Here is a 209,412-nt window from a genome sequence, read left to right as displayed (position 1 = left end):
CTGGCGCAGCCGTCACGTCCATCGCAGCCCACCTCAACGTATCGTGACGACGCGTACGTCCCTCTGCTCGAGGCGGGGTACGCACAGATAAGCACAATTTCTGAAATTACGCAATAGAATTATTATTACCGGAAGATCAAGAGATCAGCGCGGGCAACGGGACGAGGCCGACCGGTCGGTCAGGATGTCGCGCGCGGCCACCGCGATCCGCCGACACAAGGACAGCGCCGTCTCCTTGTCCTTGACATGGAATATCCCGTCGCTGATCAAGCGGTCGTCGAGCCAGGCGCGAAACGCCTGTTCGCTGTCCGGCGTGAACGTCCCCTCCTCGTAGATAAAGCCGCTCAGCGGGCCTTCAATCACGTAGTCGGTGTCGGCGGCATATTGAGAGGGACGCGCACATTGCGCCCAGATGCGGCCGTCAGTGTCGACAAAGGCCAGGACGCCATCATCACGCTCGTCAATTTTCACCCGACCTCCTCGCCACATCCCCGAACGAGCTCTCTCCTTGCGAGCGCAGCGAAGCAAGCCAGAACCATCGCGTGACTCTGGGTTGCCTCGTCGCGTCGCTCCCCGCAATGACGGAGGCCCTCATGTCGAAGCGGCTCAGGCATGGACCGTTCTCCAGGTGCGCAGCCTCGATCAGCAATCGGCGCGAGCGGCGAGCCAACCGACCGAGATCACGATCCGGCGGCATCGCCACCCCGCGTGCGCGTCGGACGTTCGACCGCTCGCGGAGATCGATACAAGACTTATGCCATGGAAAGCCGCACGTGACGGGCCACGACGACGGGTCGTTCCTACACGGCGCGGGCGGGACGCAGCAGGGATGGCGTCAGCCAGCGTCGTCACGCGCGGTGCTCAGCCGCGCCGCTTGCGGCCCTGCGCTGCCGCGGCCTGCTTGCGCAGACCCTCGGCCGCGCTGCCGACGATCTCGGAAATCTGCATCAGTTGCTTGGCGAGCGGGCTGGTCTTGCGCCAGACCATGCCGACCGTGCGCTGCGGCTGCGGATCGGCGAAGCGCGCCAGCGACACCGACGCCGAGCGCGTCTCGACGCCGACCGCCATCTCCGGAATCAACGTCACGCCCATGCCGGCGCCGACCATCTGCACCAGGGTCGACAGCGAGGAGGCATCGAGCATCTCGCGCGGCGCCTGCATGTTGCAGAACGACAGCGCCTGGTCGCGGAAGCAGTGCCCTTCCTCCAGCAACAGCAGCCGCATCTCGCGCAGCATCTCGCTGCTCGGCACGTCAGCGCCTTCATATTCCGGCGGCCGCACCAGCAGGAAGTTCTCCGCGAACAGCGCGACCTCGGTCAGCGAGGGCTCCGAGACCGGCAGCGCGACGATCGCCGCATCGAGGCGGCCCTCGACCAGTTCCTCGATCAAGGTCGGCGTCTTGGACTCGCGGACGTGGATGTCGATCTCGGGATGCTTGCGCGTCAAGTTCCCGATCACCTTGGGCAACAGATAAGGCGCGACAGTCGGGATCATGCCGAGCCGCAGCCGGCCGGTGAGCTTGTCGCGCGAGGCGCGGGCGAAGTCGCCGAGCTCGTCGACCGAGCGCAGGATCTCGCGGACGCGTTCGGCGAGCTGCTCGCCGAACCGGGTCAGCACGACCTGACGGGCGTTGCGCTCCAGCAGCACGCCGCCGAGCGCCTCCTCCATCTCCTTGATCTGCATCGACAGCGCCGGCTGCGAGATCGCACAGGCCTCGGCGGCGCGGCCGAAATGCCCCAGACGCGCCAGCGCGTCGAAATAGCGAAGCTGCCGCATCGTCAGATGTATCATCAGATTATCTTATCGCTCATCGACGCGAAGTCAATTTTCCCTGACTACAAGCCTGAGGTGTGTCGCCAACGTCTGGCATCGTTTTGCGTTTGGACGGGCGTCACACCGCGTTCATCAGATAATCTTATCGTTATGATCATCAATCTCAATTTCCCCTGATCGAAGTAGCCGCGTAGGGTCCCGGCTCCCACCCCAGGGGGAACCATGACGATCACGTCAGGAGGCAAACATGGATGACGTCAGCAAGTGCCCGTTTTCGGGCGGCTTGAAGGGATTTTCGAACAAGGATTGGTGGCCGAACCAGCTCAATCTGTCGGTCCTGCATCAGCACTCGAACCTGTCCGATCCGCTCGGTGAGGCGTTCGATTATTCCAAGGAATTCAAGAGCCTCGATCTCGACGCGCTGGTCAAGGACCTGCATGCGCTGATGACCGATTCGCAGGATTGGTGGCCGGCCGATTTCGGTCACTACGGTCCGCTCTTCATCCGCATGGCCTGGCATGCCGCCGGCACCTATCGCATCGGCGATGGCCGCGGCGGCGCCGGCACCGGTCAGCAGCGCTTTGCGCCGCTCAACAGCTGGCCCGACAACGCCAACCTCGACAAGGCGCGCCGCCTGCTGTGGCCGATCAAGCAGAAATACGGCCAGAAGATCTCCTGGGCCGACCTGTTCGTGCTGACCGGCAACGTCGCGCTGGAGTCGATGGGCTTCAAGACCTTCGGCTTCGGCGGCGGCCGCGCCGACACCTGGGAGCCCGAGCAGGACATCTATTGGGGTCCCGAAGGCAAGTGGCTCGCCGACGAGCGCTACAGCGGCGACCGTCAGCTCGCGGGCTCGCTCGCTGCCGTGCAGATGGGCCTCATCTACGTCAACCCGGAAGGCCCGAACGGCAACCCCGACCCGCTGGCGGCCGCGCGCGACATCCGCGAGACCTTCGCCCGCATGGCGATGAACGACGAAGAGACGGTGGCGCTGATCGCCGGCGGTCATACCTTCGGCAAGACCCACGGCGCGGGTGACGCGTCGCTGGTCGGGGCGGAGCCTGAGGGCGCCGACATCGCGCAGCAGGGTCTCGGCTGGGCCAGCAAATACGGCTCGGGCAAAGGCGGCGACACCATCACCTCCGGCCTCGAGGTGATCTGGACGACGACGCCGACCAAGTGGAGCAACAACTTCTTCTGGAATCTGTTCGGCTATGAATGGGAGCTGACCAAGAGCCCGGCCGGCGCGCACCAGTGGAAGCCGAAGCACGGCGCCGGCGCCAACACGGTGCCGGACGCACACGACAAGTCCAAGCGCCACGCGCCGTCGATGCTGACCACCGACCTCGCGCTGCGCTTCGATCCGGACTACGAGAAGATCTCGCGCCGCTTCATGGAGAATCCGGATCAGTTCGCCGACGCCTTCGCCCGCGCCTGGTTCAAGCTGACCCATCGCGACATGGGCCCGAAGGTGCGCTACCTCGGCCCGCTGGTGCCGAAGGAAGACCTGATCTGGCAGGATCCGGTGCCGGCCGTCGATCATCCGCTCGTGGATGACAAGGACGTCGCGTCGCTGAAGGCAAAGATCCTCGCCTCGGGCCTGTCGGTCTCTCAGCTGGTCTCGACCGCCTGGGCTTCGGCCTCGACCTTCCGCGGCTCGGACAAGCGCGGCGGCGCCAATGGCGCGCGCATTCGTCTGGCCCCGCAGAAGGACTGGGCGGTCAACAACCCGGCCGAGCTTGCCAAGGTGCTCTCGACGCTCGAGGGCATCCAGAAGGAGTTCAACGCGCAGGCCGGCGGCAAGAAGGTGTCGCTCGCCGACCTGATCGTGCTGGCCGGCAATGCCGGTGTCGAGGCGGCCGCCAAGAAGGCCGGCGTCGAGGTGACGGTGCCGTTCGCGCCGGGCCGCACCGACGCCTCGCAGGAGCAGACCGACGTCGAATCGTTTGCGGTGCTCGAACCGACCCATGACGGCTTCCGCAACTATCTCAGCGGCAAGCAGTGGCTGTCCGGCGAGGAGCTGCTGGTCGACAAGGCGCAACTGCTCACCCTGACCGCGCCGGAGATGACCGTGCTGGTCGGCGGCCTGCGCGTGCTCGGCGCCAACGCCAACGGCTCCAAGCATGGCGTGTTCACCGCGCAGACCGAGACGCTCTCCAACGACTTCTTCGCCAACCTGCTCGACATGAGCGTGGCCTGGCGTCCGGTCGATCAGGGCGAGCACACCTTCGAGGGCCGCGACCGCAAGACCGGCGCGATCAAGTGGACGGCCACCCGCGCCGACCTCATCTTCGGCTCGCACTCGCAACTGCGCGCGCTGGCCGAGGTCTATGCGAGCTCGGATGCCAAGCAGAAGTTCGTCAAGGACTTCGTCGCCGCCTGGACCAAGGTGATGAACCTCGACCGGTTCGAGCTGAAGGCCTGAGGCGAGACGCCGACTGACTGCTCATACAGAGAAGCGGCGCTTCAGCGATGAAGCGCCGCTTTTTTGATGGAACAGGCTTATCAGTCGCGGGCCTGTCAGCGCGCCGCGGCCGAGCCGCCGCCGTCGATCTGGCGGCCCATCAGCGCGATCGCCTTCTGATAGACGCCGGCGGCGTTCCAGGCCTCGATGGCTGCGAAGTTCGGCTCGCCCGGCTGATAGCCGGCGCCTGCCTTCCAGCCATTGGCACGCAGGAAGTTCGCCGTCGAGGCGAGCGCATTGGCGGCGACGTCGAGATTGCCGACGCCATAGGCCAGGATGTTCTTCGGCATGAACTGGGTCTGCCCGACCTCGCCATGCATCGAGCCGCGGGTGTTGCCAGACAGCACGCCGCGGTCGACCAGCTTGAGCGCGGCATAGAGCTGGTCGGTGAAGAACTCCGGACGGCGGCAGTCATAGGCCAGCGTCGCGATCGAGGACAGCATGTGCTGATTGCCGCGCTGGCTGCCGAACGCGCTCTCCATGCCCCAGATCGCGATCAGCGGTCCGGGCGGCACGCCGTAGCGCTGCTCGATCGAGGCGAACATCGCCGCCTGCGACTGCTTGAGCTGGCGCCCGCGCGCGACGATCGCAGCAGCGCCGCGCTTGACGAGGAACTGATCGAGCGACAGCGAGAAGCTGCGCTGGCCACGATCGGCCGCGATCGTCGCCGAGGCGTAGTTGGTCTGCATCAGCGCGGATATCGCGGTGCCGCCGACGCCCTTCGCCCTCGCCTCCTCGCTGAACTCGCGCTTCCACGCCTCGAACCCCGCCGGCGACGAGCCGCACTGCGCCGCCTGCGCAACGCCGCCGCAGGCAGCGAGCAGCGTCGCGGCGGTGAACGTGAAGGTGATCATGGCCCGGCGTTTGCTCATTCAGACTCCTCTGGTCGCGTCCGCCGATGCGGCTCGCACCATTATCCTGCGGGACATCGGACGCCGCTGGCGGCGGTCATATCGGCTGCCCCGGTTTGCAACGGCGACAACCTATCGGAAATGGAAGAAAATCATAGCCGGGCGGGAATTAGCCGCAGATGAACGGGCGTCGACCATCGCCTGTGTGCGCACCAGCACCGCTGGCGGAACCGATCGCCATGCGGGTTCCAACGATCACCTTCTGAAATCGCGATGCCGGCTGCGGCCGCATCGGAGTTCGGCCCGCCCGGCATTATTATACGGTTTCGTTTAGCGAGAGCGGCGTGAGACGCGCGGGCGCGTTCGCGCATGGACGGGTGCGTCACCAACGTCGAGATCGTCGGCCTCGACGACGATCTCCGCTCCGTTCGTCCGCGGCCTTGAGAGCCGCGCAGGAATGGGTTCCTTCTGGATCCAGACACCTCCCGGGGGAGCCAACCTTGACAGGTCCTCCGGCCATCATTATAAAACGATACAGTTTCGTTTTATCGCAACCGTTTCCCAAGGGAATGCTCTACAAGCACCGACCGAGATCGGAGACAGCAGGCCGTCATGAAACGAATCATTCTTTTGAGCGTGATCCTGCTGTCGTGGACTCCCCTGGCGCACGCCGTCGGCGGGACCGGCAGCGGCATGCAGACCGAGAGGGATCCACAAGTCTCCACCGATCCGGCTCTGAGTCAGGAGACGATCGATCGCGAGCTCGACAAGTTCCGGCGGACGGAGGTGTCACTGCACCAGGCGCTGCGGATCGCCGAGAGGATTCATCCGGGCTCCAAGACCGCGGACATCAGCTTCGAAGGTGGGCTCGACGCCCCCGTCTACAAGGTCCGAACCCTGCAGAGCGGACGGATCTGGGAATCCGACATCGACGGCACCACGGCAAAGGTGCGCAACAGCGTGCTGTTCTCCACCGTGGATGGACTGAGCGAAAGCGACCGTAACAGCCTGGCTGCCCTCACCACGGTCCGGCTCAAGATGTCGGATGCGATTCGGATCGCCGAGCGCTCGGCGGCCGGCCGGGCGATCAGTGGCGGCCTGATGAACAAGGACGGCAAGCTCGCCTTCGTCGTGGTCGTCGTCAGCGGCAACGATCTCAAGCAGGTGACGCTCGAACCGTCATCGCTGCGGCGACGCTGATCGCGCCGCTCACGCCTTCGGCTGCAGCGTCAGGAACGTCTTGACCCGGTCACGGACGAAGCCGGGCAGCTCCCTGCGGATCGTCCTTTCGCTCTCGCCCATGAGCGAGCGCATGATCACCGGCATGACGATCAGATCGATGAAGATCTCGGCAGAGGCGGCCGACGCCTTCGACGGCGTCCGGCGGGCGGTCGTGGCCGAGGCGCCGATCGTCTCGCCGAGCAGCACCGCCACGGCATGGGCGGCCCGTTTGCGTGAGACGTCATGAAACTGACAACTGAGATCGGGAAACCGGTAAGCCTCCCCGATCGTGACCCGTAACAATCCCAGCGAGTCCTTCAGCGCGCGATCGACGATGGCGATGGCAAGTCCGACCAGTTTCTCCTGTGCGGTGCCGGCCACCGGCGTGTAGGATCCCAGATTCATCACGTCGTTGATGGAGCGCGCGACGACGGCGGCAAACAATGCGGCCTTGCCGGTGTATCGGGCATAAATCGTCGGCTTGCTGGCGGGAGCACGTTCAGCGATCTCGTCGATGCTGGCACCGTCGAAGCCACGCTCGAGAAACACCGCGCGCGCAGCGTCCAGAATACGCTCCTCGATGTTTCCAGCGAGCGCCTTCGGCGGCCGTCCCACCCGCCCGCGAAACGCTTCCGTGCGGGCAACGTCCGTACGTTTCAATTTGGCCTGCGTGCGGGCCATACTCAACGACCTCGACTCGACATGAAGACATGTCGTCAAGGGATTACACGTTCTTGTCGAGACGGCAATAGAACGACCACGCCACGCGGCTATGCGCATGGTGGCGTACATAATCGGCAACGTATCACCACAAACACCTCAAAATACCTCAGGCAACAAACTCCCCGAGGTCATCGAGCACGGCGAGCGCACCGTCGAACGTGTCGTCATGAAAGTAGAGGCTGCGCGTGATCAGCACGGGAACGCCGGCGCGGGTCGCAGCCATCAACCCGTTACCGGAGTCCTCGATCGCGATGCAACTGGCCGCGGGTAGATCGAGCTGCGACAAGACCTCCAGGTAGACATCCGGTGCGGGCTTCTTGCGCGCGACATCGTCGGCCGCCACGACGGCGGCAAATCCTGCCTCCCAATCGGCGCCCAGCACGGGCGCCAACAGGGCATCGATATTGCCGCGCGTGGTCGTCGTCGCGATCGCGAGCCGCTGCCCGCGGGCCGAGGCAGCCTCCAGCAAGGCTTGAACGCCCGGGCGCAACGGGCAGCCCTTGTCGGCCATCAGCGCGGCAAACCGCTCCGTCTTGATGCGATGAAGCCGGGCAACGACGGCGTCGCTGAGCGGCGGACCCGTGCGCCGCATCTGGTCGAACGCACGGACGCGCTCCTTGCCACCGGTGACACGCAGCAGCTCCTTGTAGATGCGGCGGCCCCAGTGCCAGTCGATGCCCACCGCGACGAACGCCTCATTGAAGGCCTCGCGATGGATCTCCTCGGTCTCGGCCATCGTGCCGTCGACGTCGAAGATCAGTGCGCCGGCGTCGGCGATGCGGCGCCGGAGGTCGTCGAGCGGCGCGTTCCTCACCAGAGCCAGACTCATGATTGCGCCTCCACCCTGCCGTCTCCCGCGTCGGCCCCCTTGGCGAACACGCGGCTTGCCAGCACGTCGCTGGCTTCGATCGACATCACGTCATCGGACGTCAGCACGCGGTCGAGCCGCGACACCAGCCGGTTGGCCTGGCGCAGGCGGATCCGATCCAGCGCGTTGCGGATCGAGCGCGCGTTGGAGAACAAGGGCTGGGTGCGCCGGACGGCGATGTACTTCTCGAAGGCGGCGCGGGCCTCCGGCGTGAAGCGGTAGTTCTGCCCCTCCAGCATCATCTCGGAGATCGTCAGCAGCTCGGCTTCCGAATAGTCGGGGAAGTCGATGTGGTGGGCGATGCGCGAGCGGAAGCCGGGATTGCTCTGGAAGAACTTCTCCATCCGGTCGGCATAGCCGGCAAGAATGACCACGAGGTCCTCGCGCTGCGACTCCATGATCTGCAGCAGGATCTCGATCGACTCCTGGCCGTAGTCGCGCTCGTTCTCGGGACGGTAGAGATAATAGGCCTCGTCGATGAAGAGGACCCCCCCCATCGCCTTCTTCAGCACCTCCTTGGTCTTCGGCGCGGTGTGGCCGATATATTGGCCGACGAGATCGTCGCGGGTCACGCTGATGACGTGGCCGCGGCGGACGAAGCCCAGCCGATGCAGGATGCCGGCCATGCGCAGCGCGACCGTGGTCTTGCCGGTGCCGGGATTGCCGGTGAACGACATGTGCAAGGTCGGAAACGTCGTCGCCAGCCCCATCTTGCGGCGGATCCGCTCCATCATCAGCAGCGAGGCGATTTCGCGGATTCGCGTCTTGACCGGGGTGAGCCCGACCAGCTCGCGGTCGAGCTGCTCCAGCACGGGTGCGATGTCGACGCTCTCGAACTCGCGGCGCAGGTCGACGGTGTCGACCGGCGTGGCCTTGTCGGCATCCGCCTGCGTGGCCTGCATCATGGGCTGGTGCTCCGCTTGGCCGAAGTTCGCACACGCTGGCGGCAGATCCTCCCGCGAACTCCGGCAAGCAGGGGACGCCGTCGAATCGGACTTGATCAATGCGGCAGAGCCGGCGCTGAAGTCCCCTCCCCGACGGGACGGGACTTCAGCGCCGTGTTCTTATGAGTAGCGTTCGCCTTCAGGGCGCTCGGCCGCATAGGACCGCGTCGAGTAACGCAGATTGCGTCCGACGGTTTCCTGACGATCGAGCCGGAAGCCCGGCTCGTGCTGCGGCCGGTTGACGATGAAGGACAGCCGGATCGACTCCCAGCCATGGCTGGAGTCGAAGGCCGAGATGCGGATGTAGCGGTCGCCATAGATCTTCCGGCATTCGGACAGCTCGCGCATGATGCCGGCGGCGTCGCGCAGGTCGAACATCGGCAGGCCCCACATCTCCCAATAGGTGTTGCGGGGATGCGGATCGTCGGTGAACTCGATGTTCACGGCCCAATTCTTCTCGAGGCAGTACTGGATCTGGGCCGTGATCTGCTCGTCGGTCAGATCGGGCAGGAAAGAAAAGCAACCCTGGGTCACGCGCATGTTGAAATCTCCTGATGTTGTGCTGCCGGGCGAGCCGATGTCCGGCGCGCAGCACGGCGACGCATCGAACGTGGTTCAAGCGGCAGGGGTGACGGTCGGCACGAAGTCCGGCGAGTCCGTCGATTCGTAGTTGAAGGTGACGTCCTTCCAGATCTCCAGCGCCTCGCGCAGCGGCGTGCAGGTCTGTGCCGCCTTGGCCAGGATCTCAGGACCTTCATGCACGTAGTCGCGGCCCTCATTGCGGGCCAGGATCATCGCCTCCAGCGCGACGCGGTTGGCCGTCGCACCAGCGGCGATGCCGCGGGGATGGCCGATGGTGCCGCCGCCGAACTGCAGCACGACGTCCTCGCCGAGCAGGTCGAGCAACTGGTGCATCTGGCCGGCATGGATGCCGCCGGAGGCCACGGGCATCAGCTTGTTCAGGCTCGCCCAGTTCTGGTCGAAGAACACGCCATGCTCCAGCCGCATCGGGTTGAAGTCCTCGCGGCAGATGTCGTAGTAGCCGCGGGTCGTGTTGGGATCGCCTTCGAGTTTGCCGACCACGGTGCCGGCATGGATGTGGTCCACGCCGGCGAGCCGCATCCACTTGGCGATGACGCGAAACGAGACGCCATGCGAGCGCTGCCGCGTGTAGGTCGAGTGCCCGGCGCGATGCAGATGCAGGATCATGTCGTTCCGGCGCGCCCACTTCGCCATCGACTGGATCGCGGTGTAGCCGATCACGAGGTCGATCATGATGATCGTCGAGCCGAGTTCCTTGGCGAACTCGGCACGCTCATACATGTCCTCCATCGTCGCCGCTGTCACGTTGAGGTAGGTGCCCTTGATCTCGCCGGTCGCCGCCTGCGCCTTGTTGACCGCCTCCATGCAATACAGGAAGCGCTCGCGCCAATGCATGAAGGGCTGCGAGTTGATGTTCTCGTCGTCCTTGGTGAAGTCGAGTCCGCCCTTCAGCGCCTCGTAGACCACGCGACCGTAGTTGCGGCCGGACAGGCCGAGCTTCGGCTTGACGGTGGCGCCGAGCAAGGGACGGCCGAACTTGTCGAGCCGCTCGCGCTCGACGACGATGCCGGTCGCCGGACCCTGGAACGTCTTCACATAGGCGACAGGAAGCCGCATGTCTTCGAGCCGCAGCGCCTTCAGCGGCTTGAAGCCGAACACGTTGCCGATGATCGAGGCCGTCAGGTTGGCGATCGAGCCCGGCTCGAACAGGTCGAGATCATAGGCGATGTAGGCGAAATAGCTGCCCGGCGAGCCCGGCACCGGCTCGACCCGGTAGCACTTGGCGCGATACTTCTCGGCGGCGGTCAGGCGGTCGGTCCACACCACCGTCCAGGTCGCGGTCGAGGACTCACCGGCGACGGCAGCGCACGCCTCGACCGGGTCGACGCCATCCTGCGGCGTGACGCGGAACAGCGCGATGACATCGGTGTCCTTGGGCTGGTAGGACGGCTCCCAATAGCCCATCTTCTTGTATTCCATCACGCCGGACTTGTAGCGGTCCTTGCCGCGGACGGTGATCGATTGGTCGTTCATGTGTTCCTCCTGGCTGTCTCGTTGTGGCTGTTCACGTCACGCAGCTTCGGTCATTCCCCCAATTCGCGGATCGAGCGCGCCGGAGCGGTAGCGCTTGGCCATCTCCGACAGCGGCAGCACCTTGATCTTCGAGGCGTTGCCGGCGGCGCCGAACTGCTCGAACCGCTCGCGGCAGAGATCACGCATCGAGTCCATCGCCGGCTTCAGGAACTTGCGCGGATCAAATTCGACCTTCGACGACGCGCCGACCTTGCGGAAGATCGCCGTCATCGCCAGCCGGCAGTCGGTGTCGATGTTGACCTTGCGGACGCCGTGGCGGATGCCGCGCACGATCTCCTCGACCGGCACGCCCCAGGTCTGCGGCATCTCGCCGCCGAACTGGTTGAACATGTCCTGCAGGCTCTGCGGCACCGAGGAGGAGCCGTGCATGACGAGATGCGTGTTCGGCAGCCGGCGATGGATCTCCTCGATGACGTTCATGGCGAGGATCTCGCCATCCGGCTTGCGCGAGAACTTGTAGGCGCCATGCGAGGTGCCCATCGCGATCGCCAGCGCATCGACCTTGGTGGCGCGAACGAAATCGACCGCCTGGTCGGGATCGGTCAGCAGTTGGTCGCGGCTGACCTTGCCTTCGAGGCCGTGGCCGTCCTCCTGCTCGCCGCCGCCATGCTCGAGCGAGCCCAGCACGCCGAGCTCGCCCTCGACCGAGGCACCGACCCAATGCGCCATGTCGGTGACGCGGCGGGTGATGTCGACGTTGTAGTCGTAGTCGGCGGCCGTCTTGGCATCGGCCTTGAGCGAGCCGTCCATCATCACGGACGTGAATCCGTATTTGATCGCGGTGGCGCAGGTCGCCTCGTCGTTGCCGTGGTCCTGATGCAGGCAGAGCGGGATCTGCGGATACATCTCCTCCAGCGCGTCGATCATCTTCGACAGCATGATGTCGCCGGCATAGGTGCGCGCGCCGCGCGAGGCCTGGATGATCACGGGGGCATCGACCGCCGCGGCCGCCTCCATGATCGCGAGCCCCTGCTCCATGTTGTTGATGTTGAACGCCGGCACGCCGTAGCCGCGCTCGGCCGCATGGTCCAGCAATTGTCTGAGCGTGATCCGCGCCATGTTGGTCTCCGTCCCTGTTTCGATGTTCTGTATGGTGGCGCGGCTCAGGACGCCCGCGCCCGGATGATGTTGCGCATCGCCGCATCGGCGACCGCCGCAGGCGTGATGCCGAATTCGCGGTACAGCACCTCGGCCGGCGCCGAGGCGCCGAAGCCGTGCATGCCGACGAACTCGCCGGCATCGCCGAGCCAGCGCGCCCAGTCACCCTCGATCGCGGCTTCGACTCCGATGCGTGGCGCAGCGCCGAGCACCTCGGCGCGATACTCGGCGGACTGCTTGCGGAACAGCTCGAAGCAGGGGGCCGACACCACGGCCGCCTGGACGCCTTCGACCGCCAGCAGCTTGGCCGCCTCCAGCGCGATCGCCACCTCCGAGCCGGTCGCAATCAAGGTCACGTCGCGCCCAGCCTCGGGCTCGACGACCACGTAGGCGCCGAGCGCCACCTTGTTGTGATCAGATGCTTCGGTACGGAACGCCGGCAGCCCCTGCCGCGACAGGCACAGCACCGACGGCGAGGTCTCCGCACGCAGCGCGCAGTCCCAGGCTTCCGCCGTCTCGACCGCGTCGGCCGGGCGGAATACCAGGAGGTTCGGAATGGCGCGCAGGCTCGCGACATGCTCGACCGGCTGATGCGTCGGGCCGTCCTCGCCGAGGCCGATGGAATCGTGCGTCATCACGTGAATGACGCGGATGCCCATCAGCGCGGCCAGGCGAATCGCCGGCCGGCTGTAGTCGGCAAAGGCAAGGAAGGTGCCGCCATAGGGAATGAAGCCGCCATGCAGCGCGATGCCGTTCATGGCCGCAGCCATCGCGTGTTCGCGCACACCATAGTGGATGTAGTTGCCATCCATCGCGGCCGGTGTGACGGATTTGTGCGTCTTCGCCTTGGTCAGGTTGGAGTGGGTCAGGTCCGCCGAGCCGCCGAGCAGGTTCGGCAGCACCGTCGCGATCACATCGATGACGTTCTGCGACGCCTGGCGGGTGGCGATCTTCGGCCGCTCGGCCGTGAGCTGCGCGATGAACTGCGCCATGCGCTCGGCATAGGCGGCCGGCAGCTTCCTGTTCAGCGCATCATGACAGGGCGAGCGGTCCGCGGTGCACAGCCTGCGCGCACGCTCCTTCCAGGCCTGGCGCACGCTGCGGCCGCGCGCGCCGATCTCGCGCCAGCTCACCAGCACGTCGGCCGGGACCTCGAACGGACGGTGCGGCCAGTGCAGTGCCGCGCGGGTCTTTTCGACCTCCTCCGGCCCGAGCGGCGCGCCATGCGCCTTCTCCGAGCCCTGCCGTCCGGGTGAGCCGAAGCCGATCGTGGTCCGGCACGCGATCATGGTGGGGCGGTTGCTCTGCCGCGCCACAGCGATCGCAGCCTCGATGGCTTCGGGATCATGGCCGTCGATGCGGGACGTCGCCCAGCCCGACGCGGCGAAGCGTCCGAGCTGATCATCCGAGCAGGCGAGATCGGTCGAGCCGTCGATCGAGATGCCGTTGTCGTCGAACAACACGATCAAGCGATTCAGCTTGAGATGACCCGCGAGCGAGATCGCCTCGTGGCTGATGCCCTCCATCAGGCAGCCGTCGCCGGCGATCACGTAGGTGTAGTGATCGACCAGATCGTCGCCATAGCGCGCGTTCATCAGGCGCTCGGCGAGCGCCATGCCGACCGCCGTCGCGATGCCCTGCCCGAGCGGACCGGTGGTGGTCTCGACGCCGGGCGTGTGGCCATACTCCGGATGGCCCGGCGTCTTGGCGCCCCATTGCCGGAACCGCTTCAGCTCATCGATCGTGACGGCCTCGTAGCCGGTCAGATGCAGCAGCGCATAGAGCAGCATCGAGCCGTGACCGGCCGACAGCACGAAGCGGTCGCGATCGGGCCAGGCCGGATCGGCGGGATCGAATTTCATGAAGCGCGAGAAAAGGACGGTTGCCACGTCGGCCATGCCCATCGGCATGCCTGGATGACCCGATTTCGCCTTTTCGACGGCGTCGATCGCGAGGAAGCGGATGGCGTTCGCCATCTCGGCATGGCTGGGATCGGCTTTCGGAGCCAGCGTCTGCACGGCGTTGGCGGTCATAGCGTGCGCCTCTTTCGGTCCATCAGTTGCATGATCATGGGGGTGAGAATGAGCTGCATCGCGAGATCGAGCTTGGCGCCGTGGATCACGATCGAATTGGCGCGCGACATGAAGCTCTGCGGGATCATCGAGAGCAGATAGGGAAAGTCGATGCCGCGCGGGTTCTTCAGCCGGATCACGACCATCGATTCATCGGGCGTCGGGATCCAGCGGGCAACGAACGGGTTCGAGGTGTCGACCGTCGGCACACGCTGGAAGTTGATGTCGGTCTCCGAGAACTGCGGGATGATGTAGTTCACGTAGTCTGGCATGCGGCGCAGGATGGTGTCGGTGACCGCCTCGGTGGTGTAGCCGCGCGACGCGCGGTCGCGGTGCAGCTTCTGGATCCACTCCAGGTTCATCACCGGAACAACGCCGATCTTCAGATCGGCGTGCTGCGCGATGTTGACCTTCTCGGTGACGACCGCGCCGTGCAGGCCTTCGTAGAACAGCAGGTCGGAGTCCTCCGGCAGCCGGCTCCACTCGGTGAAGTTGCCGGGCCTCGTGTCGTAGAGCCGCGCCTCCTCCTCGTCGTGGACGTAGTGGCGCGTCATGCCGGTGCCAGTCTCGGAGTAGTCGCGGAAGGTCTTCTCGAGCTCCTCGAACAGATTGGTGTCGGGGCTGAAATGGCTGAAGTGCTTGTTGCCGAGCTCGGCCTCCTCGACCATCTTGCGGCGCATCTCCTCGCGATTGTAGCGATGGAAGGCATCGCCCTCGATATAGGCCGCCTTGACGTTCTCGCGGCGGAAGATGTTCTCGAAGGTCTTCTTGACCGACGTGGTGCCGGCGCCCGACGAGCCGGTGATCGAGATGATGGGATGACGACGTGACATGAACTTTCTCCGGAAGGCGCGTTCGGCAGGCAGGCTCAGCGGAACAGGCCGCGCCGCGCGAACAGGGGCGCATCGCTGGTTTCGAACAGCGGCTCGATGCCCTCATGCAGCTGGTCGACGTCGCGGACGAGGCGGACGTCGCCCATGATCAGCGGCGCGCGCTGATGCGGCGAGCGCGCCGACAGTTCGAGGATGCGCGCGCGGCCGCTCGAGGCCGAGCCGCCGGCCCATTCCATGATCAGCGCCATCGGATGCGCTTCGTAGACCAGCCGCAGCCGGCCCTCGCGATAGCCCGGGCGGGAGTCGGCCGGATAGAGGAACACGCCGCCGCGCATCAGGATACGATAGGCCTCGGCGACCAGCGAGGCGATCCAGCGCATGTTGAAGTCGCGGCCGCGCGGGCCGGCGGCGCCCGACAGGCATTCGTCGACATAGTTGCGCACGGTCCCGCTCCAGTGCCGGCGGTTCGACGCGTTGATGGCGAACTCCGGCGTATCCTGCGGGATGCGGATCCCGGACTTGGCGAGCATGAACTCGTGCAAGGTCGGATGCAGGACGTAGAGATCGACGCGATGGTCGATCGCGAGCACCAGGCAGGTCTGCGGTCCATAGACGAAGAAGCCGGCGGCAAGCTGTGCCGTGCCGGGCTCGAAGAAGCTGGAGAGCACGTCGCGCCCCCGCGGGCGGATCGAGAAGATGGTGCCGACGGAGATGTTGTTCTGCAGGTTCGACGAGCCGTCGAGCGGGTCGATCGCCACGCAAAGTGGGGCAGCAGCATTGACCGTTTCCGGCCGGTCGCCCTCTTCGGACAGGATGCCGGCGACCGGAGCCCGGCGCAGCGCATCCCGCATCAGGTTGTCGGCGACGATGTCGAGCGCCTTCTGGACGTCGCCGTCGGCGTTCACGGTGGCAGCGCCTTCGTCGACGCCGGACAGCGGCGCGACCGCGATCTGCCGCGCGAGCTCGCGCGCCGCCCCGGCCAGAGCCGCGATGACCGCGGCGCAATCGGCGTCGGCACCCTGCGCCGCCAGATGTGCCTGCAATGTCTGATGATGATCCATCTGGTGATCCATGGGCCACTCCCTCGCCATCAGATCCTCTGCCGGGAACTTGATGAAGCCGCACGAATGCGTCGTGCCGCGCTGCTATCAACACTCGATTTGCCTAATTAGGGAAATTTCAATATCTTTGGATAGACCAAAGTTTTCCTTATGTGAACGATCTGATCGAGGGTTCCATGAGCCGGCATTTCTCGCGCGATCTCACCATCCGCCAGCTTCGGGCGCTGGCCGCCGTGCAAAACTCGGGGTCGGTGACGTCAGCGGCCGGCCGTTTGAACCTCACGCAGCCTGCCGTCACCCTGCAGATCCGCAATCTTCAGGAGCTCGCCGGGCTGCCGCTGATCCAGCGCACCACCGACGGCATGATCCTGACCGAGGCCGGGCGCAGCGTGCTGGCGCTGGCCGAACGCGTCGAGGCCGCCTTGCAGGATTGCGAGCAGGCGCTCGACATTCTCGCCGGACGCAGCGGCGGCCGCGTGGCGATCGGCGCGGTCAGCACCGCGAAATATTTCGTGCCGTTTGCGATCGCGGAATTTTCGCGGCGCTTCCCCAAGATCGACGTCACCTTGCGGATCGGCAACCGCGACAGCCTGCGCGAGGCGCTGCGCGGCTATGATCTCGACATTGCCATCATGGGCCGGCCACCGGCCGACGTTCCCGTGGATATGCGGCCCTTCGGCAAGCACCCGCACATCATCATCGCCCCCGCCAACCACCGGCTGGCGCGACGCAAGCGGATCGCGGCCGAGGATCTCGCCGGCGAGGTGTTCATCACCCGGGAGCCGGGATCAGGCACCCGTCTGCTGATGGAGGCATTCTTCGAGAAGCATGGTCTGAAGCCAAAGACCAGCATGGAGATGGACAGCAACGAGACCATCAAGCAGGCCGTCATCGCCGGCCTCGGCATCGCCTTCATCTCGCAGCACACGGTCGCCCATGAGCTCAGCGAGGGGCGGCTGGTCACGTTGAAGGTCGCCGGCCTGCCGATCATCCGGCAGTGGCACGCGGTGCGGCGTGCCGACAAGCTGCTGCTGCCGCCGGCGCAGGCGATGCTGGACTTCCTCGGCAAGGAAGGCGCGCGATTTCTGCCGAGCTGAGCGCCGCACCCGATGCCAAGGCGGCGTCGCGTCTCACATGGCGCCGTCTCACCAATCGATCTCGAACCGGCAGGCCTCGTCACCCCAGGCTTCGCAGGCGATCTCACGCGCATGGGCGTCGGGGTGCACGAGCGTTGCGAACAACGTCTCGAAGGTCGCAGCGTAGAAGTAGCAGATGGCGTGATCGCCGTGATGGCCGCGGCACAGCGGACAATGGCTGATCTGGTAGATGGTGGGCCGGCCCGGGCGTGCGGTGAAGGTGCCGGTCCCGGCAAACGTCCAGGCATGCGCGGATATCGCCCGCGTCAGCGCGCGGCTCGCGAGCCGGGCCGGCAGCAGCCGGAGCACATGTTGCGCCGCGCCGGGGATGCGATGCGCAAGCAGATAGGCGCCGGTCAGCCGCCCTGCCGTGGTGCTGACGGCACGCGCGGTCTCGTCGTCGAGCTCGGTCCGAAGCGCGTCATGAAGCCGCATGACCTCGGCCTCATCGACCATCTCGGCGGGCGGACTGCTCAGATAGAAATCGAGCCGCGCGGCCGCGAACACGCGGCGCGCACTGTCCTCCCCCCGCAGCAGCCGTAGGGCCTCGGCGGTCTGGATGATCGCGTTGGGGCCGATACGGCCCGGGGCGTGACCAGACGCAGCGGCAGCGCGCAGTAGCAGATTGGGCTGGGCGCGCGTGCCGTGCATGTCAATGCACCGGCGTCTCGGCCTCGTCGCTCATCTGCTCGGTGCCGCCGCCGCAGGCCATCAGTTGCGCCTGCTGCGGTCCGCTCAGCTTGCGATTATGGCTCGTCTTCCATTCGATCTTGCCGGGATCAGCGCGCTTGCGCGACGTATCGAAGCCGAAATCGACCTTGCCCTTGGACTGCGGCCCCCAGTAATTGACGCGGCCAAGATCGTAGAATTTCCGCTCGAAGCCGGATTTCAGGAACGCCTTGAGGCAGCCGAGCAGATAGCGCCTGCGCTCGCCCGAGCCGGCCCACGGGTACGAGAACAGCGCCTTGTGCATGTAGAAGCGGCGGTAGTTGTTCATGACGCCGTCGAGCAGCTCGCCGCGATCCATTGCGTCGGGCTTCATGATCGGCGTGACGAAATTGTACTTCTCGTAGTCGAAGATCTCGACCTTGTCGCCGAGGTCGCGGAACAGGTCGGAGAATGGCCACGGCGTGTACATCGCCCAGTTGGCGAGGTCCGGCCTCCAGTCGCGCGCCATCTGGTAGGTCTCCTCCAGAGTCTCACGGGTCTCGTTCTCGAGGCCGACGATGAACTGCGCCTCGACGACGATGCCGGCGTCGCGCAAGAGCTGGATCGCCTTCTTGTTCTGCGCGACCGTGGTCTCCTTGTTGAAGCGGTCGAGCTTCATCTGTGCGGCGGCTTCCGTACCGAGCGAGACGTGGATCAGGCCGGCCTTGCGGTACAACGGCAGCAGCGCCTCGTCGCGCAGGATGTCGGTGACGCGGGTGTTGATTCCCCAGAGGATCTTGAGGTCGCGGCGGATCAGCTCCTCGCAGAAGGCTATGAACTTCTTCTTGTTGATGGTCGGCTCCTCGTCGGCGAGGATGAAGAAGCCGACATCGTGCTCGCGCATCAGTGTCTCGATCTCGTCGACCACCCTCTTCGGGTCTCGGATGCGATAGTCGCGCCAGAACTTCCACTGCGAGCAGAAGCTGCAGGTGAACGGGCAGCCGCGCGCCATGTTGGGGATGGCGACCCGCTTGTTCATCGGGATATAGATGTATTTGCTCCATTCGAGCACGCTCCAGTCGGGCGTGATCGCATCGAGATTCTTCGCCGTCGGCGCCGCCACCGTGGCCACCATCTCCGAGCCGTCGCGATAGGCGATGCCCCTGATGCTGCGGCGGTCGTTGTCCCAGCGGCCGTCCTCGCGGGCGCGCATCAGGTCGACGATGATCTCCTCGCCCTCGCCGCGCACGATGGCGTCGATCCACGGCGCCTCGGTCAGCACCTGCTGGTACATGAAGGTGGCGTGGATGCCGCCGAGCACGGTGAGCGCGTCGGGATGCTCTTCCCTGGCGATCTCCAGCAGCCGCTCGGCCTTGTAGATCGAGGGGGTGATCGCGGTGCAGCCGATCACGTCAGGCTGTTCGCTGCGCAGAATGGCGCGGACCTGATCCTCGGAGAGATCGTTGGTCATCGCATCGATGAAGCGAAGGTCCGTGAAGCCCGCGGCCTTCAGCGCGCCGGAGATGTAGGCGGCCCAGGCCGGCGGCCAGTTGCCGGCGATCTCGGCGCCGCCGGAGTGATAATTCGGATGCAGCAACAGGATCCGCACGGCGTTCTCCCCGATTATCAATTTGTCCAACAATCATAACGTCAAGTTAGATTGACAAATTGATATGGCTCAAACGCCGTGCGATTCCTCTCTTCCGTCAGGCCGCCAGCGCGAGGCCCATCTCGGCCCAGATCTCCGAGAGCGCCGACACCAGATGCTCGATGTCCGCGTCGGAGTGATAGGGCGAGGGGGTGATGCGCAGCCGCTCGGTGCCGCGCGGCACCGTCGGATAGTTGATCGGCTGCACATAGATGCCGTGGCGGTCGAGCAGGATGTCGCTGATCCGCTTGCACAGCACGGGGTCGCGCACCATCACCGGCACGATGTGGCTGGGATTGTCGAGATGGCTGACGCCGGCCTCGTCGAGCCGGCGGCGCAGCCGCGCGACGCGGTCTTGATGCCTTGCACGCTCGACATTGCTCGCCTTGAGATGCCGGATGCTGGTGAGCGCGCCGGCGGCGACCGCGGGGGGCAGCGAGCTGGAGAATATGAATCCGGAGGCGAAGCTGCGGACGAAATCGCAGACGGTGCTGGACGCCGTGATATAGCCGCCGATCACGCCGAACGCCTTGGCCAGGGTCCCCTCGATCACGGTCAGGCGATCGGCGACACCGTCGCGCTCGGAGATGCCGCCGCCGCGCGGGCCGTACAGGCCGACGGCGTGGACCTCGTCGAGATAGGTCATGGCGTTGTATTCGTCGGCGACGTCGCAGATATCGGAGATCGGCGAGATGTCGCCATCCATCGAATAGACGCTCTCGAACGCGATCAGCTTCGGCGCCTTGGGATCGAGATCCGACAGCTTGTCGCGGAGATCGGCGACATCGTTGTGGCGCCAGATCCGGGTCTCGCAGCGGCTGTGGCGGATGCCCTCGATCATCGAGGCGTGGTTGAGCTCGTCGGACAGGATCACGCATCCGGGCATGCGCGCGGCCAGGGTCGACAGCGAGGTCCAATTCGAGACGTAGCCGGAGTTGAACAAGAGCGCCGCCTGCTTGCCGTGGAGGTCGGCGAGCTCCTCCTCCAGCAGCACATGATAGTGATTGGTGCCGCTGATGTTGCGGGTGCCGCCGGCGCCGGCGCCGCAGCGGTCGAGCGCCTCGTGCATCACCTCCAGCACCTTGGGGTGCTGGCCCATGCCGAGATAGTCGTTGGAGCACCACACCGCGACATCGCGCTCGCCATGGGGGCCACGATAGGTCGCGCGCGGGAAGGCGCCGGCCTTGCGCTCGAGGTCGGCGAACACGCGGTAGCGTCCTTCGCGCCTGAGACCGTCGAGCTGGCGGCGGAAATAGTCTTCGTAGTTCATGGTACTCCCCCCTGTGCTGTGTTCGGATCGACCGGCGGCGTGACCGACACCGCGGCCAGTCCCGTGATGGTTTGCGCCTGCGCGTCAGCGCGGGCCTGGCGATAGGCCTGGCGAAACTGTTCTTCGAGCCGCTGCCGCGCCAGGGCCGCAGCAGTCTTCTGCGCCGACATCGACGTCTTTGGCGCAGGCATGGGGCGCTCCACCTCAGGCGTGGCCGGTACGACGGCCAGCACCGGACGCGCCATGGGCATCACGGGCGCCGGTGCCGGGATGGCAGCGACGGTCGCCATCGCGGGCTCGATTGGCGCGCTCCAGCGCCACAGATTGATCACCGGCATCGGCAGCGCCATGAAGCCATGCTCGAGCAGGCCGAGCGCGATCAACGAGGCGAGCAGTGACAGCGCGACGCCGTCGAAAGAGGATTTGGCGCCGAGCGCGGCGGCAGCGACCAGCACGGTCGCGGTGGTCGCCGCGGCAATCGAGAATGGGAACAGCAGGTTGGTCGACTTCTTGGCGAAATAGCTGCGCATGAAGCGGACCTGCTGCGGCAGCAGCTCGTCGTTCAGGGTGCGCACGCCGAGGAACAAATTGATCTTCGCGCTCTGCCTGAGCACCAGCAGCGCGGCGAAGGTCCACCAGCTCAGACGGTTGGGCGCGCCCGATGTCACCGCGAAGACGAGGCCAGCGGTCGCGATCAGCGCCAGCTCGTGATAGGCGATCGCCTGCAGCGCGAAGCCGACGCGCGAGGCCGGCGTGCAGTCGCGCGGGCACGGCTCGGGGCGTGGGCCGGTGATCCAGCCGGCGAGCAGCGACATCTCCACCGTGCCCCACAGCAGGATCGCGCAGGTGAAGGCGCAATAGGCGTTGGCGTCCTCGGCGGCCTGGCTCGACACCGCGACGCCCGACAGGGCCGCGACGAACGCCGCGGCCGTGCCCCATTTGAACGCGGCCGGATGGCGGGCGGCGAGCCCGACCAACGCCAGCACGGCGCCGGTCGAGAACCACCAGACGAACACGACATAGGGAATGGCAATCGCGGTCGCGCCCATGGCCGGCTCCTTGTCACCAGGCGGGTTGCAGCCTGATCTCCCGTGGCAGCGCGTTGCTCTTGGCCGGCAGCATGTAGAGCCGGCCGAAGGTCAGCGCCGCCTTGAGCGGCAGCACGGCGCGCTTGAGCGTGCCCATGATGCCGCCCTGCGCCTTGGCATCCGCAATCGCCTCCGATATCCCGCGCAGCCGCTTCAGGCCGTCCCAGAAGCGCGGATTGTCGATGTCGAGCATCACCGGGAAGACCTGCCGCGAAATCTCCGAGGTGATGCGGAACACCCGCATGTCGTACTCGTCCACCGGCATGCCGAGCGCCTCGTAGAAGGCGGGACGCATGTGGTCGCGGACATGCATCGTGGCGAACACTGCGAGCAGGAAGAACTTGATCCACAGCTTGTTGAGGCCGCTGAGCAGCTTCGGATCGGCGCGCATCAGCAGCGCGAACGCCTCGCCGTGGCGGAACTCGTCGTTGCACCACCTCTCGAACCACTTGAAGATCGGGTGAAACTGGCGCTCCGGGTTCCGCTCCATCTGCCGATAGATGGTGATGTAGCGGGCGTAGCCGATCTTCTCCGACAGATAGGTCGCGTAGAAGATGAACTTCGGCCTGAAGTAGGTGTACTTCTTGGTCTTGGTGAGGAAGCTCAGATCGACGCCGATGCCGTGATCCTTGAGGATTTCGTTGATGAAGCCGGCGTGGCGGGCCTCGTCGCGGCTCATGAACTGGAACAGCTCGCGGATGTCGGGATTGGTGATCCGCTTCTTGATCTCGGCATAGAGCACGCAGCCGGAGAACTCGGCGGTCAGCGACGACACCAGGAAGTCCTTGAACTCGGCGCGAAGCGCCTCCGGCAGCTCGTTGAGATCCTTGTCGAATTCCGGCGTCCGCACGAAGTGCTTGCGGTTGTGGTCGGCGCGCAGCTCGGCCATGACAGCATCCCATTCGCGGCGCACCAGATCGACATTGAGCCGGTCCATCGCCGCGAAATCGGTGGTGTAGAAGCGTGGCGTGAGGATCGTGTCCTCCAGCGCCATCTTGGTGGAGATATTGCCGGATCCGCCTTCCATTGCGATCATCTGACCCTCCCGTCCGAAAAGCTGACGTCGTACAGTTCCGTGAGCTCGAGATAGCCCGCGACATGCATCATCATGCGCTTCAGAGGACCCGCCCGCACCACGGTGGCGGTGCGGCGCAGGTTGAGCTGCTCGCCGAACTTGACCGTGATCGGCTCGCCATGGATGACGACCTCGTCACCCGGGCGGATGCCGACGTCGCGGTCCAGAGTGACATGCGCGTGCAGCGTTTCCGAGGTCTGCTCGACCTCGATGCTGCAGCCGATCTCGAAGCGGCGCGGCTCGTTGGCCCATAATCCTCTCATCGCTTTTCTCCCATCGTCATCAGCTCCGTGAACCGGCGCTTGTTGTCGTTGCCGAACGACCCGAGATCGACGCGCCGTCCGGTCGCCGGATCGTCCAGGCTCATGCGTCCATCGGACCAGCGGTTGATCGTGAAGGCCGGCCCCGAGCCGATCGCGTGACGCTGGCGGTCGAACGCCATGCTGCGCAGCACCGTGCGCAGGAAGCCGTCGCCGCCGGCCTCGACGACTCCGACCACCTTGCCGCTGTCGGGCGACACCACGGAGATGCCGCCATCGGGACGGTCCTCGAACCGCAGCGCCACCGTTTGCACGGCGGCAGCGTGATCGATGTGGACAGTGCCTACACCCGTCCAGCGGCCGACGCCGGCCGCAACCAGGGTGAAGGCAACCAGTGCGAAGGCCGCGCGCAGCGCGCCCTTCGGAATGACGATCTCAGGTTCGGCGTGAACATCGACATGGCTCTCGGCTTGGCTCATGACATCCTCCTGATCACGCCGCGCTGGCGACCGCACCCGCAGGCGACGCGCCTTGCGGCTGTCCGTTGCCCGCGGCGATCGGCTGCGCCGCGACCGCGCCGTCCGAGGCCGCGACCAGCGCCTTTGCGAGGATCTCGGCCGCCTCGCGGGCATCAGGCACGCCGCGCAGCATCGGCTCGACCTCGTTCAGCCGCCACGGACGCGCATGCGGCCACAGCAGCAGATAGGACAGCCGCTGCTGGGCGGTGACGCCGAGCGGCAGATCGCCGGAGCCGTCGGAGAACAGCTTCACGTCCGCGCGCGCCACCTGCTTGAAGGGCACGTTCAAGGTCATCGGCAGCACGGCACCGAACTGCAGCAGCACGCGGCGGCTGGTGATGGTGTAGCGCGTGGTGCGGCTGTAGAGCACCGCGAGCCCGATGAGCAGCAGCGTAGCGATCGCCACCGGCATCGCCAGCGACGACGCACTGGCGAGCGAAGTTGCGAGCGGCTGGTGATCCAGCGTGCCCGTTACCACGCGCGCGCCGAACAGCGCGGCGAAGTAGGCGAGCACCAGGCGCAGGTGGAAGACGCGCAGCAGCAGCGCCTTCACCGTGGGCTGTCCCTGCCACAACAGGCGCTCGCCTGCCGGCAGCATCAGCTGATCCTGGTCCCGACGGGTGCTCACAGCAGCGGCTCCTGGCGTGCAGGAGTCGCATAGAGATGGCCGCCGCCGTAGTAGCCGACGATCTTGTCCTCCTCGAGCTTGGTGACCTGATCGGGGCTGGCGAGACCGGGCACGCTGGCGAATTGCGAGCCGAGAATGGCGTCGACCAGCACCGCCTTGCGCGACTTGTCGACGATGGCCATGGTCATCGGCAGCAGCACGTGGCGTCCGACGATGCCCTCGACCTCGACTTCGAGATAGCGGATCAGCATCTCGGCGCGGTCGACCCAGACCTCGCGGACCTTGCCGCCGAGCCTGCCGTCGCAGCCGATCACCGGCATGCCGCGCGGATCCGGGTCCTCCGAGGCGATGAAGATGCTGCCGTCGACGCGCAGCGGCACGATCGCGGGGATGTTGTCCATGGTCAGCTCCGGCTCGTCCTTGCGCGCGGCGAAGGAGCCTGGGCCGACGCCGTCGAGCATCGGATTGCCGGTCGGCAGATAGGGCGTGCCGGGCCAGGGATACATCGGCGTGACCGGCGCATCGGCGCGGTCGTTGTCCCAGTTCGGCAGAGTGGCGGTGCGCCCGCCATGCATATGATAGGTCTTGGGTGACGGCGGCGTCGGGAAGCCGTGACCGCTCGACGCCGTCTGCCGGCCGATCCGGCCTTCGAACTGCAGCGGATAGCCTTCGCGCTTGTCCTCGGTGCGCAGGTAGAAGATCAGGCCTGCGAAGAACACCCAGAACCCGTAAAGCACCACCTGGGCGACATCGATGTAGCTCGTGAAAGACGTCATGGCTTCCTCCCCGACTGGGCTAACCTGGAAATTCAACGATTCCGAATTGAAGCTGCTGTGGCTCCGCCGCCCGCCGCCGCACCAGCGGCCCGATCACCGCAAGGGTGACGAACAGCAGCGCGATCTCGACGTGGTAGACGATGCTGTAGCCGGTCGCCGGCCCGGCGAGCGCGACGCCGAGGCTTCCATTCAATGCCAGCTGCGACATCACATCGCGAATGGCGCCACCGCCGGCGATGGCTACACCCGCTGACGTCGCCTGCACTGCGCCCCAGGCGCCGAGCGCGAGCCCGCTCTCGCCGTTCTGCACCAGCGCCATCGCCGCCGTCAGCGTGCCAACCGCGAACAGGCCGCCGCCGAATCCGATCAGCGTCGTGCCGATCCGAAACACCAAGGGCGAGGCCAACGGGGCCGAGAAGATCACGGCGGAGAAGGCGAACAGGCCGACGAGCCCGCCGAGCGCGGCGATGCGATAGGGATCGGAGCCCTTGCCGAGGCGGCGCGCTGAGAGGCCGAAGCCGGCGAGCGTGCCCGCGGCGAACAAGGCCGTCAGCGCTGTCGTCTCGCCGACAGTCAGGTGCAGGATCTCCGCGCCATACGGCTCAAGCAGGATGTCCTGCATCGTGAAGCCGGCGGTACCGAGCCCGACCGCGACCAGCACCCGCATCGAGCCGCCGGCTTCGCGGAACTGGCGCCAGGAATCGCCGAAGCGCGGCCGCTCGCGGCTCGCCGACGTGCGCGACGGATCACGCGCCTCCTGCTTCCACAGCGCGATGACGTTGAGCACCATCTCGGTCAGCGCCGCGCCCTGGATGACCTGGATCAGCCGCATCTCGCTGAACTCGGCGAGCAGCCCGCCGAAGGTCAGCGCGCTCGCCATCATGCCGAACATCAGCATCACGTAGAGGAAGGCGACGACGCGAGGGCGCGAGTGCTCAGGGGCAATGTCTGTGGCAAGCGACAGGCCGGCGGTCTGGGTCGTATGCAGGCCGGCGCCGACCAGCAGGAAGGCCAAACCCGCACCGATGCGGCCGGCGATCACCTGGCCCGGCGCGTCGCCCGACGACAGCAGCAGCAGCGCGAACGGCATGATGGCGAGGCCGCCGAACTGCAGCAAGGTGCCCATCCAGATGTACGGCACCCGGCGCCAGCCCAGTACGGAGCGATGATGGTCGGACTTGAAGCCGATCAGCACCCGAAGCGGCGCGAACACCAGCGGCAGCGCCACCATGGTCGCGACCAGCCAGGAGGGCACGCCGAGCTCGACGATCATGACGCGGTTGAGCGTGCCGTTGAGCAGCACCACCGATATGCCGATCGAGACCTGGAACAGCGACAGCCGCATCAGGCGCGACAGCGGCAGCTCGGTCGAGGCGGCATCCGCGAACGGCAGATAGCGCGACGACAGCCGCGTCCACAGTTGCAGGACCGATGGTGCGCGCGCGCTCATGACGGACGGAGCTCCAGCGCTTGCGAAATGTAGAAGCCGTTGGCGATGCGGCTGCTGCGCGCGCAGCGCCAGTCGGCGAGATCATGATTGTCGGCGATGAGACGATACAGCTTCTGCTCCGCGACCGGCTCGATCGACGGCGCGCGATTGCCACGCGGGAAGACGCCGCCGACGGCATGCATGATTGCGAGCAGCGGCGTCCGCGGCGCGTAGGTCATCAGGATCGACTCGGAGGTCCGCGCGCCGAGACCCGCCACGATCCGCACCGCATCCTCGGCGCGGTAGTGGATGAACGAGTCCATCGCCACGACGAAGTTGAAGCCGCCGTGCCTGGGATCGAGCATGTCGCCGGCGACGAAACGGATGGCGTTGCGGCTGATGTCGTCGGGCAACCGGCGCTGCGCGATCTCGATCAGGGTCGGCGAGATGTCGACGGCCACCACCTCGGCGCCCCGCCGCGCGGCCTCGATGGAAAAGCTGCCGGTGCCGCAGCCGGCGTCGAGAACCCGCGCGCCGCGCAGATCGAGCGGCAGCCATGACAGCAGCGTCCGCCGCATCTCGTCACGGCCGGCCCGCACCGTGGCGCGAATGCGGCCCACCGGCGCATCCGAAGTCAGCCGCGTCCAGGCGGCTACCGCGGTGCGGTCGAAATAGGTCTCCACTTCACTGCGCCGGGCGAGATATTCCGCTGTGGTCATCGGCTAGCTCCACTCAATCGAAGCCGAGGAGATCGAAGATGTCGCGGTCCTTGAGCGGCACCGCCTGCATCGGCTCGACGCCGGCGAGCAGCGAGGCGGCGAGGCGCAGATATTCGTTCTGAGCACGCTCGACGTCCGGCGATGGCTCCATCTCGAACAGCGTGCACTTCTTCAGCCGGCTCTTCCGGATGACGTCGAGATCGGGAAAATGCGCCACCGTCTTCAATCCGGCGCGCTCGTTGAACTTGTCGATCTGGTCGGTGGCGGCGCTGCGGTTGGCGATCACGCCGCCGAGCCGCACCGGATAGTTGCGCGACTTGGCCTGGATCGCAGCGACGATGCGGTTCATCGCGAAGATCGAGTCGAAATCGTTCGCAGCCACGATCAGCGCACGATCGGCGTGCTGCAAGGGCGCGGCGAAGCCGCCGCAGACGACGTCGCCGAGCACGTCGAAGATCACCACGTCGGTGTCCTCGAGCAGGTGATGCTCCTTGAGCAGCTTGACGGTCTGGCCGACGACATAGCCGCCGCAGCCGGTGCCGGCCGGCGGGCCGCCCGCCTCGACGCACATCACGCCATTGTAGCCCTGGTAGACGAAGTCCTCGGGGCGCAACTCCTCGGCGTGGAAATTCACCTGCTCGAGGATGTCGATGACCGTCGGCACCAGCCGCTTGGTCAGGGTGAAGGTCGAGTCGTGCTTCGGATCGCAACCGATCTGCAGCACGCGCTTGCCGAGCTTGGACAGCGCCACCGAGAGGTTCGACGATGTCGTACTCTTGCCGATGCCGCCTTTGCCGTACACCGAGTACACCTTCGCGGTGTCAATGACCACGTTCGGGTCGAGCTGCACCTGGACGCTGCCGGCCCCGTCAGGTCGGCGCGGCGCCGTCGTCGGCGGAGGTCTCAAGGTCACGTTCATGCGGCAACTCCCACGCCTTCGAGGCGATCTTCGAGCTCTTCCCCGGCCTTGCGCAGCACGTCGAGCATTTCGGGGTCCGGGGTCCAGTAATTGCGCTCATGCGCCTCGATCAGGCGATTGGCGATCTTCGCCGACGCGGCCGGATTGAGCGAGGCAAGCCGCTCGCGCATCGCGGGGTCGAGCACGAAGGTCGTCGTGATCTGCTGATAGACCCACGGCGCGACCTGGCCCGTGGTGGCCGACCAGCCGACCGTGTTGGTCACATGCGACTCGATCTGGCGCACGCCCTCATAGCCATGGGCGAGCAGCGCCTCGTACCATTTCGGATTGAGCGTCCGGGTGCGGGTCTCCAGCGCCACCTGCTCCGACAGCGTACGCACCGCGCCTTCGCCGCGGGTCTGGTCACCGATATAGACCGGCGCGGCCTCGCCCTTGGCGCGCTTCACCGCGCGGCTGATGCCGCCGAGCGTATCGAAATAGTGATCGATGGTGGTGACGCCGAGCTCGACCGAGTCGACGTTCTGATAGGCGGCGTCGACGCCGGCCAGAACATGGCCGAGCAGCGCATCACGCCTGACGGGGCGGCCGTCGGTGCCGTAGGCAAATCCTTTTCGTCGTGTATAGACGTCGGCAAGCTCGTCCTCATCGGTCCAGGCGCCGCAATCGATCAGATGGTTGACGTTGGCGCCATAGGCGCCCTCGGCATTGCCGAACACACGCAGCGACGCGTCCGCCAGCTCGCCGCCATGCGCGGCCTGGAAGGCCAACGCATGCTTGCGTACGTAGTTGGCCTCGGCCGGCTCGTCGGCTGACGCCGCAAGCAGCGCGGCTTCGGCGAGCAACTTGGTCTGCAGCGGCATCAGGTCGCGGAAGATGCCCGAGAGCGTGATCACGACATCGATGCGCGGACGGCCGAGCTGCTCCAGCGGGATCAGCTTCGCGCCGCAGAGGCGGCCATAACTGTCGTGGCGCGGCTCGGCGCCCATCAGCCACAGCGCCTGCCCGATCGGCCCGCCCTCGGTCTTGAGATTGTCGGTGCCCCACAGCACCAGCGCGATCGTCTCCGGCAGCTTATGACCCTCGCCGGCATGGCGGGCGAGCAGCCGCGCCACCTGGCGCTCGGCATCCTTGAGCGCGAAGGCGCTGGGAATGCGGAACGGATCGAAGCCATGCAGATTACGCCCGGTCGGCAGCACGTCGGTGTTGCGCAGCAGGTCGCCGCCCGGCACGGGACGGATGTAGCCGCCGTCGAGCGCATGCACGATCGCGGGCGTCTCGCTGTCGGTGGCGAGCAGGCGGTCGAGTTCGGAGCGCTTGGCGAGATCGGTGATGCCGGCAAGATCGAGCAGCTCGGCGCGCTGCTGCGGCAGCGGCGGCGCGCCGACGACGTGCAGGCCGTGCGGGATCAGCGAATATTCCAGCTCCAGCACGCTGGCGGAGAGCGCAGCGATGCGCGCGTCGCGCCCGCCGCTCCACAGCGGCTCAGCCGCGCCGAGATCGACCGCCGCCGCCTGCGCCTGGATCAGCGCGGCGCTGTCCGCCCTCACCTCCTCGGTCGCATCCGGCGACAGATTGCGCCAGGCGTCGAGCGAGGACTTCAGGTCGGCAAGGCCCTTGTAGAGACCGGCACTGGTGATCGAGGGCGTGAGATAGCTGAGCAGGGTGGCACCGCCGCGCCGTTTCGCCAGAGCGCCCTCCGACGGATTGTTGGACGCGTAGATGTAGAAGTTCGGCAGGTCGCCGATCAGCCGCTCCGGCCAGCATTCCGCGGACAGCCCGGCCTGCTTGCCCGGCATGAATTCGAGCGCGCCATGGGTGCCGAAATGCAGCACGGCGTGGGCGCGGAAGTCCTCGCGCAGCCAGCGATAGAACGCCGCGAACGCATGCGTCGGCGCAAAGCTGCGCTCGAACAGCAGCCGCATCGGATCGCCTTCGTAGCCGAAAGCGGGCTGCAAGCCGACGAACAGATTGCCGAACTGCTCGCCGAGCACCATCAGGCTGGCGCCGTCGGTCTGGTGACGGCCGGGCGCCGGCCCCCATTGCTTCTCGATCTCAGCCAGGTGACGTTCGCGCCGGACATGCTGGTCGACCGGGATGCGCGCCGCGACATTGGCGACGGTGCCGAAGCGCTCGGCATTGCCCTTGAGCACACGGTTGCGCAGCGCGTCCACGGTATCCGGGACGTCGATCGTGTAGCCGGCCGCGCGCAGCGATGTCATCACATTGTGCAGCGACTCGAACACCGAGAGATAGGCGGCAGTACCGGCGCTGCCGCCGTTCGGCGGGAAGTTGAACAACACCACACCGAGCTTCCGCTCGGCACGCGCCGAGCGGCGCAACTCGACGAGCCTCGCGACGCGCGCGGCGAGTTGCGTTGCGCGCTCCGGCAGTGAGGCCATGTCACGGCCGGCATCGGCCATCGCCGACCGGCCGCCGAACACGGTCGGGCCGACGGCGCCGTCGAGCTCGGGGATCGCGACCATCATCGTCGCCTCGACCGGCGTCAGGCCGCGCGCATCGTCGTGCCACTGCTCGACGGTCTGGAACTCCAGCGGATGCGCCGCGATCAACGGCACATCGAGCCTGGCCATGACCTCCTCGGCCGCACGCGCGTCATTATAGGCGGGACCGCCGACAAGCGAGAAACCGGTGAGCGAGATCACCGCGTCGACCGTGGCGACACCGTCCTTCTGGAAGTAACGGTCGATGGCGGGGCGCGAGTCGAGCCCGCTGGCGAACACCGGCACCACGGCGAGCCCGCGCGCCTCCAGCGCCGCGATCACACCATCATAATGCCCGGTGTTGGCGGCGAGCAGATAGGAGCGCATCAGGATCACGCCGACGCGGCCGACCGCCTTCGATGTGGCGGGCAACTCGTCGGCGCGCTCGACGATCCGCTGCGGCAGACGCGGGTGGTAGAGGCCGACATCCGGATAGGTCACCGGCTCGGCGGCATTCAGTCTGCCGCGGAGTGGGGCGCGCGGCCCGTCGGCGTAGCGGCCGACCAGGAAGCGCACCATGTTCGCGAAATTCTGCTCGGAGCCGGCGAGCCAGTATTGCAGCGTCAGGAAATAGGCGCGCAGATCCTGCGCGGTGCCGGGGATGTAGCGCAGCAGACGTGGCATCCGCTGCAGCATCTTCATCTGGCCCTGGCCGCTGGAAGAGCCTGAGCGGTTGCTGCCGCGCAGCCGCTTCAACAGGCCGAGCACGCCGGTGGCCGAGCCCGACATCGTCAGCTTGCCGAGCCGGGTCAGGCGCACGACCTCGCCAGCCGACAGGCAGCCGATCATGGCGTCGCAGTGGTCGCGGCGCGCCGCCAGCGCTGGCAGCACCGGCTGGATGTGGTCCTCCATGAACAGCATCGTCGCGATCACGATGTCACCGGTCGCGATGTCGGCGAGGCAATGCGCGAGCGCGTTCGGATTGCAGCCCCACTCGTCGGCCGCGTGAACCTTGAGATCGAGACCGGGCAGCTCCGCCTGCAACGTCGCGCGCGCGCGCAACGCAGCCGAGGCGAGATGGCTGTCCATCGTCACGATCACCACCCGGATGGGTGTGACGTCAGCGACCGAAATGCGCTTTGGCATCGTACAAGGTCTCGAGCGTGATCAGGTTGACGTTGCGCTCGCGCGCGAACCGTTCGGTGTTGCGGCGCGCCTTGCCGCGCACGAAGAAGGGAATCTTGGTCAGCTCGCGCTCGGCGTCGGAGGCCCAGGCGAGTTCAACGGATGCGACGGTTTCAACGACTCGCAGGTGCGGCTGCTGTGGCGGAGCCGCCGGCGCGGCACCGAGATGCGACGGCGCGTGATCGGCGAATTCGTGATCCTCGCGGAACATGCCGAGCAGATGCTCCTCCAGACCCATCATCAGCGGATGAACCCAGGTGTCGAACAGCACGTTGGCGCCTTCGAACCCCATCTGCGGCGAGTAGCGCGCCGGAAAATCCTGCACGTGGGTCGGCGACGAGATCACGGCGCAGGGAATGCCCAGGCGCTTGGCGATGTGGCGCTCCATCTGCGTGCCGAGCACGAGCTCGGGACGCAGCTCGCTGACGCGGGCCTCGACTTCGAGATAATCGTCGGTGATGACAGGCTCGACGGCATAGAGCGCGGCGGCTTCGCGGATCTCGCGAGCGAATTCGCGGGCATAGGTGCCGAGGCCGACGACCTCGAAGCCGAGCTCCTGCGTGGCGACGCGCGCCGCGGCCACTGCGTGGGTGGCATCGCCGAAGATGAAGACGCGCTTGCCGGTGAGATAGGTCGAATCGACCGAGCGCGAATACCACGGCAGCCGGCTCTCGTTGCGCGCCAGAACCGGAGCCGCATCGACGCCGGCGAGGCCTGCGACCTCCGCAATGAAGTCCCGCGTCGCGCCGACGCCGATCGGGATCGTGCGCGTGAAAGGCTGGCCGAACTGGCGATGGAGCCATTGCGCCGTCGTCAGCGCGATCTCGGGATAGAGCACGATGTTGAAATCGGCTTGAGGAAGGCGAGCGAGATCGGCCGGCGTCGCGTTCCACGGCGCGACCACGTTGATCTCGATGCCGAGCTCCACAACCTGCCTGGTCACTTCCGCGAGGTCGTCGCGATGACGGAAGCCGAGAGCCGTCGGACCAAGCAGGTTGCAGACTGGACGGGCGCCTGTCTTCCTTTCACGGCGGGGGGAGCCATCAGCAGAAGACGCAGCCAACGCCCGTACAATCCGGTAGAACGTTTCCGAAGCGCCCCAATTCTCCTTGCGCTGATAGGCCGGCAGCTCGAGCGGGATCACCGGAATCGGAAGCTTCAACGCCAGCGCAAGACCGCCGGGATCGTCCTGAATCAGCTCGGCCGTGCAGGACGCGCCGACCAGCATCGCCTGCGGCTGGAAACGCTCATAGGCCGCGCGTGCCGCGCTCTGCAGGAGATCCGCGGTGTCGCCGCCGAGATCGCGCGCCTGGAACGTGGTGTAGGTGACCGGCGGCCGGCGGTCGCGCCGCTCGATCATCGTGAACAGGAGATCGGCGTAGGTGTCGCCCTGCGGCGCATGCAGCACGTAGTGCACGTCGCGCATCGCGGTCGCAATGCGCATCGCGCCGACGTGCGGGGGACCCTCATATGTCCAGACCGACAGCTGCATCTCACACCGCCAGTCGGGTTTGCCGCAGCAAGGGCCGCGCGAACAGCTCGGCGAGATCGCCGGCCTGCTCAAAACCCTGGATCGGCGTGAAGATCAGCTCGATCGACCATTTCGTCGTCAGGCCCTCGGCCTCCAGCGGGTTGGCAAGGCCGAGTCCGCAGACGACGAGGTCGGGCCGGGCTTCGCGGCAACGATCGAGCTGGCGCTCGACATCCTGGCCCTCGCTGAGCTGCGTGCCATCAGGCAGCAGCGCCAGCTCGGAGTCGAGATGCTCGCGGTGCAGATAGGGCGTGCCGACCTCGATCAGCTCCATGCCGATCTCGCGCGCCAGGAAACGCGCCAGCGGGATCTCGATCTGCGAATCCGGAAACAGGAAGACGCGCTTGCCGGCGAGCTGCGCGCGGTAGCGCGCCAGCGCGCGCTCGGCCCGCGCCTTCAGCGGCGCGATGGTCCGCTCGACATGGGCGCGCGACACGCCGAAGGCGTCGGCCGCGGCTGCGAGCCACAGCGCCGTGCCTTCGCCGCCGAGCGGGAATGGCGCCGCAATCCTGCGGCAGCCACGTTCCTCCAATGCGCGTGCGGTGTCGCCGAGGAAGGGTTGCGCCAGCAGCACCCGCGTTTGCGGGCCGATCGCCGGCAGCTCCGACGAGCGCCGCGGCGGCAGGAACGCAACCTGATCGATGCCGAGCGCCGCAAAAGTCCGCCTGAACTGATCCTCGACGACATCGGCGAGCGCGCCGACCACGAGCAGCGACGGTCGCGCGCCGCGATCGGCGGTGGGGAGTACCGGCACGAGCGACGCGAGGCAGGCATCCTCGCCCTGAGTGAACGTCGTCTCGATGCCGCTGCCGGAGTAGTTGAGCACGCGCACATCAGGCGAAAAGCGCTGCGACAGCCGCAGCGCCGCGCGTGACAGGTCGAGCTTGATCACTTCCGACGGGCAGGAGCCGACCAGGAACAGCAGCTTGATCTCGGGACGGCGCGCCAGCAGTTGACCGACGATGCGGTCGAGCTCGTCATTGGCGTCGACGAGCCCGGCGAGATCGCGCTCCTCCATGATCGCGGTGGCGAAGCGCGGCTCCGCGAAGATCATCACGCCGGCGGCCGACTGGATCAGATGCGCGCAGGTGCGCGAGCCGACGACGAGGAAGAACGCGTCCTGAATCTTTCTGTGCAGCCAGACGATGCCGGTCAGGCCGCAGAACACCTCGCGCTGGCCGCGCTCACGCAGCACGCCGTCCGGCGAAGCAGGTGGTTTCACGGCACAGGCTTGTGCATGAGCATTCATGACGCGCGCTCCGCACGGGACGTCGCCGCCATCGCCTCGTCCTGCAGCCGCGCCGCGCGCAGCTTGAGCAGGAATTGCGCGGCGTTGATCGCATAGGCTGCGTAGGCGGCGAGCACGAGCAGCATCTGCTGCCGGGCGCTGCCGACATGGCCGATGATCGCAGCCAGATAGGCCGTATGCAGCGCGATCACCAGCATCGAGAACACGTCCTCCCAGAAGAAGGCCGGTGCGAACAGATAACGTCCGAACACGACCCGCTCCCAGATCGAGCCGGTGATCATGATGGTGTAGAGCAGCGCCGTCTTGAGAACGACGGAGGCGGTCGCGAGCCACAGCCCCTCGCCGGTCGCGAGATAGCGCGCCACGAGGCCGAGGCTGATCAGGAAGACGAGAAATTGCAGCGGCGCCAGAATGCCCTGCACCAGAGTCCATGGCGTGGCGTCGCGCCGGCGCTTTTCCTCAGCCGTGTAAAGCGCTTGCCGCTTTGCACGCGACGCCGGGTCAGGCGTGAAGCAGAGCTGGCTCCAGAGCGACGGATCAGTGGCGGATGTGAACTGCGCATCACACGATGTGTAAAGATGATTTGACAACATCGGTGCCCAGTGATGCGATGACGACAACCACAGGGGGATTGGTGGTGCACCGCACTCGGTCTGATCAACGTCACGTTGTGCAGTTCGCAGGTGGCGCATCGCAAATCCCCGAGTGCGAGCCCGATGGGGAAACGCTAGACCTGGGCAAGAAGAGTGTCAATCAAAATTGACGTCAAATAATATTGACGCAACGAGTGACGTGCGCTCATATGGAGGGGAGGCGCTTATGACCGAGCTCAATGAGACAGCCCGATTTCCGCGAGCCCGCTTTCGGACGAAGCGTGGGCAGCCCGGTTTTCGTTCGCCGGCATCGCCGCGCATCATCGCGCCGCTGCGCAACACACGTCATCCCCAACTCAACGACGCGATCGAAGCCGAGATCATTCCGCGACTCGTGATGGCCCATGCCTCCGCGCTGGAACGCGTCCCGGCAATCATCACGGCCTCGGCGCAGGAGGCGGCTGATTTCGCCGAGCTCGTGCTGGACGCGGACGATGTTGGCGCGGTGGCCTGCATCCAGGCGCATCGCGATCACGGCGAGACCCTGGAGCGCATCTATCTCGATCTCCTGGTCCCCACCGCGAACCATCTGCGCCATCTGTGGGCGGACGACGAGCGCGACTTCGCCGACGTCACGCTCGCGCTGTGGCGGCTGCAGCAGCTGCTGCGGCATTTCAGCTCGGCCTTCTGCGCCGAGCTCGCGGTCGCGCCCGCAGGACTGCGCGTGCTGCTGACCACGGCGCCGGGCGACAGGCGCGAGCTGGGCCACATGATGTTCGGTCTCGTGCTGGCGGGCGAGTTCTTCCGTCGCGACGGCTTCGACACCTGGATCGAGCCCGACACGGCCGATCGCGGCTTCGTCGAGACGCTTCGCTCGCAGTGGTTCAATGTCGTCGAGTTCTTCGCCACCAGCGACAGGAAGCTTGACGATCTCGCCTCAAACATAAGGATGGTCCGGCGCGAGTCCTCCAACCAGGACGTCGGCGTGCTGGTCTGCGGTCCTGCTTTTATTGAACGGCCTGAACTCGTTCTCCTGGTCGGTGGCGACGGTGTCGTCTCCGATCCGAGCAGAGAGGCTTCGCAAGCCCGGCACGTCGTCAGTCTTCTGACCGAACGGCGATAGCTGAGGGTGCAGTGAAGATGAATGCTGGAACGAGACTTGCCGCGCGAAGGCTCCTTGACTGGGAGGACAACGGCGTTGGTGAGGGCGTTCAGAGCTCCGAAAGAGTCGCTTGGCGACCTCAATGCGGATGTTGCGGGCATGCTGGTCGCCGCAGCGTCCGACATTGCGCTCGCGCTCGACGCCGACGGCAACATTCAGGACCTGGCTTTTCAACAAGCCGGCCTGCCGCTTGAACTGAGAAACACAGACGCGTGGATCGGCCGATCCTGGCAAGCAACAGTGTCCGAGGAAAGCCAGACAAAGCCAGAGCTGCTGCTCACGGAGGCCTCCCAGCGCAAGGTGTCGCGCTGGCGCGAGGTGCGTTATCCGGCCGCGCGCGGGCCTGACATCCCGATCCTGTTCGCGGTGGTGGCGATCAAGGGCGCGGCGCGCTTCATCGCGGTCGGCCGCGACGTGCGCGCCACCGCCGCGCTCCAGCAGAAGCTGATCGAGGCGCAAGTTGCCATCGAGCGCGACTATTCGCGCATGCGCAACGCCGAATCGCGCTACCGGATCCTGTTCCAGATCACGTCGGAGCCGGTCCTCATCGTCGATGCGGTGAGCCATCGCATCGTCGAGGCCAACCCGGCCGCGGCCGCCCTGCTCGATCACGGCGCCGCCAATCTGATCGGCAAGCTGTTTCCCGATGCGCTGCTGCTCGACGACATGGCGATGTCGCAATCCCTGTCGCTGGCGATCCGCTCGCAGGGCAAGATCGAACGCGCCAGGATCCGGCTCGACGGCGGCCGCGACTATCTGCTCGACGGCACCTTCTTCCGGCAGGACAACGCGTCGCTGTTCCTGCTGCGGTTCTCGCCGCTGGCCACGCAGCCTGCACTCCCGAAGAGCTCCGACGTCAACACCCAGCTCGTGCAGTTCGTCGAATCGGCCCCCGACGGATTCGTCATCACCGACATGGACGGCCGCCTGCTGCACGCCAACGCCACCTTCCTGCAGCTCGCGCAGATCGAGAACATGCACCAGATCCTGGGCGAGACGATCGACCGCTGGATCGGCAAGTCGGCGATCGATTTCTCGGTCATGCTGACCAATCTGCGCCAGCATGGCAGCGTGAAGCTGTTCTCCAGCGTCGTCCGCGGCGAGCACGGCTCGCCGGTCGACGTCGAGATCTCCGCCAGCACGGTCGGGGCGCCCGGCCAGGCCCGGCTCGGCTTCACCATCCGCAATGTCGGCCCGCGCATCTCCAGCGACGGCGGCGACCACGGCTATATTCCACGCTCCCGTGAGCAGCTCGCCGAGCTGATCGGCCGCGTGCCGCTCAAGGAGCTGGTACGCGAGACCACCGACGTGATCGAGCGGATGTGCATCGAGACCGCGCTCAAGCTGACCGGCGACAACCGCGCGACCGCTGCCGAGATGCTCGGCCTCAGCCGACAGAGCCTCTACGTCAAGCTGCGGCGCTATGGCCTTGCCGAGCCGAGCGAAGAAGACAGTCAGTTGGAATAGGTGGAACAGTTGCAATGACCGAGATCGCGCCCGTCCCGCTCGCTCCAGGGATTCCATCAAGGCTTCAGCCCTCGGCCGTTCTCGAGCTGTTGAAGCCGATCACGTGGTTTCCGCCGATCTGGGCGTTCGGCTGCGGTGTGGTGTCGTCAGGCGCGCCGCTGGCGTCGCGCTGGCCGATCGTGATTGCGGGCCTCGTGCTCGCCGGGCCGATGGTGTGCGCCACCAGCCAGGCCGTCAACGACTGGTTCGACCGCCATGTCGATGCGCTCAACGAACCGGACCGCCCGATCCCGTCGGGCCGCATTCCCGGACGCTGGGGTCTCCATATCGCGTTGATCTGGACGGTGCTGTCGCTCGGCGTCGCCACCCTGCTCGGCACCTGGGGCTTTGCCGCGGCGGCGCTCGGCCTTGCGCTCGCCTGGGCCTACAGCGCGCCGCCGATCCGGCTGAAGCAGAACGGCTGGTGGGGCAACAGCGCCGTCGGCCTCTGCTATGAAGGACTGCCCTGGATCACCGCGGCGGCGATCATGAGCGCGCAGGCGCCGTCCTGGCCGGTGCTCTCGATCGCCCTGCTGTATAGCGCCGGCGCGCACGGCATCATGACCCTGAACGACTTCAAGTCGATCAATGGCGATCGCGTCAGCGGCGTCAATTCGCTGCCGGTGCTGCTCGGGCCCGAGCGCGCCGCCCGCCTCGCCTGCATCACGATGGCGCTGGCGCAGGTCGCGGTGCTCGTGCTGCTTATCGTCTGGAGCCGACCGGCCCATGCCACCATCGTCGCAGCGCTGATCGCGGCCCAGCTGGTGCTGATGCGGCGCTTGATGACGAATCCGCGCGAGCTCGCGCCCTGGTACAACGGGACCGGCGTGCTGCTCTACGTGCTGGGCATGCTGGTCACGGCCTTCGCGCTGGCGGGGTTGCCGGCATGAGCAACGCTGCGCCCGCTCCTCTGTCCTGGTTCGGCATCGTCAGGTTGGGCCTGGTGCAGACCGCGCTTGGCGCGGTCGTGGTGCTGACTACCTCGACCTTGAACCGCGTGATGGTGATCGAGCTCGCTCTGCCGGCCATGATCCCCGGCCTCCTGGTCGCGATCCATTACGCGATGCAGGTGCTCAGGCCCTGGCTCGGTCATGGCTCCGACGTCGGCGGGCGTCGTTTCGCCTGGATCGTCGGCGGCATGGCCGTGCTCGCCGCCGGCGGCCTGCTGGCCGCCGCCGCCACCGCGCTGATGGCAACGCATCTCGCTCTCGGGCTCGCGATCGCCGTGCTCGCCTTCATCATGATCGGCATCGGCGTCGGCGCCGCCGGCACCTCGCTGCTGGTGTTGCTCGCCAAGCGCACCGCGCCGGCGCGGCGCAGCGCCGCCGCCTCGATCGCCTGGATCATGATGATCACCGGCTTCATCATCACGACCGCGGTCGCCGGCAAGGCGCTCGATCCGTTCTCCGGCGAGCGGCTGATGCTGGTGTCCGGCACGGTGTCGGCGATCGCCATGGTGCTGACCTTGCTGGGCGTCTGGGGGATCGAGCAGCCCGACGCGTCTCCTCGCACGACCTCCGGCGCCGCGAATCGCTCCGGCTTCATGGAGGATTTCCGCGAGATCTGCCGGGAGCCGCAGGCGCGGCGCTTCGCGATCTTCATCTTCGTCTCGATGCTCGCCTACAGCGCGCAGGACCTCATCCTGGAGCCGTTCGCCGGCAGCGTGTTCGGCATGACGCCGGGCCAGACCACGCAGCTCTCCTCGGTGCAGCACATGGGCGCGCTGATCGGCATGATCCTGATGCCGGCGATGGCGAGCCTGCATGCCGACTGGCGGACGCGGCCGCAGCCCTGGATCATCGGCGGCTGCCTTGCCTCGGCGCTGGCGCTGCTCAGCCTGGTCGCCGCCGCCACCGTCGGCCCGGCCTGGCCGCTACGCGCGTCCGTGCTGCTGCTCGGCATCACCAACGGCGTCTACGCCATCGCCGCGATCGGCGCGATGATGAACATGGTCAGCGAAGGCCGCGACAATCGCGAGGGCACGCGCATGGGCCTGTGGGGCGCCTCGCAGGCGATCTCGTTCGGCATCGGCGGCTTCGTCGGCACCGCGGCGGCAGACGCTGCGCGTCACCTTATGCCGTCGACCGCCTCGGCCTACGCGGCGGTGTTCGCCGCCGAAGCCGCCTTGTTCGTTCTGTCCGCCTGGCTCGCGATCTGGATCAAGCGCCCGCGCGAGCAGACGTCGCCGCTTCAGCCACAGCCGGCCAACCAGGGAGCCTGACCGATGAGCCCCTCCTCCAGCCCCGAGACCTTCGACGCGGTGATCATCGGCGGCGGACCGGCCGGCGCAACGGCCGCGAATGATCTGGCCCGTCACGGCCATCACGTGCTGCTGCTCGACCGCGCCGGCCGCATCAAGCCGTGCGGCGGCGCCATTCCACCGCGGCTGATCGCCGAGTTCGAGATTCCCGACCATCTGCTGGTGGCCCGAATCTCGTCCGCCCGCATGGTGTCGCCGAGCAACCGGGACGTCGACATGCCGATCGACGGCGGCTTCGTCGGCATGGTCGATCGCGAGCATTACGACGAGTGGCTGCGCGCACGCGCGGCGGAAGGCGGCGCGATCCGCCGCACCGGAACTTTCAGCCATATCGCGCGCGACGACGACGGCAGGTCGGTGGTGCACTACGTCCGGCGCATGGACGACGGCAGCGTGCGCGAGGACAGCGTGCGGACGCGCGCCGTGATCGGCGCCGACGGGGCGGTCTCGGCCGTGGCGCGCCAGTGCATCCCCGAAGCCAGCGAGATGCGCTACGTGTTCGCGTATCACGAGATCATCCGCTCGCCGGACCGCAGCCATCCGGTGTTCGATGCCGCGCGGTGCGATGTCGTCTATCGCGGCCGGCTGTCGCCGGACTTCTACAGCTGGGTGTTTCCGCACGGACCGACCACCAGCATCGGCACCGGCAGCGCGCATAAAGGCTTTTCGCTGCGGGGCTCAGTCGCCGAATTCCGCAAGGCTGCCGCGCTCGACGATCTCGACACCATCCGCCGCGAAGGCGCGCCGATCCCGCTGAAGCCGCTGTCGCGCTGGGACAATGGCCGCGACGTCGTGCTGGCCGGCGATGCGTCGGGCGTGGTGGCCCCGGCCTCCGGTGAAGGCATCTATTACGCGATGGCTGGCGGCCGCGCGGCCGCCGACGCCGTTGCCTTGTTCCTTAAGACCGGCGATGCAGCCGCCCTGGCGACGGCCCGCAAATCCTTCATGCGCAGGCACGGCGCCGTGTTCTTCATCCTCGGTCTGATGCAGCGCTACTGGTACACGAGCGATGCCCGCCGCGAGCGCTTCGTCGCGATCTGCCGTGACAAGGACGTCCAGCAGCTGACCTGGGACGCGTACATGAACAAGGAATTGGTCCGCGCCAAGCCGCTGTCGCATGTGCGCATCTTCTTCAAGAACATCGCGCACCTCACCGGGCTCGCGAGGGCGGCGTAGCGGCTCGCGCGATGGATGAGCTGTTTCACAGCCCGCATCTGGTCGACCTGATCCTAACGGTGGTCGCGGTGGAGCTTGCGGCCGTGACGTGGATCTGGCAGCGCCACCGCCGCGGCATCAGCCCGCTCGCGCTGCTGCCCAATCTGCTCGCCGGGGTGTTCCTGCTGCTGGCTGTACGTTGCGCGCTGACCGGGGCGCCGTGGTTCTGGCTCGCGGGCTGCCTCGCCGCCTCCGGCCTCGCCAACGCGGCTGATCTCAGGCAGCGGTGGCGTTGAGGCATATCGCCTCTTCAAATGACTCATGCGCTCGGCCCGCGCAAACCCCGCTGACGCAAAGGGCACCCACAGCTGTCGTCCCGGCGAACGCCGGGACCCATAGCCACCGGCAACTATCGGTTTCACAGAAGGCTCAACGCGCAGCGTGCCCCAAGGGAGATCACGCGGTATGGGTCCCGGCGTTCGCCGGGACGACACGGGTGCGTGCGGAAGGTGCGCGGGCAACCGCTCAGAACCTGAGCGCGGTACCGACGCCGCTCACTTCTTCTCAGAGAACGTCTTCAGATACGCGATGACGTCCTTGCGCTGCTGCTCGTTGGCGAGCTTGAACACCATCTTGGTCGAGCCGGTCGCCTGATCCGCCTTGCCCTTGTCGGTGAGGAACTTCTTCAGGAAGGCGTTGGGATCCGGGAGGTATGCGAAGATATTGTCCTCGGTCCAGACGAGCCCCGCCTCGCCGGCATGCTTGTTCAGCTCCGAATAGGCAAAGCCCGGATAGGTCCCGGTGGGCCGGCCGACGACGCCGGTGAGTACCGGACCGACGGCGTTCTTCGCCTCCGGTCCGATCCGGTGGCACGTCATGCACTGCTTGAAGACCTGCTCGCCCTTGGCAGCGTCCCCGCCGTCCAACGCGAACGCGGCGCCCGCCGACATGGCAGTCATGACCGCTGCAACCAAACCCGATCGAAGCATATGCGACCTCCCGATGCGTCGTTTTTGTTAGCCCATGTGATTTGCTCCTTACAGGTAACAGTGTCACGTGATCTTGTCATGCCTGGTTCAGGCGAAAGTGAGCGAATAAGTCGCAGCTCGAACATGCAATAGGCGCAGGGATACCAACGAAAGAAGGATGCTCTGAAATAAGCCTTGACAGCGAGCGCCCTGCATGGGCTAACGACATTCTCAAGACTCTCAATACGTTAGCGGGATGGGGCGCAACACCTTCAAAATGCGCGCCAAATGAACTGGCCGCGATCCCCCGAGCGTCTCAAGAGGGTGCCAAAGATAACGGGTGCCAAGACCATGGCCGAGTTTCACGGTCCACGACCCGACGTGACATTGCTGCTGGACATGGACGGCGTGATCCGTGAGGCGACGCTGTCGCCGAACATGTCAGCCGAGAATGTCGACATCTGGCTCGGCCGTCCCTGGTCCGAGATCGTCGATGATGCGAGCGAGAAGATCGAGCGCATCATGCAGGACACCAAGCGGACCGGCATTTCCGCGTTCCGGCAGATCACGCAGCGGTTCCCGAGCGGTCTCGAGCTGCCGATGGAATTCACGACCGTGCTGCTCGGCGGCCGGGCCGGCATGCTGGCGATCGGCAAGAATCTGCAGGCGGTCGCGGAGCTCCAGGCCCGGCTGATCTCGGCCCAGCAGACCATCGAGCGCGACTACTGGAAGCTGCGCGAGATCGAGACGCGCTACCGCCTGGTCATCGAGGACTCCAACGAGGCTGTGCTGCTGACGAAGGTGTCAGATCTGCGCATCGTCGAAGCGAATCGGACGGCGGCGGCCGCGCTCGGCGTTTCAAGCCGTCGCCGGGACAATCTGGTGGGCCGCGAGTTCCTGCAGGAGATCCCGCAAAAGGATCGCGAGCCGGTAGAGCTGATGCTGAGGCGCGTCCGCGACCAGGGCAAGGCGCCGGGCATCGTGATTCACCTCGGCCACGACACCGCACCCTGGATGCTCCGGGGATCGCTGATGACCAGCGAGACCGCGCCGATGTTCCTGCTGCAGATGGCGCCGATCGGCAAGGCCGCGCAGCCGGGCCCGCTCCCCGACGATCCCGAAGCGCTGATCGACAATCTTCCCGATGCCGTCATCAGCATCGATGGCACCGGTGCCATCAAGCGGGCCAATCGGGCCTTCCTGGAGCTGGTCGAGGTCGGATCGAAAGAGGCGCTGATCGATGAGAAGCTGAGCCGGTGGCTGACGCGCCCCGGCGCCGACCTTTCGGTGCTGATCTCCAACGTCGAGCGCCATGGAGCCGTCCGGCTGCTGTCGACCACGATCCAGGGCGAGCTCGGGACCGAGACCGAGGTCGAGATCTCGGCTGCCGCCCATGGCCTCGACGGCCAGCGCCGGATCGGCCTGGTGTTGCGCAACATCGCCAGGCGGTTGTCGCCCGCGGCGGAGCATGACAATCTGCGGGTCGCCCTCGCGGGCCTCAATGAATCCGTCGGCAAGACACCGTTGCGCGACCTGGTGAGGAGCACGGTCGAAGTCGTCGAGCAGCATTACGTCCGCGCTGCGCTCGAGCTCGCCAACGGGAACCGGACGTCGGCTGCCGAAATTCTCGGCCTCAGCCGCCAGAGTCTTTACGCCAAGCTCGATCGGTATAATCTGAGCCAACTCGAAGAAAGCGACGAGGAAACCGAAAAGGGGAGATAGTTGCCCGTTCCGCTGACAACGCCGGCCTTCGGCCACGCTACTCTTGCGGATTGCGAGCGTGAACAGATTCATCTCGCAGGCTCGATCCAGCCGCACGGCATTCTCCTGGCGGTCAAGGAGCCCGACAACATCGTCATCCAGGCCAGCACCAATGCGGCCGTCTTCCTCAACACCGGCTCCGTGGTCGGCCGTCCCTTGCGCGATCTTGGCGGCGACCTGGCCCTGCAGATCCTGCCGCATCTCAACAGCCCCCTCCATCTGGCTCCGATGACCCTGCGATGCACCGCCGGGGCGCCGCCGCGCCGGGTCGACTGCACGCTTCACCGACCCTCGAATGGCGGGCTGATCGTCGAGCTGGAGCCGGCGACGAAGACGACCAACATCGCGCCTGCGCTCGACAGCGCCTTCCACCGCATCACCTCGGCCTCATCGTTGCTCGGCCTGTGCGACGAGACGGCGACCATCTTCAGGGAGATCGCCGGCTACGACCGCGTCATGGTCTATCGCTTCGACGAGGACGGCCATGGCGAGGTCTTGTCGGAGCGGCGGCGGCCGGATCTGGAGGCCTTTCTCGGCAACCGCTATCCGGCATCCGACATTCCGCAGATCGCGCGCCGGCTCTACGAGCGCAACCGCGTGCGCCTCCTGGTCGACGTCAACTACACGCCAGTGCCGCTGCAGCCGCGCATCTCGCCGCTCAACGGCCGCGACCTCGACATGTCCCTGAGCTGCCTGCGCAGCATGTCGCCGATCCACCAGAAATACCTGCAGAACATGGGCGTCGGCGCGACGCTGGTGTGCTCGCTGATAGTCAGCGGACGGCTGTGGGGACTGATCGCCTGCCATCACTATGAGCCGCGCTTCGTGCCGTTCGACATTCGCGCGGCAGGCGAGGCGCTGGCCGAGACCTGCGCGATCCGGATCGCGGCGCTGGAGAGCTTTGCCCAAAGCCAATCCGAGCTGGTCGTGCGCCGGCTGGAGCAGCGGCTGGTCGAAGCGGTGTCGCGCGACGGCGAATGGCAGGCGGCGCTGTTCGACGGCTCGCAGTCGCTGCTGCAGCCGCTTGGTGCGAGCGGCGCGGCGCTGCTGTTCGAGGGCCAGGTCACGACCGCCGGCGACGTCCCGTCGACGCAGCGCATCCGCGATCTCGCCGCCTGGCTCGATCGCCGGCGCAACACGCCGGGAGCAGCCCCCGAGGGCTTGACGGCGACCAGCTCGCTGACGCTCGACGAACCGTCCTTTGCCGACATCCGCTCGATCGCCAGCGGCCTGATCGCCGCACCGCTGTCGGCGAGCGAGGGCGAGTATCTGTTGTGGTTCCGGCCGGAGCAGGTGCGGACGGTGACCTGGGGCGGCGACCCGCTCAAGGCCGTCATCATCGGCGACGATCCGTCGGATCTGTCGCCGCGGCGCTCGTTTGCGAAATGGCATCAGCTGGTCGAAGGCAAGTCCGAGCCCTGGTCGAGCGCCGAGCTCGCCTCCGCCCGCGTCGTCAGCGAGACGGTCGCCGACGTGGCGCTGCAGCTGCGTTCGGTGCGCATGGTGATCGCGCAGGACCAGCTCGCCACGATCAGCGCCCAGGTGCTGCGCTCGGAGCAGCCGGTCATCATCGCCGATGTCGAGGGCCGCATCCTGCTGATGAACGAAGCATTCGAGCAGCAGCTGCGCGCCTCGCATCCGCACATCCCACATCTGCGCGACCTCGGCAGCTACTGCACCGCGCCGGCGGAATTCCGCGCCAATCTCGACGACCTCATGCGCAACAAGCGCAGCTGGCGCGGCGAGCTGACGCTGACGGGCGGCGCCTCGCCGCAACGGCCGTTGATGGTGCGCGCCGACCCGGTGATCGCGCCGTATGATCGCGTGCTCGGCTTCGTGCTGATCTTCTCGGACTTGACCGAGCGCAAGACCGCCGAGGCGGCCCGGGCGCGCTTCCAGGAAGAAATCGACGGCGCCCGCCGGCCCACGCTGCGGCTCGATCAGAGCGCAAGCCTGATCTACAAGGAGCTCGCCGCCTCTACGGTGGAGAACGCGCAGCTCGCCGCGCTCGAGGTGACGCACGGTGCACAGGCCGGCAGCATGCCGGAGATGCTGGAGAGCATCCGCAATTCGACCACGCGGACGCTGGAGATCCTGGAGCATCTGGTGTGGTATCGCTCGCAGAGCGAGGAGTGAGACGGGGAGGGTGTCTGCGGTACGTCGTTGATGAATGCCGTCCCGCACCCGTTTTGACCACGCAGCTCGTATTTTGACGAAATCGCCCCGATATCTCACCCCGCCCGCGGTCTACTCGCCCTTTGCGAAGCCCCTTGCGAGGAGGGTAGCCGACCTTCGGCGGCGGAAACAGATCGACTCCAACGCGGTCTCGTGCCGAACCGCATCGTTGACGCATGAGATCGATATGGCTGGACCTCGGCCGCCTCAGCCCGCGAGCCCAACCGCCTGCTGAAGTGCCTGCGACAGCGTGATGTTCAGCTGGAAGGCCGTGGCCGCTTCCTCGATGACCGCATCATGCTCGGTCATCGCCGCGCCGGCCTGCTCCAATGCGTCCCTGTAATCATCCTTGAAGCGCGGAATATCGGCGATCTCGGGAAACTCGTAGAACGACAACGCCTCGGGCTTCAGTTCGAGCGAGCGCGCCAGGATCTTCTTGATGATCTGGCCACCGCTGAGATCGCCGAGGTAGCGCGTATAGGCGTGCGCCAGCAACGGATCGCCGGAGCCGGAGCCTGCCTCGTGGACAGCACGAACATAGGCGATCGCCTCGGGCAGCAACGGCAGATTGCGAGCTCCGAGCTCGGCGAGATCGGCCTTGATCGCAGCACTGCGATGCAGCTCCAGCCGCACGATGCGGCCCGTCACTGGCGTGCCCTGATGGCGGAGCAGCTGCGCTTCGAGCGTCTCGTAGACCGGCAGCAGGTTGCGCAGCAGCAGCGCGTACGCATGAACCGTGCCGCGCCCCCGCAACAGCTCGGCGACGATGCCGGTCCGCTCGGCGGTGACGTGGAGCGTCTTGGTACGTTCCCGCATCGCCTGCAAAAGACTGGCCGGACGCGTGCTGCGCCCGGCCATCTCGATCCGATCCAATTCGACTCTGTCCAACATGCCTCGACCTGCAGGACTTCAGCGCGGCGGCGCCAGCCCGTGTTTCACGCCCCAGTCGAACCAGTTATCGACCACGGTGCCCGACAGTAGGATACCGATGCCGCCGGTCAAGGTGCAAAGCACGGCGAACCACCAGGCCCAGCGATGGATCGACTCGGCCGTCGCATTGAAGCCCATCGTCCAGCGCCAGAACAGCGCACCACGTTCGAAGGCCGTGCCGCGGTCGACGATCTGCTCGAGCTCACGCTCGCCGCCGTAGCGGCTGATCGCCAGCACCGTCGCGCCATGCATCGCGAACAGCAGCGCCGACCCGTACAGGAAGGCGATCGAGAGCATGTGGAACGGATTGTAGAACAGGTTGCCGTGGGTGATGGAGAAGTTGTTGGTCCAGTCGAGGTGCGGGAAGATGCCGAACGGCACCGCCTCGCTCCAGCTCCCCATGAAGATCGGCCGGATGAAGCCGAGCACCAGATAGAGCCAGATTGCCGACGCGAACGCCCACGACACATGCGTGCCGAGACCGAGCGCCCGCGCGCGGCGATAGGTCCGCGCCCACCACAGCAGGATCGACGTCGTCAGGAAGAAGCCGGCCATCAGCCACCAGCCGCCCTCCTGCAGCGGCGGGAAGATCTGCAGGCCGTATTCCGGCGCCGGCGGCTGCAGGGCCAGCCACGGGAACTGGCGGATGAACTCGAGCGGGCTCCAGTTCACCGATGCCAGCATGTTGAGACCGATGATCTCGATCGCAACGAAGCCCGACATCAGCGACGCGAGGCCGAGAAAGCCGAGATAGACCGGGCCGACCTGGGCATCGCCGAGCTTGCCGAACCAATAGTTGAAGCTGCCCTTGCCGATCCGCTCCCAGACGCCGGGCTCGATCGGGATACCCGGATAGATCGCACTACGAACTTGGATCTGCGTGAAGATGTTCTGGTATTGGGCCATGACGACCTCTCCTTGAACTCATTGCGGCGGCGACCAGATCGGGACGTGGCGCCACCAGTCCCACCAGTCCGACCAGGCATTGCCTTCCGGCATCAGCCAGGCGGGACCGGAGATGACGATGCAGACGGCGCTGAAGAACACCGCCGACAGCGCCAGGAACAGACCGAGGCGATGGATGCCGAGCGTGCCGATGGAGTAGCCGAGGAGATCGCGGAACATGGTGTTTTCATGCTCCGGCGACTTCATCTCCTGGCCCTTGCCCGGGTTGGCGGCCGACAGGATCAGCGAGCCGTGCAGCGCGAGCGCGAGACACGTCGTGAAGAAGAACGTGATCGCGATCATGTGCGCGGGATTGTAGTGGAAGTTGCCGAACTGATAGCCGGTGTTCGATACCCAATCGAGGTGGGTGATGATGCCATAGGGGAAGGCGTAGCTCCACGAGCCCATCAGCACCGGACGGATCACCTCCAGCGTGAAATAGGCGAAGATCGCAAAGCCGAAGGCGAACGGCACGTGATAGCCGATCGCGAGCTTGCGGCAGATCTCGACCTCGCGCAGCGCCCATGAGACGAAGGCGCCGAGCGCACACACCGTGATGAGCTGCCAGAAGCCGCCCTCGGTGAGGGGCGCGAACGACAGCCCGTATTTGGCATCGGGCGGGTTGATGCTGATCTGCCAGAGATTCCACGTCGGTCCGAGCGCCGTGGCGTAGAGGATCAGCGCCACGCCGACGAAGGTGAAGAAGATCGTCGTCACGCCGAAGAAGCCGACGTAGAACGGTCCGACCCAGAAATCGAAGAGGTCGCCGCCGATCAACGTGCCGCCGCGGACGCGGTATTTTCGTTCAAAGCTGAGCATTGCCATCGGTCCTGCCTCCGCTGCCCGTCGCGCGATATGCTACGTGTCGTGAATTCGTTGGACGAGAGGATTTGGGAAGCGGGCGAACGGGGTCTGCCGCCGTCGCCCGTCCGCTTCCCTCTGGTCGTCGAGCTGCTAGCTGAGCTTCACCGGCGTTGCCGGATCGGAGATCGACGACGTCTTCGCTGCACGCGGCCCCTCCAGCCAGTTGAACCGGTTGGTGCTGAGCAGGATGAAGTGAATCACCAATGCCAGTCCGAACAGGAACACGCCGAGAGCCACGAGAACCCTGCGGGGATCGAACAACAACCACAAGCGCCACATAGTTTTCTCCTTTCGATCAGGTCAGGTAGGAGAGCGCGAGAGTGGCGTAGTGGGCTGCCCCATCCATCGCCGCCTTGTAGCCAGTCGGCCCGGGCAGCCAGGGACGCCACATCCAGGCGAGAATGTGGGCGACGATCGCAACCGCCGTGAAGACCACAAAGCTCGTCATGAAGATGCTATGGAATTCCCTCGCCTCCGCTTCGGTCAGCCCCGACAGAGAGCCTCCCTTGTTTGGTACGTCCACCATAGTGGTACCTCCTGGTGTTGGCCTTTCGGCCGGATGCCGCCCACCGAGATGAGCGGCGTCGAAGTGTCATCCCGTCGCCGGGATGACATCCGTGCGGCGAGCCGCACGAACTCCTTGCAAATCCGCAGAGCGCACTGACCGCTCTCGAACTCAAAGTCCCATGAAGGACGAGGTCGCGCAGTTCGCGGCCTTGATCCTCGCTTCACCGACGATCGCGCCGAGCGGCGCCGGCCGGTGGCCGGTGATGATGGAGCCGATCCGGCGCAGCACGCCCTCGACCATCAGCACGGCGAAGCACATCGCGTAGACCAGGAGATAGTCGATGCGCTCGCGCGATCTCGGCGCGACGTCACGATCCATGCGTTCGTATAACGACATCGTCCTCTCCCTCTCCGCTATCCCCGTGCCTACGCGGCCTGGCCCGTTGCGAGCTGCGACCGCGCATGCGCGAGAACGTCCTCCGTCACCTTGTCGAGTCCAGCCTGGCGCGCACCGCGCTCGGCGGCGTCGCGCAGCCGCTTGGCCGCCGAGATCCGCACCAGCACCGGCTGGGTCTCGATGATCTGGTCGAGCGCGAGCTTGGCCCCGTCATCCCATGGCAGCTCACGCTCGAGCCGCGCCGGCGTCGCTGCGATCTGGTCGAGCTGGGTTGCGAGCGGCAGGATGTTGAACAGCGCATCGAACAGCGCGTTGCAGACCTCCTGCACGACGTAGGTCGCCCCCGCATAGCCCATGAACGGCGTGCCGGTGTGGCGCCGGATCACCGTGCCCGGGAACGAGGCCGGGATGTAGACCGACCGGTTGCCGGCTTCCGCCGCATACATGCGTTCGTTATAGCTGCCGAACAGCACCAGCGGCGGCCGCTCGTGGATCTGCTTGCGGATCGCATCATTGTCGGTCTTGGCGCCGGCACAGCGCGAGATGGCGAAGCTGCACGGCAGCCCGAGCTCGGTCTCCAGGAAGTTGCGCAGGCCGCGCGCGTACGTCTCCGAGGCGACGATGCCGAAGCTCGCGGTGCCGAAGAAGTCCTGCGTCACCGAGCGCCACAGATCCCACAGCGGCTTGATCGTCGTATGCTTCTCCCGGGTGATGAACGGCTCGGGATCGAGGCCGAGCATCTCGCCCAGCGAGCGCAGGAATTTCGTCGTCGAATGCAGCCCGATCGGCGCCTGCAGATAAGGCCGCTCCAGCGTCTCGCACAGCAGGCGACCGAACTCGCGGTACATGCAGATGTTGACATCGGCATTGACCAGCTTCGGCACGTCGGCGAGGTGGCTGCCGAGCGGGAACACCATGTTGATCTCGGCGCCGATGCCTTCGACCAGGCGGCGGATCTCGGCGACATCCGACGGCATGTTGAAGGTGCCGTAGATCGGACCGATGATGTTGACCCTGGGCTTCTCGCCGTCGGCGCGCGGCTTGCGCTCAGGAATCCGGCGTGGGCCGTATTCGCTCCACAGCCAGCTCAACGCGCGGTTGGCGCTCTGCCACTGGTCCTCGTCGATGGTGCGCGGCAGGAAGCGCTTGATGTTGGAGCCTTCGGGCGTGACGCCACCGCCAATCATCTCGGCGATCGAGCCGGTGACGACCACCGCCGGCAGGTCGGGATCGAGCGCGGCGCGGGCGCGCTTCATCGCCTGCTCGGTGCCCTTCTGGCCGAGCTCGTCCTCGCCTAACCCCGTCACGACGATCGGCAGCTCATGCGGCGGCAGGCCGTCGGTGTAGTGCAGCACCGAGGTCACCGGCAGGTTCTCGCAGCCCACGGGGCCGTCGATGATGACCTGCAGGCCCTTGATCGCGGTGAACGCGTAGACCGCCCCCCAATAGCCGCCGGCGCGATCGTGGTCGAGGATCAGCATCACACCATCTCCTCGGACTTGCGCGCCTTCGCCTGCGCCGCGACCGTCCTGCGGTACTTGTCGCGGAAGTCGGGACGCGCGACAGGGGTGCCCTGCCACACGCCCGCGGTGTCGCCCTCACCGACACCTTCGAAGAAGTCGCGCATTTCGTCGAAACGCGCCTTGCCGGCAATGGCCGCATTGACGACCTGGGCCAGCGAGCCGGCGCCGGAGACGCCGAACAGCGGCCGCGCCGAAATGAGATTGGTGAAGTAGAGCGACGGGATCGCGCGCGCCTTGGCTTTCTGCACGATCGGCGTGGTGCCGATCGCAAGATCCGGCGCGAACTCATCGACCGCCGCGAGATCCTGCTCCAGCGAGGCGCGGTACTGCACGCGCACGCCGCGGCTCTCGAGCCAGGCACAGTCGGCCTCCGACCAGCGCGTGCGCGGACAGGCCGTGCCGACATAGCGCAGGTCGGCGCCGCTCTCGACCAGCAGACGCCCGACCAGCAGCTCCGATCCCTCATAGCCCGACAGCGTGATCCGGCCGCGGATCGGAGTCGCCGTAAGCGCGCCGCGGATCGCCGGCAGCACCGCGTTCTTGGCCGCATCGATCTGCGCGCGCCCGACGCCGCAGACCGCGCCAACGGCCTCCAGCCACTCCGCCGTGCCATCCCAGCCGACCGGCGCCGAGCCGATGATCGGGCGGCCCGCCGCCTCGAACTCACGGATCGAGGCCGTGTAGAACGGATGGATCGCCGCCACGGCCGCGCAGTCCAACGCGCCATACAGCTCGCGCCATTCGCGCGTCGGCACCGCGGGACCCGCGGCGAGACCAAGCGGCGCCAGCATCATGCCGATGCCGACGGGATCGGCCGGAAACATCTCACCTAGCAGCGCGATGGTCGGCCGATCGCCGCGCGGCACGCGTGGCGCCTGCACCGGACCCTGCTCCGCCTCGCGGCGCGCGTAGCTCAGCATCGCGCCGGCGAGCACGTCCTTGGCCTCGGCATGGGTCGGCACGCCAAACCCGGGCACGTCGATGCCGATGACGCGGACGCCGTTGATCTCCTTCGGGAGAATCTGCAGCGGCACGCCCGACGCGGTGGGCACGCAGAGATTGATGATGACGACGCAGTCGTAGTTGGCGGGGTCCGCCAGCTTGAACACGGCCTCGCGGATGTCCTCGAACAGCTTGCCGGTGACCAGCGTCTCGGAATTGAACGGGACGTAGCCGACGCTGCGCCGCGCGCCGTAGAAGTGCGATGTGAAGGTGAGGCCATAAACGCAGCAGGCCGAGCCCGACAGCACCGTCGCGGTGCGCCGCATGCGCAGGCCCACGCGCAGCGAGCCGAACGCCGGGCACATGCTCTGCGGCTGGTCGTGCGGCCCGGCCGGATAGTCGGCCGCGTAGCGCGCCAGCACCTCGCTCTTGCCGGCGGCATCGGCCGCACGCTTGAGCTCGGCCTTGCCGGCGTGGCAGCCGAGCGCCTCGGGCTGCGCCGGCAGAAGAGCTGCCGCTGCGCCGCTCTGCGCGCTGATTGCCTGATGGACCACAGGATCGCTCATTGCATTACATTCCGCTCGCCGACCGATCCCATCACACGCTGTCGTAGATCACTTCGAGCGACGGCTTGGCCACTGCGGTGCTGCCGCACATGTCCTCGAGCGTCGCCTGCTCCAGCACCACGTCGCGCCCGACCTCCGAGGCCTTGAACAGCCCGAGAAGACCGTCATGCGTCAGCGGATGCGGATGCCGCGGCGGCGCCTCGGCGACGTTCTGGGCGAGGTGCTCAAACAGCGCCGCCCAGGGCGTGCCGGGGCGGCCGATGATCTGATAGCTCGCGCTCTTGCGGCGGATGTCGTCGTCGGCCGGGATCGAGGCCAGCACCGGAATGCCGGCGGCTTCCGCGAACGCCGCAGCCTCGCCGGTGCCGTCGTCCTTGTTGATGACGATGCCGGCGACGCCGACATTGCCACCGAGCTTGCGGAAATACTCGACCGCCGAGCAGACATTGTTGGCGACGTAGAGCGACTGCAGGTCGTTGGAGCCGACGATGATCACCTTCTGGCACATGTCGCGCGCGATCGGCAGGCCGAAGCCGCCGCAGACGACGTCGCCGAGGAAGTCCAGCAGCACATAGTCGAAGCCCCAATCGTGGAAGCCGAGCTTCTCGATCAGCTCGAAGCCATGGATGATGCCGCGTCCGCCGCAGCCGCGGCCGACCTCGGGCCCGCCGAGCTCCATCGCGAACACGCCGTCGCGCTTGAAGCAGACGTCGCCGATCTTGACCTCCTCGCCGGCGAGCTTCTTCTTCGACGAGGTCTCGAGGATGGTCGGGCAGGCCCGGCCGCCGAACAGCAGCGAGGTGGTGTCGCTCTTCGGATCGCAGCCGATCAGCAGCACCTTCTTGCCCTGCTGCGCCATCATGTAGGACAGGTTGGCGAGCGTGAAGCTCTTGCCGATGCCGCCCTTGCCGTAGATCGCGATGATCTGCGTGGCCTTCTTCGGCGCAGCCGTCACCGGCGCATCCGGCTCGATCGCGGCCTCGGCACGCAAGGCATCCGTCATCGCGGCAAGATTGGCGGTGATCTTGGTCGGGGCGTTCATGCGGCAGCTCTCCAGTCCAGGACCATCTTGAGACATGAGGGATCGTCGAACGCGGTCTGGTAGGCACTCTCCGCGGACAAGGCGTCGGCGTGGTGCGTGATCAGCCCGTCCAGCGACAGCCGACCGGTGTCGATGAGATTGCGCACCGCGAGCAGATCCTCGTGCGTCCATTCGGCGGCGACGCGGATCGCCGCCTCGCGCATGAAGGCCGGCGGGTAGGAGAAGGAGAGCGGCGCGCTGTAGAAGCCGGCGAGGATGATCTCGCCACGTGGCGCCAGGCGAGCAATGAGGCTGTCGAGCAGGCCGGCATCGCCGCTGGCATCGAAGATCAGCCGATAGTCGGGTCTGCTGTCCTCTGAGGGATCGATGACGCGATAGCCCGTCGCACCAACGGCGCGCTCCGGATTGCTTTCCCACACCACGGGCGGATCGCCGCCCATCGCCACGATCAGCCGCGCCAGCAGACGGCCGAGCACGCCATGGCCGACGACGCATTCGGCCTGGCCGTCACCACCGATCTGCAATGCATGATAGGCGGTGGCCGCCAGTGCCAGCAGCACGCCGCGCTGGCCCGTCGTCTCATCGATCGCAACAAGGCGCTGTGCGGGAACGTTGAGACGCGAGGCGGCGGCGCCAAACAGGCTCCTGACCTCGCCGAAGCAGCGCGCCGCGCCCGGCACGAACACGCGCTCGCCCTTGCGAAAACCGGAGTTTGGCGCGGCGCGCGCGACGCGGCCCACCGCCTCGTAGCCCGGTACGAGCGGATAGCCCATGCCCGGGAAGGACGGCATCCGTCCCTCGTACAGCAGCCGCTCGGTGCCGGTGCTGATCGCGCTCCATTCGATGTCGACGGTCAGGCAGTCCGGGGCATCCGCCAGCTGCAGCTGTTGCAGCGACAACTCCCTCGGCCTCCCCAGTACGACGGCGATCGCGTCCATAGCCCAACTCCCCGGCGACGCCCGCTCAGTTACGGATGTGAGGTTAGTCCGACTGCGGGGAGTGTCAATATATATTTACAGTTTGAGTGTCAGTCTTTCGCGACAATTACGCTGGCGATCAGCGGGAGCCGGGTGCGAAGCACTCGCACCTGCGAAAAACCTGCCGCGTGGAGCAGCTCGCGCAAACGGCCTGCGCTGCGCGGGCGTCCCTGCCCCATCGCGCGGAGATAGATCTCGAAATAGGCGCTGACGCCGTCGCTGCCGCCGGTCGCCTCGCGCATCGGCTCGCCCAGCAGCAGCACGCCATCGTCAGGCAGCGCGGCGCGCAGCTTCGCGAGCAACCGCGCCACGGCCTCGTCGTCGTGATCGTGCACGACCCGAATCAGCGAGATCACGTCCGCGCCGGTCGGGAGCGCATCGTCGTAGAAGCTGCCGGCCGTGATCGTGACGCGATCGGCCAGCCCGGCCTTGGCGAGACGCTCCTGCGCGATCGCGGCGACCTCCGGCAGATCGAACAGCTTGAGCTGCAGCTGCGGCGCAGCCCGCGCGGCGGCGGTCAGGAAGCTGCCGTCGCCACCGCCGACATCGAGCAGGCAACGGTGGCCACTCAAGGGATAGGCTGCGAGGACGACGTCCGCGATCATCGGCTGCGACGCCGCCATCAGCGCCGTGTAGGGCGCGACGCTGTCGCGTGTCAGCGCATCGCCGGTCTTGTCCAGCGCATACGGCCAGTACTGCGCGAGCCGGCGCTCGCGGTCCTGTCCGCGCAGCAGCGCCACGGGATCGGTGAGATCGGCATACAGCGCGGCGTGATGTCGAACCATGGCGGCGATGCCGGGATTGCCGAGCAGCGCCGCGCCGAGCGGCCCGAGCCCGTAGCACGCACCGCGGCGCTCGAGCAGCTGAAGCGCGGACGCCGCCTCGCACAAGCTCTCCATCGCGGCCTCGGGCACCACCGCGCGCGACGCCAGCGCCGCGAGATCGCACGGCCCGGCGCGCAACGTCTCGAACAGATCGAGCTGCACGCAAGCCGCCAGCGTCTGCGAATAGACGAACCCTGCGCACAGGTCGAACAGCTCCGCCGCCCGCCTGCGCGCAATCGGCCGCGTCAACGGAAACGCCGACGCCCAGCGCTGGAACGCCGCACTCGCGAGCAGCGCGTCGCGCCAGCCGCGCCAGCGATCAATGAGGCTGATCGGGGGCGGAGTGTCGTGGCGGACGACGGTCGACACGGATCAATGCTCCAGTCGGCGGGCAATAGCGCATCGACGCGCACCACTGCCCACCCTCCCCTGGAGGACAGGGCAATCGCATGTGGCGATCGCCGTTTTGTGCTCGTCTCTCTCCACGTCGTCATGGCCGGGCTTGTCCCGGCCATCCACGTCGGCCGGCATGCTGAGAGCGACGTGGATGCCCGGGACAAGCCCGGGCATGACGGAGTAACTAACTTGCAGGATCGTTCGTCGCGACAGCCCGGAATTTCCACATGCGATTGCCCTCCCCTGAAGGGGGAGGGTCACCGCGCGCAACGCGCGCGGTGGGGTGGGGTGAGCCCGGAAACAGGTGAGGATGGGTCGAGGCAACATCAGGTTTGCCGGCACCGGCGCCCGCGAAGCCATCAGCACCACAGGCGCGGACAGTCCGTCACCCCACCCCGCCGCGCATGCCGCTGCGCGCATGCTCGGCGCCCCTCCCCCTCCAGGGGAGGGTGGGCACTGTGCGCGCGGCGCGAGCGTTGCCATTCAACGCGGCCGAAACATCACGCCGCCGACGCCGCCAGGCGGCGCGGCACCAGGCGCTTGGCTTCCTGCTCCATGAGCATGCGCAGCTCGTGCGCGTGGGCGCAGGGCGGCATGGTGCGGATGCCGTCGGCGACGAGATCGTGCAGATAGCTGACGGCGCCGGTGAGCCCATAGATCAGTACAGCGTTGGGCCGGCCATGCGCGGCGTCCTGGCCGACGGGCTTGCCCGCCTCCTCTTCATCGCTGGCGGCATCGCGGATGTCGTCGGCGACCTGATAGGCCTCGCCAATGGTCTCGCCGAGCGTGCGCCACGCTTCCGGATTCTCATGCCCTGCCGCAGCAGCACCCGACACGGTGGCCGCCGCAAACAGCGCGCCGGTCTTGGAGCGGTGATAGCGCGACAGATCGATCTGCGGCTCGCATTCCCAGGCTTGTCCAGCCGAGATGCCATGCGGCACGCCGACGGCATCGCCGATGGTCGCGATCAGCTGCGCCAGCCGCAGCGGCGAGCAGCGCGACTTGGCGAGCGTCTGGAAGGCGAGCACGATCAGCGCATCGCCCGCGAGCACCGCGAGCGGCTCGCCGAACGCGGCATGCACCGAGGGCCGCCCGCGTCGTAGCGCCGCGTTGTCGAAGCACGGCAGATCGTCATGCACCAGCGAGGCGCAGTGCAGCAGCTCGATCGCGGATCCCGCCGCATCGGTCGCGGCCGGCTCGTCGTCGCCGCAGGCGCTGGCCACCGCATGACAGAGCCGCGGACGAACCCGCGCCCCCTTGGGAAACACCGCGGCCTGCATGGCGGCCGAGAGGCGCGGCGGGCATCCGGGCCGATCGGCCAGGGCGACCGCTGTGACGAGGGATTTCTCGATCCGGGCCATCACGTCCATGCCAGCCTCCCCTGCCGCGAGGCCATGCCGGTCCTCGCCTATGTAAATTTCAACTTACACCCACAATGTAAATCATGCTAGACATTTCCTGCGTCAGAGCGGGCGGACAGGAGCACAAGCGATGGCCGATCACCGCGTGATCGTGGTTGGCGCCGGCATCGCCGGCCTCAGCGCCGCGCTCACCCTCGCCGCGCGCGGCGCTGCCGTGACCGTGCTGGAGCGCGCCGCCGGACCCGGCGGCAAGATGCGGCAGATCGCGATCGGACCTGCGCGCATCGATTCCGGGCCGACCGTGTTCACGATGCGCTGGGTGTTCGACGAACTGTTCGCGGAGCTCGGCACGGCGCTCGAGGATCATCTCACGTTGACGCCGCTCGACATCCTCGCCCGCCACGCCTGGACCGACCGCAGCCGGCTCGATCTGTTCGCCGATGAGGAGCGATCGGCCGATGCCATCGGCCATTTCGCCGGGCGCAGCGAGGCCGAGGGCTATCGCGCGTTCTGCCGCGATGCTCGCCGCATCTTCGAGGTGCTCAGGGATCCCTTCATCCGCACCCCGGCGCCGAGCATGACGCATCTGCTGCGCAATGCCGGCTTCCGCGATCTCACCGCGATCCGTCCGTTCCAGACGCTGTGGAAGGCGCTCGGGGGCTATTTCCGCGATGCCCGACTGCAGCAGTTGTTCGGCCGCTACGCGACCTATTGCGGCTCGTCGCCCTTCCATGCGCCGGCGACGCTGATGCTGGTCGCCCATGTCGAGCAGGCCGGCGTCTGGCTGATCGACGGCGGCATGCATGAGCTCGCCGCGTGCCTCGCGGCGCTGGCGCGGCGCCACGGCGTCAGCATCCGCTATGACGCCGAGGTCGCCGGCATCGTTACGAGCGCCAGTCGCGCCGCGGGCGTACGGCTCGCGACCGGTGAGCAGATCACCGCCGACGCGGTGATTGCGACGGCCGATGTCGCCGCGCTGGCGCAGGGGCTGTTTGGCGCGGACGCCGCGCGCGCGCTGCCGGCGATCCCGCAGTCCGCGCGCTCGCTCTCGGCGATGACCTGGAGCTGCCTCGCGCGGGCCGACGGCTTTCCGCTGGTGCGGCACAACGTGTTCTTCTCGCGCGACTACCGCGCCGAGTTCGATCAGCTGATCGACCGCCGCGCGATGCCGGCCGAGCCCACCATCTATGTCTGCGCGCAGGATCGCGACGACCAGCCGCGCGAGGCCGGCGGCAACGAGCCGCTGTTCGTCCTGATCAACGCGCCCGCGTCAGGTGATCATCATCGCTTCGCTCCCTCGGAGATCAGCCAATGTGCCCGCCAGACCTTCGACCTGTTGCAGCGCTGCGGCCTCAGCATCGCGACGACGCCGGAATTGACCCGCGTGACAACGCCGACGGACTTCAACCGGATGTTTCCGGGCACGGGGGGCGCGCTGTACGGCCGCAGCTCGCACGGCTGGATGGCATCGTTCCAGCGGCCGGGCGCTCCGACCAGGCTGCCGGGGCTCTACGTGGCGGGGGGCAGCGCGCATCCGGGACCGGGCGTGCCGATGGCGGCGCTGTCGGGCCGGATGGCCGCTGCACGGGCGACCGCGGACCTCGCTTCGACCGCATTGTCCCGGACCACGGCTATGCGTGGTGGTATGTCGACGCGCTGAGCGATGACGGCCGCTTCGGCATGACGCTCATCGCCTTCGTCGGCAGCGTGTTCTCGCCGTACTACGCGTGGGTGCGGCGGCGGGGAGCGGCTGATCCCGAAAATCACTGTGCGCTCAACGTTGCGCTCTATGGCGCGCGCGCGCGGCGCTGGGCCATGACCGAGCGCGGACGCGGCGCAATCACGCGCGAGCCTGCGAGCCTCGGGCTCGGTCCGAGCAGCCTCGCCTGGAACGGCCGCGAGCTCACCATCGAGATCAGCGAGGTCAGCGTGCCCTGGCCGCTGCCGCTGCGCGGTCGCGTCCGCGTCGTGCCGACGGCGCTGAACGAGATCGCGTTCACGCTCGATACCGAGGGACGCCACCGCTGGCAGCCGATCGCGCCATGCTGCCGCGTGTCGGTCGATTTCGATCATCCGGATCTGCACTGGCGCGGCGACGGCTATTTCGACATCAACCATGGCGACGCGCCGCTGGAGCGCGACTTCCAGAGCTGGCAATGGTCGCGCGCGGCGACGCGCACCGGCACCGTGATCTCCTATGACACGGTCGCGCGCGACGGCGCCGATACGTCGCTCGCGCTGCACGTCGACCCCGCGGGCCGTCTGGAATCGATCAAGCCGCTCACGGAGGCGCCTTTGCGCAAGACGCTGTGGCGCGTCGACCGCAGCGCCCGCGCCGACGCCGACGCACCGGTGCGCGTCGTGAGCACGCTGGAGGACGCCCCGTTCTACGCGCGCTCCCATCTCGCCGCCCGTCTGCACGGCGAGGATGTCGCGGTGATGCATGAGAGCCTGTCGCTCGACCGCTTCCAGATGCCGATCGTGCAGGCCATGCTGCCGTTCCGGATGCCGCGGTGGTGAGGGCCGGAGAGGACGAGGTTGATCAAGAGGCCGATAAGAACGCAAACGCTTCGCCCCAGGGCGTGTGCTTTCGCGACAAACCAACAGGTGTCGTCCCGGACAAGCCGTGACGCGCTCCAGCGCGTCACAGCGCCGATCCGGGATCCATACGCCGCGGCCTTAATGATGGGCAAAATGCCAATAGCCAGCCTGCCTCAAACCGCTCCCTGGGGGTATGGGTCCCGGCGTTCGCCGGGACGACGACTGAGAACATGGCGCCGACTTCCGATAAAAATAAATCTCTTGCGATTTTTCGTGAATCATGATTATCTCCGCGCATCCCGCCTCACCGCAGAGGGGCGTAGCGCGCGATCGTCACGACACGCGAGGTGGGGATGCGATGGCCGCGATGTTGCCGCAGCGTGTCTTCGGATGCGCGGACGAACGGCAGCTTGCGGACGTGAAATCGCAGCGTCCTGATACCCCGACGCTGGTATCAAGCCGCGATGGCGCTGATGTGCCGCGTGGTGATGGTGGCCAACAAGCCCGGCGCACCAGGGAGACTGCGTATAAGCGTGAAGACCGTCGCGCAGGGAATGCCGGTTGAACCGGCTTTGCCTGTGGTACCTGCCGCCTGCATTTTTTCTGCAGGCGGGCCATGGGTGGGGCCTTCACCCGGCATTCCCTGCGCCCTCTGCACTCTCGCGAGGGACGACCTGATCGCAAAGCTCGGGCAACATCTGCCGCGAGAACGCGAAGCTATGTCGATCGCTGTTTGAGACGTGAATCCGCCTCCCCCACCCTACCGCTTCTCCGCTTCGCGCTCCCTGGCCTCGCGCTCGGCGCGCTGGCGGTCGAGGCGGCGGCCCTGCCATTCGAGCACGAGCCAGCCGGCGATGCACATCGCGACGACGACGAATTCGAGCAGGCCCCCCATCTCGCTCATGGCGCGTCACTCGCGGGTCTGACCTTGGCCTTCTGCATCTGAGCGTCTCACGCGCGACTTTCCGAGCGCTGCAATCCGCGCCGGCCGCCTTACCGTCATGCCGACGACCTCGCCTCGCTACGACGACCGCCCCGAGCGCAACAACTGATCGCGTCGCTCCAGGCGCTCGAACAGGTCGAGCACCCACAGCGCGCGATCGTGAACAGTCCGGCGCGGCGGCGCGATCGCGTGCGGGCGCTGCGCATCCGCCGCGACGACCGCCTCGATCAAAATGCGCGCCTCCGGCCGCGGCGGCGCCAGCGACGGCTGCTCCTGCAGCAGCGACATCACCGCGGCCTTGCCGAGAAGCTGCAGCTTGCGCGGCATCGAGACGAATGCGCGCCGCGACAGCGAATCGAATTCGGCACGTGCGACCTCGCGGCCGATCTCGGCATAGATCAGCCGCGCCGCATGGATGCCGGGCCGGCAACTCCACGGCAGATCGGCGATGCCTGCGGAAGCGCGCGCATAGAACACGTCGGCGACTGCGAGCAGTCGCGCGGTGACCCGGCCGATGCGGTCGTCGAAGAACGGCGCGGCACGCCAGGTCTCGATATCGAGGCCCGCCTCGCGCAGCCATTGCCGCGGCAGATAGAGCCGGCCAGCGCGCGCGTCCTCGCCGACATCGCGGGCAATGTTGGTGAGCTGCATGGCGATGCCGAGGTCGCAGGCGCGTCCGATCGTCCCGGCCTCACGCCGGTTCATCAAGAGCGACATCATCACGCCGACCGTGCCGGCGACGCGCACGGCATAGGCGAGCACGTCGCTCAGGGTCTCATAGCGGCGGCCCTGGGCGTCCCAGGCGAGACCTTCGAGCAGCGCCTCCGGCAGCGCGCGCGGAATCGTGAAATGCGCCACGACGCCGGCCAGCGCGCGATCGACGGGACTGTCGTCCGGCGTGCCATCATAGATCCGGTCGAGCCGTTCGTGCAGCAGCTCGACGGCGTCGACGCGGCGGCCGGGCCCGTCGATCGCGTCATCGGCCTCGCGGCAGAACGCGTAGAGCGCGACGGCGGGATCGCCCACCGCGCGGGGCAGCACTTTCGAGGCGGCAAAGAACGTCTTCGATCCGCCCCGCAACATCCGCCGACAGATCGCAATGTCCGTTTGCCAGCTCATCGCCGCTCCAGCTCATGCGGCGCGGGCACGAGATCATCGAGCACACGCGCCGAGGACAGCACGCCCGGCAGGCCGGCGCCTGGATGGGTGCCCGCGCCGACCAGATAGAGCCGCTCGACCTCTTCGCTCTTGTTGTGCGGCCGGAACCAGGCGCTCTGCATCAGCACCGGCTCGAGCCCGAACGCCGCGCCGCGATAGGACGACAGGCGATGCTCGAAATCATCCGGCGTCAGCAGCCGCGACGTGACGATCTCGCCGGCAAGATCCGGCAGCAGCGTGTCGCTCAGCGCGGTCTCGATCCGCTTGCGGAACGGCTCGGCCGTCGGCGACCAGTCGATGCCGCTCTGCTGATGCGGCACCGGCGACAGCACGTAGAAGGCATCGCAGCCATCGGGCGCCAGCGACGGATCGGTGGCGGTCGGCCGGTGCAGATAGAGGCTGAAATCATCCGCCAGGACCTTGCGGCGGAAGATGTCGTCGAGCAGCTCGCGATAGCGCGGGCCGAGCAGGATGGTGTGATGCTGAACGTCGTCGTAGCGGCGCTTCGTGCCGAAATACCAGACGAACAGGCTCATCGAATAGCGCGCACGGTCGATGCGCGCATCGGTCCAGCGCCGGCGCGGCACGCTCGGCAGCAGATGCTTGTAGGTCCAGGCCGCGCAGCCATTGGACACCACGACGTCCGCCGCGATCGTCTCGCCGGAGGCGAGTCGCACGCCGGTGGCGGCGCCGTTCCTGGTCGTGATCTCCGCGACGGGGGTCGAACAGCGCACCGCACCGCCCTGCCCCTCGATCAGGTCGACGAGTCCCTCGACGAGCGCGCCGGTGCCCCCCATCGCAAAGTGCACGCCCCAGCGCCGCTCGAGATAGGCGATCAGGCAGTAGATCGACGTGGTCGTGAACGGGTTGCCGCCGATCAGCAGCGGATGGAAGCTGAGGATGATGCGCAGCCGCTCGTCGCGGACATAGTGCGAGACGAGGCCATAGACCGAGCGAAAGCTCTGCAGCTTGATCATCGCCGGCGCGATCTTGGCCATGTCCATGAACGACAGGAACGGCACGTCGCCAAGCTCCTCGAAGCCCTTTCTGAAGATCGCCTCGCTCGCCTTCATGAAGCGCTCGTAGCCGTCGACGTCGCCGGGCGACAGCCGCGCCACCTCGGCGCGCATCTCGGCCGGGTCGCCCGAGCAGTCGAACACGGTGCCGTCGTCGAACCGGATGCGATAGAACGGCGAGATCGGCTTGAGCGTGACGTCGTCGGACATCCTCCGACCGCACAGCTGCCATAGCTCCTCGAACAGGAACGGCGCGGTGACGATGGTCGGGCCGGCATCGAAGGTGAAGCCGTCCTGGCGATGCACGTAGGCGCGGCCGCCGGGCACGTCGAGCTGCTCGTAGACGGTGACGCGATAGCCGCGCGCACCGAGCCGGACCGCTGCGGCGAGGCCGCCGAAGCCGGAGCCGATCACGACCGCATGCGGCCGGTCTCCGAGCGCAGCCGGGACAGCGGCCTTGATGGTGGAGACGTCGAGCATGGGCGAAAGCGTAAATTGAAATTGACGCTTCCGCCAGCCAAAAAATGTCAATCTAATTTGACATTTCCTGCTGCACTGCGAGCACGCCGGCGCGCTCGGCGGCGTTGACGATCAGGCCCGCAATCCTCGCCGGCTGCTCCTCATGGGCCAAATGACCAAGGCCATCAATGAGTTCGAGCTGCGCCTGAGGCACCGATTGCTGGACGCGACGCGCGACGTCTGGCGGAATGGCACGGTCATGCGCGGCCGCGACCAGGAGCAGCGCGGTCTTCAACCGCGGCAGCTCGCGCCCAAGCGGATGCAGGTCCCAGTTCGCCATCATTTCGAGCGCGGCGCCGACATGGCCGGGGCTGCCGACCAGCCGCCGATACAGCCGCTCGCCTGTCGCGTCGATCGTCGAGCCGGTCCCCTTCAGCAGCCGATGCACCGCCGCCGGATCGCGGCCCCGCCAGGCGAACAGCCGCGGCACCAGCGGATTGAGCGCCATCATCTTGGCGAGCGGCGACAGGAACTGCGCGGCCGCGCCGCCGAACGGCAGATAGGCGCCGTTGAGGCTGACGATCAGCTTCGGCGTGATCAGGCCATCGAGCGTCATGCGGGTCAGGATCGCCGCGCCCGCGGAATGGCCGATCGCGATTTCAGGCGCGATCGCAAGCTTCTCGCAGAGACCAGCGAGATCGCGCGACATGCCGTCGAGCGACAGCCGCCGCCAATGCGGCGTGGAGGTGAAGCCGTGGCCGGAGAGATCCGGCGCGACGACGGTGAAGTGCCTGGCCAGCAGCGGCGCGAGATCGCGCCAGGAATGGGTCGCGGCTCCGGTGCCGTGGGCGAGCAGCGCGACCGGCCCCTCGCCCATGATCTGAACGTGCCAGCGCAGGCCCGCGGCCTCGACGAAGCGGCTGGCCGCCCGGTTGGGCCAGTCGCTGCCGTCGACGATCCAGTTCGGCTTGTCGCTCATGCCGGCCCACGCGGTTGGACGCCGCCGGCACCGTCAACGATCGGCCGCGCGCGTCAGGAAATCATCGTAGCTGGCGACGACTTTATCAAGCTGTTCGAAATGCGGCATCGCCCCGGTCTGCATCACCTCGATCCGCCAGTTGGGCAGAGCCTCGACGGCGTGCTTGCCGTGATAGTCGACGAAATCGCCGCGCACGCCATGCACCATCCAGACCGGCATCGCCAGTGCCTGGTAGAGCTTCACGGCATTGGTGCTGAACAGATAGCCGGAGACGAACGAATACGGCGCGTTCTCGGCGCCGGGCTGGTGCGTGGTGATGTAGTCGTATTCCAAAAGGCCCTCGTCGATGTCCTTGCGACCAAAGGTCTTCTGCAGGAAAAAACGAATGCTGGCGCGCGAGGTCAGCAGGGTGAAGAATCCGTGCTTCCACAGGGGGACGTTGAGGATGTTGCGGACCCATGGCATGGCGCGGGTCGTGTCCTTGTTGCCGGCCTTCTTGGCAGCGGCCTCGGCGCGGCGGTCGAAGCCGGTCGGACTGAGCAGCGCCAAGGTGCGAAACAGGTTCGGCGCCTCGGTGCCGGCGCGCGCGGCGAACTCGCAGCCGAGCGACAGCGCCATGGCGTCGATCGCGACGTCGCCATGACGGCGGCGAATTTCGTTCGCGGCCAGCAGGATGGCATCGGTCATGATGCGCGGCGTATAGATGCGGTCGGCACGATCGGACAGGCCGAAACCCGGCAGGTCGAGCGCATAGACGGGACGCGTCGTGCGATAATGCTCGAACAGCGGCTTCATCTCGTAGGCCATCGCCGCGGCGTTGACGCTGTGGATCAAGAGCAGCGGCCGCTGCTCCGCCGGGGCGGCTGGGCCGTCGCCATAGCAGGTGATGCGTCCGACGCGCGCATCCGCCAGTTCGAAGCGCGGCGCGGGCAACGGCGGGGGCATCGCGACCACACCCGGAGCAGACGCATGATCAGTCTGTGTGGTCGAGGCGACCTCCATGGCGTGCTCCTCTCTGGCTTTTTCCTGCGGATAGCAGAGTCCACCACTGCCGACCGACCGGGACGATCATAGCGATGACCGAACCTCTTGTCAGTCACCGTTGGGAACGCCGCTTGACGCCCACCGGTTCCAGCGCCGTCAGCCGCGGCCGGCTTGCGCCATGACGGCCTGCGACAACCGCGCGGCATCGGCATGAGGCAGCGCGACGTAGCGCGCCTGCATCGCACCGGCGAGCTGCGCAGCCTTGTCCTGCGGGCGAGGCGAGGAATCGACCAGCACGACCGGAATGCCGGTCAGCGCGAGCTGCTTCGCAGCGACCAGCGCCTCCGCCTCGGCCTCGCTGCGGCCGCCGCCATCGCGCGCGACATTGGCCCGGCCGTCGGTCATCAGCACGATGGTCGGCGCCTGGCCCTTGGCCTTCACGGCGAGCGCGAGCTCGGTCGCGGCGAAGATCGCCGCGGACAGCGGCGTGCCGCCGCCGCCGGGCAGCGCCGCGAGACTGCGCTTGGCGCGCGTCAGCGAGCGCGTCGGCGGCAGCAGGAGCTCCGCGCTCCTGCCGCGGAACGCGATCAGCGCGACCTCGTCGCGGCGAATGTAGCATTCGGCCAGCAGCAGCTCGACGGCGCCCTTCACTTCCGCAAGCCGCTGCAAGGCCGAGGAGCCGGAGGCATCGACGACGAAGATCGTCGTGGTGCCCGAGCGCTGCTTGAAGCGGGTGATGCGAATGTCGTCCTTGTGCACGATCAGCCGGCCGCTCTTGGCGGAACGTTGCGTCCGCCGCCGCAGCGGCTGCCACGGCGCTGCCGCGCGCAAGGTCTCGAGCACGTTGAGCCGCGCCCCGGCGCGCCATTCGCCGCGTCGCGCGCCGATCGGACGGCCGCGCTTCGGCGCCTTCTGAGCGGTGCCCTGCTTGCTGACGCTGCTGCTGCGGACGCGGGTCGCGCGTTCCTCCTGCAGCCGCTTCAGCAGGTCGAGTGGAATGGCCGCCTGCGCCGCTTCGAGCACGCGATCCTCGAGCGGACCGTTCTCGCTGCGGTCGTCGTCCTCACTCTCGGCCGACTCATTCTCGGGCTCCGGCGCCTCGCTGTTCTCGGTCTCGTCATCCGCTGCAGGCAGCCGGGTGGCGCGCGGCGCCAGCACCAGCCGCGCGGCGCAGGCGACGTGCGAGTCTGCGACTTCGACCTTGCCATCAAGCGCCGCTGCGATGCGCGCGACGCGACAGGCGAGCAACGGCGCGCGCAGCGAGTCGATGCCGAGCGCACAGGCCGTCGTCGTCAGCGCCGCGATCGCCTCGTCCGGCAAACGGACCTGCGGCAGCAGCGCACGCGCTGCTGCGATGTCGGACGAGTCGAACAGGCTCTCGCCGAGATCGACGCGCGCAACTTTGCTGAGATCGAGATGGCAGGCCAGGCGGTCGGCCAAGGCAGGCGACACGCGCTCATCACCGATGCCCTCGTCGAGCGCAATCAGTCCGAGCCGAGCCGGCGCGCGCAGCGACATGCCATCGCGCTCGATGCTGATAGCCCCGGTGTCGAGGGCAACACAGAGATGTGCGACCGTCGACTGCGACATGCGCTCGGCCATCACGGCGATCAGCCCGCCGCCATCGGCATCGGCGAGCAGCCCACGTTGCAGCACCGGCCGCCCCGCCTGCAAGGTCGCGGCAAGATCGATGCCGCCAAGCAGGCGATCGTCGGAGATCGACGGCGGCAGCTTGCGCAAAGGCGTCGACGACGGCATCAATTCGTGCAACAGATCGAGCCACTGATCGCGCACCGGTCCCGCGCCCGCACGCAACAGCACCGACGCGGCCGGCGGATCGATCGCCACCAGCGCGGCCGCGATCATCGCATCGGCCCAGATCGCGGCGCCGTCGCTCACGATGCGAACAGCTCATTGAGCGCGCGCTCGACGCGCACCGACGAGCCGGAATCGTCGAGCGGATTGCGCCTGAGGCGGTGCCGCAGCGCCATCGGCGCCACCGTCTTGAGATGGCCGTCATCGACCGCCTTAACGCCGTCCAGCGCCGCCGCGGCGCGCGCCGCACGCATCAAGGTGAGCTCGCCGCGCAGGCCATCGGTGCCGAGCGCCATGCACAGCCGCGCCGCCTGCTCCAGCTCGCGATCGGCGACTTTCACCGAGCCGATGTGCTCGCGCGCGGCCAGGATGCGCTTGCGCTGCTTGGCCTCCTCCTTCTCCCAATGCGCGACGAACGCCGTGGGATTTGTCTCGAACGCGTCACGCCGCTTGATCACTTCGATCCGTGTCGGCAGATCAGCGGGCGTCTTGACCTCGACCGAGAGACCGAAGCGATCGAGCAGTTGCGGCCGCAACTCGCCCTCCTCCGGATTACCGGTGCCGACCAGCACCACGCGCGCCGGATGGCGGATGCTGAGGCCATCGCGCTCGACGACGTTCTCGCCGGAGGCGGCGACGTCGAGCAGGAGATCGACGAGATGATCCTCCAGCAGATTGACCTCGTCGATATAGAGAAAGCCGCGATTGGCGCGCGCGAGCAGCCCGGGTTCGAACGATTTCTCGCCATGCGCCAAGGCGCGCTCCAGATCGAGCGCGCCGACGACGCGATCCTCGGTGGCGCCGAGCGGCAGATCGATCACCGGCACCGGCACCTCATGCGCCTTCAACGCGGGCGGCTTCCTACCCTTGGCGCCCGGCTTGGAGCGCGCACGGCACTCGGCGCATTGCGCGGCGACATCGGCGGGATCGCATTGATAGGGACAGCCGATCACGGCGCTCATCGGCGGCAAGAGCGCGGCGAGCGCGCGCACCGCGGTGGATTTTCCGGCGCCGCGATCGCCAAAGGCCAGCACGCCGCCAACCTTCGGATCGACGGCAGCGATCATCAGCGCCAGCTTCATCTCGTCCTGGCCGACGATGGCCGAGAACGGAAAGGCGATTCCCATGAGCGTCCCCTGCGCCGCGACGCGTTCCCGCCGCGTTGCCAGCATGAGACCACAATCAGGGGCCGCTCTTCAACCCATCAGCGCTTCAACGAGCGAGGCTCGGCAGATCGAGACCATTGGCGTCGGCGCAGGCGATCGCGTCCTCATAGCCGGCATCGGCGTGGCGCATCACGCCGGTGGCCGGATCGTTCCACAGCACGCGCTCCAGCCGCCGCGCGGCGTCGGCCGTGCCGTCGGCGACGATCACCATGCCGGCATGCTGCGAATAGCCGATGCCGACGCCGCCGCCATGGTGCAGCGACACCCAGGTCGCGCCGCTGGCGCAATTGAGCAGCGCGTTGAGCAGCGGCCAGTCCGACACCGCGTCCGAGCCGTCCTGCATCGCCTCGGTCTCGCGGTTCGGGCTCGCCACCGAGCCGGAGTCGAGATGGTCGCGGCCGATCACGACCGGCGCCTTCACTTCGCCGCGGGCCACCATCTCGTTGAAGGCGAGGCCGAGGCGATGGCGATCGCCGAGCCCGACCCAGCAGATCCGGGCCGGCAGCCCCTGGAACTTGATGCGCTGCCTCGCCATGTCGAGCCAATTGTGGAGATGCTTGTTGTCGGGCAGCAGCTCCTTCACCTTGGCGTCGGTCTTGTAGATGTCCTCGGGATCACCCGACAACGCCGCCCAGCGGAACGGGCCGATGCCGCGGCAGAACAGTGGACGGATATACGCCGGCACGAAGCCGGGGAAATCGAACGCGTTGGCGAGGCCCATGTCCTTCGCCATCTGGCGGATGTTGTTGCCATAGTCGAGCGTCGGAATGCCCATGGCGTGAAAATCCAGCATGGCCTGGACGTGGCCGACCATCGACGTCTTCGACGCCTGCTCCACCGCCTTGGGATTAGACGCTCGCTTGGCCTCCCATTCGGCGAGCGTCCAACCCTTGGGCAGATAGCCGTTGATCGGATCGTGCGCGCTGGTCTGATCGGTGACGATGTCGGGACGGACGCCACGGCGCACCAGCTCCGGAAAGATCTCGGCGGCGTTGCCAAGCAGGCCGACGGACACCGCCTTCTTGGTGCTGGCAGCCTCGGCCATCAGTGTCAGCGCCTCGTCGAGCGTCGCGGCCTGGCGATCGAGATAGCCGGTGCGCAGCCGCATCTCGATGCGGCTCGGCTGGCATTCGACGGCGAGCATCGACGCACCGGCCATCGTGGCTGCCAGCGGCTGCGCGCCGCCCATGCCACCAAGGCCAGCAGTCAGAATCCATTTGCCGGCGAGATCGCCTTTATAGTGGCGACGGCCGACCTCGACGAACGTCTCGTAGGTACCCTGCACGATGCCCTGGCTGCCGATGTAGATCCAGGAGCCGGCCGTCATCTGGCCGTACATCATCAGGCCCATTTTATCGAGCGCGTTGAAGTGATCGAGCGTCGCCCAATGCGGCACGATGTTGGAGTTGGCGATCAGGACGCGCGGCGCGTCCGGGTGCGTACGAAAGATGCCGACCGGCTTGCCGGACTGCACGACAAGCGTCTGATCGGCTTCGAGCTTGCGCAAGGAGGCAACGATGCGATCAAAGCTGTCCCAGTCGCGCGCGGCGCGGCCGATGCCGCCATAGACGATCAGTTCGCTGGGCTTCTCGGCCACGTCAGGATCGAGATTGTTCATCAGCATGCGCAGCGGCGCTTCGGTGAGCCAGCTCTTGGCGCTGATGTCGCTGCCATGGGGCGCGCGGATCACCCGTTCATTGTCCAGGCGTCGGTTCATGGGTCCCTCTCATCCAAGCTTGGGGAACGGATCGCGTCCGAGTGCACGCGTCGCAACCCCGGCCAGCACACCGCCGCTGACAAGCGCGGCGGCCTTGGCGAGATCGTCGGCCATGTAGCGGTCGTGCTCCAGCGCCGGCACATGCGCGCGAAGCGCGGCAATGACAGCAGACAGCGCCGCGCTGGTACTGTGCGGCGCTCGCAGCTCGATGCCTTGGGCGGCGACGAGCAGCTCGATGCCGATGATCGCAGCGAGATTGTCTGCCATGTCGTGCAGCCGCCGCGCCGCGTGCGCGGCCATCGAGACGTGATCTTCCTGATTGGCACTGGTCGGCGTGGAGTCGATCGAGCAGGGCAGCGCACGCTGCTTGTTCTCGGCAAATAGCGCTGCCGCCGTCACCTCCGCGATCATGAAACCGGAATTGAGTCCGGGCTCCGGCGTCAGGAACGGCGGCAGGCCGAAATTCAGCGCGGGGTCGACCAGCGTCGCGATGCGCCGCTCGCTGATCGCGCCGAGCTCGGACAGCGCCAGCGCGATCTGATCGGCGGCAAACGCCACCGGCTCGGCGTGGAAATTACCGCCCGAGATGATCTCGCCGGTCTCGACCAGCACCAGCGGATTGTCGGTGACGGCGTTGGCTTCAGTGACGAGCGTGCGCGCCGCCTGGGTGAGCAGATCGAGCGCCGCGCCGGCGACCTGCGGCTGGCACCGCAGGCAATACGGATCCTGCACGCGCTCGTCGCCTTCGAGATGCGATAAGCGGATATCGCTGCCGTCGAGCAGCACGGTCAGAACGCGGCCAGCCGCGATCTGCCCGGGATGGCCGCGCAGCGCCTGGATCTCGGGACGAAACGGCGCGGTCGAGGCCATCGCGGCATCGACCGACAGCGCGCCCGTCACCAGCGCCGCGTCGAGCAGATCATGCGCGCGGAAAAGGCCGGCGAGCGCATAGGCCGTCGAGAACTGCGTGCCGTTGATGAGCGCGAGCCCTTCCTTCGGTCCGAGCGTGAGCGGCGCAAGTCCGGCACACGCGAGCGCCTCGCGCCCGGGCACCAGCCGGCCGTCAAGAAAGGCCTGGCCTTCCCCGATCATGACCGCCGTCATATGCGCGAGCGGCGCGAGATCGCCGGACGCACCGACCGAGCCCTGCTGTGGCACAAACGGACACACACCCTGCGCCAGCATCGCCTGCAATTGCTCGATGATCTCGCGGCGCACGCCAGAGGCGCCGCGGCCGAGCGAGATGATTTTAAGCGCTATCATCAGCCGCACGACCGGCTCTGGCGTGGCGGGCCCGACACCACAGCAATGCGACAGGATCAGGTTGCGCTGGAGCTGTGCGGTCTGCTCCGGCGGGATGCGTTTCGAGGCGAGTTTGCCGAAGCCGGTGTTGATACCATAGACCGGCTCGGCGCCCTGCGCCGCCTTGGCGACGATGGCCGCGGCAGCGTCAACGCGCGGCCAATAGGACGGATCGAGCGCAAGCGGCGCGCCCGCGTAGACGTGCGCGAGGTCGTCGAGGCCGACGCGGCCGGGCGCCGCAACGATCGTGCTCATCGCCCTCTCCAGACGCGCTGATGAAGGGGATTGAAGCCCATGCGATAGACGAGTTCAGCAGGACGGCCGATGTCCCATATCGCCAGATCGCACCGCTTGCCGGCTTCGAGCGTGCCGGTCTCGCCCAATACGCCCAAGGCACGCGCGCCTTCGCGCGTCACGCCGGCGATGCATTCGTCGACGGTCATCCGGAACAGCGTCGCCGCCATGTTCATGGCCAGCAACAAGGATGTCAGCGGCGACGAGCCGGGATTGCAGTCGGTCGCGAGCGCGAGCTTCGCGCCGTGCTTGCGGAACAGATCGACTGGCGGCTTCTGCGTCTCGCGGATGAAATAGAACGCGCCGGGCAGCAGCACGGCGACAGTGCCGCTCCGGGCCATCGCGGCCGCGCCAGCCTCGTCGGTATGCTCGAGATGATCGGCCGACAACGCGCCGAACTCGGCCGCAAGCGCCGCGCCCCCGAGATTGGAAAGCTGATCGGCATGTAGCTTGACCGGCAGACCGTGCATCTTGGCCGCGGCAAAGACACGCGTCGCCTGCGCCGCTGAGAAGGCGATGGTCTCCATGAAGGCATCGACGGCATCAGCGAGCCCGGACTTGGCGACTGCCGGCAGCATCTCGTTGCAGACGAGATCGATATAGCGATCCCTGTCGCCATCCGCTTCGACCGGCAGCGCATGAGCGCCGAGAAAGCTGGTGCGCACGGAGACGGGCCGCCTGCCACCGAGCGCGCGGGCTGCAGACAATTGCCGCAGCTCGGTCGCGGTCTCCAGGCCGTAGCCGGACTTGATCTCGATCGTGGTGACGCCCTCGGCGATCAGCGCATCGAGCCGCGGCATCGCGCTGGCGATGAGCGCTTCTTCGCTCGCGGCGCGCGTGGCGGCCACGGTGGACACGATGCCGCCGCCCGCCCGCGCGATCTCCTCATAGCTTGCGCCCGCCAGACGCAACTCGAACTCGTGAGCACGGTCGCCGCCGTAAATAAGATGCGTGTGGCAGTCGACGAGGCCCGGCGTGATCCAGCGGCCGTCGCATTCGATCAGCTCAGGCGCGTCAGCGTCGGCCGGGAAATCCGATTGCGGACCAGCAAAGACGATGCGGCCGTCGCGGGCAGCGACCACGCCCTGCTCGATCACGCCAAGACCAGCCGCGCTCTCGCGCAGCGTTGCCAGCCGCGCATTGCGCCAGATCCGGTCGAAACGCTCGGCCATGTTGCCTCCCACCTTCACGAAAGCTTGACGGGCGATATGTCTATACATAAACTCGCTTCCGCCGTTCTGTCCAGCGGGCTTATCAAACATGGCGTCACTGCACTTCGCATCCGCGCTTCTGCCCACGGGTTGGGCCGAGGACGTGCAGGTCGTCATCAGCAACGGCGCGATCGCGCAGGTCTCGGCGGGCGTGCCTCCGACCTCAGAAGACGAGCAACACGAGGTCGCGATCCCCGGCATCGCCAGTCTGCACAGCCACGCGTTCCAGCGCGGCATGGCCGGGCTTGCCGAGGTCAGCGGACATTCCACCGACACGTTCTGGACGTGGCGCGAGACGATGTACCGCTTCGCGCTGTCGATGCGTCCCGAGGATGTCGAGGCGGTCGCGACGCTGCTCTATGTCGAGATGCTCGAGCGCGGCTTCACGCGGGTCGGCGAATTCCATTATCTGCACCACGATCGCGACGGCACGCCTTATGCCGATATCGCCGAGATGGCGGTGCGCATCGCCGCGGCTGCCCAGACATCCGGAATCGGCCTGACGCTGCTGCCGAGCTTCTATGCGCATGGCGGCTTCGGCGGCGCGGCGCCGCATGACGGCCAGCGGCGCTTCATCTGCGATGTCGATCAGTTCGCAAAGCTGCTGACGGCCTCGCGCAAGGCGATCAGCGCGCTCCCCGGCGCCAATCTCGGCATCGCGCCGCACAGCCTCCGCGCGGTCGCGCCGGATGAGTTGAGCGCGCTGCTGCCGCTCGCGGACGGCGGCCCGATCCACATCCATGCCGCCGAGCAGGTCAAAGAGGTCGAGGAATGCCTCGCCTGGTCGAGCCGGCGTCCGGTGCAATGGCTGCTCGATCACCACACCGTCGATGCGCGCTGGTGCCTGATCCACGCCACGCACATGACGGCCGACGAAACGGCGGCGCTCGCGCGGAGCGGCGCGACGGCCGGCCTTTGCCCGATCACCGAAGCCAGCCTCGGCGACGGCATCTTCCCGGCGCGCGACTATCTGCGCGCGCACGGGCGCATTGGCGTGGGCACTGACTCGAACGTGCTGGTCGGCGTCAGCGACGAGTTGCGCCAGCTCGAATACGGTCAGCGGCTGACGCATCGCGAGCGCAACGTGCTGACGTCGGGCCCGCATGCGTCGACGGGCCGAACGCTGTTTGATGCCGCTCTCGCCGGCGGCGCTCAGGCGCTGGCGCAATCCAACGCCGGGCTCCAGGTCGGAGGCCGTGCCGATATCGTCACGCTCGATCTGTCGCATCCGTCGCTCGCAGGGCGGACGCAGGATGCGCTGCTCGACGGCTGGATCTTCGCGACATCGCACGACGCCATCGACTGTGTCTGGGCGAGCGGCGCCAAGGTCGTCCAGGGCGGCCATCATCGTTCGCGCGAGGCCGCCCGGCGCGGCTTCAACACGGCGGTGCGGAGGCTGCTCGCATGAGCCTCGCCGAGGATCGCGTCAAGCCGGGCGCCGGCACGCTCTACAAGACGATCCGCCAGGACATCGAGCGCCGCATCCTCACCGGCGAATGGCCGCCCGGACATCGTATCCCGTTCGAGCACGAGATCATGGCGCGCTACGGCTGCTCGCGCATGACCGTGAACAAGGCGCTCTCAGAGCTCGCCCAGGCCGACCTGATCGAGCGACGACGTCGCGCCGGCACGTTCGTGCGGCGTCCGCAATTCCTGTCGGCGGTGCTGAAGATCCCCGACATCCGCGCCGAGATCGGCGCGCTCGGCCGCGCCTACGGCTATCAGTTGATCTCCTCGACCCGCCGCACGGCCAATGCTGCCGATCGCGAGCGGCTCGGCGTCAAGAAACCGTGCAAGGTGATTGCGATCCGCTGCCGGCACAGCGCCGACAACGTCCCGTTCGCAATCGAGGATCGCCTGATCGATCTCGACGCGGTGCCCGATGCAGCCAAGGCCGACTTCAAGATCGATCCGCCAGGCTCATGGCTGCTGCATCACGTGCCCTGGACCGAGGCTGAGCACGCGATCAGCGCCATCGTCGCCGACGATACAATTGCCGAAGGTCTCGACATCGCGACCGGCGCACCCTGCCTAGTGATCGAGCGCCACACCTGGCGCAAGGGGCAGCCGCTCACGGCTGTCAGGCTGATCTATCCCGGCGAGCAGCACCGCCTGGTAGCACGATTCAGGGGCAGCGAATGAGACGGCTTATGCGCGCCCGATCTGAGCACGGGATTTGCAAGCACGCATGCAAAGACAAGCGGAGATCGCAGCCATCACGGCTGCGAGCCGCACGACAAGCTTCCTCTCACAGCAAAGGACGATGACGATGCGCAGACTAGGGCTTCTCGCAGTAACGGCCGCGCTCCTGGCCTCGACGACCGCCTACGCCGACGACGTCAAGGTCGGCGTCGGCATTTCCGGCTGGACCGGTTTCGCGCCGCTGACGCTGGCGAAGGAGGCCGGCATCTTCAAGAAGAACGGGCTCGACGTCACCATCAAGAAGATCCCGCAGAAGGATCGCCACCTCGCCATTGCCGCCGGCGACGTGCAGTGCGCGGCGACGACGGTCGAGACCTGGATCTCCTGGAACGCCAACGGGGTCGCCACCAAGCAGATCTTCCAGCTCGACAAGAGCTACGGCGCCGACGGCATGGCCGTACGCAACGACATCGCCTCGATCAAGGACCTGAAGGGCAAGACGGTGGCAGCATCGGCGCCGGGCACCTCGCCCTATTTCGGGCTGGCCTGGATGCTCAAGAAGAACGGCCTGAGCATCAAGGACGTCACCGTCGTCAACATGGAGCCGGGCCCGGCCGCGCAGGCTTTCGTCGCCGGCCAGAACGACGCCGCGATGACCTACGAGCCGTATCTCTCGACGGTCCGCGCCGCCCCCGACAAGGGCAAGATCATCGCCACCACGCTCGACTATCCGATGGTGATGGACACGTTCGGCTGCACGCCGAAATTCCTGTCCGAGAACCCGAAGGCCGCCAAGGCGCTCGCCGACAGCTATTTCGAGGCGCTCGACATGATCGCCAAGGACCAGACCAAGGCCTATGAGATCATGGGCGCCGATGTGAAGCAGACGGCCGATCAGTTCGGCAATTCCGCCAAATATCTGCGCTGGCAGGACAAGGCTGCGAGCCAGAAGTTCTTCGAGACCGAGTTCAAGACCTTCAACAAGGACGCGGCCGAGCTCCTGCTCGAGGTCGGCATCATCAAGCAGATCCCGAAGATCGAGGATCTCTATGATGCGAGCTTCATCAAGTAGACTCGAAGCGCGATCTGGGTGACTTCGTCATTGCGAGCGAAGCGACGTGTCCGCCGAAGCTCGTAGAGCGAAGGCGGAAGCAATCCTGGGCCCAGGGTGAGACCCTGGATTGCTTCGTCGCTTCGCTCCTCGCAATGACGAGCTTGATGCATCGTGCGCAGCATTGGCGCCGCCCCCTGAGCCCACTCATTCGAGGTCACCATCCGCAGCCCGCGTCACCTCGCGGGCCGCATCCAACCCGAAAGCCCGATCCGTGATCCGTCCTCTCGATCCCGTCAGCGCCCGGTCCAGAACAGCGCTCGGCCTCGCCTTTTTCGTCGTGTTCGTCGCGGCGTGGGCGTTGGCGACGTTCGGCGGCTACGTGCCGAAGACCTTCCTGGCCGATCCCTTGACCATGCTGCACGAGGGCTGGGATCTGCTGGTCAAGTTCGGCTTCCTCTACGATATCGGCATGACGGTCTGGCGCGTCGTCGGCGGCTTCGTGCTAGCGGCCGTGATCGCCATTCCGCTGGGCCTGCTCATGGGCGCCTACAAGCCGGTCGAGGCGTTCCTGGAGCCGTTCGTCTCGTTCGCCCGCTATCTGCCGGCATCGGCCTTCATTCCGCTGCTGATCCTGTGGGCCGGCATCGGCGAACTGCAGAAGCTGCTGATCATCTTCATCGGCTCGGTGTTCCAGATCATCCTGATGATCACGGTGACCGTCGGCAACACGCGGCGCGATCTCGTCGAAGCCGCCTATACGCTCGGTGCCAGCGATCGCGGCATCATCGGCCGGGTGCTGCTGCCGTCAGCGGCCCCTGAGATCGCCGAGATCCTGCGGCTCGTGCTGGGCTGGGCCTGGACCTACGTCATCGTCGCCGAGCTGATCGGCTCGTCCTCCGGCATCGGCCACATGATCACCGACAGCCAGGCGCTGCTCAACACCGGGCAGATCATCTTCGGCATCATCGTCATCGGCCTGATCGGGCTGATCTCGGACTTCCTATTCAAGGCGTTCAACGCCTGGCTGTTCCCGTGGAAGCTGGCATGACCACGCTCGTCATCGACAACGTCACGCGCATCTTCCCGGCCCGCCAGGGACATGCGCCGACGCGCGCGCTGGAGCCGGTCGAACTCACGATCGGCAACAACGACTTCGTCACGATCCTGGGGCCCTCCGGCTGCGGCAAGTCGACCTTGCTGCGCATCGTCGCCGGGCTCGATCATCCGACCAGCGGCAAGGTGCTGCTCGATGGCCGTGAAGTGACAGGGCCCGGCGCCGATCGCGGCATGGTGTTCCAGTCCTACACGCTGTTTCCCTGGCTCACCGTGCGCGAAAACATCGCCTTTGGCCTGCGCGAACGCGGCGTGCCGGAGAGTGAACGCAACGCGATCGCCGACCGCTTCATCCAGCAGATCGGCCTCAAGGGTTTTGAGAACCACTGGCCCAAGCAGCTCTCCGGCGGCATGCAGCAGCGCTGCGCGATCGCCCGCGCGCTCGCCAATGATCCGAAGATCCTGCTGCTCGACGAGCCGTTCGGTGCGCTCGACAACCAGACGCGCGTGCTGATGCAGGAGATGCTGCTCGGCATCTGGGAGCGCGACCAGAAGACGGTGCTGTTCGTGACCCACGACATCGAGGAGGCGATCTTCCTTGGCAGCCGCGTGCTGGTGATGAGCGCGCGGCCCGGCCGCATCAAGGCCGACATCAAGATCGAGCTGCCGCATCCGCGCTCCTACAAGGTCAAGACCTCGCCGGAATTCGTAGCGCTCAAGGAGCGGCTGGTGGAAGAAATTCGCGCGGAAGCGCTGAAGGTGGCGGCGGAGGCGTGAGAAGTGGCCGCCAGCTAAGTGGCCTCGCTCAGCGCCGCCTCTGCGAGCGGGATCGCGGAGACAGACCCCCACCCAAGCGCGTTTGCCGCTCTGTCGTACATGCCCTCTCCCACAAGGGGAGGGCGCAGTAGTGGCCACCGCGCTTGAAGCGATCTCGAGCGACGCGTTCCAATTGGGGCCGCGGCAAGACTGCACAATGCAGTGCCCTCGCCCCTTGTGGGAGAGGGCATCGCCGGCTCATCCATACACTCGCTTGGGTGAGGGTCTCTCTCCGCAAGGACACTCTTAGCTGCATAGCTCACTGCTGCGTCGACGATCAGCTCACATCGCATCGATTCCTATGGAGGCTTCCTCCAATTCGCTTCAACCACGGCACCAGATGGAACGCGCTCATCAGGAGATACATCACGGTCATGTCGCCGAGCGGCGCACCCGCCGGCATGGCCGAGCAGATCACGTCTGATCGGCCGTCGCGGGCCATGGCGTTCAGCACCGCCATCAGCGCGAAGGTCGGCGCCGCAGCGTAGCGGAGACCATTGGCGATGTCGGGCATCACGCGCATCCTGGTCGGGAAGAACGCCATGGCTCTGCTCCTTAGCGTGTGCCGTATTCGTCGTGGCGCCGCCACCAGACGCCCTGCTCGTTGCGCCCCTTGGGCGCGCGATCGAGCCATTGATAGGCGCCCCAGAGGCCGTCGAGGCCGCGGGCATAGCTCGAATAGGTGTGATAGACGACACCATCCTCGAGGACGAAGGCGCTCATGCCCGGCCGGTCGCGCATGAAGGTCGCGCCGTCGGTCCCGGCGCCGGCGGCAATCTCCGCCACCATCGCCGGCACATCGGACGCCCCGAGCGGGGGACTGGTGCGATAATTGTACTCGCTGCCGCCCTGGCGCTGCTGCTCCTCTGTGATCGCGACGTTGAAGTCGAAATTGAAGTCGCTGCTCGCCGATGACGCCCAGGGGAAGCTCCAGCCCATGCGCGCCTTGTAGGCTTTCAGTTTCGCCAATGGTGCGCGCGACACCGCCCACAGCATCACGTCGTGATTGGCGAGATGGACCTGGAAGCCGTTGAAGCCATCGGCGATCATCGAGCAGGATGGGCAGCCGACCTGGAAATCGGGGCCGAACATGAAGTGATAGACGAGCAGCTGCGAGCGGCCCTTGAATAGGTCTGGCAGCGTCGCCGGCTCGTCCTCGGTGTCGAAGCGATAGGCCTTGTCGACGCGCACCCATGGCAGGGCCTGGCGGCGTTCCGCCACCTCGTCGCTGCGGCGGGTGAGTTCCTTCTCGGCTTGCAGCAGGTCGAGCCGGGCCTTCAACCAATCTTCGCGCGTTCCGGTGATATGCATGGTCATGGTCGTCATCCTTTTTGCGTGTTGACCGCAGCTCAGACTAGGATCGGCAGGAGAGCGACCGGGAGTGACAAGTATGGCGGGATTTGCATGGACTCGCTGATCTCGGCGGCGGCGCAGGCGCTCGCCGCGGGCGATCCGCTCGGCGCATTGAACCGGGTCGCGTTGCGCGATGATCCCCCGGCGCTGGCGCTGCGCGGCATCGCGATGGCGCGGCTTGGCGATTTCGGGCGCGCGAAGGCGCTGCTCCGGCAGGCCGCGCGAAGCTTCGGTCCCAAGGCGGTTCTGGCCCGCGCCCGCTGCGCCGTCGCCGAGGCCGAGATCGCCCTTGCAGCGCGCGACCTCGGCTGGCCGACGAAGTCGCTCGCGGCCGCGCGCGAGACCCTGGAGCAGCACGGCGACCGCGCCAACGCTGCCTATGCGCGCAGCCTCGAGATCAGGCGCATGGTGCTGGTCGGGCACCTCGATGACGCCGAGCGTGGCCTCGCCGATCTCGATCCCTCGCCACTGCTGCCGGCGGCCCGCACGATCTACGAACTGATCGTGGCCGGACTGGCCTTGCGCCGGCTGCAAACGAAGACCGCGCGATCGGCGCTCGAACGCGCCGCGCGGTCGGCGCAGCAGGCCCGCATTCCCGAGCTCCGGGCGGAGATCGAGCGGGCCTCGTCGGCGCTGTCGGCACCGGCGGCGCGGATGATCCGGCGTGGCGAGGAACGCCTGCTGCAGCTCGACGACGTCGAGCGGCTGTTGCGGTCGGACCGGCTGATCATCGATGCCTGCCGCCTGGCGGTACGCCAGGCGAGCCAGATCGTGCCGCTGGCGCGGCGCCCGGTGCTGTTTGCACTCGCCCGGCGACTGGCCCAGGGAGCGCCCGACGACGTGCCGCGGGCCGAGCTGATCGCGCATGCGTTCCGCGGCAAGGAGGCCGACGAGTCGCACCGCGCGCGCCTGCGCGTCGAGATCGGACGGCTGCGCCAGTTGCTCCAAGGCCTCGCCGAGATCCATGCCACGCGCGACGGCTTCGCCCTGGTGCCGTGTGACGATCGCGAGGTCGTCGTGCTGGCGCAGCCGATCGAGGACGACAACGCCACCGTGCTCGCCTGCCTTGCCGATGGCGAGGCCTGGTCGAGCTCCGGCCTCGCGCTGGCGCTGGGCGCAAGCCAGCGAACGGTGCAGCGTGCCCTCGACGAACTCGCATCGTCTGGGAAGGTGCAGTCGTTCGGCCGCGGCCGCGCGCAACGCTGGACCTGTCCGGTCGTGCCGGAATTCGCGACGGCGTTGTTACTCCCCGCGTGGTCGTCGCTCGACTAGCGTGGGTCCATCGGAAGCAGAGGATGGCAGACATGACACGAGCAGCCGCGGAGATCACTCGCGAGTACGGCCCCTTCGACGGCGCCGAGCGCGTCAACGGCGTCAGCTATGACGGCCGGCAGGTGTGGATCGCGACCGGCAGCAGCATCAAGGCGTTCGATCCCGCTGACGGCACGGTGCGGACGTCCATCGATCTCCCCTCTCACGCCGGCACGGCGTTCGATGGCCGGCATCTCTATCAGATCGCGGAAGATCGCATTCACAAGGTCGATCCCGACGACGGCCGCGTGCTCGCGACCATCCCGGCGCCCTCGGGTGGCGGCGACTCCGGACTTGCCTGGGCGGAGGGATCGCTCTGGGTCGGCGCCTATCGCGATCGCAAGATCCACCAGATCGACCCTGCGACCGGAAAGATCCTGCGCAGCATTCCGTGCACGCGCTTCGTCACCGGCGTCACCTGGGTCGACGGCGAGCTCTGGCACGGCACCTGGGAGGACGACGTCAGCGACATCAGGCGCATCGATCCCGCCACCGGCGAGGTGCTCGACCAGCTCGACATGCCCGCCGGCACCGGCGTCTCCGGCATGGAATCCGACGGCGAAGAGACCCTGTATTGCGGCGGCGGCGACAGCGGCAAGGTGCGCGCGATCAGGCGGCCGAAGCGGGCGCGAGGGTGAGCCGCTGACGGCTCCGCGACAGGAAGTGGCCTACTTGCCGATCGAGGTGTAGGCCGCCTTGCGGAAATTGGCGTTGGCCTCCTCGCGCGTCTGCAGCTGCTGGCCACCGCCGCCACCGACCGGCCTGGTGGGCGTGACCACCGAGAACAGCACGAAGCCGCCGGCCTTGCGCGGGAAGATGAAGTATTCGGCGATATCCGACTTCTCGCTGTCCTCGCAGGAGGACATGCCGCGGAACACCACGGCGCTGTCGACCAGCTCGCTGTTGCGCGCCGAGATGAACTTGCCCTTGCAGTCGCGCGCGTCGTTGCCGATGATCGTGGCAGCGACTTCCAGGCCGTCGACATTGCGCTGTGGCGGCACGATCCGAACGAAGCCGGTGGCGTTGTCCGCCTTCCAGGCGACCCCGCCCGATGTCAGCCACACCGGCCGCTCGCCTCCGCCCAGAATGGCCGGATGCGACAGCGAGGCCTTGAGGATGAAGTTGGAGGCGATCTGCATCGCTTCCAACTGCAGCTCGGGAGAATCCTCCGCGGCACGTGACGGCTGCGTGCTGGCGGTTGCGGCGGGCGCGGCGCCGGCAGGAGCTGCCTGACGCTGCGCCGAGTGAGCACCGGGCTGCACCGTGAAATTCGTCGCTGCCGCCAATCCGCCGGCATTGATCATGCGCACGCAATTCGCCAGCGACGGCAGCAGCACCGACGTGCCGTTCAGATCGAACTGGAACAGGTTGCCCTGCGCGAAGGCCGACATCGTCCGAGCCGCCCTGAACGATTTGATCAGGCTGGAGTCGTTCGGCATCGGCACGACGACCATGTTGGCCGACCACACCGAGCCCTCGACATTGTAGGAATTGCGCCCGTCGAAGCTGAGCACGATGGGAAACTTCTGCCCCTGCGAGAGCGACCAGCCAGGATGGATGAAGGCGAGAGCCCAGTTGTAGGTCGGCAGCGCGAGAACGCCGAAATTGATGCCGCTCTTGTAGCTGGCGGATGCGATGCAGCTCGAGAACTTCCCGGTGTTGTCGTCGGTGTAGGCGCCGCCCGACCAGCCGGCCACGGAGACGGAGCCGTAAGGCCCTTTCGCATGCGCAGCTTCGTTCAATGCAGCTGTCACCAGCGCCAGGAGCAAAAGCCCCGTTTCAAGGATCGCGCGCCGTACCGTCATCCCAATTCCCCGTTTTCGCCGCATTGTTGCAATTCCCGCGGCTACGTCAAGTAGCAGCGACGAATGCGCGACTACCCCAGGGATTGACCTGCTGACCGGCTTCATGCCCGCCAGGGCACAACATGTCGCGGCCGTCCTCCACAGCCCTTCATGGGAGCGTCATCGAACTCCGCTAGCGCTTGCCGGGTCTCACGCAGGCCAAGGGCTTCCTCGAAAGGGTTTCCTCGACATGACTACCACGCTGCCGGTGCTCGGCGCCGCCCTCTCCGTCAAGTCCATTCCCGCACATCGCGACTGGCTGCTCGAACGCCAGCGCGATCTCGAAATCCAGGACTTCTTCCGGGCGGACCTGCTCGACAGCGACTGGCGCAGCACCGCCAAGGAGATCAAGTCGATGCTGTCGGGCCACACCGGCCGGCTCGGCATCCACGGGCCGTTCTGGGGCTTCACCATCGCTAGCCACGATCCGATGATCCGCCGCGCCGTCACCAAGCGCCTGCTGCAGGGGCTCGAGGTCGCCGAGTTCCTCGGCGCCACGCAGATGGTGATCCACTCGCCCTACACGACCTGGGACTACAACAACATCGACATGCTGCCGGACAACCGCGAGGCGCTGATCGAGCGTGTCAGGGCGACGCTCTCCGATGTGATCGCTTCCGCCGAACAGGCCAATTGCGAGCTGGTGATCGAGAACATCGAGGACAAGGATCCGCTCGATCGCGTGGGCCTGGCGAAGGCGCTGGGCAGCAGCAAGGTGCGCGTCTCGCTCGACACCGGCCATGCCAACTACGCGCATCATTCGACGGGCGCACCGCCGGTCGACTACTACGTCGACGCCGCCGGCGACATGCTGACCCACGTGCATCTCCAGGACACCGATGGCTATGCCGACCGCCACTGGGCGCCCGGTGAAGGCAACATCCGCTGGGTGGCGGTGTTTCGCGCGCTGGCCCGCCTCACCTCCAATCCGCGCCTGATCCTCGAGCTGCGCAACCACGATCATGTCAAGGCCGGCGCGGCGTATCTCGCCTCGCTCGAGCTGGCTCAGTAAGCCACCACGTTCGCGCTTTCAGACGACCTCAGACCACAGAGAGATTGCCATGACCAAGCTCACCCGCCGCGGCCTGCTCGGCGCCGGCGCCGCGATCGGCGGCAGCTTCATCCTGCCGCGCGTGTCGATCGCGCAAGCCGACAACCGTCCCTCGGTCACCATCGCCGTACAGAAGGTGACCAACTCGAACGTGCTCGACGTGCTGCGCGAGCAGTCCAATGTCGGCGAGCGCGTGTTCTACTCGTCGCTGTGGGAAAGCCTGATCTCGAAGAACTTCCGCGGCAATCTCGAAGCCGTCCCCGGCCTTGCCACCGAGTGGAAGCGCATCGACGACCAGACCGTCGAGCTGAAGCTGCGCCAGGGCGTCAAGTTCCACAATGGCGACGAGATGACGTCCGAGGACGTCGTGTTCTCGTTCAGCCGCGAGCGCATGTTCGGCGACAGCGAAGCCAAGAGCCGCACCACCATCAAGGCGTTCGAGAAGATCCCGACGCCGCGCCCCGGCAAGGAGCTGCCGCCGGACGTGATCGGCGTGGCGCGCCGGATGTGGCCGGACCTCGTCCGCGTCGACGCCGTCGACAAATACACCGTGCGCTTCGTCAACGCGACGCCCGATGTGACCATCGAGGGCCGCCTGATGCGCTACGGCTCCGACATCATGAGCCGGCGCGGCTGGGAGGAGGCTGCGAGCTATCTCGACTGGGCGCGCAAGCCGATCACGACCGGTCCCTACAAGATCGTCGAATTCAAGCCCGACGTGTCGCTGACGCTCGAGGCTCATGACGAATATTGGGGCGGCCGACCGCCGCTGAAGCGCATCCGGTTCCTGGAAGTGCCGGAGGTCGCGAGCCGCATCAACGGCCTGCTGTCCGGCGAATACCAGTTCGCCTGCGACATCCCGCCGGACCAGATCGCCGGCATCGAGAAGAACGCGGCGTTCGAGGTCCAGGGCGGCACCATCCTCAATCACCGTCTCACCGTGTTCGACAAGAACCATCCGCAGCTCGCCAATCCCCTGGTGCGCCGCGCCTTCACCCATGCGATCGATCGCCAGGCCATCGTCGACAGCCTGTGGGCCGGCCGCACGCAGGTGCCGAAGGGCCTGCAATGGGAGTTCTACGGCGACATGTTCATCGCCGACTGGAGCGTGCCGGCGTTCGATCCGAAGCTGGCGCAGGACCTGCTCAAGCAGGCCGGCTACAAGGGTGACCCGATCCCCTATCGCCTGCTCAACAACTACTACACCAACCAGGTCGCGACCGCGCAGGTGCTGGTCGAGATGTGGCAGGCGGTCGGCCTCAACGTTCAGATCGAGACCAAGGAGAACTGGTCGCAGATCCTGGAGCGCGGCCCGACCCGCGCGGTGCGCGACTGGTCGAACTCGGCCGCCTTCAACGATCCGGTGTCGTCGCTGGTCGCCCAGCACGGCCCCAACGGCCAGCAGCAGCAGGTCGGCGAATGGAGCAACGACGAGCTCAACCGGCTGTCGGAGTTCCTGGAAACCTCGACCGATCGCGAGGCGCGCAAGAAGGCGTTCCGCCGCATGCTGGAGATCGCCGAGCGCGAGGACCCCGCCTATACGGTGCTGCACCAGAACGCGACCTTCACCGCCAAGCCGAAGTCGATCAAATGGAAGGCCTCGCCGGCCTTCGCGATGGACTTCCGCACCGGCAACTACGGAGCGTGACGCCGTGGCGCCGCTGGTCAGCATCTCCGGCCTGAAGGTCGCCTTCGACGGCACGCCTGTGCTGCACGGCATCGATCTCGACATCGGCAAGGGCGAGGCCATCGGCCTCGTCGGCGAGTCCGGATCCGGCAAGTCGGTGACTTGGCTCGCGGCGCTGGGTCTCCTGCCCGGCAAAGCGCAAGTATCAGGCTCGGCCAGGCTCGAAGGCCGCGAGCTGCTCGGCGCCGACGGCAAGGTGCTCGACCAGGTGCGCGGCCGCCGCATCGCGATGATCTTCCAGGATCCCGCCAGCGCGCTCAATCCGGTGCTCACGATCCGGCGCCAGCTGTGTGAAAGCCTGGCGCTGCATCGCGGCCTGCGCGGCGAGGCCGCGCGCATCGAGGCGCTGAGGCTGCTCGATCTCGTCGGCATCCCCGATGCTGTCAGGCGGCTGTCGGCCTATCCGCACGAATTCTCCGGCGGCCAGGTCCAGCGCATCATGATCGCGATGGCGCTCGCCGGCCAGCCCGACCTCCTGATCGCCGACGAGCCGACCACTGCGCTCGACGCCACCATCCAGGCGCAGATCCTCGATCTGCTGTCGGCCATCCGGCGCGAGTTCAACATGGCGATGGTCCTGATCAGCCACGACCTCGGCGTCGTCGCCGAGAATTGCGACCGCGTCTGCGTGATGTATGCCGGCCGCATCGTCGAGCGCGCACCCGCCACGCGGCTGTTCGACGATCCCTGGCATCCCTATGCGCAGGGCCTGATCGGCGCGCTGCCGCCGCTCGATGGCATCAGGCGGCGGCTACAGGCGATCCCCGGCACGGTGCCTGATCCGCGCGCGCTGCCGAGCGGCTGCGCCTTCGCGCCGCGCTGCACGTTTGCCGGCGACGGCTGCCACGCCGGCGTGCCGCCGCTGGCGCCGGTGGAGCCAGACCGCGCGGTGGCCTGCCTGCGGCCGCAGCGCCTGCCGGTGGAGCTCGCCGCCGAATGACAGCGCCGCTGGTCGAGGTCTCCGGGATCTCGCGCACCTATCGGATGCGGTCCGGCCTGTTCGGGCGTCCCGCATCCGTCCACGCCGTCGATGGCCTGAGCTTCTCCATCCAGAAGGGCGAGACACTCGGCATTGTCGGCGAATCCGGCTCCGGCAAGTCCACCACCGGCCGCATGGTGCTCGGGCTCGAGCCGCCTGACCGCGGCAGCGTGCGCTTCGACGGCGCGCCGATCGCTGCCCCCGGCTCGGCGGCGTGGCGCGCCCAGCGCGCGCGCATGCAGATGATCTTCCAGGATCCGCTCGGCGCGCTCGATCGACGACTTCCCGTGGCCTTGCAGATCCGCGAGCCGCTCGACATCCACGACATCGGCACCAAAGCCGAGCGCGACGCGCGCGTGCGTGAGTTGCTCCAGGCGGTCGATCTCAACGACAGCCACGGCGCCCGCTATCCCGGCGCCCTGTCCGGCGGTCAGCGTCAGCGCATCGTGCTCGCCCGCGCGCTGGCGACCAAGCCCGACTTCCTCGTCTGCGACGAGCCGGTCAGCGCGCTCGACGTTTCGATCCAGGCGCAGGTCGTGAACCTGCTGGTCGACCTGCAGGCCCAGCTCGGATTGACGATGCTGTTCATCAGCCATGACCTGCGCGTCATCAGGCAGATCAGCAGCAAGGTGGCGGTGATGTATCTCGGCCGCATCGTCGAGTATGGCGACGCCGACGATCTGTTCGCGCGGCCACAGCACCCCTACACGCAGGCGCTGGTATCGGCCTCCCCTGCTCCGGGACGCCGCAGCACCAACCGCATCGTGCTGACGGGCGACCCGCCCAATCCGGCGGCGCGTCCCGCCGGCTGCGCCTTCCATCCGCGCTGCAGCCACGCGACCGCCCGCTGCGCCCACGAGGAGCCCGTGCTCACCGCGCTGGATCAGCAGCGCCAGGTGGCCTGTCATCTCGTCTCAGGGCAGCAATCGCAGACCCAGGACGCCGCGTGATGCTGCGCTATTTCGCCATCCGCCTGGCGCGTGCGCTGCTGACGATCGCGCTCGTCGTTACCTTTGCCTTCATCGTGCTCCGGCTGTCGGGCGATCCCGCGCTGATGATCATGGGGCCCGAAGCGCCGCCCGAGGTCATCGAAGCGTTCCGCAAGGCCTGGGGCCTCGATCATCCGATCTGGATGCAATATCTCGACTACTTCAAGGCGATCGGCCAGGGCGAGCTCGGCCGCTCGATGCGTGATGGCCGGCCCGCGATCCAGCTCGTCATCGAGCGCATCCCCGCGACCCTGGCGCTGACCGCCCCGGCGTTCCTGCTGAAAGTGCTGCTTGGCATTCCCGCTGGCGTCTACGCCGCGCTGCATCGGGGATCGGCGATCGACCGCGCCGTGATGATCACAGCGGTCGCGGGCTTCACGGTGCCGAGCTTCGTGCTGGCGCTGATCCTCGTGCTGATCTTCGCGGTGCAGCTCGGCTGGCTGCCCTCGGGCGGACAGGACTCGTGGCGTCATGCCATCCTGCCGATCGTGACGCTCGGCTTCGGCGGCGCCGCGGTGCTGGCGCGGTTCACGCGTAGCGCCATGCTGGAAATCCTCGGTCAGCCCTACATCAGAACGGCGTCGGCCAAGGGCGTGCCGTGGCGCCGGGTGATCACGAATCACGCGCTGCCCAACGCGGCGATCCCCACCGTCACCATTCTCGGCTTCATGGTCGGCAGCCTGATCGCAGGCGCTGTCGTGGTCGAGAGCGTGTTCTCCTGGCCCGGCGTCGGCCGTCTGCTGGTCGTCGCCGTCGCCAACCGCGACCTCGCGGTCGTGCAATGCATCCTGCTGCTGGTGGCGATGACGATGGTCACGTCGAACCTGATCGTCGATTTCCTTTACGGCCTGCTCGATCCGCGGCTGCGCAGCAAGGGAGCAGAGGCATGACCGACCTTGCATTGAAATCGCCCGCCGCGCGGCGGCCGCGCTGGCCGAATATTCCCGTCTCCGTGACCATCGCCGTCGGCTGGATCGTCGCGATGCTGTTGCTGGCGATCTTCGCCGATCAGCTCGCGCCATACGGCTTCACCAAGTTCGATCTGCGCAATCGCCTGTCCTTGCCCGGCAACCCGGCGCATTGGCTCGGCACCGACGAGCTCGGCCGTGACGTGCTGTCACGGCTGATCGTCTCGATCCGGATCTCGCTGCTGATTGCATTCGGCGCGACGGCGATCTCCGCCATCGCCGGCACCACGCTCGGCTTTCTCGCCGCGCATTTCCGCGGCCTCGTCGAGCAGGCGGTCCTGATGCTGGCGGACTTCCAGGCCAGCATGCCGTTCCTGATCCTGGCGCTCGCCGTGCTCGCCTTCTTCGGCAATTCGCTGCCGCTGCTGATTGGATTGATGGGCCTGTTCGGCTGGGAACGCTACGCACGCATCGCGCGCGGGCTCGCCATCTCCGCCAATGCGCAAGGCTACGCCGCCGCCGTGCGCCAGCTCGGCGCGACGCCGCAGCGGGTCTATCTCAGGCACATCCTGCCGAACATCGCCTCGACTCTGATCGTGTCGATGACGCTGGTGTTTCCGGAAGTCATCCTGCTGGAGTCCGGCCTGTCCTTTCTCGGGCTCGGCGTGCAGCCGCCGATGACGAGCCTCGGCAACATGGTCGGCTATGGTCGCGAGTATCTGACGCGCGCGCCGTGGATCATGCTGGCGCCAGCGGTCACGATCGTTGTGACGACGCTCGCCGTGTCCGTCATCGGCGACTGGCTGCGCGACCGGCTCGACCCGACGCTGCAATAGCTATGGTCAACGGCTAGCGTCGTGACGAGCCGCGGCACCATGCTCGCAGACGATCATGGCATGCCCCGCCTGCTCGCCCGCCAGCGCCATCCATTTCGACGCCTGCTGCAACCACTGATCGCGGCGGGCCGGATCGCGTTCGGCCTCCTCGCGACAACTCAATGCCGCAGTCATGCATGCCGATCTTCTGTCCATAAGATCATGGTCCGACACATCAACGCAAACGGCACTCACATGGGATATCGCGATTTCAGGTTGTGATCAATTCCACGCCGCCTTGCCGCTATGGTTCCGCATGGCGCATCGGCAATGAATGATGCGCGTGACAGGCGGCGACCGCGGCATGGCCGAACGCCACCGCGATCTGATGCAGGTCGGTGACGACGTCGCCGATGCCATAGAGTCCTGCGACGCCGCAGCGCTGCTTGGCATCGACCTCGAGAAAGCCCTCAGTCGTATGCCGCGCGCCGAGCCGGATGGCGAGGTCGGAGCGGACATCGGCCCCCATCGCAGGATACACGATCTCGAACCGCGCGCGGCTGCCATCGACGAACGACGCTTCGAGCGCACCGTCCCGGCGCTGCAACGCATGAAGCTGCGGCGTCACCCGAACGCCGGCGGCGGCAAGCTCCTGCCGCTTGGCCGCATCCTGCGCATCATCGATCGGGATCAAGGTGACGTCCGAACTGTAGACGCGCATGAACAGCGCCTTGCCGGCGGCATCGGCGAGCTCGCCCACGATCGCAATCTTGTGGCCGATGGTTTCGAAGCCGTCGCAGACGGGACAATAGCGCAGCTCGCCGTCACCGACCGCCGCTCGCCAATCGGCCAACGGCGGCTGCTTGTCGACAATCCCCGTTGCGAGGATGACGCGCTTTGCGGTGACCGTTCCGCGCTCATGAGTCGCAACGAGATCTGCATCGCGCGTGTCGAGAGCGCTCACCGTGCTCCGGATGATCGGAACGTGAAGTTCTTCGACCTGCCGCTGCATCCGTGCGAGCAGCTCGCTTCCAGGCATGCCGTTCGGAAAACCCGGCAGGTTATGGCTCCGGGGAATCAGCGCCGCCCGCGACGCGCCGCTGTCGACGATCACGACCCGGCGCCGGAACCGTGCGAGGTAGATCGCGGCCATCAGGCCTGCGGGACCGCCGCCGATGATAAGTACTTCGGTGTGCATTGTCGCTCTCGTTCAACTAACGGAACCAAATGTCGGGAGGCGGACCGGTTCCTGATCCTCTTGTCAACTGGCGGAGACGCCGGAACAAGAATGGAACCATTCACGGCCATCGAGTGTTAACTTATGTCGCTGCCGCGGCGGAAAAGCCGTGCAAACTTGGCAGCGAGGGGGATTTGTTGCGAGGGCGCGTGGATGCGATTTGTAAATTCGACCGATGAAAGCTTGATGGCGTACTACGAAAGTGTCCGAAAGCAGGTGGCCGCCGACAGCCGGATCGGGGGCCCCTACCGCCTGATCGGTGATCGGGCCAAGCAGTATGCGCAGGAGCTCCAGGCCGAGATGCGGCGGCGGCAGTTGCGCTTCACGCCGATCGATTGGCCGAACTGATTTGGACAAGGATCGTGTGGCTCATCGAAGCCACCAGACAATCATTTGCGACAGCACGGTGGCTGCTATTGCGCCCTCTCCCCTTTTGGGAGAGACAAGTAGGAAAGAGCGGCAAACGCGGTTGGGTGAGGGGTCTCTCGCCACGAGAGCCGTACTCGGAGCAATACCGCTAGCAATACCCCTCACCCCACCGCGCACGCGGATAGGCCGGCGATGCCCTCTCCCACAAGGGGAGAGGGCGCTGTATCGTGCAGCTTCACTGCGGTGTTATACGAAGAGCGGCAGCAATCATTCCCACGACCAGCTCGAGAAATCATTCTCGAACTGCGGCACGTCCTTCCAGACCCCCTTGAGCTTCTTGTTGATGATCGTGATCCACTGCGGCTGGAACAGGAAACCCGCAGCGGCATCGGTCGCCAGCATGCGCTGGGCGTCGCCGAGCAGCTTGGCACGTCCGGTCTCATCAGGGGTATCGACGATCTTCTGATAGAGCTTGTCGAAGGCCTCGGACTGATAGCCGAAATAGTAGTTCTTCTCGGTGAACTTCACGAGATCGAACGGCTCGACATGCGAGACGATGGTCAGGTCGAAATCATGCGGCCCGTTGAACACTTGTGACAGCCACGCTGCCCATTCGAGGTTCTCGATCTTGGCGACGATGCCGACCTTAGCCAACTGAGCCGCAAGCACCTCGCCGCCCTGGCGCGCATAGGCCGGCGGCGGCAGCCGCAGCGACAATTGCAGCGGCGTGGTCACGCCGGCTTCGGCGAGCAGCTTCTTGGCCTTCTCCGGGTCGTAAGGATTGATGTCGGTGGTGTCGACATAGCCGAGCGAGCCCGGCACGTAGAAGCTGCCGATCGGCGTCCCCAGACCGTCGACGGCGCCTTCGATCATCGCCTTGCGATCGATCGCAGCAAGGATCGCGCGGCGGACGCGGACGTCGTCGAGCGGCTTCTTCTTGTTGTTGATGGTGACGATGGTCTTCGCCTTGGAGCCCCCGATCAGCACGGTGAAGCGCGGGTCGGACTTGAACTGGGGCAAGGTGCGCGCCGTTGTGCCGCGCGGGAAGGCGTCCACGTCGCCGGACAGCAGCGCCGCGACCTGCGCCGCCGGATCGGAGATGAAGCGTATCGTCACCTTGGACAGCTTCACGGCTGCGGCGTTGCGATACTCGGGCCATTTGTTCAAGGTCAGCGATGAGCCCTTGGCCCAGGCGCCCAGCGTGTAAGGCCCGGTGCCGACCGGCTGCGTCGCGTTGGTCGGTGCGCTCTTCGGCTCGACGATCGATGCGGTGGCCTGTCCGAGCAGGAACGGCAGGTTGGGCTCAGAATATTTCAGCTTGACGACGATGGTCTCGGCGTCGGGAGCCGTCACGGACTCCATCGCCTGGAACAGCGCCTTGTCCTTGTTGGTGCTGTTGGCGGCGCCGGCGCGCTCGAACGAGAACTTCACCGCGGCGGAGTCGAACGCCTCGCCGTTCTGGAATTTCACACCCTTGGCGAGCTTGAAGGTGTAGCTCTTCAGATCGGACGAGGCCTGCCAGCTCGAGGCCAGCAGCGGCGAAACCGAGCCGTCCTCGTTGATCTTGGTCAGCGTCTCATAGACGTTGTAGAGCGTCACCTCGGCGATGGCCGCCGCGGCCGCGCTGGTCGGATCGAGCCCCGGCGGCTCCAAGGTCATGCCGACGACGACGCTGTCCTTCTTGTTCTGCGCGTGAGCCGGCGCTGCGGCCGCAACGAGCGCGGCCAAGACGATGATCGATAGTCTTTTCAACATTGTTTGTTTCTCCCTGAGGAAACCAAATTACGCGTCAAAGCGGCTTCGAGACAAGTGGCTGCTGTTCCGTTGCGACGAGCGCCGGCAGCGTCATCACGCTTTCCGCTTTATGGCAGGCGGCCGAATGCGCTCCCGTGAGCGTTCGCAATGCGGGGGCCGTCGTGCGGCACTGCGCATCGGCGAGCGGACAGCGCGGCGCATAGGCACACCCGGCGGCTCCCGATGACTGCGAGGCGATCGCAACGTCCGTACGCCGGCGCCTGACAGCGCCAGCCTGCGCGCGAGGCACGGCGTCGAGCAACGCGCGCGTATAAGGATGCGCGCATTGGCCGAACAGGTCCTCCGGCCGCCCGCGCTCGACGATGCGGCCGAGATACATCACCGCGACCTCGTCGCAGAGATAGTCGACGACCGCGAGGTCATGGCTGATCAGCACGTAGCTGAGGCCGTACTGCTCCTGCAGGTCCTGCATCAGGTTGAGCACCTGCGCCTGCACCGACACGTCCAGCGCGCTGACTGGCTCGTCGGCGACGATCAGCCTGGGCTGGGTGATCAACGCCCGCGCGATCGCGATGCGCTGGCGCTGGCCGCCGGAAAACTCGTGCGGATATTTGTCCATGTCGGCATCGCGCAATCCGACCTGCCGCAGCACCGTGGCCACGCGCGTGCGCAGGACTTCGCGATCAGGAGACTCCAGAGCGGTCAGCGGCTCGGCGACGATGCGCGCAATGGTCTGGCGCGGATCGAGCGATCCGTACGGGTCTTGGAACACCATCTGGAATTCGCGGCGGGCGCGCCGCAACTCATCCGCCGAAAGGCGGTGGAGATCGCGTCCAGCCATCAGCACCGATCCCGATGACGGCTTCTCCAGCGCCATGATCAGCCGCGCCAAGGTCGATTTGCCGGAGCCGGACTCACCGACGATGCCGAGACTCCTGCCCGCCATCAACGACAGCGACACGCCGTTCAACGCGAGCACCTCGCCGGGCGGCCGCAGCAGACTCTCGCGCGGCAGCGCATAGCGCTGCACGAGATCCGTGACCTCGAGCAGCGGCGTCTCGGCCGACATCTGCGCGGCGGTGCTCAAGCGACCACTCCCACCGGGTCACGCGCGAGCGCGGCATCGGCGCGGATGCAGCGGACGCCGTGCCCGGCGCCGATCTCGCCCAGACACGGCAGCGCGGTGCGGCAGGCGTCGATCACCAGCCCACAGCGATCTGCGAACGGACAACCGGCCGGCAGATCGGCCAGCTCCGGCACCGTGCCGGCAATGGTCGAGAGGCGCGTGCCCTTGCGGGCCCCGAGCCGCGGCCGCGCCCTGAACAGGCCCTGCGTGTAGGGATGACCCATGCGCGAGAACACCGCGTCGGTGGTGCCGCTCTCGACCACCGTGCCGCCATACATCACGATCATGCGGTGCACGTTCTCGGCGATCACGCCGAGATCATGCGAGATCAGGATCATTGCCATGCCGCGCTCGGCGACCAGATCGGCGATGAGATCGAGGATCTGGCGCTGGATGGTGACGTCGAGCGCGGTGGTCGGCTCGTCGGCAATCAGCACGTCGGGCTTGCAGGCAAGCGCCATCGCGATCGTGATGCGCTGGCGCTGGCCGCCGGAGAACTGGTGCGGATAGGCGTCGTAGCGTCGGGCGGGGTCCGGCAGACCGACGCGGTCGAGCAGCGCGATCGCCTGGCGCTTCGCCTCGGTCGTCGTGCAGCCGGTATGCCGCAGCAGCGGCTCGGCCACCTGATGGCCGATCGTGTGCATCGGGTTGAGCGCGGTCATCGGCTCCTGAAAGATCATGCTGATGCGGTTGCCGCGCAGCGTGCAATAATCGGCATCACCGAGACCGACCAGCTCTCGGCCATCAAGCTTGATGCTGCCGCTAACGACGGCGCTGTCGGGCAGAAGCCCAAGCAGAGCGAGCGCGGTGATCGACTTGCCGCAGCCGGACTCGCCGACGATGCCGAGCGTCTCGCCGCGCCGGAGCGCGAAGGAGACCTCGCGCACAGCTTGCGCCGAGCCGCGGCTGGTATTGAGCCGAATGCCGAGACCCGACACATCGAGCAGAGGCTGATCGCTCGCCATCATCGCTGCCTCGCCAGCCGTGGGTCGAGCAGATCGCGCAAGCCGTCGCCGAGCAGGTTGAGGCCGAGCACCGCGAGCGCGATGGCGGCGCCCGGATACACGGCGAGGCTCGGCGACTGGAACAGCAATGTCTGCGCATCGTTCAGCATCCGTCCCCAGGACGGCTGCGGCGGCTGGGTGCCCAAGCCGAGATAGGAGAGCGCCGCCTCAGCCAGGATCGCCAGGGCGAACTGGATCGTCGCCTGCACGATCAGGATCGACAGGATGTTCGGCAGCACGTGCTCGATGGTGATGCGGAAGCGGCCCTTGCCGGCGGCGCGCGCCGCCAGGATGAACTCGCGCGCCCAGATCGCGCCGGCCTGGCCGCGGGTGACGCGCACGAACACCGGGATCTGGAAGATGCCGATCGCGGCGATCGACGTCGCCATGCCCGGCCCGATCACCGCCGCCAGCATGATCGCCGACAACACCGCGGGAAAGGCGAAGGTGAAGTCGCTGAAGCGCATGATCAACTCCTCGGTCCAGCCGCGCCGGGCGGCCGCGATCAGGCCAAGGCAGACGCCGCAGGTGAGACCGATGCCGACGGCGATGATGCCGACCAGAATGGTCGCCCGCGCACCCACCAGCAACAACGAGACGATGTCGCGGCCGAGCACGTCGGTGCCCAGCCAATGCGCTGCTGATGGCGGCCGCAATTTGGATGCGACGTCGATCTCATAGGCCGACCATGGCGTCCATACCAGCGACAGCAGTGCGGCGCCAAGCACCAGCAGACAGAGCAGCGCGCCGACCGTGAAGCTGCGATGGCGCAGCGCGCGGCGCCAGAACGCATTGGACGCAGGCGCAGCGCCCGTTTGAACGACCACGGCAGAACTCACAACTCGTGCACCTTGATGCGCGGATCGATCACCGCATACAGCACATCGACCACGAAGTTGACGATGATGACCATCGCCGCCAGCAGCATCACGCAGTTGCGCACGACGATCAGGTCGCGGTTGGCGATCGACTGGAAGATGAGGCGCCCCAGGCCGGGCAGATAGAACACGTTCTCGATCACGATGGTGCCGGCGAGCAGATTGGCGAATTGCAGCCCCATCACGGTGAGCACCGGGATCATCGCGTTGCGCAGCACGTGCTGCCACAGCACCTCGCGCTTGGTCAGGCCCTTGGCGCGCGCGGTGCGCACGAAATCCTCGCGCAGCACGTCGAGCACGGCCGAGCGCGTCACCCGCGCCAGGATCGCGGCCTGCACCACGGCCAGCGCCACAGCCGGCAACAGCAGCGCGCGCAGGCCCGGCCAGATGCCGTCCTCCCAGCCGGGGAAGCCGCCGGCCGACAGCCATTGCAGCTTCACTGCAAACAACAGGATGAGGAGGATCGCGAACCAGAAGTTCGGCAAGGCGATGCCGATCTGGGTCAGCGACATCACGCCGACGTCGCCGAGGCGGTTGTGATTGGCGGCCGTGTAGATGCCGGCCGCGAGCGCCAGCACGGTCGTGAGTCCCATGGCCAGGATCGCGAGCGGAATGGTCATCGCCAGCCGCTCGCGGATCAGTTCGGCCACCGGCGTTCCATAGGCGTAGCTGTTGCCGAGATCGCCGGTCAGCAGGCCGCCGATCCAGTGCAGGTAGCGCCAGGCCAGCGGCTGATCCAGCCCGAGCTTGACGGTCAGCGCCCTCACCGCATCGGGCGAGGCATCCGCGCCCATCAGCATCTGGGCGGCGTTACCCGGGAGCGCGTCGAGCACCAGGAATATGATCAGCGACGCGCCGACGAGGGTCGCCAGCAGGGTCAGGAAGCGCCGCAGCAGAAAAACGCTCATTCGCGCCGGGACTCCAGTTTTCGGCGGCCGCACGTTCCACAGCTTTCGGCTCCGATGCAAGCCCGTTGCCTGCATGATTGCCATTGCCCGACGCAGGCACCTTCGCACACCGCACCGGCCGGGGTATCGCCCGCTTGATCCCGGTCAACGGCGGAGCGCCGGCGACCGCCATCATGCGGCTGATCGCAACAACGCAAGGGCCCATCTCGATCATGACCATCCGTCCGAGCTTTCTCTGGGGCGCCTCGACCTCGGCCTTCCAGATCGAGGGCGCAGCGCACCTCGACGGCCGCGCCGACAGCATCTGGGATGTCTATCTGCGCGCCCCCGGCCGGGTGAGCCACAACGACACCGCCGAGACCGCCTGCGATCACTATCATCGCTACGCTGCGGACGTAGCGCTGATGCGCGATCTCGGCCTCAATGCCTATCGGTTCTCGGTCGCCTGGCCGCGGCTGCTACCGCAGGGCCGCGGCGCGGCCAACGAAGCCGGTCTCGCCTTCTACGACCGCCTGATCGACGCCCTGCTTGCCGCTGAGATAGAGCCGTGGCTCTGTCTCTACCACTGGGACCTGCCGCAGGCGCTGGAGGCGCTCGGCGGCTGGCAGAACCGCGACATCGCCGGCTGGTTCGCCGACTATGCCGCGCTGGTCGCGCGGCGCTATGGCGACCGGGTCAAGCGCTTCGCGACCTTCAACGAGCCGTGCGTGTTCACCCTGTTCGGCTACGGCCTCGGCTGGCACGCGCCGGGGATCGCCGACGGCGCGGCCCTGCACAAGGCCATTCATCACGTCAATCTCGGCCATGGCCGCGCCGTCGACGTGCTGCGCAGGGACGTGGCCGGCGCCTCGATCGGCGCCATCCACAATCGGCAGCCCTGCTACCCTGCGAGCGACAGTGCGGAGGACGCCGCGGCCGCCTTGCGGCTCGCCGCCTATTGGAACGATGCCTTCCCGTTTCCGCAGGCTTTTGCCTGCTACCCGCCGGAGCTTCAGGAGGCCGTCGCACCCTATATCGCAGCCGGCGACATGGCGCAGATCGCTCGCCCCGTCGACTGGTTCGGCCTCAATCACTATTCGCCGCATTACGTCAAGGCGGGCAGCAACCTGATGGGCGCCAGCTTCGGACCGCCTCCCGCGGAAGTGCCGCGCAGCGCAATCGGCTGGCCTGTCGTGCCCGAGGCGTTCCGCGATACGCTCCTGGACATCCACAGCCGGTTCCGGCTTCCGATCTACGTCCTGGAGAACGGAACGGCGGCCAATGACACCATCGATGCATCCGGCTGCATCCAGGACGACGGCAGGATCGGCTATCTCAAGGCGTATACGACCGCGATGGAACAGGCGATCGCGGCGGGCGCCGACGTGCGCGGCTATTTCGTCTGGTCGCTCCTGGATAATTTTGAATGGGGGGCAGGCTATTCGCAGCGCTTCGGCATTGTCTATGTCGATCGCGCCACCCAGCGCCGCATTCCCAAGGCGTCGGCGCGGTGGTATTCGAACATGATTGCGGCTCACCGGGCATCCGACGATCCCGCCGGGCGGCACAACCGGGCGGAAGAGTGAGGATGAGCGAACGCGTTCTTCTGGGCGACATCGGCGGCACCAATGCGCGCTTCGCGCTGCTTGACGGCGGCACCATCGGCGAGGTTGCTCATCTCAAGGTCGCGGATTTTCCGACCATCGCTGACGCGATCACCGACTTCCTCTCGCGCCAAGCAACCGGCGGAGTGCCCAACGTGGCCGTGCTCGACGTCGCCGGCCCGATCGAACGCAATCGCGGCATGCTGACCAACTCGACCTGGGTGATCGACGGCGCCGAACTGGCGGAGCGGTTCAAGCTGCGCTCGGCCAAGCTCCTGAACGATTTCGAGGCGGTCGGCTGGTCGCTGCCAGCGCTACATCCCGACGACCTGTTTTCGCTTGGCGGAAGCGCCGCGGTCGACGGCGCGCCGATGCTGGTGATCGGCCCGGGCACTGGCTTCGGCGCCGCCTGCTATCTGCCGGGCGACGGCCACCCCATGGTTGCCGTGACCGAGGCCGGTCATGCCACGCTGCCGGCGACGACGGCGCGCGAGGCCACCGTGCTGGCGAAGATGCGCGAGCGCTTCGGCCATGTCTCGATCGAGCGCGCATTGTCCGGCATGGGCCTCGAGAATGTCTATCGAGCCGTCGCGGCGGTGGATGGCGTCGACGTGCCGCCGCGCGATGCCGCAGCGATTACCCACGCCGCGCTCGACGGCAGCTGCGCCACCAGCCGCGCGACGCTCGACATGTTCTGCGCCTGGCTCGGCGCTGTCGCCGGCAACCTCGCACTCACCTTCTGCGCCCGCGGCGGCGTCTACATCGCCGGCGGCATTCCGCCGCGGTTTCCGGACTACTTTGCCAGATCCGATTTCCGCCGGCAGTTCGAGAGCAAGGGGCGCTATGACAGCTATCTGCGTCCGATCCCGGTTCATCTCGTCACCAAGCCCGACATCAGCTTTCTCGGCCTCAAATCGTTCTTCGAGGCCGGCATCACCGCGAGCGGCGGCTCCCCGACGCACTGAGATCGAATGAGCGACATCGTCACGATCACGCCGAACCCGGCCGTCGACGTCTCGACGACCGTCGAGAAAATCGTGCCGGTGGCCAAGCTGCGCGGCACGACGCAACAGCGAGATCCCGGAGGCGGCGGCATCAACGTCGCCCGCGTCATCGCCCGACTCGGCGGCGACGTCACTGCGCTCTATCCGGTCGGCGGCCCGACCGGCCTTCTGCTGAAGCAACTCGTCGAGAAGGAAGGCGTCGCCAGCCACACCTGGGCAACGGCCGAGGACACGCGCGAGGATTTCTTCGTCCAGGAGCGCGTCAGCGGCCAGCCCTATCGCTTCATCCTGCCGGGTCCGACGCTGACCGAGGCCGAGTGGCAGGCCGGCCTTACCCTGCTCGCGGCCCAGGATCCGTTCCCCCGGTTCGTCGTCGGCAGCGGCAGCCTGCCGCGTGGCGTGCCGGCCGACTTCTACGCGCGCGTTGCGACGCTTGCACGATCACACGGCGCGCAATTCGTGCTCGACACCTCGGGACCAGCTTTGGCTGCGGCGGTTGCCGGCGGGGTCGACCTGATCAAGCCGTCGCTGCACGAGATGCAAGAGCTGGTCGGCGGCGCGCTGCCCGATGCAACGGCCTGGGAAAAAGCCGCCCACGCGCTGGTCGCGAGCGGCAAGGCCGGCGCCGTCGCGCTGACCATGGGTCATCTCGGCGCCCTGCTGGTCACCCGCCACCGCGTGCTGCGCGCTCAGCCGCTGACGATGGTGCCGGTCAACGCAGTCGGCGCCGGCGACAGTTTTCTCGGCGCGCTGGTCGCGAAGCTCGCCGCGGGCGAGCTGCTGGACGAAGCGTTTCGCTTTGCAGTCGCCGCAGGTGCCGCGGCGCTGCTGCGCACCGGCACCGCGCTGTCCGATCCCGCCGACGTCAGCCGTCTGCTGGCTGATGTGCGGCTCGAGACGGCGTGACATCGCTTGCCGTATCACCGTTGAGCCGATCCAGCGAGAGCAGCAACCCGCCGACGCGCTCCAGCGACGACATCCACTCGGCGAGGCGGTTGAAATTGTCCACCATCCAATTGAACGACCCCTGCACCAGCGTGAACGCGGCGGCAGCCTGGGTGAGTTCGCCCAGCGTCATCTGATCATCGAGGAACTTCGGCGCACACAGCACGAGACCGATGATCGGCGCGAGCAGCGAATTGAGATGAGACACCAGGGTATTGCGCATCAGCTGCCAGCACAGCCGCTTCCATTGCCGGATCGTGCGGTCGAGCGCCATCCACAGCCCAGCAATGACGCTGCGCTCTTCCTGCTTGGGCGCGATGCCTTCGCCGATGTCGCGCAAGTGATGTGCTGCGGTAATCAGCTCCGATTCGGCCTGGTTCTTGGTCTGGATGACGCGCGTGAGCGGCGAACCGACCCACAGCATCGCCCCGGTCACCAGCCCGGAATAGATGACGACGCTGACCACCAGATAGCCTGGAATCCACAACTGGTGCCCGGCTACGGCAAAACCGATGGATCCGCCAACCTGCCACAGCACCTGGACGAACACGACCGCCGTCAGCAGCGAGGAGATCACACTGACCACGAAGTCGATCGGTGCATCGGTGGCGATGCGGATGTCCTCGGCAATGCGATACTCCGGAATCTTCAGATCGCCCTGCACCGTCGCGAGCCGCGCATAGCGATCGTTCTCGACCCAATAGTTGATCACCTTGGTGCTCAACCATTGCCGCCAGTTGCGCTGCATCACCATGCGGCCCCACACCGAGACGATCGCCAGCACGACGCTCGCTAGGCAGAGCGGAATGAGCAGAGTGGCCTGCTGCCGCAGCCGCGTCGGATCGCGGCCTTCCAATGCGTCGAAGAAATCCCTGTTCCAGTAATTGAACCGAAACTGCACGTAGAGCTGAAGCACCACGAGGACGATCAGGGCGACGCAGAGCAGCCAGACCCGCCATGCCGTCGATCCGAGCCAGAATTGCCGCGCCGTGAGCCAGAACCGCGACCATTCGCGATTGCCGTCCTCGTTCTCGTCGTCGGAGATCATTGGTGATCCGGATGGGTGCGATTGATGAATCTTACCAAACATCCTTGCCTATGGTGGAACCGTTGTCATCTCGCGATTTAAGGGGCTCGCGGAGCGCCCTGCTTGATCTTGCGCAAGGCAGCCGCCGCCCGTCGCGACAAACTGAAGTTTGCGCTGCGATGCGGGAGATCACTGATGACGGCACCCGGCTACATCCGCTGGTTCAAGGACCTTCGTATCGAGGACGTGCCCGGGGTCGGCGGCAAGACGGCCTCGCTCGGCGAGCTGTATTCGGCGCTGGCGTCGCAGGGCGTGCGCGTACCCAACGGCTTCGCACTGACGGCCGCCGCCTATCGCGATGCCTTGCGCGCGACCGGCGCTGACGACGAGCTGCGCAAGCTGCTCGCAGGCCTCGACAAGCGCCGCATCGCCGATCTCGCCAAACGCGCGGCGAAGGCGCGCGCGATCGTTTTCGCGGCGACCGACCGTGACGACCTGCGCTACGAGGTCGCAGAGGCCTACAAGCAGCTGGAGCAGGAGTATGGCCGCGGCGTCGCGGTTGCCGTGCGCAGCTCGGCCACCGCCGAGGACCTGCCGAATGCGAGCTTCGCAGGCCAGCACGAGAGCTTTCTCAACATTCGCGGCGCCAAGGACCTGTTCGAGGCGTGCCGCCGCTGCTTCGCCTCGCTCTATACGGACCGCGCGATCTCCTACCGCATCGACAACGGTTTCGACCACGACAAGGTCGCGCTTTCAGTGGCGGTGATGAAGATGGTACGCTCGGACCGCGCCGCGAGCGGCGTGATGTTCTCGTTGGACACCGAGAGCGGCTTTCGCGACGCCGCCTTCATCACCGGGGTCTATGGCCTCGGCGAGACCATCGTGCAGGGCACGGTCGATCCGGACGAGTTCTACGTCCACAAGCCGACCTTCGCGGCCGGCTTCCGCAGCGTGCTGTCGCGCCGGCTCGGCGCCAAGGACAAGCGGATGGTCTATGCCAAAGCCGGCGTAAAGGCCGGCGCACGAAGCCGCGGCCCCACGACGCGCACCGAGACGACGCCGCCGGCCGACAGGGCGAAATTCTGCATCAGCGACGCCGACGTGCTGGAGCTGGCGCAGGCCACCATCGTCGTGGAGGCGCACTACTCGCAGAAGGCCGGCAGGCCGACACCGATGGACATCGAATGGGCCAAGGACGGCCGCGACGGTGCGCTCTACATCATCCAGGCGCGGCCGGAGACGGTGGCCTCGCAGCGGCGGCCCGAGGCGATCGAGACCTACGTTCTGAAGAAGACCGGCAGGACGCTGGCAACCGGCCGCGCCGTGGGCGAAAAGATCGCCACCGGCAAGATCCGCTTGATCCGCAATCCCAAGGATCTGAACGCGTTCCGCCCCGGCGAGGTGCTGGTCGCCGCGTCGACCAGTCCGGACTGGGAGCCGGTGATGAAGACCGCGGCGGCGATCGTCACGGATCATGGCGGCCGCACCTGCCATGCCGCGATCGTCGCTCGGGAGCTCGGCGTGCCGGCCGTGGTCGGCACGGAGGATTTCAGCAAGCGCGCGAAGACCGGAACGACGGTCACCGTCTGCTGCGCCGAGGGGGATGCCGGCCATGTCTACGACGGCGCACTGCCGTTCGATGTCGAGCGCCTGGCGATCGACAGACTGGAGAAGCCGCGCACCGGGATCATGGTCAATCTCGGCAACCCCGAACTGGCCTTCAAGACCGCGCTGCTGCCGAACGATGGCGTGGGCCTTGCGCGCATGGAGTTCATCATCAACCAGGCGATCGGCATCCACCCGATGGCGCTGGCGACGCCCGCAAAGGTGACCACGGCAAAAGATCGCGCGACGATCAAGCGCCTGACCGCGCGCTACAAGAAGCCCGCCGACTTCTTCGTCGAGCGGCTGTCGGAAGGCGTCGGCACCATCGCCGCGGCATTCTACCCGCGGCCGGTGATCGTGCGCCTCTCGGACTTCAAGACCAACGAATATGCCAGCCTGATCGGCGGCTCCGATTTCGAGCCGAAGGAAGAGAACCCGATGCTCGGCTTCCGCGGCGCCTCGCGCTATGCGCATCCCGCCTACGCCGCCGGTTTCGCGCTGGAATGCGCGGCGTTGCAGCGCGTGCGCGACACGATGGGGCTCTCCAATCTGAAGATCATGATCCCGTTCTGCCGCCGCGTGGAGGAGGCACGCAGGGTGATTGCGGCGATGGCCGGGCATGGCCTCGTGAGAGGCGAAAACGGGCTTGAGATCTACATGATGTGCGAGATCCCGAACAACGTCATCCTGATCGACGAGTTCGCCAAACATTTCGACGGCTTCTCGATCGGCTCCAACGATCTCACCCAGCTCACGCTCGGCGTCGACCGCGACTCCGACATCGTCGCCTTCGATTTCGACGAGCGTGATCCCGGCCTGCTGGCGATGCTGCGGATGGCGGTCGAGGGCGCGCACCGCAACCATCGCCATGTCGGCATCTGCGGCGAGGCGCCGGCCAACTATCCGGAAGTCGCGCGCTATCTGGCCGAACTCGGCATCGATTCGATCAGCGTCAATCCGGCGAGCGTCGTGCGCACCATGGAGATCGTCCGCACCGCCGAGCGGGAGCTCGCGACCCACAGGCCGCAGGCGCTGGCAAGCTGATCATCGCCGAAATTCAGGAACTGGTCTTGAAGAAGTCCAGCACGGTCGAAGCGCCGCCGATGACGTCGCCGCCGCCATAGAGGCTTGCCAGGAACGTGCCGCGATGGCTGGCGCCGGCGACCGCGATGCCTTGCGCAAAGCGCCCGTCGGCCGCCAGCGGCATCTTGACGAGGCTCGGCGGCAGCGCCTCGTCGAGAAGGCCGTAGTAGAACCGCATCGGGGCGTCATAGTCCCAATAGGTCGAGCTGTTGCCGGCCAGGCGGCGGAGGAAGCGGCTGTTGGTCTCGTGGGTGAAGCGCTCGAAGAAGCCGTCGACCAGCAGATCCGAGGGCTGCGGCACCGACTTGCTGAACGTCTCGTCCATGCTATAGCCGGCCCAGTATTTCTCGGCCAGCGCGACGTGCTGCGGCTTGATCGCAGTCTTGAACAGGTCGCCGAGCCGGTAATACTGGCGATAGCTGCCCAGGAGGACGATGACGCACGGCGTGATCCAGATCGGCTGCTTCGGATAGGTGCTGTCGGTCGACGCGCTGCCCGGTTGGGCGGACACCCAATAGCGCATCGAATCCGCAAGATTGTTGAACGGACTTTGCGTGGCGCTCGCCGCCACCGCGACGCGCCGCCGCTGCAGCTCCTGGCGCAGCCATTGCGTGTTCAAGGCACCCTGCGACCAGCCGTTCAGGAACAGCCCGGTCTTTCGCAGGCCGAGGTGATCGAGCGCGAGCAGACCCGCGTTCAACACGTCCAGGCAGCACTGCACGGTCGCGTCCTTCACCGCATAGGCCTCGCCGCGCCCCTGGCGATACGGTCCCTTGCCGAGATAGTCGGCCGCGATCAACGCAAAGCCGTTGCCGACCAGGCGCTGGACGTTGAACAGCGTCTCGATCGAATCGACATTGTCGCGCGGCTCGTAGTTCGGATCGGCCAGCTTGACGAGATTGGACGGGACCTGGTCGAACGACAGGATGGTGCCGTGCTGCCACGACACGACCGGCAGTGCGCCCTTGTGATCGGCGGGCAGCGCGAGCAGGCCGCTGACCTTGACGCGCTCACCGGTGCTGGGGATGCGCGTGTAGGTCGTCAGCCGGCGCAGTTCGACGTCGACCCGCGCCCCGTGCTTGTCGGCCGAGAATGGCGGCAAGATATTCTGCTCATTGAAGACGGCGTGGAGCTTCGCTGCGAGCGCATCGAGCCGATCCTTGCTGACGCGCACCGGCCGGCCAAGGCTTGCGCCGTCACGTGGCTGCGCGAAAGACGGGCCGGAGGAAAACGAAAATGCCGCAGCGCCGAGGCCGAGGCCGGCTGAGGCCAGCAGCCTTCGGCGGGATGGCCGGCCGGCCGAGGCTGCGGAGCTGAGCTCCGACGGGGTCAGCTTGGCCGTCGGCTGGGCCAATGCCTCTTCGGGTCCCCCGACCAGGGTATCCAGGCCGATCATTCGCCGCTTCATCACGTCCCTCCGAGCCGACTACAGCCGAGGGTAGTTCGCAAAGCCTAGCACTTGCTAAAATGGTGCAGCAATTGGAGCCGGATGTTTCGCCAGTCACCTGCTCTGTCGAGCCTCGCGTGGTCGCGTCGCGGCTCGCCTCCGCACGTCAAGCGCCGCCATGCGAATGATTTGCGATGGCGTTCTGCAGGCACACCAGGAAGAGATCGCGAGGACGAGATGAAGGCCTACCGCGCCGCTTCGAAGCCTCCGAGCACCGCGGTCAGGTTCTGCCCGAGAATGTCCGAGAGATAGCCGCCCTCCTGCACGAACACCGTGGGAAGGCCGAGCCGCGCGATCGCGCCGCCGATGCGACGGAAACCTGGCGTGGTCACGGAGAGCCCCTTGAGCGGATCGTGCTCGGAGGCATCGAGGCCGAGCGCCACCACGAGCGCACCGGGCGCGAACGCATGGATCGTCTTGGCCGCGGTCTCGAACGCCTTGAGATAGGTGTCGTCGCCGCTCTTGAGCGGCAGCGGAATGTTGAGGTTGGCGCCAAGCCCGGCGCCTGCACCGCGCTCATGCGCATAGCCCCAGACGAACGGATAGTAATGCGTGGGGTCGGCGTGGATCGAGATGGTCAGCACGTCGGGCCGCTCGTAGAAGATGCCCTGCGTGCCGTTGCCGTGATGGACGTCGACGTCGAGGATGGCGACGCGCTCGTGGCGCTGACGCAGATGCGCGGCCGCGATGGCGGAGTTGTTCATGAAGCAGAAGCCCGAGGCCATGTCCCGATACGCATGGTGGCCCGGCGGCCGGCACAGTGCGTACATCGCATCCTCGCCGTCGAGCAGCAGTTGCGCTGCGGTCGCAGCCACGTCGGTCGCGGCGCAGGCGCCTTCCCACGTCCCCGGCCCGATCGGCGCTGAGGTATCGGTCGTGTGCCAGCCCAGCCGCCCGACGATGTGCGTCGGATAGGTGGCGGCATTGCGAACGGGATGAATGTTCGGGATCATTTCCGCACCGGCATCGCCGAGCGCGGCCCAGGCGTCCCACGCCTCTTCCAGGAAATTGAGGTATTCCGGACTGTGCACGCGCGCGCGAGCTTCCTGGCCGAAATGAAGCGGCGCGACCAACTCGTGATGGCCGGCCTTCAATCCCGCAAGCAAACGATCCGCCCGCTCGGGCTGCTCGGTGGTGCGCTTGACGACGCCACGCACCAGATAGAATTGCGGATCATGGCTGCGATGCAGCTCGGTGTAGACGGCCTTCACGCGCAATGGCTCCTGTTCGCTCGCACCGACGATTGTGCACGCAGTCACGACGGATACAAGCACGGATGGTTCGCACGTCGATCGGTCCGTGCCGGCAGCTTCCAACCGGCGGAACGGTACGCTGTGCATCGTATCTTCTCGGCGGCGAGTGCGTCGGGATCCAGGCGATCCGGCGCGTGAGGCGCGGTGGATGTGGGGAGAGATCCGCCGCGACGGCGGTCGACTGCGCCACGAAATCTGCAAAACCTCGGCGCGCAAGCCTGACCAGTTCATGCATCGCAAGCCGCGGCTGGTGACGAGCCCCAGGCTTCAACCGGCATGGAGACCCCGGGGATCGATCCAAAATTTGCATCGATTGATACAGGCTTCGGTTTGGACCCCGGCCCTCCCTCTCCTCTAGGACAGTCATCGAGGAACGTACAAGAGAGGTGGAGCGCATGAGCGCTATCGTAACCACGGCCGAATTGCGCCGATCACGCGTGCGGCTGTTCATCGTGACCATGCTGTTCCTGGTCACGACCGTGAACTACGCCGACCGGGCGACCTTGTCGATCGCAGGACCTTCGCTGTCCAAGGAGCTGCATCTCGATCCCGTCGCGATGGGCTATGTGTTCTCCGCCTTCGGCTGGTCCTATGTGCTCGCGCAGGTGCCGGGCGGCTGGCTGCTCGACCGCTTCGGTTCGCGCTGGGTCTATGCCTGCAGCATCGTGATCTGGTCGATCTTCACCATGATGCAGGGTTGGATCGGCTTCTTTTCCGGCGCCGCCGCGGTCACCGCGCTGTTCGCGTTGCGCTTCCTGGTCGGTCTCGCCGAAGCGCCGAGCTTCCCGGCCAATGCCCGCATCGTCGCCGCCTGGTTTCCGAGCAACGAGCGCGGCACGGCGTCGGCCTTCTTCAACTCGGGCCAGTATTTCGCGACCGTGATCTTCGCGCCGCTGATGGGCTGGATCGCGCATGCGTTCGGTTGGCGCCACGTCTTCACAGTGATGGGTGCGCTCGGCATCCTCATGGGCCTGATGTGGATCAGGACCATGTACGGACCGAAGGAGCACGCGAGCGTCAACCAGGCCGAGCTCGACTACATCAAGGACGGCGGCGCGCTGGTCGACATGGAGGGCGCGAAGGACGCCAAGGCTACCTCCGGTGGTCCGACCTGGTCGCATATCGGACAGTTGCTGTCGAACCGCATGATGCTCGGCGTCTATATCGGCCAGTACTGCATCAACACGCTGACCTATTTCTTCCTGACCTGGTTCCCGGTCTATCTGGTCAAGGAGCGCGGCCTGTCGATCCTGCAGGCCGGCTTCGTCGCCACCCTGCCGGCGCTGTGCGGCTTCATCGGCGGCGTGCTCGGCGGTTTCATCTCCGACGCCATCCTGCGCAAGACGGGATCGCTGACGCTCGCCCGCAAGATCCCGATCGTCGGCGGCATGCTGCTGTCGATGGCAATCATCGGCTGCAACTATGTCGACGGCCAGGCGCTGGTGGTCGGCCTGATGGCGCTGGCGTTCTTCGGCAAGGGCATCGGCGCGCTCGGCTGGGCTGTGGTCTCCGACACCTCGCCGAAGGAAGCCGGCGGCGTCTCCGGCGGCCTGTTCAACACCTTCGGCAACCTCTCCAGCATCACCACTCCGATCGTGATCGGCTACATCCTGTCGGCCACCGGCTCCTTCAACGGCGCACTAGTGTTCGTCGGCCTCAACGCCCTGGTCGCGGCGTGCGCCTACTTGCTGATCGTCGGCAAGATCCAGCGCGTCCAGCTCCGAGCCTCCTGAGCACCACGCTTAGCTTCGCGTGGTCTCGACTCCAACGGCGGCCCCCCCCGGGCCGCCGTTTTTTTTTGTCGTGCCTCGCCGTCATTCCGGGGCGATACGCGGCAGCGCGGCGGAAGGAACGAAGACTCGCAGGATAGCGTCTAATTGAAAATCCAGTCGTCGACATGCACGAGCACGGATGAGCTAATCCCTGCCATAGCGAGAAATATGCAAAGCCAGAATACCAACCCAAAAAAGTACATCTTAGGCTGCACCTCGCGATCGTAGACGGCTCCACGAGCGAGCAGCCGCCCGGTTCGCAGGGCGGTCCAGACAATTGGACCTCCGAACCAGAGCAGCACCAAGGGAAACACGGCAAGGCCGGCAAGTACGATTTTCAGAGCCAACTGGAGCAATCCGGACCTGGTGGAAACGGACTCAGTCTCACCATCTCAACCTGCTGATCGACGCAGAGGCATATCACGCCAGCAAGGGAAATGCGAGGAAAGCGGGTAGCGGGGGTCCGCTACATCGCGAGACCCACTATTTTGGAAGCTCTGCTTCTTTGCCTGCGAACGGCCCAACTGGCCTCGCGGCGGTTGGATAGTCCGCCAATACCGCATTTGCGCGCGATCCAACCACGTCCTGAGATGCCAAATGAAGGCCGGCGCCCCGATGCGTTCACATCGCCTTGGCGAGCGCGAACAACCGGAAATCCTCGAGCGCCGCGTGCCGATGCGGGGCGACTTCGCGCTGGTAGGTCTCGGTGTCGACGATCGAGCGGAAGGCGGCGAAATCGCCGTATTCATTGATCGCCGCTTCGTCCCAGCGTTCGCCTTGCGGGCCGACCAGGCTCGCCAGGACCGGCACGGAAAACATCCGCACCAGCGGCTTACCGGCTGCGAGACGCCGGAAGGCCGGTCTATAGCGTTCGTTGAAGGCTTCGCGGCCCGAACAGGGCGCGGCGTCGAAGCCGTCCTCGTAACGCGCATACGCGCGGTAGCGCAACAGATTGAGCATGTAGACCGGCTGGCCGGGGGGAATCGCGCGCTCGGCGGCGTCGAGGGATTGCAGGGTGATTTCGATGGGGTTCATGGGACTTCTCGCGGTTTCTAGTGGCGCGGATGCGCGCTGACGCTCTCCATTTGGCCCATCGGAACGGCCTCTTGTAGCGACCGCGCCGCCATGACTATGTGGACAGGATGTCCACAATGACCTTGCCTCCCGACCTCTCGCGTCTCCTCGCCTTCGTCCGCGTCGTCGAGGCGGGCTCCTTCGCCGAAGCCGCGCGGCGGGCGGGGACGACCACCTCGGCGATGTCCAAGGCGGTCGCCCGCCTCGAACAGGCTCGCGGGATACGGCTTTTGCATCGCACCACCCATTCGCTGGCGCTGACCGAAGAGGGCGAGCGGCTGATGGCGGCGGGACGCGCGCTGGCCGAAAGTCTCGATCGCGTCCAATCCGCGCTCGGCGAAGCCACGCGTAACGATGGCGGACGGGTGCGAGTGACCGCCCCCGCCTCGTTCGCGCGTGCCTGCATCCTGCCGAGACTTCCCGCGTTCCTGCGGGAGCGGCCGGAAATCGAGATCGAGATCAAATTCCGCAACGAGATTCTTGATCTCGCGGCGGAAGGCGTCGACATCGCCATCCGCTCAGGACCCCTCGATCGCGCGCCCGGTCATCTGGCGCGGCGGCTTTGCACGTTCTCCTGGATCGCTTGCGCCTCGCCCGCGTATCTGAACGCGCGCGGCGCGCCGGCGACTCCATACGAGCTTTCCGAACATGACCACGTCGGCTTCCGCAATCCCGCGAGCGGGCAGATCCTGACCTGGCGCTTCACCGATCCGCGCGGCAAAAAGCTCGTTCGCGTCGCGCCCAAGCCCAAGCACATTTGCGACGACGCGCACGCTTCGGTCGCTTTGATCGCGAACGGGTTCGGCATCGGCTGGGGGCCGGCGTGGCTCTTCCATGAAGACCTGTGCACCGGCCGGCTCGTCGAAGTGCTTGCGCCCTGGCGTGCGCCGCCGGAGCCCCTATGGATGCTGCGCACCTCCAACCGCCGGCCGCCCCTACGCACGCAGCGCGTCATGGCGTTCCTCGCGACGCTTCCCGCCACGTTCAGCGACAAATCGGGATGAGGCGCCGGCCGTCAGCAGCTAAGCGGGCTTGGCAGCCGGCTGGATCGCAGCAGGACGGTCGCGACACGTGAGCCGTGGCGTGATGGGACAAGGCGCCGCGCTGCAGCCGCAGTCGACGAGCCGGCAGAGCTGGGCCATGTCGTGCACCACGACGTTGGAAGCCCGGACATCCACGCCGGCTGAGCGCAGCTTTGCAAACACCCGCGACAGGGATTCGGGCTTGAGACCGAGCCGGCCGGCGATCAGAGACTTATCGTAGGGCAGCTTGATCGTGCACGGCCCCGTGGTGCTGGGCGCCAGCGAAGCAAGGAACTCGGCGACCCTCTGCAATGCGCTCCGCGCCATCAGTCGCTCGATCTGCTGCGCCAATCGATGCAGGTGCTGCGAGGTCGACGCGATCATCGCGATCGCGACTTCGGGCATCCCACGAATGCAGCTGAGCACGTGGCCGGCCGGAATGACCATGACCCGCGCCGCCGTCGCCGCGCGGGCCGTGGCCGGATAGTGACCGGACGTGAAGGTGACAGCCTCGGCAAAACTCTCGCCCCTGCCGAGCACGTTGAGCACCGCCTCGTCGCCCGCCGCCGTGACCCGATAGAGCTTGATCCACCCCTCCATGATGATGAAGAAGGCGTCCGCTGCGTCACCCTGGCGGAACAGCGCACGCCCGGGACGAAGGTTCAAGATGCTGGCTTCGGCGAGGAGGACGGCCATCTCGTCGGGCTTGAGGCCACTCAATACGGGAATCCGGGCAGCGATCTCAATATCAACCGGAGTGGGGGTCAACATGCAGACTGAGCACATCTGAGTTCACCTCGAAAGGACGCGGCAGTACCTATCCCGAGACGTAGGACGCCCCGGGGGCGCCGTGCAGGAAGCCGTTGGCGAACGGAACGTCCGGATAGATCTCGCGCAGGCGGCCCGTTGCGGCTTCGGCTTCCACGCGCCCCGCCAGGACCGCCTGGAAATGCTCGGACACCGCGACCATGTCGCAGGCCTGAGGTGATAGCCGCAGCGATGTCACGCCGCTCTGCTTCAGACGATCGAGATCGCCGAGCAGGTTTGAGCACCCATGCGACAGCGTCTGCACGCCGTTCATGGTGAGGAACGCCTGGTTGTCCAGCGTCGTTACGACGAGGCCGTCGGGGTCCTGCTCGCACACGAAGCGGCAATTGTCCTTGGCGAGCTTGTGCAGGCGGGCGTGATAGCAGCGCGCGGAGATCGCGAGCGGCACACGGCCGAAGGCGAATACTTCGATCGCCACCTCCGGCACGGCGCCGGCGATGGCGGCAACCGAGGACAGCGGCAGCTCCGGCGGCAGGCAGATCCGGGTGGCGCCCTTGGCGGCATGAAACGCGGCGCTGGCCTCGTTGTAGATGTTGACGAAGGGACCGATGGCATGCGGCCGGCCTGCAATCGATTTGAGGCAGGTGAGATCGTTGACTTCGACGAGACCGTCGCCGAACTCGGCGAGGCCTGCCGTCTGCCGGCGCTCGCGTCGCAACGACACCAGGACCAGCGAACCCAGCAGCACCTGCTTGCCAGCCGCGGCAAGCCGTTCGGTGACTTCAGGCAGATACGGTTCGAAGAACGGCGCGCGCTTCGAGCACACGACCTCGCCGACCACGACGCGGTCGACCGGGGCCTCGTCGGCGATGCGAAAGTAGAAATCACGCCAGCGCTCCGGCTGCCAATTGTAGAGCACGGGTCCCAGAGTGAGTTGCATTCGCTCTACGCCTTGATCCGCCATTGTCATGTCGTCTAACGCCAGGTCTTGCGGTAGGCGCCCTGCGTGGTGGCCTGCCCTTCGGTGAATGCCGTGAGGTCGGCCGCCTCGGTGGACCGGCCGGCATCGAGCGCTGCCAGCACGCTGCGAAAATGCCGCACCACGCTGTCGACATAGGCGCGGCCGCGCTGGCGGCCCTCGATCTTGAGCGCGGTGACGCCGGCTTCGCGCAGGCCCGCGAGCAGGGTCGTGGCATCGAGGCTGACCGGATCCTCGAAGAGGTAGCCGGCGCCCTGTGCGGTCGAGAAACGGCCCTTGCACAGCGTCGGATAGCCGGCAGGCTCGTCGCGGCCGAAGCGGTTGATGGTGAAGCCGCCGAGCCTCGAGGTCGTTCCCTGTGGCGTCTCCTGATAGGCGACGTGACTGGGCGGCGAGCATACGCCCTGCATGTTCGGTGACTTACCGGTGGCGTAGGAGGACAGCGAGCAGCGGCCCTCGGCCATCACGCAGAGTCCGCCAAACACGAACACCTCGGTCTCGCAGGCCGTCTCACGGGTGATCTCGGCGATCTCGGATACGCTCAGCACGCGCGGCAGCACCACGCGGCGGGCGCCGAAATTCTCGACATAGAAGGCGATCGCGTCGACATTCGCCGCCGCCGCCTGCACCGAGACATGCAGCCGCTGTTCCGGATGGCGACGCGCGGCATGGTCCATCAGCCCGACATCGGCAAGGATCAGCGCGTCGGCCCCGGCCTCGACGGCATCGTCGACCGCGCGACGCCACAGCTCAACGGCGCCGGCGCGCGGGAAGGTGTTGATCGCGACCAGCACCTTGGCGCCGCGCCGATGCGCGAACGTGATCCCTTCGCGCATCTGCTCGCGGCTGAAATTCAGCCCGGGAAAGTTGCGGGCATTGGTCTCGTCGGCGAAGCCGCAATAGACGGCATCGGCACCGGCTTCGACCGCGCTCTTCAGCGCCGCTGGCGTCCCTGCCGGACAGATCAACTCCATCGTCGCATCCCGCTTTCGTTCGTCGTCGATCTCAGCAGCGAGTCGCGCGCGGCCGCGAGCAGGCGTTGCGCGGGCACGCCGAACGGCCCCGAGAGCGTTGCGATCTCAGCGACCAGATCCAGACCGGCATCGTCGATCGCATTGCGGAGCGCCAGCACCGCCTCGATATCGCCTTCGATGACCAGCTGACGCGAAAACATCAGCGCATCGCCGTCGAGCCGGCCCTCGACCAGCGCCAGCAGGCTCACGATCGACGCGGAGATGGAGGCATTGAGGTCGGTGGGCAACTCGCGCACCGCCGCGAGTTGCGGCTGCTGCGGGCCCGCCTGAATCACGAATGCGAACGGCAGATCGGTCGGCTTGATGCCAAAGCGCTTTCCGCGATGCGACCCGAGCCGGTCGAGCAGATGCGGATGCCGGCGCAGAAGCCCGCGCAGGAAAGCGCCGAGCGCAATCTGCAGCGGCAGCAACGGCAACGGACGCAGCGCCTGCCTGAGCAGCGGCGGCAACAGTGGCAGTGAGGTCGAAGACGCGTCCTGAAGAGAACTCATGGCACAAGCTCTGGCCGGATCGGCGGGGGAAGTATTTGACCCGGAACAAAGATCATACTGATTGTTCCAGCTACGAGGCGTTTTTTGAACGGAGCCTATCGTTGCGACGTGATGTCCCTCGCTTCCGCGAGCTGTCGGATTTCCTGCGCTTTCTCGACGAGCGGGGACAGCTGCGACGCATTCGCGACAGCGTCTCGGTCGTCCACGAAATCACCGAGATCCATCGCCGCGTCATCTCCGCCGAAGGGCCCGCGCTGCTGTTCGAACGGCCGATCAAGGCGTGCGGCTCACTCTCGGCAATGCCGCTCGTCACCAATCTGTTCGGCACCGTGGAGCGGGTGGCCTGGGGCATGGGCGTGCAGCCCGAACGATTGGCGGAGCTCGGCAAGATGATGGCGGAGCTGCGCGCCCCGCAACCGCCGCGCGACATCAGGGAAGCGCTGCAGAAGCTGCCGCTGGCGCGCGCGGCGCTGTCGACCCGGCCGAGGCTGCGATCAGCCGCGCCGGTGCATGAATGTGTCACCATGGGCGATGACATCGACCTGACCACCTTGCCGGCCCAGATCTGCTGGCCGGGCGAGCCGGCGCCGCTGTTGACGTGGCCGCTCGTCATCACCGTCCCGCCGGACGCATCCACCGGCGAGCAGGAAAATGTCGGCGTCTACCGCATGCAGGTGCTCGGCCGCGATCGTGCCATCATGCGCTGGCTCGCTCATCGCGGCGGCGCCCGCCACCACCAGCAGTGGCAGGCGCTGGGGCGCGACATGCCGATCGCGATCGTGATCGGCGCCGATCCCGCCACCATCCTCAGCGCCGTGCTGCCATTGCCCGAGACCATCTCCGAGCTGCGCTTCGCCGGCATCCTGCGCGGCGACCGCCCCGAGCTGGTCGAATGCCTCACCGTGCCCCTGACGGTGCCGGCGGCCGCCGAGATCGTGATCGAGGGCGTCGTGTCGGCCACCGAAACCGCGCCGGAGGGGCCCTATGGCGATCACACCGGCTACTACAACGCCGTCGAGAACTTTCCGGTGCTGCAGGTCACCGCGATCACCACGCGTCGCAGCCCGCTCTATCTGTCGACGTTCACGGGACGCGCGCCGGACGAGCCGTCTCGAATTGGCGAGGCGCTGAATACGCTGTTCGTCCCTTTGATCCGGCAGCAATTCCCGGAGGTGGTCGACTGCCATCTGCCGCCAGAGGCCTGCTCCTACAGAATCGCCGTCGTAGCGATCAAGAAGCGCTATCCGGGCCAAGCCCGCCGCATCATGCTCGGCCTGTGGTCGATGCTGCCGCAGTTCAGCTACACCAAGCTCCTCATCGTGGTCGACCAGGACATCGACGTCCGCGACTGGCGCGCGGTGATGTGGGCCGTCGCGACGCGCAGCGACTCCTCGCGCGATCTCGTGCCGCTTGCCAACACGCCGATCGACTATCTCGACTTCGCCTCGCCAAAATCCGGCCTCGGCGGCAAGCTCGGCATCGACGCCACAACCAAGCTCGGCGCCGAGACCGAGCGCGCCTGGGGCGAGGTGCTGGCGATGGACCCCGCCGTAGCGGCACGCATCGACGCGATGTGGCCGAGCCTCGGCCTCGGCGAGGGCGGGGCCGGTCGAGTGGCCTCGGCATGAGCGGACGGCACCACGTCATCGTCGGCATCAGCGGCGCCTCGGGCGCCGCGATCGGTGTGCGCATCGTCGAACGGCTCGCGGAGCAACCGCAATGCACGGTCCATCTCGTGGTGTCTGACGCTGCCGTGCGCACCTTGCACGAGGAGGTCGGCCAGGGCAGCCTGGCGCGGCTGCGCGATCTGGCGGCGCATGCTCATGATGTCGCCGACATCGGCGCGAGCATCGCCAGCGGCTCGTTTTCTGCAGCCGGCATGATCGTGGCGCCCTGCTCGATCCGCACCCTCTCGGCGATAGCCTGGGGCCAGCTCGACAACCTCCTGGTCCGCGCCGCCGACGTTCAACTCAAGGAGCGCCGCCGGCTGATCCTCTTGGTGCGGGAGAGCCCGCTGCATCTCGGTCATCTCCGAGCGATGACGCAGGCCACCGAGATCGGCGCGATCATCGCGCCGCCAGTGCCGGCGTTTTACCTGAAGCTCCAGTCGCTCGATGACGTCATCGAGCAGATCGCCTGTCGCGCGATCAACCTGCTCGACGTCCCCGGGCTCCGCGCCAACGCGCGGGAGTGGCTTCCGGACCGGACGACCGAAGCAAGCAATCTTGCTGAGGTAGCGAAGCAAGACAGACGATAGGACTTGAAGACAGAACACGACAGACGCACTCGGGCGATGAGCCGAAGGCGTCCGCGACGGTTGACGTGTTCTTCGACGAGCGGGAGTACCGACGCCGCCTCTCCGTGCTGCCGCGCGAACCTGGACCGTTCCCGGCCGAGCAGCCGCCAGCTTTTCGCTTTCGTTCGGTCAATTGACGTTGTCGAAACCCAGCGCAGCACGAACGGCCGGATCAATTCTGGATGGGGTCCAAGGCGGATCGAATGTCATCGTCACGTCCACGGCTTCGACGCCCGCAATCTCCGCAATGCTGCATACGACCCCTTCCTTGAGAAAACCTGTTGCGGGGCATCCGGGCGTCGTGGCCGTCATCGTGACATGCACAACGCCATCCGTCGCCGTGATGTCGTAGATGAAGCCGAGATCGACCACGTTTTCTCCCAGCTCCGGATCGATGACCACGCGCATGGCGTCGCGGATGCGGTCGATGACATCGCGGCTCATAGCGGAGCCCTCACCGACAGTTCGTAGGTCGATCCATCCGGCGTAAACCCGCCGAGCCAGCGAAAGCCACGTTTCTCAAGTTCAGGGAACAGGAACACCGGCTCGCGCCCCAGAAGTGCCGACAAGGTCTCTCCAGGGCCCAACTCCTCCGCGGCCGCAAGGATGCGCACCATCGGCTCGGGTGGGTCGAGCTCCCGGTTGTCGAGCGTGACCACGGGATCTGGCCATCGCTCGAATGCGAGGCTGGCACCAGCGTCTTCCTGACCGGCGTCCTCGGCAGCCAGCGGCGAAAACAGCACTTCCCAGTCGCCATCGTCGAGCGGTCGATCGGTGTGGGCGAAGCCCTTTTTTGCCATGACGGAGAGCAGCGGAATCGGCCTGAAGCTCGCGATCAGCCGCACGCCCTGGCCTGGCGCCAGCCGGCCAACCGCGTCCATGATGATGGAGAACGGCTCGCCTCCGGCCCTGAGAATCGGTCGGACGTCGACGTCAATGTACGCGATCATGGCTTCCCTCCTAGTTTCTGGCGAACAACAGGCTTGGCGCGATGGCTCCGGCCGGAAGCCTCCGGGAGCCCGCAACATCGGAAAGACGTCGGACTCGCACAAGCTCGTGTATGATTCCAATACTGCCCACGGCCATGACCGCCGCGGCGCCGCGAAACGCCTGGTCCTCGCCCATCATCAACATGATGGTCGCCGCCCAGACGCCTAGAAAATAGATGATGAACCACTTCTCGGACCGGCGTTCCACCGCCAGGTCCTGAACCCGTGGCGTCGGGCCGCGCCCCATCACGGGACCGTAGGTTTCGAGCCAGGTCAGAAAGGCGACAATCTTGTAGAGCTTCGCGAATATGAGACCAGACAGCCAGCCGAACACGGCCAAGAACGCGAACGCGCCGACATGAACGCCGACCTTTCCGGTGACGATGATGACGGTGCCGAGCGCCACCGTCGCCGCCAGATTGGCGAAAGACACGGTTGCCATCCGCATGTTCAGCTCGAGCTGGCGCCGTTTGCGGGAGCGATAGATCGTCGCGATGTCCCGTCCATACAGCGCAAGCGAGATCACCCCAAGACCAGCAGCGAGGATGAGCACGGCTCCGAGCTCGGCTGCGAGGCCGATTGCGAACAATCCGCCCACGACTGCCACCGATAGCGCGAGCGCACCAAATTTCAGCGCGGATGTGCTCTGTCGATCGCCGAGGTCCGCCGAGAGCATGAACATGGCCAGCAGGCGATAGCTCACCCCCATGGCGGTCAGGGTCAGCCAGCCTCCCAGCCCGGCAATCGCATGGATCGGAATCGCCGCGGCCAGGAGCGCGGCGCCGAAGGTGCCCGCCGATCCGGCGAGAGCAAACGAGAACGCGGCGCCGAGCGCGACAGTCGCGCATAACGAGCCAAGTCCGGCGATGACAAATAGAGCAGACCCCTTCGGCTGGCTGAAGAGAGTCAGGCCCAGATCGAGCGCGACCATCGCCAGACCGGCGCCGAGCACCACGCTGCCGGCCGGCAGAAGCCAAGCGGCTGGAGCAATTCGTCCGGCCAGTGAGAGGAAACCCGATATCAGGCAGACCAGACCGACGTTGATGAGGAACAAGGCCGGCAAGGCCCATTTGTCGAAGGGGAGCGGCCTTGCGACGAGAACGGGAACGAACTGGAACAAGGCGCCGCATACCGAGAGACTGAGCCAACCGATGCAGACCGCATGCACAACGACAAGCGTATCGGGAGCGCCGAGGTCTGCAGCGGGGTAACCGAGTCCGCCGACCAGCATTGCCAAGGCAACGAGCAGCCACCCCAGCGCTGCCGCGAAATAGCTCATCGTCCAGCGCGAGATTTTCGCTCCAATCATGAGCGGCTCCAGTTCTTGATCGCGGACGCAGCACTCGCGACGACGCTGCGCCATTCGGCAATTGCCGTGGCGCCCGGAGGAACACAGTCCCCTCACGCCCGAAGGAAGCGCGAGCAATGAGCTTGCGCCATACAATCTCCCGACCATCGGAAAGATGCTAGTCGGGCCCGACCGGCCATTCTTTGTCGGAGCGCAACATTTCGCGTCATCAGCGTCGTGATGACGACTCCAGCACGACCGGCGGACTCCCTGTCGCGTCGAGGAACATCCATGTCAGCCGGCAGATATCTTCGGCGGCCCGGCTCGGCAGTTCTGTGTCCCCCGACCCGTCGATTGCTCGCAATCGCGATCAGCGCAGCTGGCTGGCTGAGTCTATAGTTCGATCCTGCCGAACACTTTCCAGCCACCGCTCCACGTCTCCGCGGGCTTCGAGCTCAATCCCCATATCTCCGGAGAAATCTCTCCAGGCATCGATATTGCTGCGCGGCACGCCGACAATCGTCGGTATCGCGAGGTCCAGCGCGCGGGCAATCAGATCAAGCGTTCCGCGTCCCCCGCACTCTGCCTTGCCAAATTTGTTCAACACCAGGATGTTTGGACGCGCATCCAGGCTGGCGAGGACTCGAACCGTCACCTCTGCCAGCGCCGATTCATCCAGCCGGCAACCTCTCGCTCCCGATCCACGATCCTCGAAGATCGGGGTTTGATTGGCCGTGTCGATCTCCTCGAGCAGGACGTCGCACCGGCGATTTTCGTCGAGGAACAGCCTTCGCTGCAGTGCGCCGGCGACCTTCAATCGCACTCGACGCGAGTGATCCACGAGGTGATCGAACGTCTCGTAGGGATATTTCCCGTCGTCGTAGACGAGCGCCACGAGCGGCGCGGCCTCAACACCGACCTTCTCTACCATCTCATCGTGCATGCGAATCCCAACATCAGCTTGATGCTTCGACATGTCCAACCCACTCCTCCAGCACAGATAGCCTGTGGCGGACCCGGCCTAGGAGTGATCGATTTCATCCCTCTGCAGCGACCATTTGATCATGGACGTCAGACAGACGATCGCGGGATCGGCGGCTCTGTCGATGGCGCTCATCAACCCGAGCCAATCCTCGTTCTCGGCGAGATTTGCAAAGCGCCGGACAGCAGCCGACGCATACTCACCGACATCCTCGCCGAGGCGATCCGCGACAGAGCTGACGCGCACCAGGAGCGTAAGGTCGCCACACCCCTGCAACACCGCACTCGACTTCGCGTCGTCGCTGAGATCGTGAATGAGATCCCCGAGCAGCATGATCGCCCCCTCTACTGCGGCGGCGCCGATTGCGGCGCCGGCAAAGTCACGCCAACGATCGCCGCGCGGCCTGCCAGATCGGCGACATATTTCGCGAGCGCCTGGTGCCGGACACGCTCGGTGAGATATTGCGAAATGCGCGCCCTCGCCATGTCGAACGGCAGGACTTGTCCGGGGGCCCGCCGGTCAAGGCGCACGACATGGATACCAAAGCGTGTCTCAATCAGACCGACCTCTCCAACCGACATCCGGGCCAGCGCGGCGTCGAACTCGGCGGTCGTCTGCCCACGCGACAGCTGCCCGAGCCTGCCACCATTCTCCGCCGAGACCCTGCAGTCGGAGCGATCGCGCGCGATGGTCTCGAACACCTCCGGGCTTCTCCGCACGGCCTCCATGATCGTCCGCCCCTCGTCTCGCGCAGCCGATCGAGCCAGCGAATCGCTGCTCGGCGCGATCAGCAGGATGTGCGACGCTTCGTAGAGCTCGCCGACAAGGAACCGTTGCCTGTTCTGATCGTAGAAGCGACGGCACGTCGATTCGTCCGGCTCGTGTATCAGAACCTCGCGCGCGATCAGCGCCCGCATCGCCGCTTCTTCCTCGGTTTCGCTGCGACCTTCGGCATCACGCAGAGGGGAGGCCGTTACGCCGAGCCTCCTGACCTCCTGTCTCAGCAATTCGCGCACCGCAAGCGCGCGCGCCGCCGCTTGCCAGGCGAGGATCGGCTTGTCCGACGGATGGTTCTGAACTTCCCGGGCAATGACGTCGCGTTCGATCACGACCCCGTTCACACTGACCATCTTCGGCTTTGGAAGCGCCGCGCCCAATGAACAGTCCATCGGTTACTCCGCAGGCTGAATCGGTTGCACAAGATGACGGCGTCCGTCGCGGCTGCGCACTACCTGATAGCCGCGGCGGCCGAGATACCACACCGGCGCACTCCAGATGTGGACCAGGCGGGTGAAGGGGAAGAGCAGGAAGATGGTCATTCCCAGGACCAGATGCGCCTTGAAGATCGGATGGACGTCGACAATGTTGGCGGCGATTCCAGGCTGCAACGTGAGAATGCCCTGCGCCCAGGCCATGAACTTGACCATCTCCTGACCATCGAGATGACCGAGCGACACGGGGATGGTCGCCAAGCCAAGCAGCAGCTGGACGAACAGCACCAGAAGGATACCCGTGTCAGCAAAAGACGACGTCGCGCGGATCCTGGGATCGAAGAGCCTGCGATGCGCGAGGAGCGAAATGCCGACCAGGCACATCAGCCCGGCGCCGCCACCGGCGACGACCGCGAGCATCTGCTTGAAGCCGTGCGACACGCCGAGCATGTCAAACACCCAGATCGGCGTCAGCAGCCCGACGAAATGCCCCGCAAAAATGAAAAGGATCCCGACATGGAAAAGGTTCGAGCCCCAGATCAGTTGGCGCCGCCGAAGCAGCTGACTCGAGCCCGAGCGCCACGTGTACTGCTCGCGGTCGAATCGAATCAGACTGCCGATCAGAAAGACGGTCAGGCAGAGATAGGGATACCAGCCGAAGACGATGGCATTGAGCGTTTGCATGGCCAATCCCCTCATTGCAACTGTGACGGCGGCGCGTTGACCGCACGTTTGGCGTGGCGCAGTTTTGCGATCAGATTGTCGTGCCCACAGGCTGCCCGGTCGCCGCCTCCCGGGCCGAACCTGACCTCTTCGTCCTCCCAGGCCGCGTCGAGCGCGTGCAGGTCCATCGGATCCACGTCCGCCGCCTTCAGCAGCTCATCGACGATCTCCGCGCGGGGCTGGTCCGCGGCGATCTGGAGCAGCGCGTCGAACACCGCCCGATAGCTCGACTGCCGGCGCCCCAATCGTTCCGCGAGCGCGGCGATGATGTGGCTGGTCTGGCCGAGCAGCTCGCGCGCGTCCGCAAGCTCCCGGGTGGCGAGGAATTCGAGGAACAGCGGCAGATAATCCGGCAGCTCGTTGCCGGCGATGACGAGGTCGGCATTGTCATACATAGCGCGCAGGTCGACCATGGCCTGGCCGCGGTCGCGGCCTTCGCCATGGACGTGCTCGAACAGATGCAGCGCCAGGGTCTTGCTGTGGTCGAACAGCAGGCCGTAGCGCTCCTGCAGGTCGTAGACGTCGCCCGAGGCGATCTCCTGCAGCAGCACGTCGAGCTCCCGGCGAATGCCAGGCTGGACGAGGCCTTCCTGGTCGAGCACTCGCGCGAGCTCCGGGATGGCCGCGATCAATTCCCCGCTCGGATAGTTCAGCAACGCCGACAGCACCTTGAACGTCTTCATCAGGCGACCTCCATCGGATTCTTGGTCTTGCGCGGCGACCCGAACAGGTTGACTTCGCTCTCGCCCCCGGAGCAGCCGTTGCCGAACGAGAAGCCGCAGGAGCCGCGGATATCAAACGCGTCGGCACCGAGCTCGCGGTGCGCGGTCGGGATCACGAAGCGGTCCTCGTAGTTGGCGATCGCCATGATGTGGTACATGTCGTCGATCTGCGCGCCGCTCAGGCCGACGCGCCTTGCGATCGCCTCGTCGACCACGCCATCGATGGTCTTGGCCCGCATATAGGCGCGCATGGCCAGCATTCGCTCGAGCGCCAGCGTCACCGGCTTCTCGTCGCCCGCGGTCAGCAGATTGGCGAGGTACCGCATGGGAATGCGCAAGGACTTGACGTCGGGCATCTCGCCATCGTGCCCGATCTTGCCCGACGAAGCCGCCGACGTGATCGGCGACAGCGGCGGCACGTACCAGACCATCGGCAAGGTCCGGTATTCCGGGTGCAAGGGGAAGGCGACCTTCCATTCCATCGCCATCTTCCAGATCGGCGACCGGATCGCTGCCTCCAGCCAGGCATGCGGAATGCCCTGGCGCTCGGCCTCTGCAAGCACGTTGGGATCGTTCGGATCGAGAAAGACGTCGAGCTGGGCCTGGTAGAGATCGCCCTCGTCGGGCTTGGACGCGGCCTCGGCGATGTGGTCCGCGTCATACAGCACGACACCGAGATAGCGAATGCGCCCGACACAGGTCTCGGAGCACACGGTCGGCTGCCCCGCCTCGATCCGAGGATAGCAGAAGATGCACTTCTCCGATTTTCCCGAGGACCAGTTATAATAGATCTTCTTGTAGGGACAGCCGGAGACGCACATTCTCCAGCCGCGGCACTTGTCCTGATCGATCAGGACGATGCCGTCCTCCTCGCGCTTGTAGATCGCGCCGGACGGGCAGGATGCGACGCATGCCGGATTGAGGCAGTGCTCGCACAGCCGCGGCAGATACATCATGAAGGTGTTCTCGAACTGGCCGTAGATCTCCTTCTGTACGCCGTCGAAATTGATGTCCCGAGAGCGCTTGGCGAATTCGCCGCCCAGGATCTCTTCCCAGTTGGGTCCCCACTCGATCTTTTCCATCCGCTCTCCGGACACCAGCGAGCGCGGCCGCGCGGTCGGCATCGCCGATGCCTCGGGCGCACTCTGCAGGTGCTGATAGTCGAAGGTGAACGGCTCGTAGTAGTCATCGATCTCAGGAAGATCAGGGTTGGCGAAGATGTTCGCCAGAACCCGCCACTTGCCGCCGATCCGCGGCTGGATCGACCCGTCGCGATTGCGCGACCAGCCGCCCTTCCAGCGAGACTGGTTCTCCCAATCCTTGGGATAGCCGACGCCCGGTTTGGTCTCGACGTTGTTGAACCACGCGTATTCCATCCCCTCGCGGCTCGTCCAGACGTTCTTGCAGGTCACGCTGCAGGTGTGGCAGCCGATGCACTTGTCGAGATTGAGCACCATGGCGATTTGAGCACGGATCTTCATTCTGCAGCCTCCGAGGGGGTCGTGGCCGACCGGTCAGCAGTCGGCTGGTCCAGCCAATCAATCTTCGACATCTTCCGGACGATGACGAATTCGTCGCGGTTGGCGCCGACCGTGCCGTAGTAGTTGAAGCCATAGGCCTGCTGAGCGTAGCCCCCGATCATGTGCGTCGGCTTCGGAACGACACGCGTGACCGAATTGTGGATGCCGCCGCGCTGCCCGGTCTGCTCGGAGCCCGGCACGTTCACGATCTTCTCCTGCGCATGATACATCATGCACATGCCCTGCTTGACCCGCTGCGAGACCACTGCGCGCGCAACCAGCGCACCATTGGTGTTGTAGGCTTCGATCCAGTCATTGTCGGCGATGCCGGCAGCCTTTGCGTCGATCTCGCTGATCCACACGATGGGACCGCCGCGCGACAAGGTCAGCATCAGGAGGTTGTCGGTATAGGTGGAGTGGATGCCCCACTTCTGATGCGGCGTGATGAAGTTCAGGACGACGGACGCATTGCCGTTCGGCTTGCGATCGATCACCGGCTTGACGGTCTTGGTATCGATCGGCGGCCGGTAGACGCAGAAGCCCTCGCCGAAGGCCCTCATCCACAGGTGATCCTGATAGAGCTGCTGCCTGCCGGTCAGCGTCCGCCAGGGAATCAGCTCGTGGACATTGGTGTAGCCGGCGTTGTAGCAGACCTTCTCCGACTCGAGCCCCGACCAGATCGGCGACGAGATGATCTTGCGCGGCTGCGCAACGACGTCGCGGAACCGGATCTTCTCATCCTCCTTCGGAATGGCGAGATGAGCATGGTCGCGGCCGGTGAATTGCTCCAGCGACGACCACGCCTTGACCGCGACCTCGCCATTGGTTTCCGGCGCCAGGCTGAGGATCACCTCGCAAGCGTCGACCGCACTGTCGATGCGAGCCAGCCCCCGGGTCGGCCCGTCCTCGGCGACGACGCCGTTGAGGCGCTTCAGGAGCTCGACCTCATGGTCGGTGTTCCAGGCCATCCCCTTGCCGCCATTGCCGAGCTTGTTCATCAGCGGTCCAAGCGAGGTGAAGCGCTTGTAGAGATTCGGATAGTCACGTTCGACCACCGTGACCGCCGGCATGGTCTTGCCGGGGATCGGGTCGATCTCGCCCTGCTTCCAGTCCTTGACGTCGAACGCCTGCGCGATTTCGCCTGGACTGTCGTGCATGATCGGGGTCAGCACGACGTCCTTCTCGACCCCGAGCACTTCGGGCGCGACCCTGGAGAAGGCCTCGGCGATGCCCTTGTAGATGTCCCAATCGCTGCGCGATTCCCACACCGGATCGATCGCCGCCGAGAGCGGATGGATGAAGGGATGCATGTCGGACGTATTGAGGTCGTTCTTCTCGTACCAGGTGGCCGTCGGCAGAACGACGTCCGAATACATGCACGTGGTCGACATCCGGAAGTCGAGCGTGACCAGCAGATCGAGCTTTCCTTCCGGGGCCTCCTCGTGCCAGGTGACCTCGACCGGCCTGTTATGGCCCTGGTCGCCGAGGTCCTTGCCGAGCACGCCATGCTTGGTGCCGAGCAGATGCTTGAGGAAGTATTCGTGGCCCTTGCCTGAGGCGCCGAGCAGGTTCGAACGCCAGACGAACAGGTTGCGGGGCCAGTTCTTCGGCTCATCGGGGTCCTCGCAGGAGAGCTTCAGCTCGCCCGACTTCAAGGCCGTCGCAACGTAGTCCTTCGGCTCCAGGCCGGCGGCGGCGGCGCGCTTCGATACCTCGATCGGATTGGCCTGCAGTTGCGGCGCCGACGGCAGCCATCCCATGCGCTCCGCGCGGACATTGTAGTCGATCAGCGCGCCATCCCAGGAGCCGGCCGGTGCGGTCGGTGAGAGAATCTCGCTGACATTGACCGTCTCGTAGCGCCATTGGTCGGTGTGGGCGTAGAACGCCGAAGTCGAATTCATCTGCCGCGGCGGGCGCCCCCAATCGAGCGCAAAGGCGAGCGGCGTCCAGCCCGACTGCGGCCGCAGCTTTTCCTGGCCCACATAATGCGACCAGCCACCGCCGGACTGGCCGACACAGCCGCACATCACCAGCATGTTGATGATGCCGCGATAGTTCATGTCCATGTGGTACCAGTGGTTCAGACCGGCGCCGACGATGACCATCGAACGCCCCCGGGTCTTCGACGCATTCGAGGCAAACTCGCGGGCCACCGCGATGATCTGGCCGCGCGGCACCCCGCAGATCGCCTCGGCCCATGCCGGGGTGTACGGCTCCAGATCATCGTAGCTCTTGCCGAGATGGTCGCCGCCGAAGCCGCGATCGACACCATAATTGGCGGCGAACAAGTCGAAGACCGTGGCCACGACCGCCTCACCATCGGCAAGACGAAGTCGCTTCACCGGCACGTTGCGGGTCAGCACGTCCGGATGATTGGTGCCGCTGAAGTGATCGTGCTGACGGTTGCCGAAATAGGGGAATCCCACCGGCGCGATCTCGTCCTCGATGCCGGCCAGAGACAGCCGCAGCCGGGTATCGTTGTTCGCCGAGCTCTTCTCTTCCAGGCTCCACTTGCCCTTTTCGCCCCAGCGGAAGCCGACCGATCCCTTGGGCACGACAATGGCCCCGCTGATCTCATCATAGGCAACGGTCTTCCATTCGGGATTGTTGGCCTCGTCGAGAGATGTGGCGAAATCCGAGGCGCGCACGAACCGCTCAGGAACGAGCCGTCCCTCGGATTTCACCAGCCGCACCAGAAATGGCATATCCGTATACTGGCGCGCATAGTCGTTGAAGTATGGCGTCTGCCGGTCGATGTGAAACTCCTTGAGGATCACGTGACCCATCGCCATCGCCAGCGCCGCGTCGGTGCCCTGCTTCGGCGACAGCCAGAGATCGGCGAATTTCGCAGCCTCGGAATAGTCCGGGCAGACAACGACGCTCTTGGCCCCCTTGTAGCGAACCTCCGTATAGAAATGCGCATCCGGCGTACGCGTCTGTGGCACGTTGGAGCCCCAGAGCATCAGGAAGCCCGAATTGTACCAGTCCGCGCTTTCAGGCACGTCGGTCTGCTCGCCCCAGGTCTGCGGCGAGGCCGGCGGGAGGTCGCAATACCAATCGTAGAACGACATGCAGACGCCGCCGAGCAGCGACAGATAGCGCGCGCCGGCCGCGTAGCTCACCATGGACATCGCCGGGATCGGCGAAAACCCGAACACCCGGTCCGGACCATAGGCCCTGACCGTATAGGCATTGGCCGCCGCGATCAGCTCGTTGACCTCGGCCCAGCTCGCCCGCACGAAGCCGCCCAGTCCGCGCTTCTGCACGTAGTCCGAGCGCTTGTCCGGATTCTCGACGATCGACTTCCAGGCCGCGACCGGCGTCATCCGCGCCCGCGCCTCGCGCCACAGCCTGAGCAGCCGCGAGCGCACCAGCGGATATTTCACCCGATTTCCGGAATAGAGGTACCAGCTGTAGCTCGCGCCGCGGGCGCAGCCGCGCGGCTCATGATTGGGAAGATCAGGGCGCGTCCGGGGGTAGTCGGTCTGCTGGGTCTCCCAGGTGACGATGCCGCCCTTGACGTAGACCTTCCACGAGCAGGAGCCGGTGCAGTTCACGCCATGCGTCGAGCGCACGATCTTGTCGTGCTGCCAGCGCTTGCGATAGCCCTCCTCCCAGGAACGGTCCTCGGTCGTCGTCACGCCGTGTCCGTCTGCGAACTCCTCCTTGGCCCGGGTGAAAAAGGTCAGCCTATCGAGAAAATGGCTCATCGTTTACGTCCTCATTCAGCGGGTTGGGCAGCGGTCGCGATCGCTCGGCGCCGTTCGACGTCGTGCAGGACGCCGCCCTTGCGGGTGTAGACGGCCCAGGTAATCAGCACGCAGGTGACGTAGAAGCCGAAGAAGCCCCAGAGGGCGGCCTGCACGCCGCCGGTGAGGTCAATCGAGGTGCCGTAGGATTTGGGAATGAAGAATGCGCCGAAGGCGGCGATCGCGGAGGTGAAGCCGGTGATGGCAGCGGATTCCTTCTCGGCCTGGCGCAGCCGCGTCTCCGCGTCCGCAGTCGGCATGAGCCGGATCATTTCCTGGCGCATGATGTTGGGGATCATCTGGAAGGTCGATGCATTGCCGACGCCGGTCGCGAAGAACAGCAGCAGGAACATCGCGAAGAAGCCCCAGAATGCACCGGGCTGATCCTTGATGCCGAGGAAGTAGAGCACCCCGAGCACACCGGCCATCATCAGCAGGAACACCCCGACGGTCACCCGCCCGCCGCCCCATTTGTCGGCCATCCAGCCCGTCGCGGACCGCGACAAGGCACCCACCAGCGGCCCGAGGAACGCGAACTGCAACGCGTCGACGGCCGGGAACTGGGTCTTTGCCAGCAGCGGGAAGCCCGCAGAATAGCCGATGAACGAGCCGAACGTGCCGGTGTAGAGCCAGCACATGATCCAGTTGTGCCGCCGCTGGAAGATGACGGCCTGATCGGCGAAGGACGCTTTCGCGGAGGCGATGTCGTTCATCCCGAACCAGGCGGCGAAAGCGCTGGCGACGATGAACGGCACCCAGACGAAGCCGGCATTCTGCAGCCAGATCGGCATCGGCTGCGACCCACTCGTCATCGCCGGATCTCCGCCGAACCAGCCGAAGACTCCGACCGTGATCACGATCGGCACCACGAACTGGACGACGCTGACGCCGAGATTGCCGAGGCCGGCATTGAGCGCGAGCGCGTTGCCCTTCTCGGCGCGAGGAAAGAAGAAGGAGATGTTGGCCATCGACGAGGCGAAATTGCCGCCGCCGAAGCCGCACAACAGAGCCAGTATCAGGAACACCGGATAGGGCGTCGCCGGATTCTGCACCGCATAGCCGATTCCGATCGCGGGTATCAGCAGCGACCACGTGGCCAGCGTGGTCCACAGCCGGCCGCCGAAGATCGGCACCATGAAGGAGTAGAAGATGCGCAGAACTGCACCGGAGATCCCAGGCAGCGACGCCAGCCAGAACAGTTCATCGGTCGTGAACTTGAAGCCGACCGAAGGCAGCTTCGCAACCACGACAGACCAAACCTGCCACACCGCGAAGGACAACAGCAGCGCCGGAATGGAGATCCAGAGGTTGCGTCGCGCGATGGCTCGGCCCTTCTCTCTCCAGAACGTGTCGTCCTCGGGCCGCCAGTCGGTGAGGATCGCGCCGGACAGGGCTCCGATGTGCTCGGGCCGGTGAATTTCCTCCATTTCCGGCAGTTCCGGCAGCCTCTTCAGCGCTTCGCCGGCGACGCCGCGCTCCATCTGCCGGATCGAGAGATGCATCCAGACCAGCGCGACCGCGACCAGCAGGAACAGCAGCATGAAGCAGCTGGTTCGCAGACCGGTGAGATCCACCAGCGCGCCGAACGCAATCGGAAGCACAAATCCCCCGAGCCCGCCGATCATGCCGACCAGGCCGCCGACGGCTCCGACATTGTTCGGATAGTAGACGGGGATGTGCTTGTAGACGGCGGCCTTGCCGAGCGCCATGAAGAAGCCGAGCACGAAGACGATGACGACGAACGGGACGAGCCCCATCTCCAGATGGAAGCCGACCTTTCCGTTGACGGTCGTCACAACGTAGTCCGTCGGCGGGTAGGACAACAGGAAGGTCGCGACGACGGCGACCAGAAATGTCCAGTACATCACGCGACGGGCGCCGAACCGATCGGACAAGTGTCCGCCATAGGCGCGAAACACGCTGGCCGGAAACGAGAACATGGCGGCCATCATGCCGGCCGACTGGATTCCGACGCCGTAGACCTTGATCAGGTATTGCGGCAGCCACAGCGACAAAGCGACGAAGGCGCCGAAGACGAAGAAGTAGTACAGCGCGAAGCGCCAGACCTGGATGTTCTTGAGCGGCGCGAGCTCGAGCCAGGCGCTGCCGGCCTTCTGGTTGCGCTGTCTTCGCGAGCGGACCACCGGGTCATCCTCGGAGAACAGCCAGAAGACGATTCCCATGACGCCGATCGCGAGCGCCCAGACCTGGGCCACGGTCTGCCAGCCATAGGCGACCAGCACGAACGGCGCCACGAACTTCGTGACGGCGGCGCCCACATTGCCGGCGCCGAAGATTCCGAGCGCAGTGCCCTGCTTGGCCGTCGGATAGAACCGCGACACGTAGGCGACACCGACCGCGAACGAGCCACCGGCGATTCCTACGAAGAGCGCGGCGACGAGAAATTGCGGATAGGTATGCGCCCAGGTCAGAAGATAGGTCGCGACCGCGGCAGCGAGCATCACGACGGTATAGACGCGGCGTCCGCCATACTGATCGGTCCAGATGCCGAGCATCAGCCGGATCAGCGAGCCGCTCAGGATCGGGGTGCCGATCAGGAGGCCGAACTCGGTTTCGTTCAGATCGAGCTCTTGCTTGATCCGGATGCCGATGATCGAGAAGATCGTCCACACCGCGAAGCAGATCGTGAACGAGATTGTTGAGAGCCAGAGTGCTCGCGTTCGGTGCTCAGGGCTAGAATCTACGGCGTCCATGGTGGCCTCGACGTATGAATTCGACGCCACAGCAGTTATTCGGGGCACCCGGGAAAGGTTTTGCGATGCATCAACCGGACGGCCCGGTCGGCCACAATCTGCCAAATGCTCCAGATCGGATTATCAGACCGCACGTATGCAATTGACTTTTGTCACAGTTCGGGGCGATAGCAGGTGAGTAACCGCTGGAGCTTCGCTTGCGCCCCGACGAACTCGCCCAGTTGAAGACGCTGCCGCTGTTCGCGGACCTCAGCGACGAGAATTTGAAGCGGCTGCTCGGCGCGGCTCTGCTGCAGCAATTTCCGGCCGGAGTGCGGTTGGCTCGCGAGGGAGATCAGGCCGACTTCCTGCATGTGCTGATTGGCGGATTGGTGGAAATCTACACCGAGCAGGATGAGGCCGAGTGGGGCATCTCGCTGCTTCGTCCCGTGTCGACCTTCATACTTGCTGCAGTCGTGGTCGATCAGGCGTATCTCAATTCAGCCCGCACACTGACCGAGTCGCGGGTGCTGCTGATCCCGGCCCGCGATGTAAGGGCACTCTTCGACGAAGACATCGCATTCGCACGGATTGTCGCTCAGGAGTTGGCGTATGCCTATCGCGCTTCTGTCAAGAAGCTGAAGGGCAACCTGGCCCGGTCGAGCATCGAGCGCCTCGCCAACTGGATCCTTGCCGAAGCCCAGCGCGAACCGGCGCACCCGAATATCGTCATTCCATTCGACCGCGGCACGCTGGCCTCCCACATCGGCACGACGCGCGAAAACCTGTCACGCAGTCTTGCCCAACTGACGAGCCATGGGGTTCGCATCCGCGGACGAGAGATCGTCATCGACCGCAAGGAGAAGTTGGAGCTGTTTGCCCGGCCAAAGCCGCTGATCGACGATCCCGGCTCGTAGGCTCCTCTTGCGATCGGTCCTGCCCCTCTGTTGGGAACGGTCAATCAGCAGAGTCCGGAATCGGAGCCGTCGATATGGTTCTTCTCCGCCGCCACACCCACTCCGCGTGGCAGTCGCTGAGACGGCCCGAAACCGATCGGCCGCTGCGTCGGTGATCTGGTTTTGCGCGATCGGCATTGCCAAGCCAGGGGTTCACCAGCCCTCCTCTAAACGTGACTGCTTTTAGATTTGACGAGGCCACTTCAGCATATCGGCGGGCTCAACGCCGGGCGCTACTGCCAGGGCTTGGACGTTGTCCAGTGTGAGGTTAATCAGCCCCGCCTCTATCTTGCCACGCCGCAACATCCGCCTAGACCAGGCCCGGCGGACCTGGCTGATCGTCGGCGTCCCGCGACACGATCGTCGGCGGCTCATCATAGCCGGCACGGCTGCTATAGAACACCAGCACCATCAGCCCGATGCCGCATACGAGCGAGAACAGCACGCCGATGGCCATCGCGGCATAGCCTGACGACGGCACGTCGGTGCCTTCTGCGGACGACCAGCCGAGAACCGCGACGACGATCACCGCAACCAGCATCGACAGCAATGCTGCGACGAGCAGATAGGCGCCGGCCCCCATGGTGCGGGCATCCGACGCCATCTCTCCCCACAGCGAACGCCAGGATATGCGCGGCATGGCATGCGCCCCTATTGCGGCGACGCTTCGGACGCCGCGGCTCCGGCAATCGCCTCGAGCGCGCCGGTCATGGCCCGCACGGCCGGCTCGGCCGCCGCCGGTCGGCCGTGACGCCCCAGCAGCCAGGCCGGGTCATTGTAGGACAACCAGGTGCGGCCCTCGGCGTCCTGCCACACGAGGACCTTCAGGGGCAGATCGATGCCGCTGGTCTGTGCGGCCTGCATCAGCGGCGTTCCCCCTTTGGGGCTGCCGAAGATCAGCAGGTCGGTCGGGCGCAGCGTCATGCCCGCCTCGACGGCGCCGGCCCGATGGTCGACATGAGCAAAGATCGTCAGTCCCCTCGATGTGACCGCGTCCTGCAGCTTCCGCATCGTGGTGCTCGGATCATTATGGCTTTGAATCGTGATCAGCCCGTTCGGGTCCATGGCTTGTGCTCCGATCGTTGTCGACAATGTCAGAAGGCCGAGCAGAGCGAGCGTCCACCCGATCACGAGGCCCCGGCCGGCGGATTGCCGGCAGCCTGATCCGCTCATTTTGGCGCCCGCACCCTGCTGAACTCCGGCACGGGAACGAAGCCGTCGCGGTTCGGCATTCTAACCTTCGGAAGCGAGGCCTGATCGAGACGGCCGTCCGGCGGCAGGATGCCGTTCAGGCTGAGGATGTAGGCCGACAATGCGTAGTAGTCGTCGACGCTGAGCGAGCCCGGAGCCTGGTACGGCATGGCGCGATGGATGTAGTCGAACAAGGTCGTGGCATAAGGCCAGAAACTGCCGACGGTCTTCACCGGATTGCCAGAGGCGAGCGTCCCCTGACCGCCCACCAGACGATCCTTGATGCCGCCCTGCCCGCCTTCGCCATGGCAGGCGGCACAGTTCTCGGCAAACAGCTCCCTGCCACGCGCGGCCGTGCCGCTGCCCTCTGGCAAGCCCTTGCCGTCGGGACGGACGTCGATGTCCCATAGCCTGATCTCCTGCGCCGTTGCCGGGCGTCCGAATTCGGCCGCATGTGCCGGACAGACGAGAAGCGCCGCGGCCAGCGCGGTAGCGAAAAGGCGCTCAGGCGAGAACATTGCTGACCTTCCCATCGCCGCTGATACTCCATGTCTGCTGGGCGCTGTAATGGAACAGCGCGTTGGTCCCGGTCTTCGCGATGAACGATTTGCGATCGGGCTGCACATTGCCCTTCTCGTCGGTCGAGCGGCTGACGATCCTGGTGGGCTTGCCGTCCCACTGCCAGTCGAGCTGGAAGCGCGCCTGCGCCTTCGGCAGCACGGGATGGTTCAACCGGGCCTGCTGCCAGGTTCGGGCCGCGTCGGTGCTCACCTCGACCTTTGCGATCCGACCATGGCCGCTCCAGGCCAGGCCGGTGATGCGGTTGTAGCCGGGGCGGATCGTCATCGTCCCCGAGGGCGAGGTGATGACGGAATTGGTCTCCATCCTGAGCTGGAACTGCATCGCCTTGCCGTTGGCCAGCAGCTGGGTGTAGCGCGCGGTCTCCCAGCGCGTCATCCAGGGCGCGTCGCCGAATTTCAGGCGGCGCAGCCATTTGATGTTCAGATTGCCTTCGAATCCGGGCATGATGAGACGCAACGGGAAGCCATGGGCCGGCCGCAGCGGCTCGCCGTTCTGGCCATAGGCGACGAACGCCTCGTCCATGATCTCATCCGTGAGCGGGATGCTTCGTGCAACGCCCGCCGCGTCGCCGCCCTCGGCCAGCATCCAGGCGGAGCGATGATCCTTGCCGACCAGCTCGATCAGATGGCGAAGCGGGACACCGGTCCATTCGTTGCTGCTGACGAGACCATGGGTATTCTGCACCGTCAGATTGGGGTCGGCCTTCTTCCAGTTCTCCCAGCCATTGCCGGTGCACTCGATGAAAACGACGCGCGAGATCGAGGGCATTCGCGCGATGTCATCGGGCGTCAGCACAAGCTGCTCGCGTGTCATGCCGTGGATGAGCAGCCTGTGCCTGGCCGGATCGATGTTCGGAACACCGGAATGGCTGCGCTCATAGTGCAGATCCGACGGGGTGATCGTGCCGACGAGCCTGTCGAGTGGCGTCTTAGAGTTGATCGCATCGGCGGGATCGACATTCCGCTTGCCGGGCGTCGCCTCCGGAATCCGTCCGATGTGAACATAGGGCGAGCGCGCGCTGAAGGCGGACAACGCATCACCCGGCTCCCGCGCCGGCACGTCGGTCAGATCGTCGGCGAGCGCTTCGCCGGCTATCGAGACGCTGACGGCGACCGCCGACGCCTTGACGAAGCGTCGACGCGAGATGCCGCCTCCCTCATCGGACCGGAGCCAGGTGTGAGACGGCTTTTCGATGCTCATGCGTGCCCTCAGGATGACGGAGGTCGCAGAGGCTTATCTGCAATTCGGTGGCGCCTCCATTATACCGGGGGATGTGAACGCCCGGGGATCGCGCTATACGATCTGTCTGACGGAGCGCGCGGTGACTGCGCGCGACAGCACCTGCAATGCCTGACCGAGCTCGGCCCGGTTGCGTGCCGCTCCGAGAGAGAGACGCAGACCGCGCGGTGCCGGCTGGCCGACCGCGAACGCGACCTCACCGACGACGGCCAGGCCGTTCCGCATCAGATGCGACAGCAGGTCGGTGCCGTCGAGCTGCGGCGACAGCGGCATCCAAAGATGATGACTGGCGGGACGCGCGGCATAGGTCACTCCCTTCAGCAGACGCGACGCGAGCTGCTGACGGGCGGCGGCCTCGTTGCGGATGGCGCGGATGATCTCGTCGGCGACACCGGACTTCAGCCAGTGCGTGACCAGCGCAACCATCGGCGACGCCGGCATCTGCATCGTTGCCTGCAGGTTGACGCGCATCATCTGCTCGGCCTTGTCGTCGGGCGCCAGCAGATAGGCGACACGCAGGGCCGGCGCGATGCATTTGGCGATGCTGGCCGCGTAATAGGTTCGCTCGGGGATCAAGGTCGCGATCGGCGCGACGCGCGGCTCCAGCGGGCCATAGGCATCATCCTCGATCAGCACGGTGTTGCGCTTGCGGATGATGTCGGCGATTGCCTGCCGCCGTCCGGCGCTCATCGTCGCGGTAGTCGGATTCTGCTGTGTCGGAACCAGATAGACCGCCTTCGGCCGGTGCTTGCGCACGGCGTCATCCAGCGCGTCGGGCCGGACCCCCTCCAGATCCATGGCAGCCCCGATGAGACGCACACCGAGCTGCGCAGCGGCTGCCTTGATTCCGGGAAAGGTGAGCGCCTCCGTCACGACGACATCGCCCGGCTGCGTCAGCGCCAGCAGAGCATTGAAGATGATCGCTTGCGATCCCGGATAGATCACGATCCGCTCGGGCGAGGCATGAGACAGCCGCGGTTGCAGCCAGAGGGCGGCAGCTTCGCGCTGGTCCACGCTGCCGCCCGGCGGCGCGTAGCTCAGAAACGCGCTCAAGCCGGCCTCCGTGCGAATGGTCGAAAGCCCCTGCTCGATCCGCCGTTCGAGCTGCGCCTCGACCGGCTGTGGCGGCAGGTTCATCGAGAGGTCGATGGTGACCGTGGCCGGCTGGTCCGGAGACGCACGCGCCGTGGTCTCGGACACGAACGTCCCCTGCCCGACGCGCCCCTCGATCAAGCCTCGACGACGCGCCTCGCTATAGGCGCGTGTGACCGTCGTCAGATCGATCCTCAGCTCCGCCGCGAGGCTGCGGTGCGTCGGCAGCCGCTGCCCACGCAGCAGCCGTCCGCTCGCGATATCCGCGGCGAGCGCATCGACGATGCGGACGAACAGCGGCCCTTGCCATTCGGAAAGTGTAGGGAGCCAATCCATGCAATTCTCCGCAATTCCTTTGATTGCATGCTTCTTCTGACAGATTGTATGGATCATCCCCCTCGGTCAAGGACGGAGGCGCGCAATGGACAACGAGGCCAGAGAAGCCAACACGGCGACGCGACTATCGCACACGGGCCGACATGTGCCGGCCCTGGTCACCTCGCTGCCAAGCCTGGCGCACATCCCTGCCGAACGACGCTGGCGCGAGCCACCGCACTCACCATCGCTGACCGCGGACGGCGGAGCACGACTCTCGGTCTCGATGTGGAGCGGTAGGATCGACAGAGCCGCACTCGAGGTGCAAGCCGATCTGGCCGACCTGCCCTACACGGTGTCTTACGCCGTGCGGTGCACGAACCTGTCGCTCTCCATTGCCGGACGGTCCGTGATCGATGGCGACGTCGTTCCAGGCACCATCGTCCTGACAGGGCCCGCGCTTCCCAATGCGCGGGCAATCTATCGCGAGGACTACGCGATCCTGCGGGCGTTCGTCTCTCCGGCCACCGTGACGGAATGTTACGAGGACATCAGCGGCAGGCCCGCCGACCCTTCGATGGAGTTGTTCGGCCCGCAGGAAGCGGACGACAAGGTGCTGCGTCACCTGATGACGTCGCTGATGCGCGCCTTCGCCGATGACGCCGCCCCAAGCCGGTTGTTCCTCGACAGCCTGAGCATCAGCTTCGCGGCCCACCTGATCGGGCGCTACCACCTGAAGCAGGAGCATTCGCCGAAGCGAAAGCTGTCGCCGCTGACACCGTGGCGGCTGAATCGGGCAAAGGCCTTCATTGATGCTCATCTTCAACAGCCGATCGCGCTGGCGGATCTGAGCGCCGCCGCGGGTCTCAGCCGCATGCATTTCGCAGCTCAGTTCAAGGCCTCCACCGGCATGTCGCCCCACATGTATGTCCTCCAGTGCCGGGTTCATGCGTCGAAGCGGCTGCTGCTCGATCCCGAGCGATCGATCCGGGATGTTGCCATCTCCGTCGGATTCAAGAGCGAAACGCATTTCATCAATGTGTTCCGGCGCCTGGTCGGAGAAGCGCCCGGACGCTGGCGCCGCGCTGTGCCATGATTTTGTCTTGGCCGCGGACGTCAGACGCCCTGGTAGACCAGTCGGGTAAAGAACGCCGGCGTGATCAGGAATTGGCCGAAGCGGCTGTCGAAGGCCGTGGTCGGCTTGGCCGCGATGGCCTCCTCCACCGAACGTCCCTGCTGCTTCAGCTTGGCGACATTGTCGCGGATGGCGGAGAGCATGTCCCGATAAACCGCGAGCTCTTTCCTGTTGCTCACGGGCGCGCCATGTCCGGGAACGACGATCGTCCTGTCGCCCGCCGCGGCCAGATTGGCATCGGCGGCCTTGATCATGCCGTCGATGCTGCCGCCGGTCGAATAGTCGATGAAAGGATAGATTCCGTTCCAGTACGTGTCGCCACAGTGCAGGACGTCGGCCTCGGTGAACGTGATCGACAAATCGGAATCGGTATGCGCAGCGCCGTAGGGCCGGAGCACAACCGTCGCGCCGCCGTGCTTCAGCGTCGTCTCGGCGCTGACGGTCTCGCTCGGAACTGCGGCGAGCGGCGATGTCGGGAAGTTGTAGTCCCAGTCCTCGACGCGCTGCGCTGACAACAGATGCTTGCGGGTGTTCGCGTGGGCGACGATCGCCGCTCCCTCGCCGTTCAACCACGCATTCCCGTCAGTATGGTCGAAATGCCAGTGCGAGTTGATCAGGCGCGTCACAGGGCCGCGGCCAATGGTATTCAGACTCTGCAGCAGCTTCGGACGCGACGCCGTAATGCCTGCATCGACAAGCAGCTTGCCGTCGCGTCCGGAGAGAACCGCGATGTTGCCGCCGGATCCTTCGAGAATGCTGACATCGCCGCGTAGCGCGTGGACCTTGATCGGCGCATGCGCCGCCGCGTCGCGGATCGTATCCACGATGTTGCGGGCTTCGGCAAACGCCTGCGATGGCGTGAGCCAGCCTCCCGCGGCAACTGCACCGGCTGCGGCGATACAGCAGATGCAGAACGTTCGGCGGGAATGGTTCTCAGCCAGTGTCATCTTGCGATCTCCCATTGCCCGTTCGGCAGCAACGTCTCCCGGCAGCCACCACAATCTGGCCTCGGCGCAGCGTTGCGACGGCTGGTCACGACATCTAGCGGACGAGAGACCATGCTTGCTTCCTGAAAGTGCGAATGACTTTCCAATTCGCACGTCAATCGATGGCACTGCGGCCTACGGCCTCTTTCGCATCCGGTCGGCGCTGTCTAACTAAACGATTTCTCGACGAGGTCTCTCCATGCTGGTGCACGACGAAACTCAATGGCGCGCCAAGCCTGCCCCCGCCACGCTCGCAAACGGCCGCCATCTTCAAGTCGGCCTGTCGCGCTGGCGAAGCGAGCACAACGGTCCTATCGAAGTCTGCTCCGATTGCGAGGATGATTCACACGTCGTGACGCTGGTGCAGCGGCGCGCGCGACAAGAGTTGCTGATCTCCGGACGCAGCGTCTGGAGCGGCGGCGAGGAGCCGAATGCCATGCTGATCACCGGCCCGCGGCAGGGACGTTGGCGCGGGGTGGCCAGGGGCCGGCTCGACAATCTCAGGGTTTTTCTCTCGCAGGATCTGCTGCGCGAGTGCATGAACAGCGTGCTCGGGCGTTTGCCATCGGGCGACATCTGTCTGTTCGAGACCGACCGGATCGTCGACGACGGTCTCCGACAGCTTGCCTTGGCATTCAGGGCCGCGGACCTCTATGACGGAATCGCGGGACCCTCCTTCGTGGAAGGGCTCGCCTTGGCGTTCGGCTCGCGCTTGATCGAACGACATCATGGCCGCACGATCAGCGCCGGCGACGCGGCGAAGCCCGCGGCCGACCGTATCGGCCGCGCCCTCGACTATATCGATGCGCACCTTGGTAGGACGATCTCCCTGTCGCAACTCAGTGACATCGCTGGCCTTCCCCGATCTCGATTTGCCGCCCAGTTCAAGGCCGCCACCGGGCATCCGCCCCATGCCTATATCCTGCACCGCCGGATCGTCCGCGCCCAGGAGAGGCTTCGAGCGACGGAACAGCCAGTCGTCTCGATCGCCTTCGATCTCGGCTTCAGCAGCCAGGCCCATTTCACCACCGCCTTTCGGCGAATGACCGGAAACTCCCCGGCGCTTTGGCGGCTGGGCGCCCGCAATCGAACAAGCTGAACCGTAGCTCCATCCGCTGCAGCTGCCCAGCGCGTGCTCGTGCATTCTTTCAAGATTGGAAGTCCGCACGGAAGACTTCTCCGGTGGGTCTCTTTTAAGTCGTTGTCGAACGAACGCTCACGTCCGAGGCCGCGCCGTAGCCCGCGCTGCAATCGGAATCCTCGACGGGTCTCAACTGGAGATGCATCCATGCCCTTCATCACGACGACCGACGGAACCGAGATTTTCTACAAGGATTGGGGCAACGGACAGCCGATCCTGTTTCATCACGGCTGGCCGCTCAGCGCCGACGATTGGGACACCCAGATGCTATTCTTTCTGCATCGCGGCTATCGCGTGATCGCGCACGATCGGCGCGGTCACGGCCGGTCGAGCCAGTCCTCGACCGGCCATGACATGGACACCTATGCGGCCGACGTGGCGGAGCTCGCACGCGCGCTCGATCTGCGCAATACCGTCCACGTCGGACACTCGACCGGCGGCGGCGAGGTCACGCGTTACGTCGCCCGTCACGGCCAGGGGCGCGTTGCAAAGGCCGTTCTGGTCAGCGCGATCCCTCCGATCATGCTCAAGACGTCAGCGAATCCAGACGGCACGCCGCTCGCCGTATTCGATGATCTCCGCGCCCAGCTCGCGGCCAACCGGGCGCAGTTCTATCGCGATGTGCCGATTCCGTTCTACGGCTTCAACCGGCCGGGCGCGCGCCTCATCGAGGGTGTCGTCGACAATTGGTGGCGTCAGGGCATGATGGGCGCAGCCCACGCGCATTATGAATGCATCAGGGTGTTCTCGGAAACGGACTTCAACGAGGACCTCAAGCTCATCGATGTACCGACGCTGGTCATGCACGGCGATGACGATCAGATCGTGCCTTATCAAGACGCCGCGCTGCTGTCGGCCAAACAGCTCAAGCATGGCACCTTGAAGCTCTACAAGGGCTTTCCGCACGGCATGCTGACGATCCATGCCGACGTCCTCAACGCAGACATTCTCGCGTTCATCGCAGAATGACGGCAGAGCTTCCTCGCCGTCGAACATCCTCGCATTCGGCTGCGGACTCCCCTCTCCTGCAGCACGGTGCGCGGACGCGTGGCCGCGGCGAGTTGCACCATCTCAGGTTGGCCAGGCCGGAGATCCCACCACCTCATGTCGTCGCTGTCGTCGATGACGACACGACGTCGCGAGACGTACTCGATGCCATCTTGATGTCAGCGGGTCTCGAGTCCAGGTGGCACGATTCGATAGCTTCGCTGCTCACCAGGGGCGTTGATCGCGAAGTCGGCTGCCTCCTGATCGACGTCCGGTTGCCGGGCAAGAGCGGCTTGGCGCTGCAGCAGCATCTCTTTGCACGCAACGTCCGAACCCCGATCATCATGAGCGCCCGCGACGCGGATGTGTCGACCGCTGTCAGCGCCATGCGATCCGGCGCAATCAACTTCGTGGAGAAGCCATTCCAGCCGCGGAACCTCCTCACGGCGGTCGACGAAGCCATTGACATCGAGGCGCGACGGCAGAAGGAGGAGCGCGCGAAGGATCACTTGAGGGATCGCGCCACCCGATTGACGCCGCGAGAGATGGAGGTCCTGACGGCTCTCGATCGCGGCCTGGTCAACAAGCAGATCGCGGCCGAACTCGGGATCTCCCTCATCACGGTGAAGATGCATCGAAGCAATGCCTTCAGAAAGCTCGAGGCGACATCCGTGACGGACATGGTTCAGAAGGTCCGCGACCTCGAGCTCGGGCGGTGCTAGCGAGGGCGCCGTGGAGTTGTCGTCTGGGTGGTGTCGATAGAGAATAGGTCGAAGCCCGCCTTGCGCAATCCGGTGCGAGCGACACGTTCACCCGTGAATGTGCGGGCAACTGCAGGCGTGCTGCGCATGTCCTCGCCTGCGTTCAGATCAGGACGGCAGCGAATCTCCAGTCGACCGACTTGCCATCGACCATTGCGTGGAAGGGCGAGAACGCGGTCTCGGCCATTAGCCTTCTCGACGAATTCTGACCGTGCCGCTCAGACCTCCAGACGACGATGTCGGTGATCGAGCCATCCGCGTTGGAGATCATGAGCCGGGAGACGAAGCCGGGCTGCTGACGAAGCCAAGCATCGATGTCACGGCCGGCTTCGACGGCCTGCCTCGCCGCAATCCCCGGCTTCATGCGGAACGAGGTGACTTCCGCCGCCTGAGGCAAGCCCCGCGCGTGACGTGTCTCGCTGGCCGTCACCATGTCTCGCCTCTCAGATCTGGTCCCCACCGGAGACCTCGATCGAGGAAGAACGAACCCTTGAGATGCGTGACGAGCAGGTTATCGAACATCTCGGGTGTCACCTGGTCGACGGTGGCGAAGAGGCCTGCTCCGGCTTTGTCGACAAGGTGGTCGAAGCGGGCGCGGCACCAGACTCTCATCGCGCGATCCCTTGGCGTTGCCATTTGCGAGTGAAACCTGTGCAGCCGTGATTGGTCGAGCAAGCTCACGCCGCCCCGATGTCGACCGCAATCTTGCCTGCGCCACCCCCCTTCTTGAGGGCGTCATAGGCCGCGCCGACGTCCTCGAGTGCGAACCGGCGCGGGTCGAGCAGCGGCGTGAGCTTGCCGGCCTCGACCATCTGCGCGGCCTTCTCGAGAATCTCGCCGTGGTGCCGCCGTCCTTCACCCTCGATCAGCGGCAGGAGGGTGAAAACGCCGGAATAGGTGCCGCCCTTGAACGAGAGAGGCGCGAGCGGATGGGTGCCCCACCCCAGCGATGAGGTCACGTGACCAAACCTCGCCACCGCGGCGAAGGCGACGTCGAGAGCGCCAACCGTATCGTACACGACGTCGAAGCCACGCCCTCCCGTCACGCGGCCGACCGCTTCGGCAATCGGCTCGTGCCGGTCGATGAAGGTCGCGCCAAGGCGCTCGATCACGGGCCTGCTCTCCGCGCTTCCCGTGGCATGGACCGTTGCACCGAATGCGAGCCCCAGCTGGACCACGATGTGACCGACGCCACCGGCTCCGCCCAGCACAAGGAGCGTCTGTCCTTGTCGAATGCCGACGCGATCGACAAGACCCTCCCAGGCCGTGATCGTCACGAGGGGCAGAACCGCGGCCTCGCGCATGGAGAGGTTGGCCGGCTTGGCCGCAAGCAGATCCTCATCGGCGCTGACATATTCGGCCAGCGTTCCGGGATGACCGCCGACGCCGCCGACCATGCCGTACACCTCGTCGCCAGGGCGAAACCGGGTGACGCCGGGGCCGACGACCTCGACCGTCCCAGCCATGTCCAGCCCGAGGATGGCGGGCGCGGGATGCTTGGCATGCGCGGCCTGGCCGTCTTGGATCTTGGCGTCCAACGGGTTGGTGCCCGCCGCGGCGATGCGCACAAGGACCTCACGGTGCCCCGGCGTCGGGCGGCTGATCGGGGTGACGCGGAGCGGCGCGCCAGTTTCGTGGAGGACGGCAGCCGTCATCGAATGGGTCATTGAGACCTCCTGCTGTGATGGCGGAGACCATGATCCCTCATTTTCTGAATGGACATCATCCAATTTGTACGTAATTCATTCAGTTCTGAATAGGTGTCCAGCGATCCCGTCGGGCTGTTTTTGAAAGGACCGGCATGGAGTGGAGCGACCTGCGGATCTTCCTTGCCATTGCGCGCGAGGGCACGCTCGGTGCTGCAGCGCGTCGGCTCGGCCTGTCTCAACCGACCATGGGACGCCGCCTCGCAGCCCTTGAGGCCGCCGTGAACCAGACGCTGTTCCAGCGGACGTCCGAGGGTTTCGTGCTCACACACGAAGGCACGGCCGTGCTGGCCCACGCCGAGCGCGTGGAGGAGGAAGCGCTCGCCTTCGAGCGACGCCTGGCCGGAACGCAGGCGCAACTCGACGGCTTCCTCAGGATCTCATCGTCGGACTGGTTTGGCCGCTTGATGCTGGCGCCTGTCCTTGCCGAGTTCGGCCGTCTCCACCCGCGCGTTTGTGTCGAGCTGCTGACCGATGCTCGGCTCTACAGCCTTCCCCGCCGCGAGGCGGACCTCGTGTTCCGCATTCGGTCGTTCGACGAGCCGGAGGTGATCTCGCGGCGGCTCTTGCACATTCCCTATGCCGTGTACGGCCCGGTTCACGGCCCCCGGAACGTCGGAGGCGACGGCGAAGGGATCAGGGTCGTCACCATGGACACGGCCTTCGCCGATATGCCCGACGCGCGCTGGCTGGCGAAGAAACTCCCGAAGGCGGAGGTCGCGATGCGGAGCAACAACCGGGACGTTCAGGCCATTCTCTGCGCGCAGGGAGCGGGCCTTGCCGTCCTGCCCCGACCGCTCGGAGACGCTACGCCCGGCCTCCAGCAGGTCGACGTCGGCGAGCAGCCGCCGGGGCGGGACACCTATCTCGGCTATCATCGAGATCTGCGCCGGCTGGCGCGGCTGCGGGCTGTGCTCGATCTGGTGATCGCGCGGCTGGCATCGTAGGCCGCGCCGTGGCGTGGCGCGCCAGCCTTGCGGACCGGGAGAATGGGGACGAAGCGTTCGGGTGGAGGGGTGACCGTTGGTAGCGGGGGAGGGACTCGAACCCCCGACCCCAGGATTATGATTCCCGTGCTCTAACCAGCTGAGCTACCCCGCCACGGTGTTCGATCAAGGCAAGACCGGTCGAAGCGGGCCGCCGGGCCTTGTGAACGGGCGGCATATAAGGAGGCGTCTCCGCCCCTGTCAAGCAAAGCTCGCGGGCAGCAGCGGTTTTCGCACGAGGGGATTTCCGGACGACTCTCCAAGGCCTTGCGCATGTATCCGCCGCTCGTCGAGGGTCACACGCCGACGTGTGCGACCAACAGCAGCTGCTCGGCAATGCGGATCACAAGAGGCTCACTTCGGCTGTACGTTCGGATTGCCGCCGGGGCTGCCGGGCGGCGGGATCACCGGGGTCGTGCCGCCCTCCCGGGTCGGCGCGTGCATTTCCGGGTCGACCCCGCTCGGCGGACACAACACGCCGTTGGTCTTCGCCAGCTTGTCGCCGAGCAGCTCGCCGGCGCGGCCGGTGGTGATGCCGTCAGGCGTCGCCGTCGCGCGGGCATTCGGCGCACAAGCGGCATTCGCGTTGGGGGCCGGCGCCGTTGCCTGCGGCGGCGTGGCCGGCGTCGGCGGCGCCTGGGCGCGGGCCGCAGCCGCGGCCGAGACCAGTGCGAACGAGAGGAACAAGGTTTGCCTGATGCTCATGGCGGGGCAACGCAAACCGCGCGTTCGCGTTCCGCGCGGATGGCCTGGCAAAGCGCACGGCCAGGGTATCCGGTGATCAGCCCTTGCGGTAGCGAATGAGCGAGAAGTGTCCGAGCGGCGGCATCGGCCGGCGCTCGGCCAAGGTGACGCCGCCATGCTTTGCAGCCCAGTTCACCAGCCGGGCCCAGGGGAACTCCGGCCGCCAGCCGAGCCGGCGGGCGATCGGCGCGAAGGCGAGCTCGAAGATGCGGCGCGGGCCGCTCTCGGCGCCGATATGGTTGACCAGGATCAGCTCGCCGCCCGGCTTCAGCACGCGGATGAAATCATCGAGCGTCGCTTCGGGATCCGGCACCGCAGTGATGACGTATTGCGCGACCACCGCGTCGAAGAAATTGTCGGGGAACGCGAGATGCTTGGCATCCATCACCGCGAGCGTCTCGACATTGAAGAGCTTCAGCTCGCGGACGCGGGCCTGCGCCCGCCGCAGCATCGGCTCGGAGATATCGACGCCGCAGATCCTCGTGGTCCGGGCGTAGTCCGACAATGACAGGCCGGTGCCGACGCCGACGTCGAGAATGCGGCCGCCGATGCGATCGGCTTCCGCGATGGTCGATTGGCGGCCCTGATCGAAGACCTTGCCGAACACCAGATCGTAGATCGGCGCCCAGCGCTCATAGGCCTTTTCGACCCCCGCGCGGTCGATGTCCCCCATGCCCCTGCCCTGAATGATGGACGCTGATCAGCCGCGGACCGGCTCGGCCACGCGCTGCGGCCTGATCGCGTTGCCGCCCAAGCTGCTGCTTTCCGCAACAGCGCTCTGGATGAAGCCGCCACCGAGCACGCGGGCGCGGCCGGACGCGGCATCGTAGAACACGCAGGCCTGGCCCGGCGAGACGCCCTCTTCACCGGCAACGAGCTCGACCTCGTAACGGCCGTCCGCACCGCGCAGCCAGGCCGGCTGCGGCGGCCGCGTCGAGCGCACCCGCACGAACAATTCGAGGCCCTCGCGCGCGGCCGCGTCGAGCGCGCCATCACCGATCCAGTTGACCTCGCGGAGCGTGATGCGATGCGTGCGCAGCGCCTCGCGCGGGCCGACCACGACGCGGCGGGTGGCGACGTCCAGCTTGACGACGTAGAGCGGCGCGCCGGCAGCGATGCCGAGGCCCTTGCGCTGGCCGATCGTGTAGTTGGCGATGCCGTGATGCGCGCCGAGCACGCAGCCGCTGAGATCGACGATCTCGCCCGGCTCCATCGCGTTCGGGCGCAGCTTGCCGATGATGTCGGTGTAGCGGCCGGTCGGCACGAAGCAGATGTCCTGGCTGTCATGCTTGTCGGCGACCTCCAGGCCGAAACGGCGCGCGAGCTCGCGCACCTCCGGCTTGGTCATGTCGCCGAGCGGAAAGCGCAGGTAATCGAGCTGCTCGCGCGTGGTCGCGAACAGGAAGTAGCTCTGGTCGCGATCGCTGTCCGCCGCGCAGATGAGCGCGCGCGATCCGTCCGCCAGCCGCCGCGAGGCGACGTAATGGCCGGTGGCGAGCACGGAGGCGCCGAGCTCGCGCGCGGTCTTCAGGAGATCGCCGAACTTGATCGCGCGGTTGCACTCGATGCACGGCACCGGCGTCTCGCCCGAAGCGTAGCTGGCGGCGAAATTGTCGATCACCGACTCGCGGAAGCGATCTTCGTAGTCCAGCACGTAATGCGGGATGCCGAGGCGCTCGGCAACGTTGCGGGCATCGTGGATGTCCTGGCCGGCGCAGCACGCGCCCTTGCGGTGCGTCGCCGCGCCGTGATCGTAGAGCTGCAGAGTGATGCCGACGACGTCGTAGCCTTCCGACTTCAACAGCGCGGCCGTCACCGAGGAGTCCACGCCGCCGGACATGGCGACGACGACCCTGGTGTCTTCGGGACGGCCTTCGAGATCGAGACTGTTGAGCATGATCCGGTCACTGCGATCGCGGCGTCAGGCAACGGGTTCCCGGCGCGGGAACGCCTCGCATGCGCCGTCTTTGCGGATGGCTTGCTTCGGGCGATCTCCGGACAGGATGTCCTGATCGGAAACAACACGAAAGCATCTGTCTCTAATATAGGCGCACTTCCTGCGAAGCAATTGCGCCGGTCGCAGATGCCGGCGGCAAATCTTGCCGGCCGGGCAGAAATGGCGAGGACGAGGGCTGCGGCCCGCGCCCCGATTGATTCCATAAGAACCTGAATTTGTTGGCGATTTTCTGCAACCCCGGCTTGGCCCGCTCCTTGCTGAACTGCTTGGTCGAGTTCATCGCGAGAGGGTCCAAGGTGTTCAGCGTCACGTCAGACATCCAGGCAGGCACGGTTCTCAAGACCACGGCGCCGAGACAGTCCCGTCAGGACGCTCCGCAGCCGTCCGACAGCTTCTCGGCGCTGGTCGACGCCGCGACTCCGGATCCGTCGACAGCGTCGCCGCCCACCTCCGCGTCGCCGTCGCCGCGCGCCGCCAGCGCTTCCACCCCGAGCCGCGAGCCGGCGCGGGCCGGCGACGCCGATCGCACCACCCAGGCCAGGTCGCAGGACAAGCCGGCGGACAAGGCCGACGGCAGCACCGCGCGCGCCGACGACAGCGGTTCGGATACCCCGGGCGACGCGAGCGCCGGCACGTCGACCAAAACCGATGCGGCCGGGACCGCCGACAGCAAGACCAGCGACGGCAAGACGGGCGACAAGAAGGACGGCGATCAGGCCGGCACGGATGCGAGCGCCGCGACGACCGCTGTAGCCGGGCCGACCGTGGCCGTGCCGACGCCGGTCGCCGTCGCCATCCAGCCCGAGATCACCCTCGCCACCCCCGCCACCGGCGATGGCACGGCGGACGGCGACGGCAAAACCAATGCGCCCGGTGCGGCCGCTCCCGTCGGAGTGCCCGGTGTTGGCCCGCAGGGCTCGGTCGATGCCGCGGCGGGCCTGCTGGCGGCCGCAGCCAAATCCACCGGGGCGGCCAAGGATGCCGACGGAGCCGGATCCACCGCGACGACGCCGGAGACGGCAGCGGCGGCCTCCGGCGACGCTGCCGCATCTGCCGATCAGACCTTCACCGCCGCGCTCGATGCGGCGGTTCCCGGCAGCACCAAGACGACGGGCAAGCCGGGCACCCAGACCAAGACGGGGCTCGCCGACGGCGCAGCCGGCAAGGTCACCGAAACTGGCAATGGCAACGTCCAGTCCACTCAGCAGCCGGGCCATGGCGCGCTCGCGCAACAGCCCGCTGTTGCAGCCAAGCCGGACTCCGTCGAGGCCGGCGATGGGAAGGCGAATGGCAACGTGCAGGCACCGGCCTCACATGATCGCAACGCCGCGCCGACGACCAGCCAGACCAACGGGCCGGCGCCGGATCCGAGTGCACAGGCCACGGCCGCGTTGCAGCCCCAGCTGTCGACGCCGGCCGCATCGACCAGCCAGATCACCTCGGCCAACCTGACCGCGACAGCCGCCACGGCGGCCGCTGTGCCGCTTCATGGGCTTGCCGTCGAGATCGCAGCCTCCGCGCTCAACGGCAAGAGCCGCTTCGAGATCCGACTGGATCCGGCCGAGCTCGGCCGCATCGACGTCCGCATCGACGTCGACCGCAACGGCCAGGTGACCTCGCATCTGCGGGTCGAGAAGCCGGAGACGCTGGCGATGCTGCAGCAGACGGCGCCGCAGCTCCAGCAGGCGCTGCAGGACGCCGGCCTCAAGAGCAACAACAGCGGATTGCAGTTCTCGCTGCGCGACCAGAACTCGTCCGGCCAGAATGGCGGCGATTATCAACAGAATGGCAACGCACAACGCCTGATCGTGACCGAGGACGAAAACGTCCCGGTCCAGCTCGCCGGACGGTCCTATGGACGGATGTTCGGCGCGCAAGGCGGCGTGGATATCAGGGTTTAACAGGAGGCTTCCATGGCAATCGGCGACGCGATCACGGCACCCCCGCCGGTCTCGGGCACGACCAACACCAATTCGTCAACCGGCAACAGCAGCCTCGGCTCGAGCGCAGGCTCGACCATTGCCGGCAATTTCCAGACCTTCCTGACGCTGCTGACGACGCAGTTGCAGAACCAGAATCCGTTGGATCCGCTGGACACCAACCAGTTCACCCAGCAGCTCGTGCAGTTCGCCGGCGTCGAGCAGCAGCTCAAGACCAACGACCAGCTCGCATCGCTGCTCACGATGCAGCAGACGACGCAGGCGACCCAGGCGCTCGCCTTCGTCGGCAAGACAGCGGTGGTGAACGGCTCGACGACGACCATGACCAACGGGCAAGCGAGCTGGGATCTCAGCATTCCGAAGGACAGCAACCTGACGGTGAGCATCACCAACAGCGTCGGCCAGACCGTCTTCAGCGGCAAATATTCGGCGAGCGCCGGCGACAACCAGACCTATAATTGGAACGGCCAGGGCAATGACGGCACCCAATGGCCGGACGGGCAATACAAGATCACGGTGGTCGGCACCGATGCAACGAACGGTTCGCCGGTGGCCATCTCGACCCAGGTCAAGGGCACGGTATCCTCGGTCGACCTGACCCAGCAGCCGCCGCTGCTGTCGATCGGCGGCCAGACCTATACGGTGAACCAGATCCAGCGGATCGTGAGCTAGCTCCCGCCCCGTCTGAACCGATCCCGGCTGAGCTCGAACAAGCTCAGCCGCCGCGGCGACATGTCAGCGTAAGCGCCGGAAATTCTTAACCAATCATTTACCACGATTCCGCTCCCGGGGCGCAGCGCCACCGGAAGTGGCGGCGTTCGCGCATAGCGCCGGATTCGCGCCCTTCGCTTAGGCAAATTTTAAGCGAGGCGGCGTAGGGTCTTACCGTGAGTTCAGTGGTTAAGAGTTTGTGAGTACGCCATGACAGAACCCCATCGCCCGAGGGTGAAATACGTCATCGGGCCTGACGGCAGCCCGCTCACCATCGCGGATTTGCCTGCCCCAGGCACCAAGAGGTGGGTCATTCGCCGGAAGGCTGAAGTTGTTGCCGCCGTTCGCGGCGGCTTGCTGTCCCTCGAGGAAGCGTGCAGCCGCTACACCCTGACCGTCGACGAATTCCTGTCGTGGCAGTTCTCGATCGACCAGCATGGTCTCGCCGGCCTGCGCACCACCCGAATTCAGCAATATCGCCAATAAGACGTTACCGACGCGACGGGATTTCTTCGAAAATCGGCTTGGCCCCGCCAAGCCGATTTTTTGCATGTCTACACTTTGTTAGGACCCTTTAACCATCGTTAACCATATCGAAACCTTCCCATAGGCAATAATTGCCCAGCGGTTCGATCCAACCTCCGCGCCCCCTCTGCGACTGGCGGACGTGGCGGCTGACATCGGATCGCCACCTGGAATGCGGGTGCTGGTGAAGGTTAAGGATTGAATTTCGCGATCTATGCAACCGGCCGTAAAGGCCCGCGAAGCTCACATCGCCTTTCAGCGGCCACCCGTCGAATGCCGAACTATGGGGCAGTTGCTTGCAAGGTCTCTTGGACTTCCTGAAGGGTTTGGGCGCCGCGCGGCTCACCGCCATGATCGCGGTGACCGCTGCTTTGATCGGCTTCTTCGGCTTCGTCATCATGCGCGTGACCGCGCCGCAGATGACCACCCTCTTCACCGACCTGACGATGGAAGACTCCTCCAGCATCATCAAGGATCTGGAGCGGCAGGGCATTCCCTTCGAGATGCGCAATGAAGGCAGCGTCATCCTGGTGCCCAAGGACAAGGTGACCCGGCTGCGCATGAAGCTCGCCGAGGGCGGCCTGCCCAAGGGCGGCGGCGTCGGCTACGAGATCTTCGACAAGTCGGACGCGCTGGGCACCACGAGCTTCGTCCAGAACATCAACCATCTCCGCGCGCTCGAAGGCGAGCTTGCCCGCACCATCCGCGCCATCGACCGTGTCCAGGCCGCGCGCGTCCATCTCGTCCTGCCCGAGCGGCCGCTGTTCTCGCGCGAGACCCCGGAGCCGTCCGCCTCGATCGTCGTGCGCGTGCGCGGCACCCTCGAGCCGGCGCAGATCCGCGCCATCCGCCACCTCGTCGCCTCCGCCGTCAACGGCCTGAAGCCGCAGCGGGTGTCGATCGTCGACGAGGCCGGACAGTTGCTCGCCGACGGCACCCAGACCGACATCGACCAGCAGGTCGGCGACGAGCGTCGCAACGCCTTCGAGAAGCGGATGCGCAAGCAGGTCGAGGACATCGTCTCCTCGGTGGTCGGAGCGGGCCGCGCCCGCGTCCAGCTTTCCGCCGATTTCGACTACAACCGCATCACCCAGACCTCCGACCGCTACGATCCGGAAGGCCGCGTGCTGCGCTCGAGCCAGACACGCGAAGAGCAGTCGGCGACCAACGAGAACAACGGCCAGGTCACGGTCAACAACGAGCTGCCGGGCAACCAGCAGAACCAGCCGCCGCAGCAGCCGCGGGACCAGAGCAAGAAGACCGAAGAGACCAACAATTACGAGATCTCCCGCACCACCAAGACCGAGGTCACCGAGGCCGGACGGGTCAACCGCATCTCGGTCGCGGTTCTGGTCGACGGCGCCTATTCCAAGAACGAGAAGGGCGAGCTGGTCTATCAGGAGCGCAGCAAGGACGAGCTCGACCGCATCGCCGCACTGGTCCGCTCCGCCATCGGCTTCGACCAGAAGCGTGGCGACCAGGTCGAGGTGGTCAACCTGAAATTCGCCGACGCTCCCGCGGTGCCGCAGATCAACGAGCCCACCGGCTTCCTCGGGATGCTCCACTTCACCAAGGATGACGTCATGTACGTCATCGAGCTCGCGGTGATGATGCTGCTCGGCATCGTGGTCGTGTTCATGGTGGTGCGGCCGCTGGTGAAGAAGATCATCGCCACCGAAGAGATCGCCGTCCCGGGCGGCGGCCTGCCGGCGCTCACCGACGAAACCATCCAGGCAGCCGCTCACGCCCAGCAGACCGCCAACATGATCGACGTCGCCCAGGTCCAGGGCCAGGTCCACGCTCAGTCCGTCCACCGGGTGGGCGAGCTGGCCGACCGCAACCCGGGCGAAGCCGCCGCCATCATCCGCCAGTGGCTCGCCGAGCCGCAGAGCTGACCCGATCGACGTGAACCGCCTGAACTGAAAAGAACGTAGACGCCATGTCGCTGCCGCAGACCCAGAACGCCAACGCCAACAACAACGACATTTCCACGGTCATCGCGACCTTGGCGAGCCGCCAGGCGCAGCGCGAGAAGACCGAGCCCTTGAGCGGGCCGCGGCGCGCCGCGGTGATGATGCTCGCCCTCGGCGAGCAGTACGGCGGCAAGATCTGGCAGCAGCTCGATGACGACGAGGTGCGTGAACTGTCGCTGGCGATGTCGACGCTGGGAACCATCGAAGCCGACGTGGTCGAGGACCTGATGCTCGAATTCGTCTCGCGCATGTCAGCCTCCGGCGCGCTGATGGGCAATTTCGACGCCACCGAGCGCCTGCTGCAGCAATACCTGCCGCCGGAACGCGTCAACGGCATCATGGACGAGATCCGCGGCCCCGCCGGCCGCAACATGTGGGAGAAGCTCTCCAACGTCCAGGAAGAGGTGCTCGCCAACTACCTCAAGAACGAATATCCGCAGACCATCGCGGTCGTGCTGTCCAAGCTGAAGCCGGAGCATGCCGCCCGCGTGCTCGCGATCCTGCCCGAGGACATGGCGCTCGACGTCATCGGCCGCATGCTGCGCATGGAAGCGGTGCAGAAGGAGGTCATCGAGCGCGTCGAGCAGACCCTGCGCGTCGAGTTCATGTCGAACCTGTCGCAGACCCGACGCCGCGACGCCCACGAGGTGATGGCCGAGATCTTCAACAATTTCGACCGCCAGACCGAGACCCGCTTCATCACGTCGCTCGAAGAAGAGAACCGCGAATCGGCCGAGCGCATCAAGGCGCTGATGTTCACCTTCGACGACCTGATCAAGCTCGATTCCGCCTCGGCGCAGACCCTGCTGCGCAATGTCGACAAGGACAAGCTCGGCGTGGCCCTCAAGAGCGCCAACGAGGAGGTCCGCAACTTCTTCTTCGGCAACATGTCGTCGCGCGCCGCCAAGATGCTGCAGGACGACATGGCCGCGATGGGGCCGGTGCGGCTGCGCGATGTCGACGAGGCGCAGGCCCTGCTCGTCAACCTCGCCAAGGATCTCGCCGCCAAGGGCGAGATCATGCTCAGCAAGAACCGCGCCGACGACGAACTGGTGTATTGATGGCTCAGCCCGCGAAATTCCTGTTCGATACCGACTTCGCCGCGCCGGAGAAGGCGACGCGGGAGCGCGCTGCCGCCACCTCCGCCGAGATCGCACAGAAGGTCGCGGCCGCCGAAGCCGCCGCCTATCGCAACGGCTACGAGGCGGCGCAGCGCGAAGCCAAGGTCGAGGCCGACCGCCGCGTCGCCTCGGCGCTGGAGCAGATCAACATCCAATTGCAGGGCATCTCCGCACGCTTCGAAGGCATCGAGCAGCGGATGGAAACCGAGGCCGTCGATGTCGCGGTCGCCGTCGCCCGCAAGCTGTGTGCGGCGCTGGTCGAGGCGGAGCCGCTCGGCGAGATCACCGGACTCGTGCACGACTGCTTCGCGCATCTGGTGGCGACGCCGCACCTCGTGCTGCGCATCAACGACGCGCTGTACGAGCTCGCCCGCGAGAAGATCGAGAAGCTCGCCAAGCAGAGCGGCTTCGAGGGACGCCTCGTGATCCTCGCCGAGCCGGAGATCGCGACCGGCGACTGCCGTATCGAATGGGCCGATGGCGGGGTCGTGCTGGAGCGCGCTGCGATCGACGCCAAGATCAACGAGCTGGTCGGACGCTACATGGCGTCCAAGAAGAACTAGGCCGCCGTGGTGGCCGAGGGAGTTTAAGTCATGAGCGACAACGAGATTCCGCTTCCCGACCTCAATGCGGCGGACGCGCCTCCGCTGGGCGGCGACGTCGGCTACAATGAAGAAGAGCATGCCGCGCGCATCGCGGCCGACCTCGAGGCGGTGTTCGACGTCCCGGTTCAGGTCTCGGCCGTGCTCGGCCGCTCCAAGATGGATGTCGGCGAGCTGCTGAAGCTCGGGCCTGGCACCGTGCTCGAACTCGACCGCAAGGTCGGCGAAGCCATCGACATCTACGTCAACAACCGGCTCGTGGCACGCGGCGAGGTGGTTCTGGTCGAAGACAAGCTCGGTGTGACGATGACCGAAATCATCAAGTCCGACCGCAACTGACAGACATGACCTGCGTGCCGATCGAGAGCGGCACGACCGAATAGGAGACCAACATGCGGCTTCTCATCGTCGGAACGCTGAAGGGCCAGCTGACGACGGCCACCAAGATCGCCATGGAAAACGGCGCCACCGTCACCCATGCCGAGGACAACGAGCAGGCGATGCGGGTGCTGCGCGGCGGCAAGGGCGCCGACCTGCTGCTGGTCGACGTCGCGCTCGACATCCGCGACCTGGTGATGCGGCTCGATGCCGAGCACATCCACGTGCCGATCGTCGCCTGCGGCATCACCAGCGATGCCCGCGCCGCGGTCGCCGCCATCCATGCCGGCGCCAAGGAATACATTCCGCTGCCGCCGGATCCTGAGCTGATCGCGGCCGTCCTCGCCGCTGTCGCCAACGATTCGCGCGATCTCGTCTATCGCGACGAGGCGATGGCCAAGGTGATCAAGCTTGCCCAGCAGATCGCCGGCTCCGACGCCTCGGTGATGATCACCGGCGAATCCGGCACCGGCAAGGAGGTGCTGGCGCGCTACGTCCACACCCGCTCGGCCCGCGCCAAGCGTCCTTTCATCTCGATCAACTGCGCCGCAATCCCTGAGCACCTGCTGGAGTCCGAGCTGTTCGGCCACGAGAAGGGTGCCTTCACCGGTGCCGTCGCCCGCCGCATCGGCAAGTTCGAGGAGGCCAATGGCGGCACGCTCCTGCTGGACGAAATCTCGGAAATGGACGTGCGGCTGCAGTCGAAGCTGTTGCGCGCGATCCAGGAGCGCGTGATCGACCGCGTCGGCGGCACCCGTCCCGTCCCTGTCGACATCCGCATCATCGCGACCTCCAACCGCAACCTGGCCGACGCCGTGCGCGAGGGCACGTTCCGCGAGGACCTGCTGTTCCGGCTCAACGTCGTCAACCTCAAGATCCCGCCGCTGCGCGAGCGCCCCGCCGACATTCTCGAACTGGCGCAGCATTTCGCGCGCAAATATTCCGAGGCCAATGCCGTCCCGCTGCGGCCGATCTCGGCGGAGGCCAAGCGCATCCTCACCACCAACCGCTGGCCGGGCAACGTGCGCGAGCTGGAGAACACGATGCATCGCGCGGTGCTGATGGCACAGGGCGACGAGATCGGGCCGGATGCCATCCTCACGCCCGACGGCGCCCGCCTCGACATCGGCAAGACCCAACCCGCCGTCGCGCATGCTACGATGGCGGCGGAACAGGTCACGCGCGCCCTGGTCGGCCGCACGGTCGCCGATGTCGAACGTGACCTGATCCTGGAGACCCTGAAGCACTGCCTGGGCAATCGGACACATGCGGCCAATATCTTGGGCATCTCGATCCGCACGTTGCGCAACAAGCTCAACGAATATGCCGACGGCGGCGTGCCGATCCCGCCGCCGGGCTCCGGCGACACCCCGCGCATGCCGAGCCCCGTATAATCTGCCCATCCAGATCGTTCTCGGCGGCGCGCTGGCCCTCGGCGCGCCGCTTGCCGTTTCGCCGGCCGGTGCCGCAACGCGCGGCGTGCTGTCAGGCTGCTGGGAGCAGACGTCGCACGCACCGCTCGTCACCCCATCGTCGGGTCAGGAATGGGGCGTCCGGAGCTGGTGCTTCGCAGGAAAAGGCAAGCTGATCTCGCGAACGATCGCCTGTGGCAGGGAGGGCTGCGACGGCTGGGACAATGAACGCAGCTATCGCTGGCGGCCGCCCACGCTGTCGCTATCCGACGTCGAGACGTCGCCGGATGGCGGACACATCAAAGTGTGGCGCCGCTGCCGCGTGCAGTTTCTGACCGCCGATTGGATGCAGCTACAGGACTGTGAACAGTCCGCGGATCCGTGGGTTCGCGAGAATACGCCGGCGCGGCGTCGCCGGGCACAGCCTCACGAATAGTTCGGCGCCTCGGGATTGCGGAAGATGTGAATGGGATCGCCGGGCGTGAACTCGCGCTGCGTCAGGACCGCGTACGCATACAGCGCGAGATAGAGGATGGCGACCGTGCCGATCGCATACAGAGCCCAGGTTCCGATCCGTTTCATGATTTCCGCTGCTGACGCCGACAGCGGCTTTTAAGGCGTCCGCAGGAAAGTTGCCAGCTCGCCCCGGGAGCGTCGGAACGTTACGGCGTCAGCCGCGGATCCGGGACGCTGAAGGCCGCGAGCCGACCGTGACCGTCGTCGCGATCAACCCCGACATAGCTGCCATGCCAATACGCCAGGGCCGCCGACTGCGGCGCCACATCGATATGGACCACTTTGCCGATCACGATGGCATGGGAGTGCCGCTCGATGATCTCCTCGACCTCGCAATCCAGCGTCGCGAGCGCTCCGACGAGGAGCGGCACACCGGTGACCCGTTTGCGCCACTCCGCCCCTGCGAAACGTTCGACGCCGCGCAAGCCACCCTTACCCGCAAACCGTTCGGCCACGCCGATCTGATCCGCCGCCAGCAGATTGGCGCCAAAAACGCCCTCCCGCTGCAGAATTGGCCAGGACGAGGCGTTGCGGTTGAGGCTGACGATGATGGAGGGAGGCTCGACCGCAAGTGACGACAGCGAGCTCACCGTCATGCCGGTGACCTCATCGCCGCGTCCGACCGTGATGACGCTGACGCCTCCGACCAGTTGGCGCATCGCAGAGCGGAAATCCGGCTGGAGCGCCGTGGCATCAGGCATGTGACGGACGATGGAGTTCATTGCGTTGACCTTTCCTACCCCGTCGTGCCCGGTCCAAGCAACTGGCCCAGGATCGAGCCTTCCAGCGCCGCAAGCTCGGCGGAGCCGCGCTGGCGCGAGCGCGGCAGATCGACGCTGATGTCCTCGGCGATCCGGCCGCTCTCGATGACGAGGACGCGATCAGCGAGGGCCACGGCTTCCGCAACGTCATGGGTGACCAGGATTGCGGTGAAGGTTTGATCGGCCCAGACCCGCTCCAGCAGCCGCTGCATCGCGATCCGCGTCAGCGCGTCCAGCGCGCCGAGCGGCTCGTCGAACGCCAGCAGGCGCGGACCGCTGACCAGCGCGCGCGCCAGCGCGACGCGCTGCTTCTGGCCGCCGGACAGCACCGCCGGCCATTGGTCGCGCTTGTCGGCGAGACCCACCTCGTCGAGCGCCCGCCGCGCCCGCTCATGCGCGCCGGCGGCCTTGCGCTCGCGGCCGAGCCCGACCTCGACATTGGCGAGCACCCGCGCCCATGGCAGCAGCCGCGGTTCCTGGAACATGACGCGGACGTCCTCGGGCCGCGCGGCCGCTTCGCCGAAGCTGATCGTGCCCGACGTCGGCTTGTCGAGGCCGGCAATCAGCCGCAGCAGCGTGCTCTTGCCGCAGCCGCTCTGGCCGACGACGGCGACGAACTGGCCGGCCGCGATCTCCAGGTCGATGCCGCGCAGCACCTCGTTGTCGCCGAACGCCTTGCGGAGATCGCGGATCACGAGCGGCAGCCCGCGTGTCTCGGGTTGGGCCGGACTCACGCTGTGCTTCCTCACGGGGCGGAAAGCCTCAGCATGCCCGATCACATCGGGGCCGTCGATCGCCTCCACACCGGAGACGGGAATTCGGAGCGCTTGCTGCATTTCCAGAACCTCAATGCTTGCTGAAGGCCGGATGCCAGGACAGCGTCAGCCGCTCCAGCGCCCGCGAGGCGCTGTCGGCGACCTTGCCCAGCAGGGCGTAGATCAGGATGGAGAGCACGACGACATCGATCTGCATGAACTCGCGCGCCTGCATCGCCATGTAGCCGAGGCCCGAGGACGCCGCGATCGTCTCGGCGACGATCAGGGTGAGCCACATGATGCCGAGCGCGAAGCGCAGGCCGACGAAGATCGACGGCAGCGCGCCGGGGAAGATCACCCGGCGAAACAGCTCGCGGTCGGACATGCCGTAGACGCGGCCCATTTCAATGAGTTGCGGATCGACCGTGCGAATCCCGTGCAGCGTATTCAGGTAGACCGGAAAGAACACGCCGAGCGCCACCAGAAACAGCTTGGCGCTCTCGTCGATGCCGAACCACAGGATGACCAGCGGGATCAGCGCCAGATGCGGCACGTTGCGGATCATCTGCAGAGTGGTGTCGGTCAGCTTCGCCGACAGTTGCGACAGGCCGTTGGCCAGACCGAAGGCGAAGCCGATGCCGCCGCCGATCAAAAAACCGATCGAGGCGCGCCAGAAGCTGACCCAGATGTTGCGGCCGAGCTCGCCCGACCACAGCAGCTTCCAGCCGGCGCGCGCCACGTCGCTCGGCGCCGGCAGCACGCGTGGCGAGACCAGGCCGGCGGCCGAGGCCGCCTGCCAGATCAGGATGATCGCGAGCGGCACCAGCCAGGGGATCAGCCCATCCGCGCGCGGCACCGCCAGCCTGCGGACCTTGGGAACACTTTCGATCAGACTCATGATTGCGAGGCCCTCTGCAACGGACGGTGCTCGTTGGCGATGGTCTCACCGAACGGGCCGGTATTGGTGCGGAGCCTGGTGACGTTGCCCGTCCGCTCCGACACATTCAAGCCAAGCTTGGGAAACACCAGTTCGGCGAAGCGGTAGGCTTCCTCGAGATGCGGATAGCCCGAGAGGATGAAGGTATCGATGCCGAGATCCTGGTACTCGCGGATGCGCGCCGCCACCGTGTCGGGATCGCCGACCAGCGCCGTGCCGGCGCCGCCGCGGACCAGGCCGACGCCGGCCCACAGGTTCGGGCTGATCTCGAGCTTGTCGCGTCGGCCGCCGTGAAGCTGCGACATCCGCTGCTGCCCGACCGAATCCATGCGGGCAAAAATCTTCTGCGCCGAGGCGATGGTGTCGTCGGTGACGTGCTTGATCAGGTCGTCGGCGGCCGCCCACGCCTCGTCATTGGTCTCGCGCACGATCACATGCAAGCGGATGCCGAACGACAGCTTGCGGCCGCGACTGTCGGCGACGGCCTTCACCTTGGCGATCTTGGCCGCGACATCGGCCGGCGGCTCGCCCCAGGTGAGATACCTCTCGACGGTGTCTACCGCGACGTCGATGCCGGCATCCGACGAGCCGCCGAAGAACAGCGGCGGCCGCGGCGACTGCACCGGCGGGAACAGCAGCCGGCCGTCCTCCACCGTGATATGCTTGCCGCTGAAGTTGACCGCCTCGCCTTCGAGCAGCGCGTTGTAGACGGTCAGGAATTCGCGCGTGACCTCGTAGCGCTCCTCATGCGACAGGAAGATGCCGTCGCCTTTGTTCTCGACCGGATCGCCGCCGGTGACGACGTTGACCAGCAGCCGGCCGTTGCTGACGCGGTCGAGCGTCGCGGTCATGCGCGCGGCCACCGCCGGCGATTGCAGGCCGGGTCGCACCGCGACGAGATAGCGCAGCCGCTCGGTGAACGGCGCCACCGCCGAGGCCACGATCCAGGAATCCTCGCAGCTCCGTCCTGTCGGGATCAGCACGCCGTAATAGCCGAGCTGATCGGCGGCCTGCGCGACCTGGCGCAGATAGTTGAAGTTGACCTCGCGGCCGCCCTGCGAGGTGCCGAGATAGCGGCCGTCGCCATGGGTCGGCAGGAACCACAGCACGTTGGGCTTCGAAGCGTTACTCATGTCAGTCTCTTTCGGATTGGGATGGCGATCAGGCGTCAGGTGGACGGCGTCCACTTCCAGACGATGTCGCTGACGTTGACTTGTTTCGGAATGAGGCCGACGCGGGCGAACCGATCCGCCACCGCCTGCTGGCTCCTGATGATGTCGTCGTCGAGCGGCACGACGCTGTAGACCGAGCGGTCGACGAAGCGCCTGACCGCCGCGATGTCGACGCCGGTCGCCTCGGCCTGCGCCTTGGCCACCTCGTCGTGATGGCTGTTGGCCCAGATGCCCTCGGCGGCGAACGCGGCGTTCAGCCTGGCGACGATGGCGGGATACTTCTCAACGAAGTCGGAGCCCACGATGTAGAACGAGTTCTGCTTATGCACGTCCTTGTCCCACGCGATCACCCGTGCATTCTCCTTCAGCTCGGCGAGCGCGAGGTACGGATCCCAGCTCGACCACGCGTCCACCGAGCCCTTGACGAAGGCCGCGGTGGCATCGGCCGGCGCGAGCGGCGCCGGCGTGATGTCGCTCCACGACAGGCCCGCCTTCTCGAGTGCTGCGACCAGCAGATTGTGCGCGCTCGAGCCCTTGCCGAAGGCGACGCGCTTGCCCTTGAGATCGGCAAGCGTCCTGATCGGCGAATCCTTCTGCACCACGATCGCCTGGCTGCTGCCGTTCTGCTTGACGGCGGCGGCGTAGCGGATCTTGGCGCCCGCGGCCTGCGCGAAGATCGGCGGCGCGTCGCCGACATAGCCGAAATCGACGCTGCCGACATTGATGGCCTCAAGCAGCGGCGGACCGAACTGGAAATCGACCCAGACGATCTCGATGCCGAGAGGCTTGAACGTCTCCTCGATGGTGCGGCGCGCCTTCACGGCGGGGAAGAAGCCGCCCTTCTGGGTGCCGATGCGGATCTCCTTCGGCCTGTCCTCGGCGCGCAGCGGCGCCGCGCAGCTCATCACCGCAGCTGATGCCAATGACAGTTTGAGAAAATCGCGACGCTTCATTGCCCTCTCCGACCCTTGCGCATCCGCATTGATGCGATGCAAGGGATGATGGTGGCGGGCGAAACGCGTGTCGAGCACCCCGGAAAAATAGCGATGCCGGTCCTGTTTCGTCACACGGCGAAGGGATGTTAGTATCGAAACGCCCGTGCAAAGCAGCGAGAATTTCTCGCGATCGACAACGCGATCACGGGTCTTCACAGACCATCAACCACGATCGCACCGGCATGCTCGCCGATCCGCGACCAATCGTCCCCGCGGTTCCGCCGCTTGATCCAGGTCAAGCCTTTGGCAAGGCTTCCTTGCTTAACGTTGGAACAGGCGCGGCCCGGATGCCGCAACCCCTCCTGAACCTCCCCCTAGCCGAGAATTCTCTCATGTCGCTCGTTGGCGGCGATGCGAACGCGCGTGCGCGTCGCAGACGCATGGAAATTTTTGCCTTCCTGTTTCTCACTGCCGTGCTGATGCCTGCGCTCGCGGTCGCCACCGTCGGCTCCTACGGACTCACGGTGTGGGTCTACCAGATGATGGCCGGACCGCCCGGGCCGCCCGCGGCGCACTGATCGGAAGGACCCCGCCGTGCTCTCACACCGCACCTCCCTCGACCGGCGCGCGCTGATCACCGGCCGCGTCCTCACCGCCGATCCCGTCGTCGCACCAGCCAAGGGCGAGATCGCCTCGATCATCGTGCAGACCCGGCCCGAGCAGCTCGACCGCGTCGCAGCCGACATCCTCGCGCTGTCCGGCTGCGAGATCCACGGCCGCGACATCAGAGGCAAGCTGATCGTCGTCGTCGATGCGCCCGATGCCGGCGCGCTCGGCGCCACCATGAACCGGATCGGACTGCTGCCGCACGTGCACTCCGCCTGCCTCGTCTTCCACGCCATCGACGCCGGCTAATCACACGAGACTCCAATGACCGACATGAAGATCGATCGCCGCCAGATGCTGAAGCTGGAAGCCGCCGCGATTGCCGCGGCCGCCGCCGGCATGCCGAGCGCCTCGCTCGCGGCGAACCTCGTCACCGAGCGCGAGCAGAGCGAGCTGAAATGGGACAAGGCCGCCTGCCGCTTCTGCGGCACCGGCTGCAGCGTGATGGTCGCGACCAAGGACAACCGCGTCGTCGCCACCCATGGCGACATCAAGGCCGAGGTCAATCGCGGCCTGAACTGCGTCAAGGGCTATTTCCTGTCCAAGATCATGTACGGCCATGATCGCCTGACGCACCCGATGCTGCGCAAGACCAACGGCAAGTACGACAAGAACGGCGAGTTCACGCCGGTCACGTGGGACGAAGCCTTCGACATCATGGCGCAGAAGTACAAGGAGGCGCTCAAGAAGCGCGGGCCCTCCGGCGTCGGCATGTTCGGCTCGGGCCAGTGGACGATCTGGGAAGGCTATGCGGCCTCCAAGCTGTTCAAGGCCGGCTTCCGCTCCAACAACATCGATCCCAATGCGCGGCACTGCATGGCGTCGGCCGTGGCCGGCATGATGCGCACCTTCGGCATCGACGAGCCGCCCGGCTGCTACGATGACATCGAGGCCACGGACGCGTTCGTGCTGTGGGGCTCCAACATGGCGGAGATGCATCCAATCCTGTGGACCCGCGTGACCGATCGGAGACTGTCAACGCCGCATGTCAAGGTCGCCGTGCTCTCGACCTTCGAGCACCGCTCGTTCGACCTCGCCGATATCGGCATGGTGTTCAAGCCGCAGACCGACCTCTACATCCTCAACGCCATCGCCAACCACATCATCACGACAGGCCGCGTCAACAAGGACTTCGTCCAGGCGCACACGGTGTTCAAGAAGGGCCAGACCGACATCGGCTATGGCCTGCGGCCGGAGCATCCGCTGCAGAAGAAGGCCAAGGGCGCCGCCAACCCGAACGACGCCACCGACATCTCGTTCGACGAGTATGCGAAGTTCGTCTCGGACTACACGCTGGAGAAGGCCGCCGAGATGTCCGGCGTGCCGCTGAACCGGCTGCAGGCGCTCGCCGAGCTCTATGCCGATCCGAAGACCAAGGTGGTCTCGTTCTGGACCATGGGCTTCAACCAGCACACCCGCGGCGTCTGGTGCAACAACCTCGTCTACAACATCCATCTTCTGACCGGCAAAATCGCCGAGGCCGGCAACAGCCCGTTCTCACTGACCGGGCAGCCCTCGGCCTGCGGCACCGCGCGCGAGGTCGGCACCTTCTCGCACCGTTTGCCCGCCGACATGGTGGTCACCAACAAGGAGCACCGCGCCAAGGCCGAGCACATCTGGCAGCTGCCGGAAGGTACGATCCCGGACAAGCCGGGCTATCACGCGGTGCTGCAGAGCCGGATGCTGAAGGACGGCCTGCTCAACGCCTATTGGGTGCAGGTCAACAACAATTTGCAGGCCGGCCCCAACGCGAACGAAGAGACCTATCCGGGCTTCCGCAACCCCGACAATTTCATCGTCGTCTCCGACGCCTATCCGTCGGTGACCGCGCTCGCCGCCGATCTCATTCTGCCGACGGCGATGTGGGTGGAGAAGGAAGGCGCCTATGGCAATGCCGAGCGCCGCACCCAGTTCTGGCACCAGCTCGTCTCGGCGCCGGGCGAGGCGCGCTCCGACCTCTGGCAGCTGATGGAGTTCTCCAAGCGCTTCAGGATCGAAGAGGTCTGGCCCGAGGAGCTGATCGCCAAGAAGCCGGAGGTTCGCGGCAAGACGCTGTTCGACGTGCTCTACAGGAACGGCCAGGTCGACAAATTCCCGGTCGACCAGATCGAGCCGGGCTATGCCAATGACGAATCCAAGGCGTTCGGCTTCTACGTCCACAAGGGCCTGTTCGAGGAATACGCCTCGTTCGGCCGCGGCCACGGCCATGACCTGGCGCCGTTCGAGGCCTATCACAAAGAGCGCGGCCTGCGCTGGCCTGTCGTCGACGGCAAGGAGACGCGCTGGCGTTTCCGCGAGGGCTCCGACCCTTACGTCAAGGCCGGCACCGGCGTGCAGTTCTACGGCTTCCCGGACGGCAAGGCGCGCATCTTCGCCCTGCCCTACGAGCCGCCGGCGGAATCGCCGGACAACGACTATCCGTTCTGGCTGTCGACCGGACGCGTGGTCGAGCACTGGCATTCCGGCACGATGACGCGCCGCGTGCCCGAGCTCTACAAGGCGTTCCCCGAAGCCGTCTGCTTCATGCATCCGGACGATGCCGAGGCCGCGAACTTGAGGCGCGGCGACGAGGTCAAGGTCGCCTCGCGGCGCGGCTTCATCCGCGCCCGCGTCGAGACCCGCGGCCGCGACAAGCCGCCCCGCGGGCTCGTCTTCGTGCCGTGGTTCGACGAGTCCAAGCTGATCAACAAGGTGACGCTCGACGCCACCGACCCGATCTCGCTGCAGACCGACTACAAGAAATGCGCCGTGCGCATCGAGCGGGTGTGACGATCATGATCAAGAGACTTGCCATGATGCTGCTCGCAGCCAGCCTTGCGGCCGGCTCGAGCGCCCTGCTCGCCCAGAGCGTCTCCTCGTCGCTGCGCGGCCCCACGCCGCTCAATGACGAAGGCCCGGCGCCGCCGATGCAGCCGACGAAGAACACCGCCGAGAAAGAGGTGCGCAACTATCCGGAGCAGCCGCCGGTGATCCCGCATTCGATCGACGGCTATCAGGTCGACATGCAGGGCAACAAATGCCTGTCCTGCCATGCCCGTGCTCGCATCGCGGAGTCGAAGGCGCCGATGCTGTCGATCACCCACTTCATGGACCGCGACGGCCAGTTCCTGGCGTCGGTGTCGCCGCGCCGCTACTTCTGCACCCAGTGCCACGTGCCGCAGAGTGTCGCCAATCCGCCTGTCAGCAACGACTTCGTCGACATCGACACGCTGCTGGCGCACGGCAAGCCGGATGGCAAGCGATGAGCAGCGCCGACATCCCGCAGGGCGCCAAGGCGCCCGTCCCCGAGAAGCGGCTCGGCCTTGCCGGCCGCGCCTGGCAGTTCATTCTCGACCTCATCGACGTGCTGCTGAAGCCGAGCTCCGTGTTCGGGCTCGGCGTGCTGGTGCTCGCCGGCTTCCTCGCCGGCGTCATCTTCTGGGGCGGCTTCAACACCGCGCTCGAGATCACCAACACCGAGAAGTTCTGCACCAGCTGTCACGAGATGCGCGACAACGTGTTCGCCGAGCTGAAGTCGACCGTTCACTTCTCAAACCGCTCGGGCGTGCGCGCCAGTTGCCCGGACTGCCACGTGCCGCACAACTGGACCGACAAGATCGCGCGCAAGATGCAGGCCTCCAAGGAGGTCTGGGGCCATCTGTTCGGCTCGATCAACACCCGCGAGAAGTTCACCGACCGCAGACTGGAGCTCGCCTTGCATGAGTGGGCGCGGTTCAAGGCGAACGACTCGCTCGAATGCCGCAACTGCCACAGCTCTCAGTCGATGGACATCACCAAGCAGTCGCCGCGCGCCGTCGAAGCGCATCAACGCTTCCTGTTCACCGGCGAAAAGACCTGCATCGACTGCCACAAGGGCATCGCGCACCACCTGCCGGACATGCGGGGCGTGCCGGGCTGGCAGTAGTCGACTTCTCTGAATGGCCGAGCCGTCGCCGCGCGCGCAGTCGGCTCCCCTCCCCCTTGTGGGGAGGGGTTGGGGAGGGGGCCACACGGGCGGTGTCGCCCGGAGCCCCCCCTCCCCAACCCTCCCCCACAAGGGGGGAGGGAGCACACCGTACGCGCCGCACGCTTTCGGCCTCCATTCTCTGAAGCGAGGCACCCCTGCCTTAGCTAGCGCTTGATCTCCCCGCATCAGCGCTTAGGTTCACGGAATGTCCCCGAGTCGCCGCGCGGCTCCATCCCTGTGAGCCATGACCACCTTCTCCCCGCATCAGGATTCCGCGCTGAAGGCCGTCGGCGATTGGCTGAAGGCCAAGCCCGGCCAGAGCGGCACGCCACAAGTGTTCCGGCTGTTCGGCTATGCCGGAACCGGCAAGACCACGCTGGCCCGCCACATCGCCGAGGGCGTCGACGGCGAGGTCAAGTTCGCGGCCTTCACCGGCAAGGCGGCGCTGGTGATGCGCAGCAAGGGCTGCGACAACGCCTCTACCATCCATTCGCTGATCTATCGCGCGCAAGAAACCGGCGAGGAGCAGCCGAACTTCGAATTGTGGGACGACGCGCCCGCCTCCAAGGCCAAGCTGATCATCATCGACGAATGCTCGATGGTCGACGCCGATCTCGGCCGCGACCTGCTGTCCTTCGACTGCCCGCTGCTGGTGCTCGGCGATCCCGCGCAGCTGCCGCCGGTCAAGGGGGGCGGCTTCTTCACCGACAGCGAGCCGGACGTGATGCTGACCGAGGTGCATCGCCAGGCCAAGGACGATCCGATCGTGCGGATGTCGATGGACGTGCGCGAGGGCAACACGCTCGACGTCGGCCGCTACGGCGAGAGCGAGGTGGTCGAGCGCCGCGAGCTCGATCCGTCCCGCGTCATGGAGGCCGACCAGGTGCTGGTCGGCCGCAACGCCACCCGACGCGCCTACAACAACCGCTTCCGGCAGCGCCTCGACATCGAGGACGCCCTCCCTGTCGCCGGCGACAAGCTGGTCTGCCTGCGCAACAACCGCAAGAAGGGCCTGTTCAATGGCGGGCTGTGGCGGGTGAAGTCGCGCGCGACCTCGAAGTCCAAGATCGTCACCATGCGGGTCGCGCCCGACGAGGATCTCGGACGCAAGGTCACGAAAGTCTCGGTGCGCGGCGAATGCTTCGCCGGCGGCATCGAGGACATCCCGTGGGAGCAGCGCAAGCCCTATGACGAGTTCGACTACGGCTACGTGCTGACCGTGCACAAGTCGCAGGGCTCGCAATGGGACGACGTCGTGCTGTTCGACGAGAGCTTTGCCTTCCAGGAAAGCCGCGCTCGCTGGCTCTACACCGGCATCACCCGCGCCGCGAAGCGGCTGTCGATCGTGGTGTAACGCCGGCTTTACCGCGCGAGACGATTTTGCTCGCCTCGCTGGTACCCACCTGCGGCAGGTTGATCCACGTCAACCTGACGCAGGGTCCTTGGCGGATAAAGATCGATTCACATCTCTGTTAAACCAGCAGCAGACGGCGGGATCGTATGGCAAAGTCCAACACCACGAAAGGCAAGACCAAAGGCGAGTCGACGAAAGACAAGGCTTCCAACGGTCAGCGCAGCAAGCGCGCGAGCGCCACGGCGCGTGTCGCGCGCCGGCAGTCCGCAGCCAAGCTCGATCCGATCGGTCAGTCGCTTGTGGACGAATCGATGCAGGCCGCGCAGATCACCGAGCTGTCGGCGTTCGAGACCGTGCTCAACGGCCCGCCGGCCCTCGACCCCAACTCCGCGCCGGTCCGGGCGATGCTGGACGGCGCCGCGCCGGACGATGCCAGGCTGATGAAGGCGCTGATCGAGGGCAAGGCCAAGCCCGACAAGCGCCACACCTCCGACGAGCTCGCCGACAATTGGCGCCAGGGCGGCTACCCCTACAAATTCCGCATGTACCGCAAGGACTATGAGGAGCAGAAATTCATCCTGCAGACCGAGCTGTTGAAGCTGCAGAACTGGATGAAGGATGCGCGCCAGCGCCTGGTGCTGCTGTTCGAAGGCCGCGACGCCGCCGGCAAGGGCGGCACCATCAAGCGCTTCATGGAGCATCTCAATCCGCGCGGCGCCCGCGTGGTGGCGCTGGACAAGCCGAGCGACGTCGAGCGCGGCCAGTGGTACTTCCAGCGCTATGTCGAGCATCTGCCGACCGCGGGCGAGATCGTGCTGTTCGACCGCTCCTGGTACAACCGCTCCGGCGTCGAGCGCGTGATGGGCTTCTGCTCTCAGGTCGAGTACGACGAGTTCCTGCGCCAGGTGCCGGAGTTCGAGCGCAACCTCGTGCGCAGCGGCATCCACCTCATCAAGTTCTGGTTCTCGGTCAGCCGCGACGAGCAGCGCCGCCGCTTCAAGGAGCGCGAGGCGCATCCGCTGAAGCAGTGGAAGCTGTCGCCGATCGACACCGCGTCGCTCGACAAATGGGACGACTACACCCGCGCGAAGGAGGCGATGTTCTTCTCCACCGACACCGCCGACTGCCCGTGGACCGTGATCAAGTCAGACGACAAGAAGCGTGCGCGGCTGAACGCGATGCGCTGCGTGCTGCATTCGCTGCCCTATGCCGGCAAGGACGTCTCGCGCATCGGCCAGGTCGACGACCTCATCGTCGGCCGCGCCAGCGTGATCCACGAGCGCGAGGAGCACGCGAGCTGAGCCACCCCGCTCAGCGCCGATGACGCCGGTGCGGCCTCGCCATATCGGCCGGCCGCATCGCTGCATTGGCATTCGGAAGCCCCGGCGCGCCGCGACGGGCCAACTCCGCCTGTGCCGCCGGCGTCAGCGTGCCGCCATTGAGCACGTCGCGTTCGGGATGCATGGCCTCATAGGCCGCCGGCTCGGAGAATTGCGCCGATGCCGCGGTCACCGCCAGCGTCGACATCAGCAGAGCTGCCGCCAGGCTCCTGAATATGATCATGATCGGTCTTCCCTCTGTGGTGCATCAATTCACGCTTGCGATCATGTAGGCGGGCGAAGGCTGCCCCCTATCACGACTGCGCGAGCCGATAACCCTTCGTGAGCGCGCTCATGTCTCAGAGCTGGCGAAGGGATGACTCGTGCCGACGGTCCGACGCGTCACCGCCGCAGCAGCAGCCGATCATACGGGCTGAGACGGGCCCGCGGCGGAAACGCGAGCACCGCGCCGGAGGCGCGCTCCATGCCCATTCTCCCCGCCGGCGTCAGCGCGCCGCCGTTGAGCACGTCGCGATCGGGATACATCGCCTGAAACGCCCCGGGCTCCTGCTCGCCGAAAAACCAGCCCTGCGCCGATGCTGGCGCAACAGTGGCCATCGACAGCAGCAAGGCTGCCGCCTTTGATTTCCAGGATGTCATGATTGTTCTCCAGGTTCTCAGGATGCGGAGACCACGCACGCGATTGATGACCTGGTCAGAGCCGTCATCAGCGAGGCGCGACCGCCTCTGTATTGACCGCGGCGGAAACGAAAAATTCGCGGCGTTGTCGTCTTGCCGGGATCACGACCGCGAGACCTGAACCACACCATCATTCGAGGATCGACGAAGCGTGACGTCATCGTGAGTTCGTGAACGAGATGGCGCGCATCCGATGACCTCACCCCGTCGTTGCGAATTTGATGGCTGCCGACGATGCAGGATCGGTTACCGCGCCCAGCACCGCCCTGCAGCCCGTCGGGCAAATCGGCCGGCGACGACAAAAGCTGTCAAGGTCTTCTGAAAAACATAAATCATTTCGCGCTCTGCCCAAATCAGGCTTATGATGCCTGCGTTTCGTTGCACGGCAGGGGACGTATCGCGATCGTCACGGACGTTGGCAGCGGAATGCGATGGACGCGACATGTTGCAGCGGGTCCTGGACCTGCCGACGAACGGCATGGCGCGGACGGCGAAAGCGTGTGGTCCTGGCCTCCCGACGCTGAGGCCAAGCTGGCGGTGATGATCCGCCGGCGACGGGGGCAAGACAGCCGGTCCCCGGGGAGAGCACGTATAAGCGTTAACACCGTCGCGCAGGGAGGGCCGGATCTGTCCGGCTGAACCTGTGGTACCTGCCGCCTGCATTTTTTAAGCAGGCGGGCCACGGGCCTCAGTCGAGGTCCGGCCTTCCCTGCGCCCTCCACTTCGGAGGGCCGATGAACCGGCATCCCTCGGGCAATTCGGGCCGCGAGACCACATCGTCATGCCTGGAACGGTCTCGCCACAACTCCCAGCGTCGTCCCGGCATCCATTGGGCGATTGCGCACGTGCCGCCGCCCCCCGCCTGTTCACGCAGTCGTGTCACGTCCCCCGTAACGCGGGCCGGGCACCGACGTATCTTGCAGCAGAGGCCGGACCGGGCCAGTGTTTCCGGCCGGCGAGACGAGACAAGCCACCCCTCACGAGGATCCGAAGATGCGCCTCACCCGCTCCCTTTTCGTCAAGACAGCCGTGCTCGGTGCGATGGCGGCCGGCATCCTGGCCTGGCAGCCGCTGCATGCCGCCGAGCAGGCCGTTGTGATCCCGCCGCCGGCCCAGGACCAGCCGGCCTCCGACGGACTGGAAACCGCTGTGGTCGCCGGCGGCTGCTTCTGGGGCGTCCAGGGCGTCTACCAGCACACCGCGGGCGTGGTCAGCGCGGTCTCCGGCTATGCGGGCGGCACCAAGGCCACGGCCGACTACCGCACGGTGTCGAGCGGCACCACCGGCCACGCGGAATCGGTCCAGATCAAATACGATCCGAAAAAGATCTCCTACGGCAAGATCCTGCAGATCTTCTTCTCGGTGGTGCACGATCCGACCCAGTTGAACCGCCAGGGCCCGGACAGCGGAACGCAATATCGCTCGGCGATCTTCACCACCTCGGAGGCGCAGAAGAAGGTCGCCGAGGCCTACATCGCGCAGCTCGACAAGGCCAAGGTGTTCGGCAAGCCGATCGTCACCAAGATCGGCAAGCTCGAGGCGTTCTATCCGGCCGAGGACTACCACCAGGACTACCTGACGCTGCACCCCAGCCAACCCTATATCGCCTATAACGACCTGCCGAAGATCGACAATCTGAAGAAGATATTTGCCGAGAACTACATCGACAAGCCGACGCTGGTCCGGGACGCCAAGGCGACGAACTGAGGCGTCGCGTTCGGCCCGACCAGCGCCATGACAGGGGCGGACCATACGGGTCCGCCTGGAGGACCACAGGATGAGCGACACCAAGACGAACAACAAGGTCGTCAAGAGCGAGGCGGAATGGCGCAAGGAGCTGACGCCGATGCAGTACGCCGTGCTGCGCGAGAAGGCGACCGAGCGCCCCTTCTCGGGCGAGTATGAGCACGAGCACCGCGCCGGGACCTATGTCTGCGCCGGCTGCGGCCAGACCCTGTTCGAGTCCGACGCCAAGTTCGATTCCGGCTGCGGCTGGCCGAGCTTCACCCGGCCGGCGACGGAGAGCCACGTCGACGAGGAGACCGACACGACCCATGGCATGGTTCGTACCGAAGTGCTGTGCTCGAAATGCTCGGGCCATCTCGGCCACGTCTTTCCCGACGGCCCGGGGCCGACCGGCCTGCGCTATTGCATCAACTCGGCGGCGCTGAAGCTGAAACCGCGCTGATGGCACGCCCGGCCCCGGTCCCGTCATCGACGGTACTCGGGGCCGCTGGCTTGCGGCGGGCGAGGCGCGGGCGGTCAAAACCGGCCACAAGGGGTGAGATTTTAGCCGTGCAGATCGGGCTCTCCTGCATTCACAAGTTGCGGATCAATTAAGCTACTGAAAAGACAGCATGTTTCAAGGCGGCCCACAGCGGGCCGGATTTACGATGTGAGCGTGCAGGATTCGCATTTCTGCCAAATCGGCCTATATTAGGGGTCGTAACTGACTATGCAGGGCCGGGCCGCCTGGAGCGGCAAATCCCGCCCTCCACCCCCGCAATCGCTGGCGTCATTGCCAAGCTGAATGTTTTGAAAGCTCGCGTCAGCGCTTCCAGCCGACAAGAAGAGGTCTCAGACCATGCGTCCACTGCGTCCGTTCAACTTCAACACCTCTGCCGAACTGTTTCCCGCCGCCATCCGCAAGAAGAAGCGGGCGGGTTTCGCCTATCGGCGGTTCGGCACCGCGGCCGAAGCCGTGCGGTTCGCCATGGAGGAGTTGCCTGCGGATTCGCTGAATGGCGCCTACCTGCAGGTCGAGGAGGCCCGCTTCGACCAGAACGGCATCCGCACCCTATATGAGAGCGAGGCGTTTCCGCTGCCGCGCCGCGTGGTCGACAAGGCGCCGGACGCCGATGCGGCCTGACGGCTGCCAGAGCATTCTTCGATACCCTGCCCCGCCTCGTGCGGGGCAGTTTTTTCATGGGGGTCTGTTTGTCCGTTTGTTGCCCCGGTCCCGTCGCACGTCAGCGCGGCTGGGTATCCAGCCACCGCCGCAGGATCTTGGCGTTGCGCATGTTGGCGCGGAACAGCACGTCGAAGGCGTCGCCCGCCACCGGCACCATGCCGATCACGCCCTCGACCGCGACATTGCCCAGCATCCGCGTGATGACATGCCAGGGCGCGCCCAGCGCCCGGGCCTCGCGCACCAGCCACAGCGACAGCGCGGTCGCGATGAGGTCGCCGACCACCGGGATGAGGCCGATGATGCCGTCGATGCCGTAGCGGATGTTGGTGCCGGGCAGGACGAAGGCGACGTCGAGCAGCTTCGCCACCGCCTCGAGCCGCGCGATGCGCTGCTCGCGGGTCAGGTTGCCGAACGGATTGGCGGTGTTGAAATCGAAGCGCACGCCATCCGGGCCGACGAAGGCGCCATTGAACGAGGACCGGAACGCCCCTTGCGGGATCTCTCGTCCGTCCTGGTCGATGATCGGTCCGCGCGCCTCATCGGCGTTGAAGCGCGCCTGCGAGGCGCGTCCCGATGCGCGGCGGGGCGAGGTGGACATCTGGTCTTGCATACCCATGAGATGGCAACGCGCGGGGCCCGGCACAAGTTGCGTCGAACCGCCGCCTTGTCTCGCCTAGCGGCCCCGTGCGCCGGTCGGCGTCAGCCCGAAGCGGCGCCGGAAGCAGCGGTTGAAATAGGACAGGTCGTTGAAGCCGCAGGCAAACGCGATATCGCTGATGCGGCGTCCGCCACCGGCCAGCAGGTCCATGGCCTTGCGCAGGCGCAGCTCATTCAGCCGGGCCGAGAAGCCGGCGCCGGCCTCGTGCAGCAGGTCATTGACGTAGCGCTCGGACAGGCCCGCCGCGGCCGCAAGCTTCTGCGCCGAAAAATCCGGCTCGGCAAAGCGGCTGTTCAGAATGGTCAGCAGCCCCGCAAGGCGAACGCTGCGCAGGCCGCCGCGGCCGGCCTTGCGCATCGCGTCGCCGCGGACACCGAGCCCGAGCGCCACCAGATCGAGCAGATGCTGCGCGATCGCCGGGCCGGCTTCGTCGGCCGCGGCGGGATGGGCGAGCAGCAATTCGCTGTAGTCCATCGCGAGCGACAGCGCGCCGCCGGGCGCCAATTCGCGCCCGACCAGGTCATCGACACCGGAGACCATCGAGCGCAGCGTCATCATCGGCAGATGCACGTTGACGAAGCGCTTGTGATTGGCGCCATCGGCGCTGAAGAACGGCTCATCGAGCTTGAGCAGCACCATCGCCCCCGGCCGCAGAGCGAACTCGCGTCCGCGATGAACGACCATCGCCTCGCGACTGCCGGCGTTGCGCGCCAGGCAATAGCGGTCGTCGTTGGTCGCGAGCACCTGGCGCCGTTCGCGCCTGACACGGGTGAAGGTGCCGTCGCAGCGCCCGAGCAGGGTGGTGCCGATGTGGATGGCGTTCATTACGGCGCGAAACGGCACGTCCTCGGCCGGATCGAGCTCGCCCGTGTTGGAGAAGTGCTCGAACAATTCCGCAAAGCACAAGAAGCGCTGCCTGTCGTCGAGCCCTTTCGGCAGCATGTCGGTCGACAGCATTTTCCTGACGATGGTCATCGAAATCAGATCCGAGGCAAAGGAATTTCCGAAGCAACGCGATCAATGTGGCAGCGGCGGGATGAACGGCCGCTGAAGTCGGCAAAGCTCATCAGGACGGATCGGGAGCGCCGATCAGTCCAAGTCGCGCGACCGTTCATGCCGATGAGTCCAAGACAGCGGCAACGGGTTCAACTAGCGATGCGGATGGACGCACGCCGACATGCGTTGCGGCCTGTATCCTCCAAGTCGAACAGCCATGAGTCCGAGGAGAGATTGAAATGACCATGTCTTCCGCGGCCCGCAAGCTCGGCCTCGGCGCCGCCCTCGCGGGTTGCATCGGGATCGGCTACGCGCTCGGCGCGCAGCCGCACATGACCGCGACCGTCACCATGCTGCAATCGGCGCGAGCCGAGCTGGCTCAGGCGACACCGAACAAGGGCGGCCATCGCGAGCGCGCGCTGACGCTGATCGATCAGGCCATCACCGAGGTGCGTGCCGGCATCGCGTTCGCGGCGGGCGGCTGACCAATTCGCAAACCAAACCAGGGAGACCATCGATGCGAACCATCCTCACCAGCACGCTCCTGTTGGGAATTCTGACCGTCGGCGCATCTGCGATGCCGCTGGCTTCGATCGACGCCGGATCCAAGCCGGAGGTGATTCAGGTCGCCGGCGGCTGCGGCCCTGGCTGGCACCGCGGTCCCTATGGCGGATGCCTGCGCAACTACGCCAATCCGGCGGCGCACGCTTGCCCACGCGGCTTTCACATCGGCCCCGGCGGCCGCTGCCGCGGCAACGGCAGGTAGGGCCGAACTGCTCGTGTGTTCAGCTTGCTTACGCAGTCGGCGGCTCGGTGGCGACCGCCGGCTGCGGCTCCTCGACGAATCTGTGCACCAGCCACGATGACACCGTCGCCGGGATGAAGCCGACCAGCCCGTACAGGATCCACTGGATGATGCCGTATTCGGAGCCGTGCGAGGCGTAGTTGAAGGCCGCGAGCAGGAAGGCGATGGCTCCCACCAGCAGCATCCGCAACGTCGGCCCGATGCGCCTGACGTGGAACAGGATGTCGTCGATCGCGCAGATCATCAGCGCCGGAAGGAAGCCGAACAGATAGCTGTATTGCAGCGAGGTGACGAAGACCTTGAACAGCTTGGCCACTTCGCCCGGATTGGTGTTGGTCCAATAACCCGACATGTAGGTCGTGACCAGGAGCAGCGCGAAGCCGCCCAGCGCCGGGCCTACGGCAACGAAGATGAGATATCGCTTCATGCCCAATCTCCTGCCTCATCGGCCCGCCGACCGGGCCAAGCCCGTGCTGATTCCTCAGTCACCCCACAGCGCGAAAGCGTCGTTGAAGGCGCGCTCGCCCGGGGCGCCCTTCTCGATCGCGATGATCGCCCGGCGCTGATTGGTGTAGACCAAGGGAACGTCGAACCAGGAGCGCTCCTTGAGGAGCTGCACGTTGCGGGCGCGATCGGCATCGACGTTGGACAGGCCGACCAGGAAGAAGCCGTCGGTGACCTTGACCGCGAGGCCCGCCAGCGGCGTTCCGCGCGACTGTTCGTTGGACTTCATCAGGATGCCTGGCACGTTGCCGACGCCGCCGCCGTTGAAATCCTGCGGCAGGATGAAAGTGAGCTCGGCGGTGTGGCTCGCCGGCAGCGACGTGTCGGTGTTGCGGCGGAACGACATCGTCATCTTGAACTTGCGATCCGGAATCTCGATGTCGGCGCGCACCGCGATGTCGGCCTTCTGCGTGGCCGTCGCCTTGATCTGCTCGGTGCGCCAGACCACCGAGCCGATATATTGCTTGCCCTTCGGATCGGACGGATCCTCGTCATACAGCACGACGCGCTGCGCGACCGGCGCGATCTGGTCCGAGGACGGCGACTGCCCGACGCGGTCGGTGATCTTCGGCTTGCTCAGCGGCGCGCCGGTGTCCTTCGGCGCCTCGACCGTCGAGGAAGATTTGAACAGGCCGTTGACCATGCCGACCAGCGGCCGGCCCCACAGAATTCCGGCGCCGATCAGGATCAGCACGATCCCGGCGGCGATGGCGGCCTTGAACGGAAAGGTCGAGCCGCTGCGCTCCGACTTCTTCTTGCCCTCGCGATCCGGAGCGGCGCCACGCTGACGGGTCGAGGTGGCCGGCAGCGCGTAGCGCTCGGCCTCCTGGACCGACTCGTCATAGGAGTACGGCGCTTCGGGCAGCGGCGGCCGGTCATCGTCGTCGCCCTCGAGCCGGTCGAGATCGGTGGCCGGAACGTTGGCGTAGGTCTTGCGCGCCGCGCGGTTGGCCTGAGCGGTGGCCTTGCCGAGATCGTCGACATCAGCGGTGATGTCGCGGAAGCCGCGCATGGCGGGCGGCGTTGCCGGATTGCCGTTGTCCTGAGCACCGCGGCGAGCGGCAGCCGGACGTTCGCGCACGGGAGGCGCCGCCCCATCCTGTGGAGGCGTTTGAGGCGGCTGGGGCCGCGGTGGCACGGCTGGTGCGCCAGCCGCAGCCGGCGGCGCTTCCGGTCGCTGATTGCGCGCCGGACGCAGCTCGGCCGTCTCGCCGGCGAGCGGCGGCCGGTCGGCCCGGGCAGCAGCCGGGGCCGCCGGTCGCGGCCGGGGGGCGGCCGTGGCGGCCTGGTCTGGAGTCGGAGTGGGCTGAGCCGAGGGGGGTGCCGGAGCATCCGAACTCCGCGCACCGGCCCGCCGGAGCGCATCACCTGGGCGAGCGGCGCCACTGGACGCCCGCTGCGCCTCGCGGGCACGCTGGGCTGCTTCCGCCTCGACCTTGCGCACGGCCTCCTCGAGCGACAGCCGCTCGCGCGTGATCTCGGACTCGCTGAGCGGCGGCTGGACGCTGCGCAGCTGCGCGATCAACGCCGCCCGCGCCCGCTCGTAAAGCGCACGCCGGCTTTCCCCGGGAGCGTTGGGGTCCAATCCGGCAATGGCACGGGCTATCAGCGGGTAGTAGTCGGCCATATCAACTCAATTCGCGCGCTCAGCTGTCGGGTCCCGTCATGCCTCGAAGGGATTCTGGACCAGAATAGTATCCTCGCGTTCGGGGCTGGTGGAAAGCAGCGCGATCGGGCAACCCACCAGTTCCTCGATGCGCCGGACGTATTTGATGGCCTGAGCCGGCAGATCGGCCCAGGAGCGCGCGTTCGCCGTCGGCTGCTTCCAGCCTTCGATCGTCTCGTAGATCGGTTCGACCCTGGACTGCGCGCCCTCACCTGCCGGAAAATGATCGATCTCCTTGCCGTCCAGCCTGTAGCCGGTACAGACCTCGATGGTGTCGAAACCATCGAGAATGTCCAGCTTGGTCAGCGCAAGACCGTTAATGCCGCAGGTCCGCACCGCCTGGCGAACCAGCACCGCATCGAACCAGCCGCAACGACGCGGCCGGCCGGTATTCGTTCCGAATTCGCGGCCGCGCTCGCCGATCTTGCGGCCGGTCTCGTTGTCCTGCTCGGTCGGAAACGGCCCCTGTCCGACGCGGGTCGTGTAGGCCTTGCACAGGCCGAGCACGTAGCCGATCGCGCCCGGTCCGAGGCCGGCGCCGGTCGCCGCCTGCGCCGCCACCGTGTTGGACGAGGTCACGTAAGGGTAGGTGCCGTGGTCGACGTCGAGCAGCGCACCCTGGGCGCCCTCGAACAGCATGCGCTTGCCTTCGCGGCGCTTGATGTCGAGCAGCCGCCACACGGTCTCCGCGTAGGGCAGCAGCTTCGGCGCCAGCGCCGTCAGCTCGCGCAGGATCTGCTGGCCGTCGATCGGCTCGAGGCCGAGACCCCGGCGCAACGCGTTGTGATGGGCGAGCAGGCGATCGATCTTGTGCGGCAGCGTATCGAGATCGGCGAGGTCCATCAGCCGGATCGCGCGGCGGCCGACCTTGTCCTCATAGGCCGGGCCGATGCCGCGGCGGGTGGTGCCGATCGCGGTCGCCGCGCTCGCGGACTCGCGCAGCGCGTCGAGCTCGCGGTGCAGCGGCAGGATCAAGGTGACGTTCTCGGCAACGCGCAGATTGTCCGGGCTGATGGCGACGCCCTGCGACTGGAGCTTGCCGACCTCGTCGAGAAAGGCCTGCGGATCGAACACGACGCCATTGCCGATCACCGACAGCTTGCCGGTGCGCAGCACGCCCGACGGCAGCAGCGCCAGCTTGTAGGTCGCGCCGTTGATGACGAGGGTATGACCGGCATTATGGCCGCCCTGGAAGCGCACGACGATGTCGGCCTGCTCCGACAGCCAGTCGACGATCTTGCCCTTCCCCTCGTCACCCCATTGGGCGCCGACGACGACCACGTTAGCCATTCGCAGCTCTTTCCTCTGCCAAGATCCAAAACAGCACGATCGGTTCGGACGAAATCGCTTCCGATGCGGGGCCAGCCTGGCCAACCATGCGCCCAGCCCAAATCGCGGCCAGGACCGCTCGCTTGCGAGGCGATCCACCGGATAAAGGAAGCCGCCGGGCTAGGCAAGCGAGAACGGGCCTTCGGAGCACACAACAGCGCCACCAAGCCTTTGATAAGCCCCAAAATTTCAAGCCGCCCCGGCTGCGGATCGGGCGACCCGGCCGTGCGCTTCTGGCGGCGCATCGAGCCGGGCAGTTCCATTGAGCACCCGAACGGCGGCGAATCTACGATCGAAGCGGCCCGCGCTCAGCTCTGGATGCGGCCGTCGACAACCTCGATGATGCGATCGCAGCGCCGGGCCAGATCAAGGTTGTGGGTGACGAGCAGGAAGCTCGTGCCGACCGTCCGATTGACGTCGCGCATCAGGCCAAAGACCGCCTCGGCAGACTTGGTGTCGAGGTTGCCGGTCGGCTCGTCCGCCAGGACCAGATCGGGGTTCATCGCAAGCGCCCGCGCCACCGCGACGCGCTGCTGCTGGCCGCCCGACATGTTGCTCGCGAGATGGTCGGCGAATTTCGCCAGCCCGACCTGGTCGAGCAGCTTCGAGGCCTGCGCCTCGATCTCGGGACCCGGGAAGCCGCGATCGACCAGCAGCGGCATCATCACGTTCTCCTTGGCCGTGAAGGCGGAGATCAGGAGATGAGACTGAAAGATGAAACCGATGGTATGGCCGCGCAGATGGGTGAGCTCGGTATCATTGAGCGATGCAGTATCCTGGCCCTTGATCGTCAGCCGGCCGGAGGTCGGCCGGTCCAAGAGACCGACGATGTTCAGCAGAGTGCTCTTGCCGGAGCCGGACGGGCCGATCAGCGCGACGAACTCGCCGCGGTCGACCTCGATGTCGATATCGTGCAGCACCTCGGTCTCGGTCGGCTGCCCGACATTGTAGGCCTTGCAGACCTTTTCCAGTCGCAGCAGGACCTCAGCCACGGATCGCCACCACCGGATCGAGCTTGGCCGCGCGCAGCGCCGGCGCGGTCGCGGCGAGCAGGCCCGTCACCGTCGCGAGCAGGGCCGTGATGACGAACAATCGGCGTTCGAGGATCAACGGAAACAACTCCGAGCCATCGGCCTGGCGCTGCACCGCATGCCAATAGATCAGCGCACCCGCGCCCATCGCCGCGCCGAACAGCGAGCCGACGAAGCCGAGCAGCCCGCCCTGCAGCAGGAACACGCGCAATATCTGTCCGCGCGAGGTGCCCATCGCACGCAGGATCCCGATCTCCTTGGAGCGCTGGATTACCGAGACGATCAGCACGGCGGCGATGCCGAACGCGACCGAGAGCGCGACGAACACGCGGATCAGCGTGTTGGATGTCGCCTGCGCGCGCACCGCCGTGAAGAACTGGGCATTGGTCTTGATCCAACTGTCGGCCTTGACGCGATTGGCGGCCTGGATGCGCTGAGCAATGTCCTCAGCGGCATAGATGTCCCGTACGGTCATGTCGATCGTGGTGACGCCGCCGACCATGCCGAGCAGCGACTGCGCCGTGCGCAGCGCGACATAGGCGGAGCGCTGATTGGCGCCCTTGCTGCCGAGGTCGACGAGGCCAGTCACGATCAGCACGCGGTTGGCGCCGGAGGCGGCCTGAACATTGAGCTTGTCGCCGACGATGGCGCCGAGATCCCTGGCGAGCTCGGTACCGATGATGATGTCCTCGCTGGTCAGCCGCGGCTCGCCGGCGACGATGTAGTCCGGCACGCGCACGATTCTGAAGTAGCTCTCCGGCTCGATGCCGGACAGCGTCACGGCGCGGCTGGCGTCGCCGCGAATGGCGAGGGCGGAGCCGGAGATGGTCGGCGACACCGCCGAGATCTCCGGCATCGCCAGCATCTGATTGCGGATCTTCGGCCATTGATCGATCGAGATCACGCGCTGGCTCGGACGCTGCACGATGGCATCCTCGATCACGCCATTGTCGTTGCGCAGGGGACGCGCGACCTGATCCGGCGTCAGCAGCTGGATCTGCGGCTGCGAGGTCAACACCCGCTTGATGAAATTGGCCTCGAGGCCGGCCAGCATCGCCGACATGAACACGATGACGCCGACGCCGATCGCGATGCCGCCGATGATGAACAAGGTCTGCAGCCGGCCCTCGCGCAGGAAGCGTACCGCCGCGATCCACTCGAATGGCAGCCAGCGGTTCACGGCAGCACCGGACGGAAGCGCTGGCCGGTCAGGATGCCGGAACTCTGGGGCACGGCGATGTCACCGGCATTCAAGCCGTCGACGATCTCGACATGGCTGTTGCCGCGGATGCCGACACGCACCGGCTGCTTGGCGGCGCGGCCGTCCTTCATCCCGAGCACCCAGGGCTGTCCCGAGGTGATGTCGTGAACCGAGCGCACCGGCAGCTCCAGCGTATCCTTGCGGGAGGCGACCTCGATGTCGACAGACACCGTCATGTCCTGGCGCAGATAGTCGGGCGGGTCCTTGACGATCAGCTTGACCTGGACGGACGCGCGGGAAATATCGATGCCGGGGTTGATGTAGCTGACCACGGCGGGGAAGCGCTTGTCGGGATAGGCATCGGCCGACGCCAGCGCCGTCTGGCCGAGCGCCAGCTTGCCGAGATTGCGCTCGTCGATCTGCAGGACGAGCTGGAGATCGCCGGCAGGTGCCAGGACGAGCAGCGTCTTGCCGGGTTGCGCCACGGTGCCGCGCTCGACACTGCGCGTGATCAGCACGCCGTCGCGTGGCGCCGAGATCGTCGCATAGCCGAGACGCGACTGCGCGGTGTCGAGATTGGCGCGCGCCTGGTTCAGCTGCGTCTCGGCCATGACGTAGTCGCTGCCACCGGGGCTCGCCGTGAAGACCTGGAATTCGGCGGCACGCTTCTGCGCCAGCGCAACGTCGAGCGTCTTCTGGGCCTCGTCGAGCGCCGCGCGCGTCGCATAGCCGTTGCCGGTCAGCTGCGACGTCCGGTCATAGGTCTGCTGGGCGTTGAGCAAGGTCGCCTGCACCTGGCGCAACGCCTCCTTCGCCGACGGCAAGGTCAGCTCGGCGAGCTGGCGCATCCGCGCCTCGGCCTGCGCCACCTGCCCTTGTGCCTGCACCACCGCAGCCTTCAGCTCGCGCGACTCCAGCGAGATCAGCGGCTGGCCCTTGGTGACATGCTGGCCTTCCAGCACCAGCACCTCCTCGACCGTGCCGGTGATCTGGCTGCCGATCTCGACGCGGAACGGCGTCTCGACGTGACCGCTGGCAACGACCGTCTCGACGAGGTCGCCGCGCCGGACCTGATCGACGACGATGGCAGGCCCAAGCATGACGCGGACGCTTTGCCAGCCGCCAAGGCCGAGCAGCACGATGATGGCGAGAGCGAACCAGCGATGCGCCCATACCGCCGCCAGGACGGTCGGACCAACGGCGGCTTTGGTGGGGGATGGGAGAGCTGCGGCTTGTTCGGCCATGGTCCTCAATACAAACTCGTCAATGCGGATGATGCCCGGCGACGGGCGCCATCCATTCCTCGGGTGCGGCCGTCAGCCCGCGGCGCATTGCCCGCAAAGCTAGGGGATCGCGGCAGCAGGATGTTGCGCTAGGTCAACCGGCGCACGATCCTTCATGCAAATCAGACAAGATGACCATCACCAATCATCCACGAACATGAACGGATGCATGTGAGCACCGATACGAGCCCCGGCCTGCACCGGTTCTGGCGGCTGTCGCCTGCGCAGGCAGCCGCAGCGCTGGGCTGCGACCTGAACGGCCTCGGCGGGGCCGACGCCGGGCAGCGGCTGCAACGCTACGGCCGGAATGCCGACTCCCCATCCCATGTCGTGGGGCCGATGCGCGCCGTGCTTCGCCGCCTGCTCGAGCCGCTATCGCTGATCCTGCTGGTGGCCGGCATCATCTCGATGGTGACGGGCGACGTGATCGGCGGCGCCATCATCGTCCTCATCCTCACGCTGTCGATCGGGCTCGATACGGTTCAGGAGGGGCATGCCGTCAAGGCGGCCGAGGAGCTCCGCCGCTCCGTGGCCCTGAAGGCCGAGGTCAAGCGGGACGGCGCCTATCGCGAGATCGACGTCGACGCCGTCGTTCCCGGAGACATCCTGCGCGTCCGCGCGGGCGACATCGTTCCTGCCGATGCGCTGATCATCGAAAGCAAGGCCTTCACTGCCGGCGAGGCGGCGCTGACGGGAGAGCCCTATCCCGTGACGAAACAGGCCGGCATTCCCAGCGATGAGAACGACACGTCGAATGTGCTGTTTCGCGGCTCAGTGGCCCAGACCGGAGAGGCCGTCGCGATCGTCGTCAACACCGGGCCGAACACGATGTTCGGCGCTGCCGCCTCGGCGCTGGCCGAAGCGCAGGCCCGCACGCCGTTCGAGCGCGACCTGCACGAATTCGGCCTCGTCATCGCGCGGCTGACGCTGGCCCTGGTCGTGATCGTGCTCACGGTGCGCGTCGTATTCGGACGCGATGTGCTCGACTCTCTGCTGTTCTCGGTGGCGCTGGCCGTCGGACTGACGCCCGAGCTGCTGCCGATGATCACGACCGTGACGCTGTCGCGCGGCGCGCTCCGCATGGCCAAGCGCAAGGTGATCGTGAAGCGGCTCGCGGCGATCCATGATCTCGGCGCGATGTCGGTGCTGTGCACCGACAAGACGGGAACATTGACCTCAGCCGAGATCACGCTGGCCCGAAGCATCGCGCCCGACGGCAGCGACGACCCGCGAGCCGCGGAGCTCGGCGCGATCGCTGCCGCACTCGGCGGTGATCGTGGTTCGCTCGACACCGCGCTCATCGCCGGCGCGGACCTTGAGGTGGCAGGATGGACACTGGGCGGACAGCAGACCTTCGACTTCTCGCGCCGGCTCGGCTCGGTGCTGGCGATCCGCGGGGCAGAACAGATCCTGATCGTGAAGGGCGCGCCGGAGGCGGTGATCGAACTGTGCACGCAGCAGCGGCAGGGCAGCACCGTCGCGCCGCTCGACGACAGCGGCCGCACCGACATGCGCGAGCGCGTCCACGCGCTGGCGCGCGAGGGCCTGCGCACGGTCGCCATCGCGTCACGGCCCTGGACCGGCGTGCCGCGCGAGATCGAGACCGATGACGAGCAGGAGCTGATCTTCGAGGGTCTGTGCGCGTTCGCCGATCCGCCCAAGCCGACCGCAGCCGCGGCCATCGCGCAGCTTGCGCGCGCCGGCATCGCGCTGAAGATCCTGTCCGGCGACGATCCGGTCGTGGTCAAGCGACTGGCCGGGCTGGTCGGGCTGAGAGCGGATCGCGTGCTGTCCGGCAGCGACATCGCCGAGCTCAGCGACGATGCGCTTGCGGTGCAGGTGCGTTCGGCCGATGCGTTCGGCCGGCTCGCCCCCGATCAGAAATCGCGCATCGTCAAGGCGCTGCAGGCCTCGGACCACGTCGTCGGCTTCCTGGGTGACGGCATCAACGACGCGCCGGCACTGAAGGTGGCCGACATCGGCCTGTCGGTCGACGGGGCGACCGGCGTGGCGCAATCGGCCGCCGACATGATCCTGCTCGCCTCCGATCTCGAGGTGGTCGCCGACGGCGTGGAGGAAGGACGGCGCACCTTCGCCAACATCCTGAAATACGTGCGGATGGGCGCGAGCTCGAATTTCGGCAACATGCTGTCGATGGCGGTCGCCTCGATCATGCTGCCGTTCCTGCCGATGCTGCCGACGCAGATCCTGCTCAACAACCTGCTCTACGATCTCTCCGAGCTCGGCATCCCGTTCGATCGTGTGAGTCCGCAGGCCACCGCGCGGCCGCAGCGCTGGGACATGAAGCGGCTGCTGCGCTTTGCCGCGATCATGGGCCCGCTGTCATCGCTGTTCGATTTTCTCACCTTCGGCGCACTGCTGTATTTGTTCCACGCGACGCCCGACGAGTTCCGGACCGCCTGGTTCCTCGAATCGATGGCGACCCAGATCCTCGTCATCTTCATCATCCGGACCAACGGACGGCCATGGAGCAACCGCGCCGATCCGATGCTGACGGCGTCGTCACTGACTGCGCTCGCCGTCGCGCTGGTCGTGCCCTTCACCCCGGCCGGCGCCTGGTTCGGCTTCGTTGCACCGCCTGCCATCGTGCTGGCGGCCATCGCCGCTCTCGTCATCGTCTATCTGCTGAGTGCGGAGCGTCTCAAATCCGTCGCGGTCCAATCCGGACCCCGGCGACGGCACCGTGGACATGCCCCGCATGCCGGCTCCTGAAGACGATCATCGCTGCATGGTCGCGATGCATCTGCCCTCTTGATAGGCAGCTGCAATTGGTGTCTGTCGACACAGCCGGGGAGAAACTTCGGCCTGGGATCGCCGGGCCGATTGCCGCGGCGCATCAACCGGGTCCTACAGCGCCGCATGTCTGCCGCCGACCGCACCGCGTCCGCCGCGCCCGGCTGGATCGCCAACCAGCCCTACGTATTGCTGAGCATCACGGCGCTGTGCTGGGCCGGCAACTCGATCGTCGGCCGGCTCGCCGCCGGCCATATCCCGCCGGTGACGTTGTCGTTCCTGCGCTGGTCGTTGGCCTTCCTGCTGATCCTGCCGCTCGCCTGGAAACAGCTGCGCCAGGACTGGCCCGCGATCCGGTCGCGGCTCGGCATCATGATCGCATTGTCCGTGACGGGCATCGGCGCCTTCAACACGCTGCAATACTGGTCGCTCGAATTTACGCAGGCCCTCAACACCCTGCTGCTGCAGTCGGCTGGTCCGCTCATCGTGGCAATCTGGTCGATGCTGCTGCTGCGCGTGCACCTGACCCTGGCGCAGGCGATCGGCATCGTGCTGTCGCTCGTGGGCGTGCTGCTCATCCTGACGCGCGGTCACCCCACCGCGCTGGCCGACATCAGCTTCAACAGAGGGGACCTGATCTTCCTGCTGGCGATGGCTGTGTTCGGCTTCTACTCGGTGCTGACGATCAAGCGGCCGCAGATCCACGGCCTGTCGATGGTCGCCTTCACCTTCGGCTGCGGAGCCGCAAGCCTGATTCCGCTGCTGATCTGGGAGCTCCACGCGCGACCGGTCATGGCGTTCGACGCGCAGAACCTGTTGTCGCTGCTCTACGTCGCGATCTTTCCTTCGACGATCGCCTATCTCTGCTTCAACCGCGGCGTGCTCCTGATCGGCGCCAACCGCGCCGCGCCGTTCTTTCACGTGGTGCCGGTGTTCGGCTCGATCATGGCCTTCGTGTTCCTCGGCGAGCAGCCGCAGATCTTTCACGTGATCGGCTTTGCCCTGGTGCTGGCCGGCGTGTTCGTGGCGTCGCGCAAACAGGCGACGTGAGACGCTGCTCCCGGGCGACGGCGCCTGCCTGCATGGCACCAATCCCCGGCGGCGCATTGCGCAGCGCCGCGATTTGGCCCACCTTGCGCCCTCCCCCCGCCAGAGCGTCCGCCTCCCTTGCCCGCCGACGACATCAAGCCATCATCGCCGCTCGCCTGGCTCAACAACCAGCCTTACGTGCTGCTCACGCTGGCTTCGCTGTTCTGGGCCGGCAACATCGTGCTCGCGCGCTACGTCGCCGGGCACGTGCCGCCGCTGACGCTGTCGTGCATCCGCTGGATCGGGACCTTCCTGATGCTGTGGCCGTTCGCACGCACGCACCTGGCGCGCGACTGGCGCACGCTGCTCGCGCACTGGCCGCTTCTGCTGCTGCTGGCGCTGACCGGATTCGCGATCAACAACGCGCTGTCCTATTGGGCCATGCAATACACCCAGGCGCTCAACGGGCTGCTGATCCAATCGTCGACGCCGCTGTTCGTGGCGCTGTGGTCGTTGCTGCTGTTCGGCGTCAGGCTGAGCCTGGCCCAGTTCGCAGGCATCGCGATGTCGCTGAGCGGCGTGCTGGTGATCCTGACGCGCGGCGATCTCGGTGCGCTCGCGGGCATCCAGTTCAACCGCGGCGACCTGATGTTCGCGGGCGCATTGCTGGTGTTCGGCCTCTACTCCGCCGCCATGACGCGGCGGCCGGCGGTGCACCAGTTGTCGCTGATCTCGTGCTGCACGGCGCTCGGCGCCGTTCTGCTGCTGCCGCTGGCGGTCTGGGAATATTCCTCCGGGTTCGTGCTCGCGCCCGACCTGCTCTCGATCGCGACGCTCGGCTACGTCGTCGTCTTCGCCTCGACGCTGGCCTATCTGTTCTTCAACCGCGGCATCAGCCTGATCGGACCGAACCGCGCCGCGCCGTTCCTGCACCTGGTCCCGTTGTTCGGCTCGGTGCTGGCGATCCTGCTGCTCGGCGAGGAGCTCAGGCTGTTCCACCTCATGGGCTATGCGCTGGTCATCGCGGGCGTGATCATCGCCTCGCGCACGGGCGGCCCCAAGATGGCCTGAGCGTGGGGTCCGTTCCAAGCCGCCTCAGGCCGTTCGCACCTTTGCCATGAAGCCATCGACGGCCTGCTGCAGCAGGCCCGACTGGCTGTCGAGCTCACGTGCGCTCGACAGCACTTCCGAGGCGGCCATGCCCGTCGCTTCCGCCGCCTTGGTGACGCCGCCGATATGGGCGCTGATCTCGTTGGAGCCGGCCGCGACCGACTGGATGTTGCGCGCGATCTCGCGCGTCGCGTCGCCCTGCTGCGCGATCGAGGTCGAGATCGAATTGGTGATCTCGCTCATCTGCGCGATGGTCTGGGTGATGCCGCTGATGGCGGTGACCGCATCCTGGGTCGAGGTCTGCATCGCCGCGACCTGCGCCGAAATCTCCTCGGTCGCCTTCGCCGTCTGGTTGGCGAGCGCCTTCACCTCCGAAGCGACGACCGCAAAACCCTTGCCGGATTCGCCGGCGCGGGCGGCTTCGATCGTGGCGTTCAGCGCCAGCAGGTTGGTCTGCGCTGCGATCGAATGGATCAGCTTGACGACCTCGCCGATCTTCTCGGCACCGGTCGACAACACCTGAACGGTGGCATTGGTGCGCTCCGCGTCGCCCACGGCTTTGCTCGCGATCTCGCTGGAGCGGGCGACCTGGCGCGAAATCTCGTTGACCGAGCTCGACAGCTCCTCGGCCGCGGCGGCGACCGTGCCGACATTGTCGTTGGCGCTCTGGGTGGCGGCGCTGACGGTCGAAGCGCGCGAGCTGGCATCGCTCGCGGTCGAGGTCATCGACTGCGCGGTGTGCTGCATGCCCTCGGCCGCCGACGCCACCGAGCGGACGATGCCATTGACGCTGCGCTCGAAGTCGGCTGCGAGGTTCTGCATGGCCGCGGTCCGCTCGGCGGCCGCGCGCTGCTGGGTGGCGGCCTCGGCCTGCTCGAGCTCGCGCATCCGCAGCGCGTTGTCCTTGAAGATCTGGACGGTCGCGGCCATCCCGCCGATCTCGTCGCCGCGGCCGACACCGGGAATCTCGCCCTCGAGCCGGCCGTCGGCGATCTCGCGCATGCGGACGCCGAGACGATCGAGCGGCACGCTGATGCTGCGGCTGATCAGCCAGGCGATCCCGCCGGCGACGACCGCGATGCCTGCGCAGGCCATCCAGATCAGCCATTTCAACGGCTTCATCTTCGCGTCGAGATCGTCGACATAGACGCCGGTGCCCACGAACGTATTCCAGCCGGGAATCATCACCGCATAGGAGATCTTGCGGGTCGGCTGCTCCTGACCGGGACGCAGATATTCGTAGTGCAAGGTGACTTCGCCATCCTTGGCAACGCCGTCGCGCAGCTCGACGACGAGCTTGCGGCCGTTGAGCTCGAAATCGATCACGTTCGAGCCGCGCTGCTTCGGATCCTGGGACAGCACCACATTGCCGTCCATCGTATAGGCGAACAGATAGCCCGTGCCCTTGTCGAAGGTCATCGTTCTCCCGCGATCGACGAACTCGTCGAGCGCAGCCTCCTTCGTCAATTTGCCGGCTTCGACATCCTTGATGAGGCCGAGGGCCATGTTACGCGCGGTCTCGACGATCGCCCGGCACTGTTCGATGCGGGCATTGACCATCTCCGTTTGCATCAGAGTGCCGGCAAACGTACCGGCCGCGGCAAGGCCCAGCATCGCGACGCCGACGACGATGGCGAGCTTGGGGGCAATCTTCAGGTTGTTCAGCAGCACGCAAAGAACTCCGCCCGGTCCCCGATCGACGGCCTCGATCTGTCAAGGTGAGCTGCCGGTTAACTGATCAGGTGATGGTTAGAGTTCGGTTGCGAACGCACCCCCGTAGAAACCCGGATCAGCTCGGGACAACGGCATCCGGGGCCGGGACCGCGGCGGAGGCGGGCCGCAATGGCGCGAACTCCTCGGCGGTCAGCGTCTCCTTGGCGATCAGGAGGGCGACGCCGCGCTCGAGGTCCGGGCGATGGCTTTCGAGAATCGCCCTGGCACGGGCATCGCCGTCTGCGATCAGATCCCGCACCGCGAGGTCGATCTCGCGCCCGGTCTCCTCGGCCGCCGACACGATCTGATCCTGCGGCTGCAGGAACGAGATCTGTGGACCCGGCGCGTAAGTGCGCTGCCCGACAGTCGCATCCATCCCGTATTTGGTGACCATCTCGATGGCGATCTCGGTCGCGCGCTGCAGATCGTCGGCGGCGCCGGTCGACACGTCGCCGTCGAAGATCAACTGCTCCGAGGCGCGGCCGCCCATCAGGACGGCGATGCGGTTCTTCAGCTCGCTGACCGCGAGCAGAAAGCGATCCTCGGTCGGGCGCTGCATCGTGTAGCCGAGCGCGCCGACGCCGCGCGGAATGATCGAGACCTTCTGCACCGGATCGACGCCGACGAGATTGGCCGCGACCAGCGCGTGGCCCATCTCGTGATAGGCGACACGGCGGCGCTCGGCGGGACTGAGCACGCGGCTCTTCTTCTCGATGCCGGCGACGATGCGCTCGATCGCCATCGTGAAATCGTCGAACGTCACCTCGTGACCCTTGCGGCGGGTCGCCGCGATCGCCGCCTCGTTGATCAGGTTGGCGAGGTCGGCGCCGGTGAAGCCGGCCGTCAGTGCCGCGACCTTGTCGAGATCGACGCTGTCGGCGACCGTGATCTTGCGGACATGCACCTTGAGAATTGCGAGCCGCCCGCCCCTGTCAGGACGGTCGACCAGCACCTGGCGATCGAAGCGGCCGGCGCGCATGAGCGCGGGATCGAGGATCTCCGGCCGGTTGGTGGCGGCGAGCAGGATGACGCCGGAGCTTGGGTCGAAGCCGTCGAGCTCCGCCAGCAATTGATTGAGCGTCTGCTCCTTCTCATCGTAGCCGCCGAGTTGGCCACCCGCGGTTCGGCTGCGGCCGAGCGCGTCGAGCTCATCGATGAAGATGATGCAAGGCGCGGCCTTGCGGGCCTGCTCGAACAGATCGCGCACGCGGGCAGCGCCGACGCCGACGAACATCTCCACGAACTCGGATCCGGAGATCGAGAAGAACGCCACCCCCGCTTCGCCCGCCACCGCGCGCGCGAGCAGGGTCTTGCCGGTGCCGGGCGGGCCGACCAGCAGGATGCCCTTGGGGACGTGTGCGCCGAGCCGGCCATAGCTCTTCGGATCCTTCAGGAACTGCACGACCTCCTGCAGCTCGAACTTGGCCTCGTCGACCCCTGCGACATCGGCAAAGGTGACCTTGGTGTCGGTCTCGACATAGACCTTGGCGCGCGACTTGCCGATCGACATCAGACCGCCGAAGCCTTGGCGGTCCATCACCTTGCGGCCGAGGAACACCCAGATGAGATAGAACATCAGCGCCGGCACGACCCAGGACAGCAGCGTCTGGATCAGCCCGCCCGAGGGCACGCCGGTCACCTTCACGCCCTTCGCGGCGAGCTTCTCGGCCAGCGGCGGATCGACGCGCGCGGTGATGAACGACGTCTTGCCGTCGGACTGCTTGTCCTTGAACTTGCCCTGGATGGTGTCCTGGCTGACCGACACCTCGGAGATCTTGCCCTGCTCGATCAATTGCTCGAACTGGCTGTATGGAATGGTCTCGACCGTGTTGTAGGTCGTCAGCAGCCACTGCAGCAGCAGCATGCCGACGCCGGCGAGGAAGATGTAGCCGACGGCGACGGCCTGCTTGCGGGTGTTCGGGTCGGATTCCATGTCGGCGCTCTCGGTCGAGATTGATCACGGCCGGACAGGACGTGATCAACGGGGTTCCACTCGCGCATAACAGGACCGGGACCGGGCGGCTTGTCATGGATCAAGCGGCACCAGTCCCCCCGCCCGGCACTCAGCCCGACGGCTGCATCACGATCGACTTGTCCTTCGGCCAGCGCACGCGCCAGGCGAAGGCGATATCCTTGGTCTCGCCGGGTTTGGCGTCGATCACCCATTCGACGACGCCACGCCGGTCGCGGACGTTGGTCGAGACCGGCGGCGTGGTCGCAGGAAGCATCTCGACCGTGATCTCTTCGTTCTCGCTGACCGGCAGCTGATCCTGGATCGCGACCTTGACCGGGAAATCATGCGCGTTGCGGACCGTCGTCTTGAAGGCGCGCTCGTCGATCTTCGCCGTCGTCACGATCAGGCCGGCCGAGCCTTCGTTGCGCTTGACGACACTACGCTCGACCTTGACCTTGTCGTCGGCTCCGAAGCCGAGACGAACGGGCTCATCCTTGCCCGCGGCGGCCAATTTGCTGGTGCCGACGAACATGCCGTCGCGATAGATCGAGACCTTGCCCGGCAGCAGCGGCGCGTCCTCCGCCTGTGGGAAGCTCGCTTCGAGATAGGCGGTGGGATCGATGACGGGCGCGGAACGGATCGTCAGTTCGGGCGTGATCGTCGCGGTGGAGATGCGCAGGCTCTTCGCGCCATCATTGGCACCGACGCTGACGCGTCCGGGAAGACGGAAGACGGTCTGGAAGGCGCTGATCTCCGCGACCGTCTGCTGCTCGACGGCCTTGTCCGCGACATCTCCGAACGTCGTCCCTCCGTTAAAGCGAAACTCCTGCCGGCTCTCCATGAGTCCTCGTGCCGCGCTCACGGCGGCCGGCTTCGGCGCTGGCGGTGGCGGCGGCGGATATTGCGCGATGATCGTCCTGAGCTCGGGCGCGCTGCCGCCGCGTCCGGTCCGCACCGTCGAAACCGTGAGCGCGACCTCGGGCCAGTCCTCGCCGGTGGCCTGCTGGATCTCGGCGCGTCGCACCAGCTCGAGAGCCGGTTTGTGGTCCTTCGCCGACGTGTCAAGACGCGCGTCATAGAGCGGCACCCAGCGGGCATTGCGCACCGCGTAGGTCACGCGCAAGGTCGCCTTGGTCGCTGCCGCCGCCGACAATTCGATCCGCACCTCCAGCTTGCTCGGGGGCTTCGTCGTGAGATTGTCCTGCAGGCGCGCGATCTCGCGATCGATGTCGCGCTGCTTGCGCTCCGCATCACGGATCGCCGCGTCGGCCTGTCCGACCTCGTCGGCAACGGCGGCGAACGCGGCACGCCATTCCGTGATCGGACGCGCCTCGCCCTTCTCGCCGAGCCCGGCCGGCGATGCCTCGGCAAAACGCTCGGCAAATTTCTTGCGCGCAACAGCCGCTGCAATCGCGCCGTCGAGATTGGCACGCTCGTCCTGCAGCGCTTCGATGCGCTTGTCGATGTCGGGCAGGTTGACGGGCGGCGCCGCACGCGGCGGCTTGGCGTCGACGGTGCCGATCACGAGCTTGGTGCCGGCCTCGCCTTCCACGCGCAGCGAGGACGCATCGAGGCCGAGCGGGAAGTCCTTGGCGATCGCGGTGCTGTCACCTGCGGGAAGGTCGAGCGAGATGACCCGGGTCACCGTCGCGCCATCCGGATAGACTGTCACGGCATCGACGGTGGAGGTCGTATCGACGTTTGCCGCATGGCCGGGCACCGCCGTCAGCGCAGCACCCAGGACGAGACCCGTGGCAAGCAGGCCCTTGTTTCGCATGGTCATCACTTTCTCCGCAGCCCAACGCCCACGGGACCGGATCAGCCGGTCCTTCATCGGGCGTTAGACGCAGGGAAAGAAAGCAGGGTTCAATCGACGGCTTGAAGGGCCGGTCGCTCGATGGCCCTTCAGAGTCGCAACGGCGACAGGGCCAGAAGCCGCGCCGCCGTTGCAACTCATCTCATCGGACGATCAGAACGCCAGCGCCTTGGCCTGCTTGACCTGCGGCAGCGCCTGGATCTTGGCGAGCAGATCGGCCGGCACCGCACCGTCGACCTCGACCAGCGCGATCGCGTCGCTGCCCGGCGCGACGCGGCCGAGATGGAAGGTCGCGATGTTGATCTTGGCGTCGCCCAGGAGGCTTGCGAACTTGCCGATGAAGCCCGGCTTGTCCTCGTTGGTGACGTAGATCATCGACTTGCCGAACTCGGCGTCGACACGGATGCCCTTGATGTCGACGAGGCGCGGCTTGCCGTCGGCGTAGACCGTGCCCGACACCGCGCGCTCCTGGTGCTCGGTGGTGACCGCGACCGTGATCAGGCTCTCATAGTCGCTCTCGCCGGCGCGCAGCACCTCGTCGACGATCATGCCGCGCTCCTTGGCGATCACCGGCGCCGACACGACGTTGACCTCGCCCAGCATCGGCCGCAGCAGTCCGGCCAGCACCGCCGAGGTCAGCGCCCGGGTCTTCATCTCGGCGACGTGGCCTTCATAGGTGATCTGGATCTTGGTGATGCTGCTTTCGGTGAGCTGGCCCGCGAACGAGCCGAGCTTCTCGGCGAGCGCGATGAACGGCTTCAGCTTGGGCGCTTCCTCGGCCGTGATCGACGGGAAGTTGATCGCGTTCGAGATCGCGCCGGTGAGCAGGTAGTCCGACATCTGCTCGGCGATCTGCAGCGCGACGTTCTCCTGCGCTTCCGTGGTCGAGGCGCCGAGATGCGGCGTGCAGATCACGTTGGCATGGCCGAACAGCGGATTGCTGGTGGCCGGCTCCTCGGCGAACACGTCGAGCGCGGCACCCGCGACATGCTTGCTGTTGAGCGCCGCGAGCAGCGCCTGCTCGTCGATCAGGCCGCCGCGGGCGCAATTGATGATGCGCACGCCCTGCTTCATCTTGGCGATCGCCGCGGCATCGATGATGTTGCGGGTCTTGTCGGTCAGCGGCGTGTGCAGCGTGATGAAATCGGCGCGCTTCAGCAGCTCCTCGAGCTCGACCTTCTCGACGCCGAGATCGAGCGCGCGCTCCTCGGTGAGGAACGGATCGAAGCCGATCACCTTCATGCGCAGGCCCTGCGCACGGTCGCAGACGATCGAGCCGATATTGCCGCAGCCGATCACGCCCAGCGTCTTGCCGGTGATCTCGACGCCCATGAAGCGGTTCTTCTCCCACTTGCCGGCCTGGGTCGAGGCGTCGGCCTGCGGGATCTCGCGCGCCAGCGACAGCATCATCGTGATCGCATGCTCGGCGGTCGTGATCGAATTGCCGAACGGCGTGTTCATCACGATGATGCCCTTGGCGGTCGCCGCGGGGATCTCGACATTGTCGACGCCGATGCCGGCGCGGCCGATCACCTTGAGCCGCTTGGCGCGCTCGATGATCTTGGCCGTGGCCTTGGTGGCGGAGCGGATCGCAAGGCCGTCATAGTCGCCGACGATGTCGGCGAGCTTGTCCTTGTCCTTGCCGAGATTGGGCTGGAAGTCGACCTCGATGCCGCGATCCTTGAAGATCTGCACGGCGGCGGGCGAGAGCGCATCAGAGATGAGAACTTTGGGTTTGGTCATGACGATGTTCCTTCACGCCTCCGTCTCGGAGGGGCGGCGCACGGCGCCGGAATGAGGTGAAAGCTGCAGGGTGGGCAAAGCGAAGCGTGCCCACCGCTCTCTCGCGTCAGGTGAGATAATTGGTGGGCACCGCGCGTTGCGCCTTTGCCCACCCTACGCGGAGCGCCTCAGGCGGCCTTCGGCAGCGCGGCCTTGGCCTCGGCGAACGCCCAGTCGATCCACTGCGTCAGCAGCGCGACGTCGCTGGCTTCCACCGTGGCGCCGCACCAGATGCGCAGGCCAGCCGGCGCATCGCGATAGTGTGCGAAGTCGAAGCCGGCGTTTTCCTTCTCGACCAGCGCCACCAGCTTCTTGGCGAACTCCGCCTGGGCATCGGCCGACAGCGATGTGATCGCGGGATCGATGACCTTGAGGCACACCGAGGTGTTGGAGCGGATCGCGGGATCCTGCGCCAGGAAGTCGATCCACGGCGTCCGCGCCTTCCAGTCGGCCAGCACCTTGGTGTTGGCGTCGGCGCGGGCGATCAGCGCCTTCAGGCCGCCGATCGACTTGCCCCAAGTGAGCGCATCCAGATAGTCCTCGACGCACAGCATCGACGGCGTGTTGATGGTCTCGCCCTCGAAGATGCCGGCATTGAGCTTGCCGCCCTTGGTGAGGCGGAAGATCTTCGGCAGCGGCCAGGCCGGCTTGTAGGTCTCGAGACGCTCGACTGCGCGCGGCGACAGGATGAGCATGCCATGCGCGGCCTCGCCGCCGAGCGCCTTCTGCCAGGAGAAGGTAACGACGTCGAGCTTCGGCCAGTCAAGCGGCTGGGCGAATGCAGCGGAGGTCGCATCGCAGATGGTCAGGCCTTCACGCGTCGCGCTGATCCAGTCGGCGTTGGGAACGCGGACGCCCGAGGTGGTGCCGTTCCAGGTGAAGACGACGTCGCTGGCCGGATCGACCTTCGACAGATCCGGAATCTCGCCATAGCCGGCATGCAGCTTGGTGACATCCTTGAGCTTGAGCTCCTTGATGATGTCGCTGACCCAGCCTTCGCCGAACGATTCCCAGGCGATCGTGGTGACGGGCCGCGCACCGAGCAGCGACCACAGCGCCATCTCGACCGCACCCGTGTCGGACGCGGGCACGATGCCGATCTTGTAGTCGGCCGGCACTTCGAGAACGTCGCGCGTCAGCTCGATCGCCTGCTTGAGCTTGGCTTTGCCGACCTTCGCGCGATGCGAGCGGCCGAGGGGAGCGTCCTTGAGATTTTCGGAGGTCCATCCGGGACGCTTGGCGCAGGGGCCGGAGGAGAAATGCGGCACAACAGGCCGCTGCGAGGGCTTCGCTGCAGTCATCGTCTATCCTTCCAGATAGTAAGCCTCCCGTTGGGGGGAGGTGTCCCGCCCCGGTGATTACGGGAAGGGTCGTTCCGCGTCAAGGAACTTCGCGCGCTCGCGCCGGCGTTCACGCAGTCGTGCTGGCATGCAAGCGAATGCAATTCATTCCGGCGCGGCACCGACGGGCGACTGGCCAGCCGGAGGACGATGCAGGAAGGTCATCGAGGCGTAGGCGCCGATCCAGGAGCCGACCGCAGCGAACGCGACGTAGATCCAGTTCTCCGTGTAGCTGATCACGGCGAATGACGAGAGCATGTACCAGATCGAGCTCCAGGTCGCGGCCGATACGCGCCGCTTGGCGACGACCGCCGACGTGAACATCACGTAGACCGCGTCGGTCGCCGCGGTCGCCAGCACGACTCCGAAGGCCGTCAGTGGATTGATCGCCGACATCGTCCCCTCCTCTTCGTTGTGCTGCACCATGCGACGTCATTGTTTCGTCGAACGCATCCATGCACAATGACGCGATCTGCACGCGCCGAACAACAAGGATAGAAGAATGGAACGCGTCCGTCTCGGGAGGAGCTCGCTCGACATCACCCGTCTCGGCCTCGGCACGGCGCCGCTCGGCGGCCTGTTCGCGCCGGTCAGCGATGGCGATGCCGAAGCCACGATCGCCGCGGCGTGGTCGCGCGGCGTGCGCTTCTACGACACCGCGCCGCTGTACGGCTTCGGCCTCGCCGAGCAGCGGCTCGGCGCGTTCTTGCGCCGGCAGCCGCGCGACAGCTACGTGATCTCGACCAAGGTCGGCCGGCTGTTGCGGCCGGACGCGACGGCCTCGGGCGAAGACCCGCACTACAAGGGCACGCCGCCGCTGCGGCCACAATTCGACTACTCCTATGACGGCGTGATGCGTTCGGTCGAGGAGAGCCTGGCCCGGCTCGGCCTCGATCGCATCGACGTCCTGCTCGTGCATGATCCCGACGATCACTATGACGAAGCCGTGGCCGGCGCCTTCCGCGCGCTGCAGCGGCTGCGCGACGACGGCAGCATCAAGGCGATCGGCGCCGGCATGAACCAGTCCGAGATGCTGGCGCGCTTTGCGGAGGCGGCTCCGGTCGACTGCTTCCTGCTGGCGGGCCGCTACACGCTGCTCGACCAGGGTGCGCTGACGGCGCTGTTTCCGATCTGCGAGAGGCAGAACATCGCCATCATCCTCGGCGGCATCTACAACAGCGGCATCCTCGCCAACCCTCATGGGCCGGCGAAGTTCAACTACGAGGATGCCGATGCCGCCCTGGTGGCGCGGGCACGCCAGCTCGATGTGCTGTGCAGGCAGCACGGCATCGAGCTCAAGGCGGCCGCGATCCAGTTCTGCCTGGCCCATCCCGCGGTGACCGTCGGCCTGCAGGGCGCGCGCAATGCGCAGGAGGCGGCCGACAACATCGCGCTGGCGCACGCGCCGATCCCGCCCGCGTTCTGGCGCGACCTGCGCGCCAGCGACCTGGTCGACGCCCGCGCGCCGCTGCCGGGAGAGGCGCCATGAGCCGCCTCATCGATGCGCATCAGCACTTCTGGGATCCTGGTCGCGCCGACTATCCATGGATGGCCGGTGACGCGCTGGCGCCGATCCGCCGGCCGTTCGGTCCCGCCGATCTCGCCACGCTGCTGGCCGAGAACGGTCTCGACGCCAGCATCCTGGTGCAGACCCGGTCGTCGCTCGACGAGACCGAGGAATTCCTGCGCATTGCCGATGCGACGCCGTTCGTCGCCGGGGTCGTCGGCTGGGTCGACCTGACCGATCCATCGGTGGGACCAACGATCGACCGACTGCGCGGCCTGCCCGGCGGCGACAGGCTGGTCGGCATCCGCCACCAGGTCCATGACGAGGCCGACCCGGCATGGATCTTTCGCGGCGACGTCAGGCGTGGCCTCGACGTCGTGTTCGCGCACGACCTGACATACGATCTGCTGGTGCGCACGCGGGAGCTGCCGGCGGCGATTGCGACGGTGCGCGCTTTTCCGAGAGCGCGCTTCGTGCTGGACCACGCGGCCAAGCCGCCGATCGCAACCGGCTTCGATCAGGACTGGGCCGATCGCATCGCCGAGCTCGCGGCCTGTGGCAATGTCTGGTGCAAGGTGTCGGGGCTCGCCACGGAAGCCGTCTGGACCGACTGGGACGCGGAGCGGCTGCAGCCCTATGTGACACATGTGGCGCGCTGCTTCGGCGCCGACAGGCTGATCTTCGGCTCGGACTGGCCGGTCTGCCTGCTCGCCGGCAGCTACCGTGAAATCAAGCAGGCGCTCGAGCACTGCCTGACACAGCTCGGCTCGGACATCCGCGACAAGGCGTTCGGCCCGAACGCCGTCGCGGCCTACCGCCTGCCGCGCTGATCAGAACCGCATCACCATGCCGAAATGGCTCTTGTCGAAGCCGAGCCGCCCGTAGAAGCGTTGCGCGTCGGTGCGGCTTTGATGCGTCATCAGCTCGACCAGATTGCAGCGCTGCTTGCGCGCCTCGGCGATCGCCCATTGCAGCAGCTGCTCGCCGATGCCGCGGCTGCGGCGGTCGGTGGCGACCCGAACATCCTCGACCAGCGCGCGCGACGCACCTTGCGAGCTGAGCCCGGGCAGGATGCAGAGTTGCAGGCAGCCGACCACCCGGCCCGCCTCCTCGGCAACGATCAGGGTGATGTTCCCATCCCGCGCGATCGTCTCGAACGCGTCGTAGTAGGACTGCGGCAACGGCTGCTCGAGGCGCTCGCGCGCCCGGCCGAGATGATCGTCGGCGAGCATGGCGACAATGGCAGCGACGTCGTCGCGCTGCGCAGGACGGATGCTGATGGACATCGGCATACAGGACAGGCTTGCAATCAGCTCAGAACTTGTAGCCGAGGCCCGCGCGCACCGTATTGATGCTGGTGTCGACCGTCGAGGTGAAGCGGACGTATTCGTATTCGGCCCGCGCAAACAGGCCGCCGACCAGATTGACGTCGACGCCGAGACCGGCGCTGTAGCCGTAGATCAGGTGATTGTGCTGAAGGTTGTTGGCGCTGAGCGGCGCAAGCGGCGTGTAGGTGCCGAGAAAGGTCGTGCTGACCCGGTCCTGAACCGTCACGGACTGGCCGATATCTGCGTTGCCGAGTGCAAGGCCGAAAAATGCGTAGGGCAGGAAGCAGCCCATCGCATAGCCGGCACGACCGCGGATCGTCGCCATGTCGGTGATCGAGATCTGCGAGGACTGCGTCGACGTCACGGCGTGGAAGTTGCCGTCGGTCAGTGCGGCCGTGCTGACGAGCGTGCGGCTCGAAGAGGCCATGCCGCCGTATTTGCCGTGCAGATAGCTCGCCTCGACGCCGAGCACGACGTCGTCCCACTGACTGTTGTAGCCGACGAAGGCGCCGAAGCCCGATGCGCGCGAGGATTGCTTGCCGAGGTTCGGGTTCCAGGACGAGACCTGCATCTGGCTCTCGATCAGCGTGTTGGCCAACACCGCCGCCGTCATGTTCTTGGTCGAGCCGTTGAAATTCTCATCGGACGAGCCGTAGCCGCCCTGGACGCCCACATAGTAGCCGTCCCAGTTGACCCGCGAATTGTTCAGGCCCTCGGTCAGGCCGCCGCGCAGGATCGGAAGGTCGGACAAGTCCGCGGCCTGGGCCGCGGAGATCATGCCGCACACCGAAACCGCCACCACCAGGCTACGCATCGCAACGCTCCAATCAGCACTTGACTCTCTGTTCCGATCATCGCGCGTTAACCTTAATCATTCGTTGTCGCAGCGCTCTGCACGGAAATTCTTTCAGCGAAAACGCGCGCGCTTCGCCCGATCAGAAACGCGAAACGGCGCGGGACGCCCGCGCCGTTCGTTCGATTTGCAGTGAGGGCGAGCGCTCGATTCAGCCCTTGCGGATCAGCGCCGGCATCGGCGGCGGCGGAGGATTGTCGAAATTCCAGCGCACGCCGAGCTTCAGGTCGTGCGAGGTGATGTCCTTGAACTTGAAGACGTTGCCGGTGGTGTTGCCGACGTAGTCGGACAGAACACCGGTCTGCCCCTGACCGAGATCGACGTAGCTGTAGGCCAGCTCCAGCACCAGGTTCGGATTGACGTTGTAAGCCAGACCGGCATGGGCCGCCCACGCGAAATTCCATTTCGAGGAGGTCGGCGCCGTCGCGAAACTCGTGGTCGTGAACGGCAGGTTGTTGATGCCCGTGTCGGTGAAGTTCGAGACCGTCACCCGCGCACCGCCGACGCCCGCGCCGATGAACGGCGTCACGCACCACCAGGTGCCGAGATCGACATAGGCGTTGGCGAGCACCAGCCATTCCGACTTGCTGCCGCTGTAATTGTCGATGCCGCTATAGGGCACGCCGCCCGCCGTCGCGTTGAAGCGGTCGGTAGCCTTGAAGTTCGAATTGCCGCGATACTGACCGGTGACGTCGGCGCGGAACCAGCTGTTGAAGCGATAGCCGACGCCGACGCCGTAGATGCCCGCTGTATCGAACGCCGAGGTCTGGTTGAAGGACGTCATCGGCGTGTAGGCGGATTCGCGCGAATAGTGAACGTCCTTGACCTTCTGATTGCTGAAGCCGATGTCGCCGCGCAGGTACCAGCCGCCGAAATCGGCCGCCGGCGGCGGCGCGTAGACCGGAGGCGGCATGATGGGCATGTCGGCCGCAAAGGCCAGAGTGGAAAACAGAGAGGCCGCTCCGGCGGCGATCAAAGACATAACGCTACGCATTGGCTTCGTCCCTTTGGCCGGTGAGGCAATCGAGAACCTGGCCCCACATCACAACTGACGGCCCTACAATCGCACCAAATGCTTAAGCGGCGCTTAACCCTAATAATTAAGGTTGATTTTCCATGAGCGAGTGGGAACCGTTAACGGCCGGACAACTCATCCTAACAGATCGTTAGCGGCTGCGCCGGGCGATGCAGGCAATGCGAACTAATTAGTCGACCGACCCGGCTCATGGCGAAGCCATGCCTTCCAAATACCGATCCGCCGTACGAAATGGTTGAACGACGCGATCAGAAGCATCCTGGCGACGTACTCGGACGCGAGAAGATCGTGAGCCAGCAAAAAGGCCTGCCATCTGACGATGACAGGCCACAATCGAAAATATGATCGCCGGTGATCAGGCGGCAGCAGCCGCCGCATTGCCCACCGCGGCCACGATCTCGTCGACGACCTCCTCGACCAGGTCGCGGTCGTCGCCCTCGCCCATCACGCGGATCACCGGCTCGGTGCCGGAGGAGCGCACGAGCAGTCGGCCATGGCCGTTGAGGCGCTTCTGTCCGGTATCGATCGCCGACTTCACCTCGTCCGCGTCGAGCGGCTTGCCGCTGCGATAGCGCACATTCTTGAGGATCTGCGGCAGCGGATCGAAGCGGTGGCAGACCTCGGACACCGGACGGCGCAGCCTCTGCACCGTCGCCAGCACCTGCAGCGCGGCGACGAAGCCGTCCCCCGTGGTCGCGTAGTCCGAGAGAATGATATGGCCCGACTGCTCGCCGCCGAGATTGTAGCCGTCGGCCAGCATGCGCTCGAGAACGTAGCGGTCGCCGACCGGCGTGCGCACCAGTTCGAGCCCCTGCCCCTGCAGGAAGCGCTCGAGACCGAGATTGGACATCACGGTCGCGACGATACCGGCGCGCGCCAGGCGGCCGTCCTCCTTCCAGCTCTGCGCGATGACCGCGAGCAGCTGGTCGCCATCGACGATGTGGCCGCGCTCATCGACCAGGATCACGCGATCCGCGTCGCCGTCGAGCGCGATGCCGATGTCGGCGCGCATCTCACGCACCTTGCGGCACAGCGCCTCCGGCGAGGTCGAGCCGCATTCCTTGTTGATGTTGAAGCCGTCCGGATCGACCCCGATCGAGATCACGTCGGCGCCGAGCTCCCACAGCGCCTCGGGCACGACCTTGTAGGCCGCGCCGTTGGCGCAATCGACCACGACGCGCAGGCCGTCGAGCGAGAGGTCGCGCGGCAGGGTGCGCTTGGCGAATTCGATGTAGCGATCGTGCACGCCGTCGATGCGGCGGGCGCGGCCGAGGCTCGCGCTCTGCGCCAGCTTCTTGTCGAGCGATTCATCGAGCAGTTGCTCGATCTGCCTCTCGACATCGTCGGACAGCTTGAAACCCTGCGGCCCGAACAGCTTGATGCCGTTGTCCTCGAACAGATTGTGCGAAGCCGAGATCATGACGCCGAGATCGGCGCGCATCGACTTGGTGAGCATCGCGACCGCCGGCGTCGGCATCGGGCCGACCAGCAGCACGTCCATGCCGACCGAGGTGAAGCCGGCCACCATGGCGTATTCGATCATGTACCCGGAGAGGCGCGTATCCTTGCCGATCACCACGCGGTGGCGGTGCTCGCCGCGCTGGAACAGAAGACCTGCGGCCTGCCCCACCTTGAGCGCGAGTTCCGGCGTGATCAGGCCGTTGGCGCGGCCACGAATCCCATCGGTCCCGAAATAGTTACGGCTCATATGACCCCCAGCAACGGCTTCTGGATTTCGTTACCGGCGGGTGCGAATCACGGGAGCCGCCCTGCCGGTCAGCCCGCGGGTTATAGTCGCCTTAAGGCTAAGATGGCTTCAAAAAATATGATGAATCATTACCACGAAACCGCCATAGCCTCTGTAAGCCGTTGTTAAGGCTAATTTTTCATTCGACCTGACGGCTCCGGAGGGCTCGCCCGCCGGAGCCCGCCGCAGCCGGAATGTGCTCGCTCCGGCAGCCCCGACGTCGTGTTGCGTGACGCGCGCAGTTTGCCCTGCCTTGCCCAGACGCCGTTGCGGTTCCCAAGTTGGATTTGGCAGGCGCCGCAAAGATGCTAGATGACTGCCCCAGCCTTAAGAAACGAGACGCCGGTGGGGAGCCGAAGACCGCGATGAAACACGTCACCTGCATTGAAGACCTGCGCCTGCTGCACAAGCGCCGCGTGCCCAAAGCCTTCTTCGACTACGCCGATCGCGGCTCCTATGCCGAGGAGACGCTGCGCGCCAACCGCGACGATCTGCAGAAGATCAAATTCCGCCAGCGCATCCTGGTCGACGTGTCCAAGCGCGATCTGTCGACGACGATCCTCGGCGAGCCCGCGTCGATGCCGCTGATCCTGGCGCCGGTCGGCCTCCTGGGCATGCAGCACGGCGACGGCGAGATTCACGCCTGCCGCGCGGCGCAGGCCGCCGGCATCCCGTTCACGCAGAGCACGATGTCGATCTGCTCGATCGAGGACATCGCTGCTAGCGTCGAGAAGCCGTTCTGGTTCCAGCTCTACGTCATGAAGGACCGCGGCTTCATCAAGGCCCTGGTCGAGCGCGCGATCGCCGCGAAGTGCAGCGCACTATGCCTGACCGTCGACCTGCAGGTGATCGGCCAACGTCACCAGGACATCAAGAACGGCATGAGCGTGCCGCCGGAATGGACGCTGTCGAAGCTGTTCGATTTCGCGATCAGGCCGGCCTGGGTGCAGGGCGTGCTGCAGGGCAAGCGCCGGACGTTCGGCAACATCGCCGGCCACGTAAAGAACACCGAGGATCTCACCAAGCTCTCGGCCTGGACCGCGGCGCAGTTCGACACCTCGCTGAACTGGAAGGACGTCGACTGGATCCGCTCGATCTGGCCAGGCAAGCTGATCATCAAGGGCATCCACGACATCGAGGACGCCAAGCTCGCGGCCGCCACCGGCGCGCAGGCGCTGGTCGTCTCCAACCACGGCGGCCGCCAGCTCGACGGCGCGCCGTCCTCGATCCACGTGCTGCCCGGCATTGCGGAAGCAGTCGGCGACAAGATCGAGATCATGTTCGATGGCGGCATCCGCTCCGGCCAGGACGTGATGCGCGCGCTCGCGCTCGGTGCCAAGTCCTGCATGCTCGGCCGTGCCTATGCCTACGGCCTCGGCGCCGGCGGCCAAGCCGGCGTCGCCAAGGCCATCGACATCATCCGCAACGAGCTCTTGACGACGATGGGCCTGTGCGGCGTTAACACGGTGGCCGAGATCGACCGCAAGGTGCTGGCGGATTAGGCGGAGTTGGGTCGAGGGTCTAAGTTGTTAGGCAATCCCTGTCGGCGCTGACGGTGCAACCTCTCCCCCCTCTTTGCGGGGAGAGGTCGGATTGCGCAGCAATCCGGGTGAGGGGCATGGCACCGACGAAGCTCCGATCACGGTCCATCGGACGGGCACAACGCCTCCAACTTCCGTTGCAATGGAAGGGACGTACTCACAGGCATTTGCCAGGCCGTCAGAACATCAGTTCGCTGCTATCAGCTGCACCACCCGTGCCGCTGCCCCTCACCCCGACCCTCTCCCCGTAAGGAACGGGGAGAGGGAGCGCACCGTGCTCGCGGCGCCGCTCACATCGGCGGCGTCAGCCCGTCGCGGCCGACGCTGACGCGGCTGGTCTCGAGCGAACCGTCAGGCAACGGCTTGACGATCGCGATCACCTTGGCGCCGGCTTTCAGCTCGGACTTGTCGCCCGGCACGAAGGTGACGATCGGCGTGTCCGGCGCGATGTCGACGCGCTTCTCGCCGCCCTTGTACTTGACCAGCAACGTATGGCCGTCGGTCGAGACCGAGCTTTCGGATACGGTGGCGTTGGTCATGCTCGAGTTCGGCTTCAGGTCCCACGACCGCGAGCCTTCGCCCGTGCCGCGCATGTCCTCGGGAAAAATGTGGATCTCGACCGCCTTCGGCGCGCCGTCCGGGCCGGGCACCGTGGTGGCGCCGATGAACGAGCCCAGCTTGATGTCGGAAAGCTGCGCCTTGACGACACCCGAGACGCGCAGATCACCGGCCATGCGGAGCTTGAAGATCTCGCCGCTGCGGGCTTTCACCGTCATGGTATCGGCGTCGACGCTTTCGATGGCGCCGCGCACGCGCGTCGGCACTGGCGCCTGCTGCGCGATGGCGGTCAGCGACGCCGCCGCAACCATTGCGAGCGCGGCGACCGGACGGATCAGAACGAGACGGGCAGACATGCTGAAAACTCCGAGGGCTCGAGAGACGCGTTCCGCGCTCGTATCGGAGACGCGGGCATCTGACGAGTGAAACGCCGGAGAGGGCCGCTCATTCCACACTCAAGCCCTTGTGAGATCAGCCTCGACCAACGCGCGCAGTTCGGGCGTGACTGGGGGGCGGCGGTGGAACCACAATTCGAAGCCGCGCACCGCCTGGTGCAGCAGCATGCCGAGCCCATCCGCGGTGCGCAGCCCCCGCGATCGCGCGGCGCCGAGCAATCGCGTCTCCAGTGGCACGTAGACGAGGTCGGCGACCACGGCGTGCGGCGACAGCAGATCGACGTCGAGCTCGAGCGGCGGCTGGCCGTGCATGCCGAGCGAGGTGGTGTTCACGAACAGGCCCGCGCGCGGCAGCAGCGCGCCGACGCGATCCCAGCCTTCGGCAACGACCCGGTCGCCGAACTGATCGGCCAGCGCCTGCGCGCGCGCAGCGGTGCGGTTGACCACATGGACGCGGCCGATGCCGCGCTCGAGCAGACCGAACACGACGGCCCGCGCCGAGCCGCCAGAGCCGAGCACCAGCGCCTCGTCGGTGCGGTCCCAGCCCGGGGCGGCGGCATCCAGGTTGCCGATAAAGCCTTCGACGTCGGTGTTGGTGGCCCGCAGGATGCGGTCCTCGTACCACAACGTATTCGCGGCGCCGACGGCACGGGCGCGCGCGTCCGGCTCGGTCAGCTCCAGCACGCGCTCCTTGTGCGGAATGGTGACATTGGCGCCGACGAAGCCGCGGCGGTCGAGATGCGTGACGAAATCCGCAAGCTCTTCCGGCGGCACCGCCTCGATGGTGTAGCCGCCGGCAATGCCGAGCTCGTGCAGCCAATGATGATGGATCAGGGGCGAGCGCGAATGCGCGGCAGGCCAGCCGATCAGGCACGCGGCGCGGGGTTTGGCGGCGACGGTCATGGCCGTGACATCGGACAAGCTCCGGCCGGAGTCAATGCTGCGGGCAGTCGAACCGGCCGCGACGACGAAGCCGGCCGTCGGTGCGCCTCGGTGGAGACCGGCGCGCGAGGCCGGATTCAGCTCGCCGCCAGCCCGTCGGAGATGTCCTCCTGCGGCGTCTCCTTGCCCTTGATGTCGGCGACCGCGCGCTCGATGGTCTCGCGGAAGCGCACCAGCGGCGGCCGCACACCGTGGGTCAGCAGCGCCCGGCGCACGGTCGGTGATGCGCCGGTGATGAACAGGCGGATGCCCTGGCGCTTGGCCTTGGCGGCGACGCGGCTCATGGCGTTGGCGGCTGTCGAATCCAGGAACGGCACCGCTGCGAAGTCGACCACGAAGGCCTTGCGGCGGTCGGCGATCGAGTCGAGCACGGTGCCGACGGTCGAGGCGGCGCCGAAGAAGAACGCGCCGGTGATGCGATAGACCAGCACGTCCTTGTCGGCGCTGAGCTTCGGATTGTATGGCACCCGCGCCTCATCCTCGAAGTCGGCGCGGTCCTTTGCGGCCAGAGGCGACCCGCCCTCGACGCCGGTCATCTGCGCCATGCGGTTGATGAACAGCACGGCGCCGAGCGCGAAGCCGACCAGGATGCCCTCGGTGAGATCGCGGAAGATCGTCAGCCCGAAGGTTGCGAGCAGCACCGTGGCATCGCCCCAGGACGATCGGATCAGGGTGGCGAACTCGTGCTTCTCGGCCATGTTCCAGGCGACAACGACGAGCACCGCGGCGAGCGCCGACAGCGGGATGTAGCTCGCCAGCGGCGCTGCGATCAGCATGAACACCAAAAGAAACAGCGAATGCAGCATGCCCGACACCGGCCCACGCGCGCCGGCGCGGACGTTGGTCGCGGTGCGCGCGATGGTTCCGGTGACGCAGATGCCGCCGAACAAGGCCGAGCCGATATTGGCAAAGCCCTGCGCCACCAGCTCGCAGTTGGAGCGATGGCGGCGGCCGGTCATGCCGTCGGCGACCACGGCCGAGAGCAGCGACTCGATCGCCCCGAGCAGCGTGAAGGCAATCGCATCGGGAAACACCGCCTGGATCTTGGCAAGCGAAAACGCCGGCAGCGCCGGTGCCGGCAGCTCGCGCGGGATGCCGCCGAAGCGGGTGCCGATGGTCTCGACGGGAAGCTGCAACGCGTAGGTGATGATGGCGGCGACCACGACCGCGATCAGGATGCCGGGCCAGGTCGGCCGCAGATGCTTGAGGCCGACGATGATCGCGATCGACAGCGCGGCCGTCGCGACCGCAGGCATGGTCGCGGTCGGCGCGCCATGCGCGAGCGCAGCGAGCTTCGGGATCAGCTCGCCCGGCTCCTTGCCCGCAAGCGTGATACCGAACAGATCCTTCAGCTGGCTGGCAAAGATGATGACGGCGATGCCCGCGGTGAAGCCGACCGTGACCGGATAGGGAATGAACTTGATGTAGGTGCCGAGCCGCAGATATCCGGCGATCACCAGCATCACGCCGGACATCATCGCCGCGATCAGCAGGCCATCGAGACCCTGGCGATCGACCGTCGCAGCGACCAGCACGATGAAGGCACCCGCGGGACCGCCGATCTGAAAGCGGCTGCCGCCGAGCAGCGAAACCAGGAAGCCGCCGACCACGGCGGTGTAGAGGCCGCGCCCCGGCGAGACACCGGAGGCGATCGCGATCGCCATCGACAGCGGCAGCGCCACGATCGCCACCGTCAGGCCCGCCAGGGCGTCTGCGCGAAAGTCGCTGAGGCCGTAGCCTTCGCGCAGGACCGTCAGGAGCTTGGGGGAATAAAGCTCGGCGAAGGTCGGCTCATGATGTCCGACCCGCACATGCGAACGGTGTTCGTTTGCGATGCTCATGCCGATCACGCTCCCGTCGCCTCATCGGGCTGCGGCGCAGCCGACGATGCGTCCCACACGAAGCGCTCAGGAGCCCCGTGCCGCGCGATGAGCCTAGCTCGCGTCATCGCGCGCAATGTCAGTTTGACGGCCCATGCGGCGGGGCGGCCCCGGGTCCTTCAGGCGAACACCACGCCCGCCATTCTCACTGCGGGAATGCTCACCGATCAGATCCACGCCCGCACGATTGAGCGCATCGACGACCTTGGTCAGCGAGTCCACCACGCCGCGGACGTTGCCCGTGGAGGCTTCCATCCGCTGGATCGTCGGCAGCGACACGCCAGCCAGCTCGGCCAAGGTTCTCTGATCTATCCCGAGCAGCGCTCGCGCTGCCCGCATCTGGAACGACGTGATCACGATGGCCTCACGTGGCAGACACCATAAATGATGTCTGAGACAAAGACAATGATGTAAAATACATCATAAACTGATCTCGGACGCAAGCTGGAACCCGGCCCTCGCCGTCCGTCCCCTGCGCGCGCGAGCGACGGCCATGACGCGATCCGGCCCGCCATCCCGAGAGAGGATGACGGGCCGGTGCTGTTCGGCGCGGTGCGTTCGGCTCAGGCGGCGTCGCGGTGGGACGCGATGATGTGATCGGCGGCGCGGCCGGTCACCTCGGCCATATGGTCGAACTGGCGGGTGAAGCTGCCGGCGCCGGCGGTGGCCGAGCGCAGTTCGACGATCAACTCGCCGATCTCCGCCTCCGGCATCATCGCCCGCACGCAGTCCCAGCCCGGCCAGCCGTCACGGGTATCGAAGGACAGGATCTGGCCGCGCCGCGCCGACAGGATCGCGTTGATCCTGGCGGTCGCTTCCGTCGGGCAGACGATCTCGACGGTATGGATCGGCTCCAGCAGCACCGGCGCGCATTGCGGCAGGCCTTCGCTGACGCCGGCCCGCGCCGCGGTGCGGAACGCGAGGTCGGACGAATCGACGCTGTGATAGGAGCCGTCGGTGAGCGTCACCTCGACGTCGATCACCGGAAAGCCCAGGGGGCCGCGGGCCATTGCGTCGACGACACCCTCCTCCACCGCCGGGATGTAGTTGCGCGGCACCGCGCCGCCGACCACCTTCTCGGCGAAGCGGAAGCCTTCGCCGCGCGGCAGCGGCTTGATGTCGAGCACGACGTCGCCGAACTGGCCGTGCCCGCCGGACTGCTTCTTGTGGCGGCCGCGCTGCGTGATCGGCTTGCGGATGGTCTCCTGATAGCCGATCGCGGGCTGGTGCGATTTGACGTTGACGCCGAAACGGTCGCGCAGCCGCTCCAGCGCAACGCGCAGATGCATCTCGCCCTGCCCCCACAGCACGGTGTCGTGGGTGCGCGGGTTCTGCACCATGGTCAGCGACGGATCCTCCTCATGCAGCCGCTGCAAGGCCTGGCCGAGCTTGACGTCGTCCTTGCGGTCCACGGCGGCGATCGAGAGCGCCAGCACCGGCGGGCACGCCTCCACCTTTGCCAGCGGCGGTGGCGCCGTCTTGCCGGTCGCAACCGTATCGCCGGTCTTGACCGCATCGAGCTTGCCGAGCGCCACCGTGTCCCCGGCCTCGGCGCCCGCGCGCTTGCTGTCATAGGCGCCGGTGGCAGCCAGGATGCCGGACACGCGCGCCGCCTCGCCCGAGGCGGCATGCAGCGTCGCGCCGTCATCGAGATGGCCGGACAGCACCCGCGTCAATGACAGCTTGCCGCCATGCTGCAGATGCAGCGTCTTGAAGACATAGCCGAGCGCCTCCTTGGTGTCCTTCACACCGAGCCGCCGCGCGGTCTCGGCGATTCCGGGCGCCTCGTGGCGCAGCGCCTTCATCAGCCGCAGCACGCCGTTCTCGCGCAGCGCCGAGCCCAGCAGCACCGGGCAGATCAGTCCCTCGCGCAATTCGCGCGCGAGATCATCGAACACGGCGTCGCGCGGCGGCGGGATGTCCTCCAGCAGCTGCTCCATCAGCGAATCGTCGTGATCGGCGAGCTTCTCCAGCATCGAGAAGCGCGCCTCCTTCTCACGGTCGAGATCGCCGCCTTCGAGCGCGATCACCTCGCTGGCCTTGTGCTCGCGATAGATGAAGGCGCGCTCCAATGCGAGGTCGACGAAGCCCTCGATCAGCTCGCCGTTCCAGATCGGGATCTGGCGCAGCACCAGCGGCACGCGCGAGGCCGGCTGCAAGGTCGCGAGCGTCTCCCTGATGCGTGCATTGGCGCGGTCGATCTTGTTGAGGAACAGGAAACGCGGGATGCGCAGTTCCTCGAGCTCGCGCAGGATGATCTGCAATTGCGGCAGCTTCTTCTCATCGGCCTCGCAGACCACGATCGCCGCATCGACCGCCGGCAGCGCGGCGCGCATGTCGTGGATGAACTCGATCGAGCCGGGACAATCGAGGAAAGTGTAGCTGTCGCCCATGAAGGTCGTCGTCGCCGCCGTCATGGCGACGCTCATCTTGTGCTGGCGCGCCTCCGGGCTGGCATCGCCGACGGATGTGCCGGCGTCGACGCTGCCCGCGCGCGCGATCGCGCCCGTCCGCGCCAGGATCGCCTCCAAGAGAGTGGTTTTACCGCTTTGGAAAGGGCCCACCAGCGCGATGCACCGTGGACCTCGGGGACTTCTCAGGTCTTGTCCCATTCGCCGCCTCCTCGTTGTGGAGCTCGGCCCTTGATTGGGTCGGCAAAGCCGAATGCTCTGCCTCGGCTGCCGCTTTGGCAAGCAGGCGGCCTGCGAAAAACGTTGCTGCAGTGCGGGGGATCCCACCGTCTTCCCGCACGATGGCGGGAAGAGCGCTGTTCACGGCAAAGGGAAGATCACCGACCCGGGCGCAATTCGAGGCTTTGCAGCCCCGCCGCGACGCTGATGCCGACCTGGCCCTGGACGCTGAGCGGCTGCAGCGCGATCGAGTTGGCGGAGCCGCCGACGAGCACGTTGCCGCCGACTCCGACGCCGACCGCGGCCGAACCCTGCGCACCGGCATAATCGCCGGAGAGATCGCCCGGCCCGAGCCGCGCGACCGGCGCATAGACCACCCAGGCCAGCAGCGATTCCTGGGTGATGCCGAGATCGAGGCCGACCTTGCGGATGGTCGCGACGTAACGATCCTCCGGCAGCCCGTCGGCGCGCAGCACGCAGCCGAGATGGGTGACCGAGCCGACGATGAAGCCGACGCTGGCGCCACCGCGGCATTCGAGGACGCCGACCCGCACGCGATCTTGCGCCTGGGCAGCGCCGCCGATGCAGAGGACGGCCGCAGCGGTGAGCCCGGCGAGGATGGTCGAGCGCATGAATAAAACTCCGGCTGAAATGAACATGTGATGCGGCGCTCGGTGATCGGGACTGATGATCACGAGCCATCACATCTATGCCACAAGGCTTACAGCCGCACCAGAAGCGGCGCGCCGTTCATCTGGCTGAACGACTCACGGCCTCGACCAGCGCAGCGCGGCTGCGAGGCATTGTCGCCGTGCTCAGCGATAGTAGCGCGAGAAGTAGGACGAGGGCTGGCTCGGGCTCGGATGGATCGGCAGCAGCGGCACCAGCTCGACCTCGGTGATTCCCGCGGCGAGGTTCATGCCGGTCTGCCCCTGCAGGCTGATCGGCTGCAGCTGGGTGGCGCGATCGGTGTCGCGCACCAGGAAGCTGCCGCCGAAGCCGACCAGCGCGGCAGCGTTGGCCGACAATCCGCCATAGCGCCCGCGCAGCTCGCTGCGGCCGAAATCGTTGACCGGCGCGTACACCGCCCACGCCATCCGGGTCTGATCCGTCAGTCCGAGATCGAGGCCGTAGCGGCGGACCTTGGCGACATAACGCTCCGGCGCGCGGCCCTGGCTGCGGAAGACGCAGCGCAGACGGGCCTGTGACATCACGAGCTTGCCGGCCGTCCGGCGGCCCTCGCACTCCAGAACTCCCGCACGCATCGGGCGGCCCTGATGGGCCTGCGCGAGCGGCACGAGCATCACCATCGCCACGATCGACAGCACAAGCAGCCGCATCGAACTCCAACCTTACGCCACGCAACTTGATCCCGGACAAAAGAAAGGCGCCATGTTCAAAACATGGCGCCTTTCTGTGCGGAAATTGACCTTTAGAGATTCAAAGGTCGCTGTTGCCCGATTACCTCAAATTGCCGCAGAAGCGCTGGATGCGCTTGCAGGCGTCCTCGAGGTCGGAGGTCTTGGTCGCGTAGGAGATGCGGAACGCCGGGCCGAGGCCGAACGCCGAGCCGTGCACGACAGCGACGCCCTCGGTCTCCAGCAGCTCGGTGACGAAGGCCTCGTCATTGTCGATCACCTTGCCCGACGGCGCGGTCTTGCCGATCGTGCCGGCGCAGGACGGATAGACGTAGAACGCGCCCTCGGGGCGCGGGCATTCGATGCCGCTCGCCTGATTCAGCATCGACACCACGAGGTCGCGGCGCTCCTTGAAGACCTTGTTGTTGGCCGGGATGAAGTCCTGCGGACCATTCAAGGCTTCGACGGCAGCCCATTGCGCGATCGAGCACGGGTTGGAGGTCGACTGCGACTGGATCGTCGCCATCGCCTTGATCAGGTGCGCTGGGCCGCCGGCATAGCCGATGCGCCAGCCGGTCATGCAATAGGCCTTGGAGACGCCGTTCACGGTCAGCGTGCGGTCGTACAGCGACGGCTCGACCTGCGCCGGCGTGGTGAACACGAAGTCGTCATAGACGAGGTGCTCATACATGTCGTCGGTCATGATCCAGACA

General features: G+C 66.3%; 195 protein-coding genes and 1 tRNA gene (1 of these 196 only partly in view). 68 read left to right on the top strand and 128 right to left on the bottom strand.

Going from position 1 to position 209,412, the window contains the following annotated elements:
• Window positions 1-144 precede the first annotated feature (144 nt).
• Window positions 145-471 carry a hypothetical protein gene (locus QW845_RS21245; RefSeq protein ID WP_315803487.1) on the bottom strand — a complete coding sequence of 109 codons (327 nt, stop codon included), beginning with the start codon at window positions 469-471 and terminating at the stop codon, window positions 145-147.
• 390 nt (window positions 472-861) lie between these two features.
• A complete protein-coding gene (locus QW845_RS21240; protein ID WP_315803486.1) occupies window positions 862-1,791 on the bottom strand; it encodes a hydrogen peroxide-inducible genes activator in 930 nt (309 codons plus the stop codon).
• Between the two features lie 229 nt (window positions 1,792-2,020).
• Here QW845_RS21240 and katG point away from each other — a divergent pair, with 229 nt between their 5' ends.
• Window positions 2,021-4,198, top strand: coding sequence for a catalase/peroxidase HPI (gene katG, locus QW845_RS21235; protein ID WP_315803485.1), 2,178 nt, complete (start codon window positions 2,021-2,023; stop codon window positions 4,196-4,198).
• Window positions 4,199-4,293: 95 nt separating this feature from the next.
• On the opposite strand, the gene QW845_RS21230 is transcribed toward katG, so the two are convergent.
• Entirely contained in the window at window positions 4,294-5,109 is an 816-nt protein-coding gene (locus QW845_RS21230; RefSeq protein ID WP_315803484.1) for a lytic murein transglycosylase, read from the bottom strand.
• Window positions 5,110-5,700: 591 nt separating this feature from the next.
• On the opposite strand from QW845_RS21230, the gene QW845_RS21225 reads away from it, so the two are divergent.
• The gene (locus QW845_RS21225; RefSeq protein WP_315803483.1) at window positions 5,701-6,288 is read left to right on the top strand and encodes a PepSY domain-containing protein; all 588 of its coding nucleotides are present in this window, start codon (window positions 5,701-5,703) and stop codon (window positions 6,286-6,288) included.
• Window positions 6,289-6,297: 9 nt separating this feature from the next.
• On the opposite strand, the gene QW845_RS21220 is transcribed toward QW845_RS21225, so the two are convergent.
• The 9 genes from QW845_RS21220 to QW845_RS21180 form a co-directional block, all read right to left on the bottom strand.
• The gene (locus tag QW845_RS21220; RefSeq protein ID WP_315803482.1) at window positions 6,298-6,990 is read right to left on the bottom strand and encodes a helix-turn-helix domain-containing protein; all 693 of its coding nucleotides are present in this window, start codon (window positions 6,988-6,990) and stop codon (window positions 6,298-6,300) included.
• Window positions 6,991-7,138: 148 nt separating this feature from the next.
• Window positions 7,139-7,861: an HAD-IA family hydrolase gene (locus QW845_RS21215; RefSeq protein ID WP_315803481.1), complete on the bottom strand. Its 723-nt coding sequence runs from the start codon at window positions 7,859-7,861 to the stop codon at window positions 7,139-7,141.
• Window positions 7,858-8,802 (bottom strand): CbbX protein, encoded by a 945-nt coding sequence (gene cbbX, locus QW845_RS21210; protein ID WP_315803503.1) that lies wholly within the window; start codon window positions 8,800-8,802, stop codon window positions 7,858-7,860. Before cbbX ends, QW845_RS21215 begins: the two co-directional genes overlap by 4 nt.
• 162 nt (window positions 8,803-8,964) lie before the next feature.
• Window positions 8,965-9,384 (bottom strand): ribulose bisphosphate carboxylase small subunit, encoded by a 420-nt coding sequence (locus QW845_RS21205; protein ID WP_315803480.1) that lies wholly within the window; start codon window positions 9,382-9,384, stop codon window positions 8,965-8,967.
• A 75-nt stretch (window positions 9,385-9,459) separates the two neighbouring features.
• The gene (locus tag QW845_RS21200; RefSeq protein WP_315803479.1) at window positions 9,460-10,920 is read right to left on the bottom strand and encodes a form I ribulose bisphosphate carboxylase large subunit; all 1,461 of its coding nucleotides are present in this window, start codon (window positions 10,918-10,920) and stop codon (window positions 9,460-9,462) included.
• Window positions 10,921-10,956: 36 nt separating this feature from the next.
• The gene (gene fba, locus QW845_RS21195) at window positions 10,957-12,039 is read right to left on the bottom strand and encodes a class II fructose-bisphosphate aldolase (protein WP_315803478.1); all 1,083 of its coding nucleotides are present in this window, start codon (window positions 12,037-12,039) and stop codon (window positions 10,957-10,959) included.
• Window positions 12,040-12,083: 44 nt separating this feature from the next.
• Window positions 12,084-14,111, bottom strand: coding sequence for a transketolase (gene tkt / locus QW845_RS21190; RefSeq protein WP_315803477.1), 2,028 nt, complete (start codon window positions 14,109-14,111; stop codon window positions 12,084-12,086).
• Window positions 14,108-14,983, bottom strand: coding sequence for a phosphoribulokinase (locus tag QW845_RS21185; protein ID WP_315803476.1), 876 nt, complete (start codon window positions 14,981-14,983; stop codon window positions 14,108-14,110). The genes tkt and QW845_RS21185 overlap by 4 nt, the downstream gene beginning before the upstream one ends.
• Window positions 14,984-15,018: 35 nt before the next feature.
• Entirely contained in the window at window positions 15,019-16,074 is a 1,056-nt protein-coding gene (locus tag QW845_RS21180) for a class 1 fructose-bisphosphatase (RefSeq protein ID WP_315803475.1), read from the bottom strand.
• A 146-nt stretch (window positions 16,075-16,220) separates the two neighbouring features.
• Here QW845_RS21180 and QW845_RS21175 point away from each other — a divergent pair, with 146 nt between their 5' ends.
• On the top strand, window positions 16,221-17,141 hold the full coding sequence (locus tag QW845_RS21175) for a LysR family transcriptional regulator (RefSeq protein ID WP_315803474.1): 921 nt from the start codon (window positions 16,221-16,223) through the stop codon (window positions 17,139-17,141).
• Window positions 17,142-17,189: 48 nt separating this feature from the next.
• Here QW845_RS21175 and bchJ read toward each other — a convergent pair whose 3' ends face one another.
• The 16 genes from bchJ to bchF all read right to left on the bottom strand — a co-directional run bounded on the left by bchJ (window position 17,190) and on the right by bchF (window position 35,154).
• Entirely contained in the window at window positions 17,190-17,831 is a 642-nt protein-coding gene (bchJ, locus tag QW845_RS21170; protein ID WP_315803473.1) for a bacteriochlorophyll 4-vinyl reductase, read from the bottom strand.
• Window position 17,832: 1 nt separating this feature from the next.
• Window positions 17,833-19,437 (bottom strand): magnesium-protoporphyrin IX monomethyl ester anaerobic oxidative cyclase, encoded by a 1,605-nt coding sequence (gene bchE, locus QW845_RS21165; RefSeq protein ID WP_315803472.1) that lies wholly within the window; start codon window positions 19,435-19,437, stop codon window positions 17,833-17,835.
• A gap of 97 nt (window positions 19,438-19,534) precedes the next feature.
• Window positions 19,535-20,746 (bottom strand): 5-aminolevulinate synthase, encoded by a 1,212-nt coding sequence (gene hemA, locus QW845_RS21160; protein ID WP_315803471.1) that lies wholly within the window; start codon window positions 20,744-20,746, stop codon window positions 19,535-19,537.
• Window positions 20,743-21,795: a putative photosynthetic complex assembly protein PuhE gene (puhE, locus tag QW845_RS21155; RefSeq protein ID WP_315803470.1), complete on the bottom strand. Its 1,053-nt coding sequence runs from the start codon at window positions 21,793-21,795 to the stop codon at window positions 20,743-20,745. The genes hemA and puhE overlap by 4 nt, the downstream gene beginning before the upstream one ends.
• A 13-nt stretch (window positions 21,796-21,808) precedes the next feature.
• A complete protein-coding gene (gene acsF / locus QW845_RS21150) occupies window positions 21,809-22,870 on the bottom strand; it encodes a magnesium-protoporphyrin IX monomethyl ester (oxidative) cyclase (protein ID WP_315803469.1) in 1,062 nt (353 codons plus the stop codon).
• Window positions 22,867-23,172 carry a hypothetical protein gene (locus tag QW845_RS21145; RefSeq protein WP_315803468.1) on the bottom strand — a complete coding sequence of 102 codons (306 nt, stop codon included), beginning with the start codon at window positions 23,170-23,172 and terminating at the stop codon, window positions 22,867-22,869. The genes acsF and QW845_RS21145 overlap by 4 nt, the downstream gene beginning before the upstream one ends.
• Window positions 23,169-23,648 carry a photosynthetic complex assembly protein PuhC gene (puhC, locus tag QW845_RS21140; protein WP_315803467.1) on the bottom strand — a complete coding sequence of 160 codons (480 nt, stop codon included), beginning with the start codon at window positions 23,646-23,648 and terminating at the stop codon, window positions 23,169-23,171. The genes QW845_RS21145 and puhC overlap by 4 nt, the downstream gene beginning before the upstream one ends.
• Window positions 23,649-23,661: 13 nt before the next feature.
• Complete coding sequence (puhB, locus tag QW845_RS21135) at window positions 23,662-24,315, bottom strand: photosynthetic complex putative assembly protein PuhB (RefSeq protein WP_315803466.1); 654 nt, start codon at window positions 24,313-24,315, stop codon at window positions 23,662-23,664.
• On the bottom strand, window positions 24,312-25,091 hold the full coding sequence (gene puhA / locus QW845_RS21130; protein WP_315803465.1) for a photosynthetic reaction center subunit H: 780 nt from the start codon (window positions 25,089-25,091) through the stop codon (window positions 24,312-24,314). The genes puhB and puhA overlap by 4 nt, the downstream gene beginning before the upstream one ends.
• A gap of 19 nt (window positions 25,092-25,110) precedes the next feature.
• Window positions 25,111-26,541: a BCD family MFS transporter gene (locus tag QW845_RS21125; protein WP_315803464.1), complete on the bottom strand. Its 1,431-nt coding sequence runs from the start codon at window positions 26,539-26,541 to the stop codon at window positions 25,111-25,113.
• A complete protein-coding gene (bchM, locus tag QW845_RS21120) occupies window positions 26,538-27,239 on the bottom strand; it encodes a magnesium protoporphyrin IX methyltransferase (RefSeq protein ID WP_315803463.1) in 702 nt (233 codons plus the stop codon). The genes QW845_RS21125 and bchM overlap by 4 nt, the downstream gene beginning before the upstream one ends.
• A gap of 13 nt (window positions 27,240-27,252) precedes the next feature.
• Window positions 27,253-28,158, bottom strand: a complete 906-nt coding sequence (gene bchL, locus QW845_RS21115) for a ferredoxin:protochlorophyllide reductase (ATP-dependent) iron-sulfur ATP-binding protein (RefSeq protein ID WP_315803462.1) — start codon at window positions 28,156-28,158, stop codon at window positions 27,253-27,255.
• Entirely contained in the window at window positions 28,155-31,745 is a 3,591-nt protein-coding gene (locus tag QW845_RS21110; RefSeq protein ID WP_315803461.1) for a magnesium chelatase subunit H, read from the bottom strand. The genes bchL and QW845_RS21110 overlap by 4 nt, the downstream gene beginning before the upstream one ends.
• The gene (bchB, locus tag QW845_RS21105; protein WP_315803460.1) at window positions 31,720-33,276 is read right to left on the bottom strand and encodes a ferredoxin:protochlorophyllide reductase (ATP-dependent) subunit B; all 1,557 of its coding nucleotides are present in this window, start codon (window positions 33,274-33,276) and stop codon (window positions 31,720-31,722) included. Before bchB ends, QW845_RS21110 begins: the two co-directional genes overlap by 26 nt.
• Before the next feature lies 1 nt (window position 33,277).
• On the bottom strand, window positions 33,278-34,564 hold the full coding sequence (locus tag QW845_RS21100) for a ferredoxin:protochlorophyllide reductase (ATP-dependent) subunit N (RefSeq protein ID WP_315803459.1): 1,287 nt from the start codon (window positions 34,562-34,564) through the stop codon (window positions 33,278-33,280).
• The gene (bchF, locus tag QW845_RS21095) at window positions 34,561-35,154 is read right to left on the bottom strand and encodes a 2-vinyl bacteriochlorophyllide hydratase (protein ID WP_315803458.1); all 594 of its coding nucleotides are present in this window, start codon (window positions 35,152-35,154) and stop codon (window positions 34,561-34,563) included. Before bchF ends, QW845_RS21100 begins: the two co-directional genes overlap by 4 nt.
• Window positions 35,155-35,383: 229 nt before the next feature.
• Between bchF and QW845_RS21090 the strand changes: the two genes are divergently transcribed.
• From QW845_RS21090 to QW845_RS21065, 6 genes are all read left to right on the top strand, one after another.
• Window positions 35,384-36,280, top strand: coding sequence for a B12-binding domain-containing protein (locus tag QW845_RS21090; RefSeq protein ID WP_315803457.1), 897 nt, complete (start codon window positions 35,384-35,386; stop codon window positions 36,278-36,280).
• A gap of 138 nt (window positions 36,281-36,418) precedes the next feature.
• Window positions 36,419-37,786, top strand: coding sequence for a transcriptional regulator PpsR (gene ppsR / locus QW845_RS21085; RefSeq protein WP_315803456.1), 1,368 nt, complete (start codon window positions 36,419-36,421; stop codon window positions 37,784-37,786).
• A gap of 14 nt (window positions 37,787-37,800) precedes the next feature.
• Window positions 37,801-38,715, top strand: a complete 915-nt coding sequence (gene chlG, locus QW845_RS21080) for a chlorophyll synthase ChlG (protein WP_315803455.1) — start codon at window positions 37,801-37,803, stop codon at window positions 38,713-38,715.
• A complete protein-coding gene (locus tag QW845_RS21075) occupies window positions 38,712-40,046 on the top strand; it encodes a BCD family MFS transporter (RefSeq protein ID WP_315803454.1) in 1,335 nt (444 codons plus the stop codon). Before chlG ends, QW845_RS21075 begins: the two co-directional genes overlap by 4 nt.
• Window positions 40,047-40,049: 3 nt before the next feature.
• Window positions 40,050-41,261: a geranylgeranyl diphosphate reductase gene (locus tag QW845_RS21070; RefSeq protein ID WP_315803453.1), complete on the top strand. Its 1,212-nt coding sequence runs from the start codon at window positions 40,050-40,052 to the stop codon at window positions 41,259-41,261.
• An 11-nt stretch (window positions 41,262-41,272) separates the two neighbouring features.
• Window positions 41,273-41,536, top strand: coding sequence for a hypothetical protein (locus QW845_RS21065; RefSeq protein WP_315803452.1), 264 nt, complete (start codon window positions 41,273-41,275; stop codon window positions 41,534-41,536).
• Window positions 41,537-41,794: 258 nt separating this feature from the next.
• On the opposite strand, the gene QW845_RS21060 is transcribed toward QW845_RS21065, so the two are convergent.
• The gene (locus tag QW845_RS21060) at window positions 41,795-42,229 is read right to left on the bottom strand and encodes a c-type cytochrome (protein WP_315803451.1); all 435 of its coding nucleotides are present in this window, start codon (window positions 42,227-42,229) and stop codon (window positions 41,795-41,797) included.
• Window positions 42,230-42,559: 330 nt separating this feature from the next.
• On the opposite strand from QW845_RS21060, the gene ppsR (QW845_RS21055) reads away from it, so the two are divergent.
• Together ppsR (QW845_RS21055) and QW845_RS21050 are read left to right on the top strand one after the other, a co-directional pair.
• Entirely contained in the window at window positions 42,560-43,930 is a 1,371-nt protein-coding gene (gene ppsR / locus QW845_RS21055) for a transcriptional regulator PpsR (protein ID WP_315803450.1), read from the top strand.
• Window positions 43,931-46,105 carry a GAF domain-containing protein gene (locus tag QW845_RS21050; RefSeq protein ID WP_315803449.1) on the top strand — a complete coding sequence of 725 codons (2,175 nt, stop codon included), beginning with the start codon at window positions 43,931-43,933 and terminating at the stop codon, window positions 46,103-46,105.
• A gap of 246 nt (window positions 46,106-46,351) precedes the next feature.
• On the opposite strand, the gene QW845_RS21045 is transcribed toward QW845_RS21050, so the two are convergent.
• From QW845_RS21045 to QW845_RS20990, 12 genes are all read right to left on the bottom strand, one after another.
• The gene (locus QW845_RS21045; RefSeq protein ID WP_315803448.1) at window positions 46,352-47,035 is read right to left on the bottom strand and encodes a biliverdin-producing heme oxygenase; all 684 of its coding nucleotides are present in this window, start codon (window positions 47,033-47,035) and stop codon (window positions 46,352-46,354) included.
• An 18-nt stretch (window positions 47,036-47,053) separates the two neighbouring features.
• Window positions 47,054-47,980 (bottom strand): photosynthetic reaction center subunit M, encoded by a 927-nt coding sequence (gene pufM / locus QW845_RS21040; protein WP_315803447.1) that lies wholly within the window; start codon window positions 47,978-47,980, stop codon window positions 47,054-47,056.
• Between the two features lie 18 nt (window positions 47,981-47,998).
• Window positions 47,999-48,844: a photosynthetic reaction center subunit L gene (gene pufL / locus QW845_RS21035; RefSeq protein WP_315803446.1), complete on the bottom strand. Its 846-nt coding sequence runs from the start codon at window positions 48,842-48,844 to the stop codon at window positions 47,999-48,001.
• Between the two features lie 129 nt (window positions 48,845-48,973).
• Window positions 48,974-49,162: a light-harvesting antenna LH1, alpha subunit gene (pufA, locus tag QW845_RS21030; RefSeq protein ID WP_315803445.1), complete on the bottom strand. Its 189-nt coding sequence runs from the start codon at window positions 49,160-49,162 to the stop codon at window positions 48,974-48,976.
• 16 nt (window positions 49,163-49,178) lie between these two features.
• Window positions 49,179-49,409: a light-harvesting antenna LH1, beta subunit gene (gene pufB, locus QW845_RS21025; protein ID WP_315803444.1), complete on the bottom strand. Its 231-nt coding sequence runs from the start codon at window positions 49,407-49,409 to the stop codon at window positions 49,179-49,181.
• A 150-nt stretch (window positions 49,410-49,559) separates the two neighbouring features.
• Entirely contained in the window at window positions 49,560-49,787 is a 228-nt protein-coding gene (locus QW845_RS21020; RefSeq protein ID WP_315803443.1) for a hypothetical protein, read from the bottom strand.
• Window positions 49,788-49,816: 29 nt separating this feature from the next.
• A complete protein-coding gene (gene bchZ, locus QW845_RS21015; protein WP_315803442.1) occupies window positions 49,817-51,268 on the bottom strand; it encodes a chlorophyllide a reductase subunit Z in 1,452 nt (483 codons plus the stop codon).
• Window positions 51,268-52,818, bottom strand: a complete 1,551-nt coding sequence (bchY, locus tag QW845_RS21010) for a chlorophyllide a reductase subunit Y (protein ID WP_315803441.1) — start codon at window positions 52,816-52,818, stop codon at window positions 51,268-51,270. Before bchY ends, bchZ begins: the two co-directional genes overlap by 1 nt.
• A 31-nt stretch (window positions 52,819-52,849) precedes the next feature.
• Window positions 52,850-53,860: a chlorophyllide a reductase iron protein subunit X gene (locus QW845_RS21005; protein ID WP_315803440.1), complete on the bottom strand. Its 1,011-nt coding sequence runs from the start codon at window positions 53,858-53,860 to the stop codon at window positions 52,850-52,852.
• The gene (gene bchC, locus QW845_RS21000) at window positions 53,857-54,798 is read right to left on the bottom strand and encodes a chlorophyll synthesis pathway protein BchC (RefSeq protein WP_315803439.1); all 942 of its coding nucleotides are present in this window, start codon (window positions 54,796-54,798) and stop codon (window positions 53,857-53,859) included. Before bchC ends, QW845_RS21005 begins: the two co-directional genes overlap by 4 nt.
• 89 nt (window positions 54,799-54,887) lie before the next feature.
• Window positions 54,888-56,030: a methyltransferase gene (locus QW845_RS20995; protein WP_315803438.1), complete on the bottom strand. Its 1,143-nt coding sequence runs from the start codon at window positions 56,028-56,030 to the stop codon at window positions 54,888-54,890.
• A gap of 527 nt (window positions 56,031-56,557) precedes the next feature.
• A complete protein-coding gene (locus QW845_RS20990; RefSeq protein WP_315803437.1) occupies window positions 56,558-57,427 on the bottom strand; it encodes a polyprenyl synthetase family protein in 870 nt (289 codons plus the stop codon).
• 121 nt (window positions 57,428-57,548) lie between these two features.
• On the opposite strand from QW845_RS20990, the gene crtD reads away from it, so the two are divergent.
• Both crtD and QW845_RS20980 read left to right on the top strand, forming a co-directional pair.
• Window positions 57,549-59,078, top strand: a complete 1,530-nt coding sequence (crtD, locus tag QW845_RS20985) for a 1-hydroxycarotenoid 3,4-desaturase CrtD (protein WP_315803436.1) — start codon at window positions 57,549-57,551, stop codon at window positions 59,076-59,078.
• A gap of 20 nt (window positions 59,079-59,098) precedes the next feature.
• A complete protein-coding gene (locus QW845_RS20980; RefSeq protein WP_315803435.1) occupies window positions 59,099-59,938 on the top strand; it encodes a hydratase in 840 nt (279 codons plus the stop codon).
• Window positions 59,939-60,719: 781 nt separating this feature from the next.
• Here QW845_RS20980 and QW845_RS20975 read toward each other — a convergent pair.
• From QW845_RS20975 to hutI, 10 genes are all read right to left on the bottom strand, one after another.
• On the bottom strand, window positions 60,720-60,863 hold the full coding sequence (locus tag QW845_RS20975) for a hypothetical protein (RefSeq protein ID WP_315803434.1): 144 nt from the start codon (window positions 60,861-60,863) through the stop codon (window positions 60,720-60,722).
• 117 nt (window positions 60,864-60,980) lie between these two features.
• Entirely contained in the window at window positions 60,981-62,021 is a 1,041-nt protein-coding gene (locus QW845_RS20970; RefSeq protein WP_315803433.1) for a phytoene/squalene synthase family protein, read from the bottom strand.
• Window positions 62,018-63,556 (bottom strand): phytoene desaturase, encoded by a 1,539-nt coding sequence (locus QW845_RS20965; RefSeq protein WP_315803432.1) that lies wholly within the window; start codon window positions 63,554-63,556, stop codon window positions 62,018-62,020. The genes QW845_RS20970 and QW845_RS20965 overlap by 4 nt, the downstream gene beginning before the upstream one ends.
• A gap of 52 nt (window positions 63,557-63,608) precedes the next feature.
• Complete coding sequence (gene bchO / locus QW845_RS20960) at window positions 63,609-64,514, bottom strand: alpha/beta fold hydrolase BchO (RefSeq protein WP_315803431.1); 906 nt, start codon at window positions 64,512-64,514, stop codon at window positions 63,609-63,611.
• 33 nt (window positions 64,515-64,547) lie between these two features.
• Complete coding sequence (locus QW845_RS20955; RefSeq protein ID WP_315803430.1) at window positions 64,548-65,516, bottom strand: alpha/beta hydrolase; 969 nt, start codon at window positions 65,514-65,516, stop codon at window positions 64,548-64,550.
• Between the two features lie 138 nt (window positions 65,517-65,654).
• Window positions 65,655-67,397, bottom strand: coding sequence for a magnesium chelatase subunit D (locus QW845_RS20950; RefSeq protein WP_315803429.1), 1,743 nt, complete (start codon window positions 67,395-67,397; stop codon window positions 65,655-65,657).
• A complete protein-coding gene (gene bchI, locus QW845_RS20945) occupies window positions 67,394-68,440 on the bottom strand; it encodes a magnesium chelatase ATPase subunit I (RefSeq protein ID WP_315803428.1) in 1,047 nt (348 codons plus the stop codon). Before bchI ends, QW845_RS20950 begins: the two co-directional genes overlap by 4 nt.
• 85 nt (window positions 68,441-68,525) lie before the next feature.
• Complete coding sequence (hutU, locus tag QW845_RS20940; RefSeq protein WP_315803427.1) at window positions 68,526-70,196, bottom strand: urocanate hydratase; 1,671 nt, start codon at window positions 70,194-70,196, stop codon at window positions 68,526-68,528.
• Between the two features lie 9 nt (window positions 70,197-70,205).
• Window positions 70,206-71,753 (bottom strand): histidine ammonia-lyase, encoded by a 1,548-nt coding sequence (hutH, locus tag QW845_RS20935; RefSeq protein ID WP_315803426.1) that lies wholly within the window; start codon window positions 71,751-71,753, stop codon window positions 70,206-70,208.
• Entirely contained in the window at window positions 71,750-72,964 is a 1,215-nt protein-coding gene (gene hutI, locus QW845_RS20930) for an imidazolonepropionase (RefSeq protein WP_315803425.1), read from the bottom strand. Before hutI ends, hutH begins: the two co-directional genes overlap by 4 nt.
• A gap of 88 nt (window positions 72,965-73,052) precedes the next feature.
• Here hutI and QW845_RS20925 point away from each other — a divergent pair, with 88 nt between their 5' ends.
• From QW845_RS20925 to QW845_RS20905, 5 genes are all read left to right on the top strand, one after another.
• Window positions 73,053-74,411 carry a formimidoylglutamate deiminase gene (locus QW845_RS20925; RefSeq protein WP_315803424.1) on the top strand — a complete coding sequence of 453 codons (1,359 nt, stop codon included), beginning with the start codon at window positions 73,053-73,055 and terminating at the stop codon, window positions 74,409-74,411.
• Window positions 74,408-75,145 (top strand): histidine utilization repressor, encoded by a 738-nt coding sequence (hutC, locus tag QW845_RS20920; protein ID WP_315803423.1) that lies wholly within the window; start codon window positions 74,408-74,410, stop codon window positions 75,143-75,145. Before QW845_RS20925 ends, hutC begins: the two co-directional genes overlap by 4 nt.
• A gap of 127 nt (window positions 75,146-75,272) precedes the next feature.
• Window positions 75,273-76,217, top strand: coding sequence for an ABC transporter substrate-binding protein (locus tag QW845_RS20915; RefSeq protein ID WP_315803422.1), 945 nt, complete (start codon window positions 75,273-75,275; stop codon window positions 76,215-76,217).
• A gap of 256 nt (window positions 76,218-76,473) precedes the next feature.
• Complete coding sequence (locus QW845_RS20910) at window positions 76,474-77,247, top strand: ABC transporter permease (RefSeq protein ID WP_315803502.1); 774 nt, start codon at window positions 76,474-76,476, stop codon at window positions 77,245-77,247.
• A complete protein-coding gene (locus QW845_RS20905) occupies window positions 77,244-78,029 on the top strand; it encodes an ABC transporter ATP-binding protein (RefSeq protein WP_315803421.1) in 786 nt (261 codons plus the stop codon). Before QW845_RS20910 ends, QW845_RS20905 begins: the two co-directional genes overlap by 4 nt.
• A 316-nt stretch (window positions 78,030-78,345) precedes the next feature.
• On the opposite strand, the gene QW845_RS20900 is transcribed toward QW845_RS20905, so the two are convergent.
• Both QW845_RS20900 and QW845_RS20895 read right to left on the bottom strand, forming a co-directional pair.
• Complete coding sequence (locus QW845_RS20900; protein ID WP_315803420.1) at window positions 78,346-78,612, bottom strand: hypothetical protein; 267 nt, start codon at window positions 78,610-78,612, stop codon at window positions 78,346-78,348.
• An 11-nt stretch (window positions 78,613-78,623) separates the two neighbouring features.
• Window positions 78,624-79,385 (bottom strand): DUF899 domain-containing protein, encoded by a 762-nt coding sequence (locus tag QW845_RS20895; RefSeq protein WP_315803419.1) that lies wholly within the window; start codon window positions 79,383-79,385, stop codon window positions 78,624-78,626.
• 87 nt (window positions 79,386-79,472) lie between these two features.
• Here QW845_RS20895 and QW845_RS20890 point away from each other — a divergent pair, with 87 nt between their 5' ends.
• Together QW845_RS20890 and QW845_RS20885 are read left to right on the top strand one after the other, a co-directional pair.
• Window positions 79,473-80,693 (top strand): helix-turn-helix domain-containing protein, encoded by a 1,221-nt coding sequence (locus QW845_RS20890; RefSeq protein WP_315803418.1) that lies wholly within the window; start codon window positions 79,473-79,475, stop codon window positions 80,691-80,693.
• A gap of 32 nt (window positions 80,694-80,725) precedes the next feature.
• Window positions 80,726-81,370: a PQQ-binding-like beta-propeller repeat protein gene (locus QW845_RS20885; protein ID WP_315803417.1), complete on the top strand. Its 645-nt coding sequence runs from the start codon at window positions 80,726-80,728 to the stop codon at window positions 81,368-81,370.
• Between the two features lie 30 nt (window positions 81,371-81,400).
• On the opposite strand, the gene QW845_RS20880 is transcribed toward QW845_RS20885, so the two are convergent.
• The gene (locus QW845_RS20880; protein ID WP_315803416.1) at window positions 81,401-82,537 is read right to left on the bottom strand and encodes a hypothetical protein; all 1,137 of its coding nucleotides are present in this window, start codon (window positions 82,535-82,537) and stop codon (window positions 81,401-81,403) included.
• Between the two features lie 229 nt (window positions 82,538-82,766).
• Here QW845_RS20880 and QW845_RS20875 point away from each other — a divergent pair, with 229 nt between their 5' ends.
• From QW845_RS20875 to QW845_RS20850, 6 genes are read left to right on the top strand one after another with little or no spacing between them, the layout of a single operon-like run.
• Window positions 82,767-83,588 (top strand): sugar phosphate isomerase/epimerase family protein, encoded by an 822-nt coding sequence (locus QW845_RS20875; protein ID WP_315803415.1) that lies wholly within the window; start codon window positions 82,767-82,769, stop codon window positions 83,586-83,588.
• Between the two features lie 49 nt (window positions 83,589-83,637).
• Entirely contained in the window at window positions 83,638-85,275 is a 1,638-nt protein-coding gene (locus QW845_RS20870; protein ID WP_315803414.1) for an ABC transporter substrate-binding protein, read from the top strand.
• A 4-nt stretch (window positions 85,276-85,279) separates the two neighbouring features.
• Window positions 85,280-86,254 (top strand): ABC transporter ATP-binding protein, encoded by a 975-nt coding sequence (locus QW845_RS20865; protein ID WP_315803413.1) that lies wholly within the window; start codon window positions 85,280-85,282, stop codon window positions 86,252-86,254.
• On the top strand, window positions 86,251-87,243 hold the full coding sequence (locus QW845_RS20860) for an ABC transporter ATP-binding protein (RefSeq protein ID WP_315803412.1): 993 nt from the start codon (window positions 86,251-86,253) through the stop codon (window positions 87,241-87,243). Before QW845_RS20865 ends, QW845_RS20860 begins: the two co-directional genes overlap by 4 nt.
• The gene (locus QW845_RS20855) at window positions 87,243-88,172 is read left to right on the top strand and encodes an ABC transporter permease (RefSeq protein WP_315803411.1); all 930 of its coding nucleotides are present in this window, start codon (window positions 87,243-87,245) and stop codon (window positions 88,170-88,172) included. The genes QW845_RS20860 and QW845_RS20855 overlap by 1 nt, the downstream gene beginning before the upstream one ends.
• The gene (locus QW845_RS20850; protein WP_315803410.1) at window positions 88,169-89,026 is read left to right on the top strand and encodes an ABC transporter permease; all 858 of its coding nucleotides are present in this window, start codon (window positions 88,169-88,171) and stop codon (window positions 89,024-89,026) included. Before QW845_RS20855 ends, QW845_RS20850 begins: the two co-directional genes overlap by 4 nt.
• Window positions 89,027-89,032: 6 nt before the next feature.
• Here the strand turns inward: QW845_RS20850 and QW845_RS20845 are convergent, their stop codons facing one another.
• Both QW845_RS20845 and QW845_RS20840 read right to left on the bottom strand, forming a co-directional pair.
• Window positions 89,033-89,200, bottom strand: coding sequence for a hypothetical protein (locus QW845_RS20845; protein WP_315803409.1), 168 nt, complete (start codon window positions 89,198-89,200; stop codon window positions 89,033-89,035).
• Between the two features lie 109 nt (window positions 89,201-89,309).
• Window positions 89,310-90,203, bottom strand: a complete 894-nt coding sequence (locus QW845_RS20840; RefSeq protein ID WP_315803408.1) for an NAD(P)/FAD-dependent oxidoreductase — start codon at window positions 90,201-90,203, stop codon at window positions 89,310-89,312.
• 225 nt (window positions 90,204-90,428) lie between these two features.
• Between QW845_RS20840 and QW845_RS20835 the strand changes: the two genes are divergently transcribed.
• Window positions 90,429-90,590 (top strand): hypothetical protein, encoded by a 162-nt coding sequence (locus tag QW845_RS20835; RefSeq protein ID WP_315714266.1) that lies wholly within the window; start codon window positions 90,429-90,431, stop codon window positions 90,588-90,590.
• Between the two features lie 288 nt (window positions 90,591-90,878).
• On the opposite strand, the gene QW845_RS20830 is transcribed toward QW845_RS20835, so the two are convergent.
• Genes QW845_RS20830 through QW845_RS20810 form a run of 5 tightly spaced genes read right to left on the bottom strand, consistent with a single transcriptional unit; the run spans window position 90,879 to window position 96,282 of the window.
• Window positions 90,879-92,366, bottom strand: a complete 1,488-nt coding sequence (locus QW845_RS20830) for an ABC transporter substrate-binding protein (protein WP_315803407.1) — start codon at window positions 92,364-92,366, stop codon at window positions 90,879-90,881.
• A 34-nt stretch (window positions 92,367-92,400) separates the two neighbouring features.
• Window positions 92,401-93,435 (bottom strand): oligopeptide/dipeptide ABC transporter ATP-binding protein, encoded by a 1,035-nt coding sequence (locus QW845_RS20825; protein WP_315803501.1) that lies wholly within the window; start codon window positions 93,433-93,435, stop codon window positions 92,401-92,403.
• A 14-nt stretch (window positions 93,436-93,449) separates the two neighbouring features.
• A complete protein-coding gene (locus tag QW845_RS20820) occupies window positions 93,450-94,460 on the bottom strand; it encodes an ABC transporter ATP-binding protein (protein WP_315803406.1) in 1,011 nt (336 codons plus the stop codon).
• A complete protein-coding gene (locus tag QW845_RS20815) occupies window positions 94,457-95,323 on the bottom strand; it encodes an ABC transporter permease (protein ID WP_315803405.1) in 867 nt (288 codons plus the stop codon). The genes QW845_RS20820 and QW845_RS20815 overlap by 4 nt, the downstream gene beginning before the upstream one ends.
• A gap of 8 nt (window positions 95,324-95,331) precedes the next feature.
• The gene (locus QW845_RS20810; protein ID WP_315803404.1) at window positions 95,332-96,282 is read right to left on the bottom strand and encodes an ABC transporter permease; all 951 of its coding nucleotides are present in this window, start codon (window positions 96,280-96,282) and stop codon (window positions 95,332-95,334) included.
• 212 nt (window positions 96,283-96,494) lie between these two features.
• Between QW845_RS20810 and QW845_RS20805 the strand changes: the two genes are divergently transcribed.
• From QW845_RS20805 to QW845_RS20795, 3 genes are read left to right on the top strand one after another with little or no spacing between them, the layout of a single operon-like run.
• Complete coding sequence (locus tag QW845_RS20805; protein ID WP_315803500.1) at window positions 96,495-97,847, top strand: GH1 family beta-glucosidase; 1,353 nt, start codon at window positions 96,495-96,497, stop codon at window positions 97,845-97,847.
• 2 nt (window positions 97,848-97,849) lie between these two features.
• Window positions 97,850-98,830 carry a glucokinase gene (gene glk / locus QW845_RS20800; RefSeq protein WP_315803403.1) on the top strand — a complete coding sequence of 327 codons (981 nt, stop codon included), beginning with the start codon at window positions 97,850-97,852 and terminating at the stop codon, window positions 98,828-98,830.
• 6 nt (window positions 98,831-98,836) lie between these two features.
• Window positions 98,837-99,775 carry a 1-phosphofructokinase family hexose kinase gene (locus QW845_RS20795; RefSeq protein ID WP_315803402.1) on the top strand — a complete coding sequence of 313 codons (939 nt, stop codon included), beginning with the start codon at window positions 98,837-98,839 and terminating at the stop codon, window positions 99,773-99,775.
• Here the strand turns inward: QW845_RS20795 and QW845_RS20790 are convergent.
• Window positions 99,735-100,862 (bottom strand): SbmA/BacA-like family transporter, encoded by a 1,128-nt coding sequence (locus QW845_RS20790; protein WP_315803401.1) that lies wholly within the window; start codon window positions 100,860-100,862, stop codon window positions 99,735-99,737. The two genes, QW845_RS20795 and QW845_RS20790, sit on opposite strands and share 41 nt — an antisense overlap.
• A gap of 174 nt (window positions 100,863-101,036) precedes the next feature.
• Here QW845_RS20790 and ppsA point away from each other — a divergent pair, with 174 nt between their 5' ends.
• Window positions 101,037-103,490: a phosphoenolpyruvate synthase gene (gene ppsA / locus QW845_RS20785; protein WP_315803400.1), complete on the top strand. Its 2,454-nt coding sequence runs from the start codon at window positions 101,037-101,039 to the stop codon at window positions 103,488-103,490.
• Window positions 103,491-103,503: 13 nt separating this feature from the next.
• Here ppsA and QW845_RS20780 read toward each other — a convergent pair whose 3' ends face one another.
• On the bottom strand, window positions 103,504-104,937 hold the full coding sequence (locus QW845_RS20780; protein WP_315803399.1) for a lysophospholipase: 1,434 nt from the start codon (window positions 104,935-104,937) through the stop codon (window positions 103,504-103,506).
• 224 nt (window positions 104,938-105,161) lie between these two features.
• Window positions 105,162-106,187 (bottom strand): histone deacetylase family protein, encoded by a 1,026-nt coding sequence (locus QW845_RS20775; protein ID WP_315803398.1) that lies wholly within the window; start codon window positions 106,185-106,187, stop codon window positions 105,162-105,164.
• Window positions 106,188-106,624: 437 nt separating this feature from the next.
• Between QW845_RS20775 and QW845_RS20770 the strand changes: the two genes are divergently transcribed.
• Window positions 106,625-107,962, top strand: coding sequence for an MFS transporter (locus tag QW845_RS20770; RefSeq protein ID WP_315803397.1), 1,338 nt, complete (start codon window positions 106,625-106,627; stop codon window positions 107,960-107,962).
• Window positions 107,963-108,102: 140 nt separating this feature from the next.
• Here QW845_RS20770 and QW845_RS20765 read toward each other — a convergent pair whose 3' ends face one another.
• Together QW845_RS20765 and QW845_RS20760 are read right to left on the bottom strand one after the other, a co-directional pair.
• On the bottom strand, window positions 108,103-108,348 hold the full coding sequence (locus QW845_RS20765; protein ID WP_315803396.1) for a hypothetical protein: 246 nt from the start codon (window positions 108,346-108,348) through the stop codon (window positions 108,103-108,105).
• A 274-nt stretch (window positions 108,349-108,622) separates the two neighbouring features.
• Complete coding sequence (locus tag QW845_RS20760; protein WP_315803395.1) at window positions 108,623-109,036, bottom strand: hypothetical protein; 414 nt, start codon at window positions 109,034-109,036, stop codon at window positions 108,623-108,625.
• 116 nt (window positions 109,037-109,152) lie between these two features.
• On the opposite strand from QW845_RS20760, the gene QW845_RS20755 reads away from it, so the two are divergent.
• Window positions 109,153-110,079, top strand: coding sequence for a LysR family transcriptional regulator (locus tag QW845_RS20755; RefSeq protein ID WP_315803394.1), 927 nt, complete (start codon window positions 109,153-109,155; stop codon window positions 110,077-110,079).
• 18 nt (window positions 110,080-110,097) lie between these two features.
• On the opposite strand, the gene QW845_RS20750 is transcribed toward QW845_RS20755, so the two are convergent.
• The 4 genes from QW845_RS20750 to QW845_RS20735 form a co-directional block, all read right to left on the bottom strand.
• Window positions 110,098-110,817, bottom strand: coding sequence for a Crp/Fnr family transcriptional regulator (locus QW845_RS20750; protein ID WP_315803393.1), 720 nt, complete (start codon window positions 110,815-110,817; stop codon window positions 110,098-110,100).
• A 97-nt stretch (window positions 110,818-110,914) separates the two neighbouring features.
• Entirely contained in the window at window positions 110,915-111,805 is an 891-nt protein-coding gene (locus QW845_RS20745) for a U32 family peptidase (RefSeq protein ID WP_315803392.1), read from the bottom strand.
• Between the two features lie 35 nt (window positions 111,806-111,840).
• Entirely contained in the window at window positions 111,841-112,818 is a 978-nt protein-coding gene (locus QW845_RS20740; protein ID WP_315803391.1) for a peptidase U32 family protein, read from the bottom strand.
• Entirely contained in the window at window positions 112,809-113,327 is a 519-nt protein-coding gene (locus QW845_RS20735; protein WP_315803390.1) for an SCP2 domain-containing protein, read from the bottom strand. The genes QW845_RS20740 and QW845_RS20735 overlap by 10 nt, the downstream gene beginning before the upstream one ends.
• Window positions 113,328-113,470: 143 nt before the next feature.
• Here QW845_RS20735 and QW845_RS20730 point away from each other — a divergent pair, with 143 nt between their 5' ends.
• Window positions 113,471-114,997, top strand: a complete 1,527-nt coding sequence (locus QW845_RS20730; protein ID WP_315803389.1) for a UbiD family decarboxylase — start codon at window positions 113,471-113,473, stop codon at window positions 114,995-114,997.
• Window positions 114,994-115,626, top strand: a complete 633-nt coding sequence (locus QW845_RS20725; protein WP_315803388.1) for a UbiX family flavin prenyltransferase — start codon at window positions 114,994-114,996, stop codon at window positions 115,624-115,626. Before QW845_RS20730 ends, QW845_RS20725 begins: the two co-directional genes overlap by 4 nt.
• Window positions 115,627-115,794: 168 nt before the next feature.
• Here QW845_RS20725 and QW845_RS20720 read toward each other — a convergent pair whose 3' ends face one another.
• The 11 genes from QW845_RS20720 to QW845_RS20670 all read right to left on the bottom strand — a co-directional run bounded on the left by QW845_RS20720 (window position 115,795) and on the right by QW845_RS20670 (window position 129,563).
• On the bottom strand, window positions 115,795-116,109 hold the full coding sequence (locus QW845_RS20720) for a metal-sulfur cluster assembly factor (RefSeq protein WP_315803387.1): 315 nt from the start codon (window positions 116,107-116,109) through the stop codon (window positions 115,795-115,797).
• The gene (locus tag QW845_RS20715; RefSeq protein ID WP_315803386.1) at window positions 116,106-116,615 is read right to left on the bottom strand and encodes a DUF2249 domain-containing protein; all 510 of its coding nucleotides are present in this window, start codon (window positions 116,613-116,615) and stop codon (window positions 116,106-116,108) included. The genes QW845_RS20720 and QW845_RS20715 overlap by 4 nt, the downstream gene beginning before the upstream one ends.
• A 10-nt stretch (window positions 116,616-116,625) precedes the next feature.
• A complete protein-coding gene (locus QW845_RS20710; protein ID WP_315803385.1) occupies window positions 116,626-117,963 on the bottom strand; it encodes a hypothetical protein in 1,338 nt (445 codons plus the stop codon).
• 349 nt (window positions 117,964-118,312) lie between these two features.
• Window positions 118,313-118,918, bottom strand: a complete 606-nt coding sequence (locus QW845_RS20705) for a DUF2478 domain-containing protein (RefSeq protein ID WP_315803384.1) — start codon at window positions 118,916-118,918, stop codon at window positions 118,313-118,315.
• A gap of 45 nt (window positions 118,919-118,963) precedes the next feature.
• Window positions 118,964-119,257 (bottom strand): hypothetical protein, encoded by a 294-nt coding sequence (locus QW845_RS20700; RefSeq protein ID WP_315803383.1) that lies wholly within the window; start codon window positions 119,255-119,257, stop codon window positions 118,964-118,966.
• Between the two features lie 11 nt (window positions 119,258-119,268).
• Window positions 119,269-120,033 carry a peptidylprolyl isomerase gene (locus QW845_RS20695; protein WP_315803382.1) on the bottom strand — a complete coding sequence of 255 codons (765 nt, stop codon included), beginning with the start codon at window positions 120,031-120,033 and terminating at the stop codon, window positions 119,269-119,271.
• A 63-nt stretch (window positions 120,034-120,096) separates the two neighbouring features.
• Window positions 120,097-120,819, bottom strand: coding sequence for a respiratory nitrate reductase subunit gamma (narI, locus tag QW845_RS20690; protein ID WP_315803381.1), 723 nt, complete (start codon window positions 120,817-120,819; stop codon window positions 120,097-120,099).
• An 11-nt stretch (window positions 120,820-120,830) separates the two neighbouring features.
• Window positions 120,831-121,544: a nitrate reductase molybdenum cofactor assembly chaperone gene (gene narJ / locus QW845_RS20685; RefSeq protein WP_315803499.1), complete on the bottom strand. Its 714-nt coding sequence runs from the start codon at window positions 121,542-121,544 to the stop codon at window positions 120,831-120,833.
• The gene (gene narH / locus QW845_RS20680; protein ID WP_315803380.1) at window positions 121,541-123,061 is read right to left on the bottom strand and encodes a nitrate reductase subunit beta; all 1,521 of its coding nucleotides are present in this window, start codon (window positions 123,059-123,061) and stop codon (window positions 121,541-121,543) included. The genes narJ and narH overlap by 4 nt, the downstream gene beginning before the upstream one ends.
• Window positions 123,058-126,810, bottom strand: a complete 3,753-nt coding sequence (locus QW845_RS20675; protein ID WP_315803379.1) for a nitrate reductase subunit alpha — start codon at window positions 126,808-126,810, stop codon at window positions 123,058-123,060. Before QW845_RS20675 ends, narH begins: the two co-directional genes overlap by 4 nt.
• A gap of 11 nt (window positions 126,811-126,821) precedes the next feature.
• Window positions 126,822-129,563, bottom strand: coding sequence for an MFS transporter (locus tag QW845_RS20670; RefSeq protein ID WP_315803378.1), 2,742 nt, complete (start codon window positions 129,561-129,563; stop codon window positions 126,822-126,824).
• Between the two features lie 197 nt (window positions 129,564-129,760).
• Here QW845_RS20670 and QW845_RS20665 point away from each other — a divergent pair, with 197 nt between their 5' ends.
• Entirely contained in the window at window positions 129,761-130,459 is a 699-nt protein-coding gene (locus QW845_RS20665) for a helix-turn-helix domain-containing protein (RefSeq protein ID WP_315803377.1), read from the top strand.
• A 349-nt stretch (window positions 130,460-130,808) separates the two neighbouring features.
• Here the strand turns inward: QW845_RS20665 and QW845_RS20660 are convergent, their stop codons facing one another.
• The 5 genes from QW845_RS20660 to QW845_RS20640 all read right to left on the bottom strand — a co-directional run bounded on the left by QW845_RS20660 (window position 130,809) and on the right by QW845_RS20640 (window position 134,938).
• Window positions 130,809-131,138 (bottom strand): hypothetical protein, encoded by a 330-nt coding sequence (locus tag QW845_RS20660; protein WP_315803376.1) that lies wholly within the window; start codon window positions 131,136-131,138, stop codon window positions 130,809-130,811.
• Window positions 131,139-131,149: 11 nt separating this feature from the next.
• Window positions 131,150-131,563: a DUF302 domain-containing protein gene (locus tag QW845_RS20655; protein ID WP_315803375.1), complete on the bottom strand. Its 414-nt coding sequence runs from the start codon at window positions 131,561-131,563 to the stop codon at window positions 131,150-131,152.
• Window positions 131,564-131,667: 104 nt separating this feature from the next.
• Window positions 131,668-132,207 carry a cytochrome c gene (locus QW845_RS20650; RefSeq protein ID WP_315803374.1) on the bottom strand — a complete coding sequence of 180 codons (540 nt, stop codon included), beginning with the start codon at window positions 132,205-132,207 and terminating at the stop codon, window positions 131,668-131,670.
• Window positions 132,194-133,471, bottom strand: coding sequence for a sulfite dehydrogenase (soxC, locus tag QW845_RS20645; protein ID WP_315803373.1), 1,278 nt, complete (start codon window positions 133,469-133,471; stop codon window positions 132,194-132,196). The genes QW845_RS20650 and soxC overlap by 14 nt, the downstream gene beginning before the upstream one ends.
• 93 nt (window positions 133,472-133,564) lie before the next feature.
• Window positions 133,565-134,938, bottom strand: a complete 1,374-nt coding sequence (locus QW845_RS20640) for a PLP-dependent aminotransferase family protein (protein ID WP_315803372.1) — start codon at window positions 134,936-134,938, stop codon at window positions 133,565-133,567.
• A gap of 85 nt (window positions 134,939-135,023) precedes the next feature.
• Between QW845_RS20640 and QW845_RS20635 the strand changes: the two genes are divergently transcribed.
• Window positions 135,024-136,013, top strand: coding sequence for an AraC family transcriptional regulator (locus QW845_RS20635; RefSeq protein ID WP_315803371.1), 990 nt, complete (start codon window positions 135,024-135,026; stop codon window positions 136,011-136,013).
• Between the two features lie 20 nt (window positions 136,014-136,033).
• On the opposite strand, the gene QW845_RS20630 is transcribed toward QW845_RS20635, so the two are convergent.
• Window positions 136,034-136,999 carry an MBL fold metallo-hydrolase gene (locus tag QW845_RS20630; protein ID WP_315803498.1) on the bottom strand — a complete coding sequence of 322 codons (966 nt, stop codon included), beginning with the start codon at window positions 136,997-136,999 and terminating at the stop codon, window positions 136,034-136,036.
• 238 nt (window positions 137,000-137,237) lie between these two features.
• Here QW845_RS20630 and QW845_RS20625 point away from each other — a divergent pair, with 238 nt between their 5' ends.
• The 3 genes from QW845_RS20625 to QW845_RS20615 all read left to right on the top strand — a co-directional run bounded on the left by QW845_RS20625 (window position 137,238) and on the right by QW845_RS20615 (window position 139,888).
• Window positions 137,238-138,137 carry an AraC family transcriptional regulator gene (locus tag QW845_RS20625; RefSeq protein ID WP_315803370.1) on the top strand — a complete coding sequence of 300 codons (900 nt, stop codon included), beginning with the start codon at window positions 137,238-137,240 and terminating at the stop codon, window positions 138,135-138,137.
• A gap of 189 nt (window positions 138,138-138,326) precedes the next feature.
• The gene (locus tag QW845_RS20620) at window positions 138,327-139,148 is read left to right on the top strand and encodes an alpha/beta hydrolase (RefSeq protein WP_315803369.1); all 822 of its coding nucleotides are present in this window, start codon (window positions 138,327-138,329) and stop codon (window positions 139,146-139,148) included.
• Between the two features lie 107 nt (window positions 139,149-139,255).
• Complete coding sequence (locus QW845_RS20615; protein ID WP_315803368.1) at window positions 139,256-139,888, top strand: response regulator transcription factor; 633 nt, start codon at window positions 139,256-139,258, stop codon at window positions 139,886-139,888.
• 142 nt (window positions 139,889-140,030) lie between these two features.
• Here QW845_RS20615 and QW845_RS20610 read toward each other — a convergent pair whose 3' ends face one another.
• Window positions 140,031-140,360, bottom strand: a complete 330-nt coding sequence (locus QW845_RS20610) for a hypothetical protein (RefSeq protein ID WP_315803367.1) — start codon at window positions 140,358-140,360, stop codon at window positions 140,031-140,033.
• Window positions 140,361-140,422: 62 nt separating this feature from the next.
• Between QW845_RS20610 and QW845_RS20605 the strand changes: the two genes are divergently transcribed.
• Entirely contained in the window at window positions 140,423-140,590 is a 168-nt protein-coding gene (locus QW845_RS20605; RefSeq protein WP_315803366.1) for a hypothetical protein, read from the top strand.
• A gap of 14 nt (window positions 140,591-140,604) precedes the next feature.
• On the opposite strand, the gene QW845_RS20600 is transcribed toward QW845_RS20605, so the two are convergent.
• A complete protein-coding gene (locus tag QW845_RS20600; RefSeq protein ID WP_315803497.1) occupies window positions 140,605-141,582 on the bottom strand; it encodes an alcohol dehydrogenase catalytic domain-containing protein in 978 nt (325 codons plus the stop codon).
• 146 nt (window positions 141,583-141,728) lie between these two features.
• Between QW845_RS20600 and QW845_RS20595 the strand changes: the two genes are divergently transcribed.
• Window positions 141,729-142,580 (top strand): LysR family transcriptional regulator, encoded by an 852-nt coding sequence (locus QW845_RS20595; protein WP_315803365.1) that lies wholly within the window; start codon window positions 141,729-141,731, stop codon window positions 142,578-142,580.
• Window positions 142,581-142,657: 77 nt separating this feature from the next.
• On the opposite strand, the gene QW845_RS20590 is transcribed toward QW845_RS20595, so the two are convergent.
• From QW845_RS20590 to QW845_RS20570, 5 genes are all read right to left on the bottom strand, one after another.
• Window positions 142,658-142,734 (bottom strand) — tRNA-Met (locus QW845_RS20590).
• Between the two features lie 239 nt (window positions 142,735-142,973).
• A complete protein-coding gene (locus tag QW845_RS20585; RefSeq protein ID WP_315803364.1) occupies window positions 142,974-143,324 on the bottom strand; it encodes a hypothetical protein in 351 nt (116 codons plus the stop codon).
• Between the two features lie 76 nt (window positions 143,325-143,400).
• Window positions 143,401-144,036: a class I SAM-dependent methyltransferase gene (locus QW845_RS20580; RefSeq protein ID WP_315803363.1), complete on the bottom strand. Its 636-nt coding sequence runs from the start codon at window positions 144,034-144,036 to the stop codon at window positions 143,401-143,403.
• 27 nt (window positions 144,037-144,063) lie between these two features.
• Window positions 144,064-145,260, bottom strand: a complete 1,197-nt coding sequence (mnmA, locus tag QW845_RS20575) for a tRNA 2-thiouridine(34) synthase MnmA (protein WP_315803362.1) — start codon at window positions 145,258-145,260, stop codon at window positions 144,064-144,066.
• A gap of 142 nt (window positions 145,261-145,402) precedes the next feature.
• Window positions 145,403-145,630, bottom strand: coding sequence for a hypothetical protein (locus QW845_RS20570; protein WP_315803361.1), 228 nt, complete (start codon window positions 145,628-145,630; stop codon window positions 145,403-145,405).
• Here QW845_RS20570 and QW845_RS20565 point away from each other — a divergent pair.
• The 8 genes from QW845_RS20565 to QW845_RS20530 all read left to right on the top strand — a co-directional run bounded on the left by QW845_RS20565 (window position 145,617) and on the right by QW845_RS20530 (window position 153,964).
• Window positions 145,617-147,221 carry a flagellar hook-length control protein FliK gene (locus QW845_RS20565; protein ID WP_315803360.1) on the top strand — a complete coding sequence of 535 codons (1,605 nt, stop codon included), beginning with the start codon at window positions 145,617-145,619 and terminating at the stop codon, window positions 147,219-147,221. The two genes, QW845_RS20570 and QW845_RS20565, sit on opposite strands and share 14 nt — an antisense overlap.
• 12 nt (window positions 147,222-147,233) lie before the next feature.
• Window positions 147,234-147,932, top strand: a complete 699-nt coding sequence (locus tag QW845_RS20560) for a flagellar hook capping FlgD N-terminal domain-containing protein (RefSeq protein ID WP_315803359.1) — start codon at window positions 147,234-147,236, stop codon at window positions 147,930-147,932.
• A 249-nt stretch (window positions 147,933-148,181) separates the two neighbouring features.
• Complete coding sequence (locus tag QW845_RS20555) at window positions 148,182-148,457, top strand: DUF1153 domain-containing protein (RefSeq protein WP_002714638.1); 276 nt, start codon at window positions 148,182-148,184, stop codon at window positions 148,455-148,457.
• A 335-nt stretch (window positions 148,458-148,792) separates the two neighbouring features.
• The gene (gene fliF, locus QW845_RS20550; RefSeq protein WP_315803358.1) at window positions 148,793-150,391 is read left to right on the top strand and encodes a flagellar basal-body MS-ring/collar protein FliF; all 1,599 of its coding nucleotides are present in this window, start codon (window positions 148,793-148,795) and stop codon (window positions 150,389-150,391) included.
• 44 nt (window positions 150,392-150,435) lie between these two features.
• Entirely contained in the window at window positions 150,436-151,530 is a 1,095-nt protein-coding gene (gene fliG / locus QW845_RS20545; protein WP_315714167.1) for a flagellar motor switch protein FliG, read from the top strand.
• Window positions 151,530-152,153 (top strand): FliH/SctL family protein, encoded by a 624-nt coding sequence (locus QW845_RS20540; protein ID WP_315803357.1) that lies wholly within the window; start codon window positions 151,530-151,532, stop codon window positions 152,151-152,153. The genes fliG and QW845_RS20540 overlap by 1 nt, the downstream gene beginning before the upstream one ends.
• Before the next feature lie 30 nt (window positions 152,154-152,183).
• The gene (gene fliN / locus QW845_RS20535) at window positions 152,184-152,531 is read left to right on the top strand and encodes a flagellar motor switch protein FliN (RefSeq protein WP_015669138.1); all 348 of its coding nucleotides are present in this window, start codon (window positions 152,184-152,186) and stop codon (window positions 152,529-152,531) included.
• Between the two features lie 53 nt (window positions 152,532-152,584).
• The gene (locus QW845_RS20530; RefSeq protein ID WP_315803356.1) at window positions 152,585-153,964 is read left to right on the top strand and encodes a sigma-54 dependent transcriptional regulator; all 1,380 of its coding nucleotides are present in this window, start codon (window positions 152,585-152,587) and stop codon (window positions 153,962-153,964) included.
• A 444-nt stretch (window positions 153,965-154,408) separates the two neighbouring features.
• Here the strand turns inward: QW845_RS20530 and QW845_RS20525 are convergent, their stop codons facing one another.
• From QW845_RS20525 to QW845_RS20500, 6 genes are all read right to left on the bottom strand, one after another.
• Complete coding sequence (locus QW845_RS20525) at window positions 154,409-154,564, bottom strand: hypothetical protein (protein WP_284421132.1); 156 nt, start codon at window positions 154,562-154,564, stop codon at window positions 154,409-154,411.
• 80 nt (window positions 154,565-154,644) lie between these two features.
• Window positions 154,645-155,220, bottom strand: a complete 576-nt coding sequence (locus QW845_RS20520) for a flavin reductase family protein (RefSeq protein ID WP_315803355.1) — start codon at window positions 155,218-155,220, stop codon at window positions 154,645-154,647.
• Window positions 155,221-155,234: 14 nt separating this feature from the next.
• On the bottom strand, window positions 155,235-156,095 hold the full coding sequence (locus QW845_RS20515; RefSeq protein ID WP_315803354.1) for an ATP-binding cassette domain-containing protein: 861 nt from the start codon (window positions 156,093-156,095) through the stop codon (window positions 155,235-155,237).
• A 10-nt stretch (window positions 156,096-156,105) separates the two neighbouring features.
• Entirely contained in the window at window positions 156,106-156,912 is an 807-nt protein-coding gene (ssuC, locus tag QW845_RS20510; RefSeq protein ID WP_315803353.1) for an aliphatic sulfonate ABC transporter permease SsuC, read from the bottom strand.
• Window positions 156,909-158,084: an FMNH2-dependent alkanesulfonate monooxygenase gene (gene ssuD / locus QW845_RS20505; RefSeq protein ID WP_315803352.1), complete on the bottom strand. Its 1,176-nt coding sequence runs from the start codon at window positions 158,082-158,084 to the stop codon at window positions 156,909-156,911. Before ssuD ends, ssuC begins: the two co-directional genes overlap by 4 nt.
• Window positions 158,085-158,119: 35 nt before the next feature.
• Window positions 158,120-159,076 (bottom strand): aliphatic sulfonate ABC transporter substrate-binding protein, encoded by a 957-nt coding sequence (locus tag QW845_RS20500; RefSeq protein ID WP_315803351.1) that lies wholly within the window; start codon window positions 159,074-159,076, stop codon window positions 158,120-158,122.
• A gap of 374 nt (window positions 159,077-159,450) precedes the next feature.
• Here QW845_RS20500 and napE point away from each other — a divergent pair, with 374 nt between their 5' ends.
• The 7 genes from napE to ppk2 all read left to right on the top strand — a co-directional run bounded on the left by napE (window position 159,451) and on the right by ppk2 (window position 166,325).
• Window positions 159,451-159,636 (top strand): periplasmic nitrate reductase, NapE protein, encoded by a 186-nt coding sequence (gene napE / locus QW845_RS20495; RefSeq protein WP_315803350.1) that lies wholly within the window; start codon window positions 159,451-159,453, stop codon window positions 159,634-159,636.
• 16 nt (window positions 159,637-159,652) lie between these two features.
• A complete protein-coding gene (locus QW845_RS20490) occupies window positions 159,653-159,973 on the top strand; it encodes a chaperone NapD (RefSeq protein WP_315803349.1) in 321 nt (106 codons plus the stop codon).
• Between the two features lie 15 nt (window positions 159,974-159,988).
• Window positions 159,989-162,493, top strand: a complete 2,505-nt coding sequence (napA, locus tag QW845_RS20485) for a nitrate reductase catalytic subunit NapA (RefSeq protein WP_315803348.1) — start codon at window positions 159,989-159,991, stop codon at window positions 162,491-162,493.
• Window positions 162,494-162,498: 5 nt separating this feature from the next.
• Window positions 162,499-162,969, top strand: a complete 471-nt coding sequence (locus QW845_RS20480) for a nitrate reductase cytochrome c-type subunit (protein WP_315803347.1) — start codon at window positions 162,499-162,501, stop codon at window positions 162,967-162,969.
• Window positions 162,966-163,628 carry a NapC/NirT family cytochrome c gene (locus QW845_RS20475; protein WP_315803346.1) on the top strand — a complete coding sequence of 221 codons (663 nt, stop codon included), beginning with the start codon at window positions 162,966-162,968 and terminating at the stop codon, window positions 163,626-163,628. Before QW845_RS20480 ends, QW845_RS20475 begins: the two co-directional genes overlap by 4 nt.
• Window positions 163,629-163,914: 286 nt before the next feature.
• Entirely contained in the window at window positions 163,915-165,024 is a 1,110-nt protein-coding gene (locus tag QW845_RS20470; RefSeq protein WP_315803345.1) for an ATP-dependent RecD-like DNA helicase, read from the top strand.
• 146 nt (window positions 165,025-165,170) lie between these two features.
• Window positions 165,171-166,325, top strand: a complete 1,155-nt coding sequence (gene ppk2, locus QW845_RS20465) for a polyphosphate kinase 2 (RefSeq protein WP_315803344.1) — start codon at window positions 165,171-165,173, stop codon at window positions 166,323-166,325.
• Window positions 166,326-166,335: 10 nt separating this feature from the next.
• On the opposite strand, the gene QW845_RS20460 is transcribed toward ppk2, so the two are convergent.
• Together QW845_RS20460 and QW845_RS20455 are read right to left on the bottom strand one after the other, a co-directional pair.
• Window positions 166,336-166,587, bottom strand: coding sequence for a hypothetical protein (locus QW845_RS20460; RefSeq protein WP_315803343.1), 252 nt, complete (start codon window positions 166,585-166,587; stop codon window positions 166,336-166,338).
• A gap of 158 nt (window positions 166,588-166,745) precedes the next feature.
• Window positions 166,746-167,003 carry a hypothetical protein gene (locus QW845_RS20455; protein WP_315803342.1) on the bottom strand — a complete coding sequence of 86 codons (258 nt, stop codon included), beginning with the start codon at window positions 167,001-167,003 and terminating at the stop codon, window positions 166,746-166,748.
• A 1,032-nt stretch (window positions 167,004-168,035) separates the two neighbouring features.
• Between QW845_RS20455 and msrA the strand changes: the two genes are divergently transcribed.
• The 3 genes from msrA (at window position 168,036) to QW845_RS20440 (ending at window position 169,911) form a co-directional block, all read left to right on the top strand.
• Window positions 168,036-168,749 (top strand): peptide-methionine (S)-S-oxide reductase MsrA, encoded by a 714-nt coding sequence (msrA, locus tag QW845_RS20450; RefSeq protein ID WP_315803341.1) that lies wholly within the window; start codon window positions 168,036-168,038, stop codon window positions 168,747-168,749.
• 70 nt (window positions 168,750-168,819) lie between these two features.
• Window positions 168,820-169,230 (top strand): peptide-methionine (R)-S-oxide reductase MsrB, encoded by a 411-nt coding sequence (msrB, locus tag QW845_RS20445; protein WP_315803340.1) that lies wholly within the window; start codon window positions 168,820-168,822, stop codon window positions 169,228-169,230.
• 396 nt (window positions 169,231-169,626) lie between these two features.
• Window positions 169,627-169,911 carry a hypothetical protein gene (locus QW845_RS20440; RefSeq protein WP_315733902.1) on the top strand — a complete coding sequence of 95 codons (285 nt, stop codon included), beginning with the start codon at window positions 169,627-169,629 and terminating at the stop codon, window positions 169,909-169,911.
• 100 nt (window positions 169,912-170,011) lie between these two features.
• On the opposite strand, the gene QW845_RS20435 is transcribed toward QW845_RS20440, so the two are convergent.
• Entirely contained in the window at window positions 170,012-170,563 is a 552-nt protein-coding gene (locus QW845_RS20435) for a DUF4112 domain-containing protein (protein ID WP_315803496.1), read from the bottom strand.
• 63 nt (window positions 170,564-170,626) lie between these two features.
• Window positions 170,627-171,586: an AraC family transcriptional regulator gene (locus QW845_RS20430; protein ID WP_315803339.1), complete on the bottom strand. Its 960-nt coding sequence runs from the start codon at window positions 171,584-171,586 to the stop codon at window positions 170,627-170,629.
• A gap of 260 nt (window positions 171,587-171,846) precedes the next feature.
• On the opposite strand from QW845_RS20430, the gene QW845_RS20425 reads away from it, so the two are divergent.
• The gene (locus QW845_RS20425; protein WP_315803338.1) at window positions 171,847-172,092 is read left to right on the top strand and encodes a hypothetical protein; all 246 of its coding nucleotides are present in this window, start codon (window positions 171,847-171,849) and stop codon (window positions 172,090-172,092) included.
• A 32-nt stretch (window positions 172,093-172,124) separates the two neighbouring features.
• A complete protein-coding gene (locus QW845_RS20420; protein WP_315803337.1) occupies window positions 172,125-172,373 on the top strand; it encodes a GCG_CRPN prefix-to-repeats domain-containing protein in 249 nt (82 codons plus the stop codon).
• 28 nt (window positions 172,374-172,401) lie between these two features.
• On the opposite strand, the gene QW845_RS20415 is transcribed toward QW845_RS20420, so the two are convergent.
• The 6 genes from QW845_RS20415 to QW845_RS20390 all read right to left on the bottom strand — a co-directional run bounded on the left by QW845_RS20415 (window position 172,402) and on the right by QW845_RS20390 (window position 179,387).
• Window positions 172,402-172,839: a DUF5413 family protein gene (locus tag QW845_RS20415; RefSeq protein WP_315803336.1), complete on the bottom strand. Its 438-nt coding sequence runs from the start codon at window positions 172,837-172,839 to the stop codon at window positions 172,402-172,404.
• Window positions 172,840-172,893: 54 nt separating this feature from the next.
• Complete coding sequence (locus tag QW845_RS20410) at window positions 172,894-174,543, bottom strand: hypothetical protein (protein ID WP_315803335.1); 1,650 nt, start codon at window positions 174,541-174,543, stop codon at window positions 172,894-172,896.
• Window positions 174,544-174,579: 36 nt separating this feature from the next.
• A complete protein-coding gene (locus tag QW845_RS20405; protein ID WP_315803334.1) occupies window positions 174,580-175,872 on the bottom strand; it encodes an adenylosuccinate synthase in 1,293 nt (430 codons plus the stop codon).
• A 347-nt stretch (window positions 175,873-176,219) separates the two neighbouring features.
• Window positions 176,220-176,903, bottom strand: coding sequence for an ABC transporter ATP-binding protein (locus tag QW845_RS20400; protein ID WP_315803333.1), 684 nt, complete (start codon window positions 176,901-176,903; stop codon window positions 176,220-176,222).
• On the bottom strand, window positions 176,896-178,122 hold the full coding sequence (locus QW845_RS20395) for an ABC transporter permease (RefSeq protein WP_315803332.1): 1,227 nt from the start codon (window positions 178,120-178,122) through the stop codon (window positions 176,896-176,898). Before QW845_RS20395 ends, QW845_RS20400 begins: the two co-directional genes overlap by 8 nt.
• The gene (locus QW845_RS20390; protein WP_315803331.1) at window positions 178,119-179,387 is read right to left on the bottom strand and encodes an efflux RND transporter periplasmic adaptor subunit; all 1,269 of its coding nucleotides are present in this window, start codon (window positions 179,385-179,387) and stop codon (window positions 178,119-178,121) included. The genes QW845_RS20395 and QW845_RS20390 overlap by 4 nt, the downstream gene beginning before the upstream one ends.
• Before the next feature lie 210 nt (window positions 179,388-179,597).
• Here QW845_RS20390 and mgtA point away from each other — a divergent pair, with 210 nt between their 5' ends.
• The 3 genes from mgtA (at window position 179,598) to QW845_RS20375 (ending at window position 184,280) form a co-directional block, all read left to right on the top strand.
• On the top strand, window positions 179,598-182,159 hold the full coding sequence (gene mgtA / locus QW845_RS20385; RefSeq protein ID WP_315803330.1) for a magnesium-translocating P-type ATPase: 2,562 nt from the start codon (window positions 179,598-179,600) through the stop codon (window positions 182,157-182,159).
• Window positions 182,160-182,306: 147 nt separating this feature from the next.
• Window positions 182,307-183,230: a DMT family transporter gene (locus QW845_RS20380; protein WP_315803329.1), complete on the top strand. Its 924-nt coding sequence runs from the start codon at window positions 182,307-182,309 to the stop codon at window positions 183,228-183,230.
• A 117-nt stretch (window positions 183,231-183,347) separates the two neighbouring features.
• The gene (locus QW845_RS20375) at window positions 183,348-184,280 is read left to right on the top strand and encodes a DMT family transporter (protein ID WP_315803328.1); all 933 of its coding nucleotides are present in this window, start codon (window positions 183,348-183,350) and stop codon (window positions 184,278-184,280) included.
• A gap of 24 nt (window positions 184,281-184,304) precedes the next feature.
• On the opposite strand, the gene QW845_RS20370 is transcribed toward QW845_RS20375, so the two are convergent.
• The 6 genes from QW845_RS20370 to QW845_RS20345 form a co-directional block, all read right to left on the bottom strand.
• On the bottom strand, window positions 184,305-185,990 hold the full coding sequence (locus QW845_RS20370) for a methyl-accepting chemotaxis protein (RefSeq protein WP_315803327.1): 1,686 nt from the start codon (window positions 185,988-185,990) through the stop codon (window positions 184,305-184,307).
• Between the two features lie 118 nt (window positions 185,991-186,108).
• Window positions 186,109-187,965 (bottom strand): ATP-dependent zinc metalloprotease FtsH, encoded by a 1,857-nt coding sequence (ftsH, locus tag QW845_RS20365; RefSeq protein WP_315803326.1) that lies wholly within the window; start codon window positions 187,963-187,965, stop codon window positions 186,109-186,111.
• A 130-nt stretch (window positions 187,966-188,095) separates the two neighbouring features.
• Window positions 188,096-189,763 (bottom strand): mucoidy inhibitor MuiA family protein, encoded by a 1,668-nt coding sequence (locus QW845_RS20360; protein ID WP_315803495.1) that lies wholly within the window; start codon window positions 189,761-189,763, stop codon window positions 188,096-188,098.
• Between the two features lie 192 nt (window positions 189,764-189,955).
• Window positions 189,956-191,545, bottom strand: coding sequence for a phosphoglycerate dehydrogenase (gene serA / locus QW845_RS20355; protein WP_315803325.1), 1,590 nt, complete (start codon window positions 191,543-191,545; stop codon window positions 189,956-189,958).
• A gap of 167 nt (window positions 191,546-191,712) precedes the next feature.
• A complete protein-coding gene (locus QW845_RS20350) occupies window positions 191,713-192,885 on the bottom strand; it encodes a phosphoserine transaminase (RefSeq protein ID WP_315803324.1) in 1,173 nt (390 codons plus the stop codon).
• 144 nt (window positions 192,886-193,029) lie between these two features.
• A complete protein-coding gene (locus QW845_RS20345; RefSeq protein WP_315803323.1) occupies window positions 193,030-193,320 on the bottom strand; it encodes a hypothetical protein in 291 nt (96 codons plus the stop codon).
• Between the two features lie 106 nt (window positions 193,321-193,426).
• Between QW845_RS20345 and QW845_RS20340 the strand changes: the two genes are divergently transcribed.
• Window positions 193,427-194,413, top strand: a complete 987-nt coding sequence (locus QW845_RS20340) for an aldo/keto reductase (RefSeq protein ID WP_315803322.1) — start codon at window positions 193,427-193,429, stop codon at window positions 194,411-194,413.
• Window positions 194,410-195,261, top strand: a complete 852-nt coding sequence (locus QW845_RS20335) for an amidohydrolase family protein (protein ID WP_315803321.1) — start codon at window positions 194,410-194,412, stop codon at window positions 195,259-195,261. Before QW845_RS20340 ends, QW845_RS20335 begins: the two co-directional genes overlap by 4 nt.
• Here QW845_RS20335 and QW845_RS20330 read toward each other — a convergent pair whose 3' ends face one another.
• The 4 genes from QW845_RS20330 to glmM all read right to left on the bottom strand — a co-directional run bounded on the left by QW845_RS20330 (window position 195,262) and on the right by glmM (window position 199,356).
• Complete coding sequence (locus QW845_RS20330) at window positions 195,262-195,717, bottom strand: GNAT family N-acetyltransferase (protein ID WP_315803320.1); 456 nt, start codon at window positions 195,715-195,717, stop codon at window positions 195,262-195,264.
• 28 nt (window positions 195,718-195,745) lie between these two features.
• Window positions 195,746-196,573 carry an outer membrane protein gene (locus QW845_RS20325; RefSeq protein WP_315803319.1) on the bottom strand — a complete coding sequence of 276 codons (828 nt, stop codon included), beginning with the start codon at window positions 196,571-196,573 and terminating at the stop codon, window positions 195,746-195,748.
• Between the two features lie 190 nt (window positions 196,574-196,763).
• Complete coding sequence (locus QW845_RS20320) at window positions 196,764-197,606, bottom strand: outer membrane protein (RefSeq protein WP_315803318.1); 843 nt, start codon at window positions 197,604-197,606, stop codon at window positions 196,764-196,766.
• A gap of 397 nt (window positions 197,607-198,003) precedes the next feature.
• Window positions 198,004-199,356, bottom strand: coding sequence for a phosphoglucosamine mutase (gene glmM / locus QW845_RS20315; RefSeq protein ID WP_315803317.1), 1,353 nt, complete (start codon window positions 199,354-199,356; stop codon window positions 198,004-198,006).
• 404 nt (window positions 199,357-199,760) lie between these two features.
• Here glmM and QW845_RS20310 point away from each other — a divergent pair, with 404 nt between their 5' ends.
• Window positions 199,761-200,897, top strand: coding sequence for an alpha-hydroxy acid oxidase (locus QW845_RS20310; protein WP_315803316.1), 1,137 nt, complete (start codon window positions 199,761-199,763; stop codon window positions 200,895-200,897).
• Between the two features lie 329 nt (window positions 200,898-201,226).
• Here QW845_RS20310 and QW845_RS20305 read toward each other — a convergent pair whose 3' ends face one another.
• The 8 genes from QW845_RS20305 to QW845_RS20270 form a co-directional block, all read right to left on the bottom strand.
• Window positions 201,227-201,805: a hypothetical protein gene (locus QW845_RS20305; RefSeq protein WP_315803494.1), complete on the bottom strand. Its 579-nt coding sequence runs from the start codon at window positions 201,803-201,805 to the stop codon at window positions 201,227-201,229.
• Window positions 201,806-201,949: 144 nt separating this feature from the next.
• Entirely contained in the window at window positions 201,950-202,792 is an 843-nt protein-coding gene (locus tag QW845_RS20300; protein WP_315803315.1) for a shikimate dehydrogenase, read from the bottom strand.
• Window positions 202,793-202,908: 116 nt separating this feature from the next.
• On the bottom strand, window positions 202,909-204,672 hold the full coding sequence (locus tag QW845_RS20295) for a SulP family inorganic anion transporter (protein ID WP_315803314.1): 1,764 nt from the start codon (window positions 204,670-204,672) through the stop codon (window positions 202,909-202,911).
• Between the two features lie 93 nt (window positions 204,673-204,765).
• Window positions 204,766-205,068: a helix-turn-helix transcriptional regulator gene (locus QW845_RS20290; protein ID WP_315714118.1), complete on the bottom strand. Its 303-nt coding sequence runs from the start codon at window positions 205,066-205,068 to the stop codon at window positions 204,766-204,768.
• Window positions 205,069-205,274: 206 nt separating this feature from the next.
• The gene (locus QW845_RS20285; RefSeq protein ID WP_315803313.1) at window positions 205,275-207,323 is read right to left on the bottom strand and encodes an elongation factor G; all 2,049 of its coding nucleotides are present in this window, start codon (window positions 207,321-207,323) and stop codon (window positions 205,275-205,277) included.
• 176 nt (window positions 207,324-207,499) lie between these two features.
• On the bottom strand, window positions 207,500-207,973 hold the full coding sequence (locus QW845_RS20280; RefSeq protein ID WP_315803312.1) for a DUF992 domain-containing protein: 474 nt from the start codon (window positions 207,971-207,973) through the stop codon (window positions 207,500-207,502).
• Window positions 207,974-208,156: 183 nt separating this feature from the next.
• Complete coding sequence (locus QW845_RS20275) at window positions 208,157-208,681, bottom strand: DUF992 domain-containing protein (RefSeq protein ID WP_315803311.1); 525 nt, start codon at window positions 208,679-208,681, stop codon at window positions 208,157-208,159.
• A gap of 121 nt (window positions 208,682-208,802) precedes the next feature.
• Window positions 208,803-209,412 carry the 3' portion of a pyridoxal phosphate-dependent aminotransferase gene (locus QW845_RS20270; RefSeq protein WP_315733933.1) on the bottom strand. 593 nt of this gene lie beyond the right edge of the window, so 610 of the gene's 1,203 nt are visible here — the last part of the coding sequence; the start codon falls outside the window, past its right edge — the gene reads right to left on this strand; the stop codon is at window positions 208,803-208,805.

This window comes from Bradyrhizobium sp. SZCCHNS3002, assembly GCF_032377435.1.
In the GTDB taxonomy this organism is placed as follows: domain Bacteria; phylum Pseudomonadota; class Alphaproteobacteria; order Rhizobiales; family Xanthobacteraceae; genus Bradyrhizobium.
This window is presented reverse-complemented; position numbering and strand designations above follow the sequence as displayed.

Coding starts and splice junctions, on each gene's coding strand:
- QW845_RS21240 (WP_315803486.1), bottom strand. CDS start 1,791: ATGATACATCTGACGATGCGGCAGCTTCGCTATTTCGACGCGCTGGCG.
- katG (WP_315803485.1), top strand. CDS start 2,021: ATGGATGACGTCAGCAAGTGCCCGTTTTCGGGCGGCTTGAAGGGATTT.
- QW845_RS21230 (WP_315803484.1), bottom strand. CDS start 5,109: ATGAGCAAACGCCGGGCCATGATCACCTTCACGTTCACCGCCGCGACG.
- QW845_RS21225 (WP_315803483.1), top strand. CDS start 5,701: ATGAAACGAATCATTCTTTTGAGCGTGATCCTGCTGTCGTGGACTCCC.
- QW845_RS21220 (WP_315803482.1), bottom strand. CDS start 6,990: ATGGCCCGCACGCAGGCCAAATTGAAACGTACGGACGTTGCCCGCACG.
- QW845_RS21215 (WP_315803481.1), bottom strand. CDS start 7,861: ATGAGTCTGGCTCTGGTGAGGAACGCGCCGCTCGACGACCTCCGGCGC.
- cbbX (WP_315803503.1), bottom strand. CDS start 8,802: ATGCAGGCCACGCAGGCGGATGCCGACAAGGCCACGCCGGTCGACACC.
- QW845_RS21205 (WP_315803480.1), bottom strand. CDS start 9,384: ATGCGCGTGACCCAGGGTTGCTTTTCTTTCCTGCCCGATCTGACCGAC.
- QW845_RS21200 (WP_315803479.1), bottom strand. CDS start 10,920: ATGAACGACCAATCGATCACCGTCCGCGGCAAGGACCGCTACAAGTCC.
- fba (WP_315803478.1), bottom strand. CDS start 12,039: ATGGCGCGGATCACGCTCAGACAATTGCTGGACCATGCGGCCGAGCGC.
- tkt (WP_315803477.1), bottom strand. CDS start 14,111: ATGACCGCCAACGCCGTGCAGACGCTGGCTCCGAAAGCCGATCCCAGC.
- QW845_RS21185 (WP_315803476.1), bottom strand. CDS start 14,983: ATGTCACGTCGTCATCCCATCATCTCGATCACCGGCTCGTCGGGCGCC.
- QW845_RS21180 (WP_315803475.1), bottom strand. CDS start 16,074: ATGGCGAGGGAGTGGCCCATGGATCACCAGATGGATCATCATCAGACA.
- QW845_RS21175 (WP_315803474.1), top strand. CDS start 16,221: ATGAGCCGGCATTTCTCGCGCGATCTCACCATCCGCCAGCTTCGGGCG.
- bchJ (WP_315803473.1), bottom strand. CDS start 17,831: ATGCACGGCACGCGCGCCCAGCCCAATCTGCTACTGCGCGCTGCCGCT.
- hemA (WP_315803471.1), bottom strand. CDS start 20,746: ATGAACTACGAAGACTATTTCCGCCGCCAGCTCGACGGTCTCAGGCGC.
- puhE (WP_315803470.1), bottom strand. CDS start 21,795: ATGGGCGCGACCGCGATTGCCATTCCCTATGTCGTGTTCGTCTGGTGG.
- acsF (WP_315803469.1), bottom strand. CDS start 22,870: ATGATCGCAATGGAAGGCGGATCCGGCAATATCTCCACCAAGATGGCG.
- QW845_RS21145 (WP_315803468.1), bottom strand. CDS start 23,172: ATGAGAGGATTATGGGCCAACGAGCCGCGCCGCTTCGAGATCGGCTGC.
- puhC (WP_315803467.1), bottom strand. CDS start 23,648: ATGAGCCAAGCCGAGAGCCATGTCGATGTTCACGCCGAACCTGAGATC.
- puhA (WP_315803465.1), bottom strand. CDS start 25,091: ATGACGTCTTTCACGAGCTACATCGATGTCGCCCAGGTGGTGCTTTAC.
- QW845_RS21125 (WP_315803464.1), bottom strand. CDS start 26,541: ATGAGCGCGCGCGCACCATCGGTCCTGCAACTGTGGACGCGGCTGTCG.
- bchM (WP_315803463.1), bottom strand. CDS start 27,239: ATGACCACAGCGGAATATCTCGCCCGGCGCAGTGAAGTGGAGACCTAT.
- bchL (WP_315803462.1), bottom strand. CDS start 28,158: ATGAACGTGACCTTGAGACCTCCGCCGACGACGGCGCCGCGCCGACCT.
- QW845_RS21110 (WP_315803461.1), bottom strand. CDS start 31,745: ATGCCAAAGCGCATTTCGGTCGCTGACGTCACACCCATCCGGGTGGTG.
- bchB (WP_315803460.1), bottom strand. CDS start 33,276: ATGCAGCTGTCGGTCTGGACATATGAGGGTCCCCCGCACGTCGGCGCG.
- QW845_RS21100 (WP_315803459.1), bottom strand. CDS start 34,564: ATGAATGCTCATGCACAAGCCTGTGCCGTGAAACCACCTGCTTCGCCG.
- QW845_RS21090 (WP_315803457.1), top strand. CDS start 35,384: ATGACCGAGCTCAATGAGACAGCCCGATTTCCGCGAGCCCGCTTTCGG.
- ppsR (WP_315803456.1), top strand. CDS start 36,419: ATGCTGGTCGCCGCAGCGTCCGACATTGCGCTCGCGCTCGACGCCGAC.
- chlG (WP_315803455.1), top strand. CDS start 37,801: ATGACCGAGATCGCGCCCGTCCCGCTCGCTCCAGGGATTCCATCAAGG.
- QW845_RS21075 (WP_315803454.1), top strand. CDS start 38,712: ATGAGCAACGCTGCGCCCGCTCCTCTGTCCTGGTTCGGCATCGTCAGG.
- QW845_RS21070 (WP_315803453.1), top strand. CDS start 40,050: ATGAGCCCCTCCTCCAGCCCCGAGACCTTCGACGCGGTGATCATCGGC.
- QW845_RS21065 (WP_315803452.1), top strand. CDS start 41,273: ATGGATGAGCTGTTTCACAGCCCGCATCTGGTCGACCTGATCCTAACG.
- QW845_RS21060 (WP_315803451.1), bottom strand. CDS start 42,229: ATGCTTCGATCGGGTTTGGTTGCAGCGGTCATGACTGCCATGTCGGCG.
- ppsR (WP_315803450.1), top strand. CDS start 42,560: ATGGCCGAGTTTCACGGTCCACGACCCGACGTGACATTGCTGCTGGAC.
- QW845_RS21045 (WP_315803448.1), bottom strand. CDS start 47,035: ATGTTGGACAGAGTCGAATTGGATCGGATCGAGATGGCCGGGCGCAGC.
- pufM (WP_315803447.1), bottom strand. CDS start 47,980: ATGGCCCAATACCAGAACATCTTCACGCAGATCCAAGTTCGTAGTGCG.
- pufL (WP_315803446.1), bottom strand. CDS start 48,844: ATGGCAATGCTCAGCTTTGAACGAAAATACCGCGTCCGCGGCGGCACG.
- pufA (WP_315803445.1), bottom strand. CDS start 49,162: ATGTGGCGCTTGTGGTTGTTGTTCGATCCCCGCAGGGTTCTCGTGGCT.
- pufB (WP_315803444.1), bottom strand. CDS start 49,409: ATGGTGGACGTACCAAACAAGGGAGGCTCTCTGTCGGGGCTGACCGAA.
- QW845_RS21020 (WP_315803443.1), bottom strand. CDS start 49,787: ATGTCGTTATACGAACGCATGGATCGTGACGTCGCGCCGAGATCGCGC.
- bchZ (WP_315803442.1), bottom strand. CDS start 51,268: ATGCTGATCCTCGACCACGATCGCGCCGGCGGCTATTGGGGGGCGGTC.
- bchY (WP_315803441.1), bottom strand. CDS start 52,818: ATGAGCGATCCTGTGGTCCATCAGGCAATCAGCGCGCAGAGCGGCGCA.
- QW845_RS21005 (WP_315803440.1), bottom strand. CDS start 53,860: ATGAACGCCCCGACCAAGATCACCGCCAATCTTGCCGCGATGACGGAT.
- bchC (WP_315803439.1), bottom strand. CDS start 54,798: ATGGACGCGATCGCCGTCGTACTGGGGAGGCCGAGGGAGTTGTCGCTG.
- QW845_RS20990 (WP_315803437.1), bottom strand. CDS start 57,427: ATGGACGTGATGGCCCGGATCGAGAAATCCCTCGTCACAGCGGTCGCC.
- crtD (WP_315803436.1), top strand. CDS start 57,549: ATGGCCGATCACCGCGTGATCGTGGTTGGCGCCGGCATCGCCGGCCTC.
- QW845_RS20980 (WP_315803435.1), top strand. CDS start 59,099: ATGACGCTCATCGCCTTCGTCGGCAGCGTGTTCTCGCCGTACTACGCG.
- QW845_RS20975 (WP_315803434.1), bottom strand. CDS start 60,863: ATGAGCGAGATGGGGGGCCTGCTCGAATTCGTCGTCGTCGCGATGTGC.
- QW845_RS20970 (WP_315803433.1), bottom strand. CDS start 62,021: ATGAGCTGGCAAACGGACATTGCGATCTGTCGGCGGATGTTGCGGGGC.
- QW845_RS20965 (WP_315803432.1), bottom strand. CDS start 63,556: ATGCTCGACGTCTCCACCATCAAGGCCGCTGTCCCGGCTGCGCTCGGA.
- bchO (WP_315803431.1), bottom strand. CDS start 64,514: ATGAGCGACAAGCCGAACTGGATCGTCGACGGCAGCGACTGGCCCAAC.
- QW845_RS20955 (WP_315803430.1), bottom strand. CDS start 65,516: ATGGAGGTCGCCTCGACCACACAGACTGATCATGCGTCTGCTCCGGGT.
- bchI (WP_315803428.1), bottom strand. CDS start 68,440: ATGGGAATCGCCTTTCCGTTCTCGGCCATCGTCGGCCAGGACGAGATG.
- hutU (WP_315803427.1), bottom strand. CDS start 70,196: ATGAACCGACGCCTGGACAATGAACGGGTGATCCGCGCGCCCCATGGC.
- hutH (WP_315803426.1), bottom strand. CDS start 71,753: ATGAGCACGATCGTTGCGGCGCCCGGCCGCGTCGGCCTCGACGACCTC.
- hutI (WP_315803425.1), bottom strand. CDS start 72,964: ATGGCCGAGCGTTTCGACCGGATCTGGCGCAATGCGCGGCTGGCAACG.
- QW845_RS20925 (WP_315803424.1), top strand. CDS start 73,053: ATGGCGTCACTGCACTTCGCATCCGCGCTTCTGCCCACGGGTTGGGCC.
- hutC (WP_315803423.1), top strand. CDS start 74,408: ATGAGCCTCGCCGAGGATCGCGTCAAGCCGGGCGCCGGCACGCTCTAC.
- QW845_RS20915 (WP_315803422.1), top strand. CDS start 75,273: ATGCGCAGACTAGGGCTTCTCGCAGTAACGGCCGCGCTCCTGGCCTCG.
- QW845_RS20905 (WP_315803421.1), top strand. CDS start 77,244: ATGACCACGCTCGTCATCGACAACGTCACGCGCATCTTCCCGGCCCGC.
- QW845_RS20900 (WP_315803420.1), bottom strand. CDS start 78,612: ATGGCGTTCTTCCCGACCAGGATGCGCGTGATGCCCGACATCGCCAAT.
- QW845_RS20895 (WP_315803419.1), bottom strand. CDS start 79,385: ATGACCATGCATATCACCGGAACGCGCGAAGATTGGTTGAAGGCCCGG.
- QW845_RS20890 (WP_315803418.1), top strand. CDS start 79,473: ATGGACTCGCTGATCTCGGCGGCGGCGCAGGCGCTCGCCGCGGGCGAT.
- QW845_RS20885 (WP_315803417.1), top strand. CDS start 80,726: ATGACACGAGCAGCCGCGGAGATCACTCGCGAGTACGGCCCCTTCGAC.
- QW845_RS20880 (WP_315803416.1), bottom strand. CDS start 82,537: ATGACGGTACGGCGCGCGATCCTTGAAACGGGGCTTTTGCTCCTGGCG.
- QW845_RS20875 (WP_315803415.1), top strand. CDS start 82,767: ATGACTACCACGCTGCCGGTGCTCGGCGCCGCCCTCTCCGTCAAGTCC.
- QW845_RS20870 (WP_315803414.1), top strand. CDS start 83,638: ATGACCAAGCTCACCCGCCGCGGCCTGCTCGGCGCCGGCGCCGCGATC.
- QW845_RS20860 (WP_315803412.1), top strand. CDS start 86,251: ATGACAGCGCCGCTGGTCGAGGTCTCCGGGATCTCGCGCACCTATCGG.
- QW845_RS20855 (WP_315803411.1), top strand. CDS start 87,243: ATGCTGCGCTATTTCGCCATCCGCCTGGCGCGTGCGCTGCTGACGATC.
- QW845_RS20850 (WP_315803410.1), top strand. CDS start 88,169: ATGACCGACCTTGCATTGAAATCGCCCGCCGCGCGGCGGCCGCGCTGG.
- QW845_RS20845 (WP_315803409.1), bottom strand. CDS start 89,200: ATGACTGCGGCATTGAGTTGTCGCGAGGAGGCCGAACGCGATCCGGCC.
- QW845_RS20840 (WP_315803408.1), bottom strand. CDS start 90,203: ATGCACACCGAAGTACTTATCATCGGCGGCGGTCCCGCAGGCCTGATG.
- QW845_RS20835 (WP_315714266.1), top strand. CDS start 90,429: ATGGCGTACTACGAAAGTGTCCGAAAGCAGGTGGCCGCCGACAGCCGG.
- QW845_RS20830 (WP_315803407.1), bottom strand. CDS start 92,366: ATGTTGAAAAGACTATCGATCATCGTCTTGGCCGCGCTCGTTGCGGCC.
- QW845_RS20825 (WP_315803501.1), bottom strand. CDS start 93,435: ATGTCGGCCGAGACGCCGCTGCTCGAGGTCACGGATCTCGTGCAGCGC.
- QW845_RS20820 (WP_315803406.1), bottom strand. CDS start 94,460: ATGATGGCGAGCGATCAGCCTCTGCTCGATGTGTCGGGTCTCGGCATT.
- QW845_RS20810 (WP_315803404.1), bottom strand. CDS start 96,282: ATGAGCGTTTTTCTGCTGCGGCGCTTCCTGACCCTGCTGGCGACCCTC.
- QW845_RS20805 (WP_315803500.1), top strand. CDS start 96,495: ATGACCATCCGTCCGAGCTTTCTCTGGGGCGCCTCGACCTCGGCCTTC.
- glk (WP_315803403.1), top strand. CDS start 97,850: ATGAGCGAACGCGTTCTTCTGGGCGACATCGGCGGCACCAATGCGCGC.
- QW845_RS20795 (WP_315803402.1), top strand. CDS start 98,837: ATGAGCGACATCGTCACGATCACGCCGAACCCGGCCGTCGACGTCTCG.
- QW845_RS20790 (WP_315803401.1), bottom strand. CDS start 100,862: ATGATCTCCGACGACGAGAACGAGGACGGCAATCGCGAATGGTCGCGG.
- ppsA (WP_315803400.1), top strand. CDS start 101,037: ATGACGGCACCCGGCTACATCCGCTGGTTCAAGGACCTTCGTATCGAG.
- QW845_RS20780 (WP_315803399.1), bottom strand. CDS start 104,937: ATGAAGCGGCGAATGATCGGCCTGGATACCCTGGTCGGGGGACCCGAA.
- QW845_RS20770 (WP_315803397.1), top strand. CDS start 106,625: ATGAGCGCTATCGTAACCACGGCCGAATTGCGCCGATCACGCGTGCGG.
- QW845_RS20760 (WP_315803395.1), bottom strand. CDS start 109,036: ATGAACCCCATCGAAATCACCCTGCAATCCCTCGACGCCGCCGAGCGC.
- QW845_RS20755 (WP_315803394.1), top strand. CDS start 109,153: ATGACCTTGCCTCCCGACCTCTCGCGTCTCCTCGCCTTCGTCCGCGTC.
- QW845_RS20745 (WP_315803392.1), bottom strand. CDS start 111,805: ATGCAACTCACTCTGGGACCCGTGCTCTACAATTGGCAGCCGGAGCGC.
- QW845_RS20740 (WP_315803391.1), bottom strand. CDS start 112,818: ATGGAGTTGATCTGTCCGGCAGGGACGCCAGCGGCGCTGAAGAGCGCG.
- QW845_RS20725 (WP_315803388.1), top strand. CDS start 114,994: ATGAGCGGACGGCACCACGTCATCGTCGGCATCAGCGGCGCCTCGGGC.
- QW845_RS20720 (WP_315803387.1), bottom strand. CDS start 116,109: ATGAGCCGCGATGTCATCGACCGCATCCGCGACGCCATGCGCGTGGTC.
- QW845_RS20715 (WP_315803386.1), bottom strand. CDS start 116,615: ATGATCGCGTACATTGACGTCGACGTCCGACCGATTCTCAGGGCCGGA.
- QW845_RS20710 (WP_315803385.1), bottom strand. CDS start 117,963: ATGATTGGAGCGAAAATCTCGCGCTGGACGATGAGCTATTTCGCGGCA.
- QW845_RS20705 (WP_315803384.1), bottom strand. CDS start 118,918: ATGTCGAAGCATCAAGCTGATGTTGGGATTCGCATGCACGATGAGATG.
- QW845_RS20700 (WP_315803383.1), bottom strand. CDS start 119,257: ATGCTGCTCGGGGATCTCATTCACGATCTCAGCGACGACGCGAAGTCG.
- narI (WP_315803381.1), bottom strand. CDS start 120,819: ATGCAAACGCTCAATGCCATCGTCTTCGGCTGGTATCCCTATCTCTGC.
- narH (WP_315803380.1), bottom strand. CDS start 123,061: ATGAAGATCCGTGCTCAAATCGCCATGGTGCTCAATCTCGACAAGTGC.
- QW845_RS20675 (WP_315803379.1), bottom strand. CDS start 126,810: ATGAGCCATTTTCTCGATAGGCTGACCTTTTTCACCCGGGCCAAGGAG.
- QW845_RS20670 (WP_315803378.1), bottom strand. CDS start 129,563: ATGGACGCCGTAGATTCTAGCCCTGAGCACCGAACGCGAGCACTCTGG.
- QW845_RS20660 (WP_315803376.1), bottom strand. CDS start 131,138: ATGCCGCGCATATCCTGGCGTTCGCTGTGGGGAGAGATGGCGTCGGAT.
- QW845_RS20655 (WP_315803375.1), bottom strand. CDS start 131,563: ATGGACCCGAACGGGCTGATCACGATTCAAAGCCATAATGATCCGAGC.
- QW845_RS20650 (WP_315803374.1), bottom strand. CDS start 132,207: ATGTTCTCGCCTGAGCGCCTTTTCGCTACCGCGCTGGCCGCGGCGCTT.
- soxC (WP_315803373.1), bottom strand. CDS start 133,471: ATGAGCATCGAAAAGCCGTCTCACACCTGGCTCCGGTCCGATGAGGGA.
- QW845_RS20640 (WP_315803372.1), bottom strand. CDS start 134,938: ATGGATTGGCTCCCTACACTTTCCGAATGGCAAGGGCCGCTGTTCGTC.
- QW845_RS20635 (WP_315803371.1), top strand. CDS start 135,024: ATGGACAACGAGGCCAGAGAAGCCAACACGGCGACGCGACTATCGCAC.
- QW845_RS20630 (WP_315803498.1), bottom strand. CDS start 136,999: ATGACACTGGCTGAGAACCATTCCCGCCGAACGTTCTGCATCTGCTGT.
- QW845_RS20625 (WP_315803370.1), top strand. CDS start 137,238: ATGCTGGTGCACGACGAAACTCAATGGCGCGCCAAGCCTGCCCCCGCC.
- QW845_RS20620 (WP_315803369.1), top strand. CDS start 138,327: ATGCCCTTCATCACGACGACCGACGGAACCGAGATTTTCTACAAGGAT.
- QW845_RS20610 (WP_315803367.1), bottom strand. CDS start 140,360: ATGGTGACGGCCAGCGAGACACGTCACGCGCGGGGCTTGCCTCAGGCG.
- QW845_RS20605 (WP_315803366.1), top strand. CDS start 140,423: ATGCGTGACGAGCAGGTTATCGAACATCTCGGGTGTCACCTGGTCGAC.
- QW845_RS20600 (WP_315803497.1), bottom strand. CDS start 141,582: ATGACGGCTGCCGTCCTCCACGAAACTGGCGCGCCGCTCCGCGTCACC.
- QW845_RS20595 (WP_315803365.1), top strand. CDS start 141,729: ATGGAGTGGAGCGACCTGCGGATCTTCCTTGCCATTGCGCGCGAGGGC.
- QW845_RS20585 (WP_315803364.1), bottom strand. CDS start 143,324: ATGAGCATCAGGCAAACCTTGTTCCTCTCGTTCGCACTGGTCTCGGCC.
- QW845_RS20580 (WP_315803363.1), bottom strand. CDS start 144,036: ATGGGGGACATCGACCGCGCGGGGGTCGAAAAGGCCTATGAGCGCTGG.
- mnmA (WP_315803362.1), bottom strand. CDS start 145,260: ATGCTCAACAGTCTCGATCTCGAAGGCCGTCCCGAAGACACCAGGGTC.
- QW845_RS20560 (WP_315803359.1), top strand. CDS start 147,234: ATGGCAATCGGCGACGCGATCACGGCACCCCCGCCGGTCTCGGGCACG.
- QW845_RS20555 (WP_002714638.1), top strand. CDS start 148,182: ATGACAGAACCCCATCGCCCGAGGGTGAAATACGTCATCGGGCCTGAC.
- fliG (WP_315714167.1), top strand. CDS start 150,436: ATGTCGCTGCCGCAGACCCAGAACGCCAACGCCAACAACAACGACATT.
- QW845_RS20540 (WP_315803357.1), top strand. CDS start 151,530: ATGGCTCAGCCCGCGAAATTCCTGTTCGATACCGACTTCGCCGCGCCG.
- fliN (WP_015669138.1), top strand. CDS start 152,184: ATGAGCGACAACGAGATTCCGCTTCCCGACCTCAATGCGGCGGACGCG.
- QW845_RS20530 (WP_315803356.1), top strand. CDS start 152,585: ATGCGGCTTCTCATCGTCGGAACGCTGAAGGGCCAGCTGACGACGGCC.
- QW845_RS20525 (WP_284421132.1), bottom strand. CDS start 154,564: ATGAAACGGATCGGAACCTGGGCTCTGTATGCGATCGGCACGGTCGCC.
- QW845_RS20520 (WP_315803355.1), bottom strand. CDS start 155,220: ATGAACTCCATCGTCCGTCACATGCCTGATGCCACGGCGCTCCAGCCG.
- QW845_RS20515 (WP_315803354.1), bottom strand. CDS start 156,095: ATGCAGCAAGCGCTCCGAATTCCCGTCTCCGGTGTGGAGGCGATCGAC.
- ssuC (WP_315803353.1), bottom strand. CDS start 156,912: ATGAGTCTGATCGAAAGTGTTCCCAAGGTCCGCAGGCTGGCGGTGCCG.
- ssuD (WP_315803352.1), bottom strand. CDS start 158,084: ATGAGTAACGCTTCGAAGCCCAACGTGCTGTGGTTCCTGCCGACCCAT.
- QW845_RS20500 (WP_315803351.1), bottom strand. CDS start 159,076: ATGAAGCGTCGCGATTTTCTCAAACTGTCATTGGCATCAGCTGCGGTG.
- napE (WP_315803350.1), top strand. CDS start 159,451: ATGTCGCTCGTTGGCGGCGATGCGAACGCGCGTGCGCGTCGCAGACGC.
- napA (WP_315803348.1), top strand. CDS start 159,989: ATGACCGACATGAAGATCGATCGCCGCCAGATGCTGAAGCTGGAAGCC.
- QW845_RS20480 (WP_315803347.1), top strand. CDS start 162,499: ATGATCAAGAGACTTGCCATGATGCTGCTCGCAGCCAGCCTTGCGGCC.
- QW845_RS20475 (WP_315803346.1), top strand. CDS start 162,966: ATGAGCAGCGCCGACATCCCGCAGGGCGCCAAGGCGCCCGTCCCCGAG.
- QW845_RS20470 (WP_315803345.1), top strand. CDS start 163,915: ATGACCACCTTCTCCCCGCATCAGGATTCCGCGCTGAAGGCCGTCGGC.
- ppk2 (WP_315803344.1), top strand. CDS start 165,171: ATGGCAAAGTCCAACACCACGAAAGGCAAGACCAAAGGCGAGTCGACG.
- QW845_RS20460 (WP_315803343.1), bottom strand. CDS start 166,587: ATGATCATATTCAGGAGCCTGGCGGCAGCTCTGCTGATGTCGACGCTG.
- QW845_RS20455 (WP_315803342.1), bottom strand. CDS start 167,003: ATGACATCCTGGAAATCAAAGGCGGCAGCCTTGCTGCTGTCGATGGCC.
- msrA (WP_315803341.1), top strand. CDS start 168,036: ATGCGCCTCACCCGCTCCCTTTTCGTCAAGACAGCCGTGCTCGGTGCG.
- msrB (WP_315803340.1), top strand. CDS start 168,820: ATGAGCGACACCAAGACGAACAACAAGGTCGTCAAGAGCGAGGCGGAA.
- QW845_RS20440 (WP_315733902.1), top strand. CDS start 169,627: ATGCGTCCACTGCGTCCGTTCAACTTCAACACCTCTGCCGAACTGTTT.
- QW845_RS20435 (WP_315803496.1), bottom strand. CDS start 170,563: ATGCAAGACCAGATGTCCACCTCGCCCCGCCGCGCATCGGGACGCGCC.
- QW845_RS20430 (WP_315803339.1), bottom strand. CDS start 171,586: ATGACCATCGTCAGGAAAATGCTGTCGACCGACATGCTGCCGAAAGGG.
- QW845_RS20425 (WP_315803338.1), top strand. CDS start 171,847: ATGACCATGTCTTCCGCGGCCCGCAAGCTCGGCCTCGGCGCCGCCCTC.
- QW845_RS20420 (WP_315803337.1), top strand. CDS start 172,125: ATGCGAACCATCCTCACCAGCACGCTCCTGTTGGGAATTCTGACCGTC.
- QW845_RS20415 (WP_315803336.1), bottom strand. CDS start 172,839: ATGAAGCGATATCTCATCTTCGTTGCCGTAGGCCCGGCGCTGGGCGGC.
- QW845_RS20410 (WP_315803335.1), bottom strand. CDS start 174,543: ATGGCCGACTACTACCCGCTGATAGCCCGTGCCATTGCCGGATTGGAC.
- QW845_RS20405 (WP_315803334.1), bottom strand. CDS start 175,872: ATGGCTAACGTGGTCGTCGTCGGCGCCCAATGGGGTGACGAGGGGAAG.
- QW845_RS20390 (WP_315803331.1), bottom strand. CDS start 179,387: ATGGCCGAACAAGCCGCAGCTCTCCCATCCCCCACCAAAGCCGCCGTT.
- QW845_RS20380 (WP_315803329.1), top strand. CDS start 182,307: ATGTCTGCCGCCGACCGCACCGCGTCCGCCGCGCCCGGCTGGATCGCC.
- ftsH (WP_315803326.1), bottom strand. CDS start 187,965: ATGGAATCCGACCCGAACACCCGCAAGCAGGCCGTCGCCGTCGGCTAC.
- QW845_RS20360 (WP_315803495.1), bottom strand. CDS start 189,763: ATGCGAAACAAGGGCCTGCTTGCCACGGGTCTCGTCCTGGGTGCTGCG.
- serA (WP_315803325.1), bottom strand. CDS start 191,545: ATGACCAAACCCAAAGTTCTCATCTCTGATGCGCTCTCGCCCGCCGCC.
- QW845_RS20350 (WP_315803324.1), bottom strand. CDS start 192,885: ATGACTGCAGCGAAGCCCTCGCAGCGGCCTGTTGTGCCGCATTTCTCC.
- QW845_RS20345 (WP_315803323.1), bottom strand. CDS start 193,320: ATGTCGGCGATCAATCCACTGACGGCCTTCGGAGTCGTGCTGGCGACC.
- QW845_RS20340 (WP_315803322.1), top strand. CDS start 193,427: ATGGAACGCGTCCGTCTCGGGAGGAGCTCGCTCGACATCACCCGTCTC.
- QW845_RS20335 (WP_315803321.1), top strand. CDS start 194,410: ATGAGCCGCCTCATCGATGCGCATCAGCACTTCTGGGATCCTGGTCGC.
- QW845_RS20330 (WP_315803320.1), bottom strand. CDS start 195,717: ATGTCCATCAGCATCCGTCCTGCGCAGCGCGACGACGTCGCTGCCATT.
- QW845_RS20325 (WP_315803319.1), bottom strand. CDS start 196,573: ATGCGTAGCCTGGTGGTGGCGGTTTCGGTGTGCGGCATGATCTCCGCG.
- QW845_RS20320 (WP_315803318.1), bottom strand. CDS start 197,606: ATGCGTAGCGTTATGTCTTTGATCGCCGCCGGAGCGGCCTCTCTGTTT.
- glmM (WP_315803317.1), bottom strand. CDS start 199,356: ATGAGCCGTAACTATTTCGGGACCGATGGGATTCGTGGCCGCGCCAAC.
- QW845_RS20310 (WP_315803316.1), top strand. CDS start 199,761: ATGAAACACGTCACCTGCATTGAAGACCTGCGCCTGCTGCACAAGCGC.
- QW845_RS20305 (WP_315803494.1), bottom strand. CDS start 201,805: ATGGTTGCGGCGGCGTCGCTGACCGCCATCGCGCAGCAGGCGCCAGTG.
- QW845_RS20300 (WP_315803315.1), bottom strand. CDS start 202,792: ATGACCGTCGCCGCCAAACCCCGCGCCGCGTGCCTGATCGGCTGGCCT.
- QW845_RS20295 (WP_315803314.1), bottom strand. CDS start 204,672: ATGAGCATCGCAAACGAACACCGTTCGCATGTGCGGGTCGGACATCAT.
- QW845_RS20285 (WP_315803313.1), bottom strand. CDS start 207,323: ATGGGACAAGACCTGAGAAGTCCCCGAGGTCCACGGTGCATCGCGCTG.
- QW845_RS20280 (WP_315803312.1), bottom strand. CDS start 207,973: ATGCGCTCGACCATCCTCGCCGGGCTCACCGCTGCGGCCGTCCTCTGC.
- QW845_RS20275 (WP_315803311.1), bottom strand. CDS start 208,681: ATGCGGCTGCTTGTGCTGTCGATCGTGGCGATGGTGATGCTCGTGCCG.